This window comes from Paenibacillus chondroitinus NBRC 15376 (genome assembly GCF_004000765.1).
GTDB classification, from domain to species: Bacteria; Bacillota; Bacilli; order Paenibacillales; family NBRC-103111; genus Paenibacillus_E; species Paenibacillus_E chondroitinus.
In genome coordinates this window covers 1-193,170 of record NZ_BILW01000009.1, presented here as the reverse complement: position 1 = coordinate 193,170, position 193,170 = coordinate 1, and the positions used below count along the sequence as shown (strand labels likewise).

The 193,170-nt window shown below is 47.7% G+C and carries 159 protein-coding genes and 2 other annotated features; of the genes, 117 read left to right on the top strand and 42 right to left on the bottom strand.

Going from position 1 to position 193,170, the window contains the following annotated elements; genetic code table 11:
- From PCH02S_RS36190 to PCH02S_RS13565, 6 genes are all read left to right on the top strand, one after another.
- A partial coding sequence (locus PCH02S_RS36190; protein WP_218033153.1) for a hypothetical protein occupies positions 1-189 on the top strand: 189 nt, incomplete at its 5' end.
- 39 nt (positions 190-228) lie between these two features.
- On the top strand, positions 229-1,098 hold the full coding sequence (gene thiD / locus PCH02S_RS13585) for a bifunctional hydroxymethylpyrimidine kinase/phosphomethylpyrimidine kinase (protein WP_127453798.1): 870 nt from the start codon (positions 229-231) through the stop codon (positions 1,096-1,098).
- The gene (thiE, locus tag PCH02S_RS13580; protein WP_127453796.1) at positions 1,095-1,745 is read left to right on the top strand and encodes a thiamine phosphate synthase; all 651 of its coding nucleotides are present in this window, start codon (positions 1,095-1,097) and stop codon (positions 1,743-1,745) included. Before thiD ends, thiE begins: the two co-directional genes overlap by 4 nt.
- 37 nt (positions 1,746-1,782) lie before the next feature.
- The gene (thiC, locus tag PCH02S_RS13575) at positions 1,783-3,570 is read left to right on the top strand and encodes a phosphomethylpyrimidine synthase ThiC (protein ID WP_127453795.1); all 1,788 of its coding nucleotides are present in this window, start codon (positions 1,783-1,785) and stop codon (positions 3,568-3,570) included.
- A 288-nt stretch (positions 3,571-3,858) separates the two neighbouring features.
- Complete coding sequence (locus PCH02S_RS13570; protein WP_127453793.1) at positions 3,859-4,464, top strand: ArsR/SmtB family transcription factor; 606 nt, start codon at positions 3,859-3,861, stop codon at positions 4,462-4,464.
- Positions 4,465-4,477: 13 nt separating this feature from the next.
- Positions 4,478-5,593 (top strand): aminopeptidase, encoded by a 1,116-nt coding sequence (locus tag PCH02S_RS13565; RefSeq protein ID WP_127453791.1) that lies wholly within the window; start codon positions 4,478-4,480, stop codon positions 5,591-5,593.
- 137 nt (positions 5,594-5,730) lie between these two features.
- On the opposite strand, the gene PCH02S_RS13560 is transcribed toward PCH02S_RS13565, so the two are convergent.
- A complete protein-coding gene (locus tag PCH02S_RS13560; protein WP_127453789.1) occupies positions 5,731-6,582 on the bottom strand; it encodes an AraC family transcriptional regulator in 852 nt (283 codons plus the stop codon).
- A gap of 156 nt (positions 6,583-6,738) precedes the next feature.
- On the opposite strand from PCH02S_RS13560, the gene PCH02S_RS13555 reads away from it, so the two are divergent.
- From PCH02S_RS13555 to PCH02S_RS13515, 9 genes are all read left to right on the top strand, one after another.
- The gene (locus tag PCH02S_RS13555; protein ID WP_127453787.1) at positions 6,739-7,590 is read left to right on the top strand and encodes a sugar phosphate isomerase/epimerase family protein; all 852 of its coding nucleotides are present in this window, start codon (positions 6,739-6,741) and stop codon (positions 7,588-7,590) included.
- 305 nt (positions 7,591-7,895) lie between these two features.
- Positions 7,896-9,467 carry a histidine ammonia-lyase gene (gene hutH, locus PCH02S_RS13550; RefSeq protein ID WP_127453827.1) on the top strand — a complete coding sequence of 524 codons (1,572 nt, stop codon included), beginning with the start codon at positions 7,896-7,898 and terminating at the stop codon, positions 9,465-9,467.
- Between the two features lie 20 nt (positions 9,468-9,487).
- Positions 9,488-11,161: a urocanate hydratase gene (gene hutU, locus PCH02S_RS13545; RefSeq protein WP_127453785.1), complete on the top strand. Its 1,674-nt coding sequence runs from the start codon at positions 9,488-9,490 to the stop codon at positions 11,159-11,161.
- Between the two features lie 11 nt (positions 11,162-11,172).
- Entirely contained in the window at positions 11,173-12,474 is a 1,302-nt protein-coding gene (gene hutI / locus PCH02S_RS13540) for an imidazolonepropionase (protein WP_127453783.1), read from the top strand.
- A complete protein-coding gene (gene hutG, locus PCH02S_RS13535; protein WP_127453781.1) occupies positions 12,471-13,439 on the top strand; it encodes a formimidoylglutamase in 969 nt (322 codons plus the stop codon). Before hutI ends, hutG begins: the two co-directional genes overlap by 4 nt.
- Positions 13,440-13,622: 183 nt before the next feature.
- Positions 13,623-14,786, top strand: coding sequence for a YecA family protein (locus PCH02S_RS13530; protein WP_164819558.1), 1,164 nt, complete (start codon positions 13,623-13,625; stop codon positions 14,784-14,786).
- A 442-nt stretch (positions 14,787-15,228) separates the two neighbouring features.
- Complete coding sequence (locus tag PCH02S_RS13525) at positions 15,229-15,894, top strand: TVP38/TMEM64 family protein (RefSeq protein ID WP_127453777.1); 666 nt, start codon at positions 15,229-15,231, stop codon at positions 15,892-15,894.
- Between the two features lie 40 nt (positions 15,895-15,934).
- Positions 15,935-16,639 (top strand): phosphatase PAP2 family protein, encoded by a 705-nt coding sequence (locus tag PCH02S_RS13520; protein ID WP_127453775.1) that lies wholly within the window; start codon positions 15,935-15,937, stop codon positions 16,637-16,639.
- Between the two features lie 196 nt (positions 16,640-16,835).
- On the top strand, positions 16,836-17,858 hold the full coding sequence (locus PCH02S_RS13515; protein ID WP_127453773.1) for an LLM class flavin-dependent oxidoreductase: 1,023 nt from the start codon (positions 16,836-16,838) through the stop codon (positions 17,856-17,858).
- Positions 17,859-17,888: 30 nt separating this feature from the next.
- Here PCH02S_RS13515 and PCH02S_RS13510 read toward each other — a convergent pair whose 3' ends face one another.
- Positions 17,889-18,197, bottom strand: a complete 309-nt coding sequence (locus tag PCH02S_RS13510) for a hypothetical protein (RefSeq protein WP_127453771.1) — start codon at positions 18,195-18,197, stop codon at positions 17,889-17,891.
- Positions 18,198-18,581: 384 nt separating this feature from the next.
- Between PCH02S_RS13510 and PCH02S_RS13505 the strand changes: the two genes are divergently transcribed.
- The 4 genes from PCH02S_RS13505 (at position 18,582) to infC (ending at position 28,022) form a co-directional block, all read left to right on the top strand.
- Positions 18,582-19,730: a WG repeat-containing protein gene (locus tag PCH02S_RS13505; protein WP_164819557.1), complete on the top strand. Its 1,149-nt coding sequence runs from the start codon at positions 18,582-18,584 to the stop codon at positions 19,728-19,730.
- 153 nt (positions 19,731-19,883) lie between these two features.
- Positions 19,884-21,035, top strand: a complete 1,152-nt coding sequence (locus PCH02S_RS13500; protein WP_127453767.1) for a HupE/UreJ family protein — start codon at positions 19,884-19,886, stop codon at positions 21,033-21,035.
- A 266-nt stretch (positions 21,036-21,301) separates the two neighbouring features.
- A complete protein-coding gene (locus PCH02S_RS13495; protein ID WP_127453765.1) occupies positions 21,302-27,403 on the top strand; it encodes an S-layer homology domain-containing protein in 6,102 nt (2,033 codons plus the stop codon).
- A 133-nt stretch (positions 27,404-27,536) separates the two neighbouring features.
- Complete coding sequence (infC, locus tag PCH02S_RS13490) at positions 27,537-28,022, top strand: translation initiation factor IF-3 (RefSeq protein WP_127453825.1); 486 nt, start codon at positions 27,537-27,539, stop codon at positions 28,020-28,022.
- A gap of 74 nt (positions 28,023-28,096) precedes the next feature.
- On the opposite strand, the gene PCH02S_RS13485 is transcribed toward infC, so the two are convergent.
- A complete protein-coding gene (locus PCH02S_RS13485; protein WP_164819556.1) occupies positions 28,097-28,846 on the bottom strand; it encodes a C39 family peptidase in 750 nt (249 codons plus the stop codon).
- A 293-nt stretch (positions 28,847-29,139) separates the two neighbouring features.
- On the opposite strand from PCH02S_RS13485, the gene PCH02S_RS13480 reads away from it, so the two are divergent.
- Together PCH02S_RS13480 and PCH02S_RS13475 are read left to right on the top strand one after the other, a co-directional pair.
- Positions 29,140-29,646 carry a hypothetical protein gene (locus PCH02S_RS13480; protein WP_127453761.1) on the top strand — a complete coding sequence of 169 codons (507 nt, stop codon included), beginning with the start codon at positions 29,140-29,142 and terminating at the stop codon, positions 29,644-29,646.
- Positions 29,643-30,890, top strand: a complete 1,248-nt coding sequence (locus tag PCH02S_RS13475; RefSeq protein WP_127453759.1) for a M48 family metallopeptidase — start codon at positions 29,643-29,645, stop codon at positions 30,888-30,890. The genes PCH02S_RS13480 and PCH02S_RS13475 overlap by 4 nt, the downstream gene beginning before the upstream one ends.
- 47 nt (positions 30,891-30,937) lie before the next feature.
- Here the strand turns inward: PCH02S_RS13475 and PCH02S_RS13470 are convergent, their stop codons facing one another.
- From PCH02S_RS13470 to PCH02S_RS13455, 4 genes are all read right to left on the bottom strand, one after another.
- Entirely contained in the window at positions 30,938-32,089 is a 1,152-nt protein-coding gene (locus PCH02S_RS13470; protein WP_127453758.1) for a virulence factor, read from the bottom strand.
- Between the two features lie 81 nt (positions 32,090-32,170).
- Positions 32,171-32,758 (bottom strand): guanylate kinase, encoded by a 588-nt coding sequence (locus PCH02S_RS13465; protein ID WP_127453756.1) that lies wholly within the window; start codon positions 32,756-32,758, stop codon positions 32,171-32,173.
- Positions 32,759-32,917: 159 nt separating this feature from the next.
- On the bottom strand, positions 32,918-34,783 hold the full coding sequence (locus tag PCH02S_RS13460) for a DEAD/DEAH box helicase (RefSeq protein ID WP_127453754.1): 1,866 nt from the start codon (positions 34,781-34,783) through the stop codon (positions 32,918-32,920).
- A 168-nt stretch (positions 34,784-34,951) separates the two neighbouring features.
- Complete coding sequence (locus PCH02S_RS13455) at positions 34,952-35,638, bottom strand: hypothetical protein (protein WP_127453752.1); 687 nt, start codon at positions 35,636-35,638, stop codon at positions 34,952-34,954.
- 279 nt (positions 35,639-35,917) lie between these two features.
- Here PCH02S_RS13455 and coxB point away from each other — a divergent pair, with 279 nt between their 5' ends.
- The 7 genes from coxB (at position 35,918) to PCH02S_RS13420 (ending at position 42,101) form a co-directional block, all read left to right on the top strand.
- Positions 35,918-36,934: a cytochrome c oxidase subunit II gene (coxB, locus tag PCH02S_RS13450; protein WP_127453751.1), complete on the top strand. Its 1,017-nt coding sequence runs from the start codon at positions 35,918-35,920 to the stop codon at positions 36,932-36,934.
- A 66-nt stretch (positions 36,935-37,000) separates the two neighbouring features.
- Positions 37,001-38,833: a cytochrome c oxidase subunit I gene (gene ctaD, locus PCH02S_RS13445; RefSeq protein ID WP_174806777.1), complete on the top strand. Its 1,833-nt coding sequence runs from the start codon at positions 37,001-37,003 to the stop codon at positions 38,831-38,833.
- A complete protein-coding gene (locus PCH02S_RS13440) occupies positions 38,830-39,444 on the top strand; it encodes a cytochrome (ubi)quinol oxidase subunit III (protein ID WP_127453747.1) in 615 nt (204 codons plus the stop codon). Before ctaD ends, PCH02S_RS13440 begins: the two co-directional genes overlap by 4 nt.
- A gap of 1 nt (position 39,445) precedes the next feature.
- A complete protein-coding gene (locus tag PCH02S_RS13435) occupies positions 39,446-39,763 on the top strand; it encodes a cytochrome C oxidase subunit IV family protein (protein ID WP_127453745.1) in 318 nt (105 codons plus the stop codon).
- A 94-nt stretch (positions 39,764-39,857) separates the two neighbouring features.
- Positions 39,858-40,715 carry a cytochrome c oxidase assembly protein gene (locus tag PCH02S_RS13430; RefSeq protein WP_127453743.1) on the top strand — a complete coding sequence of 286 codons (858 nt, stop codon included), beginning with the start codon at positions 39,858-39,860 and terminating at the stop codon, positions 40,713-40,715.
- 18 nt (positions 40,716-40,733) lie between these two features.
- Positions 40,734-41,189: a DUF420 domain-containing protein gene (locus PCH02S_RS13425; protein ID WP_127453741.1), complete on the top strand. Its 456-nt coding sequence runs from the start codon at positions 40,734-40,736 to the stop codon at positions 41,187-41,189.
- Positions 41,190-41,384: 195 nt separating this feature from the next.
- Positions 41,385-42,101, top strand: a complete 717-nt coding sequence (locus PCH02S_RS13420) for an AAA family ATPase (RefSeq protein WP_127453739.1) — start codon at positions 41,385-41,387, stop codon at positions 42,099-42,101.
- 35 nt (positions 42,102-42,136) lie between these two features.
- Here the strand turns inward: PCH02S_RS13420 and PCH02S_RS13415 are convergent, their stop codons facing one another.
- The 3 genes from PCH02S_RS13415 to PCH02S_RS13405 form a co-directional block, all read right to left on the bottom strand.
- On the bottom strand, positions 42,137-43,294 hold the full coding sequence (locus tag PCH02S_RS13415) for a S8 family peptidase (protein ID WP_127453737.1): 1,158 nt from the start codon (positions 43,292-43,294) through the stop codon (positions 42,137-42,139).
- Between the two features lie 96 nt (positions 43,295-43,390).
- Positions 43,391-43,840 carry a hypothetical protein gene (locus PCH02S_RS13410; protein WP_127453735.1) on the bottom strand — a complete coding sequence of 150 codons (450 nt, stop codon included), beginning with the start codon at positions 43,838-43,840 and terminating at the stop codon, positions 43,391-43,393.
- Positions 43,841-43,865: 25 nt separating this feature from the next.
- Entirely contained in the window at positions 43,866-44,327 is a 462-nt protein-coding gene (locus tag PCH02S_RS13405) for a hypothetical protein (RefSeq protein ID WP_127453733.1), read from the bottom strand.
- A 341-nt stretch (positions 44,328-44,668) separates the two neighbouring features.
- On the opposite strand from PCH02S_RS13405, the gene PCH02S_RS13400 reads away from it, so the two are divergent.
- The 13 genes from PCH02S_RS13400 (at position 44,669) to PCH02S_RS13340 (ending at position 74,342) form a co-directional block, all read left to right on the top strand.
- Positions 44,669-45,574 carry an ABC transporter ATP-binding protein gene (locus tag PCH02S_RS13400; RefSeq protein ID WP_127453731.1) on the top strand — a complete coding sequence of 302 codons (906 nt, stop codon included), beginning with the start codon at positions 44,669-44,671 and terminating at the stop codon, positions 45,572-45,574.
- A complete protein-coding gene (locus PCH02S_RS13395) occupies positions 45,567-46,853 on the top strand; it encodes an ABC transporter permease (protein ID WP_127453729.1) in 1,287 nt (428 codons plus the stop codon). Before PCH02S_RS13400 ends, PCH02S_RS13395 begins: the two co-directional genes overlap by 8 nt.
- A gap of 307 nt (positions 46,854-47,160) precedes the next feature.
- Positions 47,161-48,045, top strand: a complete 885-nt coding sequence (locus PCH02S_RS13390; protein ID WP_127453727.1) for a carbohydrate ABC transporter permease — start codon at positions 47,161-47,163, stop codon at positions 48,043-48,045.
- Positions 48,042-48,923 (top strand): carbohydrate ABC transporter permease, encoded by an 882-nt coding sequence (locus PCH02S_RS13385; protein WP_246069069.1) that lies wholly within the window; start codon positions 48,042-48,044, stop codon positions 48,921-48,923. Before PCH02S_RS13390 ends, PCH02S_RS13385 begins: the two co-directional genes overlap by 4 nt.
- 35 nt (positions 48,924-48,958) lie before the next feature.
- Entirely contained in the window at positions 48,959-50,977 is a 2,019-nt protein-coding gene (locus tag PCH02S_RS13380) for a beta-galactosidase (protein ID WP_127453725.1), read from the top strand.
- A gap of 251 nt (positions 50,978-51,228) precedes the next feature.
- Entirely contained in the window at positions 51,229-53,028 is a 1,800-nt protein-coding gene (locus PCH02S_RS13375) for a sensor histidine kinase (protein WP_127453723.1), read from the top strand.
- Between the two features lie 80 nt (positions 53,029-53,108).
- Entirely contained in the window at positions 53,109-53,360 is a 252-nt protein-coding gene (locus tag PCH02S_RS13370) for a hypothetical protein (protein ID WP_127453721.1), read from the top strand.
- Positions 53,361-53,398: 38 nt separating this feature from the next.
- Positions 53,399-55,039 carry a response regulator transcription factor gene (locus PCH02S_RS13365; protein WP_127453719.1) on the top strand — a complete coding sequence of 547 codons (1,641 nt, stop codon included), beginning with the start codon at positions 53,399-53,401 and terminating at the stop codon, positions 55,037-55,039.
- Between the two features lie 112 nt (positions 55,040-55,151).
- Complete coding sequence (locus PCH02S_RS13360) at positions 55,152-56,459, top strand: ABC transporter substrate-binding protein (RefSeq protein ID WP_127453717.1); 1,308 nt, start codon at positions 55,152-55,154, stop codon at positions 56,457-56,459.
- 157 nt (positions 56,460-56,616) lie between these two features.
- Entirely contained in the window at positions 56,617-62,928 is a 6,312-nt protein-coding gene (locus PCH02S_RS13355; protein WP_164819555.1) for a discoidin domain-containing protein, read from the top strand.
- A gap of 78 nt (positions 62,929-63,006) precedes the next feature.
- Positions 63,007-64,794: an S-layer homology domain-containing protein gene (locus PCH02S_RS13350; protein ID WP_127453713.1), complete on the top strand. Its 1,788-nt coding sequence runs from the start codon at positions 63,007-63,009 to the stop codon at positions 64,792-64,794.
- Positions 64,795-64,906: 112 nt separating this feature from the next.
- The gene (locus PCH02S_RS13345; RefSeq protein ID WP_164819554.1) at positions 64,907-69,343 is read left to right on the top strand and encodes an NPCBM/NEW2 domain-containing protein; all 4,437 of its coding nucleotides are present in this window, start codon (positions 64,907-64,909) and stop codon (positions 69,341-69,343) included.
- Positions 69,344-69,446: 103 nt separating this feature from the next.
- Positions 69,447-74,342: a glycosyl hydrolase family 95 catalytic domain-containing protein gene (locus tag PCH02S_RS13340; RefSeq protein ID WP_127453709.1), complete on the top strand. Its 4,896-nt coding sequence runs from the start codon at positions 69,447-69,449 to the stop codon at positions 74,340-74,342.
- Positions 74,343-74,706: 364 nt separating this feature from the next.
- Here the strand turns inward: PCH02S_RS13340 and PCH02S_RS13335 are convergent, their stop codons facing one another.
- The 6 genes from PCH02S_RS13335 to PCH02S_RS13310 all read right to left on the bottom strand — a co-directional run bounded on the left by PCH02S_RS13335 (position 74,707) and on the right by PCH02S_RS13310 (position 80,474).
- Positions 74,707-75,606 (bottom strand): fumarylacetoacetate hydrolase family protein, encoded by a 900-nt coding sequence (locus PCH02S_RS13335; protein ID WP_127453707.1) that lies wholly within the window; start codon positions 75,604-75,606, stop codon positions 74,707-74,709.
- 58 nt (positions 75,607-75,664) lie between these two features.
- On the bottom strand, positions 75,665-76,438 hold the full coding sequence (locus tag PCH02S_RS13330; RefSeq protein WP_127453705.1) for an SDR family NAD(P)-dependent oxidoreductase: 774 nt from the start codon (positions 76,436-76,438) through the stop codon (positions 75,665-75,667).
- A 16-nt stretch (positions 76,439-76,454) separates the two neighbouring features.
- Positions 76,455-77,204, bottom strand: coding sequence for an IclR family transcriptional regulator (locus PCH02S_RS13325; protein ID WP_127453703.1), 750 nt, complete (start codon positions 77,202-77,204; stop codon positions 76,455-76,457).
- Between the two features lie 167 nt (positions 77,205-77,371).
- Positions 77,372-78,052 carry a TIGR00266 family protein gene (locus tag PCH02S_RS13320; protein ID WP_127453701.1) on the bottom strand — a complete coding sequence of 227 codons (681 nt, stop codon included), beginning with the start codon at positions 78,050-78,052 and terminating at the stop codon, positions 77,372-77,374.
- 36 nt (positions 78,053-78,088) lie between these two features.
- Positions 78,089-79,288 carry an MFS transporter gene (locus PCH02S_RS13315; RefSeq protein WP_127453699.1) on the bottom strand — a complete coding sequence of 400 codons (1,200 nt, stop codon included), beginning with the start codon at positions 79,286-79,288 and terminating at the stop codon, positions 78,089-78,091.
- Between the two features lie 280 nt (positions 79,289-79,568).
- Positions 79,569-80,474 carry an ArsR/SmtB family transcription factor gene (locus PCH02S_RS13310; RefSeq protein WP_127453697.1) on the bottom strand — a complete coding sequence of 302 codons (906 nt, stop codon included), beginning with the start codon at positions 80,472-80,474 and terminating at the stop codon, positions 79,569-79,571.
- A gap of 182 nt (positions 80,475-80,656) precedes the next feature.
- On the opposite strand from PCH02S_RS13310, the gene arfA reads away from it, so the two are divergent.
- The 15 genes from arfA to PCH02S_RS13235 all read left to right on the top strand — a co-directional run bounded on the left by arfA (position 80,657) and on the right by PCH02S_RS13235 (position 98,622).
- Positions 80,657-82,168: an arabinosylfuranosidase ArfA gene (gene arfA, locus PCH02S_RS13305; protein ID WP_127453695.1), complete on the top strand. Its 1,512-nt coding sequence runs from the start codon at positions 80,657-80,659 to the stop codon at positions 82,166-82,168.
- Between the two features lie 261 nt (positions 82,169-82,429).
- A complete protein-coding gene (locus PCH02S_RS13300; protein ID WP_127453693.1) occupies positions 82,430-82,759 on the top strand; it encodes a c-type cytochrome in 330 nt (109 codons plus the stop codon).
- A gap of 98 nt (positions 82,760-82,857) precedes the next feature.
- Positions 82,858-84,882: an LTA synthase family protein gene (locus PCH02S_RS13295; protein WP_127453691.1), complete on the top strand. Its 2,025-nt coding sequence runs from the start codon at positions 82,858-82,860 to the stop codon at positions 84,880-84,882.
- Positions 84,883-85,053: 171 nt separating this feature from the next.
- Positions 85,054-85,830: an ABC transporter permease gene (locus tag PCH02S_RS13290; protein ID WP_127453689.1), complete on the top strand. Its 777-nt coding sequence runs from the start codon at positions 85,054-85,056 to the stop codon at positions 85,828-85,830.
- On the top strand, positions 85,827-86,618 hold the full coding sequence (locus PCH02S_RS13285) for an ABC transporter permease (RefSeq protein WP_174806775.1): 792 nt from the start codon (positions 85,827-85,829) through the stop codon (positions 86,616-86,618). The genes PCH02S_RS13290 and PCH02S_RS13285 overlap by 4 nt, the downstream gene beginning before the upstream one ends.
- Before the next feature lie 32 nt (positions 86,619-86,650).
- The gene (locus tag PCH02S_RS13280) at positions 86,651-87,622 is read left to right on the top strand and encodes an ABC transporter ATP-binding protein (RefSeq protein WP_127453687.1); all 972 of its coding nucleotides are present in this window, start codon (positions 86,651-86,653) and stop codon (positions 87,620-87,622) included.
- A 16-nt stretch (positions 87,623-87,638) separates the two neighbouring features.
- Positions 87,639-89,933 carry an RNA polymerase recycling motor HelD gene (gene helD, locus PCH02S_RS13275; protein ID WP_127453685.1) on the top strand — a complete coding sequence of 765 codons (2,295 nt, stop codon included), beginning with the start codon at positions 87,639-87,641 and terminating at the stop codon, positions 89,931-89,933.
- 131 nt (positions 89,934-90,064) lie between these two features.
- Positions 90,065-91,162, top strand: a complete 1,098-nt coding sequence (locus tag PCH02S_RS13270; protein WP_127453683.1) for an endospore germination permease — start codon at positions 90,065-90,067, stop codon at positions 91,160-91,162.
- Positions 91,159-92,610 (top strand): spore germination protein, encoded by a 1,452-nt coding sequence (locus PCH02S_RS13265; protein WP_246069068.1) that lies wholly within the window; start codon positions 91,159-91,161, stop codon positions 92,608-92,610. The genes PCH02S_RS13270 and PCH02S_RS13265 overlap by 4 nt, the downstream gene beginning before the upstream one ends.
- Before the next feature lie 2 nt (positions 92,611-92,612).
- Entirely contained in the window at positions 92,613-93,770 is a 1,158-nt protein-coding gene (locus PCH02S_RS13260) for a Ger(x)C family spore germination protein (RefSeq protein ID WP_164819553.1), read from the top strand.
- Positions 93,771-94,007: 237 nt separating this feature from the next.
- Positions 94,008-94,931, top strand: a complete 924-nt coding sequence (locus PCH02S_RS13255; protein ID WP_127453680.1) for a hypothetical protein — start codon at positions 94,008-94,010, stop codon at positions 94,929-94,931.
- Positions 94,932-94,996: 65 nt separating this feature from the next.
- Complete coding sequence (locus PCH02S_RS13250) at positions 94,997-95,734, top strand: ABC transporter ATP-binding protein (RefSeq protein ID WP_127453678.1); 738 nt, start codon at positions 94,997-94,999, stop codon at positions 95,732-95,734.
- Positions 95,727-96,476, top strand: coding sequence for an ABC transporter permease subunit (locus PCH02S_RS13245; RefSeq protein WP_127453676.1), 750 nt, complete (start codon positions 95,727-95,729; stop codon positions 96,474-96,476). Before PCH02S_RS13250 ends, PCH02S_RS13245 begins: the two co-directional genes overlap by 8 nt.
- A 5-nt stretch (positions 96,477-96,481) precedes the next feature.
- Positions 96,482-97,957 (top strand): sensor histidine kinase, encoded by a 1,476-nt coding sequence (locus PCH02S_RS13240; protein ID WP_127453674.1) that lies wholly within the window; start codon positions 96,482-96,484, stop codon positions 97,955-97,957.
- Positions 97,954-98,622 carry a response regulator transcription factor gene (locus PCH02S_RS13235; RefSeq protein ID WP_127453672.1) on the top strand — a complete coding sequence of 223 codons (669 nt, stop codon included), beginning with the start codon at positions 97,954-97,956 and terminating at the stop codon, positions 98,620-98,622. The genes PCH02S_RS13240 and PCH02S_RS13235 overlap by 4 nt, the downstream gene beginning before the upstream one ends.
- Positions 98,623-98,691: 69 nt before the next feature.
- Here the strand turns inward: PCH02S_RS13235 and PCH02S_RS13230 are convergent, their stop codons facing one another.
- Together PCH02S_RS13230 and PCH02S_RS13225 are read right to left on the bottom strand one after the other, a co-directional pair.
- Positions 98,692-101,808 (bottom strand): efflux RND transporter permease subunit, encoded by a 3,117-nt coding sequence (locus PCH02S_RS13230; protein ID WP_127453670.1) that lies wholly within the window; start codon positions 101,806-101,808, stop codon positions 98,692-98,694.
- 47 nt (positions 101,809-101,855) lie between these two features.
- Positions 101,856-103,142: an efflux RND transporter periplasmic adaptor subunit gene (locus tag PCH02S_RS13225; RefSeq protein ID WP_127453668.1), complete on the bottom strand. Its 1,287-nt coding sequence runs from the start codon at positions 103,140-103,142 to the stop codon at positions 101,856-101,858.
- A gap of 375 nt (positions 103,143-103,517) precedes the next feature.
- Between PCH02S_RS13225 and PCH02S_RS13220 the strand changes: the two genes are divergently transcribed.
- The 11 genes from PCH02S_RS13220 (at position 103,518) to PCH02S_RS13170 (ending at position 112,872) form a co-directional block, all read left to right on the top strand.
- The gene (locus PCH02S_RS13220) at positions 103,518-103,739 is read left to right on the top strand and encodes a hypothetical protein (protein WP_127453666.1); all 222 of its coding nucleotides are present in this window, start codon (positions 103,518-103,520) and stop codon (positions 103,737-103,739) included.
- A gap of 276 nt (positions 103,740-104,015) precedes the next feature.
- Positions 104,016-104,336 (top strand): helix-turn-helix transcriptional regulator, encoded by a 321-nt coding sequence (locus PCH02S_RS35745; RefSeq protein ID WP_164819552.1) that lies wholly within the window; start codon positions 104,016-104,018, stop codon positions 104,334-104,336.
- A gap of 86 nt (positions 104,337-104,422) precedes the next feature.
- Positions 104,423-104,746, top strand: coding sequence for an uberolysin/carnocyclin family circular bacteriocin (locus PCH02S_RS13210; RefSeq protein WP_127453662.1), 324 nt, complete (start codon positions 104,423-104,425; stop codon positions 104,744-104,746).
- 86 nt (positions 104,747-104,832) lie between these two features.
- Positions 104,833-106,587: a hypothetical protein gene (locus tag PCH02S_RS13205; protein ID WP_127453661.1), complete on the top strand. Its 1,755-nt coding sequence runs from the start codon at positions 104,833-104,835 to the stop codon at positions 106,585-106,587.
- Between the two features lie 13 nt (positions 106,588-106,600).
- On the top strand, positions 106,601-107,110 hold the full coding sequence (locus PCH02S_RS13200) for a stage II sporulation protein M (protein ID WP_246069070.1): 510 nt from the start codon (positions 106,601-106,603) through the stop codon (positions 107,108-107,110).
- A gap of 13 nt (positions 107,111-107,123) precedes the next feature.
- On the top strand, positions 107,124-107,672 hold the full coding sequence (locus PCH02S_RS13195) for a hypothetical protein (protein WP_127453657.1): 549 nt from the start codon (positions 107,124-107,126) through the stop codon (positions 107,670-107,672).
- Between the two features lie 46 nt (positions 107,673-107,718).
- Positions 107,719-108,306 (top strand): ATP-binding cassette domain-containing protein, encoded by a 588-nt coding sequence (locus PCH02S_RS13190; RefSeq protein WP_164819551.1) that lies wholly within the window; start codon positions 107,719-107,721, stop codon positions 108,304-108,306.
- Positions 108,307-108,594: 288 nt separating this feature from the next.
- Positions 108,595-109,755: an efflux RND transporter periplasmic adaptor subunit gene (locus PCH02S_RS13185; protein WP_127453653.1), complete on the top strand. Its 1,161-nt coding sequence runs from the start codon at positions 108,595-108,597 to the stop codon at positions 109,753-109,755.
- Complete coding sequence (locus PCH02S_RS13180; RefSeq protein WP_127453817.1) at positions 109,739-110,413, top strand: ABC transporter ATP-binding protein; 675 nt, start codon at positions 109,739-109,741, stop codon at positions 110,411-110,413. The genes PCH02S_RS13185 and PCH02S_RS13180 overlap by 17 nt, the downstream gene beginning before the upstream one ends.
- Before the next feature lie 2 nt (positions 110,414-110,415).
- Positions 110,416-111,627 carry an ABC transporter permease gene (locus tag PCH02S_RS13175; RefSeq protein WP_127453651.1) on the top strand — a complete coding sequence of 404 codons (1,212 nt, stop codon included), beginning with the start codon at positions 110,416-110,418 and terminating at the stop codon, positions 111,625-111,627.
- Between the two features lie 558 nt (positions 111,628-112,185).
- The gene (locus PCH02S_RS13170; RefSeq protein ID WP_127453649.1) at positions 112,186-112,872 is read left to right on the top strand and encodes an MgtC/SapB family protein; all 687 of its coding nucleotides are present in this window, start codon (positions 112,186-112,188) and stop codon (positions 112,870-112,872) included.
- 326 nt (positions 112,873-113,198) lie between these two features.
- On the opposite strand, the gene PCH02S_RS13165 is transcribed toward PCH02S_RS13170, so the two are convergent.
- Positions 113,199-113,651 (bottom strand): flavodoxin, encoded by a 453-nt coding sequence (locus tag PCH02S_RS13165; RefSeq protein WP_127453647.1) that lies wholly within the window; start codon positions 113,649-113,651, stop codon positions 113,199-113,201.
- A gap of 244 nt (positions 113,652-113,895) precedes the next feature.
- Between PCH02S_RS13165 and PCH02S_RS13160 the strand changes: the two genes are divergently transcribed.
- Together PCH02S_RS13160 and PCH02S_RS13155 are read left to right on the top strand one after the other, a co-directional pair.
- Positions 113,896-114,780: a TrmB family transcriptional regulator gene (locus PCH02S_RS13160; protein ID WP_164819550.1), complete on the top strand. Its 885-nt coding sequence runs from the start codon at positions 113,896-113,898 to the stop codon at positions 114,778-114,780.
- Entirely contained in the window at positions 114,780-115,457 is a 678-nt protein-coding gene (locus tag PCH02S_RS13155) for an HD domain-containing protein (RefSeq protein ID WP_127453815.1), read from the top strand. Before PCH02S_RS13160 ends, PCH02S_RS13155 begins: the two co-directional genes overlap by 1 nt.
- 134 nt (positions 115,458-115,591) lie before the next feature.
- Here PCH02S_RS13155 and PCH02S_RS13150 read toward each other — a convergent pair whose 3' ends face one another.
- The gene (locus PCH02S_RS13150) at positions 115,592-116,419 is read right to left on the bottom strand and encodes a DUF2935 domain-containing protein (RefSeq protein ID WP_127453642.1); all 828 of its coding nucleotides are present in this window, start codon (positions 116,417-116,419) and stop codon (positions 115,592-115,594) included.
- 166 nt (positions 116,420-116,585) lie between these two features.
- On the opposite strand from PCH02S_RS13150, the gene PCH02S_RS13145 reads away from it, so the two are divergent.
- The 12 genes from PCH02S_RS13145 (at position 116,586) to PCH02S_RS13085 (ending at position 129,049) form a co-directional block, all read left to right on the top strand.
- On the top strand, positions 116,586-117,833 hold the full coding sequence (locus PCH02S_RS13145; RefSeq protein ID WP_164819549.1) for a DUF445 domain-containing protein: 1,248 nt from the start codon (positions 116,586-116,588) through the stop codon (positions 117,831-117,833).
- 41 nt (positions 117,834-117,874) lie between these two features.
- Positions 117,875-118,714, top strand: coding sequence for an ABC transporter ATP-binding protein (locus PCH02S_RS13140; protein WP_127453638.1), 840 nt, complete (start codon positions 117,875-117,877; stop codon positions 118,712-118,714).
- Positions 118,647-119,411 (top strand): ABC transporter permease, encoded by a 765-nt coding sequence (locus tag PCH02S_RS13135; protein ID WP_127453636.1) that lies wholly within the window; start codon positions 118,647-118,649, stop codon positions 119,409-119,411. Before PCH02S_RS13140 ends, PCH02S_RS13135 begins: the two co-directional genes overlap by 68 nt.
- A 15-nt stretch (positions 119,412-119,426) precedes the next feature.
- Positions 119,427-120,452, top strand: coding sequence for an ABC transporter substrate-binding protein (locus tag PCH02S_RS13130; protein WP_127453634.1), 1,026 nt, complete (start codon positions 119,427-119,429; stop codon positions 120,450-120,452).
- Positions 120,453-120,485: 33 nt separating this feature from the next.
- Positions 120,486-120,950 (top strand): UPF0158 family protein, encoded by a 465-nt coding sequence (locus PCH02S_RS13125; RefSeq protein ID WP_127453632.1) that lies wholly within the window; start codon positions 120,486-120,488, stop codon positions 120,948-120,950.
- 514 nt (positions 120,951-121,464) lie between these two features.
- A complete protein-coding gene (locus PCH02S_RS13115) occupies positions 121,465-122,424 on the top strand; it encodes an ABC transporter permease (RefSeq protein WP_127453628.1) in 960 nt (319 codons plus the stop codon).
- 93 nt (positions 122,425-122,517) lie between these two features.
- Positions 122,518-124,248 (top strand): extracellular solute-binding protein, encoded by a 1,731-nt coding sequence (locus PCH02S_RS13110; RefSeq protein ID WP_127453626.1) that lies wholly within the window; start codon positions 122,518-122,520, stop codon positions 124,246-124,248.
- 75 nt (positions 124,249-124,323) lie between these two features.
- Entirely contained in the window at positions 124,324-125,235 is a 912-nt protein-coding gene (locus PCH02S_RS13105) for a carbohydrate ABC transporter permease (RefSeq protein ID WP_127453624.1), read from the top strand.
- Between the two features lie 124 nt (positions 125,236-125,359).
- Positions 125,360-126,379: a LacI family DNA-binding transcriptional regulator gene (locus PCH02S_RS13100; RefSeq protein WP_127453622.1), complete on the top strand. Its 1,020-nt coding sequence runs from the start codon at positions 125,360-125,362 to the stop codon at positions 126,377-126,379.
- Positions 126,380-126,410: 31 nt separating this feature from the next.
- Positions 126,411-127,343 carry a carbohydrate kinase family protein gene (locus PCH02S_RS13095; protein WP_127453620.1) on the top strand — a complete coding sequence of 311 codons (933 nt, stop codon included), beginning with the start codon at positions 126,411-126,413 and terminating at the stop codon, positions 127,341-127,343.
- A 12-nt stretch (positions 127,344-127,355) separates the two neighbouring features.
- Positions 127,356-128,297 carry an aldo/keto reductase gene (locus PCH02S_RS13090; RefSeq protein WP_127453618.1) on the top strand — a complete coding sequence of 314 codons (942 nt, stop codon included), beginning with the start codon at positions 127,356-127,358 and terminating at the stop codon, positions 128,295-128,297.
- Positions 128,294-129,049, top strand: a complete 756-nt coding sequence (locus PCH02S_RS13085) for a sugar phosphate isomerase/epimerase family protein (RefSeq protein ID WP_246069067.1) — start codon at positions 128,294-128,296, stop codon at positions 129,047-129,049. The genes PCH02S_RS13090 and PCH02S_RS13085 overlap by 4 nt, the downstream gene beginning before the upstream one ends.
- A 78-nt stretch (positions 129,050-129,127) precedes the next feature.
- On the opposite strand, the gene PCH02S_RS13080 is transcribed toward PCH02S_RS13085, so the two are convergent.
- The gene (locus tag PCH02S_RS13080) at positions 129,128-129,574 is read right to left on the bottom strand and encodes a bactofilin family protein (RefSeq protein ID WP_127453616.1); all 447 of its coding nucleotides are present in this window, start codon (positions 129,572-129,574) and stop codon (positions 129,128-129,130) included.
- Positions 129,574-130,575 (bottom strand): M23 family metallopeptidase, encoded by a 1,002-nt coding sequence (locus PCH02S_RS13075; protein ID WP_246069066.1) that lies wholly within the window; start codon positions 130,573-130,575, stop codon positions 129,574-129,576. Before PCH02S_RS13075 ends, PCH02S_RS13080 begins: the two co-directional genes overlap by 1 nt.
- Before the next feature lie 245 nt (positions 130,576-130,820).
- Between PCH02S_RS13075 and PCH02S_RS13070 the strand changes: the two genes are divergently transcribed.
- Both PCH02S_RS13070 and PCH02S_RS13065 read left to right on the top strand, forming a co-directional pair.
- Positions 130,821-132,032 (top strand): YCF48-related protein, encoded by a 1,212-nt coding sequence (locus tag PCH02S_RS13070; protein WP_127453614.1) that lies wholly within the window; start codon positions 130,821-130,823, stop codon positions 132,030-132,032.
- Positions 132,033-132,179: 147 nt separating this feature from the next.
- Positions 132,180-133,169: a C40 family peptidase gene (locus tag PCH02S_RS13065; RefSeq protein ID WP_164819547.1), complete on the top strand. Its 990-nt coding sequence runs from the start codon at positions 132,180-132,182 to the stop codon at positions 133,167-133,169.
- On the opposite strand, the gene PCH02S_RS13060 is transcribed toward PCH02S_RS13065, so the two are convergent.
- The 5 genes from PCH02S_RS13060 to PCH02S_RS13040 form a co-directional block, all read right to left on the bottom strand.
- A complete protein-coding gene (locus tag PCH02S_RS13060; protein WP_164819546.1) occupies positions 133,166-133,894 on the bottom strand; it encodes a polysaccharide deacetylase family protein in 729 nt (242 codons plus the stop codon). The genes PCH02S_RS13065 and PCH02S_RS13060 overlap by 4 nt on opposite strands.
- A 56-nt stretch (positions 133,895-133,950) precedes the next feature.
- A complete protein-coding gene (locus PCH02S_RS13055) occupies positions 133,951-134,457 on the bottom strand; it encodes a hypothetical protein (RefSeq protein WP_127453610.1) in 507 nt (168 codons plus the stop codon).
- Positions 134,458-134,481: 24 nt separating this feature from the next.
- Positions 134,482-135,663 carry an MGDG synthase family glycosyltransferase gene (locus PCH02S_RS13050; protein ID WP_127453609.1) on the bottom strand — a complete coding sequence of 394 codons (1,182 nt, stop codon included), beginning with the start codon at positions 135,661-135,663 and terminating at the stop codon, positions 134,482-134,484.
- 76 nt (positions 135,664-135,739) lie between these two features.
- A complete protein-coding gene (locus PCH02S_RS13045) occupies positions 135,740-136,318 on the bottom strand; it encodes a thymidine kinase (RefSeq protein WP_127453607.1) in 579 nt (192 codons plus the stop codon).
- A 46-nt stretch (positions 136,319-136,364) separates the two neighbouring features.
- The gene (locus tag PCH02S_RS13040) at positions 136,365-137,342 is read right to left on the bottom strand and encodes an HD domain-containing protein (RefSeq protein ID WP_127453606.1); all 978 of its coding nucleotides are present in this window, start codon (positions 137,340-137,342) and stop codon (positions 136,365-136,367) included.
- 457 nt (positions 137,343-137,799) lie between these two features.
- On the opposite strand from PCH02S_RS13040, the gene gltB reads away from it, so the two are divergent.
- Together gltB and PCH02S_RS13030 are read left to right on the top strand one after the other, a co-directional pair.
- A complete protein-coding gene (gene gltB / locus PCH02S_RS13035; RefSeq protein WP_127453604.1) occupies positions 137,800-142,392 on the top strand; it encodes a glutamate synthase large subunit in 4,593 nt (1,530 codons plus the stop codon).
- 68 nt (positions 142,393-142,460) lie between these two features.
- Positions 142,461-143,945, top strand: a complete 1,485-nt coding sequence (locus tag PCH02S_RS13030; protein ID WP_127453602.1) for a glutamate synthase subunit beta — start codon at positions 142,461-142,463, stop codon at positions 143,943-143,945.
- A 611-nt stretch (positions 143,946-144,556) separates the two neighbouring features.
- Here the strand turns inward: PCH02S_RS13030 and PCH02S_RS13025 are convergent.
- The gene (locus PCH02S_RS13025) at positions 144,557-145,834 is read right to left on the bottom strand and encodes an MFS transporter (RefSeq protein WP_127453600.1); all 1,278 of its coding nucleotides are present in this window, start codon (positions 145,832-145,834) and stop codon (positions 144,557-144,559) included.
- 153 nt (positions 145,835-145,987) lie between these two features.
- Here PCH02S_RS13025 and PCH02S_RS13020 point away from each other — a divergent pair, with 153 nt between their 5' ends.
- Complete coding sequence (locus tag PCH02S_RS13020) at positions 145,988-146,458, top strand: hypothetical protein (protein WP_127453599.1); 471 nt, start codon at positions 145,988-145,990, stop codon at positions 146,456-146,458.
- Positions 146,459-146,642: 184 nt separating this feature from the next.
- Here the strand turns inward: PCH02S_RS13020 and PCH02S_RS13015 are convergent, their stop codons facing one another.
- Both PCH02S_RS13015 and PCH02S_RS13010 read right to left on the bottom strand, forming a co-directional pair.
- On the bottom strand, positions 146,643-147,335 hold the full coding sequence (locus PCH02S_RS13015; protein WP_127453597.1) for a response regulator: 693 nt from the start codon (positions 147,333-147,335) through the stop codon (positions 146,643-146,645).
- Between the two features lie 82 nt (positions 147,336-147,417).
- Entirely contained in the window at positions 147,418-148,626 is a 1,209-nt protein-coding gene (locus tag PCH02S_RS13010) for a sensor histidine kinase (protein ID WP_127453595.1), read from the bottom strand.
- Between the two features lie 137 nt (positions 148,627-148,763).
- On the opposite strand from PCH02S_RS13010, the gene PCH02S_RS13005 reads away from it, so the two are divergent.
- Positions 148,764-149,699 carry an ABC transporter ATP-binding protein gene (locus PCH02S_RS13005; RefSeq protein ID WP_127453593.1) on the top strand — a complete coding sequence of 312 codons (936 nt, stop codon included), beginning with the start codon at positions 148,764-148,766 and terminating at the stop codon, positions 149,697-149,699.
- Complete coding sequence (locus PCH02S_RS13000; RefSeq protein ID WP_127453591.1) at positions 149,692-150,627, top strand: ABC transporter permease; 936 nt, start codon at positions 149,692-149,694, stop codon at positions 150,625-150,627. The genes PCH02S_RS13005 and PCH02S_RS13000 overlap by 8 nt, the downstream gene beginning before the upstream one ends.
- Before the next feature lie 81 nt (positions 150,628-150,708).
- Here the strand turns inward: PCH02S_RS13000 and PCH02S_RS12995 are convergent, their stop codons facing one another.
- From PCH02S_RS12995 to PCH02S_RS12985, 3 genes are all read right to left on the bottom strand, one after another.
- Complete coding sequence (locus PCH02S_RS12995; RefSeq protein ID WP_127453590.1) at positions 150,709-151,443, bottom strand: HAD family hydrolase; 735 nt, start codon at positions 151,441-151,443, stop codon at positions 150,709-150,711.
- Between the two features lie 92 nt (positions 151,444-151,535).
- The gene (locus PCH02S_RS12990; RefSeq protein WP_127453588.1) at positions 151,536-151,997 is read right to left on the bottom strand and encodes a bactofilin family protein; all 462 of its coding nucleotides are present in this window, start codon (positions 151,995-151,997) and stop codon (positions 151,536-151,538) included.
- Between the two features lie 5 nt (positions 151,998-152,002).
- Complete coding sequence (locus PCH02S_RS12985) at positions 152,003-153,031, bottom strand: M23 family metallopeptidase (protein ID WP_127453586.1); 1,029 nt, start codon at positions 153,029-153,031, stop codon at positions 152,003-152,005.
- Positions 153,032-153,232: 201 nt separating this feature from the next.
- On the opposite strand from PCH02S_RS12985, the gene PCH02S_RS12980 reads away from it, so the two are divergent.
- Positions 153,233-154,324, top strand: coding sequence for a ParM/StbA family protein (locus PCH02S_RS12980; protein ID WP_127453584.1), 1,092 nt, complete (start codon positions 153,233-153,235; stop codon positions 154,322-154,324).
- A gap of 47 nt (positions 154,325-154,371) precedes the next feature.
- Here the strand turns inward: PCH02S_RS12980 and PCH02S_RS12975 are convergent, their stop codons facing one another.
- From PCH02S_RS12975 to PCH02S_RS12965, 3 genes are all read right to left on the bottom strand, one after another.
- Entirely contained in the window at positions 154,372-155,751 is a 1,380-nt protein-coding gene (locus PCH02S_RS12975) for a GerAB/ArcD/ProY family transporter (RefSeq protein ID WP_127453582.1), read from the bottom strand.
- Between the two features lie 270 nt (positions 155,752-156,021).
- A complete protein-coding gene (locus PCH02S_RS12970) occupies positions 156,022-157,197 on the bottom strand; it encodes a Ger(x)C family spore germination protein (protein WP_127453580.1) in 1,176 nt (391 codons plus the stop codon).
- A complete protein-coding gene (locus tag PCH02S_RS12965; protein ID WP_246069065.1) occupies positions 157,184-158,863 on the bottom strand; it encodes a spore germination protein in 1,680 nt (559 codons plus the stop codon). Before PCH02S_RS12965 ends, PCH02S_RS12970 begins: the two co-directional genes overlap by 14 nt.
- A 203-nt stretch (positions 158,864-159,066) precedes the next feature.
- On the opposite strand from PCH02S_RS12965, the gene cls reads away from it, so the two are divergent.
- Positions 159,067-160,497 carry a cardiolipin synthase gene (gene cls, locus PCH02S_RS12960; protein ID WP_127453578.1) on the top strand — a complete coding sequence of 477 codons (1,431 nt, stop codon included), beginning with the start codon at positions 159,067-159,069 and terminating at the stop codon, positions 160,495-160,497.
- A gap of 23 nt (positions 160,498-160,520) precedes the next feature.
- Here cls and ligD read toward each other — a convergent pair whose 3' ends face one another.
- Positions 160,521-161,405 carry a non-homologous end-joining DNA ligase gene (gene ligD / locus PCH02S_RS12955; RefSeq protein WP_127453576.1) on the bottom strand — a complete coding sequence of 295 codons (885 nt, stop codon included), beginning with the start codon at positions 161,403-161,405 and terminating at the stop codon, positions 160,521-160,523.
- A 234-nt stretch (positions 161,406-161,639) separates the two neighbouring features.
- On the opposite strand from ligD, the gene PCH02S_RS12950 reads away from it, so the two are divergent.
- The 5 genes from PCH02S_RS12950 (at position 161,640) to PCH02S_RS12930 (ending at position 166,022) form a co-directional block, all read left to right on the top strand.
- Positions 161,640-162,257 carry a nitroreductase family protein gene (locus PCH02S_RS12950; protein ID WP_127453574.1) on the top strand — a complete coding sequence of 206 codons (618 nt, stop codon included), beginning with the start codon at positions 161,640-161,642 and terminating at the stop codon, positions 162,255-162,257.
- Positions 162,258-162,399: 142 nt separating this feature from the next.
- The gene (locus PCH02S_RS12945; RefSeq protein ID WP_127453572.1) at positions 162,400-164,082 is read left to right on the top strand and encodes a hypothetical protein; all 1,683 of its coding nucleotides are present in this window, start codon (positions 162,400-162,402) and stop codon (positions 164,080-164,082) included.
- 142 nt (positions 164,083-164,224) lie between these two features.
- Positions 164,225-164,791, top strand: coding sequence for a sigma-70 family RNA polymerase sigma factor (locus PCH02S_RS12940; RefSeq protein WP_127453570.1), 567 nt, complete (start codon positions 164,225-164,227; stop codon positions 164,789-164,791).
- Positions 164,792-164,795: 4 nt separating this feature from the next.
- Complete coding sequence (locus PCH02S_RS12935) at positions 164,796-165,524, top strand: anti-sigma factor (protein WP_127453568.1); 729 nt, start codon at positions 164,796-164,798, stop codon at positions 165,522-165,524.
- A 171-nt stretch (positions 165,525-165,695) separates the two neighbouring features.
- The gene (locus PCH02S_RS12930; RefSeq protein WP_127453805.1) at positions 165,696-166,022 is read left to right on the top strand and encodes a YnfA family protein; all 327 of its coding nucleotides are present in this window, start codon (positions 165,696-165,698) and stop codon (positions 166,020-166,022) included.
- Here the strand turns inward: PCH02S_RS12930 and PCH02S_RS12925 are convergent.
- Together PCH02S_RS12925 and PCH02S_RS12920 are read right to left on the bottom strand one after the other, a co-directional pair.
- On the bottom strand, positions 166,002-166,628 hold the full coding sequence (locus PCH02S_RS12925; protein WP_127453566.1) for a DUF2238 domain-containing protein: 627 nt from the start codon (positions 166,626-166,628) through the stop codon (positions 166,002-166,004). The two genes, PCH02S_RS12930 and PCH02S_RS12925, sit on opposite strands and share 21 nt — an antisense overlap.
- A 92-nt stretch (positions 166,629-166,720) precedes the next feature.
- Positions 166,721-168,013: an arsenic transporter gene (locus PCH02S_RS12920; protein ID WP_127453564.1), complete on the bottom strand. Its 1,293-nt coding sequence runs from the start codon at positions 168,011-168,013 to the stop codon at positions 166,721-166,723.
- A gap of 152 nt (positions 168,014-168,165) precedes the next feature.
- Here PCH02S_RS12920 and PCH02S_RS12915 point away from each other — a divergent pair, with 152 nt between their 5' ends.
- Both PCH02S_RS12915 and PCH02S_RS12910 read left to right on the top strand, forming a co-directional pair.
- Complete coding sequence (locus PCH02S_RS12915) at positions 168,166-168,567, top strand: MarR family winged helix-turn-helix transcriptional regulator (RefSeq protein WP_127453562.1); 402 nt, start codon at positions 168,166-168,168, stop codon at positions 168,565-168,567.
- Between the two features lie 218 nt (positions 168,568-168,785).
- Positions 168,786-172,862, top strand: coding sequence for a sulfite reductase subunit alpha (locus PCH02S_RS12910; RefSeq protein WP_127453560.1), 4,077 nt, complete (start codon positions 168,786-168,788; stop codon positions 172,860-172,862).
- On the opposite strand, the gene PCH02S_RS12905 is transcribed toward PCH02S_RS12910, so the two are convergent.
- On the bottom strand, positions 172,859-173,830 hold the full coding sequence (locus PCH02S_RS12905) for a substrate-binding domain-containing protein (protein WP_127453558.1): 972 nt from the start codon (positions 173,828-173,830) through the stop codon (positions 172,859-172,861). The genes PCH02S_RS12910 and PCH02S_RS12905 overlap by 4 nt on opposite strands.
- Positions 173,831-174,000: 170 nt before the next feature.
- On the opposite strand from PCH02S_RS12905, the gene modA reads away from it, so the two are divergent.
- From modA to PCH02S_RS35740, 3 genes are all read left to right on the top strand, one after another.
- Complete coding sequence (gene modA / locus PCH02S_RS12900) at positions 174,001-174,873, top strand: molybdate ABC transporter substrate-binding protein (RefSeq protein ID WP_407670068.1); 873 nt, start codon at positions 174,001-174,003, stop codon at positions 174,871-174,873.
- Complete coding sequence (modB, locus tag PCH02S_RS12895) at positions 174,873-175,544, top strand: molybdate ABC transporter permease subunit (protein WP_127453800.1); 672 nt, start codon at positions 174,873-174,875, stop codon at positions 175,542-175,544. The genes modA and modB overlap by 1 nt, the downstream gene beginning before the upstream one ends.
- Before the next feature lie 176 nt (positions 175,545-175,720).
- Complete coding sequence (locus PCH02S_RS35740; RefSeq protein ID WP_164819545.1) at positions 175,721-175,873, top strand: hypothetical protein; 153 nt, start codon at positions 175,721-175,723, stop codon at positions 175,871-175,873.
- A 434-nt stretch (positions 175,874-176,307) separates the two neighbouring features.
- On the opposite strand, the gene PCH02S_RS12890 is transcribed toward PCH02S_RS35740, so the two are convergent.
- The gene (locus PCH02S_RS12890) at positions 176,308-177,252 is read right to left on the bottom strand and encodes an ATP-dependent DNA ligase (protein ID WP_127453556.1); all 945 of its coding nucleotides are present in this window, start codon (positions 177,250-177,252) and stop codon (positions 176,308-176,310) included.
- Between the two features lie 260 nt (positions 177,253-177,512).
- Between PCH02S_RS12890 and PCH02S_RS12885 the strand changes: the two genes are divergently transcribed.
- The 9 genes from PCH02S_RS12885 to PCH02S_RS12845 all read left to right on the top strand — a co-directional run bounded on the left by PCH02S_RS12885 (position 177,513) and on the right by PCH02S_RS12845 (position 182,759).
- Positions 177,513-177,887 (top strand): DUF2512 family protein, encoded by a 375-nt coding sequence (locus PCH02S_RS12885; protein ID WP_127453554.1) that lies wholly within the window; start codon positions 177,513-177,515, stop codon positions 177,885-177,887.
- A gap of 424 nt (positions 177,888-178,311) precedes the next feature.
- A complete protein-coding gene (locus tag PCH02S_RS12880; protein ID WP_127453552.1) occupies positions 178,312-179,091 on the top strand; it encodes a sulfite exporter TauE/SafE family protein in 780 nt (259 codons plus the stop codon).
- Positions 179,092-179,127: 36 nt separating this feature from the next.
- Complete coding sequence (locus PCH02S_RS12875; RefSeq protein ID WP_127453550.1) at positions 179,128-180,282, top strand: MBL fold metallo-hydrolase; 1,155 nt, start codon at positions 179,128-179,130, stop codon at positions 180,280-180,282.
- An 18-nt stretch (positions 180,283-180,300) separates the two neighbouring features.
- Positions 180,301-180,621: a rhodanese-like domain-containing protein gene (locus tag PCH02S_RS12870; protein ID WP_127453548.1), complete on the top strand. Its 321-nt coding sequence runs from the start codon at positions 180,301-180,303 to the stop codon at positions 180,619-180,621.
- Between the two features lie 36 nt (positions 180,622-180,657).
- The gene (locus PCH02S_RS12865) at positions 180,658-181,230 is read left to right on the top strand and encodes a sulfurtransferase TusA family protein (protein WP_127453546.1); all 573 of its coding nucleotides are present in this window, start codon (positions 180,658-180,660) and stop codon (positions 181,228-181,230) included.
- Positions 181,231-181,260: 30 nt separating this feature from the next.
- On the top strand, positions 181,261-181,488 hold the full coding sequence (locus PCH02S_RS12860) for a sulfurtransferase TusA family protein (RefSeq protein WP_127453544.1): 228 nt from the start codon (positions 181,261-181,263) through the stop codon (positions 181,486-181,488).
- A gap of 29 nt (positions 181,489-181,517) precedes the next feature.
- A complete protein-coding gene (locus PCH02S_RS12855) occupies positions 181,518-182,000 on the top strand; it encodes a DsrE/DsrF/DrsH-like family protein (RefSeq protein WP_127453542.1) in 483 nt (160 codons plus the stop codon).
- Positions 182,001-182,087: 87 nt separating this feature from the next.
- A complete protein-coding gene (locus tag PCH02S_RS12850) occupies positions 182,088-182,348 on the top strand; it encodes a metal-sensitive transcriptional regulator (protein ID WP_127453540.1) in 261 nt (86 codons plus the stop codon).
- A 24-nt stretch (positions 182,349-182,372) separates the two neighbouring features.
- On the top strand, positions 182,373-182,759 hold the full coding sequence (locus PCH02S_RS12845; RefSeq protein WP_127453538.1) for a rhodanese-like domain-containing protein: 387 nt from the start codon (positions 182,373-182,375) through the stop codon (positions 182,757-182,759).
- Positions 182,760-183,122: 363 nt separating this feature from the next.
- Here the strand turns inward: PCH02S_RS12845 and ku are convergent, their stop codons facing one another.
- The gene (gene ku / locus PCH02S_RS12835) at positions 183,123-183,995 is read right to left on the bottom strand and encodes a non-homologous end joining protein Ku (RefSeq protein WP_127453536.1); all 873 of its coding nucleotides are present in this window, start codon (positions 183,993-183,995) and stop codon (positions 183,123-183,125) included.
- Positions 183,996-184,169: 174 nt separating this feature from the next.
- Between ku and PCH02S_RS12830 the strand changes: the two genes are divergently transcribed.
- The 8 genes from PCH02S_RS12830 to PCH02S_RS12795 all read left to right on the top strand — a co-directional run bounded on the left by PCH02S_RS12830 (position 184,170) and on the right by PCH02S_RS12795 (position 192,911).
- Positions 184,170-184,355 (top strand): hypothetical protein, encoded by a 186-nt coding sequence (locus tag PCH02S_RS12830; RefSeq protein WP_127453534.1) that lies wholly within the window; start codon positions 184,170-184,172, stop codon positions 184,353-184,355.
- Positions 184,352-184,534, top strand: coding sequence for an H-type small acid-soluble spore protein (locus PCH02S_RS12825; RefSeq protein ID WP_127453533.1), 183 nt, complete (start codon positions 184,352-184,354; stop codon positions 184,532-184,534). The genes PCH02S_RS12830 and PCH02S_RS12825 overlap by 4 nt, the downstream gene beginning before the upstream one ends.
- A gap of 112 nt (positions 184,535-184,646) precedes the next feature.
- Positions 184,647-185,138 carry a tRNA (adenosine(37)-N6)-threonylcarbamoyltransferase complex ATPase subunit type 1 TsaE gene (gene tsaE / locus PCH02S_RS12820; RefSeq protein WP_127453531.1) on the top strand — a complete coding sequence of 164 codons (492 nt, stop codon included), beginning with the start codon at positions 184,647-184,649 and terminating at the stop codon, positions 185,136-185,138.
- On the top strand, positions 185,135-185,965 hold the full coding sequence (tsaB, locus tag PCH02S_RS12815; RefSeq protein WP_127453528.1) for a tRNA (adenosine(37)-N6)-threonylcarbamoyltransferase complex dimerization subunit type 1 TsaB: 831 nt from the start codon (positions 185,135-185,137) through the stop codon (positions 185,963-185,965). Before tsaE ends, tsaB begins: the two co-directional genes overlap by 4 nt.
- Positions 185,965-186,471, top strand: a complete 507-nt coding sequence (rimI, locus tag PCH02S_RS12810) for a ribosomal protein S18-alanine N-acetyltransferase (RefSeq protein ID WP_127453526.1) — start codon at positions 185,965-185,967, stop codon at positions 186,469-186,471. Before tsaB ends, rimI begins: the two co-directional genes overlap by 1 nt.
- 30 nt (positions 186,472-186,501) lie before the next feature.
- The gene (gene tsaD, locus PCH02S_RS12805; RefSeq protein ID WP_127453524.1) at positions 186,502-187,563 is read left to right on the top strand and encodes a tRNA (adenosine(37)-N6)-threonylcarbamoyltransferase complex transferase subunit TsaD; all 1,062 of its coding nucleotides are present in this window, start codon (positions 186,502-186,504) and stop codon (positions 187,561-187,563) included.
- Positions 187,564-187,637: 74 nt separating this feature from the next.
- Positions 187,638-187,888 (top strand) — a binding site (T-box leader).
- A gap of 38 nt (positions 187,889-187,926) precedes the next feature.
- Positions 187,927-188,181, top strand: a binding site (T-box leader).
- Positions 188,182-188,588: 407 nt separating this feature from the next.
- Positions 188,589-190,157 carry a 2-isopropylmalate synthase gene (locus PCH02S_RS12800; protein WP_127453522.1) on the top strand — a complete coding sequence of 523 codons (1,569 nt, stop codon included), beginning with the start codon at positions 188,589-188,591 and terminating at the stop codon, positions 190,155-190,157.
- 366 nt (positions 190,158-190,523) lie between these two features.
- A complete protein-coding gene (locus PCH02S_RS12795) occupies positions 190,524-192,911 on the top strand; it encodes a hypothetical protein (RefSeq protein WP_127453520.1) in 2,388 nt (795 codons plus the stop codon).
- Positions 192,912-193,170 lie beyond the last annotated feature (259 nt).

The following is a 193,170-nucleotide window of genomic DNA, read 5'->3' as shown; positions in this document are numbered from 1 at the left end:
AGCCGACTCGGGCAGGAGAACGGCTGCTGCCGCCAGCGAGCGGTCGAAAAAGGCCGTCTCGGCGGCTGGGCGGTGATTAACGGACGAGAAGGCTGGCTCGAGAGAGCCGAAAAGGCCGTCTCGGGCAGGAGAACGGCTGCTACCGCCAGCGAGCTGTCGAAAAAGGCTGTCTCATCCGCACGGCGCTAATTGACCTAAGTTTTTAACGACATGAAAGGGGAAGCTCAGATGTCCATATATAAAGCTCTGACCATCGCCGGCTCCGATAGCGGAGGGGGAGCAGGAATTCAGGCCGATTTAAAGACGTTCCAAGAGCTGGGCGTCTACGGCATGTCGGTGATTACGGCCGTGACCGCGCAGAACACGCAAGGCGTTCAAGGCGTGTTCCCGATGAGCGCCCAGGCGGTGGAACAGCAGTTAGCGTCCATTGGAGCCGATTTGCGACCGGATGCGCTCAAAACGGGGATGTTATTCTCATCTGAAATCATCCAAATCGTAGCTGCTGCGATAGAAAGCTACAAATGGGAGCGGGTTGTCGTCGATCCCGTCATGATCGCCAAAGGCGGAGCTTCTTTGCTTCAACAAGAGGCGATAGACGCCATGATTGAATACCTACTGCCGCTGGCTGACGTGGTCACGCCAAACATTCCGGAAGCGGAGGCGCTTAGCGGGATATCGATCACAGATAGCGAGTCGCGTCAGCAAGCAGCAAGAAAAATTCATGCATACGGCTGCCAGCATGTGATGATCAAAGGCGGACATGAAGCGGATTCGGTTTATGCTACGGATTTGCTCTATGACGGAAAGTCGTTCACAGAGTACTCTTCCCGACGTCTACATACACCGCATACGCACGGTACAGGCTGCACATTTGCTGCGGCTATTACTTCTGGACTTGCGCAGGGTTTGCCAGCTTCTGAATCTTTACATTTGGCTAAAAATTTCATCCAAGCTGCCATCGCCGAACCACTGTATATAGGAAGCGGCCATGGGCCAACGAACCATTGGGCTTACCAGCGGGGGCAAAGGCTGGAGGGCGCTGTATCCTCCAACACAATAATAGTGAGTCACGATGTTTACGCTGGAGGTACGCGATGACGAGGGAAGAACTGCGCAGAGCGCTGCGGTTGTATTTGGTGATGGGCAGCCCGAATTGTGGAGGGGCTGACCCTTATGCGGTGCTGGAGGCGGCGATTGCCGGCGGCATCACGATGTTTCAGCTCCGCGAGAAAGGCGCCGGGGCCCTGCAGGGGCCGGCGCTGCTCGAGCTGGGCGCCCGGCTGCGCCGCTTGTGCGCGCAGCACCGGATCCCTTTCATCGTCAACGACGATGAAAGGCTTGCTCTAGAGCTGGAGGCCGATGGGATTCACATCGGCCAAGAGGACGCCCCAGCCGCCGCCGTGCGGCAGCGGCTGAAGCATATGATCGTGGGCGTGTCAGCCCACGATCTGGGGGAGGCGCAGTCGGCGCTGGCCGAAGGCGCCGACTACCTGGGCGTAGGCCCCCAATACGCCACGCGCACGAAGCTCGATGCGCGTGAGGTCCAGGGGCCTGCCATGATTGCCCGGATGCGCGAAGGCGGCATCCGGCTGCCCTTGGTTGGCATCGGGGGCATCGATGCCACGAATGCTTTGCCCGTCATCCGCGCAGGGGCGGATGGCGTGGCGGTTGTGAGCGCGATTGCTGGCGCGCGCTCCCCGCAGGACGCAGCGTCGGAGCTGGATCGCATTTTAAACATGCCGTAGTCGTTAATACAATTACCCATTTAAAGGAGGTCATGATGTGACAACAAGCAAGAACAGCAGCCCCGTGAAAGACGTTCAAGTTTCTACATTTCCTGGCAGTAAAAAGGTGTATCTACAAGGGTCGAGACCGGATATCCAAGTACCTGTGAGGGAAATTTCGCTCGGGACATCCACGAATATTCACGGCGACGAAGTAGCGAATGAGCCTGTACATGTGTATGATACAAGCGGTATTTATACGGATACCGAACAAAATACCAATATTCGCCAAGGGCTGCCGGCTAACCGCTTGCCATGGATTGAAGAACGCGGGGACGTAGAAGCCTATGAGGGACGTGAGGTAAAGCCGGAAGATAACGGACTTTCGTCGCCGGATGCAAGAGGAGCTGCGGAAGTATTCCCTGGATTAAATCGCAAGCCGCTTCGAGCTAAGCCGGGTTGTAACGTAACCCAGATGCACTATGCCCGCAAAGGGATCATAACGCCCGAGATGGAGTATATTGCGATTCGCGAGAATCTGGATAGTGAGTTTGTGCGGAATGAAGTGGCGCTTGGCCGTGCTATTATTCCTTCTAATATTAATCACCCGGAAAGCGAGCCTATGATCATCGGACGCAACTTCCTGGTGAAAATCAATGCGAACATCGGAAATTCCGCTGTCGCTTCTTCCATTGAGGAAGAGGTGGAGAAGATGACGTGGGCGACCCGTTGGGGCGCAGATACGATCATGGATTTGTCGACAGGTAAAAACATACATACAACGCGTGAATGGATCATCCGTAATTCACCGGTTCCAGTAGGTACGGTGCCTTTGTATCAAGCACTTGAGAAAGTCAACGGTAAGGCCGAAGACCTCTCATGGGAAGTGTATCGGGATACGCTGATTGAGCAGGCGGAGCAAGGGGTCAGCTATTTTACCATTCATGCGGGCGTGCTGCTGCGTTACATTCCTATGACCGCTCAGCGTGTAACGGGGATCGTGTCTCGCGGGGGATCCATTATGGCCGCCTGGTGTTTGGCGCATCACCAAGAGAACTTTCTGTATACGCATTTTGAAGAGATATGCGAAATTATGAAAACCTACGACGTCGCCTTCTCTCTTGGCGACGGGCTGCGTCCCGGTTCGATCGCCGATGCGAACGACGAAGCGCAATTCGCCGAATTGGATACGCTCGGCGAACTGACCAAAATCGCTTGGCGCCACGACGTCCAAGTGATGATTGAAGGGCCGGGTCATGTGCCGATGCACATGATCAAGGAAAACATGGACCGTCAGCTGGAAGTCTGCGATGAAGCGCCATTCTACACGCTAGGACCGCTGACGACGGACATTGCGCCGGGTTACGACCACATCACCTCCGCCATTGGTGCGGCGATGATCGGTTGGTTCGGCACGGCGATGTTGTGTTATGTGACGCCGAAGGAGCATCTCGGCCTCCCGAACAAAGAGGACGTCCGTGTTGGGGTCGTCACCTACAAGATCGCTGCGCATGCCGCCGATCTGGCCAAAGGGCACCCGGGCGCGCAAATTCGCGACAACGCGCTGTCGAAGGCGCGCTTTGAGTTCCGCTGGCGCGACCAGTTCAATCTCTCGCTCGATCCGGAGCGGGCGATCGAGTATCACGACGAGACGCTGCCGGCCGAGGGCGCCAAAACAGCACACTTTTGTTCCATGTGTGGACCGAAGTTCTGCTCCATGAGAATCACGCAGGATATCAGGCAGTACGCGCATGCACGGGGGCTGGACGAAGAGTCGGCGGTGAGCAGCGGGATGCTGGAAAAGTCTCAAGAGTTCCGTAAAGCGGGAAACCAAATTTATAGTTAAAAATTATGGGACGTTTTGCGCCTTTCTTGGTGACAGAAACGTCCCTTTTTGCTACCATAGAGAATAAAGCTTAACTTCGGTAATTCGTTAACGCGTTGAAACATTTAAGTGAGGGGGATGTCGATGAGCATTGCAGAAACGGCAATTGACATGATTTCCTTTTCGCATTATGATACGGTTAAAAAGATTTGACCGTCGTTTAATTAATCTCGCAAGAGATTAAAAGTTGACCAACAGACGCTTGTTTACACGGCAAAATTGGTACATGAGAGGGAGGTCGAATCCAGGATGAAGCTGCAACCGGTCTATATTATTGAAGAGTTAGAACAATTAAAAACGATAAGTGATCCACTGCGCGCCAAGGTGCTGCTTTATCTCATCGAGAAAGCGTATACCGGCCAACAATTGGCTAAACTATTAGGAATGGCGCGTGCCAAAGTACATTATCATTTGAATGAGCTGGAAAAGCATGGATTGATTTCAGTGATACGTACGGAACTCAAGAATGGTATCGTTCAAAAGTTTTACCGTGCCGTCGCGCGTGGCTTCGTGCCTAGCGAAGCGCTGCTCCCCTATGTTTCCGAGGTAGAGAACTACTACCGTGAGAGAACCTTGAGCGTGCTTGCGCGTGCCAGACGCAGAGCGATTAATGCCCCGGAAGAGGCGTTTCAAATTCCCTCTGCAGACCGTGCGCATTGGCCAATTATTATGACGCAGGTCGAAGTCAAAATGAGCAAAGAAAAATATGCGGAATGGCTTAGAAAGTTTCGCGCCCTTATTTTTGAACTCGATTCTCAGCAGGAAGAGAACGGGGAATGGTTTTACTTGACGACAGTCGGCTTCCAGACGAATGAGCCGTCTTTTGACCCAGTGGATGAAGTAGAGAAGAAATAGAGGAGAGATAGATATGTTAGATCCAAGATTAACGAAACTGGCTGATGTGCTTGTGAATTATTCGGTTAAAGCGCAGCCTGGCGAAAATATTTTGATCGAAGCTTACGGCATCGATAACGCGCTTGTCAAAGAACTCGTGAAAAAGATTCACGCAGCCGGCGCTCATCCTTATGTTAACGTGCGGGACCATGCGGTCATTCGCCAGCTTGTTATGGAAGGAACAGAAGCTCAAATGCAAACTTGGGCGGATGTGGATGCTTTCCAAATGAAGAAAATGCAAGGCTACATAGGCGTGCGCGGCGGAGCTAACATTTACGAGCTATCGGATATCCCGGCGGACCGGATGAAGCTTTACAATTCTATTTACTATCAACAAGTTCACTTTGATGTTCGTATAAAGGATACAAGATGGGTCGTTCTTCGTTACCCGACTTCTTCCATGGCGCAGCTGGCTAGCATGAGCACAGATGCTTTTGAAGAGTTCTATTTCAACGTATGTACGATGGATTACGGCAAAATGTCCAAAGCGATGGACGCGCTGAAAGATCTGATGGATCGCACGGATAAAGTGCGTCTGGTCGGTCCTGGAACGGATTTGACGTTCTCGATCAAAGGAATCGGCGGCGTGAAATGCGATGGCGAATTGAACATCCCGGATGGTGAAGTTTACTCCGCACCGGTTCGTGAATCCGTGAACGGCGTTATTTCCTTCAATACGCCTACGCCGCATGACGGCTTTATTTTCGAAAACATCGTGCTTGAATTTGAAAATGGGAAAATCATTAAAGCGACGGCAAACGATACGGATCGTATTAATGAGATTTTCGATATGGATGAAGGCGCTCGTTATGTTGGGGAATTCGCGATTGGCGTGAACCCGTTCATCCAACATCCTATGAAGGATACGTTGTTCGATGAGAAAATCGACGGCAGCTTCCACTTCACACCAGGCAACTGCTATGACGATGCTTACAACGGCAACAAGTCCTCGCTGCACTGGGATATCGTGAACATCCAACGTCCGGAGTACGGCGGCGGCGAGATTTGGTTCGACGATGTGCTGATTCGCAAGGACGGCATTTTCGTTCTGCCTGAGCTTTTGCAGCTGAACCCGGAAAATTTGAAATAATTTGATTGATAAGGTCCTCTAGATCCCGCTGCACCTGTGCAGGGGATGGGGGGCTTTTTGTTTTGAGGTGGCGTTATAGCGGCAGATACGCGCGCATAGAAACAGCCCCCGTCCTATGACGGGGGCTACGTGCGCTATCAGCCCCGCCGCTGCTGCGCCTGGTACTGGCGCGGGGGAAGGCCGACCGCTTTTTTGAAGGTGCGGATGAAGTTGGAGTAGTCGTTGAAGCCGGCCAACTGGCATGTATCCGTGACTGTAGAGCCTTCGCGGAGCAGCTGCTTCGCTTTGTTAATGCGCTTAAATAAGATATGCTCATGAATGGTGCTGCCGGTATGTTTTTTGAATAGTCGGCAAAGATAGGAGCGATTCATAAACACAACATGCTCCAACACTTCGAGCGAGAGATCCTGATCCAGATTTTCGTCAATATACGTAAAAAGGGAGGACAACTTATCAGGTATCATGACCTGATCCTCTTGTTTGCCTTGATTGAGGAAAATCCGGTTAATAAACACGAGCAGCTCGGTAAAGGCGGCCACAAATAAAATGTCCGATCCAGGCAACGCTTGAGGGCGCGTGTACAGCTCCATGCGCTCGAATATTTTCAGGAAGTCATCAATTTGCTGGGGATTCAGACGCATCCGGTTTTGTTCGCCGAACTTGCGGTTATTGAAGCAGTGCAGCAAATCAAACTGAGAAGAATTCAGGTTTGCGAGCAGCGCAGGATTAAAGTGGATGACGCAGTTCTCATACCGCTGTTTTTTGGATTGGAAATTAGGCCTGTGAAGCTCGTTGCTGTGCATGATTAACAGATCGCCATACTGCAAATGATAGACCTGCTTTTCGATAAAATAGTGGACATCCCCGGTTAGGAAAAAATAGATTTCATATTGATCCTGATGCTGATGGAAATCCATCGGCCGCGGCTCATTCGTCAAGGTATGGCGGAAATTGATCAACTGATGAAGATTTTGGTATAGATCCTGCATGAGAGGTTCTCCTCTATTAAACTGGAGTCAATATTAGCAAACTTTTGCCCAATTAATGCAATGAATACGTTTTTATTATACTGCAAAATAAAGAAGAGTTAAACAAACAAGCTATTCTACTTACAACGATGATCGATACTCTAAGGAGGATTCAATATGAAATTGTCTATTTTTACAGTAGCAACACCTGACTTAACACCTGAGGAACTGGCCAAGGCAGCAACAGCAGCAGGTATTGAAGGGATTGAATGGCGTTTTAAAGATACTCCGGCGGAAGTGGCTAACGAGAAGCCGTCTTTCTGGCGTAACAATCTTTGCTCCATTGATCCAAGTGCTTCCGATGAAGAATTGGAGCGTTTCAGACTTATTGCTGTTAACAATAACCTGGTGAATTTAAGCGTTACTCCTTACTTGAATGACTGCAATGTGAATGAAACTGAGCGTGTATTTAAAGCGGCGAAAAAAGTAGGAGCTTCTTTCATCCGTTGCGGAGTTCCTAATTATGATAAAAGCGTAAACTATAACGATTTGTTTGCAAAAGCTACGGACTATCTGCACCACGTGCAAGAGTTTTCGCAGCAATATGGCATCAAGGCGTTGGCTGAAATCCACCATAACACAATTACTCCAAGCGCGGGGCTGTCTCATCGCCTGGTTTCACAGTTCAATCCAGACCACATCGGCGTGCTGCATGATGCAGGCAACATGGTCCACGAAGGTTTCGAGAACTACCGCATGGGTCTTGAACTGCTAGGGCCATACCTGGCACATGTGCATGTGAAAAATGCGCAATGGGTACCGACAGGTGAAACGCAAGACGGCATTAAGCTTTGGAAAAGCGAGTGGGCACCGATTGACGCGGGTATCGTGAACTGGAAACAGCTGCTGGTTGATTTGAAAGCAGTTGGATACGACGGATACCTTGGCATCGAAGATTTCAGCGGTCAATACGGCTCGCAAGAAATGCTGAACAATTTCTCTTCCAAAGTGAAAGAATGGTTAGCTTAAGTTGTTAGATCAAAGTCTCATTCGCTCAAGCAAGGGCGGGTGGGACTTTTTTTGTGTAGTTTTTGGGCGATAAGCCATATTGACAGTCCGCGAACCCCCGTGTGACAATAAGGGAAGGTATAACAAAAGGCATAACAACAAAATAATTCAAAAGTGAGTGAGCGCGATGAGGGATCGGCTGAAGCAGGATACCGGACAATCGCATAAAACCCTCTTTTTTAAAATGGGACCGTATGGAAGAGAACATCTTCCGTACGGTCCCTTTCTTTTATTAAAGCGAGAAAGGGGTCTGAATAGACATGGCGATGATATATGAAGAGAAGCTGCAACAAGATGACGGAGGAGGCCAACCTCCGGTGAAATTAGATGGTGAGCAGTTGACGCCGGCATTAGTGGCAGCGGTTGCTTACGAAGGGGTGCCTGTGGCACTGGAGGAAGAAGCGATGAAACGCGTGGTGAAGTGCCGCGTTATGGTGGAGGAGCTTGTCGCGACAGGCCAAGTGGTGTATGGCGTCACGACGGGTTTCGGGAAATTCAGCGACGTACGCATTTCCCCGCAGGACGCGGTACAGCTGCAGCTCAATCTGATCCGCAGCCATGCTTGCGCGGTAGGCAGGCCGCTGCCGGAACCAACCGTGCGGGCGTTGATGCTGCTGCGCGCAAACGCCCTGGCCAAAGGGCACTCCGGCATCCGGCCGGAAACGCTCCAGCTGCTGGTCGATTGCATCAATGGCGGCGTGCATCCTATTGTGCCGGAGCAGGGCTCGCTTGGCGCAAGCGGGGACTTGGCGCCGCTGTCTCATCTGGCGCTCGTGCTGATGGGCGAAGGCGAGGCCATCTACCAAGGGCAGCGCCTGCCGGGCGCTCTGGCGCTTGCCAAAGCAGGCCTGAAGCCGATTACGCTTCAGGCGAAAGAAGGGCTTGCCTTGATCAACGGCACGCAGATTATGGCCTCGATCGGCACGTTGGCGTTCGTCAAAGCGGAGCGCCTCGCACGGATCGCGGATGTCATCGCGGCGATGACGGTGGAGTGCTTGCGAGGCATCCCGGACGCTTATGCCGATGAAGTGCAGCGCGTTCGTCCTTACCCGGAGCAGATCGGGGTAGCGGGTAACCTGCGCACGCTGCTGCAGGGCAGCAAGCTGACGACACGCCAGGGCGAGATTCGCGTGCAGGACGCCTATTCCTTGCGCTGCTTGCCGCAGGTACATGGTGCGACGCGCCAAGTTCTTGGTTATGCGGGAGACAAGATCGCCATAGAGATTAATTCAGCGACAGATAATCCTTTACTATTCGTGGATAAAGGACTTGTCATCTCGGGAGGCAATTTCCACGGGCAGCCGATTGCTTTTGCGATGGATTTTCTGAAAATCGGCATGAGCGAGCTTGCGAACATTTCAGAACGCCGCACGGAGCGGCTGGTGAATCCGGCGTTATCCGGCGGACTGCCTGCTTTTCTCAGTCATAACCCTGGTGTCGGCTCCGGCATGATGATTACTCAGTATGTCAGCGCATCGCTTGTGTCGGAGAATAAAGTGCTGGCTCACCCTTCCAGCGTAGATTCCATCCCGTCTTCGGCGAATCAGGAGGATCATGTGTCGATGGGGACCACGGCAGCGCGCCATACGGCCCAAGTGATCGACAATGTGTCGAAGGTGCTGGCGATCGAACTGATCTGTGCAGCTGAAGCCGCCGAGTTCCTTGGTAGCGAAGGTCTTGCGCCGGCCACTCGCGTGCTGTACGACAATCTGCGAGCGGTCGTCCCGCCCGTGATTGAAGATCGTTCCACCTCTCATGAGATTGAGGAAGTAGCTGCTGCGCTGCTGGAAGGCAAATGGCTGCGAGCCGTTGAGGCAGTTACAGGTTCGTTATTTTAAAATCCAAAGGAGATGCTGATATGACGAATGCTAACCACGGAAAAAGAGTAATCCGCGCCCCTCGGGGCACAGACTTATCCTGCAGAGGCTGGGTGCAGGAAGCGGCGATGCGCATGTTGATGAATAATTTGGACCCTGAGGTCGCAGAGCGCCCGGAGGATCTTGTGGTTTATGGCGGTATCGGCAAAGCAGCACGAAATTGGCCCGCGTTTGACGCTATCGTTCGTGAGCTCCAACGGTTGGACAACGATGAAACCTTGCTCATCCAATCGGGTAAGCCGGTAGGTGTTTTCAAAACGCATGAGCGGGCACCCCGTGTCCTGCTGTCCAACTCGGTGCTCGTGCCCAAATGGGCCAATTGGGAGCATTTCCGCGAGCTGGAAGCGAAGGGCCTGATGATGTACGGCCAAATGACGGCGGGCAGCTGGATTTACATCGGTACGCAGGGCATTCTGCAAGGTACCTACGAAACTTTCGCTGAAGCGGCCAGACAGCATGCAGGAGGTACGCTGCAAGGTACGCTGACCCTGACAGCAGGCCTTGGTGGCATGGGCGGCGCACAGCCCTTGGCTGTCACGATGAATGAGGGCGTCGTCATCGCCGTGGAAGTCGATCGCACGCGAATCGAGCGCCGCATTCAAACCCGCTATTGCGATGTTTTAGCAGAAACATTGGATGAAGCGCTTCTCCTCGCCGAGAAAGCGATGGCAGCCGGGAAGCCGCTCGCCATCGGACTTCTGGGCAATGCGTCTGAGGTGTATCCGGCATTTGTGCGGCGCGGGATTAAACCGCATTTTGTAACGGATCAGACTTCGGCACATGACCCGCTTGTCGGATATATTCCGTCCGGGATGACGCTGGAGGAAGCGGCCGAACTCCGGCAGCGCGACCCGGAAACGTATGTGCAGCTTTCCAAAAGCAGCATGGCCGTGCATGTGCAAGCGATGCTTGATCTGCAAAAGATGGGTTCCATTGTATTCGACTATGGCAACAACATTCGTCAGGTTGCGTTCGACCAAGGCGTCGCGAATGCTTTCGATTTCCCTGGCTTTGTTCCTGCGTATATCCGACCGCTGTTCTGTGAAGGCAAAGGGCCGTTCCGCTGGGCCGCGCTTTCCGGCGATCCGGAGGACATTCGCAAAACCGATGAGCTCGTGCTGCGCCTTTTCCCGGACAATACCCACTTGCATCGTTGGATTAAAATGGCGGGCGAACGCGTCGCCTTCCAAGGACTGCCGGCGCGGATCTGCTGGCTGGGCTATGGTGAGCGCGAGACATTCGGGCTCGCGCTTAACGAGATGGTCCGCAGCGGAGAGCTGAAGGCGCCGATTGTTATCGGGCGCGATCATCTGGATTGCGGCTCCGTCGCTTCGCCGAATCGGGAAACGGAAGCGATGAAGGACGGCTCTGATGCCGTTGGCGACTGGGCGATATTGAATGCGTTAATCAATACGTCAGCAGGCGCCTCATGGGTTTCTATTCACCATGGCGGTGGCGTAGGCATGGGTTATTCGCTTCACGCAGGCATGGTCGTGGTGGCGGATGGAACGGAAGCAGCGGCAGAGAGGCTGCGTTGTGTACTGACCTCAGACCCTGGCATGGGCGTTATCCGCCATGTGGATGCCGGGTATGACGAAGCGGTCGAAACGGCGGAGAAACACGGCATTCGCATTCCGATGCGCGAGCGGGAATAGGAGGAGCGAAGATGGAACGAATTGATTTGCTCCTCACCGGTATAGGCAGTTTGGTGACCCCGCAGGGAAATAGACCGCGCTGCGGGGAGTCCATGAAAGAGGTCTGTGAGATCAAGGATGCGGTAATCGCCATTAGGCAGGGGAGAATTGCTTGGTTGGGACCGGCGAACGTGTTTCAGGACCAGTTTGCAGGGAGCCAAGTAGCGGTGAAGCTGGACATCGGCGGACGGCTAGTTACGCCCGGTCTCGTTGATCCGCATACCCATCTCGTGCATGGGGGTTCTCGTGAGCATGAGCTGGCGCTAAAGCGGTCGGGTGTCCCGTATTTGGACATTTTGGCGCAGGGAGGGGGCATTCTTCATACCGTCAGATCTACACGCGCAGCAAGTGAGCAGGAGTTGTATGAGAAGGCGCGCCGCAGCCTCAACGAAATGCTGCTGAATGGCGTTACAACTGTTGAAGCGAAGAGCGGCTACGGTCTCTCGCTAGAAGCGGAATTAAAACAGCTGCGCGTTGCCAAACGTTTGGACGCGACACATGCTGTTGATGTTGTATCCACATTTATGGGGGCGCATGCGGTGCCTGAGGAGTATAAAGGGCGACGCGAGGAGTTCGTCGATGCTATTGTAAGCGACATGCTGCCTAAAGTAGCGGAAGAGGGCCTTGCGGAGTTTTGCGACGTGTTTTGCGAAGATGGCGTTTTCTCTGTCGAGGAGTCGCGTCGCATTTTAACGGCAGCGCAGCGTCTGGGGCTGCGTGCGAAGATTCACGCGGACGAAATCGTTCCGCTCGGCGGTGCCGAGTTGGCGGGAGAGGTAGGCGCGATATCCGCCGAGCATTTGCTGGCGGCAACGGATAAGGGACTCGCGGCTCTGGCCGAGAGCGGCGTTATCCCGGTGCTGCTGCCGGGCACATCGTTTAATCTCGGTCTAGCCACCCATGCGCGTGCCCGTGACATGATCGACAGGTACGATCTGCCGGTAGCCCTGTCCACGGACTATAACCCCGGCTCCTGTCCGACGGAGTCGATCCAGCTTATCATGATGCTGGCGTCGCTCCATTTGAAAATGACGCCGGAGGAAATTCTGACCGCTTGCACGATCAACGCGGCGAATGCGCTGGGGCGCGGGGATGATATCGGATCGATCGAGGTTGGCAAACGCGCGGATCTAGCGATTTTCGATGCGCCTAATATGGCCTATCTCCCGTATCATTTTGGGATCAACCACACATATGGTGTGATAAAAAACGGGAAACCCGCCGTTTGGAACCGCCAGCTTGTGGCGGCGACAGAGGAGGAGAAAGCGTTATGAGTGGTGAGATTCCTTTTTTGAAATCGCCCGATCAAGCTGCGTTTCGTGATCATATGGAAACCAAAGTCGCCCAGTGGATCCGCCCTTGGGACGGCCATGAGGAGCTGCTTGCAGGGATTGTCGGCGTACCTTTATCCAAGTCGTCGATCTCGCACTCGGGCGCTTCGACGACCCCTGCCGCGGTTCGCGCGGCGTTTAAGTCATTTACGACCTATTCGATGGAATATGGCGTCGACTTGCAGGATTTGGCCGTCCGTGACTTCGGCGATATCCAGATGCATGTGACCGACATCGCGGAATGTCATCGGCGTATCGAGGAGAGTCTCCGGGCTCTGTATAAGGAACAGCCTAACTTGATCCCGATTATGGTTGGCGGCGACCATTCGACGAGCTGTCCGTCGCTCAAAGCCTTTGCTGACCGCCATCCGGGCCAGAAGGTGGGCATTATCCATTTTGACGCGCACCATGATGTGCGTAACTTCGAGGATGGCGGGGTGACGAATGGTACGCCGTTTCGCGGCATCCTTGAGTCCGGTGTGGTTCACGGGCCTGACATCGTGCAAATCGGAATCCGCGGGTTCATGAACTCTAAGCCATATCATGACTACGTGAAGAGCAAAGGCGTACACGTGTATACTTCAAGGGATGTAAGACGTATGGGGATTGATGCCGTGCTGGATGAAGCGATTGGACTTGCCGGGAAAAATACGGATGTGCTGTATGTGAGTTTTGATGTTGACGTGATCGACCAAGCTTATGCACCGGGCTGCCCGGCCATCGGCACCGGCGGGATGAACCCATGGGATGCTATGGATGCCCTTTATCGCTTAGGAATGCTTCCGAAGGTGCAGGGACTGGATTTTGTCTGCATTGATCCGACTGTGGACCTCCGCAATGTGACCTCGCGTTTGGCGGTTCAGTTCATGCTCAGCTTCCTGGCGGGACTGGCAGCACGTCCGGTTTAACTGGGTTAGTAATGTTTTGCAAGGCACTTGCCGATAAGTTGGTAAGTGCTTTTTTTTATGGCTAATTCGTTAACTTTTATGGAAACTAGTGGGAAACTCTATCCCAAACGCCTGATAAATTGTACAATGGTAGGATGTCATTAGAAGTTGAAGATGTTTTTCTTTTCGGAAAGGATGAAGAAAATGGACAAGCGCAAGAGCGCAAAAAAACAGAATGAGGCTTATGTAGGGGAGGAGTTTGGACCCGAGCTTACAATTCCGCTTTCACTCGCTGACTGTCTTGTTCGATTAACGAAAGGCGATCTTACGGAAATTCGGACTAATTTGGAGATTAAAGGGGTAAGCACTTTAAAGAAACAGGATCTAGCTATGGCATTGGTGGAGCATATTCCAAACGCGCTGCCAAGTTTATTTTTTAAATTCGATGATAAACGTTATCAAATTATGAAACAAATTGCTGGGCGCGGCGGCGTTGCCCCTAGTACGCTGATTGATGTAGAGCAGATTTCTTATTATGTGGAGCGAGGGCTGCTTTTCCTTGGCAGGCACAATGGGAAACCTGTCATAGCCATGCCGAAGGAAGTGCGTGAAAGCTTTCAAAAGCTGGACTACAAATACTTCCGCGAGAAGTTCCAAAGAAATGCGGAATGGATTAAGCTCACGAACGGCCTTTTGTATTATTATGGTCATCTCAGTTTCGAAGAGCTGCATAACCTCGTTGAGAGCTACATGGGGACGGAAGTGTACTGGCAAGAGTACTCAGCTGTTATAGAGGATTCGCTTGTCTTCTATATGCAAATTAGCCCGGACTCCAGAGGCTACCATAATATTCTATTGAATAACCCGAAACAAGTGCAGCAGGAGCAGGAGTCCCGATTGAGTGTCTCCCTGTATCCTTTCACCAAAGAGCAGCTTCTGGCTGCTGGGGAGAAAGATTTTGTGGATCGGACTCCAGCGTACAAAGCTTTCGTGGACTTCATTCGCAAAAACTATACGATTTCGTATGAAGAGGCAGACATTATCGTTGAGGATTGTGTGGATCATATTCGCAACGGAGCAACGCCGGGTTTTCTGCTTCAATCGCTTCAACGAGATCTTGAAATCAATGACTTAGAGCTTACAAGGAGCTTTATGAATCACATTGCAGCTCTGAATAATACGACAAGGCAATGGATTCTCAAGGGGTATTCGCCGAATGAGTTATATCCTGCGAAACCGCTTGCTGTACTCCAGCAACCTCCTGCTATGGCAGATGTCATTGACATGAAAACACGCACGAAAGTAGGCAGGAACGATCCTTGCCCGTGCGGAAGCGGTAAGAAGTTTAAGAAGTGCTGTGCGGGTTAAGTATTTGCGGAAGCAACCTTGCTAAATAATTGAGAAAACCGTCGAGACCATTTGTCTTGGCGGTTTTTTTGGCATTGGGTTGGGCCATGAGTGGTTCCTCCCTGGCCAGCGATGGGAACTACAGGGCTCTATTTCATAGAAATAGTCTCTATTTCGCGCGGAGAGGAACTGTGGGACTCTATTTGTCCGTTTCCTTAAAGAGAACGGGCTTAGGTGGTCAAATAAGGCCTTGTAGTTCCGCATGAACGTGGAAATGGGCTGGATTTGATAGAATAGGGGCCTCCAGTTCCTTTATCCTAGCACAACAATTTCAACCAGCCTCTTAGCCCCACACTACGAAGCCTTGTAGCCGCCAATAAGCAAAAGCGTCAAATTGTTGATATTGCCCCTTCGGTTTTGTAAGATGGAAATCAAATAAGACTGTGCCGAAAGGAGACAGCCCATGGCGCGTTCGAAGTCGCTTTGGTTATTAGTGGGATGGTTTCTGGCTGCTGGAGCGGGCTTGCTCGTACTACAATGGACCGGAGTATGGGCTCGATTGGATTTAAGTCGAGTGACGGAATGGCTGCGGCATTTAGGCCCGTTAGGCGGGCTATTATACATTATTGTTTACACGCTGCGTCCTTTGGTGCTGTTTCCAGCAACGCCGTTGACACTGTATGGGGGTTATGTGTTTGGCGCTTTTTGGGGGACGGTCTACGATATCATTGGAGCCGGTGCCGGTGCGATGCTTTCTTTTTATATCACGCGAAAATGGGGCAGAAATGGCTTTCAACGGATTTTACGCAATAAGAAGTTGCAATCTTTTGATCAGAAAGCCGAGGAGAAAGGGTTCATGGTCGTGCTGTACATGCGCTTGATGCCCTTTTTTCCGTTTGACGGTGTCAGTTACGGGGCTGGGCTTTCTAAAATTCGTTTTTGGGACTACACATGGGGGACGCTCATTGGTATAATTCCAGGAGCAGTGGTCTATAACGTGTTTGGCGCATCACTGCAAGACATTGGATCTGGAAAATTCTATGCAGCCGTCGGGATGTACATCCTATTTGCATTAATACCGCTGCTGCTCAAAAGAAGACAGTCGGCACGGGCTCGCGATCGGGCCTGACAATAAGGAAATCTAACGGATCGTCAGAGGGGAAATCAGCATGCAGGGAAAACCATTATACAAGGATTTAGTCTGGGGGTTAGGGGCGGCATCCGTGCTGCTAATTGGCTTTGTTATCTTATGGCAGAGCCTATCGTCCAGTTGGTTACAAACATTTGATGCAGGAATTAGCAGCGCTATTCAGTCACTTCGAAGTGATGGGCTAACGCCCGTCGTTATCTTTATTACTACGCTCGGAAAAGCAAAAGCAGAAAGCATCGTTTTCGTAGTGGTTGCTGCAATCTTATTGTTTAAATGGAAACAGAGATGGGAGACGCTTGTGCTTTTCATAGGTGTTCTGGCTACGTGGGGGCTTAACATCCTGATTAAAGGATTAATTGAACGCGAACGCCCAGTGGGACCGTGGCTCATTGAGGAAACAGGTTTCAGCTTCCCCAGCGGCCATGCCATGGTGTCTATTTTATTTTACGGATTGATAGGCTACTTGATATGGATCAATGTGCGCAGCGGATGGAAGGCAGCATGGCTGGTACCGGTTGTGACTGTTGTATTTGTTCTGTGCATTGGAGCAAGCCGAATTTATTTGGGCGTTCATTACCCCAGCGATGTGCTGGCTGGATTCACAGCAGGCGGTGCCGCGCTGAGTGGATGCATTCTGGCCATTCATCGTATTACAGATCGTAAAGCTCGCGTACAGCAAGGAATGAACCGGTCAAATCGTTCAGGCTACAACCATCCTGCATAGACAAGATGAGGTATTTTTACAAAAAAGTAAGGCATAAAATGATATCGAAGCCATACACTTTTAGTAAGTAAGAGGATCACTAAAGACATAGTTCACATCGGGGACAACGCCTTCCAGGGGTTCGTCCTTTTTCTTTTGCTTCCAGGACGTTGTATAATTAATCCATCGGCAGATGACTCAGAAAGAAGGGATGACTATGCTGAAACTAAGTATTCTTGATCAATCACCGGTTTCTTCCGGTTTTACGCATAGCGATGCGCTGCAGCAAACGATTCAGCTGGCGCAGTTGGCTGACCGCCTGGGCTACACGAGATTCTGGGTGTCGGAGCATCATAACTCGCAAGGGCTCGCCGGCTCTTCTCCGGAGGTGCTGCTATCGACTTTAGCGGCGCGCACAAGCCGCATCAGGCTCGGATCTGGCGGCGTGCTGCTGCCGCATTACAGCTCCTACAAGGTCGCCGAGAACTTCCGGATGCTCGAAGCGTTGTATCCGGGGCGTATCGACCTTGGCATCGGGCGTGCGCCGGGCGGCACGCCTCACACGGCCAAAGCGCTGAGAGGAGTCAGCGCCGATCTGTTCGAAGGACTTGAGCGGTTCCCGGCGCAAGTCACAGATCTTCTCGGGTTCCTCACCGATTCGGTGGAACCCGGGCATGTGTTTGAGGGCATCCGCGCCACCCCGATGGTGGCTGGAGTGCCCCAGGTGTGGCTGCTCGGCTCCACGGGGCAGAGCGGGGTGTACGCCTCGCAGGCGGGCGCAGCGTTCTGCTTCGCGCACTTCATTAACGGCGCGGGCGGACAACATGCGGTGCGAAGCTACCGCAGCTCGTTCAAACCGTCCGCGCTTAATGTCGTGCCGCAGGCGACGGTATGCATCTATGTGCTCTGCGCCGAAACGCAGGCAGAGGCGGAGGAACTCGCCGGTTCCATCGATTTGCGTATTCTGCAAATGGAAAAAGGCGAGTTCACCGGAGTGAAATCGCCTGAAGAAGCGGCAAACTATGTTTACTCGGATTGGGATCAAACGCGAGTAAGGGATAACCGGTCCCGGATGATTATCGGGGATCCAGGGCAAGTTCGGGAACAAATGCTGAACTTGGCCGACAGCTACCAAGTGGATGAAGTCATGGTTGTTGCCGGCGGTTACCTGCCTGAGACGAGGCAGCGGACGATTGAGTTGCTGGCCGAAGCGTTTGATCTCGCAGCAATTAAGGTCTGATTTCCTTTAGGGTGTTAACGGTTTAGGGGGTTAACGACTTCGTTTGTCCCTTTTATCGATCTCCTGTGTCACGATGAACGCAAGTTCCTCGTTGCCGAAAAGAGACAGCACGCCTAATACGGTGTGATCCGCCACCTCGCCGGCTTCCTCTTTGGGAACCGTTAAATCGAGAGCTTGCTGAAGTGAGGCATTATCCTCTTGATCCGGATAAGCAGCACGATAAAGCGCGGCCGGGTCCAAATCATGATTGATACACCACTGGGCAAAAACGAGAATCATCATATGCTCCTCGCGTTTATAGTTTTCGATCATCTGTTCTTCTAATTGTTTTTTATTCATGTTAGGGTACACATCTCCTTCAATTACCTATTCGACTTCATATGAACGGATGGGTTCATTATAGCGAAAGATCAGGTGGAATCACAATGATTAAGAATGACTTCGCTGCACATTAGCATTACATGGCATTTATAGTGGTACCACGAGCGCATTCGTCCCTTCGAATGCGCTCTTTTTGCATTTATTTCAGATTCGTTATAAGTGGCCGGTTGAGTTATTCCAGTTTTTGTCAGATTATGTCGAATCCTTTACCAAAGCTTATCATGCCGCTTATGCAGCCAAAACAAAAATTAATAGAATGAAGTAGTAATTGATTTTGCTCGTTACATTCAGAAAGGATAATAAAAATTGAAAAATAGACGAATGAAGAGAAGTAACATATGGGTGCCAATTATCATTTTAATTATGCTAGCGATAATCATAGGTGTTTTAGCTGTAAACAAGAAGAACAATGAAAAGACATTATTATATCCGATACAAGTTGATGGAAAATGGGGCTATATAAATAAAAGCGGGAAGATTGTCGTAGAACCAACTTACGCATGGGCCGATGATTTTCATGATGGTATCGCAGTTGTTCTATTAAATAATAATTCAGATGGCAGCAAACAGACGATGGAACAAGATAGTGTAAAATATGGCGCCATTGATACTACAGGAAAAATGGTAGTAAAGCCGGATTATTCCTATATAACCAAGTATAACGAAGGTGTAGCCGGAGCGATTCAAGTAGATGCGATGACGTATGATCTTACCTATTTCATCTTGGATAGTAAGGGTAAGGTTTTATACACGTTACCTCCTGAAATGCAGATCGTTTCCATGCTGTTCAATGGAACGGGTTTGCAGACGCAGAGTGAAGGTCTGATATTAGTGCAAGACGATAAAACCGAAATGTACGGGTACATTGATCGCTATGGGAAAATGATTATTCCAGTTCAATATCATGAAGCTAGCAGCTTTTCAGATGGCTTAGCTACTGTAAAGGATGACAAGCACTACCAGTATATTGACAAAACAGGAAAAGTGATGATTGACGCTAGTAAATATGTTTCCGGCAAAAGCTTCTCGGGTGGCTTAGCAGCCGTAGCAGTGCAGAATAAGGATCGGTCCACTGTTGAGTACGGATATATTGATACTAAGGGCAATATGAAGATAGAGCCTAAATATGCAAGGGCATATGATTTTTCAGAAGGGCTTGCAAAGGTATGCGTGGGCGAAAGTATCAACCAATATTCAATAGGATATATAGATGAAACAGGAGCTTATAAAATTGGCCCTACTTTAAATGATAGCTATGATGAAACGCTGATAACAGAGGGCTTAGCTCCCATTGCTGATGGGGCTGGCGGGTATATGAATAAGGAAGGGAAAGTAAGTATTGCTCCGGTTATTACGAAAGATGAGAGCAACTATTTAAAGCGCAATGTGGCCGGAGAATTTAGAAATGGCATTGCCAAGGTAAGCTTGTCCGATGGAAGAATTGGATATATCGATAGAATCGGAAAATATATCTGGAACCCTCGCAAGTAACTGGATATTGGAAAGTTTTCATCTATTGAACTTAATAATTTAATTACAAGTATTTGACTTGGATATAACAATTGAATGATAGATTTGGTAAGCATCGAATATTACTACCGATTTCTGCAGAACTAGAAGCAGGAACAGAAAAGGAGGGCATATATGGCGGTTTGTCGATGGCGTTTCTTTCTCTCAATTTTCATGGCGCTGATTGTGCTTCTGTCCATTGATCATCGAGCGGATGCTCATGCCTACAGCGCGACTTATTCGACATTGGAATTTTATAAATCCAAGACGGAGCTTACTTATGCACTCGATGACTTATCGGTCATAGAGCTTGTAGGTGGCGATACCAATCATGACGGAACTCTCGATTCAGAGGAATTCGCTGCAGTGGATCAGAAGCTGCTGACAGTTCTACAGAACAACCTCGTTGTGAAAATTAACGGAGAAGCCGCAGCGTGGCCCCAACTCGAGAGTTTCGGTATGTACCGAAAAAGGGCAATTATGAAGATCTCCTTCCCAGCGGTAGCGGCATCCCAGTCGATCCAGCTGACCGATCAATTGTATTTAAATGACACAGCGAGTAATTACGTAAATCTGATGACGATTTATTACGGAGCTCAGAAAAGCACAGCCGCACTTTCGGGTAACAACCGGACCTGGACGCAGCAAATGACGGAAAATGATTTCGCCGGATTGCAGTCGGGCGATACATCGCCTCAGTCGCAAAAGCCTGAGGAGGAAGCTTCGTCAAGCAAGATGAACGGTTGGTTTTCTTTTTTCGTGTTGGGGATGAATCATATTTTATCGGGATACGATCACCTTTTGTTCTTATTCTCCTTGCTCATCGCAAGGCAAACGTTCAAGCAGTATGCGGGGACGATCACAGCGTTCACGATCGCGCATAGTATTACCTTGGCCTTGACGGTCACAGGTGTGATCCATATCTCCTCACGTATTGTGGAACCAGCCATTGCGCTGAGCATTTGTTATGTCGCTTTGGACAACTTGATTCGCAAGAAAATCAGCTATCGATGGGTATTGACCTTCTTTTTCGGGATGATCCACGGGATGGGTTTTGCGGATATTTTAACAGAAATGAACATTCCGAAGAGCGAATTGGCTGTTGATCTGATTAGTTTTAATGTCGGCATTGAAACCGTTCAGGTAATCATTGTTGCTCTGGTACTGCCCGCGTTAGCTCTTCTTTATCGCTGGAAGCACTCGAGGCACGTGGCTGTTGCCTGCTCTGCTCTAGCCCTGGTGCTAGGCGGACTGTGGCTTGTCGAACGAGTAATTTCTAATGTTTAACCATTATTTGGATTAATTATTAACCTTTGTTTAATTAGATTTTTAAGGAAACGAGATGACAAGTTGATCTACTAGGGACATTTCATAATGTCCCCATTAGGTATTGGTAAAACATCAACAATGTTTGTGAAAATATTTGCCCAAATGAAATAATCGGAGAGGCAGCGAGACAAAGCGGCGGTCATTTCGCCATCCTGCTGACTCTTTAGATCCTTTCATTTAAGCGAAGATTTTACAATAAATAAAATGAAACAAGGAGCGAGGACATGAAAGCATTAAAAAAAGCGCTGTGGCGTATAGGCATGTCATTTATATTATTAATGAACATGATATTGCCTGCTTTACCAGCTACAACGGCATTTGCTGCAATTAGCGGCAGCAATTCGGTTGAAAATCCACCGCAAAGTATTGTGGAAAAAACGGATATTGCAACCTGGAACTATACCAGTGCTGCGCAAGTTACTGCTGCGGCCCCAAGCTTTGCAGCAACAAGCGGTTATTATTCCAATCCAAGTTCAACTTTGCAATTATTTAAAAGTAATGCCCAAGTAACCTCAGGATTAAGCTATGCTTCTGGAGGGATCTCAAACACTAATTTCAGTGGACAGATGGATAAAGGATATTGGATCATTAAGACTTCCACTGTTGGATTTAAGGATCTGATTTTTAATTATGGCACACGTTCTTCAGGAACTGGTCCTCGTGATCTTAATACAGAGTGGAGTACTGATGGAACAAGCTGGACTGTATTCGGAAATAAAGTTGCCGATACAGGTTATACCGTTAAAATCGAGAGTACGTCTCTCGAGCAATTTGGTATGACTTTGCCGGCAGAGGCAGCGAATCAAAATACGTTATATATCAGAATTATTCAGAAATCTGATGCTTCTGAAGGAAATGGTACAATCGGTACAGGTGGTACTTACACAGTTAACGGTCTTCAACTCTACGGAGCCAAAGATCCAGCGTATACGACACCTGCCGTAACAGCGTCGCCGGATACAACCGGTGCGATACTAGACGTTACACCCATTACTTTAACGAATACAGATACTAACGCACAAATTTTTTACACAACAGACGGTACAACTCCGGCGACAACAGCTGGCGGTTCCACTAAATTATACACAGCGCCTTTCACAGCTCTTTCCGAAGGCGGTTTTACAGGAACAAACCCATTTGTCGTAAAAGCTGTAGCGAAGTCGCCGACGAAGCTTCTGCCGTCCGATGTCGCTACATTATCCTTCAATCAGCAAACTATCACATCGAATGCTGACGCGAAAAAGCTTGATGCTGGGAAATATGCATGGGTAAAAGGCATCGGTACGTACTTAGACGGAAATACGACCTTATATATTCAGGATGGTATGAATGCTGGCAGTGGTCTCGTTATTTATAAATCCGGTGCAGACTTTTCCTCCTATGTGGGCAAAGAAATCTATGTCTATGGGAAAGCGTCACCGTATAATGGCTTGATGGAGATTGTTCCAGATGCTGTGAACGCCTCAAATATCGTTGTACGTAACAGTAACCCAACGACCCTTCCGACCCCGACCAAAATTATGTTCAGTCAGCTTGCAGACAGAACATATGAGGGCATGCTAGTTTCCGTTGATACAGTGAAACTTGACAGTGTTACAGGAACTGGGACGAGCTATTATGATCACACAGTAAGCCAGGCAGGTATAACGGCTAAATTGCGTGCTAAAGCTATCACTCTAGCAGCCGGAAGTTACGTGAACATCACAAAGGCCGTCGCGAAATATAACAACGGCGTACAGCTGCTTTCTACCAATGTTGCCGATCTCGTCGCGGTTCCAGCGCCGACCGTTGAATTTATGACATCTAGCGTGCCTACCGGAACGACAATCCCTCTTAATTCCAGAGTGACACTTACCACACCAACAACAGTCGCGCAAATCACTTATAGCTTAAACGGAGGCGCTCCTGTAACTAGTGTGACAAATTCCGTTTATATTACAGTTGATGCATTCCAAAACGGAACAGCAACGATTACAGCAACAGCGTCAGACGGCTCCTATACAACGTCGACGCAAACTTTTACCTATACACAAAGCCAGGTCGCAAAAGTATTAGCAAGCCCAGGGAGTTCTGCAATTAATCCCGCTACACCCATCACATTATCATCAGATACGGCGGGTTCAACGATCATTTATTCTGTATACAGAAATTCCTTTACTTCCACAGACGGTACTCTGGTGGGTACAGCCAATCAAACCTATACAGCTCCTATTACCTTGGATGCTTCGTACTTCCCGGTAAGAATAGCTGCAAAGGCAACACTTCAAAACTATGTGGACAGTGCTTCTGAAAGTTTCTCCTATACGGCTAAGAAAGCAACCGGTGGCGAGAAGAACTATTACGGCTCACTTCACGCACATACGATGAACTCAGACGGTCAAGGAACCTTGCCAGAGGCGTACGCTTATGCAAGAGACCAGGGTAAATTTGATTTCTTTATCGTAACAGACCACTCAAACTCTTACGATTCAGCAACTTATGACGTCACCAAGGATCAAAATATTAATAATTACAACACAACCAACGCTCCTTGGCTTGCCGGTAAAAAGGCGGCGATAGATGCAGCCACTCCTACTTACATAACCGACTACGGTTATGAGATGACATGGTCCGGCGGTCCAGGACACATGAATACGTTTAACACAACAGGTTTTGTCAGCCGGAACAACGCGACTTTGAATAACAAAACAAATGATGGTGGTCTGCAAACCTATTATCAAATGCTTCAGAGTACGCCGGGCTCCATTTCACAGTTGAATCATCCTGGAGCTACATTCGGTAACTTTGCCGATTTTGGTTATCACAACAATGCGATTGACGATAAAGTCACTCTCGTTGAAGCAGGAAACGGCGAAGGCGCGATCGGCTCAGGCGGATACTTCCGATCTGTCGACCAGTTTATTTTGGCATTAGATAAAGGATGGCACGTAGCCCCAACAAATAACGGCGATAATCATAAAAAAGGTTGGGGAACATCGAATACCGCTGCGACAGTCGTTTACACAAACGATTTTACATTGAGCGGAATTTATACAGCATTGCACGACCGTTCGGTATGGTCGACAGAAAACAGGGATTTGGATGTCACCTATCATCTGTCCGACGGGACGAACACTTACAGCATGGGCGCAATTTTGAATGCTCCCCCTGCGACTGCCAACATTACGGTAACAGCAGCCAATAAAAACCCAGGTGTAGCGACTAGTAATATCGCATCTGTCAAGCTGATAAGCTACGGAGGAAAAATTGTAGATCAGCAGACCTACTCTGGTGGAAGCAGTAACGTTAATTACACCTATTCGATGACGGCGCCTGCTGCTGGTTATTACTTCGCGATTATCACGGATAACCAAGGTTTTGTAGCTGTCACAGCGCCGATATGGCTTGGTTCAGCGCCGAAAGTCGGAATCACTTCGGTAACTAACAGTTCCGTCATGCCTGTTACAACAGAGGCGTTGAATGTAACAACAAATTTCTTCAATAATGAAAGCACACCCGTCACACTTAAGTCTATTTCTTATACCGTAGACGGAGATTCCGCAGCCAACAAATCGTATACGCCTGGCACAAGCATTGCGCCTTCCGGTGTCGCAAAGCATGAATTCAGCTATACACCGACGACCCCTGGGCCAAAAACAGTAACAATTAACGCTGTGCTTACGGTGAACGGAGTCGATAAGACTTATACAGGGACCAATACGATGAAGGTCGTAGATATCAACTCCGTGTCGTATGTCGGGCTTGACGCCTCACACGGCAATGAGTACGTCAGCGGAGGCAGCTATCCGGATACAATGGCCAATATGATGACTCTCGCAGGCGCAAACAGTGTGAGAGTTGTACAGTTGAAAACGTCGGCGGATTTCATTGCCGCTACAAGCAATCCTAAATACAAAATGATCATTTTAAATGCTCCGTCTAGAAAAAGCGTTACTGCATGGCCGACTCCGGCGAATTACACACCGGAAGAAATTGCTGCGTTGAAAGCATTCTCGGAAAACGGAAACACGCTTGTCTTCGGAAATATCGCGGACTTTGGTGAATCCACAAACACGGATCCGTCTTCGCCGAAGAAACATATGTCCGAGCTTCAGAACGACGTCCTGACAGCCATCGGCTCCACGCTGCGCGAAAGTGACGATGAGGTGATGGACGATGATAAAAACGGAGGACAACCATACAGATTGTATCCGACAGAGTTTAATATGGCTAATCCTTTGCTGCAAGGCGTCGTCGACGGGCAGACCTACAGCCAATACTCAGGTTCAACCATTTACGCTGTAGACCCGGCGACAGGAGAGAGAACCTCAACGCTGCCGACTACGGTCAGCCCGCTTGTTTTTGGCTTCCCGACCACGTATTCGGCTGAAACCGATAATGACAACTTTGGATACGGGACGACTAAAGCTACTTTTCCTTACATTACAGTCGGAACGAATAAAACCGATAAGGGAATAAGTAATTCTCAAGGGCTTTATATTCCGAAATATGCAAATCCAAACAGCAAGATGGCAACAAACCCGGAAGAAAAAATGCTGGCGGCATCTGAAACTGTCACGCATCCGAACGGTAAAACTTCGCTTGTCGTCGTTGCCGGCGGATCATTCATGAGTAACTTTGAAATCCAAGTAACTTTGGACAATGCAGGGACATTGCCTTATGCCAACTATAATTTAATGGATAATCTTTATAAAATTGTTAATCCGATGACGATTACAAGCGTAGCCAACGCCAAGAATCTGTCGGATGGGACAGAAGTCATCATTGAAGCAACAGCGACGAGTGAGGTAAATACGCAAAGCACAAATCCTGATACAAACAAAGGCTTCTTCGACTCTATTTATGCGCAGGACGCAACGGGCGGTATCAATCTATTCCCGGTTGCCTCAGGCATCCAAGAAGGACAGAAGGCAAGGTTTGAAGGTACGATCACGCATTATCAAGGTGAGGTAGAGTTGACGGTTAGCAAAATGACTGTTTTGGATCCAAGTATCCAAAAACTGGCGCCTACTACGCTTACGACAGCTGGTTCCATGTCATCCACGAATACCGGAAACTTGGTGAAAACACAAGGCGTCGTGTCAAATATTTACAAAGACACGGACGGAACCATTAACCAATTTACGATTAATGATGGGTCCGGCCCGGCAATTGTCTTCATTAACGGATACATTACAAAGGCAACGGCGCTTCCGTTCGTTACAGACGGAGCAAATGTTTCCGTAGTCGGTTTGGCTTCTATCGGCGAGGTTTCCAGCGATTCGGATATGCACCCGAGAATCAGAGTCAGAGACCGTTCCGAGATCTTGAAGGTTACGTTAACTAATCCATCTAATCCATCCTCTTCATCTGGCGGCGGCTCCGCTCCTAGCGGCACTCTGATCTCCTCTTCTAACGGAGGAACGGTGAAGGATAACGGTGTGACGATCGTCATTCCAGCTGGAGCGGCAAACACGGATTTCCGGGTAACGGTCGAGAAAGTAACGAATACCGATGAAATGCTGAAAGGCACTTCTGGTAAGCTAATCAGCGATGTGTTTGAGATCAAGAAAGATTTGACAGGCAATTTCACTGCTAATCTAACAATTAGCCTACCGTTTGACCTGACTAAGGTAGATCTGACCAAGTCTGATGTGGCAGTCTACTGGTACGATGAGACAGCGAAGAAGTGGAATGCACTCAGCAACCCAAGCGTCGATAAAGACAAGTCGACGGTTAGCGGCATAGTCAACCACTTCACGAAATTCGCTGTAATCGCAACAGATAAGAAACCGACAGATCCAACGAATACCGGTTCTACAGGTAAAGGCACACTGTCCGATATAGCCGGCCACTGGGCGGAAGCGAATATTCGCGAGCTCATTCAAGCTGGAGCGATCGAAGGCTATCCTAACGGTACCTTCGGACCGGATCGTACGATTACCCGTGCGGAATTTGCATCGCTTCTTGTCAAAGCATTCAAGCTTCAAGAGAAGAGCGGCAAAGGTTTTGCCGATACGAACAATCACTGGGCGCGCAAAGCAATTGAAACAGCGGCAGCCTATGACATCATTTCCGGCTACAGCGACAGCTCTTTTGGACCGGATGATCAAATCACCCGCGAACAAATGGCAGTGATGATCGTTCGTGCAGCCAAGCTGCCTACAGCAGCGGCAGGCAATACATTCACGGATCGCTCAGCGATCTCCGAATGGGCGCAAAGCGCCGTTGCTTCTGCATCGGCTAGCCATGTGATCGACGGCTATAGCGACGGTTCCTTCAAGGCGCAAGCGAACGCTACGCGTGCTGAGGCCGTTACTGTTATCTTGAAAGCACTCAAAAAGTAATAGCAAGCTGAATAAGATCGCGGGCCTGAAGCTCCTTAATGGAGCGACAGGACGCGGTCCGGGACTTTTTTTCACTACTCAATATGGTATAGTTTATGAGAGAAGGTTGTACGTATAGGAGGTTATACGGGTGATGATTATGAATGAGAAAATCAAAGCCTCCGAGGTTCATGTCACGGGTATTCAGGGTGAAGATCTGGGTGTGATGTCCACGAAGGAAGCGCTGCTCCTGGCGAAGCAGTTGAAAGTCGACTTGGTGTGTACCTCGCTCATGAGCAGCCCGCCGCCGTGCAAATTAATTGGAGCGGGCCAGGCCAAGCAGGAAGCGATGCAGGAGAAACAGCAAGCCCGTAAGCGGGAGCAAGCGCCAAAGACGAAAGAACTGCGCTTAACGCCGCACATCGAGGATCACGATCTGGATACGAAGCGCCAGCAGGCGGTACGAATCCTGCAAGGCGGAGATGCCGTGCAGCTGGTCGTGAAGATTTCAGGCAAAGAAGGTGCCCAGGCCAAAGCTTTGCTTGAAGAGCTGGTGAAGGACTTAAACGCTTATGGACGCAAGCAAACAGGCATTCAGCTCAGCGGAAAGCAAGCTTCCGTGCAGTTGGATCCTTTATAAGAAAAGCATGAACGCTCCTTCGTTCTGGAAGGAAAGAGACGTTCATGCTTTTTTTTCGTTATAGGGAAAGCCGCTTAGTTCAAGGTAATGGCCTGCGAGCCCATAAGCTCCCACACTTGCTTGAAGTCGCTTAATACATAAGCTTCCTGCTGTCCGGTCATTGGGTCGTTCATATAGGCATAATCATCGTCCCAGCCGGTAAGCAGCAAGGCATGTTCAGGTTGATACCATTCCACGAGCCGATCCTTGTCATCTTGCCATTCCAGATCCAGATAAGGGGTATCCATATGTTCCGTAGCCCAAATCATGGCGGGCTTGCCTGCTTCTATGACGCTCAGCAGCGTTTCAAAAGAAGCGCCTGTGATATCTTTGAAACGCCCAGGCAATAGCTGGTTCATTGTGGCATACATCGGTTTATGGTAAATGCCATAGCCCGCCTTATAGGGGTTGCCGACAAAAACGTCTTCTGGATTGCCGCCCACAAAAGCCCCATCGGCGTTCTCAGCTGGCATCTCGCCTCTTGGGAGCGCATCAGCCACTTCCTCCTTGGTGACAGGAAGCCCAGCCCAATTCAGCAGCATGGTAGCCGCCACGGCTTCGCACCCATTAGGCAGCTCCGGAAGCTGTGATAAAGCAGGGGCATTAGGCACCTGATAATGGTGCTCTACAGGCGTAATGGGTTCAGCAGACGGCAGAGGTACTGGTACTGGTACCGGTACTGGCGCAGATGTAGCCAGTAGCGGCTCACTAATCTCACTAGCAGGCGGACTTGGCGCGACGGGTTGGAGAGCTTGTACAAATGCAGGCGCAGTAGGCTTGGGCAATGCCAAGCACATCACGGACCATATAACGATAAGGCAGCATGTCAACTTTTTGATGTGAAATCACTTCCGTTCCAGTACGATCTTTTCATTACATCATGAAGAATCTGGAAATGCAAGATGAAGTCAGTAAGACATATAAGGATGGTCAAGCGGCATAGTCTAGGAAAACGGACGGCATCTTGCGCATATTTTATGGCATGAAAGAAGGACTAGAGATGACCATATGAGGCAATAGCTCATACAATAGGGTAAAATGATTAAAAATACCCGTTCCATAGATAAGAGGGAAGTATATGAATAAGCATGAAGAGGAGAAAAAGGCGCTAGAGCAAGCAGCTATCGATATTTTTCTTGAACTATATAATATAAATAACCCGGTAGATCTGCGAATGGTTCGCCAGCAGGAGAAGCCGGATGCGCTTCTGGAGGATGCCAATAACGAGCAAGTAGGACTAGAAGTGACTCATTTGTTCTACGATATGGAGGAAGCCAGACGTATGATGTCACGATCCGAGCTCACGAAGCCTGGGGCGGAAGTGCTGGATAATTTCATTAAGGTCATTAATGATCGCATTGTGAGTAAGGAACAGAAGTTGCAGGATTATTCCCATGACTATCCTTGTATGCTGCTCATACGCAACGTATCTCTGTTGTTCGGGATGTCCGATGTGCTCAGTTTCAAGCATAAGCTCGTTCCGCCAAGTGGAAGGTTTACGCAAGTCTGGCTGTTGTCCAGAGATTTTACACCGGATTGGCTGTTAATTAACTTATATGAAGTTGGCGGTGGAGGGATGAAATGAAGCGTCTGTACATAGGGCTTGGCGCAGCTTTTGGCGTGTATGCGATCGTCATGATTGTGTATTTATTAAAAGGAGATGTATTTGGGATACCTCGAGATCTGGTTGGCACCAGCGCGGACCCGCACACGTTCATGACGGCACAGGAAATAGACAAAGCTGAATCCTTGTCACGCATTCGGTCATTAGCTTATTTTCTCAGTTCTCCGCTGCAAATTGGATTGATCCTGCTGCTCCTTGGTGTGGCTGTCCGTATTCGAAGCTTATCAGAAAAGCTGTTCAAGGCTTCCTTTCTGCAAATGGTCGTTTTTGTGCTTCTATTTACTCTGTTGATGGACGTGCTGTTCCTGCCGGTGGACTATTTCTTGTTCAAAATCGATCTAGCCTACGGAATCTCGACAGAGACGCTAGCGATCTTTCTAGGGGATCATGTGAAGGATTTTCTGTTAAATGCCGTAGGAACCATTGTGATGGTCTGGATATTCAGACTGGTGTTAAAATGGAGTCCCAACCGATGGTGGTTCTGGTTCTGGCTTTTGTCTGTTCCATTGATTGTGTTCGTCACGTTCATTCAACCCGTTGTGCTTGATCCCCTCTACAATGAATTCAAGCCGCTTCAGGATCAAGAGCTTAAGGCGCAAATTCTTCAATTGGCGGCGGAATCACACATTCCGGCTAAGCAGGTCTACGAGGTCAATATGTCCGAGAGGACCAATGCGATTAACGCTTATGTCAATGGAATAGGCGGCAACGCCAGAATTGTGCTGTGGGATACAACGCTGAAAAAACTGCAGCCCGATGAGATTTTAACCGTGATGGCGCATGAAATGGGACACTATGTAGAAAAGCATATCTATATCGGCCTTGCTTATGGCATTGCGCTTAGCTTGGTGGGTTTATGGCTGGCATTTCACGCTTATCGATTCTTCCTTCGACGCTGGGCCCATAGATGGGGAATTCGGGGAGAAAATGATCTAGCGGCGCTGCCCATTCTGCTGCTGCTGGTTACGGTCATGAGCTTTATCTCCGCGCCAGCTCAAAATGCCTTCTCCCGGGTAATTGAGCACCGAGCAGATGTGTATGCGATGCAACTGACAGGAGATGGCAACGCCGCCATTCGCGCTTTTCAGCAAATTGCCAAAGAGAACTTGAGCCCTGTCACCCAACCGAAGCTGGTTCATTGGTTTCGCGGCTCGCATCCGGAGATTATGGATCGGATTATGTATTTTAAGCAGTTTGACAAATAAAAGGCTAGTGAGGGAGCGGACAACCGCTGCTTCACTAGCCTTTAAATTTATTGCTCGTTCCTTCGCGTCATTTGCTGCCAGACCGAGCCTTCGGCGGCATGCCCGCCCTCGATACGCTCCAGCGCGATCTTGACCTGCATGCGCACTTCGAACTCAGGATCGTCCGCCGCTTCCTGCAGATCCTTCAGCACGGAGTTGTCGCCGACCTCGTACAAAAAGCGCGCCGCGCGCCAACGGACCAGCTTATTGCGGTCCTTGAGCGCCTTCGCCATAGCCGGCATGGCGGCGGGGTCGCCAAGGTCGGACAGCGTATCGCCAGCCGTCCGACGAACAGATGGGGTATCGTCCTCAAGGGCACGATACAAGAAAGGCAGTACCTCGGGTTCCTTGATATCCCCGAGGTAAACCGTTGCCAGTCGCCGAATCGACGTGTTCTCGTCCTGCAGGGCATGGACGAGAAGCGGCAGCGTCTCCAGCGACGGCTGGATCTTTTGAAGCGCGGCGTACCGCAGCTTCCAGTCACTGTGGCGCAGCTGTTCCAGCGTTGCGCCGCCGGTCTGATCTTCTTCGGAGGCTTCCGAAGAAGGAGGGACGTCGGTCTCCAGCATCGCGCTGGAGACCAAAGCTTCGACGCGGGCGTCGTCGTAAGAAGCGTCCAGCTCCTGGACGACTTCGCCCGCGATGTCCTTCAGCTCGCCGTAGCGCACGCCGAGCTCTTCCAGCTTGCGCTCCTTGATCAGGTTCGGCGATGCCGTACCTGCGCGGACCGCAGCTTGCGTGAAGCGCTCGGGCATCGCCACGCGCGCTTCTTCGTTGCCGGCGCGCACCCGTACCTGGAGCGGGATGCCGCGGAACATCTGCACGAGGACTTGTGCCTCTCCGAAGGCGGCTTCAGCTTGCGTTTGTTCCAGCGGCAAGTCATTACTGCTGGCAGAGCCTTCGGCAACACCCAAAATCTCGCGGGCTTTGGCTAAAATGAACTGCCAGTCCCCCTTGGAGGTACGGTCCAGCGCAATGAAATCCGCTGCATGGAATAAGCTGATCACACCCTGAACAGCGAGCAATTGCTGAACGTTGTCCGGGGCTTCCGTACTGTTTTTCTTTGTGTAGGTTTTACGCACGCCGGCAGGCAGCGATTCGTCCATGTTAAGTTTCATGGAATTTGGGCTTGGTGTAGGTTCTATGGATATAATTTTCATTAATGACACTCCTTCCAGTCGGATGTTACATGAAAAGACCCGGACGTAGGTACGTCCAGGCCTGTTTATAGGCATTTCATATTAATCCAAATCAACGAGGTTGCGGTTTAGGTATTTATCGAGCGTTTTGGTGAGATCAAACACCGTATGGGCCAAATCCACGTTCTCGAAAACGTGATCGCATTGATCGCGGAAAGCCAGCTCATCTTCGTAATAAGAGAGATACTTCTGAATGATCTCTTCGGAATCTCCGCTTTCTCTCATCCGCTCTTCGAGAATATCGCGCTGCGCGTAGATGAAAACCAGAATGACATGATCACCGTAATGTTTTTTGAGCGTTTCCGCGCCGAAGCGGTTCAAGATTAAATAAATGCTTCCGCTGTGTTCGAACATCTGTTCAATATCGGCACTTTTAATCCCATATAAATGATCATTGACGGTGCTAACCTCAATGAATTCACCGTTGGCCTGCGCCTGTACAAATTGAGCAGGGGAGATAAAGTGATAGTCTTGACCGTCTTCCTCGGTTGCTCTCGGAGGTCTGGTGGTGTAAGAGATAACCTGCTTCATGCCCAGTGTAGAACCTGACATTTCAGCAACCGTCTTACGACCGGCTCCGTGTGGACCGGTGAATACAAAAATCATTTCCTTGTCCTTTAATGCGTACATGGAACATACCTCCTTATTTGTGAAAAGTGAGGGGTAAATCCTACGTGCGTGCAACGGTATGAAACGATTTTTGTCTAAGTAGGATCAACTTCAGCCATACTTATATTTTACATGGTTCGGGTTATTCGGTAAAGGTCTAGCATGGAAACGCTTTTCTGACTAGCGTTTGCCGCCGCGTCCGCCACCACGTGGTGCACCGCCCCGAGGTGAACCGCTTCTGTCGCCACTGCGCCCATGCGATTGGCCGCCGCGTTCGCCGCCACCCTGGTAGCCGCGTGCTGGGCCTGGACGGTCACTGCGTGAAGCTGCGCCGCCGCGTGAGCCGAAGCTGTCGCTGCGTCCGGCACTGCGCTCGGCGCTATCGCCACGGCCTTTGCCACCGCTGCGAATCGCGCGTGATGCGCTTGCTGCATCGTCGCGGCCTGTGCCGGCGTACTTGTTGTACGGCGAGTAGGATTTATCGCCGTGCGGAGCAGAGCGTTTGCGGTCTGTGCCATCACCGCGTCCTGCAGGGCGTTGGTCGGATTCGCCACGACCCCAAGAACGGGTGACTCGCGCTTTGGCAGCACTCATGTTGTCTCCGCGACCCGGTCCTGCATCTACCGGCTCTTTTCTCTCTGCGCGACCCCAAGTGTTCGGGTTGCGCTCCGAATTAACCTTCGCAGGGCGTTGTCCTCTTGGCGCATCGCTGCGCGCACCAAATTTTTCGCCGCCTCTGGACGCGGAACGTCCCGTGCCGTATTGCACGCCGGCACGCTCTTCCCGCGCGCCGGATCTTCCGCGGCTTATCTGAGCGCGCGGCTCGGATGTTCGGCCACTGCGGCCGCTGCGAGAAGCTCCGCCGCCACGCCGGCCTGATCCGCGGCCTTCATGCTCGAGGTAATCTTCTGAGCTTGAACGAACGCGGCGCACTTGAGGCTCGGATGCTCCCCTTAAGGACATTTTGATGCCTTTTTCGATCAATTCGATGGTCGGCATATCCCGTTGCGTGGCGAAAGTCACGGCAACGCCCGTATCCCCGGCACGACCCGTACGGCCGATGCGGTGGATGTAGCTTTCTGCGTCTTGCGGTACGTCATAATTGAAGACATGGGTGACACCTTCGACATCTAACCCGCGCGCAGCAATATCCGTAGCGACCAATAACTCGATACGACCATCCCGGAATCGTTTCATAACTTGCTCACGTTTGGCTTGTGACAGATCTCCGTGTAGTTCGTCGGACATAAGCCCGAGTTCCTGTAAAGCTTCATTTAAAGCAATGGCTCTTGCCTTGGTCCGGCAGAAAATCATCGCGAGGTAAGGTTTATATTGTTTAATAGCGGCAATCAAAGCATCCTGCTTCTGACGGTCAGTCGTCGGAACGAGCACCTGCTCAATTTCGGTCAACGTTACTTGCTTGCTTTGAATTTTAATTTCTTTGGCGTCCTTCATATAAGCTTTGGACAGGTTCATCACTTGTTCAGGCATGGTGGCAGAGAAGAGAAGGGTCTGGCGATAAGGAGACGTTTGTGCAATGATGTCCTTCACTTCATGAAGGAAACCCATATGCAGCATTTGATCAGCCTCATCCAATACGAGTATTTTCAATTTATAGAAATTGATAGAACCGCGGCGAAGGTGATCAAGCAGTCTTCCCGGTGTTCCTACTACTATATGTATGTTCCCTTGAAGCTTTCTAAGCTGCTTTTCTACATCTTGCCCGCCATAGGCTGCAAGTACCTTTACTCCAGTCACTTGGACAAGGCCTTTCAGCTCATTCGTAATTTGAATGGCCAGTTCGCGTGTAGGTGTCAGAATCAGCGCTTGAACATCTGCACTTTCCACATCGATCGTTTCTAATATTGGAAGAACAAAGGCAAGGGTTTTACCTGTGCCTGTTTGTGCTTGTGCGATAACATCCGTGCCTTTTAATAAAACAGGTATAGCTTCCCTTTGAATGGGGGTCGGTTCGATAACGCCTGATGCTTGTAAAACTCCAACGAGTTTTTCTCTTATTCCTAATGAGGCAAATCCACTTGACATGGTAATTGGCCAGCTCCCTTTTTCCTACTATTGATAGGGATCTTTGGTGGTAGTCCAAAGTCTCTCCTTGTTAAGACGATTCCCCCATTGTACAGGAATGCCAGACAAATGGAAACAGGGGCCGGCCTACAAGCATTAAATATCTACTATATATAGTAGAAAATGTTTTTATTTACTGGGCAATACTTGTGCAGTTCCAAAAACGCGCTCCACAGTCTTGTTGAAATCGGTGAGAAGCGGCATAAGCGAATTCCCTTTCCAACTTTCCTGAGCATAGCTGTTCATTTTGTTAAGGAAATCCCGATTTGCTGAAATATAGACATCCATCACATTGGGTTGGAGCAAACGGATTTTCTCTGCCATAGCTTGTTTAAAACGATGAGATAACAGGTCATGATGAACGGCTGTTTCATAACTGTTATACCCGTTGTTCAAATCATTGGAAGGCAAATAATCATCGTGAGGAGCATTATCATTGTAAAAGCCTTTGCTCGTTCCTTGATTGTTTGTCTCCTTCGTTGTTCCTTTGGTGCCTGTAGCGCTGCTGTCAATCATAAGGGCGACATAGGCATTTTTGTCCGTTGTCATGACAATGGCCGTATTCACACCATTCATAGCGTTGAGTTGATTTGATAGAAACTGATTGTAGGCCAGACTAGTATTATTGTGCGAAACTGGACCAGAGAGCTGTTGAGTTTGGTAGGCTCTCTCGGATTCTGTCGATTTATCGACGGGAGCACCGAAGTTGGTATGATCGGGACTCTTGCCATATTCCCGTCCGCCCTCCCCGCAGCCTGATAAAGTCAGCATGAGGAATAGCAATCCAGAAATCGGAAAACCTAACTTACTGAGCATCAATAAAGACCTCCCAATCTAGAGTGTAATGTCTATAGGATGGGATGTTTCTCTCCTTTTATTCGTGTTCACAAATATACGCTTTTGTGCATAAAGAGGTGGGTGTATGGAAATAACCATGAAGGGAAAATATATCGCTACAGAGCGGTTTAAGAACAATTTGTGAACTCTCCTCCAGCGATTGACAAAAACTTTTCACGAATTTATAGTTAATAAAGTGAATTGACATGGGCATGGCCATCGTGGTAAAAATAATGTTTTAAAAGTGGGGTTGATACAATGAGTCGATTGAAAAAGTTATGGCGTCTGCTACCCCTTTTAGCGGTAATGACGTTCTTGCTAACCGGGTGTGGAGACCCAACTCTGTCTGCTTTACAGCCAAAAGGTCCTGTTGCATCAGAGCAATTGTTTTTGATGAAATTAAGTCTCTTTATCATGGTTTTTGTCGTAATTGTCGTATTTGCGATTTATGTGTACGTTTTAATTCGCTTTAGAAAGCGGAAAGGCGACAACAGCATTCCGAAACAAGTGGAAGGAAGCCACGTGCTTGAGATTATCTGGACCGTTGTTCCGATTCTCTTACTGTTAGTACTTGCGGTGCCAACAGTATCTTACACTTTCAAGCATTCAACGAACTACAATAAGGACAAAGCCGCCGTTCACGTCAAAGTCACTGCGCATCAGTTCTGGTGGCAGTTTGAATATCCAGATCTAGGCATCGCGACTGCTCAACAGCTAGTTGTGCCTAAGGATAAAATTATTGCTTTTGAACTTGTTTCCGCGGACGTTTCTCACGCATTCTGGGTACCATCCCTAGGCGGTAAAGTAGATACGAACCCTGGAATCACAAATACGCTTTACCTGCAAGCGGATGAAATCGCTACATTCCAAGGTAGATGTACAGAGCTTTGCGGAGCCTCGCACGCCTTGATGAACTTCACGGTTGAGTCGAAAAGCCAATCGGATTTCGATGCATGGGTAGCGAAAATGAAAGCGCCTGTCACTGTGCCGGCAACAGCTCAGAAGGGTGAAGAGCTTTTCAAAGAAAATTGCATGTCTTGTCACGCAGTTACAGCTAATGGTCCTGGTGTTGCTCCGAACCTTAAAGGTTTCGCTGATCGCGATACACTTGCTGGTATTCTGGAACATACTCCTGAGAAAATGGCGCTGTGGATACATAATCCGCAAGATCAGAAACCAGGCAACAAAATGCCGGCGTTCGGTAAAGAAGCAGGCGGCAAGCTTGATGACGCCCAAATTAACGATATCGTTCAGTACTTACAGACTTTGAAATAAACTTCTCAGGTAAAGGAGGTTAATACGTTGGCTCACTCTCATCCAGTAAAAAAACATACCGGTCTAATGGATTGGCTTACAACAGTCGATCATAAGAAGATCGGTATCCTGTACTTACTTGCGGGCGGGCTTTTCTTCCTCGTAGGAGGACTTGAAGCCATTCTGATTCGGATTCAGCTCGCTTATCCCGATCAACATATTTTCATCGGTGATTCATTTAACCAATTAACAACGATGCACGGAACTACGATGATTTTCTTTGCGGCGATGCCGATCATCTTCGCATTCATGAATGCCATCGTTCCTCTTCAAATTGGTGCAAGGGACGTTGCGTTCCCATTCGTGAACTCACTTGGTTTCTGGCTGTTCTTCGCCGGCGGCGTATTGATGAACACGAGTTGGTTCTTGGGTGGCGCACCGGATGCCGGTTGGACGGGGTATGCTCCTTTGTCCTCCATTACCGACAACAGTTGGGGGCAGACGCTCGAGGGTAACATTCAAGGTACAGATTTCTATGTTCTAGGTTTGCAAATTGCTGGTATTGGTACACTTATCGGGGGGATTAACTTCCTTGTTACCATTATCAACATGCGTGCACCTGGCCTTACGTATATGCGTATGCCAATGTTTACATGGGCAGCTTTTATCACTTCTGGTTTGATCGTTCTTGCGTTCCCAGCCATTACGGTAGCGCTAGTTGAACTAATGTTTGACCGTGTCTTTGGCGGAGCATTCTTCGATGCTGCCAGAGGCGGTAACAACGTATTGTGGGAGCATCTGTTCTGGATTTTCGGGCACCCCGAAGTTTACATTTTGATTCTTCCTGCGTTTGGTATTATTTCTGAGATCGTATCAACGTTCTCCAAAAAACGTCTTTTCGGATACAGCTCCATGGTCTTCGCAACTGTATTAATCGGTTTCTTGGGCTTCATGGTTTGGGTTCACCATATGTTTACATCAGGCTTGGGTCCAGTTGCTAACTCGATCTTCTCGATCGCAACAATGGCCATTGCAGTTCCTACAGGTGTTAAAATCTTTAACTGGTTGTTCACCCTTTGGGGCGGGCAAATTCGCTTCACTACAGCTAATATTTTTGCAACAGCTTTCATCCCGACGTTCGTTATGGGTGGAACAACAGGGGTTATGCTTGCGATTCCTGCAGCAGACTTCCAATACCACGATACGTATTTCGTAGTTGCTCACTTTCACTATGTTATCGTTGGTGGTCTGATCCTTGGTTTGTTCGCGGGTCTGTACTACTGGTGGCCGAAAATGTTTGGCCGTATGTTGAACGAAGGACTGGGTAAATTACATTTCTGGTTGTTCTTCATCGGTTTCCATTTAACATTCTTCCCGCAGCATTTCTTGGGTCTGATGGGGATGCCGCGTCGTGTATTTACGTACCAACCAGGGTATGATCTTGAAGTAGGTAACTTGGTTTCAACGATTGGTGCCTTCTTCATGGGTATCGGTACAATTGTGTTCATTATCAACATCATTGCAACATCCAGGAAACCAGTTACGGCTTTATCTGATCCATGGGATGGTCGTACATTGGAATGGTCGATTCCTTCACCGGCACCTGAGTATAACTTTAAACAAACTCCGCTTGTTCGCGGCTATGATGCACTTTGGAAAGAAAAAATGGCAGGTAATAAACAAATGACTCCGGCTGAACCGGTTGGTTCGATCCACATGCCGTCAGCATCCATATTGCCGCTAGTTATGTCCGTTGGTTTGTTCATTGCTGGTTTCGGTTTTATGTACAGAAACTACTATGTAGCAGGCGCGGGTATGGTTATTACATTAATTGCAATGTTCTGCCGCTCCGTATACGACGATCATGGTTGGCATATTGAACCGGAAGAACTTGAAGATGACAAGGGGGTAAAGGCATGAGTACTCATCACACGGGCGCACTGCCTGCTAATCCGGAAACGGCTACCCTCGAAGGGAAAAATAAGGTTCTTGGATTCTGGTTATTCCTTGGTGCCGAGGTCGTATTGTTTGGTTGTTTATTCGCAACTTACATTGCACTTCGGAACTCTGTTCCAGACGGTCCAACTGCCGATGAGATTTTCAAGCTCAAAACAGTGGGCTGGTCCACGTTCATTCTCTTGACAAGTAGTTTAACAAGCGTGTTCGCGATCATCGCGATGCACAAACAGAAGTTAGGCCAATTGTTATTCTGGCTTCTGATTACGGTATTGTTTGGTCTTTCGTTCTTGGGTCTTGAGATTTATGAGTTCGTTGAATATGTTCACGAGGGTCATAAATTTACAACAAGTGCCTTCTCAACTTCGTTCTATACGCTGGTTGGCTTCCACGGAGCGCACGTTGCATTCGGTATTTGCTGGATTACACTGTTGATTTTACAAGGACTTAAGAAAGGTCTTACCGTTGTTACAGCACCTAAGTTCTACGTAGCAGCGTTGTACTGGCACTTTATTGACTTAGTCTGGGTATTTATCTTCACAGTCGTTTATCTGATGGGGAAGGTGGGTCACTAAGATGAGCAGCAATTCTCATGATACACACGCACCTAGCAAACGAGTAAAGCATGAATCTCCATTGAACCACTACTTGTCTTACATTATCTCGATCTTGCTGACAATGCTTGCATTTGCAGTTGTGCTCTACGGAGACCTGGATCGTTCGTTTATCTTGATCTTCATCGTCACTTTGGCGCTTGTGCAAGCGATTATCCAGTTGTTCTTCTGGATGCATGCCAAAGAGAGAGGACACTTATTCCCGTTAATTTTTCTTGCGGGTGGAGCATTCGTAGCTCTTACAGGTGTTATTACAGCCGTATACTGGATGTGGTGGTAAACCACTGGAAGAGGCAACTTTGTCTAGGCAAAGTGCCTCCTCTTTTTTTAGAATGAAGGTCTAGCATGAATTTGAAAGGAGAAAGAGATCAGCTATGAGCCAAATTGGTGGATTTTTCGAGTTGTGGAATCCGGTATTACTGTTGGTGATCGTCGTTGTCGGATACATGTATCGTCGCTTTGTCGCTAAGGGGAAAAGGAATTCCGCAGAGAATGAAACAGTTTCGGTTTCGCAGCAGATTTCTTTCTATATTGGGTTGGCTCTCTTCTATATTGGTCAAGGAAGCCCGATTAATTATATTGGGCATCACTTCTTGTTCAGTATGCATATGTTGCAGCAAACTATTTTGTACTTAATTGTTCCGATCTGCATATGGCTGGGCACACCGGCGTGGATGATGCGTTCGTTGATGAAAATAACGATTATTCGTGGAATTTTTTCTTTTTTCACACGTCCGTTAATCGCATTATTCCTATTTAACATGCTCTTCTCCATATATCATATGCCTTTGGTTATGGATTACTTAATGATACATGATCTATCGCTTTTCGGTTACCACACGCTGCTGCTATTCACTGCTTTCATGATGTGGTTCCCTGTTTTTTGTCCACTGCCTGAGATGAATCGCTTAAATGATTTGAAGAAGATGGCTTACATCTTTGGTAATGGTATTCTGCTGACACCAGCCTGTGCGCTCATTATTTTCGCGGATACGATCATTTATGACATGTACGCGAATGTAACCGTACCCTTCGCCCATTTATCACCTCTGGATGACCAGCAACTGGGTGGCGTTCTAATGAAGATTGTTCAGGAAGTTGTCTATGGAGCAACACTTGCCTATATTTTCTTCCGGTGGTACCGCAGAGAGCGGAAGGAAGAGGACGATATGGATCTTATAGAGACTCAAGAGGGTCTGAATAATCAGGGCGGTAATTGGAATCGCGCTTAGGGGAAAGGATTTAGGGAGATGCACATTTTACCAACGATTTCTACGATGTTTATCGTGATCAGTGCCATTTTTGTCGGTTTCGGCTGGTATCATATTGTGAAAGGGAACCGGGAAACCCATCAAAAACTGATGGTTCTTGGAGCCATTTTCGCACTAGCGTTTTTTATTATATATATGTCGCGTACGCTGTTTGAGGGGAACACCTCATTCGGTGGACCTGAGAGCTTGAAGCTGCCGTATCACTTATTTTTGTTTTTCCATATTGCCTTAGCTACGGTAGGCGGTGTTCTTGGGTTAATAACACTTTGGTTTGCGTACAAAAACAAATTTCTCAAGCATAAGAAAATTGGCCGCGTTGCGGCAATTGTATGGCTTTTAACAGCACCAACGGGTGTATTGGTTTACGTTTTGCTCTACTTGATGTATCCCGGTGGAACGACGAAGCCGGTTATTGATGCGATTTTTGGACTATAAATAAAGTTCATTTTTTTCGAAGCTGATCTGCTTTCTGGCATCTCGCCAGTGGCTGAGCAGCTTTTTTTGACGTCTGCATCTTCGCCTCTTTGTATTGTTACATATGGTACAATTAGGTTACTAGTGCATTTTAGGGAAATTGCTTGTATGAATCTTGTTCTGAAGATATGAAGTTTTTTTGGGAGGTAACCGTACATGTTTTTAAAGAGTGTGACCATTCAAAAGGATAAAATAATTAATTTCACAGGCTATCCTTTTTCTCTGCCATTAATAAAGAAAATGAACACTTTAGATATTACAAGTAACGTTACATTTTTTGTTGGGGAAAATGGTTCGGGGAAATCGACACTGCTTGAGGCAATCGCCTATCAATGCGGATTCAATACAGCAGGTGGTGGAAGGAATAATACCTATTATGTGGAATCTTCTGAAGCTGCGCTGGGGAATCATGTGAGATTATCCTGGTTTCCTAAGATAACAACCGGATTTTTTATGAGAGCGGAATCCTTTTATGAATTTGCTACACACATTGATCAAGTTGGTGGCTACGAATCTTATGGCGGTCGCTCCCTTCATAGTCAATCTCATGGAGAATCATTTCTTAGTCTGTTTAAACACAGATTTAAAGACAAGGGGATATATTTATTAGACGAACCCGAAGCAGCATTATCACCAGCAAGACAGCTAGCGTTGCTTCAGATTATTAAGGATCTATCTGGATTTTCACAATTTATTATTGCAACTCATTCTCCGATTTTGATGGGTTATCCAGATGCTCAAATCATAAACTTCGATAGTAACCCTATCACACAAATTTCGTATGAGGACACATCTCATTACCAGATTACGCGAAGGTTTTTAGAAAATCGGAATAAAGTACTTAGTCAGTTATTTGATGAAGTAGGTGAATGAAGGGACCGAAGATACTGGTCCCATATCTGTAAATTTTATTTCTTTGTATAATTCAAAGCATTCAATGCGTCAATCAGCCCATATCCATATGAAGCTTTTTCCCCCATTTTAGTTGCAGTATTATCTAAAATCTCTCGAATATCTTTGTTTTTAAGATGGGGGGTGGCTTCCCATATTTGAGCGGCGACACCTGTGACGTGTGGAGAAGCCATTGAGGTACCAAGATTCATTGAATACTGGTCATTAGGAGATGTGCTGTAGATGCTTGCTCCTGGAGCCATTAGTTCTAAATCTTTTCCTGAACTTGAATAGAATGTTCTTTCATTTCTGCTGTTTATTGCTCCCACTGCTATAACTTCTTTATAAGCAGCTGGATAAGTGATAGTATCGCCTTCGTTGAATCCGATGTTTCCAGCAGCAGATATCAAAAGTACACCCTTTCTATAGGCTTCTTTTACAGCTTTTTTAAGTGTTTTACTGTCTGTTGTTGTTGTAAGGCTCAGGTTAACGATATTCATATTGCTTTTTATCGACCAATCAATTCCTGACACTACGTCGCTTACATATCCATCTCCTTTTGAATCCAACACCTTGATAGCAAATAATTGCGAATCAGGTGCTGCGCCCACGACACCTATAGAATTATTTTTCGCACCGATAATGCCTGCTACCGCAGTCCCGTGCCCAAAATCGTCCATATAATCTGGACTTCCTTTAACGAAACTTATCCCGCCAGTCACGTACAAATCATCATGTGTATAATCAACTCCTGAATCGATTATACCAATCTTGATATTTTTTCCTGTAAAACCTTTCTTTTGGACTTCTAGGGCATTCACTTTTTCAATCCCCCAAGGGATTGTTTGTGTTGATGTTGACTCGCTAAGGATAAGTGGTTGGGATGTCACTTTGGACATAAGATGAGGTTCAGGCAAAGAGTTCACATCTGATACAACATTGATTTTGAGATCAGGTTCAATAAACTCAACTTGAGAAGAAGAATTTTTTAAGTTTAGAACGTTACTTTCTGAAATTTCCACTACAACGGCAGGTATATTTTGATACTCTTGCAGTATTTTCCCCTCAAATTTAGAGACCAGATGGTAATCTATGGAGGTTTTGAATGATATTATATACGGCACTATAGGTTCTTGAGTTAATGTTGAGGATTGAGCTAATGCATCTGACGCCATACTCCAGAGTAGTATGCAGGGGAACACTATACGACAAATTTTTATTATTATTATTAACACCCGTTCTGATTGAATTTAAAACTAAGCACTAAGCAACTATGTTGTAACTTTAGAGAGTAGATAATCACAAACGTGAACTTGCATCCCCTGATCTTTCATTGCTTTTATAAGAGATAGAGGCAAACTGTCATCTGTGGTTGGCCAGATTTTTATAATTGAATTAATTACATCATCATATTGAATAGGCTGGTCACTAAATAAATAGTCAGTGGAATAGCTCTCAGTCTCTTTAAGACGAGTAGGCAAAGCATTACAAGCTAATTTTTCGGATAATGCCATAAACAGCCTAGTGATTTGGGCTTGTTGATCAGGTGTAATTCCATAAGACAATATCAAATCATAGAAAGGAAAGTCACCATTAGATGCTTTACAAACCGATAAGCGTAAAACTCTATCTGTTAATAATTCAAGTTTGCTTTGTATCTCTCGAAGTTGACCATTTTGTTTTATTACGAGTTCTTCTAGTTCTTTTACTCTACGTTCCATTAGTTTAGCCACCTTTCACATATCATTATAACAACAACCAATCAACTGTGGTGGCAATAGCCTCAGCAATACCTACACCGTATTTATCAGGTACACCTGCCAGGCGAAGACCATCAAGGATGATGCCTCTAATCGTAGCTGTAGTATAGTCGGTCAATTCATTGATTTTACCAATTGCATTGTCGATACCGTTGGCAATTTTACTAGAGTTGTTGGAGAGGTACTTAGCAGTATCTGCGTCGAGCCATTTAACTACATAGGAAAGTGCGTCACCCCCGTATTTAATAGCACTTTTGATAGCAACAAGTGCTCCTCTAACTAGAAGTCCCCATTTTCCAGCTGCTTCAACATGATCAGTTGTAACTCCGGCAGTCCCAGTTGTAACTACATCAGAAGGTTTTGCGGCGAAAGCTTGTGTGGTTGGGAGAATCGCATTAAAGGACAGTGCAGCGACAAGTGTAGATAGTAGAAACGTTTTTTTGAACATTTGATACTCCTCCTTAAAATATGTTATGGAAAAATATTCCATGTCTATTAAACTAGCATAAAATTATTCCGTTAATAAGGTACAAAAGTCCTAATATGGATATTTATAACAAAAAAAGAAATATAAATTATTTCCAGTTTTAATTTATTGGTTTTATATATATTTGCATCTTAAAAACTTTTCTACTAATCTTTTGGCGTATAATTAGAAGCAATAAACTAAAAATCAGTATTCTTGATTTGTTGGGTACTGGCTTTGGATTTCCTTTTTTTAAAACTATTGTAAGATGGTCTTATAGGCAGATTGGCAAGCAACTTATTTAAGAAAGGCAGGTCTAGGACATGACATACCCGCTGACGGTAGAAAACGTTTCGAAGCAGTACGGTGAGAAAACCGCTGTGAACGCTATCCATCTTCGTGTGCAGGAGGGAGAGATTTATGGACTGCTAGGCGCTAATGGTGCAGGGAAAACGACAACGATGCGAATGGTTCTCGGCCTTATCTATCCCGATCAGGGACATATTTTGTGGAAAGGGAAGGGCTATCGTGAAGAGTTGAAAACGCTTATGGGCTACTTGCCCGAAGAGCGCGGCCTATATCCCAAAATTAAAGTAAGCGAACAGATTCTATATTTAGCGGAGTTGCGAGGTCTATCCCGTAAGCAAGCGGAGGCAGAGTTGAAAGCTTGGCTTGACCGGTTCGACGTCCCGGAGTACTACAATAAGAGGGTTGAGGAGCTGTCCAAGGGGAATCAGCAGAAGATCCAATTTATTGCTGCCGTCATACATAATCCGGATATTTTGATCCTGGATGAGGCTTTTAGCGGACTGGATCCCGTGAATGTGGAGTTGTTGAAAAAGACAGTGAAAAGCTTGCGCGACGAGGGAAAAACGATCCTATTCTCGAGCCATCGCATGGAACATGTGGAGGAGCTCTGTGAACATATTTGCATATTGCATCGTTCGAATACGATACTGCAGGGGAGCTTGAAGGAGATTAAATCAGCATTTCCAAAAGAGAAAATCATCTTGCAAACCGAGCGACCGGTTGAGGGCTTGGAACAGCTTCAAGGCGTTACGGCTGTGGAAAAGCAGCAGAATGGCTATCAAATTCGGATAGATTCCACGGCTGATCCCCAACAGATTTTACAGCGTGCTATAGAGCAGTCTACTATACATAGGTTTCAAATCATGGAGCCAACACTGAATGAAATCTTTATTCAAAAGGTGGGGAATGCACATGAATAGGACCTGGACCGTTATAAAATTCACCTACTTAACTCGTTTCCGCTCCAAATCCTTTCGAGTGATGAGTTTGATTCTAATCGTACTCTTATCCGTTCTCATACATCTACCAACCATCATGGAAAAGCTATCTTCGCATGAAGCGACGAAAATCGGCGTGTTCCCGGGAAAACAAGAGCAGGTCGCAGACAAACTGGCCGCTTTTTACAATACTCAGCAGAAACCGGACATTGTCATTGTACCTCTACAAGACGCAGGAAGTGCCGTAGCGAATGAGGTGCTCGCTAAGAAGAAAATTGCGGATAAATCGATAAAAGGTTATCTCGAATTCACAGATACAACCGTAGCCGGATTCCCCAAAGCGGTTTATAAGTCCGAAGGAACGATGGAGTTTTCGCTCAAAAACAAGCTTCAGACCGCTCTACAGCTGGTCAAAACGGATGTGGTCCTGCAGGGAGCAGGAATTGCCCCGGAGCAAAAAGCCAACATGCAAGCTCCTGTCTCTTTGGAGACTGTGCAGCTTCTTATGAACAATGAAGGGGCTGCGGGCAAGACAGAGTCGCAAATGGTCATGTCCTATGCCCTGGTATACGTTATGCTCTTCATGCTGTATATGGGCGTCATTGGCTTCGGCAATATGGTAGCAATGGAAATAACCGCTGAGAAAAGCTCGCGGGTGATGGAACTGCTCATCACGAGCGTTTCACCGCTTAAGCAGATGTTCGGTAAAATCGTTGGTATTTGCTTGCTGGCATTAACCCAGATAGCCCTCTCTATTGCTGTAGGAGTTGCAAATTTAAGCTTATCCAGCAGCAGCCAGCTCGTCTCACAGTTTAATCTGAAGTGGGAAAACCTGCCGGCTTCACTTATTGTCTATTTCTTGATCTTCTATCTCTTAGGCTTCTTTATTTACGCAACTGTCTTCGCGGCGGTTGGCTCACTGGTAAGCCGCACGGAAGATGTGGGGCAGGCGATTATGCCGGTGACGATGCTGGTCGTAGCGGCGTTTATGATCGCGATATTCGGATTAAATAATCCGAATACCGGATTCGTTGTCACGATGTCCTTCGTGCCTTTCTTTTCGCCACTGATTATGTTCCTGCGAATAGGGATGAGCTCACCGGCATTGTGGGAGATAGGGCTGTCGATTGTCATCCAATTGGTCTCGATCGGAGCAATGGCTTGGGTGGCAGCTAAAATTTACCGCACAGGCGTGCTCATGTATGGTAAAAGGCCTACATGGCGAGAGCTGCGCAAAGCGATGCGGGCTTATAAGGTTTAAATATGTGAAAACGTAGGCATCTGTTGCCTGCGTTTTTTTATGTTTTGGGGTTCGCGAGAAGTGATGCTTGCCGGTCAACCGGCTGTCCCACCCAGTTCCAAGGTGAACCACCTTGGGCATGAACGTGCCAATTCTTCCACCTTTACTTCTGTCAGCCAACAAAATTTATCAATTGAAAGCACAAAAATTATCATGTGAAAGCGCGTCCATTCTCTCTAAAATTAGGCTTACAAAAAGATGATCTAAGGGGTATGCACCTGCACCGCTGTCATTACAAACATCATTGATGAAGGAATGAGGGAAGTACATGAACAACATAATGCAAAAAAGAGTGCTTATTTTTTCTTTTCTTGCGTTGCCGATTGGATTAATGCTGTTATTTCTCATCTACCCTACGGTGAAACTGTTTCAATACAGTTTGACTGACTGGAATGGAATTAGCAGAGATTTGCACTTTGTAGGGTTTGACAATTATTTGAAAGCGCTCAAAATGTCGCAAGTATGGCAATCGCTTTCGAATAACTGGCTTTATTTTATTATCCATGCGCTGTTGATTCCCATTGAGATTTTATTGGCGGTTATGTTAAATGCCAAAATGCGAGCTAGCGAGTTCTTCCGTTCTATCGTTTTACTTCCTTACATCATTAATGGTGTAGCGGTCGCTTATATTTTCGGATATTTGTACAACCCAGTGAACGGTCCGATCAACGAGGTGTTGATGGCCATCGGTCTGGAGAGTTGGATTCATAACTGGCTCAGTGACGTGAAAATCGTTAACTATTCTCTTGTCGCAATCTCCTTATGGCGATTTGCAGGTTTTCATATCATTTTATTTCTAGCAGGGGTGCAATCTATACCCAATGATCTGTATGAAGCTGCAACGATTGATGGCGCTAACAAAATACAGCAGATCCGCTATATCGTTTTACCAGGCATTCGCCGCGTCATTGAAATTATTTTGTTCTTAAATATTCGGGGAGCACTTCAAGTTTTCGATATTCCTTTTCTTGTCACACAAGGCGGTCCAGGTACTTCAAGCAGCACGTTTACGATTTTCACGATCAATACGGCCTTTAAATTCAATAGTTATGGCTTAGCTTCGGCTTTGGCAATTATTTTAATGGTTATGATCATTGCATTCAGCTTCATTCAGAACCTATTTATTCGTGAGAAAGGGGAAAAATCATCATGAGCATGCCTCAAGCCGAACTTGCAGCCAAACCTCGCAGAGTGGAAAAGGCAAATTTGTTTTCCTTTCTTGGCAAGTCACTCTATTACGTCATTTTATCGATCATCACGATCATTATCTTTGTTCCGCTGCTTGTGGTTGTTTTCGCCGCATTCAAGACATCCCCGGAGCTCGCGGCTACATCACCGTTTGCGCTGCCTAAGAGCTGGTCGTTCCACAACTTTGCTGTCGCCTTTGAGAAAGCGAATATGCTTGTTGGACTAATTAACTCACTTAGTGTCACGGTTTCTAGCGTTGTCATTAATGCTATTCTCGGAGCTATGACAGCCTTCGTACTTAATCGGTTCAATTTCCGCTTCAAAAAAACGATCTTCCTGCTATTTATCATCGCGTCCGTCGTACCAGCCTACACGACTGAAGTGGCACGTTTTCAAACGATTAAGTCGTTAGGTCTCTATAATACGATTTTTGCACCGTTAATCATTTATGCCGGAACGGATTTGATGCAAATTTTCATTTATCTGCAATTTATTGAGAAAATATCGAAGCAGCTGGACGAAAGCGCGCTTTTGGATGGAGCATCGTATTTCCGGATTTTCCGCTCGATCCTATTCCCACTCTTGCTGCCCGCAACGGCTACACTGGCAATCATCAAGGCCGTTGATATTATGAACGATATGTACATTCCTTATTTATATATGCCTTCGAAGAAACTAAGTACGCTATCTACCGCGTTGATGACGTTTGTAGGCGAGCGCGCGACCTATTGGAATGAGTTGTCAGCCGCGATTATTTTGGTGATGTTGCCAACCATCTTGATTTATTTGGTTCTGCGTAAATTTATTTTTGCCGGATTAATGGACGGAGCAATTAAAGAGTAATACTTTTCAACGATTGTACTTTGGGGGGACAACCAATGATTAATGACAAACTGCCATCCATCTATTATGGTGGTGATTACAATCCGGACCAATGGCCAGAGGAAGTTTGGCAAGAAGATATGCGAATGTTTAAATTGGCGGGGATTAATATCGTTACACTGCCTGTGTTCAGCTGGGCGAAGCTGCAGCCTTCGGAAGATACATACGATTTTGAATGGCTGGATAAAATTATTGCTACAGTCGCAAAGGAAGGCATCTTTCTTTGTTTGGCTACGTCAACAGCGGCGCAGCCTGCCTGGATGTCGCGCTTGTATCCTGAAGTGCTTCCCGTCGATATTGACGGCAGGAAGCGCACGCACGGTTCCCGCGTTAATTTCTGCCCTAACAGCCGCGTCTACCGAATGTTCTCGCAACGTCTCGCAACCAAGATGGCGGAGCGTTATGGCCAGCATCCATCCTTGCTAGTTTGGCACATTGGGAATGAGTATGCGCCTCATTGTTACTGCAATACGTGTGCGTCTTCTTTCCGTACTTGGCTGCAGAAGAAATACGGTACGTTAGAGGTTGTAAATCGCGTATGGAATATGAGTTTCTGGTCTCACACGGTATATGAGTGGGAAGATATTGTACCACCTACGAATTTGAATGGAAATAACAGATGTTTCCAAGGAATTGCGTTGGATTATAAAAGATTTATGTCGGATGCAATCCTAGCGTGTTATCAAGGCGAGTACGACATCATTAAACGGATTACTCCGGACATTAAAATCACGTCGAATATATGGGGACTCTTTAACGGGCTGGATTTAAAGAAATGGGCTGACCATATGGATGTTGTATCATGGGACAGCTATCCCCAAATGAATGAGCCCATGAGCAACGTGGCGATGAGGCATGATTACATGAGAGGGCTGAAGGACGGACAACCTTTCATGTTGATGGAGCAGACGCCAAGCCAGCAAAACTGGCAGCCTTACAACAGTCTCAAACGGCCCGGTGTTATGCGGCTTTGGAGTTATCAAGCGATTGCGCACGGGGCAGATACGGTTATGTTTTTCCAATTGCGTCGTTCCGTTGGTGCGTGCGAAAAGTATCATGGTGCTTTGATCGCTCACGCAGGCCATGAGCATACAAGAGTATTTCAAGAGTGCACACAATTAGGAAAGGAACTGCAGATGTTGGGGGATACGCTTCTAGATTCCGTAACGGAGTCCAAAGTAGCGCTGTTGTTTGATATTGATACTTGGAATGCCGTGGAAATGACCAGCGGACCGAGCGTGGATCTGGATTATCTTAAGCAGGCTCAGAAGTACTACAGAGCGTTTTATGATTTAAATGTTAGTATGGATGTCATTAGCCCGCTTAGTGATTTCTCTAAATATGAACTGATTATTGCACCAGTGATGTACATGTTGAAACCTGGCGTGAGCGATCGGCTGAAGTCGTTTGTGAAGCAGGGCGGAACGTTTGTTACGTCGTTTTTCAGTGGGATTGTGAACGAAAATGATCTTGTAACGTTAGGCGGTTACCCAGGCGAATTACGTGATTTGCTCGGCATATGGGTAGAGGAAATGGATGCGCTCCAACCGGAAATGACGAATAGAATTATGATGAATTCGACGTTCGGGGAACTTCATGGCGAATACGAATGTGGACTCTTGTGCGATTTGCTGCACCTTGAGGGAGCGGAGGCGCTTGGCGTTTATGGACGTGATTTTTACGCAGGCATGCCGGCAATCACCCGAAATACATTCGGGCAAGGGGAAGCTTATTATGTAGCAACTGACCCTGAACAGAGATTTTTGGAACAGCTCAGCAAAACAATTTGTGAACGATTGAATTTGACGACGGCTCATCAAGCTCCAGAAGGTGTCGAGATCAGAAGCAGACAGAAAGATGATAAAACGTATACCTTTGTTTTGAATCATAACGCTTATGAAACAGCAATTCTATTAAATGTTGGATCCTATAAGGATCTGCTGTCACATCGAGTTTATGAGCGGACGTTAGTCCTCGAACCGCACGGAGTAGCTATTTTAGAGATTAATTCCTAGTAAATTCATAGGGAAGACAGCAATGTCTTCTCTATCTTTCGTTGTAATTAATTGGATTTAATAGGGGGTTGACGTATTTCGTAATAAATTTTATGATGACGGTAGATGTCGAATCATGGTTAATACGCGATCGATTCACAAATGAAAGCGTAATAACTTTTACACAAATTACCTGGTGCCCAGTTTCCCGTCATGCCGGAATGTGTAATCTCACAGCATAGTTGTAACTTGAGAAAACGGGGGGACTGCCAGTGCGTATTTTGAAAAAGAGATGGCCAATCACATCGATTCTGTACGTGATGTTCTTTTTTGTGATCGTTATGCCTATTGTTTTAGTTGCGTTTCTGTCATTAAGAGCTTACACAGATATTCTGTTGTCTAACATCACTTCACGCACTATGCAAACATTGGAACAAGTCTCTTACTCCATCGACCAGGAGAAAAGTAGATATATCAGGACGGTTGCCGCAATTGCCTCGGATAATAATCTAATTTCGCTTGCTACTTCTTACCATCGCAGCACACAATCCAAAGACCTATTCAACTCTTCCATTCAATTAGAAAATCAATTAAAAAATTATTTGCACGATATGCCGGATGTGGTTTCAGCGATGTTCGTTTATCGTGACGGAGGCGCCTATTACTTTGAAGGCACTCATTTTCATAATATTAATACGCGGATTAACGAAAATCTTTTAAAGAGTACGGATCTTTATCAGAAAACGCTTCAGAACCAAGGGCGAGTTTTGTTATTCGGATCTGAAGAGAATGTATTGATTGAATCGAATGATAAATATATTTTATCCGCAGCAATAGCTCCCCAGTACGAAAGATCATTTAGTGATGTAGAGATGATCTATTTTGTGATACAAGCCAAAACATTTGAGAATCTGGCAGAATCTACGTCTAACCAGGACGGTAGTTTTATAATCCTGGACGGCAGTGGAAATATCATGCTGGATACAAGTAAAGATAAAAGTAAAAACATTGAAAAACAAACGATTGAACAAGCGCGAAACAAGAAAAGCGGCAACTTTGAAACGATGGTTTACGACGAAAAGATGTTTGTCACCTTTCTAACCATGGAGCGGACGGAATGGAAAATCATCTACATTACGCCATATGAGCAGATGACGGCCCAAGTCAGAGAGATCTATAAACTAGTGATGAATGTTTCCTCGGCAGGACTCATCATATTTTTAATCGTTTCGTTTTTCCTTGTCCGGAGTATCGTCGGCCCAATCAAATCGTTAATTTTCCAAATGAATAAAATGAAAAGCGGTTCTTTTCATGTGGATTTGGAGCTTGCGGGTCCATTGGAAATTTATTCATTGGGTAAAACATTTCAAAATATGACCGTCCGTATACAGGAGCTTATCATTGAAAGGCAAGAACAAGAAAAGCTGAAAACACGGGCGGAAATCGATGCGCTGCAATCTCAAATTAATCCTCATTTTCTGGTAAATACACTTAATGCCATTAAAATTATGGCGATGTTGTCCAAGGCTACCAATCTGGTGGAAATGACGGATTCTCTTATTAAACTGCTATCTGCGACCTTTCATCGCGGCGGCTCTTACATCCAAGTTTTTGATGAAATGCAAAGTTTGGAGAAGTATATCCATATTATGAAGGTGCGTTATGGTGACCGGTTTAAGGTCGAATACGACATCGATGATGGTGTAACAAACACCTATGTCCTGAAGCTGCTGCTGCAGCCTATTTTGGAAAATGCCATTATTCATGGATTTTACGGCAAAGAAGCCATGGGAATCGTCAAAATAACAAGTAGAAAAAAGAATGATCAACTCATCATCACCATCACGGATAACGGAAAAGGGATGGAACAACGGACAATGGAAGCCTTGCTGCATGAGAAGAAGGTAGAGTCCTTATGCGGAATAGGTATTGCCAATGTTAATGATCGGATTCGATTAAATTACGGCGAGCCATACGGTTTGAAAATTAACAGTGAGTTAGGAGTTGGAACAGAAGTCATTGTCATACTGCCGCTCTTATCGAGTGATCCGGATCATTCGCAGGCCTCATAGACCGATGTTTATACACTGTAAGTAACTGCTGCTGTCCTTGATGCATAGAGAAAACGGATAAAGGGGGGCGTGTCTTTCCTATGAAATTTTGCTTATATGATACCAAATATGATCGAGTCATCCTCATTGAAAAAAGCTTTCTTTCAGCCTTGTTGTTGAAGGAGAAATTCGGTCTATCCGTTGATATTGCTGTTCTGCCTATTCTATCCAAGCAAGAGTACATGTCCTTTCCCAGCTCGTTTCGCGGAGAAGTGGGCGGTCGATCTTATTTATTATACGAAGTTCCAGGAATCATAGAGCAAAAGTACGATCAAGTCATTGTTCAGGATTAAGGCAGCAATATCTGCTTTATTTAGAATGGGGGAAAAGAATGTTTAGAGTCATGATCATCGATGACGAGCCGCTAGTAAGACTAGCCATGGGGGCAATTATTCCGTGGGGCGATTTGGACTGTGAGGTAGTGGCAGAGGCTGCGGATGGTTATGAAGCATGGCAGCGCATATCGGTACATCAGGACGTTGATTTGATGATTGTCGATATGAGTATGCCAGTTATGGATGCCCTTACTTTACTATCTAAATTGCAGGAAACCAATTTGACGAATCCACCGCTTAGTATTGTGCTTAGTGCGTATTCAGATTTTGATTTTGTGAGGAAAGCATTCCTGCTTGGAGCAGTCGATTACATTATGAAGGCGGATCTCGATCCCGAACATATCATTCCTGTGATCAAAAAGGCGATTAGCCAGATCGAAGAGAAGTCGATCACTACGGCGAATTTGATGAAAAGCAACAGTGAATCCGACTTGAAGCAGAAAGAAGCCTGGCTGCGGGGCTTGTTATGCGATAAAGATTATATGTACAGCCATAACTTAACGCAGGACGACTCTTTTCAAAAGTGGATGACGCAATTTGTGAATTTTCAGCATGTTATCATATCTGTTTTGCCGGATATACCATCGACCGCTGCGAATTTGCCGGGGCACGCCGGTATGGATCATCAGGATCATTTAGTTAAGATCATTAAACAAGGGATGGAAATTGTTAAACACCCTTATGAATTATTGCAGGTTCAAGAGGATGAGTATGCGCTTCTGTTATGTTTTGAGTCATCGACGAGCTTTTTAAATTTACGTGGACACGTAATGGAACTCCTGGATTCCTTGCGCAATACGGTCAAAAACTTTTTAAATGTCTCGTTATCCGTGGGAGTAGCAGAATCATGCACAGACTGGAAAAACTGGCATCTCCGATACAGTCAGGCGAAGGGATTGGCCAGCCTGCGATTTTCAGAAGGTCCTGGGCGTGTGTACTATCCCGAAACGGTAAGCGTAAACGAGAAAGTGCTACCTACGCCTTTTGATTACACGGTGATGATGTATCTTATGGAGAAGGGAGATGGCAAGTGGCAGCAGCAATTATACACGGGATTAAGTCAATTAAGCGAGATACCGAATGTAACATTGGAAAGCTCACTCCCGATCTATGAAGAATTGATTTGGAATATAGGAGCACTCCTGCATGCCAAAGGGATGAACTGGACGCATGTCATTGAAACGCGACGAAGGCCGTATGAGATTGTTGAGCAATTCACGTTCCGTGATGATTTACACGAGTGGATTGAGAAGTTGGTGTTTCGACTGGCGGATTTACTGCATCCTGATAAAATTCGTGAAGAGAATCCACAACGGTTGGTGGAGAGGGTCAAGCGTTATGTAGAGAAACACTACTGTACGGCAATTACGCTGGGGCAAGTTAGTGAATGGGCGCAGGTGACCGAGAGCCATTTGAGCAAACAGTTTGTGAAAGAAACAGGCGAGCATTTTATTGAATATGTGACAAAACTACGGATTAATGAGGCGACCAGGCTCATAGAAACGGAAATGAAAATGTATGAAATTGCCGTTAAGGTGGGATATGAGAACCCTGAACATTTCAGCCGTGTGTTTAAGAAATATCGGGGAATGAGCCCTCAAAAGTATCGGGACAATTATTCAAGGAAAAAAGAATGAGCACAAAATATATCAAGCTAATCACCAAATATATCAATGAAAGCGTATTCTGTATTTTTGTAATATATAGATGTAAATAGGTCACGTTATCTTAAGGGGGTCAAGAAAGATTATGAAGAAAAGATTAGTAACATCTGTACTTTCAATTGCCTTGACGTTTGGATTAGCAGGTTGCGGCGCGAATACGGCGCCTACGGACAACAGTTCTTCAGCTGCTCCTACAGCAGCAGACAGCTCGAAAGAGAATGCGGTTACATTGAAACTTGCGATGTGGGATAGCGACAGCGAGTTCCTGGATAGCTGGACCAAAAAGGTAAAAGAGTTCTCAACCGTTATGCCGAACGTGAAGATGGAAGTTGAAACTTTCAAAAGTGACGGCGACTACCTGCAAGCGATGAAAGTTAGATTAGCCGCTAACGAATTGCCGGATATTATCGAGTTGAAGCCTAACTTTATCAATGACTTCAAAGCAGAGCTTCTGCCGCTTGATGGTTTGAGCGTTACGGCTAAAAATACAAAAGCAAAACAATTTGCTGTAGATGGTAAAGTGCTGGCACTACCGGTTATTTCTTTCCCAGAACTTGTTTACTATCATCCAAGTGTCTTTAAAGAGTTAGGCTTAAGTGTTCCGACTACGTGGGATCAGTTTGTAAGCGTATTAACGGACATTAAGAAGAGCGGTAAATATCAGCCTTATGCGATGGGCGGTAAGGACTCCTGGCCGAACTATCCGTTCAATGAATTTATGCCGCTGTTAGCATCCGGTGACGAAAATTATTACGACAAAATCGCCGGCATGGATAAGCCTTTTGAAAAGGGTACGGCATTCTACAAATCTTACAGCGATATCCAGGCTTTGTACGATGCCAAAGTGATGGGGGCAGATCCGCTGGGATTAAGCAATGACCAAGCAACAGGATTATTTGAAGCGAAGAAAGCGGCTGTCATTGCCGCAGGACTATGGTACTTGCCGCAATACAAATCGAAAGTAGGAAATATCGATGATCTTGCAGCATTCCCACTTCCTACTCGTCATTCCGAAAGCGAACCGCTGAAAGTAATGACGTTCACGGATAACTTCTTCGGGATTAACAACAAATCTAAAAACGTAGAAGCAGCGAAGAAATTCCAAGAGTGGATGTTTGGCTCGGATGCCTATTCCTTCTATGTGAACAAGAAGCAAGCCAACTCCGTCATGGAGGGTGTCAAAGCAGATGTTCCGTTCTTGAATGACTTCTACAAAGCCAACAAAGTGGAAGAGTTCAACTATCGTCCAGGCGGCGAAAACTTCAATAAATATGTAAACTCCATCCAATTGGATTGGAAGAAGCTAGGCCAAGAGATGATGGGCGGAACGTCACTTGATAAGATTGCTAACGATCTGAACGACAAATGGACGAAAGCAAGAGCCAGCAAGTAAGGTTTGGTATGTAGGCAGGAGAGGGATGGCTTGTCATCTTCTCTCCTCATTTATGGGAAATTGATGCAAATCGGTTTCCATTTTTTCAAGCTATTATGGTAAGCGTTTCCAAATTATGGTTTTGGTGGTTATACCATCTCAGAAGGAGGTTGTCTTGATGACTACAAAAGTTGGACGGAAAATATTTGCTTCCTGTCTTGCTGCTTCATTAGTTACACCTGCGTTTTATGGTCTAACAGCTCAGCAGGCAAGTGCCGCTGCAACAACATCAATCAATTTAGATCCGAGTAATATGCAGCAATCATGGGACGGTTGGGGAACGGCGCTAGCTTGGTTCGGAAATGTTACAGGCGGTTGGAATGAAGCGACTAAAAACGCTTTGGCCGATGCGCTGTATTCACCACAAGGCTTGAATTTCAATATTGCCAGATACAACATAGGCGGTGGTGAAAATCCTGCGTACAATACGATGCGCCAAGGCGGTGAAGTACCTGGATTCTCTCCTTCTCCTGGTGTGTACGATTGGACACAGGATGCGAATCAACGTTGGTGGCTGGGAGCTGCCATCGCAAGAGGGGCTAATAAATTGGAGGCATTCTCCAATTCCGCTCCGTACTATATGACGGTAAGTGGAAGTACGACGGGGAATTCGGATGCTTGGAAAGATAACTTGAAATCGACGGAGTATGACAATTTCGCAGACTACTTGGCGACGGTTGTCCAACATTTCGACGCTGAGGGGATTAAGTTCAACACACTGTCGCCGATCAATGAACCGAATACGAATTACTGGGGATTTGGCGGAGGGCAAGAAGGTTCTCACTGGGATACGGGCTCGCAGGCGAAAATGATTAATGCGGCTCGTGCAAAACTCGATTCCAAAGGACTTCAATCTGTCGCAATTTCGGCGATGGATGAGACTAGTGTGGACACGTTCATGACCGATTGGAACTCTTATGATTCAACAACCAAAGCGAACATAGGACAAATGAATACCCATACGTACAGCGGGTCAAACCGAACTGCGGTCAGAGATGCAGCTAAAAATGCCGGCAAACCGCTGTGGATGTCTGAAGTGGATCTTGGTCCATCGGGCGTTGCTCACAACCACGATGATTTTGAACCGGCATTGGCTTTAGCAGAACGAATTATGACGGATATTACTTGGCTTGAACCTAAGGCTTGGGTACTGTGGCAAGCCATTGAGAGCGAGAAAAACATGCAGAGGGAAAACATGAACTGGGGTCTCCTTCACGCGGATTTTGATACACAAGACTGGTGGTACGGTAAAAAGTATTACGCAATGGCGCAATTCAGCAAATTTATCCCGCAGGGATCCAGATTCATAGCAGATAACAATGATAACACGTTAGCGGCGTATGATCCTTCCAAGAACAAAATCTATGTTGTATATAGAAATGCTAACACGACTAGCCAAAATATTTCTTTAGACATATCACAGTTTGATGCTGTCACAGGGATTGCAACACCATATGTTTCATCTGCTGCGGAAAATGTAGAGCAGCATGCCAATGTTCCGATCGTGAATAAAACATTAACTACGACAGTCAGCCCGAAATCAATTACAACGTTTGTGATTGACGGAGCATCCTATACGGGTAATACGGTAATTCCGCAAAATCAGATGAGTGTAACGGCGAGCAGCGCTCAACCCGGGGAAGGACCTGAGAAAACACTGGATGGGAATGCTTCAAGCAAATGGCATTCGTCTTGGGATCCTTATGACGGAGGTCCGCATACCCTCACTTATAACCTTGGGCAAACTTATAACGATGTCTATAAGCTGAGCTATTTACCAAGGCAAGATGCTGACTGGAATGGCGTTATTACCAAGTATACCGTTGAAACGAGCACGGACGGCACCGTTTTCAATCCTGTTGCGCAAGGCACATGGAATAACGATAAAACCGAGAAAACGGCAACATTCTCGTCGACCACTGCTCAGTATGTAAGGCTGAAAGTGGACGAAACGAACGGTTCTGGAGCACAGTATGCGTCGGCTGCCGAGATCAACATTTTAAGAAAACCAAGTTTTACCGTAGATAAGGATACGCTGAATCAGACAATTGCCAGCGCAGAAGCATTGATAGCTACTGACGCCAGCTTGACGACATTGCAAACGTTAGTCAACGAGGGCAAGACAGTTCGGGATACCGCCTACGTGACACAAGAGGCTATCACAAACATCACAAGTAAAATTACCGCTGAATATAATCAGCAAGCTAATTCGTTCGGAATGATTCCGCAAGGCCAAATGACGGCAACGGCGGACAGTTCCGCATCCGGTGAAGGACCAGCGAAAACATTGGACGGCGACATCGGCACGAAATGGCATACAGCTTGGGATGACTCGTATACACCGCTTCCGCGTTCCGTCACTTACAACCTTGGCAAGGCGTATGATGGTGTGTATAAGCTGAGCTATTTGCCGAGGCAGGATGTAGATTGGAACGGCGTTGTAACGAAGTTTGAAATATCCGTGAGCCCTGATGGCAACGCTTTCACTAAAGTTGCTGAAGGAAACTGGGATGCAGACAGACTGGAGAAGTCAGCAACCTTTACCGCACACGGCGCTTCCTATGTGAAGTTTACCGCACTGGCTTCCAAAAGTGATGCAGGCAAGCAGTATGCATCGGCTGCTGAAATCAATATTTTCAACAAAGCTGGATTTACTTTGGATACGTCTAAACTCAACAATGCGATGGCTACCGCGGCTACGTTCATTACTAATTTTTCGGGTGATCCTGCCTATCTGGCTGACCTGAAAACATTGCGCATGCAAGGTACAGCACTGTTGAACAGCAGCACGACGACCCAGGAAGAGATGGCGAGTCTGGCAAACAAAATTATTGCCGAGATCGCGAAAATCCAAAGCAATGAGCAGCAGGCTAACGGAATTAGTCTCTTCTACACTCCGGAAGCTTATGCTTCTAATCCTTCCAGCCTCATGCTGGATAACAACAACTCAACGTTCTATGAATCCAACTGGGCATCAAACGGAAGAAAATACAGAGCTGGCGATTACATCATTGTAGATCTGGGTCAGAACAGGCCGGACATTGGAAAAGTCATGGTTACGCCAAGGCAGGATAAGGCAAACGGAAGAATTGGGCAATTTAAGATTTACTACAGCGATACGGATTTAACCAATAAACCGGTAGACGGTACGCAAGCTTATTTAGACCAGAATTTCACTTTTGCAGCGAATGGCGTTTGGGACACATCCAGTTCCAGCGCACAATCGGCAACATTCAAATCGCATAATGCCAGATATGTAGCGATTCAGGCTCTTGCTACAGGCGGGGACGGTGATACCCTAACTGCCGCAGAGATTGTTGTCAACCAGAAAAAATCCACTGGCTTCAATACGTCAAGCTTGGAGAATGCCATTACGCAATTGCGCACGGCGTCCAGCATTAGCCCGAAAGTAGCGGAGACGATTGAAAGTAAAGTTTCATCGATCGGAACGCTTAGCGATTTAACTGAGGAAAGCATTCCTTACTACACTAACACTCTGCAGGACTTATACAATTTATATCAGACCGTAGGTAAAACGAATTCCATTAAAAATGGTGAAGTGTGGCTGGATGGAGATGGCGTTCCAATTCAGGCTCATGGCGGCGGCATTCTGTATAACGAGAAAAACAAAACGTACTACTGGTATGGCGAAGACAAAACGGAGAATAATGTTGGCTCAGGTTATGTACCGGTAACAGGCGTTCACGCGTACTCTTCTAAAGATTTGTATAACTGGAAAAATGAAGGGGTTGTATTGCCGGTATTCAACAACCCGCAATTGGGCGAATCGGTACTGCCTAGTGGGAATTTGCCTTTATATTTGGACGAGAATAGCGATACGTATAAGAACAGCGGAGTACCATTCGATCCGAATCGAGTTGTCGATATCACGGATCGTTATGGGGACTATACAGGTTCGATGAAATCGCCGGTTAATTCATTAAGCAAACATAATTCACCTGAACGCATAGCTGAGCTTAATGCATTGTACGCAGATAAAACGAATGCAGAGAAGCAAGCGATGTATAAAGCTTTCAACTGGGATAAAGTTGTTGAACGTCCGAAGGTTGTTTACAACAAGAAAACGGATAAATATGTGATGTGGTGGCATCAAGACGGGCCGATCGCCGGTAAGTATTGGACGGCGGCAGGCGGCGTTGCGATCAGCGATTCGCCAGCGGGTCCATTCAAGTTTCTCGGCATATCCCGATTGCCGAACAATGGATGGGGGGGCGGCGAAGGCGAAGGCATGCTGCGCGACATGACGCTGTATGTAGACGATGACGGCAATGATGCGACGGATGACAAAGCTTATTTGATTTATGCATCCGAAGGGAACGAGAGGACTGTCATCACGATGCTGGATGATGACTACACGGGTCCGGCTACGAATGCGAACGGCCAGTCAGTGGAAGGTACTCATTATGTGAGAGCCTTCCCGTGGTACAGAGAAGCGCCGACGATGTTCAAACAGGATGGTGTCTATTACATGATTACATCCGGACAGTCGGGTTGGAACCCGAACCAAGCGGAATATCATGTATCGACAAATGGCATATTCGGCCCATGGGAACATAAAGGTGATCCGTTTGTGGACGACTGGAAACACACGACACATGATAGCCAAAGCACGTATGTTCTGCCTTACCGGGATGGCAATGGCGATCTTGTGCCGAATAAATTCATTTTCATGGCCGATCGTTGGTACCCTAATGATCTGAAGGATTCCAGATATGTATGGCTTCCATTCGAGATAAATACCCAGAACCGAACGATTGCCGCAAGCTGGTCCTACGAGTGGAAGCTCTCCGTCTTCAAAACGGGTACGACCGTGAGCTTCAACAGCAACGGTGGCAGTGAGGTTCGTCCTGTGTACGGAGCTGTACAAGGTTCGAAGATTGCAGCGCCTGTGGCTCCGGTGAAAAACGGGTTTACTTTTGCAGGCTGGTATCAAGATGAAGCCTTGACGGTCGGCTGGGATTTCGGCGTGAACACGATTCCGACAACGGATATTACGCTGTATGCGAAGTGGGAGCAAGTTGCTGCACCAGTCATTACAGGCGTTCAGCCAGTGACTGTAGTTACAGCTACCTATGTGGCGCCAATTCTGCCTGCCAGTGTCACTGTCGTTTATAACAATGCCACAATGGGGACAAAATCAGTTCAATGGGACTCAGTGGCTCCGTCCAAGTATGCGGTGGCTGGCAGCTTTAACGTGAATGGCATTGTAGACGGCACCGCGATACCAGCCGTTGCGAACGTGACGGTAACCGATAATGTATACCCTGTTCAATCAATTTCCGTGAGTGGCACAGGCGGCATGAATGAGATTACGGTACAGGGCGGCACGCTGCAAATGCAAGCCATAGTACTGCCTTCGAATGCCAATGGTCAAGTCACATGGAGTGTCTGGGAAAACGATGGTCTCACGACGACCAATAAAGCAACGATTAACGCCAATGGACTGCTAACGACAAATACGAACGGAATTGTGAAAGTGGTGGCGGCAGCTGCTGACGGCAGTGGTGTTCAAGGTTTCAATTATGTCCAGATCAGCGGTCAGACAGCGACGCCGACCGATGTGCCTCATGCTACGTTAACAGGTGCGGCAGCCGTTCAAGCAGGAACTGCATTCTCGACCAATTTTGGTTTAACGAACGTCACGAATAGCCCATCTTCCAGCGTATATGCAGCAGACATCGTAGTAAGCTTCGATGCAAATGCAATTGAATTCGTATCGGTGGATACATTGAAATCCGGCTTTAAAGTGGTAGATACGAAAACGGATGTACCGGGTCAAGTTCGGATTATTGCGATTAGCGAAGGAGAAGCGGGAGCTATTACCGCAAGCGGAGATGTATTCAGCCTTAAATGGAAGGCAAAGTCCCAACAATCATCCCCGACAACCAATCTGACTCTGACCAAGGTAGCCCTTTCTAATGCACTTAGTCAAAAGATGGATGCCTCCCTGGCAAATCTAACGATTTCTATTACAGGGGCTGAATCTGTAGACAAGACAACGCTGCAAACGGTACTAAATTTGGCACAGTCCATCTATGATCGTGCGATAGAAGGAACGCAAGTCGGACAACATGCAGTTGGTTCCAAAGCAGTACTGCTAGCTGTGATTCAAGCAGCCGCTGCCGTCAACACGGCTCCGGCGGTTAGCCAGCAGCAGCTGGATGACGCAGCTATCGTGTTAAACCAATCGATCCAAACGTTTAACGAGCAGTTCATCACGACCTACGCTGCAGGAGATGTCAATGAAGATAGACTCGTTGATATCGCAGACTTGGGTGAAGTAGCGGTGAATTATGGCAAAACTCCCGCAGCAAGCGATTGGGACAAAATCAAAGCTGCCGATTTCAATCATGACGGCAAGATTAACATTCTCGACGTAGTAGGAGTCGCTAAACGGATCCTGCAATAACAATCAATCTGAAATGGAAGAGAAAGGCCAGCCCTTTCTCTTTCCATATTCGGATGATATCCAGAAGGAGTGAACCCCATGTTACGCAAAACAGGGTTATTTTTAACAACTATGATGCTCTTATTTACGATTATCCCATTCGGCATGACGGTAAGTGCTGCTGGAATCCCTACATTTAATGTGAATCTAAATGCTTCTCAAGTAACCGTCGGCGACAATGTGGTCGTTACGATTCAAGGTACTAATGTAACAGATCTATATGGATATGAAGCTATTTTAAATTATGATGCAGACCGTCTGGAATTCAATTCAGTTCAATCGCAATCGAATGGCTTAATCAATGCGTACAAGATCGCGCAAGCTTCAGGTAATCAAGTCACATTTGCTAATACGAAAATTAAAAATGTACCGGGCGAAAATGGAAATCTAGTTATTTGCACACTGGTTTTCAAGGCGAAGCAGAGCGGACAAGCTAACGTAGCTTTGACAAAGATGACAACAGTGACATCGCAGGAGCTACCGTCTATTTGGAATGTTAATGCACAAGCCACTGTTAAAATTAACGGGACAACTCCTGGTCCTGGCGGAGGCGGCGGAGGCGGAGGTACAACAACTCCACCAACGAAAGAAGATCCGGGCCTCTATGTACCAAAAGAATCGGAGCTCCGAATTGAAACGACACAAGACGGCCAAACCTCTGTAACAGCAGTGATAGACAGCAAACGTCTTGCACAGAAATTAGCGGATCTGCAAGCAACGAGCGGCACCGTTTTGAACTTTGAGATTCCTGGCGAGCGTGAGTTGAATGCCTTGCAATTACCGTTGCCAACGTTGCTCGATAGCTTGAAGAATCATAAAGATACCATTTTAAGTGTGCGCAGCCATTTGGGCACTTACGATCTTCCGATGTCCGTACTGAACCAGTCGGATTTTGCGGGGGCTGACGTAGAGGGAGCGACGCTAATCATTCGGATCGATAAGGCTAAATCGCTGCATGAAACGAAATTTGACCAATCCATTTCCGATAAGGGCATGGTGCGTGTGAGTGATATGATCGATTATAAAGTCATTCTGAAAACCAAGGACAAAGAAGAGGAAATTCATAGCTTCGGTAATAGCTTTGTGACTCGTGTTATCCATGTAGATGAATTGATTCAAGATTCCTCTGCTGCGACGGCGGTCGTGTATGATCCAGCTACAGGAGAAATGAAATTCGTGCCTTCCGTGTTTAATGCGAAAGACGGTAAAACCGAAGTGAAGGTGATTCGAAACACAAACAGTTTGTATGCGATCGTTCAAAACAAGAAAACATTTGACGACATGATCGGTCACTGGGCTCAGAAAGATGTGGAACAGTTGGCTTCGAAAATGATTATTAACGGGACTTCGGACCGTACGTATACGCCTGAGATGCAAGTCACCCGCGCTGAGTTCGCTGCCTTGCTCGTACGAGGACTGGGATTGCCTGCAGAGGCTGGGCTGAATGTCTTCAAAGATATCGCAGGCACGCAGTGGTACGCCCCAGAAGTGAATACAGCGGCGAAATACGGCTTGGTTCAAGGCGTCGCGGAGGGGCAATTCAGCCCGGATGCGCAGATTACAAGAGAGCAAATGGTCGTGATGATGATGAAAGCGATTGGGCTCGTGAAAGGAACATCAGCATCTAGCGCAAGTGCGACGAATGTTTCTTTCGCCGATCAAGACTTGTTGTCGGATTATGCTCGCAGCGCGGTGGCAGATGCCGCCAGCAAAGGGTTAATTCACGGTAAAACAGAAACTACGTTTGCACCACAAGATGTAGCTACTCGCGCTGAAGCAGCCGTCATTATCAAACGAGTGCTGCAATATGCGAATTTGATCAATTAAGAAGAAAATTTATTACAGCATGTATGGTAAGCCTGCTTTCAGCAGGCTTACTTTTCAAAAGGAGGGGATTCAGTTGTACAGGAAGACTTCAATATGTCTAGGACTCATATTTATGCTACTTTTTGCCTCGATTACACCTGTTTTTGCTACTACCAATAATCAAAACACAGCAAACCCCGTTGTGAATGATAGCTACACTAATCAGAAAAATTACGTGGATCTCAGGTTTGGCATGTTTATTCACTATAATATGGGAACCTATCACGATCAGGAATGGGTGACACCAGGACAAGATCCGCTTTCTTTTAATCCTAAGCAAGTGAATACAGATCAATGGGCGGCAGCCGCCAAATCCGCAGGCATCAAATATACCGTTCTAACGACCAAACACCATGACGGATTTGCCCTATGGCCAACCAAATATGGCAATTACAACGTGATGAACAGCTCCTACAAGAAAGATATCGTCAGGCAATATGTCGATTCCATGCGGGCTCAAGGTATTTTGCCTGGGCTGTACTTCTCCATCTGGGATCGTCAGCAAGGCATTCAGAAAGGTTCCGTCAGCAGAGCGGATATCGACTTTATTAAAGGGCAGCTTACCGAGTTGCTAACGAATTACGGAGAAATTCCGGTTCTGATTATCGACGGTTGGGCCTGGGAGATGGGGCATAATGAAGTTCCCTACCAAGAAATTCGCGAATTAATAAAGCGTTTACAACCCAATATTCTTATTGTGGATCATAATGGACAAACGCAGCCATGGGATGAGGACATCATTTATTTCGAAGAACCTAAGGGCGTTTGGGCACCTGCCAACAATGCGTATGCCGCTAACCAGGGCATGCCGCTCGTGTCCAATCAATGGTTCTGGCACAATTGGATGACGAATACAGAGCCGGCAAGCGTGCAAAATATTGTGCAGGATCATCTTGGTTATTTGGAACCACGTTATACCAACTTTCTGCTTAACGTTTCACCGAATCCGGATGGGGAACTGGATAATAACGTAGTCAATCGATTGGGGGAGATTGGTCAAGCATGGTCGCCGAATGAATCTCGTCCTCCACTGCCTGAGCAGCCAATAGTGATGGAGCATCCGATTACAGCAAATTCGGCAACGTCTACTAGCGGGACTGCAAACAATGCGATTGACGGCTATATGGATTATGTTGGCTCTTACGTGGAGACGGTTTGGCAAACGAACACATCTCTGCCTCAATCCATCACATTAGATTTGGGCTATACGTACAACAACATTAACATGTTGAATTATTTGCCTTCGCAAAATTTATCACAAGGGATGATCACATCCTATCAGTTATACGCGAGCGAGGACGGAACGAACTTCACTCCGGTTACAAACGGCACATGGGATGGGGACAAGACCATGAAACGTGTGACGTTCCCATCGCAAACAGCACGCTATTTTAAAATGGAAGTGAGTGGAGCTGTAGGAGGCTTTGCTGCTGCGGGTGAGCTGGAAGTAGGCTCCTACACGAATAACATTCCAACTCGGACGGGGATCGATTCCTTTGATGTCAACACGCTTTATCGCATCGTTAATAAAGCGACCGGCAAAGTGCTGGGCGTTGGGAATTCGACGGCCAATGGAGCGGCTGTTGCCGGGCGAACGCAATCAGGTGAGCTGGATCAGCAATGGGTTATCGACGATTTAGGCCTGGGCAAATATAAAATTGCCAATAAACGAAGTAGACAAGTTATGGATGTTCCAGCTGCCAGTAAATCGCCTGGGAAAGAAGTTATCCAATGGACAGATTCTGAAACTGCTGCAGATCCTGCTGCCATAAACCAGCAGTGGGCCATCTCTAATGTGGGTAATGGTTATTTCAAAATTACGAACATAAACAGCCAGTTGGCATTGGAAAACAGCAATGGATCGGATGCAGAAGGAAATCCGGTTGTTCAAAACACCTTTACCGGAAGCGATAGCCAATTATGGAAAGTGGAAAGCATGCCTTCGCTGATCAAAAATGTGAAAGTGAACGGAGTGCCTGTCAAAGGACTTAATGCTGAGAATCGTACGACAACGCTGCCTGTTTTGAGAGAAGGGAATCTGGCGGTCCCAACCGTTACAGTGGACAAAAGCTCTGAAGATGTGCAGGTGGTCATCGATCCAGCCGACAGCTTGCCAGGCGCAACGACCATCACCGCTACAGCTGACGGCGGAGCGAAGCAGGAAGTCTACACGCTCAACTTTGAGTTGGTGGATCGTTATGCGAGCGACTTGGAATGGTTAAGTGCATCCTCAGGCTGGTTAACCGTTAAGAAGGACAAAAGCCTGGACGGCAATGCGATTCGTTTAATGGGCAGTAACGGAGCTGTCACATACGAGAAGGGCTTTGGCGTACATGCGGATTCAAGAATTATTTTTGACATATCGGATAAAAACTATGATTCATTCTCTGCCCTCGTCGGAGTCGATCAGGAAATGGCCAAATCACCGTCTTACGCTGATGTGGAGTTTAAGGTGCTTGTAGACGGCGTAGAGAAATTTGCGAGCGGTGTCATGAAGGTTACTGATGTGGCCAAACCGGTAGATGTCAATGTAACTGGCGCTAGTACCGTGGAACTTGTTGTTTCGAAGAGTGATAACGATAATAGCGAAGATCATGCAAGCTGGGCCAATGCGTCGTTTAGCGTTGCGGCAGGCAAATCCGAACAGAAGGAACAATTGCCTGAAGTTGACTATTTAAGCGATTTGAACTGGGCAAGCGCGAATTCCGGCTGGTTAACGGTTCAGAAAGACAAGAGCATTGGCGGCAATGCGATCGTATTGAATAATGGGGATCAGGATCTCGTCTTTGTCAAAGGGCTTGGGACTCACGCTAATTCAACGATCAAGTATGATCTTACTGGAGCAGATTATGACACGTTTTCCTCCTTTATCGGTGTAGATAAGGAAGTGAATGGCGGAAGTTATAACGGCTCGGTACAGTTCAAAGTGTCAGGAGTGAAGAACGATGACACGATCGAATCGCTTTACTCCGGAAGTGTGTTGAGAGAGTCGGGTAATGCCCAATATGTGAAGGTAAATGTGAAAGGCTATAAACAGCTAATCTTGGAAGTTACGGATTCCGGCAATGGCAACAGCGAGGATCACGGTGATTGGGCGGATGCGAAGCTGACTAAAGCTGCTGTTGAAGCGACACCGGTGATTACTGGAGTTACGCCAGTAAATGTGGTTACAGCTAAGAATGTTCCGCCGGTTCTGCCTGCGAGTGTCACAGCTGTGTATAACAATGGGACAACGGCTGAGAAGTCGGTTCAGTGGGATCAGGTAGATTCGTCCAAGTATGCAATAGCTGGTAGTTTTGTCGTAAACGGTGTTGTAGATGGCACAGTCATACCGGCTGTAGCGAACGTAACGGTTACGGAAGCACAGCAGGTGAATGTTCAATCGATTGCTGTCACAAGTTCGGCGACGACAATTACCGAGAAGGAAGGAAGTTTACAATTCCAAGCTTCGGTTCTCCCAGCCAATGCGACGAACAAGTCTGTGGCATGGGCGGTTTTTGAATCAGATGGGGTAACAGTAACAGATAAGGCAGTGATTACGTCCAGCGGCTTGTTAACTGCGCAAAAAAACGGGATCGTGAAAGTCATTGCGACAGCAACGGACGGCAGCGGCATTCGAGGCACCAGCTATGTCGTGATCAGTGGTCAGCTACCTGTGCCGACCGATGTACCGCAAGCTACGCTCACGGGACCTGGAGTCGTTCAGGCAGGCGCTGCATTCTCGACGCAGTTCGGATTAACCAATGTAACAGACAGTGTGTATTCGGCGGTTTATGCAGCGGATATTACCGTATCGTTTGATGCTGACACCATTGATTTTGTATCTGTAGATCCATTAATTTCTGGATTTACTAACGTTGAAACCAAAACCGATGTACCCGGCCAACTTCGAATACTCGCTGCGAGCCAAGGGACTACGGGAGTGGTAACGACAAACGGCGATTTATTCAAATTTAATTGGATTGCGAAGCCGAATCACTCGTCTACGACAACGAATTTGGTACTGACCAAAGTAGCTGTTTCTAACGGGCTAGCGCAAAAAGTGGATGCTACTCCAGCTAGTCTGACGGTATCGGTTACGGCAGCGTCAGACAAGATAACGCTGCAGACGGTCATCGGCTTGGCGCAATCCATTTATGATCGCGCCGTAGAAGGGACGCAAGTCGGACAATATACGGCTGGTTCCAAAGCGGTGCTATTAACAGCCATCCAGGCTGCCACTGCCATTCAATCGGATGTTACGGCTACACAGCAGCAATTGGAACAAGCAGCTATTACGTTAAACCATGCGTTGCAAGCTTTTTACGGGAAGATCGTTACGGATTATGAACGTGGAGATGTCAATGGAGATAACGTCATCGATATTGGCGACTTGGGCAAAGCAGCTGTGCATTACGGGAAGACATCAGATAGCAGCGATTGGAATGTGGCGAAAAGCGCGGATATCAACAAGGATGGCAAGATCAACATTGTGGATATCGTGGGGATTGCTAAATTAATACTGCAATAATCAGCTTGATGAATTAAAAACGCAACATCTTCCTTGGAAGGAGATTTTTATTTCAAGAAATCTCCTTCTTTTTTCTAGAAATTAAAAGGGGCAGTGAATTTGTATGATCATTCAAAAGGTAAGGAAAATGACGGCCATCGCAACCTCGTTGTCATTGCTGTCCACGTTGCTATTGGCATCAGGAGTTCCTTCTGTGGCGGAGGCTTCCGCTGCTGAATCAGCAAACACGGAAATGCCTGTTCTGAAGACGGGCAATTGGGACGATTTGAAATTCGATTGGACCACGCCGGCCAGCGGGACGGATTTTAACGGAGCGCCCGTTGGGAATGGATACTTTGGCGCCAAAGTTTCAGGTGGTGTAGCGACCGAAATTCTTCAACTTAATGACAAAACGTTTAATTCCGGGGAACCTTTCGATCATTCTGATCCGAATCGTAAAACAGCGCTGGAAACGACGAGAAGTTTGCTAGCGGAAGCTGATGCAGCAACGACCGTATCTTCTCGCGAGGATAAATTGAAGGCGGCTGAGACGGCAGCAACGGGGATGTGGGGATCAGAGAAATTGGCCGAATTTCTGCCGATTGGCAATATCGTCCTGGATGTCCCGAATACGGAGGGATATACGGACTATAATCGAGAGCTTCATCTGGATAAGTCGATGGTTACAACGAAGTATAAAGTCGGAAACACAACGTATACGCGTGAAGTATTCGCGAGTAACCCGGATCGCGTTATGGTTGTACGCATGACCAATGATAGCGGAAAGCCGATGAGTATGACGGCCAAGATGACACTTCCGGCAGAAATGAACACGCATGGGACAGTATCTTCATCCGGGAATGAAATCCAGATGACAGGAACGGCTCCGTACGATGACTATGCTAGTCAGTGGGCAGACGGGAGAGGTATGACATTTGACGCTCGTCTTCGCGCCAGAACGACAGGAGGAACCGTAACCGCATCTGGAGGTAATTTGAACATTTCTAACGCTACAGTCATCGAATTGCTCTATGCAGACGCGACAAGTTACAAGGATCCTTTTACGAATCCGAATCCGAGCCAAGGCGGCAATAATCCGACTCCGATCGTATCAGGGCTTATGGACGCTGCTTCTGCCAAAACCTATACGCAGCTCCTGGACGCACATCAGACCGATCATCGAAGTTTGTTTCGCAGGGTATGGACGGAAGTTAACGGCAATTCCAAACCGTTTACGCTTACCTACCAGTACGCCCGATACGTCTCGATTGCTGGTTCCAGGGCCAATACATTCGACCGTCCTCTGAATCAGAATGGCATGTGGATGAACCAGTGGTACACGAACTCCTATGGGGCACATTGGTTTAATGAAAATGTAGAAAAGACGTACACGTTAATCGAATCAGGGAATCTGAAAGAGAATGGTGACCCTCTCTGGAAGTATCTCAAAAATTTAGCTATCAACGGGGCGAAAACCGCGCAAACCGATTTCGGCTTTGATGGATGGGTGGTGCCTCAAGCATCCGATTTGTGGGCAAAAACGGAACTTAGCGCAGGTGACAATGAATGGGCAATCTGGCTTACGGGCGGCATGTGGCTCATGAATAATGTGTATGAGCATTATCGGTTCACACAGGACAAATCGTATCTTCAGGGCACCGCGTTCCCTCTGATGAAGGGTTCCGCAGAGTTTGCTTTGGATTTACTGGTTACAAACAAGGATGGTTATCTGGTTGCATCGCCTTCTAGTTCTCCTGAGACGAAATATGTATTGTCAGATGGTACGCCCATTGCCGTCAGTCAAGGTTCGACCATCGATATGACCGTCATTCGAGAGTTGTTTGAAAATATGCTTGAAGCGGGGAATGTGCTGGATGCAAACTCTCCTGCGGATGTTGATTTGCTTAATCGTATCCGAACGGCATTACCGAAGCTTCTTCCTTATCAAATGGGAAGCAATGGAGAGATTAAGGAATGGAATAATGACTACTCGATCGTAGATCCGAGCCACCGTCATGCCTCTCATTTAATTGGCGTTGGTTTCCTCGATCAGATCACGAAAAAGTATACGCCTGAATTATTTAATGCCGTTAAGGTGTCGCTGAACATGCGAGGATCGGGTGGATACCATCCGGATAGTGCGTTTATGTGGGCTCGTTTATATGAGGGGGACAAAGCTCTTTCCGTTGCAGATATTTACCCGACAAGTGAATTTGTGAATGAATGGCAAGTAAGAGGCGCTTATTATCCTGAATTGTTCGTGCAAAGTCATGTGGATAACATCATTGATATTTTACCGGCTTTACCTTCTACGTGGACTAGTGGAAATTTCTCAGGAATCATGGCACGAGGCGGATTTGAAGTTGGCGTGTCCTGGACGAAATCCCGGGCGACGAGCATCCAGGTCAAATCGCAGGCCGGAACAAGAGCCAAGCTTTCTTATCCCAACATTGCCGGGGCTATTGTGACCAATCAAGCAGGTCAGAACGTTGCTTATACGATGGATAGCAGCAATCAGATCTCTTTTGACACGCAAGTTGGAGATGTGTACACCATTAGCGCGATTCCTTCGGAAGAAGGGCAATCGGTCGATCCGTTTGATCAGAAAACGTTTAACATCACGGTTCAACACAGCCAGTTACGGATGGATGTAAACAACGGTTCAGGCGCGGACGGCACTAAGATCATTCAATGGTCCGCAGGAATGGGGCCGAATCAACAATGGCAGTTTGTAAAGACGTCGCCTGGATATTACAAAATCATTTCAAAAATTAGCTCGAAAGCACTTGCCGTCCAGAATGCCTCGACAGAGGATGGAGCGGGGATCGTTCAAGTCAACTACACGAATGATGCAATTTATAATGACGAATGGTCCATTGTGAATACCGGTGACGGTTACTATCAATTGAAGAACCGACTCAGCGGTAAAGTGATGGAGATTCCAGGAGGCAATACGGCAGGCGGCTTACAATTCGTACAGGGTACAGCCGGCACGGGAAGCAACCAGAAGTTTCAGTTCACATTCGACAGAACCGTGAATGATAATGCGACTGTTGCAGGCGCCGACCAGTTTGTATACAGCCCGGATTGGGGCTACACCGCAACCGAGTGGGGCGCGTACAGCGGTGACAACCACTACACAAACACGCCGGACGCTTATGCGCAGCTCTATTTTACCGGCTCCAAAGTGCAGTTATACGGTGCTAAAAACAATAATCAGGGCATTGCTGCGATCTCAATTGATGATGGTCCTGAAACGATGGTTGACACGTATGCATCATCGAGATTGGATCAGCAATTGCTCTTTGAAAGTAAAAATTTGACGAACCAAGGGCATGTCCTTCGAATCCGTTCGACAGGACAGAAGAGTGGCAGCGCGAGCAATACCTATGTATCCATAGACCGGGCAGACATTCAGTCGAGGATCGTTGCTGCTGGAAATGATCAGAACGAAATTCCACAAAACGAAATGACGGCAGTTTCAACAAGCCAACACAGCGGAAATGAAGCAAGCAAGGCGCTCGACGGAAACCTGGCTACTTTCTGGCATACGGAATGGGATTCGTCGGGTCAAGTGCCGCATTCGATCACACTTGATCTTGGAGGCACATATGACATTTCGAAGCTGAAATACTTGCCTCGACAAGACGGTAACGCGAACGGCAACATTACGGCTTATGAGATTTCTACAAGTGTGGATGGAACATCCTTTACCCCTGCGGCAAGTGGAACGTGGAGCGATGACAGCAGTGAGAAGATCGCAGAATTCGCTCCAGTTTCCAGCCGGTATGTGAAGCTTAAGGCTACGTCAGGCCATGGCGGCTACGCTTCTGCGGCGGAGATCAATGTGGTCAAGGACTCGAGCAATGTTCCGACGACGGTCACATCCATTTCTGTGAGCGGCGTTGGTGGCGTGAATGCAATTGCAAGCAAGGCGGGCACGCTACAAATGCAGGCCACCGTATTACCGGCGGGAGCGAACGGTCAAGTCACATGGAGCGTTCGGGAGGCCGACGGGGTTACGGAGACCGATAAAGCGGTGATAACGTCTGATGGGTTGCTGAAGGCTGCCAAAGACGGGACCGTCAAAGTGGTCGCAACCGCCACGGACGGCAGCGGCGTACAAGGCTCCAATTATGTCGTGATCAGCGGCCAGTCATCGGTGCCAACAGACGTCCCGCAGGCTACGCTTACGGGTCCGGCGATCGTTCAAGCAGGTTCTGCATTCTCGACGCGTTTCGGTTTAAACAATGTAACAGCCAGTGTATATTCGGCGGTTTATGCGGCGGATATTACGGTAGCTTTTGACGCCAACGCCATCGAGTTTTTATTAGTAGATCCGTTAGTATCCGGCTTTACGGAAGTTCAAACGCATACCGACGTACCGGGTCAAGTTCGGATCATCGCTAAGAGCCCAAGCGATACGGGAGTCGTAACGACGAACGGAGATTTATTCAAATTTAATTGGGTAGCGAAGCCAAATCAAGCGTCCACGACAACGAATATGGTACTGACGAAAGTAGCTGTTGAAGGCGCGCTGGGGCAGAAGGTGGATGCTTCTCTGGCGAATCTAACGGTTTCAGTGTCGGCGGTGACAACGGACAAGACAACGCTGCAGACGGTCATTGAGATGGCGCAGTCCGCCCATGATCATGCGGTAGAAGGAACCCAAGCCGGACAATATGCGGTCGGTTCCAAAGCGGTGCTGCTAACAGCCATCCAGACTGCCACTGCCATCGAATCAGATCCTGCAGCTACACAGCAGCAGTTGGATCAAGCAGCGCTTACGTTAAACCAAGCGTTGCAAGCTTTTAGCGGACAACTCATTACCGTTTATGCACGTGGAGATGTCAATGGAGATAACGTCATCGATATTGGCGACTTGGGCAAAGCAGCTGTGCATTACGGGAAGACCACGGCTAGCAGCGACTGGAATATGGCGAAAAGCGCGGATTACAATCAGGACGGCAAGATTAACATTGTAGATATTGTAGGGATTGCTAAATTGATCCTGCAATAGCTAGCGGTGCCAGGTTCAACGTTAAGTTGGCCCGACCTGGGCACTGTGTCGTTCCTAGCTTGCAGCAGATGATAAAAAGGTAGAGGAGCATATGTCCTCTACCTTTTTATGTATTTAAAGGAACGATAAGCCTCTATTTCCTTGAGAACTCGAAGTTTCCACAGGCATGGGGAACTACGTTCCGCTATTTTGCCAATTTCACCTGAAAACATCGCCGCAGAGGACAAATAAGAACTTGTAGTTCCGCTAAGATAGAAAATACGCTTGTTTTCCTAAAATAGTGGCCTCCGGTTCCCTTAAGCTAAGTTAAGCTGAGGAGAACCCTCTCAGCATCCTCGCCTTGAGCACGGGATCCCGGTAACAGCTACTCGCTAACCATGCGATTCGTCAAACTTCCCAGCTTCTCGATGGAAATAGTGACTACGTCGCCGTCTTTTAAATAAACGCGCTGATCAACTGGATCGCCAAGCACAACACCCTCCGGTGTTCCTGTGAGAATGATGTCTCCCGGGTACAGGGTCATATGCTGGGAAATATAGCTGACGATCTCGTCACAGTGGAAAATCATGTCCGCCGTATTCGAGTTTTGGCGCACCTTGCCATTGACCGTGGTGCTGATCTTCAGGTCATTCGGATTGCCGACTTCGTCTGCCGTGACCAGATAAGGGCCAAGCGGGCTGAAATCGTCACACGATTTCCCCAGCAGCCATTGCGCAGTACGCATTTGCAGGTCGCGTGCAGAGAGATCATTGACACAGCAGTACCCGTAAACATGCTCCAATGCTTCTTCTTTGGAGACGTATTTCGCCTGCTTGCCAATGACGATAACGAGCTCCGCCTCATAATCGACTTCTTTGGTGACACGAGGGAGGGCGATCTCATGGCCATGTCCTGTCAACGTATTATTAAATTTGTTAAAAAGAATCGGATACTGAGGGATAGGGGCATTCGTTTCTTCTGCGTGCTTACGGTAGTTAAGTCCGACACAAATAATTTTGCCAGGTTCTGTGACGCAAGGACCGTAGTTCAAATTCTCTTCATTAAGCAGCAGCGTTTGGCGCTCTTCACTTTCAAGAGCAAGGTGAACAAGCTGATGCAGCGCTTCGGTAGCAGCTGTCCCGCCTTGAATAGCTTCCATAACCGTGGTTGGAACTGCGAATGACGGTGAAAGCTGCTGGACAGCTTGAACGACATCGAGTACACCGGAATCGGTTTGAATACCTAGACGGGAAGCATTGTTTTGGTTAAATGTAAGCAGTTTCATGTAAAAAACCTCCTAAGTCATGATTTATATGAAGAGTTTATAAAAACAGAAGAGCAGGCTAAGCATTCTTGCCAAAAGTGACCCCGCCGTCCATATATAACGGTGAGCCCATCATGAACTTGGAATCGTCAGAAGCAAGGAACAAAGCGGCTGACGCTACATCTTCGGGACGGCCCAATTCGTTGCTGAGCTGTCTTGTTTTCAGAGAGGCGATAGCTGCTTCTGGATCGTCGTAAGAGGTGCGAATGTAATTTTCGACGAAAGGAGTCATGATCGTTCCCGGCAGCAAAGCATTCACCCGAATACCGTATGAGGCATAGTCCACTTGCATGGATTTGGTTAGCGCAAGGACGGCGCCTTTTGTTGCTGCATAGGAAGCACGGCGGGCAAGCCCGATTTCAGCAATGCAGGAAGACATGTTAATGATCGAGCCTGACTTGCGCTCCATCATATAAGGGAGTACATGCTTCGAAGGGAGGAAAACGCCCTTCACATTAATGCTCATGATGCGGTCCCAAGCTTCGGGTTCCAGCTCATGAAGCGCGCCGACGCCGCTAATGCCTGCGTTGTTGAAAAGCACATCAATTCGGCCGTAAGCCTGAATGATTTGTTCAACCATCGCCTTGACGGAATCGGAATGCGTAACGTCGGCCTGAATGAAGCGGGCTGCCCCGCCAGCCTCGATAATTTCATTCACCGTCTCGGTTCCCTTGGCCTCATCGAGATCATTGACGATAACCTGGGCGCCTTCCCGCCCAAATAAGAGCGCCGTACTTTTGCCAATCCCTGAAGCTGCGCCTGTGATGAGAATGACTTTGTTATGTAACCGCATGTTCAATTCTCCTTTGCTATTCGGATAGTTGATGAGCAAGCTTACAAACTTCTTCTATACAGATCTGCTTCTTCTGCTGCCACTGAGGCAGCATCATCGAGCAGCTGACAGCGGCGATGACCTTCCCATGCGAGTTGCGGATTGGAGCAGCAGCGCAGTTGAATCCGATAACAGCTTCCTCTAAATCGAGGGCGAAACCTTGTTGGCGGATGTGCTCCAGATCTTGTTTCAATTCTTTTAAGGAGACAATGGAATGCTCAGTTAACTGTGGAAATGGTTCTTGATCTGCGCGGTAAAATCGATCAAGTTCTTCATCGCCAAGATCCGCCAGCATGACCTTGCCGAGTGCAGTGGCGTGCGCTGGAAGGCGCATGCCGGGTCCAGAGGCGAGCCGAACTGGCGTAAGCGCTTCCTCTTTTGCAAGATACAGAACTTCATTGCCGTCTAGTCGGGCTAATTGCAGCGATTCACCCAGTTTCAGCTTGATTAGTGAGGCTTCCTTGTGGAAGGACTCGTTCAAGTCCCGATGCTGGACAGCCGCATGGCCCAGGCGAGAGAGCTCGCGGCCAAGGCGGTATGTTTCACCGGTATCCTTCTCAACCCAGCCCAAGTTCTCCAACGTTAAAAGCAGCGAATACATCGAGCTTTTGTTGATGCCAAGCGAACGCGAGAGATCAATGAGTTTCAGCTGACTGGGCTGCAGCGAGATTTCCTTGAGAATAAGGTGAGCACGTTCAATGGCTGGAACGCGGTATTTATCGTCCAATGGTAGGCCTCCCAGCTCATTTGGTTTACTATACAAAACTAAGTTTTCTAATTAAAACTATCATAGCATAGGCTTGTGCAAAAAAGTAGTGGTTAAAAAGAAAAGAGACTGTCCTAGAAGTCATAAAAATGACGTAGGGATAGTCTCTTGTGAGGTTTAACGCTAAGCTACCTAGCGCCCGGTATGAATTGCTTCAGCCATCCGCCGAAGCTCTGCGGATTCCGCGTTTGAATTAGCACAACGCCTTCGCCGCGGAACCGGCATACGACACCTTCACCGCTTGTGATGCTGGAGAGCCAGCCTTTGGCAGCTTTCTCAATTGTATACTGCGTATAATCCGGCCATGCGACCAGATGCCCGTTATCAATGACAACCTCTTGCCCGGGAGCAAGGTTGATGGCATGAATAGCCCCGTAGGAGGAGAGGAAAACCGTGCCTCTACCGCTAATTTCAACGATGAAAAATCCTTCGCCGGACATGAAGCCGCTCATCAGATTTTGCATCTTCGTATTCACTTGAATCCCGGATGTTCCAGCAAGAAAGCCGTCCTTTTGTACGTACAGCTTGTACGATCCGTCAAGCTCGACAGCTTCAATGTCGCCAATTACGGACGGCGCCAATAGCACTTCGCCACCACCGCGAGTGGGGGTCAACTCCTGGAAGAAGAATTTCTCGCCACTCAGCATACGGCCAAGACCTTTCATAATACCGCCATCGACTGTTCCTTTAAGCTCAATGTTAGGCGACATCGAAACCATTGCTCCTGATTCAGCTTTAATGTTTTCTCCAGCTTCAAGTTCCACGCGCAGCATTGGAAATGCGCCCTTATATAAAATCTCGTGTTTCATAAATCATCCTCCATCAATAAGTAAAATTTGAAAAAGCTACACCGAATTCGTCTGGCGCAAGGTCTCCAGGCTGCGGTTCAAGTAAACGAACATCGCACAGAGCAGCAGGATACCCATGGTGATATAGAACACCGACTTAAACCCATACGCTGCCGCAAAATGACTGCCAAGCAAGGGGCCGATCAGGTTGCCGAGAAACAGCGAAGACGTATTAAAGCCGTAGGCCGTTCCCTGAATTTGAGTGGGGGCGAGCTTCAAAACCAGCACGTTCAGGGAAGGAATCATGCCTCCGATGAACAGCCCCAGCAGGAACCTGCCGATTAGCAGCATTGTCATGCTGGTGGCGAAAGCCTGCGGAATGAAGGCGAGTGCCGCCATCGACAAGGCGATGACGAGTAGTCTCCGTTGGCCGATACGGTCGCCAAGCCTCCCTAAGGATGGCGCGCCAAACAAGTTGGCGATTCCCGTAATCGCCACGATTAAACCTGCGAACAGCTCCAAATGATTGCCGAAGTAAATCGTCTTGGCATAGACCGTCACGATCGGCTCGATGCTCATCATCCCGATTTGCGTAATCAGCGAAGCGGCAAAGACCGGCAGCAGCGGTCGAAACAGGCGCCATTCTGTACGCTGGCGCACTTTTTTCTGAGCGGGGGCTTTGCGCTCCTCATGGACGAAAATCATCACGATGAGGCTGGCGCAGAGCATGAGACCGCCGGTAACAAAAAAGATGTGGCTATAACCGATCATACCAGCTAGCAACCCGCCGATCAAAGGGCCGACAAGTGATCCGGCGATGGAGCCAGTTTGCAGCGTGCCGAGTGATTTCCCGGAATGCTCCGGGGGTGTCACGGATGCTTGCAGGGAGACCGCCATGGAGATGAAACCGGAGAAGAAGCCGTTCAGCAGCCGAAGCGCAAGCAGCTGCCAGGGCTCCGTGACGATGCCCATCAAGGCTGTCACAACAGCCATGCCGAACCCAGCCCGGAGCAGCATGATTTTGCGGCCGCGGCGATCTGCGATGGCTCCCCAGAGAGGCTGAGTAAGAAACGAGGTGATGAATTGAGCGGCAACGATCCAGCCTGTCCAACGCACGACATCGCCGACCTCGTGAACCCCAAGTTGTCCAACGTATAAGGGCAGAAACGGAAGAATAAGGTTCATTCCGCACATGATGGAAAAGTTAGCCCCCCATAATATCCATAGTGACTTTTTCCAATGTAAGGGTGCAGGCATCAGAGAGGCTCCTTTTCTTTTTTTTCCAGTATAGCATACTTCACTTCGATGCCATTTATAGCGCGGTTGAAAATAAAAAAAGCTATCCCTGAGCGGATGGGACCGCCTGATGAGGGATAGCTGCAAGATAGGGATGTTATGTATTTAAACTGGACATCACGGTCCCGAATAGGGTAACTCTCCCTCGCAGTCATTTACCTTACTGTATTGCCAGAGATCCCCATATATGCCTTGAGGCTGACAGAATTAGCTGCCCGCGGCTTTTCGCGCACACCTGCCCTTACCGCCGGTAGGTGCGGAAAATAATATCCCGGTTGTAGTTGCCGAAGCCTTCACCGTAAAGCGTAAGCCCGCCGACATGCACCGCATGCTCCGGCACTTCAATTCGCAATGTCCACTCGTTGCGCGACATGCGGATGTCCTTGATCGTGACGTCGGAAAGCCGCTGCCCGTCAAGGAAGGTGCCCTGTTCGGTGATCCGAATCACCTTCAACCAACCGTATTGGTTGATAGAGTCCGGCCACCAACTGGGTGTGTAATGCCCGCGGCCTTGCCCCGAATCGCCGGGGCTCGTCCAATAGCCGAGCAGCGTGTCGTTGACATAGAAATGAATGTCCGACGGCCAATTCTCGGCGATGCCCGGCGCTTCCGAGCCAAGCTCCAGCGAAATCTCAATCTCTTCCAGCGTCTGGCTGGGGAGCAAATAATTAGGGATGCGGTACTCGACGAAGCCGCTCCCGAACCAGAGAATCTTCGCATGCATGCGCTCAGGTTCGAGAAAGTAGCGCGGATCGTCGTACTGTCCGATCGTATGATCGGCCGTAGCGAGACCGCACGTAGGCTGCACGTCAAAGCGCGTGTAATGTCCGATGGGAATGGACACCTCATCGAACACGCGCTTGGGCTCGCTTTGCTGCGGCAGCTGGATCTCCACACGCGAAACCGCAAGCGTGCACATTTTGTGCGTGCCGCCTTGCTTGCGCACTAACGCCGTGTGAATCAGGCCGCCGGCTTCCAGCTTCTTCACGTGCATGGTCACGATGGCGCTGCTTAAGCCGAGCGTCTGAGCTAACTCCTTCACGTTCATCTCTTGTTCGGCCAGCAAATCCAATATCTGAAGCCGCACGTCGCTGGCCAAAGCTTCATAGAGCGGCAGCCATTTGCGGTCTGTTGATGCATGTATCATGATACAAATCTCCTTTATTCCTATCGATTCATAATGTTGTCTGATTCATATAAATATAAATCCAAAACATTCGCAAAGAAAGTCTTGAAATCAAGCATTGATTATTGTTTAATAGAGTCAACGTCATAATATTTGTATTAATTGATTTATATTTTTATTAATTATACGACGAGGTGAAGGCAATGTCTATGAAAGCAAGCATGATTGTGGACAAAGATTTTAAAATCGGAGAAGTGGATTCCCGTATTTACGGTTCGTTTATTGAGCATTTGGGACGCGCTGTCTATGGGGGCATTTATGAGCCTGGCCATCCGCAGGCTGACGAGCAAGGATTTCGTGCCGACGTTTTGGAATTGGTCAAAGGATTGGATGTCCCTATCGTTCGTTACCCGGGGGGGAACTTTGTATCCGGTTACAATTGGGAGGACGGTATCGGGCCGATCGAGCAGCGTAAGAGAAGATTGGATCTGGCTTGGCGCACCATTGAGCCCAACTTGGTAGGGCTTAACGAATTCATGGATTGGTGCCGCAAAGCGAACACTGAAGCTATGATGGCGGTGAACCTGGGAACTCGGGGACCGAATGAGGCTAGAGATATTATTGAATATTCCAATATCCAAGGCGGTACATACTGGAGCGATTTACGGATCTCTCATGGCTACCAGACGCCTCATAACATCAAAACCTGGTGCTTGGGCAATGAAATGGACGGCCCTTGGCAAACTGGAGCCAAAACAGCTGAGGAATACGGCCGTACAGCCTGCGAAACAGCGAAAGTCATGAAGTGGGTGGATCCTTCGATTGAGCTGGTCGCCTGCGGCAGTTCGAGTTTAACGATGGCGACATTCCCGGAATGGGAAGCGACTGTGCTGGAGCATACCTATAATCATGTTGATTATATTTCGCTGCATCAATATTACGGGAATCGCGATAAAGATTCAGCGAATTTCCTGGCGCAATCCATGGGCATGGATCGTTTCATTAATACGGTTATTTCAACAGCTGACTATGTTCAGGCCAAAAAACGCGGCAAAAAGAAAATCAATCTTTCCTTTGACGAGTGGAATGTCTGGTACCATTCTAATGAAGCAGACCGCAAAATCGAACCATGGTCCATTGCACCGCCGCAGCTCGAGGACATTTATAATCATGAGGATGCGCTCCTCGTGGGTTGTATGCTGATTTCCATGCTGAAGCGTGCGGATCGTGTGAAAATGGCTTGTTTAGCCCAACTCGTCAACGTTATTGCGCCAATTATGACGGCGAACGGCGGAGCCGCATGGAAGCAAACGATTTATTATCCTTATATGCATGCAAGCTTATTCGGGCGTGGAACAGTTCTCGTGCCTCTCATTAAATCTCCTAAATATGATGCCAAGGATTACACCGATGTGCCTTATTTGGAGGCCGTTGCTGTTCATAATGAAGAGAAGTCGGAAGTAACGATTTTCGCGGTTAACCGTCATTTGGCTGAGGCGCTGCCGTTGGAGTTGGATCTTCGCAGCTTCGGCGCTTGCCAAGTGACTCAGCATATCGTGCTGGAGAGCGACGATTTGAAAGCCGCGAATACGCTAACTGCTCAGGATCGCGTGAAACCGCATAACGGCGGCAATGCAGCGGTGGACTCAAACGGCCAAATTCACGCTACGCTTGGGAAAGCGTCATGGAATGTGATCCGTTTGAAGTTGGCTTAGGTTCGGTCTATAATCCGGTCAAATACTTTGCAGAAATGGGACATGGTAAGAAGGAGCAAGTGCTTCTGCCATGTCTTTATGTTGTTCTATTTCAGCTTTATCCTTGCATCATCTTAACAAAATAAATCTTTCTCAGGCATCACATACTATGACCAATCGGCCCAAAGGGAGTCTTATAGTCGTTCAGACTGGTGAATTCTTTATTTTGCAGGCCATGCTCTGGTATGATGGAGGGAAATCTTCCCTTAAGGAGTTTCCTGTATGAAAATAAAGCTGCTGCTGATGACTATGATCATTATCTCTATGGGGCTGACGGCCTGCGGAAATGGCAATCAACAACCCAAAGATGCACAGACAACGCCCGCGCAAGCCGATCCGCATAAGGTTTATCAGAACTTTTGTATCTCTTGTCATGGTAATCAATTACAGGGCGGAGAAGGCCCCAATATTCAAAAAGTTGGTGAACGTTTGACGGAAGATGAGATCATAAAGCGCATCCAAAAGGGTGGTGGCGGGATGCCGCCGTTCCAGGTCGCGCTCAAAGAAGAGGAATTGAAGGTGTTGGCTGCATGGTTGGCAGGTCTCAAGTAAAGGGAATAAATGGGTATCCTAAGGTTCCTTTAAGGTTATCTACATATTTTCTTCACAATTGGGGTTTACAATAGGGGGCAAGAGGAGAGTGATGCAAGATGCACTTGAATTTGAAGCCCCGGAGCCGTCTTCGCAAGAAGCCGAATAAGAAGATGAGACCACAACGACTGGGTGCGACGATTTCGTTAGTACTTTTTTTAATTTTATTACCCGTATTATCAGTAGCCGGCATGGAGCTGCTCGAGCGCGGCTCACTGCATAATACGATGGATTGGATAACCAACAATCAATCACTTTTTTTATTAAACGCAGGAATCACCTTTTGTTTGCTTATTTTTATCTATGCTTTGGTTGGATCTTTGGCGATCTCAGGAGCCATCTCAACCTTACTTCTCGGCCTAATGGCATTAATTTCTTACATGAAGGTGACTATGATCGGGGAGCCGTTCTTCCCGTGGGATATTTTGCTCAACAAAGAAAGTATGGATATCGCTTCGCTCGTGACGGGTAAAGCCGCGCTGATCAGAATCGGAGCCATCGTTGCTTCAATTCTTGTAGTACTTTCATTAAGATGGATTATTCCGCGTGCCACGATTTCTATTATCTCAAGAATCGGTTTAGGGTTGTTCTCGCTCTATGCCTTATATGCTTTTGGGATCAAAACACCATTGGCAGGCAAAATCCTGGACCATATCGGTGTGAATGAAATTGTCTGGAACCAGCAAGAAAATTACGCAAATAATGGTACGGCTCTTGCTTTTACACTCAACGTCAAAAACTCCATCGTTCAAAAGCCGGAAACCTACAGCAATGAAGCTATTGGGGCCGTAGCGGCGAATATTGAGCAAGTCACGCAAACACAGCCGGCAATGAAAAAGGCGTCCGTTAATCTGCAAGGGAAGAAGCCGAACGTCATTTTCATTATGAGCGAGGCATTCTGGGACCCGACGTTGCTGACGAATGTCAAATTTAGTGAAGACCCGCTGCCTACGATTCATCGTTTGCAGAAAGAGTCGACTTCCGGTTACCTGTTGTCTCCTCAATTCGGTGGGGGAACAAGCAACGTAGAGTTCGAAGTGCTCACTGGTAATTCCATGAGCTTCCTGCCGGGGGGATCTATCCCGTATCAGCAATATGTTAGTAAGCCTGTGCCAAGTTTAGCAAGCTATTTTGCCGGCCAGGGTTATAAAAGCATGGGGATTCACTCCTACGAAGGCTGGTTCTGGGATCGTAACTCCGTTTATAAACAGCTTGGTTTTGAATCTTTCAAAAGCAGCGAGCATTTCGTGAATCCGGAGACGAAGGGTTACTTCATCTCGGATGCCGAGGTGTCTCGAAACATTATCGATGAAGTGGATAAAACGGAAGATCCGATGTTTATCTACACGGTTACGATGCAAAACCACGGACCCTACGATGATCCGCGGTACGGTGAGAATCAATTCAAGGCGGAAGGCAATTTGACGCCGCAAGCCAAATCGATTTTGGAAACGTACACCCAAGGTGCGCATGATGCGGATCAAAGTCTGCAAATGCTCATCGATCATTATCAAAATTCGGATGAACCTACGATGATCGTCTTCTACGGGGACCATCTGCCGATGCTTGGCCTCGACTACCAAGTGTATAAAGAAGCCGGGTTCATCTCAACAAGCAACGCCAATGATTGGTCACTGGAAGAAGTGAAGAAAATGCATAGCATTCCGTTGGTGACTTGGTCGAATTTCGATATGCCCAAACAGGATATCCCATTGCTTAGCGATTCCTTCTTAGGTTCTCATGTGCTCGATATGCTGCACATGGAGAAACCGGCTAACTTCGCATTGAACGCGGAAATAGCCGCCCAAGTACCTGGATTGTTAAGTAACCTGGTTGTGGAACCAGACCAAACGCTTCATGCGCAGGCGCCTGATTCGGCCAAAGCACTTATTGACGATTACAGGAACGTCCAATACGATCTTCTCTTCGGTAAGCAATATTTGGCCGGATACCTTGATCACGATTATTTAACGAAGGCCTCGCAGCCTAGTTACAATGCCGAGTTTGATAACCCTGATACGAAACTTCGGGCTGAAGGGGACAGCGGCAGTCCTCCGGAAGCTAAGCCTGTGAGTGCGCAGTAAAAGATATAGAAGCAATCCCGAAGTCAGGTGATGACTCTGGGGTTGCTTTTTTTGTATGAAAAAAAAGATTGCCATACCGTGGGGAATTTTGGTAATATGAAACTCCGTCTCTACGCTGCGGCTGCAGTGGAAAATCGTTTTTTTTGCACGAAAAAACATAGGAGGTGTACGATGCTTTTCGCGGTTTTAGCCCGTAAGGCATACGCAAGGAATTTGCAATATCGCGGTTCGCATTTGCTCCACAATGCCGTCAGTGCAGTGTTTGGCTTTATTTATGCAAGTATCTGGTCCGGGCTCGGGAGCGATTCCTCGCTCGGCGACTACGGAGCCAGAGGGATGGTCGGCTACATTGCTTTTAACCAGGCGGTCCTGTGGATTACGCAGTTTACGACGAACGGACTGGGACTCGAACAGTCGGTGCGCACAGGCCAGATTGCGGTTGATCTCATGAGACCTGTTCACTTGTTCTATCAGGCCATGAGCAGGGAGTGGGGCCAAGTATGGTATCAGTTTCTGTATAAATTTATCCCGATTTACGTCCTCTATATGTTTGTTTTCTCCTTACAGCTTCCACAAAAGGCTTCCGTTTACGGCTGGACGGCGATTGCGCTGGTTGCAGCAGCTTATATCTCCATTTGCATGAATTATTTGATTGGCATCGCCGCTTTATGGACCACGGAATCCCGCTGGTTGTACTGGTTGAACTACTCTTTCAGCATGCTGCTCTCCGGATTTTTCATACCGCTCGAATGGCTGCCGGGTTGGCTTCGCACCATAAGCAGTTTTACACCTTATCCGTACCTTCTCTATTATCCAACTCGAATTTATATGCAATTTGAACAAGGCACGATTGTGCTCGGAGCTCTTCTATGGGGCATCGGGTTTACTTGTGTCTGTCTGGCTGTTACGCACGCGGTGCGAAGAAAGCTGGAGGTGCAAGGAGGATGATGTCAGTTAAGCTCTATCTCCTGTTGATCAAGGCGAGTTTGCGAAGCCGGATGCAGTATAAGTTTAACTTTCTTTTCTCGGTGGCCATGGCCTCATGCATACAAGTTTCAGAGTTTCTGATGGTGGCGCTGGTCATGATGCGCTTCGGCAATATCAAAGGCTGGACGCTGTATGAAGTCTGTTATCTCTATGGTGTCATGATGATCTCTAAAGCGATTTACCGTACGCTGGCTTCGGATGTGCATCATCTGGAAAAGTATCTCGTATCCGGTGACCTGGATGCGTTATTGACGCGCCCTGTTCCGGTGCTGTTGGCGCTAATGACCCAAAACTCCCGGGTACTCTTCGCTGAAATCGGGCAGGGAATCGTCCTCCTAGTCATTTCAATGCGAGTGCTGATGGCCAAAGGGCAAATCGAGTGGTCGGCCGTACCATTAACGGCATTAATGATTTGTACCGGAGCGGTTATTTTATTCGCGATCGGGCTGGCTACGGCGGCTGCGGGCTTTTGGCTGACACGCATCGAGTCCTTACAAAATATGACGGAAGACGCCTCTCAAACGGCGGCTCGTTATCCGCTTGCGTTATATCCGAAATGGCTGCAAGGCGCACTACTGGTGCTTGTGCCGGTAGGTTTCGTAAACTACATACCCACCTTATATTTGTTAAGACACGAAGGCGGCATCGGCATGCTGCTGGGAACCGTGGGCGTCGCTTGCGTTGCGCTCTGGCTGGCTATGCGATTTTGGAAGCTGGGCTTATCCCGCTATCAGAGTACAGGTAGTTAATATCGTTAATAACAAGGAGGGAAGGCATCAACATGATCACGGTCACGAATTTGCGTAAAACGTTTCAAACCCCGGTTATCCAAGAAGGCAGATTCTCAGGTATCCGCACCTTGTTCTCGCGGGCTTATAAAGAAAAGGAAGCGGTACGGGATCTCAGCTTTGAGATTGAATCCGGCGAGTTCGTCGGGTATATTGGACCTAATGGCGCAGGAAAATCAACGACCATCAAGATGCTGACCGGCATCCTGCATCCCACATCGGGTGAAGTGCTGATCCATGGCTTAAGTCCGCAAAAACACCGAAGGCGCGTCGTAGGCAAGCTTGGCGTCGTGTTCGGGCAGCGAAGCCAGCTATGGTGGGATTTGCCGGTTAAGGATTCATATGAAATTCTAACAGCGATGTATCGCGTGGAGGAGAGCACCTCACGCCGCAGGTTAGACGAGTTGAATGAACTCCTGGAGCTTAAAGAACTGATGGATATGCCTGTTCGCAAGCTATCGCTCGGTCAGAGGATGCGTGCTGATCTGGCGGCATCCATGCTGCATGACCCGGATATTTTGTTCCTGGATGAGCCTACGATTGGACTGGATGTTGTAGCGAAAAAGAACATACGCAGCTTTTTGCAGACGTTAAACCAGGAGTTTGGGAAAACGATTTTGCTGACGACGCATGACATGGATGATATCGAGCAGTTATGTAAAAGAGTGATCGTGATTAATCACGGTCAGATCGGATATGACGGCTCGCTGGATACACTAAGAGACAGAATCGGCTTGCCGACGATGATGAAGATCACGTATCGAGGGAATGTCCAAGTGCCGGAGAGCTGGGAACTGCCGTTCCGTGTAGTGGAACAGGAGGCGAACGTGCTGACGATCGCCTGCAATCGCCAGGAGCTGAAAGCGATGGATGTCCTGCGATTGGTCAGTCTTTGGGGCGATATGGACGATGTACATATGGAAGAGCCTGAGTTTGAAGAAGTCATCCATGGGGTATACAAATAGGCAGGAGGGAGAATAAATGCCAATTGATAAAGAAGAACGGGAGCGGGAAGATCAGCGGGTGGCCTCGGTACGCTCCCAAATTAAAGAGCGCATTATTGACTTGGGGGAGACGGTGGATCAACGCCGCTCGGAAGTCACGGAGATTGGGCGCAGCTTCTGGGACGATATCTCCGTTAATGCGGACAACGCCGACGACGTGATCGAGACAGCCGCGAGTATGGCCCAGCAGGAGCATGTGCTGATGGGTCAGAAGCGCAGCTTTCAGGTGGCGCAGGATGCGCTGTACAAACTGCAGCGTGTCGTTGATGCGCCGTATTTTGCGCGCATTGATTTTCAGGAACGCGGCGAGCAGGAGCGCGAGAAAATCTACATCGGTCTCACCTCCTTCATTGATCCGAAAACGGATGAAATACTTATCTATGACTGGCGCGCACCGATCGCCAGCTTATTCTATGATTACCCGCCGGGACCGGCCACGTACCACACGCCGGAGATGGATGTCAGCGGGGAGCTGTTGCTCAAACGCCAGTACATCATCAAAGCCGGTGAGCTGCAGGATGTGTTCGACACCGGGATCTCGATCGGCGACGAGATGCTGCAGAAGATGCTCAGCCGCAGCGCCGACGAGAAAATGCACAGCATCGTGACGACGATTCAGCGTGAGCAGAATCAGATCATCCGCGATGACCGGCACAAGGTGCTTGTCGTACAGGGCGCGGCCGGCAGCGGCAAAACCTCGGTCGCGCTGCAGCGCATTGCGTATTTGCTCTATAAATACCGGACGACGCTCAGCGCCGATAATATGATTTTGTTTTCGCCGAATTCGCTGTTCAGCGATTACGTTTCGCACGTTCTTCCGGAGCTGGGCGAAGCGACCATGCAGCAGACGACCTTTCAAGATTATTTAAACCATAAATTAAGCGATACGGGCTTGAAGCTGGAAGATCCCTACGATCAGCTGGAATTCATTTTGACCGGGACAGAGCAAGACCCAGCCTATAAAGCAAGGCAGCAGAGCATCATGTACAAAACGTCGGCAGCCTTCCTCAGCGTCATTGAGGCTTATGGCGAGAAACTGAAGCATGGCGGAATACGCTTCCTTGATTTGTCGGTCGGCAAGAAAGTACTGATTACGGCTGAAGAGTTGAGCGAACGGTTCTACAGCAAAACTTCGATTCTCGCGCTCGGAGAACGGATGGAGCAATTGTCTGAGTGGATGCTGGAGAAGCTGGATGAAATCCAAGCGGATGCGCAGAAACGTTTCTATCGCAAAATGGTGCGCGAGCCCAAATATGTGGGTACAGAGCCCGAGATGAAGAAGATGAGCAAAATGAAGGCGCATAAAGCGATCGCTCCGCTGAAGGAGAAGGCACGCAACCTTGCTTATGTCGACGTACTCGGCATGTATCGGGATCTATATACGAGTAGAGAGCTGCATCAGGAGCTGATGGCGCAGGCCGGCCAGCAGCTTCCCGAGGCTTGGGCGAGCATTAGCTCTTTCACCTCAGATGCCTTGGAACAAGGGATTTTGCACTATGAAGATGCGACACCGCTTGTGTATCTGAAGGGGCTTGTTGAGGGGCAGCTGCGCGTAGGAACGATCCGCTACTGCTTGGTGGATGAGGCGCAGGATTATTCACCGTTCCACTACGCGTATCTCAAGAAGCTGTTCCCGCGCGCCCGATTTACCTTGCTTGGCGACTGGAACCAAGGGATCTTCACGCATGCGAACGCGGCCAACGACGCAGGCGGCCCTAAGAACGAGTACAGCTCTATTAGCGAGCTGATGAAAGAGGAGGAAACGGAGACGATCCGTCTCGTCAAAAGCTACCGCTCGACGCGTGAAATCGCCCTGTTCGCGAGCCGCGTCCTCCCGTTCGGCGAGCCGATCGAGCCGTTCAGCCGCAGCGGCGAGGAGCCGCGTCTGCTGCGCGCGGCGAACGCGGCCGAGCTTAGCCGCTTGGTCGCGGATACAGCGCTGACCCGTCAGCACGGTGGTGCGAGCTCCGTCGCGATCCTGTGCAAGACCGAGCGCGAGACGGAAGCCGCACACGCAGCCCTTAAGCCGCTGCTGCCGGGCCTCACGCGGATCACGAAGGAGACGCTGCACTATGAGGCAGGCGTCATGATCATGCCGGCGTACCTCGCCAAAGGGCTCGAGTTCGACGCCGTGATCCTCTACGATGCCGGTGCGGCTGTCTACGCGGAGGCGAAGGAGCGCAAGCTGTTTTACACGGCTTGCACCCGTGCGCTGCATCACCTGGATGTATGCTATCTAGGCGAATTGACACCTTTTCTCCCGCAAGCTTAGAAAGCTGAAAGTCAAGATACCGCTCTTCGAGAAATCGAGGGGCGTTTTTTTTTATTTGCATAATTCCACATGGATTGGAAAACTTAACAAATAAAAAGTTTCCACCTAATACCAATGTGGGAGATTACTTCATGGCTGCACGTTATCGGAAAATTACTGCGCTTCAGTTGTATTACGTCATTATTATTTCAATTGCCATTACGAATCATGTGCTTCTAATCCCAGTATTGCTGCATTACGGCAAACGCGATTCCTGGGTAGGAGCGGGCTTATCGATTCTGCCTGCATTATTTTGGGTATGTCTCGTGTATATCATCATCAAACGCTCCAAGCAGCAAAACTTACTGCTATGGGTCGGACAGAGATATGGAAATTTCGTTGTATTCCTATTAAAAGTAGTTGTCATTGGCATCGCCATGACCCATGCGACCATTACTATGCAGGATATGGTGACATGGACGCACATCTCCTATCTGCCTAGGACCCCGCCGATCATGATTTCGTTGGCGTTTATGATTTTTTGCTTTTTTGCTGCCCGTGAGGGGATTCGCGCCATCGCGATAACCTCGGGCATTTTACTCCCCGTGGTTGTATTGCTGGGCTATTTTGTAATGGGCGCTAATTTTCAATACAAAGATTACAGCTTGCTTACGCCTTTATTTACTCACGGCTACGGACCTGCTCTGAAATCGATGTATCTAACCAGCGGTTCTTCGTTTGAGCTGTTAAGTATTGTTTTTCTCCAGCATCATGCAGATACTCGTATCCGGCTACCCTCCTTGCTTATCGTTGCGGCTTGCTTAGTGGGATTGACCGTCGGGCCTTTGATTGGGGCTATTGCGATTTTCGGGCCTTTTGAAGCAGATGAACTCAGGTACCCGGCTTTTGAGCAATGGCGGATGGTGACACTTGGGAAATATATTTCCCATTTGGATTTCTTATCGATTTTCCAGTGGATATCGGGCGCATGTATCCGTATGTCCATGTTGATGTTTCTCTCTATTGACGTCTTGATGATCCAAAAGAAACGTACCCGCACGTGGCTGCTGATTGGGATAAGCTTGTTTTTCGTAACGATGTGTCTATTGCCGATCACGGACAATCAAATGGCGAATTTTATCCAGGACTGGTATTACCCTATGATGTTTGTTACGGGTGCAGGATTGATTCTGGTGCTGCTTGTACTGATCTTCCTGCCGATGAGGCGAAAGGAGAACGTGATGAAGTGAACGAGCGAGATGTGCGAGATTGGTTTGCCTCGTCGGCCGATGTCATCATTAAAGAGTACCCGTTATCAGAGGGGGATGCCAGTAATAAGATCCTGCTCATGTATTGCGACGGTATGATTAATAAGGATCATATTGAGCAGCGTGTACTTCCGAACCTTCAAAATATCATCTCACATCACCGGGAAGGGAACATGTCCACGTTCGCGCTTCCTACACTGCTTCAAATGCACGAGATGACCGGACCTGATGTGATGGAAACGATGAGCGTCAATCTATATGCAGGGTTTCTGATTATATATTTTGAAGAGCAGCAGCGCTTTTTTGGGCTTGATTTGTCCAACCCGCCTAACCGATCGCCGGAAGAATCCAATACGGAGACTTCGATTAAAGGACCACGGGATGGGTTCACGGAGAGCATCATCACCAACATCGCTCTGATTCGCAAAAGGTTGTTAACCCGCAGTCTTTGTTGCGAGAAAATGGAAATTGGCAAGCGCAGCCATACTTCCATTGCTCTTATGTATATCGATGATGTCATCGATTCGGATTTGCTTCAGGACGCCAGGCGCCGACTGCAAGAAATTGATATTGATGCTGTAATTTCCAGTGCACAATTGGAAGAGCTGCTATCGGGGCAAAAAACCAATTTCTTTCCCTTGCTGGATTATGCGGGAAGACCTGATTATGTAGCCGATAGCTTGCTGCGTGGACGATTCGTTATCCTCTGTGACGGCTCACCAATGGCCCTCATTGCCCCGGCGAATCTCATGTATATTTTAAAATCACCGGAAGATGTGCACACTCCCTTTTATTATGTAGCGTTTGAACGTGTGCTTCGTTTGGGAGGACTAATCGTTGCAACGCTACTTCCAGGTTTCTGGATTTCGTTGTCCGCCTTTAATATCGATCAAATCCCTTTTTCTTTAGTCGCTACCATTTCCTCTTCCAGACTGGGATTACCGTTATCGGGTCCTATGGATTTTATCATTATGCTGCTGCTGTTTGAATTGTTTCGAGAAGCCGGCGCGAGGCTGCCTAAAGTCGTCGGACAAACTGTTACCGTTGTTGGAGGGTTGATTGTTGGCGACGCGGCGATTCGTTCTGGAATCACCAGCCCGACGACCCTCGTGATAACTTCGATATCGACGATAGCTATGTATACCCTCGTGAACCAGACACTTGCCGGGATCGTGACGATTTTGCGGGTAATTATCTTATTGGAATCGACGGTTTTTGGCATCTACGGGTTCATGGTGTCGCTGATCGGGCTTGTTTTATACATGTCGACCTTAGAGTCATTTGGTGTTCCGTACTTGTCGCCTTTATCGCCACCTCGCTTTAAGGAAATGATTACGGCGATTTTCGCCAAGCCTTTCAGCAGCATGAAGAGCAGGCCAAAGATGTTAAGCCCAAAGGATGATACACGTCAGAGTGAGGATCCTCAATGATCATGATGAAACGAATAGGACGGATGATGATTGGCGTGCTGATTCTCGTCAGTCAAACAGGCTGTTGGGATATCAAAACAATCCAGGACACGAACTACTTTACAGCGATAGGATTCGACTACCAAAAAGGGCGTTACATCGTCTATGCGCAGATGTTGGATTTCGGCTCCGTTGCGAAACAGGAGGGGGGCAAAGCCGGGCAGCCGCCTCAGATTTGGGTAGGTCGCGAAGAAGGAGCTACGGTGAATGAAGCCTTCAATCGATTGTACAAAACGACGCAGCAGCGTGTTCTTTGGGGGCATGTCAGCGCTTATCTGTTCTCCAGCGCTGCTCTGAAGCAGGGGATAAGTAAATTTATGGATGGGTCTGTCCGATACAGTGAAACAAGATTTACCCAATGGATCTATAGCACGGATGAATCAATTGAAACTGTATTCTCCGTTGTTCCTTTTTTCAATGTCTCCCCGATGGCCTCCATTTTGATGCATCCAATTGAAAATTATCGCCAACTTTCCTTTATACGTCCATTTCGATTGTACAGGGCTGCCGCTTTGCTTCGTGAACCCGGCTATACGTTGATGATACCGACATTGAGCATCCGGGACGATGTTTGGAAGAGAAATCAGAAGCCTGATCCCAAACTGGAAGTTAGCGGTGTATATGCACTAGGAAAAAACAGTATGGTCGAATGGTTTTCAGATGACCAGTTTAAGGGAGACCGCTGGATGGAGAAAAGCACCGCCCGTTCGCCATTAGTCGTCTATATCAACGGGAAGCCTGCTCAAACCGTTTCCATTAACAGGCCGAAACCGCGAATCACACTGCGCAAGGGAGATCATCTGATCTTTGATGTTCATATGAGATGCAAGTCAATCACGATTGAATCTCAGGAGACCGTAGATGAGGAGTCCTTACGAAAACAAATTGAAAAGCAGATTGCAGATGAAATCGAGCAAACGTTTAAGCAGGGAAAAGACCGTGGCGTCGATATCTATCAGCTGGAGCACGTCTTATATAAGCAGAATTTCCAGTTATGGTCCAAGCTGACCTCGAACGGTGAGCAGCCGCTTGAAGGGTACCAGTTAGGGGACGTTCGAGTGGACGTACAACTCACGCATACCGGCATGTTGAGAGAGCGGGTGGAAAATAAGCAGTACTGAATAGTACTTTGCACGCGGGAGACGTAAGAGGTGAGCGAAAGCTTGCCTCTTTTTGCTATGGCTGCTGCCAGGGACCGGTTGATGGGGAACCCAGTTTAGAAATATTTAAGAATTGTTTTAGGCGAGGTTAATAGGTGTTTTAGAGGCAATTAAGATAGGGGGGATAAGATGAATACATGGAAGCGAGGAACGCATCCAAATTAGATAAAGCGTTAGAAGACGCGGAGGCAGGCAGGTATGAATAAGAAATTAGCTATGATGGGATTAGGCGTGGCGGTAGGCAGCATGATGCTGGTGACGTCGGTTTACGCCGGTGTGGGCGATGCGCCCGGGTATGAGACGTTTAAATCAGCCGTGAAACAGACGGCAACCGTGCACAATGTAACACGCCAAGTGAACGTGACGCTGCAGGATAACGGAGCTCCATTGCTTAACGTAAAATCCACGATTAAAAGCAGCGGTGAGAATCACGCAGGAAGCGCAGAAGTGACCGTGAATAACGGCACGAACGAACAAACCATTCATTTCTACAACCAAGATGGCAAACAAATTATAAAAACAAATGATTCCGATGTGTACAAAGTGCTGGAAGGAGAGGGCATGGGCGGCAAATTCAAAGATCATGAAGGCGCAGGGCATACACCGGACCCTCAAGTCGTTAGCGAAGTGGAAAATGTAGTTGACGCCCTTGTCGGCAATCTCAAAAACTATGTCACCATGGATGAAGCGGCAGGCAACGTAAAAGAGATTCATTTCAAATTGTCAGGCAGCCAAATTTCTCCGGTTGTCAACACAATTGGCTCCCTGGCTATCAAGCATGCAACGATGGAAAACAGCCAACGTCCAATGCCATCCAAGGCAGATACGCTTGGTGTTGATGTGACGACTCTCAAAAACAGCCTTCCTCAATTAACTTCTGACATCAAAATGGATGAAGTTGAAGTGAACGCCAGCGTGGACAGCGATAATCATATTACCAATCAAACCGCACAAATTCATATTTCCGGTAAAGATGCACAAGGTGCAGCACACAACGTCGTATTGAGCGTGGATATGACTCTCTCAAGCCTGAACTCGACAACGCCGGACAAAGTGGATTTGACAGGGAAGCAGTTGGAAACCGTCAAGATCGACCCTGAGAAGTCCCACCACAGGAATTAAGGGAAAAAGGAAGGAGGCAGGGGCAATCCCCCAACCTCCTTATTATCTTGAAAGGCGGCTAATGCATGAAGCCTGTTGTAGAAATCAATCGTCTCACGAAAATTTACAATAATCTGCGCGGTATTCACGAGGTAAATATGACCGTGCAGCAAGGCGACATTTATGGGTTCTTCGGACCCAACGGCGCCGGGAAGACGACCGTCATGAAGATCATGACCGGCCTTGCCAGAGCGCAGCAAGGAGAAGTGAAGCTCTTTGGCCATTCTGTTTCAACGCACTATGAGCAGGCGATGGCCAAGGTAGGCGTCCTGATCGAAACGGCCGAAGCGTATTCCTATATGAGCGGCAGACGGAATTTGGAGCTGGCAGCGAGATTTTACCCGGGCATCGATAAGCAGCGCATAGACGAAGTCTTGGAGATCGTCGGACTTACCCTTTTTCAGAAGGAAAAGGTAGCGGGTTACTCGCTAGGCATGAAGCAGCGGCTAGGCCTCGCGGCAGCGATGCTGTCGAAGCCGGAACTGCTCATACTCGATGAGCCGACGAACGGCCTGGATATCGAGGGGATGGTTCATATCCGCGAAATCATTATGCATCTAGCGCGGGAAGAGCGCATCACCTTCCTGATCTCCAGCCATCTGATTCATGAAATGGAGCTGATGTGCAACCGCATGGGCATCATTCACCAAGGACGGCTTGTCCGCGAGGGGCTCGTGTCGGAGATTGCGCAAGGAAGCGCGACGCTGGAAGAAGCGTATCTGCATGAAATTAAAGAAGTAAGGAGGCTCGCTGCGCATGCATAGCCTAACCGCCAACGTTTGGAACGAAACGGTCAAAATAACGTCCAAGAAGAAAACGATCTTTTTCCTTGCGGTTACGCTGCTGCTTCCGCTCCTGGCAGGGCTGCTGTTATCGCAGTTTCAAAGCGGTATCGGAATCGGAGCGATTGCCTCGCAGGATTTCCCAATCATTATGCTGGGGCTGCTAACGAGTATTTTTCTGCCTTTATTCGTTTTTATGGGCGCTGCCGATGTATTCTCGGGTGAGATGGGCGACCGCACGATGAAGATCACATTGACGCGGCCCATTTCTCGGTTCAAAGTGTTCGCTTCCAAGCAGATTGCGCTTGGTGTTTTTATTGCGCTGTACTTAATTGCCGGATTGCTGGCATCCGTTATCTCAGCGCTGTTTTTCCAGCACTTTGGCGGCTTTGGCGCAGTGATGAACTGGTTCCTCGCGTATGGCGCGGCCTTTCTGCCACTGCTGGTGCTCAGCATCGCCGCTGTGTTTCTGGCACAGTTCTTCTCCAGCTCCTCTTCCGCGTTGACGGTGAGCATACTTCTTTATTTGGCGTTTAAAGTGGCCGCCTTTTTTATCCCGCAAATTGCCATGTATTCGCCTACGGCATACACAGATTGGCATATGCTTTTGATTGGAAGCGGCATGGCGCTTGGCAAGGTGAGCAGCATCTTTATGTTTTTGATAGCGTGTAGTATATTGTTTTTTACAGCAGGTTTTTATTTGTTCGATAAAAAGGAGATCTGACCACGATGTCGATTCGCTTACGGCTGGTACTCTCATACATTGCCATGCTGCTTGTACCTCTCGTCCTATCGGGGCTAGCCGTGATTCTAATCTCCATCGCAACGTTCGGCACATTGAAATCCGGCTTTCAGGTCGATTTCTCCCAAGGCAACCCGATCAAACGCGTCATTGAGCAAGAACTCGAAAATGTCGCTTACATGAAAGCAAAAACGGAAACCGAACCCGACGCATTCCTCGATCCCGTGTTTATTCAGGATTTGGAGGACCGTTTTCATAAAATCAACATGGGCATTATCATCCGCAAAGATAAAGAAATCACGTATAGCTCTCCCTATTTGAAAGAGGGCGAAGCGCAGAACAGCTCCAAACTTCCCGCTTATGGTACCTCATCAGGCCAATTTCAGCGCAATCAGGGTTCCCTGTGGATAACTCGGCAGCAGGATTTCCTGTTTTCCGATCAAAGTAAAGGTTCCGTTTTTGTATTCTTGGATGGAGGACCCTTTCAGAAATATTTGCACCAGTTTTCCAAATCGGTTGTTTTGACGTTCATCCTCATCCTTGTGGGTACGAACGGTGTGCTGACCTATTTCGTTTCTCGCAGCATCATCAAACCTCTGAAGGCGCTCAAACGAGCGGCGGAGGAGATCAAGGAAGGCAATCTGGATTTTGAAGTGGTGCAGCAGTCCGATGACGAAATCGGGGAGCTCAGCAGAGCTTTTGAAGAAATGAGGCGCAAGCTCAAGAAATCCGTGGATCTTCAGCTGCAATATGAAGAGAACCGCAAAGAGCTAATTTCTAACATTTCGCATGATCTGAAGACGCCGGTTACCGCCATTAAAGGATATGCCCACGGTATTATGGACGGCGTCACGAACTCTCCGGATAAGCTGGAGAAGTATATTCGAACGATTTACACGAAAGCGGCCGATATGGATCGACTGATTGACGAGCTCTTTTTATTTTCCAAGCTGGATCTGGGGAAAGTCCCGTTTCAGTTCGAAACCGTGGATCTAGGCCAGTATGTGCAGGATTGCGCGCAAGAATTACAATTCGATATGGAGAAAAAAGGCGTACAGTTTAAGCTGACGGAATTGCCAGATGAGCCTTTGCTTGTAACGGCAGACCGTGATAAGCTGCGGCGTGTGCTGCTCAACATCATCGAAAATGCCATCAAATACAGTGATGAAGGCAATTGCCGGATCACCTTAACACTCCGAGAAATCGACGGCAACGCCGTCATTCAAATAAAAGATGCCGGTCAAGGCATATCCGAAGAGGCGCTGCCTCATATCTTTGACCGGTTTTATCGGGCGGACCCTTCGCGCAACACCGCGACCGGGGGAAGCGGGCTGGGGCTTGCTATCGCCAAACAAATCATGGAAGAGCACGGCGGACGTATTGGCGCAACAAGCATGATCGGGCAGGGAACGACCGTTTATATGGCATTACCGCTTAACAAGCAGGAGGAGAGTCAGGAATGAGCCGGATTTTAATCATAGAGGATGAACAAAGCATCGCCGAGCTGGAGCGGGATTACCTGGAAATTAGCGGCTACGAAGTCGACATCGAGAACAGTGGGGTCTCGACGGAGTATGATCTCATTATTCTCGATTTGATGCTGCCGAAAATCGACGGTTTCGAAATATGCCGGCGCATTCGCAGCGAAAAGGACATTCCGATTTTGATGGTTTCCGCAAAAAAGGAAGACATCGATAAAATCCGCGGCTTGGGCCTCGGCGCGGATGATTACATGATCAAGCCGTTCAGCCCCAGCGAATTGGTGGCAAGAGTCAAAGCGCATCTTGCCCGGTACGAAAGGTTGATGGGGCGGCGTGAAGCGAGGAACGATGAGGTCCGTATTCGCGGTTTGATGATTGATAAAACGGCGCGCCGCGTATTTGTGAATGAGCGAGAGGTTGTGTTTACGACCAAAGAATTTGACCTTCTGACGCATTTGGCGATGAATCCCAATCGGGTGTACAGCAAAGAGCAGCTGTTCGATCTCCTCTGGGGGATGGATGCCATGGGCGAAATCGCGACCGTTACGGTGCATATCCGCAAGCTGCGCGAGAAGATTGAGCAGGATCCTTCGAATCCGCAGTATATTGAGACGATCTGGGGTGCGGGGTACCGGTTCCGGATTTAACTTTATATAGAAGAAAAAGACTGCCATTGCTCCCGGATGTGGGGCATGTGCAGTCTTTTTGTTTGGAATTTACAGAGTAGTTGTTCCGCCATGAGACGGAGGGTTTGTCACTGCTGCCGCCTTTCGCTTCAACTTGCGTTTATCTCTCCACAGAGCTAGCCGCAAATAGAAGGAAGGTACGATAATGAGCGTAAGGATCGTGGAGACAATAAGCCCTGAGATAATGACAACGGCCATCGGTCGCCATAAGCTGCCGCCCATGATCGCCATGGGCAGGAGACCGCTGATTGCGGTAGCGGACGTCATCAGGATGGGGCGAAGCCGCGCACGGCCTGATTCGGCAATGGCATCGTGCAAGGCCATGCCGTGATGTCTGGCGTCTTCGATAAATTCAACCAGCACGATACCGTTGCGCACGACAATCCCGGCCAGACTGACAAAGCCCATAAGCGCCATGAATCCGATTGGCGCACCGGTTATGAATAAACCGATTAGGGCTCCCCCCATGGCCAAATAAACAGTCATCATGACGAGGAACGGTATGGACAATGAATAGAATTGAATTGCAATAATGATGAAAATGAGGCATACAACAACAATTGAAAGCTTGCCGATGGAGGAGAAGGCGTCGTTCCGATCAGCGTTCTCGCCTGCAAATTCAATCGTGTAGGCGTTAGGTTTTTCCAGTTTGTTTACTTGTTGCTGCAGCTCGGTGACAATATCTGCCGGCAATCTTCCGTCCGTATAGGCTCTTACCGTAATCGTTCGTACCAGATTGCGATGCTGCACGGAGGTGATCATGCGGTCGTTTTGCACATTGATGAACTGCTTGATTGGGTACAGTTGCCCTGATTGTGAAGGAACGAGCAGTTCGCCAATCGTTTCGTCGGACGTCGTCTGGTTGGCCTTGCTGAATAAGGTAACGGGAATATCCTCGTTGCCTAGTTGCAGTTTGGAAACCTCAATTCCGTCGGTTGCGAGTCGGGCGGTTCCCGACAAATCCTTCTCCGTGACGCCGTAATAACGCGCTTTCTCCTGATCGAGCTGCAGATCCATTGTATAGGTTTCATCTCCGACGCTGTCAGAGACGTTAGTCGTGCCCGGGATGTTTTTCAGCATCGTTTGCACCTGTTTGGAGAGCGAAGTTAGTTCGCTTAATTCCGGGCCACTGATTCGAACGGCAATCGGCGCACCGACAGGAGGGCCTTGTTCCAGTTCTCTGGGCAGCAACTCAATGTCCGGATATATACGCTTGAGTTGATCGCGCCAGTCGGAAACGAGCTTGCCTGTTTGGGTTCGGGACTCGTCAACCTTGACGTATAATTGGCCAATTCTCGTTCCGACATTAGCGGTTTCCGCATAGTAAAACTTAGGTGTTGTCCTACCGGCATAGGTAGAAACAGACTGAACCCCATCCTGCTTAGCCGCCCAAACCGATAAACTTGTCATCATATCGGCGGTTTTCTTATAATCGGCGTTCACGGGCATTTTCACATCAAGCAAAAATTCGCTTCGTTCCGCGCTCGGAAAGTATTGAACTCCTAGAAAGGGCAAAAGCCCATAGCTCGCCGTACCGATGACAAGGCCTATCATTCCGGTTAACAGTGGTTTTCGCAGCAGCCGGCGAATGAGCTTTTCATAGAACTCGCTTAGGAGCCATATAGGTTTACCCAAAAGTCCAGGCAGCTTATTCTGGGAGGAGGCTCCTTTGCGGAGACTGCGTTCGCTGCTCCATTTGCGGAAAATCGGAATGATGGTTAACGACATCGCCATCGACGCGGCTAAAGTTAAGCTAACGACGACAGGAATCGGCTTGATAAAGTCCCCGATGTTGCCTTTTAAGAAAAACAGCGGGAAAAAAGCAGCCGCTGTAGCGATCGTTGCGGTAAGAATTGAAATCGCAACTTCCTGGCTGCCTTTCAGTGAGGCGTCCAGGGGAGAATCGCCCAGAGACAATCTGCGTTCGATATTATCGTTAACGACAATGGCATCATCAACAAGAATACCAAGTACAATGACCAGCGCGACAATGGATATCTGATTAAGATCGATGGACGTCATGCTGATCGGGAGGAAGCCGAGTGCGATGGAAACGGGAATCGCAAGTGCGACAATAATGGACGTTCCGAAAGCGAGCCCCAAGATACAGACAACAAGTACCGCAGCCATCCCGATCAACATTTCCCGCGACAAATCGGCAAACAGATGATCGACGTTCTCCTTTTGCGTAAACAACGATACCATCGTCACATGCGAAGGGAGCTGAGCCTGCAATTCAGAAACCCTTGCGTCGATCCCGTCTTGCAAAGTAGGAATATTTTGTCCTTTAGCCGGATAAATGACAACATCGACGGCGGGTTTGCCTTGATAGAAGACCTCCTCCTCCGTTTTCTTAGGGCCTATTTTAACTTCAGCGACATCTTTAATGCTGAGCGAATTGCCTTGCCCTGCAGGTCGGTAAACAACCGTATTGGCAATATCGTTGGCGGATTTCCATTCGCCGGTTAATTGAACATAAGTGTTGTTATTATTGGCAACTACATTCCCAATCGGTGTGCGATCGTGCGCGGTGGTGAGCGCCTGCATAACCAGGGTCCAAGGAAGCTGCAGGCTTTCGAGCTTCTCCTTGTCCAGAATCACCTTCACTTCCTGATCGGGAAGCCCAACAATTTCAACATCACTGACACCGGAAACTGTGCGCAATTGATCCTTCCATGTTGTAGAAATGGACCGTAAGGACTCCAGCTCAGATGGGTTTTCCACAATTAAGTGAATGATTTGCGCAGAAGTCTTGGCTAGATCATCATCGATCTCGGGCTGATCCGCCTCTGCGGGCAGTTTGGCTTGCGCGGTCTGCACCTTTTGTCTGAGCGTATCCCATGCACGGCTGTTATCGACTCCGGGCTGCATCTCTACAGTAATGAAGGACACGTTGGTAGACGAAGTCGAATCGATCGACTTGATGGACTCCATCTTTCTAATTTCCTCTTCCAACGGCTTGGTGACAAGCTGCTCGACCTTTTCCGGCGATGCGCCGGGATAGATGGTCTTTACCGTAGCCATGGATACGGTAATTTCGGGATTCTCACGCTGGCTTAACGATAAAAAGCTGAAGGCGCCCAGCAGCACGAGCACGATAAAGAATAACAGGGTAATCTTTTGATATTTGATCAGTTTGGCAATCAAGCGGATTCACTCCTTCTGTCCAGCTGTTCCAGTTAGACAATTGAAAACTACTGGCCGGGCGCTACTTTCTCCATATGTTTAAGTTGGTACTGACCGGAGACGATGAACACCTCGCCTGCCTTCAGTCCTTGTGTAATTTCCGTCCTGTCATCCTTGCTGCGGCCGAGCTTGACGCTCCTTTTTTCAACATGGTCTCCAATCAAAATGAATACATAGGGCTCGCCATCCTCACGTAAAATGCTGCCCGTCGGCACAACGATGACCTGCTGTTCGCCTCCTCCAGCCAGTAGAAGCTGGACGCGCATTCCGGGTTTGAGGCGGCCGTTTTCGTTTGCGGCTTCAAGTTCCAACGAATAGGTTTTCGTCTGAGTATTGGCCGTGTTCGCCAAATAAGTTACTTTACCTTCAAATGTATCTGGTGAATCCGACGTTTGAAAGATCAGGCTCGGTTTGCCCTGCACGAGCGGTAGGTCCGCTTCCGTTACTTCAGCGCGGATTTTGATCGGTGATTGCCGCTGCACGACGCCGATTTTTTGTCCTCTGGCCAGCGTCATGCCTTCCTCAATGGGCATTTCGGTCAAAAGTCCTGACGCAGGCGCCTTGACTTCAAAATAAGCGAGATTGACATCAGCATCTTGCAAATCAATATCGTTAGCCTGCAATTGGTATTGGATGGCGGCTAGCGGTTGGGTATTTTGGAGCGTTTGAAGCTTCTGCTGCAAAGTTTGAAGATTGAGTTTCAACGGTTTGACCTGAGATTCCATTTGCTCTTTCTGGTCTTTTGTTGCCTGCCCGGTGTCATAGTCATTCAAAATCCGGTTATATTGCTTGTTTGCATCGTCCAAGGACTGCTGGGTTATGGCAATATTGTTGGTTAACTCCAGAATGCCGTCATCCCAATCCTTTTTGGCTTTGGACAATTGTTCTTCGAGACTGGCTCTGGCATAAAGCAGTTTTTGTTTTTGTCGAAGCAAATCTTTATTATCCAGCTCGATGATCACATCGTCTTTTTGGACTTGTTCCCCGCGTTTTTTCAGGACGGATTTCACGTCGCCATCCACTTTGAGCACGACATTCAACTCTAATGAAGGAACCACATCGGCTGTGAGTGTCTTAGCACCTGCCCATGCTTGTGTGGCAACCTTAGCCGTTTTTACAGGCTTAATCGCTGCCTCTGCCGCATGTTCAGCTGTTGTTGCGGAAGATAATGTGGCTTCGTTGGAGCAGCCTGCGAGCGCAACGGCGGTCAGGATGAATAGAAAACTCGTTTTATGTAGTATTTTTCCAGTTGTTCTTACGATCTCGTCTTTCGGTTGATTTGAACGAGCAGCCATGATTGAGCCCCCTAATTATTAATGGTGTATAAGATCAGATATTGCTGTAAGTATGACTTTTGGTCAACTTTTTGGTTTAATTGGTTCAAATGAGTAAGGATATTTGATTCTTGATCCATGGAAGGACAATAAAAACCTAATGATTAACTTTATATAAGTACATTTATAACAATAAAGTGACTTGTGGTCAATATTATTTTTGGGGTTAGGGGTGAATCAGGGATGAGAGGAAGGTGTGGATAGGGAAAAAGTAAAACTATAGTTTCTAATTGTAAATACTTGCTAATTTAGAGTTTGTTCCTGTAGAATTCTGAATTAGAGGTAATTGTTCCAAAATAAGGGATATTTATTCTATGTATTGAGAGGGGGATCAAAATGAATATTTTTAGGGAGGGAGCGAGATCGGAGTACTCGTGGATTCGTTTATCAACAATAGAAGCTGAGAAAATTGAATTATGGAATGCAACATTTATGAAAACTGGAATAGACCGAGATACTGCAACGTTGCCGTTTCGCGTAGCAGAAACAGAGAGGCAAGAACATAGGGATGTAACCCTTATAGCGGTTTTAAAAGAAGAGATAGATGCTCTTTCTTAAACGATATCAAATCCGCACTTAATCATTTTTACAAATCGGAACGGAGTGGCAGTAGAATTTACTGGACCAGCAAACATAGTAAACAAATTGGAGTCTGTGAATGTTGGTAAGGGGACATCGTTTGCTTTAGAGCATGCCGGCATTAACGCAATTTCCCTTTCTATGCAATTGGATACGTTGGTAGCCGTAAAGGGTTTGGAGCATAGCTTGACGTTTTTTTCGAAATGGAGTTGTATGTGTTCTCCTATTAAGATTGGAAACCAAATACGAGGTTACTTGAATCTTTCCGTTTCTCTGACTGAGAATTTATGCTTTGTTGCCTCGTTATTAAAACGGTTGATAAGCGACATTGAATCTCGACCGATGTTAGCTGATCCAATGAGTAAAAAGGTATTGATTTATGAGCATTTTGATCTGTTTTCTCTAACGAATCGTGAAAAGGAAATTGGCTTTGGCTGGCTGCAAAATCAGAGTACTTTGCAGATTTCACTTGCACTAGGCATTTCAGAGGCTACGGTGAGGCATACGCTTAAGAAGGTTTACAGTAAGACGAAATGTCATGATAGAGGGGGATTTATTAAGAAATTTATGGTGTGAATACCCTGTTTGTGGTATTTTCACAAACAGAAATACAATTTATAGTTAAATTTGTAAGTAGTATAGAAGAAAGGAGGATCTATTATATGTTGATTACTTATGGAAAAGGTTTTTCGAAATCTGTTGTTTTGTTGCTTGTTTCAGTTGCAGCTGTTTTGGCATACGCCCTCTTATTGAACACTTTGCCATTAGCGGATTTAGCAAAAGAGTTTGGTGTACCAGCGGTTGTAGGGAACGCTTTAGTTCAAGCATTGGATTGGGGCTTAACTGCGGCAACAATTGCATCCATTATCGGCGCTTTTATTACTGGTGGTTTGAGCATCGTTGCTGCAGCAGGTACAACCGCACTGAAAACATATCTCAGAAATAAGCTTGCAGAAATGGGTACAAAAGCCTTCGTTGCTTGGTAATTATTTTAGAAGGAATGAGGGTGTTTGTGCCCCTCATTCCTTCTTGATTATTTTATGCACGCATTCTTAAGGAGTGATTGGCTCAAATGCTGCAATGGTTATTTTTAATTCGTCTTACAATTAAGAACCGTATTGAAAATCAATTCCTAAGGTTATTTGAAACTTTCGCAATTATTAAGAAATGGAATCGAGTTCGATTCTTTTTCTTCATGAAATTGTTGGGAGCCATACCTGCTATTATAGTAGCTTTTACATCACTAAAATTCTTGTATAGACCGGAGTTAAAGAATGTTTGGGGAGCATGTATTTTTTTGGGGTTTTTGATTTTCCATGCGATTCAAGGATTGATAGTATATCGAAGAACGCACTTTCCGACTGAGTCGAACCTATATAACGTCTCTCCAAGAAGTGAGCGGTTTATTTACTTAATGCTTTTAGCTGAACAGTGGTTTTGGTTGATATGCACATATCCAAGTATATATATATTAGCTTTTTCTGTTTATATTGGCATTCATCCGGAATTAACTTTAATTGGTAGTATTTTTGTAATTAGTACTGGTTTTTTTCTTGCTTTAATATGTTTCATTATTTTTAACTTAGGATACGGGTTGTATATGGTTCATAAAGTTTTAAAGCCAATAGGTATATTTAGGTTTGCAGGCTATATTATCACTTCCAGCATATTTTGCGCACTAGGCTATAGCATTATTTTGGTAATTTCCCCATTTATCTTTATTGTCAGAGAGCAGTTCAAGAGTTGGGATCAAGTGATTGATAACCGAATGTGGGAAGAGTTGTTCCCTTTGGTGCAGGACTACGTAACATTGAAGATGCATTGGATTTTTGATTTTGCATTTAATGAGAGTTCATTTCTTGTTAGGTTTGAGAATGAATTCTACTCAGGTTCGATGCTCTATTGGATTATCATAGTTTGTTTTGGAGGTTTTGTGCTGTTGTTTTTTAAACAGTTAATGCCTCAATACAATTTCACTGAAAGCATAATCCAACGGTCTTTTGGACGCGATTTCTTGGTGGCTTATAGTAAAATGCTTCAAAAATTTCGTGAAGTGCTTTTCCCAAATGATATTTTTCTCTGGAAAGATACTCAACAATTAAAAGAAAGTCGATGGATAATCTCACCACAATTTTTTTCATTGGTATTTTTGTCCTATGAATCTTCTTTTTATTTTGGAATATTCCTAGCTGCGGTTAATTCTGTTTCAAATGTTGGTTATATCGTTACATTCATAATTACATTTTCGCTTTTGACAATTGTGAATCAAGCCTATGAATTGAGAGAGGAATTCCCAATTTTATTTCTAATAAGCTCTGAAGGCAAACAAATTGAATTAATTCGATTATCTAAAACTCCCATTTTAAAACTTTATTTAGCTAAATTAAAGTTTATGAGACTAACAATGATAATTCCAATGATGATCATTATTATGATGAGCTTGTGGATGTTTCAGGGATTGTGGAGTCATCTATTCACGATTTTTTGGGTGCAATGTTTAGCTTATTGGATATCTCCGTTATGTCAGTTATATATATCTCCACAAATTAGTAAATTTAAAAACCAGAATAAGTTGGATGTCGGAGACACTATTGAGGAAGTTAATATATATCGAAAGTTTCAGGCGATCCCTAGGAAATTTGCTGTGGTGCCGTTGCTCATTGCTTTATATTTGTTGATCTTCTTGCATCTTCCACAAGAGGTAATAAATATGCTCCCATACGCATTTTCAATATATTTTACTTTGATTGTTATTGTTTTTGGAACAATTGCAAATAGCATTTCTAAGAGAGGTGCTAGCAAGTTGGAATTTGAAAGGCGGTTGTAATTGAGTGAAGGGGATGTGGGCACGGCAAAAATATCTGGCTTTAATTAGTTTAGTGTTCTTTATAGTGGGTGTTTTTTATGGTGTGTGTGATGGTGAAAATAATGTTCCTGGTTTTCTACAACCATCAGAAGCATCGGCAAAGGATATTATTATAAATAATTTGAGAATTGGTGGAGTAATAATTGTAGCAGGCTGGGTATCAGCTGGTCTTCTTTCAAACATAATTATATTGGGAAATGGTTATCTTATTGGCTACGTTATTTCATATGTTACATCCTTTTATGGGATGAATTCAATTTATAGAGGGCTCCTACCTCACTTTTTTTTTGAACTGCTGGGACTTTTGTTTTGTGCCACAGTTGGATCATTTTCAGCTCGAATTTTATGGATATGGTTTAAAAATAAACCTCAAGAGATTTCACTAATGGTTAAAGATGGTTTAACTCTATTATTTTGTGCATTACTAATGATTGTTATCGCTGGATTTGTCGAGGGTAGTATCAGTAGGGTCACATTACAATAAATCGGGGGAAGATATGTTTCATTTATGGACGCATCCCAAAACGTTTTTTGATACTGGGGTAAACAACAGGAGATTAGTGTGGTATAGTTTACCCCTCATTTTAATTGCTAATGTAGTTATTGCTATTATTGGATTAAGTCTATTGGAAACCCCTATAAATTCTAAAATGATTCTTTTCTTTATTGTATTCGGAGGCGTGGTTATCCCCCTTTATTATATTTTTAATGGAATTATAACTGCGTTATATGCCCTGGTTGCCATATTCGTTAAAGCCGATTTATCCATGAAGCGAGTATATTCTTTGCTTATTAACGTTACTGCGCTCCCTTTTATGGTTAGCTCAATTATTCTTCTTGTCATTTTAAATAATAATAACATTTACTTTGTGATTAATATGAATTTCATCCAAATAATTGTAAATGTTATATCTCTTCGCTTACTTTATTATGGGAGTGTTTCGTATATCCAAGTAAGCAAACCCTTTGCATTTATATTGTGTATGGTCATTTTATTGAGCCAGTTTTCCCTCATATTTATTGGAGTGATGCGCTATGCAGCCTAAACTACATATTCGGGACCTTATATTCTCCTATGAGGACCATGTCTTATTGAAACAGTTCAATTTAGAAGTTCAATCAGGTGAACGTTTGTGCATCACGGGCAGGAATGGTGCAGGTAAATCAACATTGTTAAAAATTATGGCTGGACTTATTGATGCTCGTAATTTTTTATTCTATGAAGGACGTCCTGTTGTAGATATGTCAGCTTATAAAAATAAAATCGCGTATATTCCTGTTGCACCATCATTGTACGAGTTATTAACAGGTATTGATAATTTACTGTTCATAATGAATCTATTTAAAGTAGATAATCATCAGAGTTATCTAAATAAAGTCAATGAGTTGTGTCATCAATTCGGTTTGACGGATTTTTTGAACAAAAGAGTTCTTGATTACTCAACAGGTATGAAGCAGAAATTGTTTTTTATCGCGATGATGGCCAGGGAAACAGAAGTATGCTTACTGGACGAGCCATTCTCTTCTTTTGATTCTGATTCTCAAAAACTAGCTATGAATTTATTATCTGAATATACTTGTGGAAATAAAGCGGTTATATTCGTCAGTCACGTAGATTCAATTATTAACACTCTAGCGAATCGAACGTTAGCTCTGAAAACTTCAAATGGGGGGTCCTAGAATGCGAAGACTGTACATAATTATTTTAGTTGTTTCAACTTGCGTGTTTTTAAGTATTCTCAGTACTCCATTAATACATTTCAGAGCGGCACAACTAATTTTAATGCTATCAGGTGCTTTTATGGCTTCTGCAATAATGAATATATTGAAGAAAAAATAAGGAGTTCCTAGGCTTGGATAATAAAATTCCCGCTAAATTATTGTTTTTCCGATGTTAAAAATTCGCGATAAGGTTGGTTAAGTATCAAATATTCAGTGCATTAAGATTCAAAGCTAAAGGCGGATTCTATGAAGAAGAAGTGGTTAATAACCATTATTGGCATTGGTATTCTAAGCATAGTGGGATTAAATATATTTTTACTAGTAAAGTCTAAGTTTTCCCACTCTAATGTTACAAGCGTACAGACTTTTGAAGTGAAAATGCAGCAAATGTCAGACACTTTAGTTGCTTCAGGAACTGTTACACCAAGGGAAGAAGAACGGATTTTTAAAGATGAATCCATGGGGAGCATTAAAGATATTTTTGTTAGTGAGGGGCAGGAAGTTAGGAAGGGGACAGAACTGTTTCGCTATGATGAAGAAGAGATTAATAACAAGATGAAATTGTTGGAGATTTCCAGATCTCGCTTATCGCTTGAACTTGAGCAGTATCGTGAAAAGCTGGACAATCTGGAGGCAGACTTTAAACATAATTTAAAAGATACGTTACAGATTGAGGAATCACTTCGACAAGCGGAGAACAATAAAAATGAGTTAGAGCGTCAAGTGAAGTATATCATGTTATCCATACAGCAAAATGAGATGGAATTAACTAGTCTTTTGAAAAAGAGGGACAACTTAGTTGTCAAAAGCGTGGTGTCTGGAGTTGTTAAGAAAATTACGAGGAATGCCAATAAATCAACTACAGATTCACAAGATCCTATCATTCATATCGCTTCTAATGAACCATACAAAGTTAAAGGCACAATTACGGAGTTTGATTCTGTTTTTGTAAAAGCGGGCCAGCCGGTAAAAGTGAGAGCAAAAGTTTTATCAAGTGAAGTATGGGAGGGGAAGATTGAGAGTATCCAGTTAAGTCCTTCTCAAAATGTCTTAAATGCAGGTGTTGAAAAGAACGCATCAGTAACTTCTTACCCGTATGAGGTTGCTCTCGTGGATAACCGAAAAGGATTGCAAGATGGCTATCATGTGTCTGTGGAAATACAAATAAACGTAAAAGACAATGTGCTTACCCTGCCTCATGATGTAACTTTCGCAAAGGATAGTAAAGAATTTGTTTTTGTAGTTGTAAACAACAGGCTGCAAAAGAGAGAAATAACGATTGGCTTAATGAACGATGAGTTTAAAGAAGTGTTAACAGGTGTTAATGAAGGGGATATCATTGTCAGACATCCGAAAGTAGAATGGAAAGACGGAATGGAAGTGAAAGTTGATGCTCCAACTTCATAATGTGTTTAAAACATATAAAACGGAGGCAATTCAAGTCCCTGTTTTACAAAGATTAAGCTTGTTGATTGAACAAGGCGAATTTGTAGCTATAATGGGACCTTCCGGTTCCGGCAAATCTACTCTCATGAGTATTATTGGGCTATTAGATACAATAACTTCGGGTACGTACTTTTTGAATGGAAAGGATGTCTCGGTATCCTCGGATAAGGAATTGGCCAAATACCGCAATAAGCACATTGGCTTCGTTTTTCAACAATTTCACTTGCTGCCGAGGTTAAGTGCATTAGCCAATACAGAGCTTCCTTTAATTTATGCCAGGGAGAAGAAAAAAATAAGAAAGGAAAAAGCTCATAGAGCTTTAGAGATAGTCGGGCTCAGGGATCGAATGAATCATTATCCAAATCAGTTATCAGGCGGGCAGAAGCAGCGTGTAGCAATAGCCCGAGCAATTATTAATAATCCCGATGTGATTCTTGCAGACGAACCTACAGGTTCCCTTGATTCAAAGACAGGTGAACAGGTTATGAGCATTTTCTCTGAATTTAATCGGGAAGGCAAGACAATTATTCTAGTTACTCATGAACCGGAGATAGCTCAGTATGCCCAAAGAACCATCCTTCTTAGAGACGGAATTGTTGTAGAGGACCGGAGGCGGTAGGGATGGAGTTATGGGAGTGCGTGAAGATGGCTGTTACATCGTTGTATGCGCATAAATTAAGATCGCTGCTAACGATGCTTGGAATAATTATTGCTGTGGCTTCTATAATTACCATTGTTGCAATAGGACAAGGGGGTGAAGCAGCATTAAAAAAGAATTTAGTTGGCAATGGCAATAATTCACTAGATATTCTTTATCGCATTCAAGAGACGGATGAAGAGGTTGAACTGAATTTTGATGAGATTGCTGTTAGATTTGATGAGAGTGATGTTTTTGATTTGCAAAAGCTTCCTGAAATATCAAGCATTATTAAGATGAATTCAGCTTCTTCTGTTTTACATTATTTAGATAAAATCGTTAATTCTCAATTAGTCGGTATAACGGAAGGATATTACGATTTATACCCACTTGAACTGATTTCAGGGCGTCTTATGACAAAAAATGAAATCCAACAAGGACGAAAGGTTGCACTGTTAAGTGAAGATGTAATCAAGAAATTAGGGAGAGGAACAAGCTTCGTAGGAGAAATCATTGAACTAGAAGGAATCTCCTTTAAAGTTGTAGGTATATATAAGGAAAAAAAGAAGAATTTCCTAAATTTTGGAGCAAAAAAAATCCTCGTTCCTATCTCAGTATGGCCAACTCTGTTCGGAGAGGACAGCATCCATTCGTTAGCCATTCAAGCCAAAGATCCGAATAAGCTGAAGGCAGCCGGGCAGAAGGCAGTTGACCTGCTTAATCTAAAATATCGATCTAAGAAAACAAACGGTGAATATTATATTTTTAATATGGAACAAATTCAAGAATCTCTCTCAACGATTACAAAGACCATGACAGCCATTATAAGTGGCATTGCGGGAATTTCGCTGGTTGTAGGCGGTATTGGAGTTATGAATATTATGCTAGTTTCAGTAACCGAAAGAACTAGAGAGATTGGCATTCGCAAAGCATTGGGTGCCACGCGGGGAAGTATATTGCTGCAGTTTTTAATTGAATCTATGACATTAACAACATTAGGGGGCAGTATAGGTATTCTCATTGGAACCGGGGGAGCTTATTTAGTATCGTTGTTAACTAACTGGCCGCCGCTAGTATCGGTTCCTGTAGTTATTGGAGGGGTGTTATTTTCAATGTCTATAGGTATTATATTTGGCATGCTGCCAGCGAATAAGGCCGCCAAATGTGATCCTAATGAATCGCTACGATATGAATAAAGCTTCATACCGCATAGGAGAATTAAATGAAAAATAACCGATTAGTAAACTTTGCTATGGCATGTAACATAGTCTTTATGCTGCTTGCTCTGAACGGTAAAAACTATGTTGAGTACGCTCCAACTATTGGATGGATAGGTGCAATCATTACATCTACTGCTATTTCCATACTATACTTCATCAAAAAAAATCGAAGTTTAGGTTTGGATAAGAAAACAGGAAGACGGTTCTTAATACTAATAGTATTTTTCACAATAGTTGGGGTTATAACCATGCTTATACGGGGTATGTTTGACTGGAGTTGGTTCACGATGTCTGTCATTTTTGTTCCAGCGTTCGTATTAAGTATGTTTGTATCGGTTTTTATGAATAGAGGATCGAAATGAAACTCTAGAATACAAGTAAATAAGCATATAAAAGAAGCCTGCCAGAGTGAACAACTCTAGAAGGTTTTTTTGTATTTTTTGACTAAAAAAGCAATTCATTCATCCCTATTTATATATACCTTGTTAATGTTAATATATTGTAAATGACTTCAAAATAGAGGAGACAACAACGATGCTAGTAACAGTAGACGTACATGATTTAATAAAATTAGGAATTGCAGCTATTTTCGGTTTAATTATTGGCTTAGAACGAGAAATCAGAAATAAACCACTTGGACTCAAAACCTCTCTGGTCATTTGTTTAAGCAGTTGCTTGCTAACAATAGTATCTATTGAATCTGCGAATAAATATGCGGTTCCCGGGCTTCATGTCATGGATCCTATGCGGCTTGCGGCGCAGGTGGTTAGTGGGATCGGATTTCTTGGCGCAGGAGCCATACTTCGGAAGCATAATGATGTCATTATTGGGCTAACGACGGCGGCGATGATTTGGGGAGCGGCTGGGCTAGGAATTGCCATTGGCGCCGGTTTTTTTGTTGAGGCGTTTGTGGGACTGCTGCTTATTATGGTGAGTGTCGTGTTACTGCCGTATTATATTAAGAAAAAGGGACCAAGACCGCTGCTGATGAAGGATCTGCGAGTCAAGCTCATCGTATCCCATGAGGGTAATTTAACGAATATCATCAAGGACATTATCGCTAGAGGGTATAGAATGAAAAGTGTACACATCAAAGAGTTGAGTCATGAACTGCAGGAACTCAATTTCATTGTTTTTATTGACCGTAAGTATGCATCAGAAGTATATGAAGAGTTAAAGAGTATGCCGTATATTGAAATGGCCGAAGTAGAGACTTTGTAGAAAATAGGGATTGGAGCAGCAGCGAAGCAGCTGTGTTCCGATCCTTTTTATTTGGAGCATAGCTGAGCTGTTGGGGAGTTTCGTTGCATTTTTTGCAGCGAAATAGGTGCTTTTTGCAGCCTGAAGGGCAGTTCGTTGTACTAAGTACAACGTTACTTAGCCAAATGGCGGTGAATGGGGCGATTTCAGCTGAAATAATTGCACATTGTACAACGAAAAACCAATGTGGTGCTAAAAACAATCAATTTCATTGTAAGAAGTGCAACATAGGCGGGAGTGTCAATGAGAAGCGAGCCCAGCGAAAAGCCAAAGCCCGCCAACATGTATTAGGCCGAAACAGCGACAGCAGCAGCGAATTTCGCGCCTAGTTCACGACATAATTTCTTTTGCTCGCTAGTCGGATTAAATTCGATTTTCAAACCGTCAAATACTTTCTCCGTTCCGATCTCGGCAAGTCTCTCTTCGATTGTGTCTACAGCTGCACCAAAGTGTGTGTAGGAAGAGTCAGCAGAGCCGAATGCGCCGGATTTGCGTCCACTTAGATCCAGATCTTCTAACTCATCGTAGAAGTCTTCGAATTCGTCTGGCAGATCGCCATCGCCCCATGTATAGGCTCCAAGCAGAATACCATCGTAGTTCACGAGATCTACACCGCTCACATCCATGACGGATTTCACAACAGGCTCAATGCCTGCCTCACGTATGCCTGCTGCGATTTCTTCAGCGATTTCCTCCGTATTTCCTGACATGCTGGCGTAAACGATAATGATTTTTGGCATGGGAATCCCTCCACGAAATGTTTTTATAGGTATGTAGTCATCTTGTAAATGTCCTGCTGTTACCAACCATCTTCATATTATTTGATAATGATTATCATTGTCAACAAATAATTGAGAATATATTGAGAATGAACATTTTTGGCTGAGAGGGCCGGCAAGGAAGGACTATACGACTTCGAGGAAGAAATCATGTTACAATATCGAAAACATGAACTTATCGCAGCTTATGAAAAGGGGAACTGGCATGGAGGATATCCACCTGCATTTGAAAAATCTCGGCTTCACCGACTTGGAAGCCAAGTGCCTGCATGTGCTTGCCGAAAGCGGCACACAGACGGGTTATGAAATCGCCAAGCAGCTTGGCGTATCGCGTTCGAATGTGTACTCCGCGCTCCAGAAGCTTGCGGAGAAAGGCGCCGTGCTCACCAGTCACGGTGAGCCGACGCACTACCAAAGCGTGCCAATCGAGGAGATCGGCGATCGTGTTGAGGCGGAGCTGCAAGCTTCAATCCGCTACGTGAAAGAGCATATGCCGAAGCAAGGTGCGCACCGGTCGGAGTATTTCAGCTTGGAAGGCGACACGAAGGTGCTGGATCGCATCCGAACAGAGCTGAGGAAAGCGAGGGAGGAAGTCCTTTGCGACCTTTGGGCGCAGGAGGCGCAGCTGCTGAAGGAAGAGCTGCGGAAAGTACCCGCACAAGGTGTGCGCCTGCTTGTTTCGGCGATCGGAGATGCGGCTCTGCCAAGCAGCGTACAGCAGTTCTCGCATAAACGTGATGCTGCGTGGAATGAACAGAGCGGGAGGAAATTCACGCTGCTGATTGACCGCAAGCTGGCCATTGTCGGCACAAGAGGCGGCGATGAGCCGACGCTTGCGATGTTGACCGAGCATCCGGCGATGGTCGAGCTGCTGCTCAATAGTTTTTGGCGTGATGTGGTGATTCACGAGCTGCAGCAGGATATGGGCGCGAAGCTTGAAGATAAATATGGGAAAAATTTTAAGAAAATTATCCAGAAATACGCGGCTCCCGAAGGCAGAGAGAAGGATACGCCATCCGCGGAGGGAGAACCGGCATCCACAACGGATGAGAGTAAAACAGGTGAAGGAAAGAGGAAAAAGAAGAAATGATGCAGCATGATGGAGAACACTTGACGAGAGAACAACAAGAGAGCATTTTACTCGCGGCGGAGGCGCTCGTGAAGGAAAAGCTGGAGCGCGATAGCAGCGGCCACGACTGGTGGCACATCTATCGCGTCGTGCAGACGACGAAGCGCATCGCCGCCCAAGAGGGCGCCGACGCATTCGTCTGCGAGCTTGCGGCGCTGCTTCACGACGTCGTCGACGAGAAGCTGAACGCCGATCCAGCCGCTGCGCAGCGCGAGCTGGAAGCATGGCTGGCCGCCAGCGGTACGCCGGCGGCCGCCGTGGATCACGTGCTGGAAATCATCAGCACGATGTCGTTCAAGGGCGGCGCGCGGCCTCCGATGCGCACGCTTGAGGGCCAGGTCGTGCAGGATGCCGACCGGCTGGATGCCATTGGCGCGGTAGGCATCTCGCGCGTATTTGCCTATTCGGGCTGGAAGGGCCGCCCGATTCATGATCCCTCCGTCACGGCGCGTGAGCACATGACTGAAGCGGAATATCGCGCGGGAAATGACACCGCGATCAATCACTTTTACGAGAAGCTCCTTAAGCTGAAGGAGTTGATGAATACCGCCTACGCGCGCAAGCTTGCGGAGGAGCGGCACCGCTTCATGGAGCAGTACCTCGAGCAGTTTTATGCCGAGTGGGAAGGCGAGCGGTAATTGCTTTTTGCTTTGAGGCAGGATGCGGCGTGCGATGCCGACTTTCGAGGCTTGGTTAATAGCAGGTGCGACTTCCTGTTAATCACATGAATAAAAAACCGTCGAGGCAATGTAAGCCTGACGGTTTATTTTTTTCATTCAAATGACGGCTTCGTCAGCGGACAATTCGGCAAACTAAGAATCTCCACGTTGTAATTAGCCAGCTTATGCAAGAAATAGCAAGTTTCCGGCAGGTGGTGCTCAAGGAAACGCAAGGTCAGACGGCTAAGCAGCTCCGTATCCTGATATTCGCGGATGACCTCTTCGACGAGTCGATAGAAGCCGATCACTGTCTCTGCAACTTGTCTGGCGAATTTCTGCTGAACCGGGAAACCCGGTGCTGTGAAGCGGAGGAAACCGCGGATGGCGGTGTTTTTGACGATATGGGCGCTGAATTGCTGCGCGTACTGCTGGGTGCTTTTCAGCAGCTCCATTTCCGTTGGATCCAAATGATTGCCCAGCAGCACGGTATGTCCAAGTTGATCCTCCAGCCACATCTCCATCAGCGCGACAAGCGGCAGGGGTTCGTAAGGCACACCGTTCATCCAAGCGTGCAAAATCCGCAGATACTCGCCGTTTTCCAATAAAGTCCCGTTGAAATACACAGGCGTCAGCGAGATAACGACCTTATTTTCTATTCGTAAATGCTGCATAAAGCCTTCGAACTGGTAATACCCATGCGCAACGGGGTATATGTCTTTAGAGAGCTGGATCATGGTTTCCGAGGAGACCGGCAGGGAAGGGTCTGTTTTCAAAATACGGTTGCGCAGTTCAGTGAATGCCGCTATGTACCGTTTGGCAATGCTGATCCATTGCACCTCTTCATTGGCAAGCGCCTCGTCCACAAAAATGGCATGATCCTGCAGGATTTCAACCCAAAACAAATGTTCCTGCCAAGGCGTAATGGTTTCATTCAGGCTCATGGAAAGGTTCCTCCTAGGTCTCTTAACTTCGGGCCAAGCCTTGCCGATATTTCACATACCGAAGTGTATTCAACAGTTTCAGGATCGAGAACAGCTTTCGTCGGAATTTGTGGTAAAATAGAACGAATAGCGATTGAAAATCGAGAAAGAAAGAGATGTTATGACGATGAAAAAAGAAGCAAAGTATATAGCAACGGTCTCCTTAGGTGTCATGGGAGCAGGTTTTTTGGCTACACTTCCTGTAGCTTCCACGGTGTGGGGAGGTTTCCTGCAAGGCGGCTTCGAAGCCGGGGTTGTGGGCGGTTTGGCAGACTGGTTCGCGGTGAGCGCCTTGTTCCGTCACCCGATGGGGATTCCGATTCCGCATACGGCGCTGCTGCCGAAGAATCGCGAGAAAATTACGAACGCCCTTGTCTCCACGGTTCAAAATGAGCTGCTCTCCAAAGAAACCATCCGCGCCCGTTTGCAGCAAATTCGTTTTCTGGAAAGAGGGCTCGAGCTGGCGGAAAGCCATCTGGATAGCGAGGCGCTTCATAAAGGCCTAAGTACGCTTGCCAAACAAGCGTTATCCGCTATTGATATTGAAAAATTAACTCCGCTGTTGGCGGATGAGATTAGTAAAGCACTCCAGGACGTGGATACGAGCCGCTTGGTTCGCACGCTTGTCGATACGGTCAAGGACGGCGGTTATGACGGCAAGACGTTTGATTTTGTCCTTGATAAAGTGGAAGCTTGGGCATTCAAAGCAGAGACCCGCGATCAGCTTGGGGCCATGGCGCTTAAGGCGTTCGAGGGGCTGCAATCCAATGGCTTCATGGCATTTGCCGTGAATGCGTTCATCGGGATGGTCAATGAGGAGAAAATCGGGGGCATTATCCAGAATTTCTTGCTTTCCTACATTGAGCAAATGCGCATGAAACAGCACCCGCGTAGAGAGGCCGTACTTTCCTTTATCCGCAATGAACTGAATAAGCTGGAGAGAAACCCGAAGCTTTTGGCCGAGCTGGAATCACTCAAAACGAAGCTGCCAGACATGTTTGAGATGGATGTGAAGCTATCTGCACTTCTTGTACGTCTTAAAGCTAGAGCTGAAGAGTTTGTAGACCAGCCTGATTTTATCCCTGTCCATGTCGTTCCGATCCTTCGGAATGTGCTTGCATCCGTGAAGGAGAATGAAGCTTTGCTGCAGCGCGGCGAGATCTGGGTGCAGGAGCAGATTGCTTCTTATTTGGAGAAAAATCACAGCAAAATCGGTCAACTTGTCAAAGAGAACCTGGATAAATTCGATAACGAGAAGCTGACTCAGCTGATGGAAGATAAAATCGGCAAAGACTTGCAGTGGATTCGTGTCAACGGTGCGATCTGCGGATTTATCATCGGGCTTGGTCTGGCGGGATTAAAGATGCTGTTTTAAGGGAAACGACTACGGGATATACCCGAGTGGGGGGAAGCATTTTGATCGAGATTAAAGGTGTCAGCAAGACGTTCGTACAGCGAATCGGCGGCAATTATAAGGCGCTGGACAATATCACTTTAACGATAAAAAAGGGAGAATTCGTCTCCATTCTGGGGCCATCCGGCTGCGGGAAATCGACGGTGCTGAACCTCGTTGCAGGCTTCGATACGCAAAGTGAAGGTACGATTGAAGTGAATGGTAAAAAGGTTACCGGTGCTGGGGCCGACCGCGTGGTCGTGTTCCAAGAGCACGGTCTGTTTCCGTGGCTTACTGTGCTGGACAATGTGGCTTTTGGCCTCAAACAGAATGGTATCCCCAAAAAAGAGCGCCACGAGCTCGCCATGGAGCAGATCAAATCGGTGCACCTCAGCCGCTTCGCCGATCGTTACCCGCATGAGCTATCCGGCGGGATGAAGCAGCGGGCAGCGATTGCGAGAGCGCTGGCGATGGATCCCGAGATTTTACTGATGGATGAGCCGTTTGCGGCTTTAGATGAACAGACTCGCCTTATTTTGCATAAGGAATTGGAAGAAATCTGGATGCGGACGCGTAAAACGATTCTCTTCATCACCCATAACATTCGGGAAGCGGTTATCCTCTCAGATCGCGTTGTGGTCATGTCTACACGCCCTGGCACGATTAAGAAGGAGTTCACCGTACAGGCGGCAAGACCCCGGGATGCCGCAGATCCGCTGCTGCACCATGTGGAGAATGCGGCCATGGACGCGCTGGCGGATGAGCTTGAGAAGGTGGTAAGGGAGGAGACGGGCGATGAGTACCGCATTAAGAAGAACGATTTTTCTGGTACTGCTTCTGATAGCTTGGGAGGCGGGATTTAGGCTGTTCGGTTGGGGCTGGAAATTTCCTTCTCCTACCCAGACGCTGCAGGCATTTTATGATGGATTGGTGCATGGCGAGCTGCTCGCAGCGACTTTGGCCAGTATGATCCGGCTGTTGGTTTCATTCGCCCTGTCGCTTGCCATTGGGACGACATTAGGTTTCTTGTTCGCACGATACCGTCTGCTGGATGATACGCTTGGTTTTCTGGTCGTTTCACTGCAGACGATTCCTAGTATTGCTTGGCTGCCTTTTGCTATTATATGGTTCGGTCTTAACGAATCCTCGGTTATTTTCATTACGACGCTTGGCGCAACCTGGACGATGGCGCTGGCCAGCCGCACAGGGATCAAGAACATTCCGCCGATTTACCTGCGTGCCGCACAGACGATGGGAACAGGCAACGGGTATAAAATGTTCGTACAGATCATGATTCCGGCGGCTTTCCCGCATTTGATCAATGGGGTGCGTACGGCTTGGGCTTTTGCTTGGCGCGCCCTTGTTGCCGGGGAACTTATCGCCAAAGGGGCGGGGCTCGGCCAATTGCTGCAGGATGGGCGTAATTTGGGCGACACATCTCTGATGTTGTGTATCGTCATCATTATCGCTGTGCTGGGTACGGTCTCCGACCATTTCTGCTTTAAGAAACTGGAAGATAAAGTGCTGGAGCGCTACGGCCTCGCCGGCTCGAAGTCTTAGCAGGGAGCGGATCGCATGAGAAAAAAAGCATGGATGCTGCTGCTGCTTTTGCTCGTCATTACGATGCTGAGCGCCTGCGAAGAGAAGCTTACAGCTTCGGGCAAGCCGCAGGTGGTCAGGGTTGGTGTTTTTAAAAATGTCACGCATGCCGCAGCCTATATCGCACTCGAAAAAGGCTATTTCGCCCGGGAATGGGGCGATGACGTGAAAATCGAGGTCACGGCCTTCGATAACGGCTCTGACTTATCGATTGCGATGGCGACAGGTGATATTGATATAGGTTTCGTAGGTCCGGGACCTGCGACAACATTTTTTCTGAAAAGCGGGAACTATCGGGTCGTGTCCGGCTCCAATAATGGCGGCGCGGTGCTTGTTGCCCGTAATGGCGCAGGAATTAATGGCGTTAAAGATTTGGTGGATAAAACGATTGCGATCCCTTCCAAAGGGAATACGAATGAGATTTCCCTGCGGATGCTGCTGCAGCAAGAAGGCATCTCCTTAGGTCGAGATGCGGGAAGCGCACATCTCATCGTGCGCTCCCCGTCGGATGCGCTGATTTCCTTCCGGCAGAAGGAAATTGACGCGACGCTCGTTCCCGAGCCATGGGGGACGCAGATCGAGAAGGCCGGGCTCGGTAAGGTCGTCGTCGATTGGCAGGCAATCCCGCCGAATCACGGCGATTATCCGACGGTCATTATGGTGGCGAGCGATACGATGATCCAGCGCCACCGGGATATTGTCAAGGGCGCGATTAAAGCCAATATGGACGGCATCGCGTTTATTCAGAAAAGCCCGGAGCAAGCCTATGAACTCATCAACAATCAGCTGAAGCAATATAGCGGTAAAGGGATGGACAAAGGCTTGATCCAGGCCTCGCTTAGCCGTTTGAAGCTCACGACTGATGTTGATGTCAAAGTGATGGAAGAGATGGCGCGGGTCTCGATTGCGGCGCGATATATTAAGGGCATTAAGGAAAATGAACTGGACCTCAGCAAGTTTGTTGATTTATCCATGCTCGAAGAAGTGAAGAGTGGGAAGTAAGCAGAAGCCTGTGTCGATCCGAATTTTGGATGGATGCGGGCTTTTTTTAACGCGAAATGCATAGATGCCTACTTGGATTATAACTTTGAGCATCCATACTATTTGGATCTGCATACCGGAGAAGTAATCCTGGATATGGATGAAATGTATACCGGGGAACCGGGAATTGACTGGGATGATGAGGAAAATGAAGATAAGTATATCCTCATTCCCAAGATCGATTCAAACGAAGCATTTCGTGTAATGGCAAGCTTTTCTCATAGTACGCAATCTGATCCTAATGGTAGGTTATTTGATGCGCTTAGAGGTGATAAACCATTTCGTAGATTTAAGGACATGCTTTACGAACTGAATATGTGGGACGAGTGGAACAAATATCAAAACCAGTATGCAGAAAAAGAAATACAATCGTGGATGGAGGAATCTGAACTAAATTTCAATGAATTGGACGAAAAGTACAAAGCTAGTCAATCTTTTTACGAGGAAGACGCTATATAATCAATTGTTCATTATCCAATTTTTTGTATGATATAATCAGTATAAAGAGTCAATACCTCGGGGGTGACGTGATGCGCTGGGAAGAAGTACAGGAACGATTCCCAAATGAATGGGTAGTTCTAGAAGCAACGAAGGCCTATTCCAGTGAGGGTAATCGCTATATTGAGGAAGTGGTTTTCGTTGATAGATTTGATGATTCAACGTTAGCAATGAGACGCTACAACGAGTTGCATAAACAGGACCCTCATCGTGAATACTGCTTTTTCCATACATCCCGTCGTGCTTTAGTGGCCCGCGAACGGTATGTTGGATTGCGGGGTCCTAGATGAATCCCCTCCTCAAAAAAAAGTCATTGCCAAATATAACCAACTCATCTATACTGAGATTAATTCCATATGGAAGCGATTCCAGAAGCCGCTTTCCTACACCTGATCCTCGTCATGAGGATTCTATTTGACAACAATCTGGAATCGATACCAGAAAAATGAGGATGTCTGAGGAAGGTGGTCATGACATGGAAACGAATCTGCCGCAAGCTAGTGTCGGCGCTGCGGTGAAGAAGAGAAATGCTGATCTGGGAAAACGAATAAGACAGCACAAGATTATGTACCTCATGCTCCTTCCCTGTCTTGTATTTTTCGTTATTTTCTCGTATATCCCCATGGGCGGATTGATGCTGGCTTTTAAGAATTATCAGTTTAACAAGGGGATACTGGGCAGTCCATGGGTGGGACTCACGTATTTCAAGGCATTTTTTAACGATTACCAAAGCGGAAAACTCATTAAAAACACATTGATTATTAGCAGCATTAAAGTTTTCGTGGGATTGCCTTTTCCGATTCTGCTTGCCTTAATGTTCAATGAGATCAGACATCGGAGGTTCCGAGGAATCGCCCAGAGTATTTCGTATCTGCCGCATTTCCTTTCATGGGTTATCGTGATCGGCCTCATGCAGCGGATTCTTGCTCCGGATACTGGACTGCTCAACGAGGTGATCCGATTTTTCGGCGGAGACGGAAGTACGTTTTTCATGATGGAAAGCAAGTACTTTTATTCTCTCATGTTCGGCAGCCATATTTGGCAAAGTATTGGCTGGGATTCTATCATTTACTTGGCCGCTATAGCAGGCATTAATCCTGAACTGCACGAGGCCGCCAAAATAGATGGAGCTAATAAGTGGCACGAAATCTGGCACGTTACTTTGCCAGGTATTCGCTTAACGATTTCCATTCTGTTTATTTTATCGCTAGGCAACATTTTGCAGGCAGGGTTTGATCAAATCTATCTCATGCGAACTCCTGGCAATATGGAACTGGCAGATATTCTAGATACCTACATCATTCGGGTAGGACTTCAAAATGGACAGTACGGCTATGCGACAGCTGTTGGTTTAATGCAAGGCATAATCGGCTTAATCCTTGTTGTAGCTGCGAACCGAGCTTCAAAAAAGTTCTTTGACGAGTCAATATGGTAGCGATACCAGAATCTTTCACTTTTCGACAGTGGATGTGTTGAAGATCACCGCCAGGTGTTATTCATAATATTTAATGGAAAAGGGGAGTATTGGATGAGCAAAAGATGGGTTAAATGGGTGACCATGCCCTTGGCAGCAAGCTTGCTGCTAGCAGGATGTGAAAGCTCCACTCAGCCTGCGGCAGGAGGGGACACGGCTTCTACGACATCTCCATCTACAGTCAGCAGCGGTAAGCCCGCAACTTGGATTGCAGACCGAACCATTAAAGGACTACTGTTTATTGACAGCGATGACATAACGAAAGATATCAACCCGGAGATTGCTAAAAAAGTGAAGGATATGACAGGGATTACGCTGCAAATGGAGGGTGTAAATTCGCAGCATGCGATTGATGGACTCATTGCTGGGCTGGCTTCCAATGATTTGCCGGACTTCATCGTCTATTATCTGAACAACAGCGGCCGCCCGGAAATGCCCGTCATTTTGAAAGCTGCCAAAGAAGACATGTTAACCGATCTAACTCCTCTTATAAAAGGAACCAAGGTGTTCAGCAAGTACCTGGATGATAAGTATTTACCGCTGGATACGAAAAACGGTGTAATGTTCCGGCCGGAATTTAACGGCTCCAGCTATTTTGTCCATATGAACGTCCCAAGAGAGGGCGGCTACGAAGAGCGCAAGTATGTTTCCGGCCCTTACATCCGTAAAGACATTGCCGAGAAGCTGAACGTTGATCCACGGAAGATTAACACAACCGATCAAGTGTATGAGCTCGCTCAAAAGATCAAAGAAGGCAACTTCAAGGATAAAAACGGTAAAGATATCACGCCGATTGGTCCTCGCTACTGGGGGAACAGCAACCATGAGAACGGCACGCTATTCAGCAGTTTAACCTGGGGGGCCATTGATCAAGGCTTCGACAAGGATAAGGACGGCAAAATTGTTCATGAAAGCAAAACGGAATATCCGCTCAAGCGCATTGAGTTTGTTCAGAAGCTTTTGAAGGAAAAATTGATGGTGCCGGATTACTACGCCATGCAGGAAAACAAAGCAACGGAAGGAGCCATTAACGGGTCATTCGGTATTATCGGCGATATGCATAACTATCTGGAGTTCAATAAAGATATGAGCTACATCCCGTTAGGGCCTATTAATTCTGTAGATGGGACATACCGGATGAACGTTGATTACAAGAGCGGGTACATGGCCTGGTCGATTCCAAAAACGACGAAAAATCCACAAGACGTCGTCAAATTTGCGGATTTCCTGGCCAGCCGTGAAGGGAAGCTGATCTGGCAGTACGGTCTGGAAGGGCGGGATTATACGCTGGATGCCAAAGGCAATCCTTTGGTCAAAAAAGAAGTGCTGGAGCTTCGCAACAAAGATCCGAAGGCGGCCAAAGAATTGGGCTTTGACGGCGTAGGCAATGGCTGGGGTGGTTATCTCGGCAGTACGGATATCAACAGGCTGGGTGATTTCGGCGAAATGCAGTATGCAGATGCGGTCTCTCCGGAAGCTAATGAGACACCGCTGAAAATTGCCGACTACTGGGGCTACGATGAGAAAAAGAAAAACGCCAATATCAACGATGGTTATCGCCCGCTCTCCTTCATTAACGAGCTTCCAACGGGCAATGAGTTGAAGACGGCTTTAACCAACTATAATGAAAGCATCATTCGTGCATTTTACGCCAAAAGCATGGATGAAGCGCAGAAAATTCTAGATGCTTCGAAAAAGCAGCTGCAGGCAGCGGGCTTGGATCAATTCGAAGCGCTGCTTCAGAAAAAAGACAGCGATCCTAAAACGAAAGTTATTCTCAAATAGTCCAAAGCTGAGTTGGGAGGGAGGCGCTCCTGCAGGAATAGCGGGAGCGCACTTCTAGTATGGGGAGAGATTAACGTGGGAAATGAATTCTATAAGCTCTCGGCAGGCGAGAAAATATTTAAGTTCGTTAATTATGCCCTGATTATTCTCCTGTGCTTGTCCATCGTGCTTCCATTTCTGAATATATTGGCGCTTTCCTTTAACGCCGGTAAGGATGCGGAAAGAGGGGGGATCTATTTCTGGCCCCGCGTATGGACGCTGGAAAATTACCGTGAAGTGTTTACATCGGCTAATATCGGCAGAGCCTTTGCCATTTCTATATTTCGTACGGCTTTGGGGACGATTGCCGGCGTATTTCTATCCGCTATGGCTGCGTATACGCTGAAAAGCAAGACGATGCCGGGCGTCCGCTTTTTTACGCTGATGGTTTTCTTTACCATGCTGTTCTCCGGCGGCATTATTCCTTATTACATGCTGCTCAAAAGCTTGCATTTGACGAACACCATCTGGGTCTATGTTCTTCCGGGCCTGTACAGCGCGTGGAATTTGATCATCATGCGCACGTTTTTCCAGCAGATCAGCATCAGTCTGGAAGAGTCGGCGAAACTGGATGGCTGCAGCGATTTCGGCATTTTCATGCGGATCATCATGCCTTTAAGTAAGCCTGTGCTGGCCACAATCTCCTTGTTTACGGCGGTGAGTCATTGGAATGACTGGTTCACGGGTGCTTTTTATGTCAGAACCGCATCACTGAGACCGTTATCCACCTTGCTGCAGGAGATGTTGACCAAACAGGATGCCATTCGGGAGTCCCTGATGCAGGCGGCAGGCTCGTCCCAGTTTCAAATGCTCGAAAGGATACAGCTAACTGGTGATTCTCTGAAGATGGCGACAATTATTGTCGTTGTGGCGCCCATTATTGCGGCGTATCCATTTATACAGAAATATTTTGCAAAGGGAGCCATGATCGGATCGGTCAAAGAATAAACGGCTTGCAGCCGAATAATTGATGATCTTCGCCATGCCCAATGTGTGATAAAATGTATAAATATGGTTCTGACTATTAACAGAGAAAACTGTTCATGTTGCGAAGTAAGGAAGGATGATAATCATGGCGCCCAAAATCAAAGATGTAGCCCAAAAAGCGGGAGTATCCGTCACCACGGTCTCCAGAGTATTAAACGGAGAGAAGTACGTGAAGGACGATCTGAAGGCCAAAGTGAAACGAGCGATTGACGAGCTTGGTTATGCGCCCAGCCATATCGCGAGAAGTTTGGTGCGGAAGAAAACGAACCTGATTGGCGTGATTGTTCCCGATCTAACCTCAAGCTTCTATTCGACGATCTTGAGCAGCATCGAGGAAACGGCGAGTTTGAATGATTACAACCTGCTGGTCTGCAACATTATTGAGGATACGGATAAAGAACTGAAATATTTGAATGTCTTTCATGAGATGCGGGTAGACGGCATCATTATTATGCATGAAAAGTTAAGCGATGAAATTCGTAATTTTATTCATAAATTGGATATTCCCATCATTTTTTCAAGTGTAAGGCCTGTCGATCATAAGTTTATTTCTGTCATTATCGATGATTACGAAGCAGCCTATGATGCGACCAAGTATTTAACCGAGCTCGGCCACGAGCGGATCGCTTTTATAGGCGGGGATATGCGAGACGTTACCTCCGGTCAGAATCGTTACGTAGGTTATCGGAATGCCTTGAAGGATCAACGGGTGAGAATCATCAACGATTATATCCGGTTTGGCGACTATAAGACGCAAAGCGGATATGACATGATGAAGGAACTGCTGGCCTGTGAACCTCGTCCGACCGCTTTATTTGCAGTGAGTGACGATATGGCGGTAGGCGCTATGAACTGTATTCATGACCATCAGCTTAAAGTCCCTGACGATATATCGATTATCGGATTTGACGGAAGCCAACTGACAGAACTCGTACGACCGCGGTTGTCCTCGATGGAGCAGCCCATTCAGGAGATGGGGAAAATTACGGTAAATACGATGATTGACATCATCTCGAATCCGTCCTCCAGTCCGCGGGAAGATTTGATACTGAAACACAAGCTCGTCGTTCGCGATAGCTGTAAGGTATATCCAAAAGAGAGATAGGCAGAGAACAGAGCGGAAGAGGGAGAGCGGCGTGAAGAAGTTTGATGCGGTAGTCATCGGCGATGTCAATATTGATCTCGTGGTAGTGGGCTGTAATCAAATCCCTCAACCTGGACAAGAAATTTTCGTAGATAACATGATGATGCATGTGGGCGGAGGTGCGGCTTTATTTACGATTGCGTTAGCCAAGCTGGGGCTGCATGTCGCATTTGACGGTGTTCTTGGAAATGATGGCTACGGTCATTATATCCGGGAACGTTTTGCCGGATATGGTATCGATACCAGTATGGTCCGAACTAGCGGAACAAGTCGGACAGGAATCACGATTGCGATTAATCCAGAGCTGGATCGTTCATTCATTACCTATGTGGGATCCAATGCTGAGCTGCATGTAGAGGAGTTGGATGTAGGGCAAATCGCGTTAGGCAGACATGTGCATGTTACCGGCTACAGAGGGCGGCGCAACCATACGGAATTCGTGGCCATGGCTAAGCGATTGAAGGAAGCGGGGGCTACCCTTTCTTGCGATGTAGGTTGGGATGATACCGGAGAATGGTATTCGGGTGTTTTTGAGTTGATGCAGCATGTGGATGTTTTTCTGATGAACGAAACGGAGGCCCTTCATTATACAGGATTTGAGCGGATCGAGGATAGCTTAAGCTACATGTCGGGCTTCAGTCCTCATGTCGTCATCAAGCTTGGACCGCAAGGAGCGGCAGCGATGAAAGACGGCTTGCAAACGATGAGCCCCGGATTCCCGGTTGAAGCCGTCGATACGACAGGAGCAGGGGATTCGTTTAACGCCGGCTATATCTATGGTTTTTTGACGGGGCTGGATGTGGAGACATGCCTGCTGTACGGCAATGTATGCGGAGCATTGTCAGTTGGAGCTTACGGCGGCAGTACAGGAACGCCAGACCGTGAAGGGCTGGAAGCTTTTATCAGGCAAAACAAAAACAGCTGAGGAGGATACTGCATGCAGACTATGCACATACAAGGTGTAGACAAAGCCATTTCCCGCTTGATCATGGGGACTGGGGATTTGAGGAAGCTGGAGGAACCGCAGCGGATGATGCTGGATGCTTATATCCGCGCAGGCGGCAATACCTTTGATACGGCTCATCAATATCGGAATAAAGAAGTTATTCTCGGCCAGTGGCTGGAGGAAAAGCAGCTGCGGGAGAAGGTTGTCATACTCACCAAAGGTGCTCATCATGACGACGGCAGCCCCGGTCCGCGGGTGAACCCGCAGGCCATCCGCAAGGATCTGCTGGAGAGTTTGGACAGATTAGGGACAGATTATGTCGACTTGTATGCCCTCCATCGCGATGATCCTGATACAGCGGTAGGTCCGATCATGGAAGAATTGAATGAGCACATTCAGGCATCACGCATCCGGGCTATCGGAGCTTCAAACTGGTCCTTTGGGCGTATTCAGCAAGCGAATGAATATGCTGCTTCCCATGGGTTAATCGGTTTTACATTTAGCAGTCCGAATCTAAGCCTTGCTAAACCGAAAGAGCCCAGATGGGAGGGCTGTGTATCGGCTGATGCAGACACCTGTGCATGGCATGGGGGCAATCAACTGCCGCTCCTTGCGTGGTCTTCGCAGGCAGGAGGTTTTTTCTCCGGCCATTTTACGCCCGATAATCAAGAAAATCTTGAAATGGTCAGGGTTTACTATAGTGATGACAATTGGGAGCGATACCGTCGTGCGGCCAAGCTTGCCGCGGAAAAAAACGTCAGCCCGATTCAAATTGCGTTAGCCTATGTGCTGAATCAGCCTTTTCCGACTTGTGCGATCATCGGTCCGAGAAATCCTGAAGAACTGCAATCATCAATAGAAGCCATGCATATTCCGTTTACGCCGGAGGAGCTTGCGTGGTTAAACCTGGAACGGGAGGAAGCTGCGAAATGATTAGACAGAAGCTGGCAGCCCAGTTGTATACGTTAAGAAACGAACTTAAACAGGATTATCCGGGCGTGTTAAGAGAGTTGAAAAAGATGGGATGGGCAGCCGTCCAAATCGACGGATTGCATGGGTATCCGGCCGCGGACATTGCGGCTGTGATGAAGGAAACCGGCCTGCGCACGGCAGGCATGCATGTCGGCTTAGAGCGGATGAAACACGAACTTGAGGCTGTATTGGAGGAAGCCAAGTTATTCGATACGCGGGATTTCATCTGCCATTCCTTGCCCAATGGCCTGCAGAATCCGGAAGGCTACCTCAGCGTGCGCAACGATTTGCATCAAGTTGCCTCACAGGTAAGCGGCTTAGGCTATCGGGTCGGTTACCACAATCATGACTTTGAATTTCATACGACGATGGATGGAAAGTTTGCCCTCGAATATCTGCTCGAAGACCCGGCTGTTTATCCGGAAATCGATACGTATTGGGTCCAAAAAGCAGGTCAGGACCCGTTGTCTTTCATCAGCAACTACGCGTTTCGTATGCCGATTCTTCATTTGAAGGATATGACCTCTGACGGAAGGCAATATTTTGCCGAGATCGGCACAGGCATCATCGATTTTGCGCCTATTTTAGCATGGGGATTGCAAAATGGCGTTGAATGGTTCGCCGTCGAGCAGGATTATTGCCCAGGTAATCCAATGGATAGCTTGGCGATCAGCTTAGCCAACTTGTTGGAGCTGGAGAAGAAATTGGTTTAGGCCCTGTAGTTCCCTTGGACTCAAACAAATAAGGACTGTCCCCCAAAGAAAGTCTATTTCTTTGGGGGACAGTCCTTATTAATTTCCGCCAGAAGCAGCTTGCTGCTCGTTTTTCTGCTGCTTATGCGCCTGCGCGTCGATGACCTTGCCGCCGCTTTTGTCGCTCACGGCCGCGATCTGCATCGCGCTGCTGCCTTGGAAAATCCCGCCCTCCTGAACGATGAAGGAGCGGACATCGATGTTGCCCACCAGCACGCCGGAGCTGGTGACGAGCAGCTTGCCTTTGGTGTGGATGTTGCCTTTCACTTTGCCGGCAATGATGACGTCGCGCGCTTGGATGTTGGATTGGACGACAGCATTTTCGCCAATGGTAATATCGCCTGCGCATTCAATGTCGCCATGCAGCTGGCCTTCAATACGAAGGCTGGCTTCGGACATGATTTTTCCTTCGCAGATCGTACTTGCCCCGATTAACGTGTCCGTTGTTTTCGTATCAATGCGCTTCGATTTTGAGCTTCCAAGCATTAGCGTTCATCCTTTCTATTGCTTATTAAATAAGGGGTGGGGTCAATGGGGACACGGTTTTTCTGTACCTCGTAATGCAGATGAGAGCCCGTGCTTCGTCCTGTGGAACCAAGCAGGCCGATCAGTTGACCTTTAGTTACTGATTCTCCGCGTTTCACGAGTATTTTATTCAGATGCATGTAACCGGTTTGAATGCCACGCGAATGATCGACAATAATACGGTTGCCGTACTCATTGTCGAAGCTGGCTTCGATCACTTTGCCTGAAGCCGTTGCATAAACGGGATCGCCTAACTCGCCGTCAAGATCAAGGCCCGTATGCATGGATGGCTTGCCTGTGAAGGGGTCTTTGCGGATGCCGAAGCCGGAAGTAAGACTATGCGTGGTGATGGGCCAGAGGGTTGGCGTGATGCTCCGTAAATAATCGGCTTCCTTCAATCGCGCTTCCGACTCGCTGAGATTAACAAGCAGTGCGTTGATATCCCCGACCAAGGAGGAGAGCCCCTGTTTGGTATTGCTCACAAGCTGAGTCACTTCCTGTGAAGTGACCGGGACCTCGTTGCCTCCAACATCCGAGTTGGCAGCGGAGTCACTTAATGCGGACAACTTTTTGCTTGTCCTGTTTGGTTCTTCTGATTCGCTCATTAACTGTATGACATGATCCAGTTTCTTAATTTCTTCGAGCTTGCTCTTAAACTCATCTGCTTGCTGGGATAAGTCAATCAAATTAGCTTGAAGCTGCTCAAGTTCATTATCTTTAAGTGTAATTTGATTAACTAGTTGGCGTTCTTGTCCATCGAACGTTCGCTGCAAGTTTTCTTTCGTTTGATGGGAGTAGGTATTCATAAAGTAAATCGTGACAAAAAAACCAATCAGCACGAGCAGGATCACGCTAGGCACAATATACAAGCTACTGTGCGGCAGCTTAAATCTTACGGTACGGCGGTTGGCGCCCGGAATGATCATGAAGGTTAATTCTTTTTTACCCCATATGAATCTCAACCGATCCTCTTCCTTTCCGTAATAAAAGTCCACCCTCCTTGATTGGATTGTATTCGTAAAACAGAAGAGTCATGCCTAATTTATTCATTTGCAAGAATTAGCCAATGAAATGCCTGATGCGGGACATACTAAATTTGGGTATATATTTGGGTGTAGGCAGCAGGTCCAAGTACTCAACTTTTCTAGGGGAAATTACGTCTATAGGGAAGAGTGGCGCAGTACAAGAATTATAAGGAGTGAGTAGGATGTTAAAAAAATATGTACCTGTATTGGCTTTAGCTGTTATGACGCTTGCCGGATGCGAGTCGTCCGGAACGACGAACGGAACTGTGAGCGTGTCCGATGCACCTCAGTCGACAGCGGCTGCAAGTTCACAACCAACGGTAGCACCGACCGCACAACCAACGGGTCAAACGACAACTCCCTCTGGCACGCCCGTCTCCGGAACCAGTGATAAACCATCAAAAGTAGCGATGACGGGGGTGACGGCTGTTCGCTTGGCGGATGCCAAATCCGGCTGGATTGGCGGTAACGGGTGGATTGCTCATACGGATGACAGCGGCGCAAAGTGGCAGATTCAATATGAGGGCAAAGGTGAAGTCAAACAATTGTTTGCTTTGAATGGGAAAGAAGCTTGGGCGAGTGTCGGGACGGGAGGCAGCTTGCTGAGCACCAAGGATGGAGGCCAACATTGGACATCTGTCGGTCAAATGCCGAACGCCGCATTCTTTCATTTTGTATCGAAGGGGGAAGCGTTCAGCGGCAATGCTCACACCGTGGATGGCGGCGTAAAATGGACGAATATGCCTGTGCCTGAAGGTATTACAGGAGATGCTTATTTCCATGATGCCAGTAATGGTTGGGCCGTCAAGCAAGGAAAAGACACAGTGGAAGTGATGAGAACCCAGGATGGGGGAAAAACTTGGAACAACGTGATGTCCCGCAAAAGTGCCGCCGGCCTCACTGGCACTGTGATTCGTTCCGCCGGAGCGAACGACGCTTGGATTGAGCTGATCGGCGAGTCAGGGATGACCCAAACTTCGTATTCCTTGTTCCACACGAAGGACGGCGGGAAGACCTGGCAGACGGTGCTCGCGAACAGCACCGCTGGAGGCGGGCCGGCGCCCGGCATCCCTGCAGGTGATACCGCAGGGCCGAAGAACACGGGCTCGAAGCCCGGGCCGCTCTACGTCGTAAGTCCCGACGTAGCCTTCATGGGCGGCCAATGCCCGAGCTGCGACAAGCCGAACTCCGTCGGATGGACGAAGGACGGCGGCAAAACCTGGGTGAACGGCAAAGAGACGTTCACCGGCTACGGCGAGCTTCTGCTGGGCATGGCAGATGCGAATCAAGGCTGGCTGATCACGAATGACCATGAGCAGCCAAGCGTGATGTACACCACCGGCACAGGTGGTGTGAACTGGAAGAAGGCGCACACCTTCGATGCGCCGAAATAACCAAAAGCCTTACCGGAAGCTGATAGCTAACGGTAAGGCTTTTTCACATCCATGAAATTCCAATCAGTACGACCCCCTAACCACGGAGATGGTGGTAGAATGGTATGTAGAGAATTGCTATATCTGCACATACACAGGAGGTCAGACATGCTAGCCCCTAAATATACGATTTCTACGCTAGTCATCGCACTTGCCGTATTGATTGGTTTTACGGTGAAAAATCCGGAGAACATGGCGCTGAATGCGGCTTTGACGAATACGAACGATCATCAAACCATACCAACGGAACCGGCACAACCAGCACAATCAGCCGAGTCGGCGACGCTGGAACCAACCCCCTCGGCAACACCTATAATAAAAAGTACCATAGAGGCAGCGCCTTCCACGTCATCCCCGGCTCGGACAACGAAGCCAATAGCGAAACCTTCAGCGACGCCAAAAGCAGCAGCCCCAAGCTTATCGCCACCTGCGACCCAGCCTGGTGAAGCAGAAACTCCCACTGCAGCGGCACCAGCTATAACGATAGAATCGCAAGAAAATCTGGCACCGCAGGCAAGCCCGACACCAACTGTGGTCATTGCTGCGACGCCTTCTATAAAGCCTGCGATCGAACCAATTCGAGAAGGAGATGACCCCGTTCCAGGTGTGAAGAAGGTGAATCTCGCCTCCGCCGAAATTGTGAAAATCAAAGAACAATACGAACAAAAGGCGGCTTCCGATAGCAAGGATGAAATGTGGAAACGTAAAGCCGACCTTCTCATTATCAAAGGAATGAGCTTTCTTGGTACCCCTTACGTACTCGGAGCGAAGGGAGGTCAAACCGATGCATTCGACTGTTCTTCCTTTCTCCAATATCTGTTTGCGACCCAAGAGGTAAGCTTGCCTCGTGATACAGGTCAGCAAAGTGAACGAGGGACCGAGGTGTCCATGAACGAATTGCGCGAGGGCGATCTCGTGTTTTTCACGACGCCCAAACGAAAAAACAAAGAAGGTACCGAACAAATCGGCCATGTGGCGGTCTATATGGGCAATGGACTTATCCTGCATACCTTCCGCTCCGGCATCGGCGTAACGATCTCGGAGCTGGATGCCGTTTGGAAAGAGCGCTTTGTTAAGGCCAAGCGTGTGCTGTCTTAATGAATTTTCGCGGGGATGGCCTTGTTATAGCCCAGAAGCTCCGAGACGGTGATTAACTTGTATCCCCTGTTTTTTAATTCGGGCAAAATAATCTTCAAGGCGGCGATGGTTTGCGTCGGGCCTTCAATATAGTCATGAAAAAGAACGATGTTCCCATTTTTCGCATTTTTCAGCACCGTGTTCACAATGCGATTAACCCCCGGTGTATCCCAATCCTTTGTATCCAATTGCCAGCTCCACATGATCATTTTGTAGCCCTCATCTTTGACAACGGACACAAGACGTTCGTTGTAGAAGCCCCCAGGCGGACGAAACAATTGTGATCGCTGCCCTGTTTTTCCAACAATCAGATCCTCCGTCGTATTCAGTTCTTTCTTGATATTGGTGTTCCGCCCGATGTAGGCATGGCTGTATGTATGATTAGCAATCTCATGACCTTCTCGAGCTGTTTGTTCCAGCACATCGGGATAAAGCTGAATTTTGTTGCCGACAACGAAAAAGGTTGCCTTCGCGTCATACTGCTTAAGCAGTTCCAGAACTTGCGCCGTATACTTGGGATGCGGACCGTCATCGAAAGTAAGGGCAATTACCTTCTCATCCGTATTCACTTCCCAGACAATTTCTCCACGGTTTTCATAGTAGCTGCGGTCTTTTTTAGGGGCGGCGCTGGCTGCTAATGGCTGCATCAAAAACAAGCAAATACACAAAGCTGCAATGATTCTCATGATGTCTCCTTCGTTGATTTGGTACAAGTAGCGTTTCCAATTCTCCTGAAAGGAATTCAAGATTTTGGTGGTTCATTTCCGTTTCCATTGCCATTGCCGTTTCCGTTCCCGCCTGTCGGTCCATTCCCATTGAAAAAGGTCGTCGTAAGCGCCTTTATTTTTTCCATAAATTTACCATATCCGTAACCGGTCAAAAAAGCGATAGAAATGCGTGCGGACATGGAATCGTCGACCTGCAGCAGCATGATGCCGCTCTCGAACAGGACGATGGTGATGATCGCACAACCGAAACAGAGGATAGGCCGCATGAAGTACCAGTACATCCACTGTGAAGTCAGGTCGTGATAATGTTCGTGGAACATCCTAAGGCCGTATAAGGCTCCACCCAATGCGCCGGCAAAGCCAAAACAGGCATATTCATGATACAGGCTTACGTCAATGCCTAACAGCTTCCCATGAACGGACCCGCTGCCGAGTACGGCCATCATCCAGAGACTGCCGATGAACCATGCGAGCAAATAAACAAAGATAGCCTGCTTGCCGAATCGTTTCAAGGGGTCCAAAAAAAATCACCGCCCTATACATGGTTAATACCATTGTATGAGCGGTGTTGTTGTTGATGCCTGCCGATAGGGGCGTTGATCGGATAACTTTAAATACTGAATGATCGCTCTGGAGCAATCCTGGGCGCCGAATTTCTGATGCTTGCGGATCGTGATGCGGCGTTTCGAAAGCTCGGGATACTGCTCCAGCAACAGCTTGAACCAGTGATCGACCATTTCGAGCGATGTAATCATTTGACCGTAACCCTGATCCTGAAAATATTGGCAATTCATTTCTTCCTGTCCTGGAATAGGGCTGTAGAACAGCATCGGAATGCCTTTGGCCATAGCTTCGGTACAGGTCATCCCACCAGGTTTGGTGATCAATAGATCCGAAATGTCCATTAGTTTATTAATCTCATTGGTGTACCCGATCAGATGGATATTGGGCTGCCGGAAAATCTCTTCCTCTAACAGCTGCTGGCGCGCTTTCTCGTTCGTCCCGAGACAGATGAGAAGCTGTATCTCCTTGCTCCAACTGGCTAAATACGTTAACAACTCTTCTTTTTCTTCCTTCTTAAACACACCCCAACCGCCGCCCATCACCATCACCGTAGGCATAGCGTTAAGCCCGAACTGCTTGCGGGTCTGCACTTTGCTATGCTCTAGATGGAAGTCAGGATGGACAGGGATGCCCGTAACTTCGATGTTCGTCTCCGGTACGCCGCGGGCGATGAGACGCTCTTGCACCTTCGGCGTCGATACCAGGTACTTGTCTACCGCAGAATCAATCCAAGCGCCGTGCACATCGTAATCGGTGATCACGGTGAACAGAGGCACCGTAAGCCCGGCCCGTTTCAAACGTGAAACGATCGCGCTTGGAAAGGGGTGCGTACACACGATAATATCCGGCTTGAGCTGTTTGATAATCGCTTTGGTTTGGGAATAAAACATCCGGTGCAGGAAGAGTCCTGCAAAGCGGCCTAATGACTTTTCATATTGATTGCGGTAAAGCATACCATAGAGTTTGGGTTGTGAAGTAACCGTGCGGCGGTATGCCGAGAAGATCCAAGGTGCAAGGGTAGGGTGCAAAAATGCGCCGAGCTCAAGAACGCGTGTAATAATTTCCGATGAGTTTTGTCTCAGCTCAACGGAAAGTGCGTGTGCAGCTTGTGTATGACCTTTCCCGAAGCCCTCAGATAAGAGCAAAATCCGTTTTTTTCGCAAGGAACTCACCTTTCTTTGACAACCATATCAATCTTATTCGTAGATTAGACGTAATTTGCGGGGAAATCCCTGCAAGTTAACCGTTAAGCGTTGCTTTCAGCTTGGATGCGTAGCATTTGCGGCAGACGGGAACATAACTCTCATTGCCGCCGATTTGAATCTGCTCACCATGGAAGATTGGCTCCCCATCTTTGCAGCGCATGTTCATGATGGCTTTCTTGTCGCAGTACCAGCAGACCGTTTTAATTTCCTCAATCGTATCCGCCGCTGCAATCAGTGCCATGCTTCCTTCAAAGAGTTGACCCATGAAGTCCGCCCGCAAGCCATAGGCGATAACAGGAATGTTCAAATCATCAACAATCGTGATCAATTGCGCGACCTGCCCTTTGGTTAAAAACTGCGCCTCGTCCACAAGAATACAGTTTGGAGACTCTACTTGCGCCAGTTCAACCATATCCAAAGTGTCGTCTACCACAATGGCATTTTTTTGCATGCCGATTCGGGATACGACCTTGCCAACGCCAAAACGGTCATCAACGACGGATGTCAGGAGGAGCGCTTTTTTACCTTGTTCTTCATAATTATGCGCAACGCGCAGTACTTCAATGGATTTGCCGCTGTTCATCGTACCATAACGGAAATATAATTTTGCCAAGCTGGGCCAGTCCCCTCTGAAGATCTAGGATCGAATGGATGTATGACTATATGTTAAAAAAATAAGTAGCTGAAAGAGATTGAAGCTCTTCTAATTTCACGGCAGCCTGGAAGCTTGTTTCCGAAGCGGGCTTGTCGCCGATGAGCGGCTGTTTCTTGTATATTTTACGAATATTGACTTCAATACTACCTTTCACAGGCTCTTCCGTAATCTGAATGCGATGGGGTTCGTACATTAAAACATGCATCGTGTCCTTAGCCACCGGGTTTGCACTTTGCAGCAGCTCTTGAATGAGCTCATGATCCAAAAGGGATGGAAGCCTATCTTTCATACCCGGGTTCGTTTCGCAGTGATGAGCTACCGCTTTGGCAAGCAGCGCATCCATGGCGAGGAAGGAAGGGCTAAGGAAAATACGGTGGTCCTCCACGACCGCATGAATTATTGCAGCCGCCGTTTCTTCATCAGTTTCTATATAATTGCCGCAAAGGCGCAGCTTACGGACGAGATCGGAAGGAGGCATGAGCTGCTGCCCGGCATAATGCGTATCCCGCAAAAAGCTGTCCAGATGATCGAGGCCCATCAAGGAAGTTTTGTTCGTCAAAGGGCTGTCCTGATTCAAAATGGATACAATCGCTGCTGGAGAGATGCCATGTTCAGTCAGGATGTCGGCAACGGTTCCGTTCAGGATCAATCGCTCTGTATGTTGATGGTGGTCATAACCGAGTGTTCGTTCCACCGCATGCGAAAAGGGCAAATGGCCGATGTCATGCAAAAGTGCAGCTATGCGAAGCAAGGGCTCGTCCGGGCAAAAATGGGCCATTAAGGACCATACACCAACGGTGTGCTCGAACCGTGAATGGGTCATTGGCGAAAAAAGCGCGGAAGCTCCGAAGTGATGCAAAAACTTCAAACGGCGTACCGGCTGCGATCGGAAAAGCTGGACTTCAACCGGATGGGCTGGTATATGCCACTTATAAAGGGGCTCCCAAATCATCCCAGTCGAAAAAGTATGCTGTAGACTCAAAGCAGCGTTCCTCCTAGGCTGTGGAATCTGGATGTATATTTCATTTCAGCGCATTAGCTATCATAGCATGAAACATAGAAAGTTCGCTATCATGAGCGTATGAAAAGGCAGCGTAAAACATGCACGACAAACTGCGAATGCCTCGTTCATACGGGGTTAGGCAGTGGCAGTGTTGGATTTCGTCCAATGAAAAAAGAAGCGAAAGGCATACTTGGTTGTCGTTTCCTTTTTTTAGGACTATCTTATAAAAATATTAAAATGAAAACCTTTACATTTAGATTGAACTATACTATTTCTGGTGTTAATATAATATAAAAAATATTGAGACTATTTCGCCAATTTGTACTATTCAATATATTCGGGCGAAATAGACGTCACCATGTTTCGACAATTTAATACTTTAAAGCGTACATTGGACAAAGTGTGTCCAAAAACCAGAAAAGAAAGGTTGCACAACATGACCAAAAACGGGTTACCTCCCAAGCAAGGATTGTACGATCCTCAGTTCGAGCGTGACGCCTGCGGTATTGGCTTTGTAGCGAATATTAAGGGTGTCAAATCGCATGAAATCGTCAAGCAAGCGCTTCGTGTACTTTGCAATTTAGATCATCGCGGTGGTCAAGGCAGTGAGCAAAACACAGGCGACGGAGCGGGAATTTTAATGCAGATTCCGGACGCGTATCTCCAAATTGCTTGTGCAGAGGAAAACATCAAGCTTCCTGCAGCAGGTCACTATGGTGTAGGTATGGTCTATTTGCCTCAAGATCTGGAGGCGCGCCAAGCATGCGAGAAAATCATTGAGCGCATTGTTAGCGAGGAAGGTCAGCAATTCTTAGGTTGGCGAACGGTTCCTACGGATAACAGCTCACTTGGAGAATCCGCACAGTCGGCAGAACCTTTCGTACGCCAGGTATTTATTGGAGAAAGTGCGGATGTGGCGAGCAATCTGGATTTTGAACGGAAGCTTTATGTCATACGTAAACTCTCTGAAAACGCTATCAAATCGTCGCTTCAGGATGTGCAATTTTACTATTCTAGCTTGTCTAGCCGAACAATCGTTTATAAAGGGATGTTGACGCCTAAGCAGGTCGACGCTTATTACACGGAGTTGCAGGATGAGAAGGTAGAGACCGCGCTTGCGCTCGTTCACTCCCGGTTCAGTACAAACACATTTCCCAGCTGGGAGCGTGCGCATCCCTACCGCTATCTGATTCATAACGGCGAGATCAACACGCTGCGTGGAAATGTGAACTGGATGTATGCGCGTCAGGCGATGTGCGATTCGGAACTGTTTGGCGAAGACTTCAAACGCATTCTTCCTATTATTGATACCGACGGCTCGGATTCGCAAATGTTTGATAATACGCTCGAATTCCTTATGCTCTCAGGACGTTCGCTGCCGCATGCGGCGATGATGATGGTGCCTGAGCCGTGGTCCAAGCATGAGTCGATGGATGACGCCAAGAAAGCGTTCTACGAATACCACAGCACACTCATGGAGCCATGGGATGGACCGGCAGCGATTGCCTTCACGGATGGCAGTCAGATTGGCGCTATTCTTGACCGAAACGGTTTGCGTCCATCTCGTTACTATGTCACAACGGATGATTTCATCGTTTTGGCTTCGGAAGTTGGCGTCTTGGACATTGAGCCTGAGCGGATTTTGTACAAAGATCGCCTCAGACCGGGCCGCATGCTGCTTGTTGATACCGTAGCAGGCCGCATTGTAGCCGACGAAGAGATTAAAAGCGGCATTGCCGGCGAGTTGCCTTATCGCGACTGGCTGAACGAGCATCTTGTTTCATTGGAGGATTTGGACGATGCGCCTATCGTGCTTGGCTCCGATCATGACACGGTCTTGCAGCGCCAGCAAGCTTTTGGTTACACATTTGAGCAGCTGCGAAAAATTCTAGAGCCTATGGCCAAAACAGGCGTAGACCCTATCGGATCTATGGGTACGGATGCACCGCTTGCCGTCTTGTCCGACCGGCCGCAACTGCTGTACAACTATTTTAAACAGTTGTTCGCGCAGGTCACGAATCCGCCGATTGATGCCAATTTCGAAGAGATCATCACAGCGCAGGGCACAACGATCGGACCGGAGCGCAATCTCATAAGCCCTGAGCCGGCGAGCTGCCGCCAAATTCGGTTGAAAACACCGTTCCTCTCCAATGAAGAACTGGCGAAGCTGCGTCATATTCAGCGCGACGGCTTTAAGACGGTCACACTGCCTACCTTGTTCGAGGCTGCTCAAGGCACGGCAGGCTTGGAAAGCGCGATGCAAGCTCTTTATGCTGCCGCAGACGGGGCGATCCAAGATGGCGCTTCTTTGTTAATTCTTTCGGATCGCGGCGTGGACGGGCAAAAGGCACCGATTCCGGCGCTGCTGGCAACGTCAGGACTGCATCACCATCTGATTCGCCAGGGTACTCGGACCAAAGTCAGCTTGCTTGTCGAATCGGGCGAACCGCGCGAAGTGCATCATTTTGCTTTGCTGCTTGGCTATGGCGCAGGTGCGATCAATCCGTATTTGGCTTTGGAAACGTTAGATGACATGATTAGACGCAATCAGCTTGTTGGCATTGATCATGATAAAGCAACTTATAACTACATCAAGGCCGTGACCAAAGGCGTCGTGAAGGTTTTGGCGAAAATGGGCATTTCCACGATTCAAAGTTATCGTGGGGCGCAAATTTTTGAAGCGATTGGCCTCAGCCAAGAGCTTGTGGATGCGTATTTTACTTGGACCTATACGCCTGTTAGCGGTGTAGGTATCGATGTTGTGGCTAAGGAAGCGGTGCTTCGCCACCAACGTGCTTTCTCTGAGCAGGAGGGGCGCGATAAGGTGCTCGATACCGGCGGTGATTTGCAATGGCGCCGGGACGGGGAAGACCACCTGTACACGCCGGAAACGGTGCATGCTCTTCAATCGGCGGTTCGTACGAACAATTACGCCCAGTATAAGAACTTTGCGAAGCTCATCAAACGCGAAGATGAGAAATATATGGCTTTGCGCGGGCTGCTGACCTTCAAGGCAGGCCGGGGGCCGATCCCCATCGAAGAGGTGGAGCCGATCGAGTCGATTTTCAAGCGCTTCAAGACCGGAGCCATGTCCTACGGCTCCATCTCCAAAGAAGCGCATGAGACGATCGCGATCGCGATGAACCGCATCGGCGGCAAGAGCAACACCGGCGAGGGCGGCGAGCATCCGGAGCGCTTCACGCCGGATGCGAACGGCGACCTGCGCCGCAGCGCGATCAAGCAGGTGGCGTCCGGCCGCTTCGGCGTCACAAGCCACTATCTCGTCAATGCTGACGAGATTCAGATCAAGATGGCGCAGGGCGCGAAGCCCGGCGAGGGCGGCCAGCTCCCCGGCACCAAGGTGTACCCTTGGGTGGCTGAGGTTCGCGGTGTTACGCCAGGCGTAGGTTTGATTTCGCCGCCGCCGCATCACGATATCTATTCGATCGAGGATCTCGCAGAGCTGATCCACGATCTCAAGAATGCCAACCCGCGCGCACGTATCAGCGTTAAGCTGGTATCCGAGGTTGGAGTTGGCACCATCGCTGCCGGCGTAGCCAAAGGGAAAGCGGACGTCGTCCTTATTTCCGGCTACGACGGAGGAACAGGCGCGTCGCCGCAGACGAGTATTCGTCACGCGGGACTGCCCTGGGAGCTCGGTCTTGCGGAAACGCATCAGACGCTCGTGCTCAATGACCTGCGCAGCCGTATCACCGTCGAGACGGACGGCAAGCTGATGACAGGGCGCGACGTGGTCGTCGCTGCGCTGCTCGGCGCCGAGGAGTTCGGCTTCGCGACGACTCCGCTCATTACGATTGGCTGCGTGATGATGCGCGTGTGCCATCTGGATACTTGTCCGGTTGGGGTGGCTACGCAAAATCCGGAGCTGCGCAAGAAATTTGCCGGCGATCCGCAGCATGTCGTCAATTTCATGACCTTCATCGCGCAGGATGTGCGTGAGCTGATGGCCGAGCTTGGCTTCCGAACCATTGAGGAAATGGTTGGCCGTACCGATGTGCTTGAGTCCAAGCAAGCCGTAGCGCACTGGAAAGCCAAAGGCGTTGATTTATCGGCGCTGCTGCATCAGCCGGATGTCGGCGAGCATGTGGGCCGATTCTGCCAAATGCCGCAGGACCACCGCTTGGATCGCTCTTTGGATGTTACGAAGCTGCTTGAAATATGCGAACCTGCGATTGAGCGCAAGGAACATGTGCATGCGAGTATGGACATCGCCAATACGAATCGCGTTGTCGGTACGATTGTCGGCAGCGAAGTGACGCGTCGTCATGGTGTGGAAGGATTGCCTCATGATACGATTCGTTTACATTTTAACGGCTCAGCTGGGCAAAGCTTTGGTGCTTTCGTGCCGAAGGGGATTACGCTTTCGCTGGAAGGCGACGCCAACGACTATGTGGGGAAAGGATTATCCGGCGGTAAGCTGGTCATTTTCCCGCCGTCCCAATCCCCTTTTGTTCCAGAGGAGAACGTAATCATTGGAAACACCGCTTTCTATGGAGCTACCGATGGTGATGCGTATATTCGAGGTATTGCCGGCGAACGTTTCTGTGTAAGAAACAGCGGTGTGCGGGCAGTTGTCGAAGGCGTAGGCGATCATGGCTGTGAATATATGACAGGCGGGCGAGTTGTTGTGTTAGGATCGACCGGCCGTAACTTTGCGGCAGGGATGTCAGGCGGAATTGCCTACGTGCTGGATGAGAAAGGCGATTTTGCCGACAAGGTTAACAAAGAGATGATTCATCTTGAGCAGGTTGAAGAAGCTTTTGAAATGAATGAACTGAGAACGATGATTCAGCATCATGCTACATTTACGGATAGCAGCGTTGCCCACCGCGTCATACAGCACTGGGATGAATACGTTTGGAAGTTCGTGAAGGTGATACCGAAGGACTACAAGCGGATGTTTGATGCCATCGAGAAGGTGAAACGATCCGGGCTTGGCCAGCAAGAGGCCATCATGGTTGCTTTTGAGGCAAATATGCGGGATGTTTCCCGTGTCGGTGGAAACTAACGAATCGGAGCAGAAGCGTACGACGTAAGTTTTGCTGAAGCAAAACTCTTGGGAGGGACTAAACGTTCATGGGTAAACCAACCGGTTTTATAGAACATCGCCGTGAAGTGGCAACCGAAGCCGCTCCGCTGGTCCGTATTGGCCATTGGAAAGAGTTCGCGACACCGCTGACGGATGATAAATTGCAGACGCAAGGTTCAAGATGTATGGATTGCGGGATTCCGTTTTGCCACACGGGAGCTTTGATCAGCGGCATGGCTGCCGGCTGCCCGGTCAATAATCTCATTCCGGAGTGGAATGATCTGGTGTATCGCGGACAATGGCGGGAAGCGCTCGATCGTCTGCACAAAACGAACAACTTCCCGGAATTCACGGGACGTGTATGCCCGGCGCCATGTGAGGGCTCCTGTACAGTAGGTCTCAAGGACACGCCGGTTACGATCAAAAGCATCGAGAAAGCCATTATTGACAAAGGCTTCACAGAAGGCTGGATCCGGCCGGAGCCGCCTGAAGTGCGTACAGGCAAAAAGGTTGCCGTCGTAGGCTCGGGCCCATCCGGGCTCGCTGCCGCAGCGCAGCTGAACAAAGCCGGACACTGGGTGACGGTGTTCGAGCGCGCGGACCGCGTGGGCGGACTGCTGATGTACGGCATCCCGAACATGAAGCTGGACAAAAAGTACGTCCAGCGCCGAGTAGACCTGCTTGAAGCAGAGGGGGTCACGTTCATTACCTCCGCGCACGTCGGGGTGAACTATCCGATCGAGAAGCTTCAAGAGGAATTCGATGCCATCGTGCTGTGCGGCGGAGCCACCAAGGGCCGCGACCTTCCGATTGAAGGCCGCGAGCTTGGCGGCATCCACCTGGCGATGGAATTCCTCAGCAAGAATACGAAAAGCTTGCTGGATTCCGAACATGCCGACGGCGAATTTATTTCCGCGGAAGGCAAAGACGTTATCGTCATCGGCGGCGGTGATACGGGGACGGACTGTGTGGGCACTTCTTTGCGCCACAAGTGTAAAAGCGTAACGCAGTTCGAGATCATGCCGAAGTCCCCGGAGACGCGTCCGGCGAATAATCCTTGGCCGGAGTGGCCGAAGGTTCTCAAGGTGGACTATGGTCAGCAAGAGGCAGCCGCGGTTCAAGGCGAGGACCCGCGCCGGTACTTAATCAACACGAAGAAATTCGTGGGGGATGAGCACGGTAACTTGAAAGAGCTGCACACGGTGCTGATCGAGTGGCAAAAGAACGAGAAGGGCGCGTTCGTCCCTGTGGAAGTGCCCGGCAGCGAGAAGGTGTATCCAGCTCAGCTGGTCCTGATCGCGATGGGCTTCACAGGACCGGAGAACACGGTGCTGGATCAGCTTGGCGTCGCCAAAGACGAACGCTCCAATGCGAAAGCAGAGTACGGCAAGTTTGCGACGAGCGTGGAAGGCGTTTTTGCTGCCGGTGACATGCGTCGCGGGCAAAGTCTTGTTGTCTGGGCGATCAATGAGGGGCGTGCAGTGGCTCGCGAGGTTGACCGTTATTTGATGGGTTCGTCGAATTTGCCATAGGATGGAAAATAGAAAAGGAAGGCCCCTTGGTTTTGGTTTGGGGCCTTCCTTTTTGTGTGTTGAACTGAGCACCCCACCTTATGAAGGGTGCACGGCTATCGCTTGGGCGGTTCCTCCCAGGTAATGGAGGGGAACGGAACGACAGGGCACTATTTCATCGAAATAGGCCCTTTTTCGCGCGGAGGGGAACTGTGGGCTGCTATTTGTCCGTTTTCTTAAAGAAAACGGGCTGAGGCTGTCAAATAAAGCCCTGTAGTTCCGCTTGAACGCGGAAACGGGCTGAATGTGCTAGAATAGCGCCCACTAGTTCCTCATGGTTGTCTCGTTGACAACTTAACTCTATTGTGAGCTTCCCTCCCTCCGCCAAACCCCGCCAAATCAACCGGATTTATTGTCCAGCCACATTTTTCCTGTGCTCCCTATGTCTAACGGACTGAGCCGACCTTATATGCCGTATTTCGGCCGGATACAAGTTCTAACGGACCCAGTAGACGCTAACTGCCCTGAAATAGCTTAATACTGCTCTAAAATTCACAGTTAACGCCCGCTCAGTCCGTTAGTTTCAAAAAGGCCGGCGAATTTCTAAAATAACGGCTTCCGAGTCCGAACGCCTACTGAAACCGCCGAATCGCCGGCACACAAAGCACACTGGCGACAATGGCCAGGCCGATCGAAGCGAATATCGTGATGGTGATCACGCCCCCGATTTGATCAGCAATCCAGCCGACAAGGAAATAACTCAGCGGCAATAAGGCAAAAGAGCCTAACAAATCCAAACTGACCACCCGCCCGAAAGCTTCGGGGGGCACTAGCTCCTGAAGGCTGGTCTCCCAGATGAGACCGAAGATCATCAGCCCGAAGCCTTCGACGGCCATGAGCAGTGAGAGCGCAATAGGTGACGTTGTGAAAGTCATCGTCAGCAGTGCAGCGCCACTCAGGATCACTGCGCCATAGGCGAGTATGCCCCGGTGATGCCACTGCCTTTTAGATCCAAAAAGAAGGGCTGCCGCAATAGCTCCAACACCGGAGCATGTGATGCCTATCCCATACGCGAGTGGATCGAGCCCCAGATGAACCTTGAACAGCCAAGGAATAAGAATGACAATAATGCCCGTATAGCAAATATTGATGAAACAAAAGGCGAGGATCGTGATCCAAAGCCAGGGATGGCCTTTGAGGATCGTGATACCTTCGAGGAATTCGCGCTTCCAAGTAAAGCTATGAGGGCCTGTTGAAGATTCCTGTTTATTTTGATGCGAAACTAGCGATTTTTTTACTAACACCAGCAGACACAGATAGGAAATTAGGTAGGTTAGCGCGTCCAAGCCGAACCCGTAACTGGCAGACATGGACGAAACGATAAGGCCGCCTAGGACAGGTCCGATGATTTTGACCCCTTGATTGCTCACTTGTGTTAACGCATTGGCGGCGTTGCGGATGTCTGGCGTGAAGACGGTCGCCCGTACGGCAGAATAGGCAGGGTGAAAAAGCCCTTCCATCAGGCCATAAAGGCTTACCAAGCCAAAAAGCATGGTGACGGACAAGCTGTCTGAGAAAATAAGCCCGGCGATAGCCAACATGACGATGAAGCGGACGATATCGGATAGCATCATAATTCTCACGCGATCATAACGGTCGACAATCCATCCCGAAAGGGGGAGCATAAGGACGTAAGGCAGCATGTAGGCGGTCATGACCAGACCCATCATTGTCGTTGACCCCGTTAGCGAATAAACGACCATAGGTAAAATAACGGTGGTAACGGAACCGCCAAGCATAGAAATGAGTTGACTTAGCCATAAATAAGGGAAGGAGCGCGATTGGATAAAAGGAAGCAAGAAGGAGTCCAGGACGCTTGGCTTCTTTTTGAGTGGTGCATCAATGTGCATAGGAATATGCCCCTTTAGTTATTTTCTTAGGTTGAGTAAATTGCAGCTAATCAAAAAGGTGAACAATTCGTGAGCATCATGTACAATAGAAGGAACAGGTTAACGTCGGACGAGCACGGACGCCTAGAATCGAACCGGAATTGGAGGAAGCACATGAAGAAAGAGGATCTCATAAAGGCGGCAGAACTTTATGCGCTTCTGGCCGAGAATGGCGAGGGCACTCTCGATTTTGATGCGGATGAACCTATAGGAACGCAACATGTGATTGCTCTTCAGAAAGCAGTCTTGCTGCTATCCCGGCAGGTCGCCGATCTTCAATCTCAGCTTCATGAGCACCTTGAGCTCCATAACAAGCAGCAGGAACAGCTGCTTCGGCAAATGAATCACCAGATGGAGCATAAGCTCTATGAGCAGATCATTCACCGGGTTGTCGGAAGACAGGACGCCTCGGTGGAGGAGGGACGGACAGAGCTGCAGGGCATTGAAGCAACTCCGTCAACATCATTGGCTCTAATTTCGGAAGAGCCGTCACCCGTGGAGCAGCAGCCTACTTATTCCCGTGTGAAAAGTTATCGGAAGATCCGCAAGAGAAAAAAGGGATTTCTGGAGAGGCTTTTTGAATAGCGGCCCAATAAGGCCCTATAGTTCCACGAAATGGTTCAAGTAGGGAGGGTATGTCCTAAATAGCAGCCTACAGTTCCCTTAATTCTGGATCGCTTATGAAGCAACGGGTCCCGCTCCCAAGCAAGCAAACACAACAGCGATACAAGATTCACTCTTGTATCGCTGTTGTTCGCGTTTAAGCGGTCTAAATCATACCTTCCTCATGCGCCTTCTTGGAAGCCTGCACGCGATCGCGCACGTCCATTTTGGAGTAGATGCTCGAAATGTAATTTTTCACTGTACCTTCGGACAGGAAAAGCTTCTCGGCAATCTCCCGGTTGTTCAGCCCGTCGGCGATGCAGTGCAGCACCTGCACTTCGCGCTCGCTCAGTCCGTAAGCGTCCGTGCGAGCCGGCTCCTCGCTGGCCGGTCTTGAAACCTCGGTATCGCGAACGGTTGGCTCAGCAGCGCCTTTGGCTTGCTGGACGAGCATTCTCGCGATATCCTGCGGGATAAGGGTGCCGCCTTGATGCACCCATTTGATGCCGGCGGCCAAATCCTTCGGATGAATGGCCTTGAGCAGATAACCTTCAGCTCCAGCTCCCAAGGCGTCGACGACGTAGGTGATCTCCTGGAAGGTAGTCAGGATAATGACGCGGATTTGCGGCCATTTCTCCTTAATTTTCCGCGTTGCTTCGACCCCGTCCATAACGGGCATATGGATGTCCATCAGGACGACATCGGGGTGATGTTCTTCGCATTGCTGGATGGCAATATGGCCGTTCTCGGCCAAGCCTACGACTTCAATGTCCGGGTCCATGCCCAGCACAATGTGGAGGCTTTCTCGTATTAAATCCTGGTCATCGACCAGGAGCAGTTTCAGCGGGACGTTGTTCATACGGGACTCCTCCTAGCGTAACTTGCTTGTGTGTTGTTAGGCATATTGTATCATTCACGGCCAGCAGCTTGGAAGAAAGCTTTTAAAAAGAGGGCAAACGCTTAGCAGGAATGAAACATTCGACAACGGTTCCCTGACCGACGGTTGAACTTACCTGTAACGTTCCTTGCAGCGCAAAGATTCGCTCCTGCATGGCATTAATTCCGAAGCCGACTTTGAGCTGCTCGGCGCCAACGCCATCATCTTCAATACGGATACCGACCCCATCATCCACATAGTTGAGCTTGATTTCTACCGTGGTGGCGCGGCCATGCCGTTTGGCATTCGTTAGGGACTCCTGTAAGCAGCGAATGAGCGAGAGCTTGGTTTGTTTCGGAATCTCAAATTCCTCCCCGACCGTCGTGAACCGGATCTGAGTGCCGGTATGGAGGGCGAACTCGTTAGCCAGCCTCGTTAATTGCTGCGAGAGCAGCATATCGCCTTCTTTGGGCACCATTTGATGAATACTGCGCCGTACTTCTTCCAACCCGTTGCGGGTTACACCCCGCAGGACGTCCAGCTTTTCTTTGGCTTTGTCAGGCGCAGCCTCTATTAAATAGGAAACAGCGTCCATGCCCATGATGACGGAAGTAAAGGTGTGCCCGACGGTATCGTGCAGCTCGCGAGCCATCCGATTGCGTTCCTCCAGCAGAGTCAACTGCTCGATTTGGTTGGCGTACTGCTCTAGGGCATTATTTTGCTCATGAATAAGATAGTATTGTCGTTGATTTTCCGCTAAAAGCTTTTCCGTCTTCTCATTAGAGGTGACAACTCTCTGCAAGCTAAGGCCGATCGCGAAAAACAACACCGCATTCAGGATGATGCTGAACAGCTCGCTAACACCCATATCCATATCCCGATGAAGGACCAGGAAATAGGCAACAGGCATTGCGACAAGCGAGATTGGAGCGGCCCACCAAGCATTTTTTCGATCCGTAAGGAATCCAATGACCATTAATGGGCAATTAATAGTAAGGTAGGCATCTTCTTGCATCCAAGATAGATAGATTTGTAGAGGAATACCTGTAAGCAGTACGGAAATCGGGTACATAGTTGTGTTAATGTAAGTAGGTCTCCAAAATAAAAATGGAATACCATACGATACAAGCAGGGCTAATATGGTTAAAAAGATATTACCGTGCTCGTTTTCGTTCATATGGAGCAGCGCGTAAAGCAGGCCTAGCAGTACAGAGCCGGTCAAAACAATAAATAAGGACCACTCCACGCCATGCCACGGTCTTCTTTGGATCATAGAGGAACTCCTTCTAGGTAAAATCGTATAAGATCATTGTACATAATTGTTGGAAAAATCCATAGTGAGCGCAGTCATATTGTCAGCAGCAATCAGGTATGACTCTTATGACTAATAGCGGTAGGGAGCGATATAAGATGGCGGCAACGGCCCAAGATCAATCACCGATTGTACAAATTGAGCGAATAACCAAACGAATCGGGACGAAGACGATTATTGATCAATTAACGTTCGACGTCCCACGTGGGGAAGTTTTTGGATTTCTAGGCCCGAATGGAGCCGGGAAAACAACAACGATCCGAATGATGGTTGGACTCATGTCGATCACCGAAGGAGATATTCGGATTGGCGGTTATTCGATTCGAACCCATTTTGAACAAGCGATTCGCCATGTCGGCGCAATTGTTGAAAATCCGGAAATGTATAAGTTTCTGAGCGGCTATCATAATTTGGTCCATTACGCCAGAATGTTTCCCGGAATAGGAGAGGACCGCATTGAAGAGGTCATTGAGCTTGTAGGCATGGAAAATCGGATTCATGATAAGGTGAAAACCTACTCTTTGGGCATGCGCCAAAGACTCGGTATTGCGCAGGCCTTGCTGCATAAGCCGGATGTGCTGATCCTGGACGAGCCTACGAACGGCCTGGATCCAGCCGGCATTCGCGAGCTGCGCGATCATTTGCGCAAGTTGACGCGCGAGGACGGCATCTCGGTTATTGTATCCAGTCACCTGCTGGCTGAGATGGAGCTCATGTGCGACCGGGTTGCCATTATACAAAACGGGAAGTTAGTTGATGTTAGATTGATCAAAGAGTACGCCCGGACGGACAGCAAACTCCATGTGGCTTTTGAAGTGTCGTCGCCGGATAAGGCATTGGCTTTGGCAGCTGCACATGCTGTGAAGGCTGAGGCGGATGGCGATGCATTGATCCTGATGCTTGATAAGGAAGAAACCGCCTTATGGAACAAACGATTTGTAGAGGCAGGCATTGCGGTTTACGGAATCCGTACGGCAACGAAGTCGCTGGAGGATCAATTCTTAGAAATGACGGGGAGTGATCCGATTGCTTAATTTAATCCAGAATGAGCAGATGAAAATTTATCGCAGGCTGCGTACTTGGATATTGGGTCTATTGCTGATCGTTATTGTTGTCTTGGCCGGACTCGTTTATCATCCGGGTACTGACGTAAGCGATAAATGGAAGGTTAGTGCTGTAGAGACGATTGAGCATAATAAGAAAGAGCTGGAAAACAACAGTCTTCCGGACAAATTCAAACAAGAGATGAAGGAAGAAATCGCGCTTCAGCAATACATGGTGGACCATAATTATCCTCCTGCGGATTACACGCTCTGGGGCGGAGCCATTAGGGCCTCTGGCATAATCCTCGTAGTGACACTGTTTACCGTCATTATTGCCGGGGATATGGTTGCCGGTGAGTTCACTTGGGGAACAATCAAACTGCTGCTTATTCGTCCGGCGAGCCGGGCCAAAATTCTTCTCTCCAAATATATAACAACGCTCCTGTTTGCTGTGACCCTGTTGATTGTCTTGTTTATCACGGCTATCATTGTGAATGGGTTCCTGTATGGCTTCCAAAGCCTTGGACTTCCTCATTTGAAAGTAGATGCAGAGGGGCAAGTGCATGAAGGAAGCATGCTGGTGTTCACGCTAGCTACTTATGGGCTGAAGCTGATTGAGCTCGTGATGATTGTGACGCTGGCGTTTATGATCTCGACCGTATTCCGAAGTGCCTCTTTGGCCATCGGTATCAGTATCTTCATCATGTTCGCCGGGCAGATCATTACCATGCTTCTCTTAAGATACAGCTGGGGCAAATACTTCCTTTTTGCCAATACGGATCTTACCCCCTACTTAAAGGGTCAGCCGCTTGCGGAAGGCATGACACTTGGATTTTCCATTGTCGTTCTGGTTGTCTACTATTTACTGTTCATTCTGCTTTCCTGGGAAATATTCCGCAGACGTGATGTAGCGGCATAAGCAATTAGGGCTACCCTAAAAAAAGGCTGCCCCTTGGTCAATTAATGACTTAGGGACAGCCTTTTTGCGTTAGCGTCTTGTCTATTTCTTGATATACGACTGAATAGTGGTTGGAACTTCCTGCAAGGAACCGAGCTGGTAGAAAGCTCCTTGAGGCTTGATATCGATCGTTCCTGTATTGTAAGCCCAGTCCTGTTCGACAGGAATGTGGATGGAGTGGATCCCCGCATGGAGGGCAGGCAGCACATCCGTTTTGACGGAGTTGCCGATCATCCACGTATGTTTGCGATCAAAGCCTTGCTCATGCATGATCGTTTCCATGAATTCCTTGGTTTTATGCACCGTTACGAAGATTCGATCATGAAAATAGGTGTCCAGACTTAGGTCCTTGACCTTTTTCATTTGAATCGATGCATCGCCGCCTGTGTACAGGAAGAGCCGATGGCCATCTTGCTGCAGTTGATCGAGCGTTTCGTTCATGAGCGGATAAGGTTCGACCGTGTATTCATACACGGTATGGCCTAATTGCATTAGCCATGATTCTTCTTTGGCGCTCATTTTCCGGTTGAAGTGCCTGCTAAACCATTGATACGTTTCAACAAATGACTTGGGAAAACGATCTGGCATGAAGCCATGGATATGAATACCGGCGAGATCGATTTGGAGCTGTTTTTGCTTAATGTCGTGCGCGTTCAGCCCATGTCCGGAAAACCAGGTCAACATGAGATCAACGAACTGGTCAATGACGACGTCAAAATATTTATTGCAATGGACTAATGTATCATCAAGATCAAAAAGTATCGTTTGTTCTTTCATAGGCGCTGTCTCCTGCAGTTAGAAATGAATTTCCAACCATTATACCATGCTCTTATCGCATCTCCTAGGGGCAGCGCTGATGATCCATTTGCTTACATTGCAATGGTATTTCCTTTGTAAGTGCTATTTGTATTGGAAGCAGGAGGATTCATATGGCTGTCCGGCTCGTTTTTTGGCTGAGGTTGAGATGCTGGAGCAGCGGATGTTGTTTCCATTTTGCTGTTCCCTTGGAATTGCCCGCCTTCTTCAATAATAAAGGAAGCAGCGCTAATGTTGCCATGCAGCGAGCCTGTTGACGTTATGGTCAGTTTGCCTTTGGTGGTAATATTGCCATGGACATTCCCTGCAAGAATCACATCTCTGGCTGAAACGTTGGATTTCACTACGCCGCGTTCCCCGATGATCACATCCCCGGCACATTCGATATCCCCTGTGATCCCGCCTTCAATACGAATGCTGGCTTCGGATTTAATGCGCCCTTCAAAGGTGGTTCCTTCTCCAATCAACGTATCTGTCGTATTTGGATTCATAAGGTTTTTCTTGGATTTAAACATGGTGTCTAGTCATCCTTTCGATTCGCTTTGAGATAGGGTTTAGGATCAATGCTTTCTCCATTTTTGAGCACTTCATAATGAAGGTGCGGGCCAGTGCTGCGTCCTGTGGAACCAACTAGGCCTATGGTACTACCTTTGGTGACGTTGTCTCCATTGTTGACAAGAATTTTATTTAAATGCATATACCAAGTGCGTAGGCCCTTGGAATGCTCGATGACGATGTTATTGCCGTGGTAAATATCCTTTCCGGTGCTGACGACTTTTCCATCAGCGGTGGCGTAGACGGCATCATTCTCCCTGGCCCCAAAGTCAATGCCGGAGTGGAAGCTCGGGCTATGTGTGAAGGGGTCGGTTCTATAGCCAAACGTCGATGTGACGATCTTTACATTCGTCGGATACAGCGTAGGCGTTATTGCGAGCTGGTGTTGTTTATCGGCAACCTTTTGTTTCGTTTCGGTTAAACTGGTTTGCAGTTCTTTCACTTCGCTGTTCAGCGCTGTAAAAGAAGCGGATGTCTGCTCGCCCAGCTGCATGATAGCTTCCTGAGAAGCTGGATTGGGACTTCCGCCTATTCCGCTTGTGGCAGCAGGGGGAGTCTGTTCCTCCGTAGATTTGTTTTTGCTTGATCCTGTCGCGCTGGCGACCGCTTTGCCGGTTTCGTTGGCATCGAGGCCCGAGATGGATTTGAGATCATTTTCGAATTTTTTCATTTCTTCGACTTGCGATTTCATCTGCTCCGCTTGCTGGGACAGTTGAATGACTTCATTTTGCAGCTGTTCAATCGCCTTGTCTTTCGAGGTTAAGGTCGCGTTCCATTGCTGGCTCGCTCCACTAAGTTTAGCCTGCAGCGCATTGGCTTTTTTCGTAGTTTGCGCGTGCAGGGCATAGGTAATGAGGGTTATAAGGAGCAGCAGTGAAAAGCAGGCCGCTGCGATATAAGCGAATAAATGGGGTACTCGAAACCTGACGACCGATTGATTGGCATCCGGTATGATCACCAGCGTCAGTTTTTTTGGCTTCCATTTGAGCTTCATAAAGGCTAATTTGTCTCCTTATCGTGGTTGAATTTGGTAAAGCCTATCTAACAACAACATTCGTCATGATCCGATAAAAACCTTCCTTATACCTACTGGTCCTAGTCAAAATGAGTCGAAAGTAGGAAGGAATAGTGTCGGATATAATCGAATGTTCTTAACAATTACAGGAAAGACAGCAGATTTGGAGTGGAGGCACGCATGATTAAGCTTGCAGGTATTGATATTGGTAACGACAGCATTAAGCTGGTGCTCGATGGATCCAGGGAACCATTAGTCATCCCGAACATTATTGCGCCGGGTTACGAAAGGCACATTTTACAGGAAGAGGATTCCCCTTGGAAGGCGCTCGACGTCATGATTTACAGTCCCTCTCTTTCTCAAAGAAATCAACGTTATTTCGTCGGTCAGCTTGCGCTGGAACACGAAGACAACCTGGAGCTGGAAGACACCGATAACAAAGCGATTTCGGATCAATCCCTTATTGTCGCGCTTACAGCGCTGGCCTACCAAGGTCTCGCCACGCAAGCCTTCAACAGCGGTTACGGCGCCGTGGATGAAGTGGAGTACACGCTGGGAACAGGGCTGCCTGTTCGTGCATTTGCGAAGTACAGTCAACAGTTCGAACAAAGGTTACTTGGCGAGCATGAAGTCACATTCCTATCCACGCCGCAATTCCATAACCGCAAGATCAAAGTATCCATTCGCAAAGTCGCTGTTTCGATTGAAGGAGCCGCAGCTATTTTTCATCTGGCCACCCACGACAGTTTAATGGTGAAGGACGAAGAAATTTACAATGGTTGCATCGGCGTTTGCGAGATTGGCGCATTGACGACGGATTTCCCTGTTATTAAACGGATGGCGATTGATAACCATTTCAGCCATGGCGAGCAAATTGGCATCGCGACGTATCTGGATGCGATCATTCGCGATGTGGAAGATGCTTACAGCTACGTGTTTCCAAGCCGAGCTAAGCTCGTGCAGCGTATTAAGCAACGCGATTTCACGATTCAATTGCTTGGCGAAGGTCAAGTTGACATCCGCCCGATCGTGGATCAGCACTTCCGGCGCGCAGCTTTGCGCATGATCGAGATGATCAAGAAACGCTGGCGCAAATATCCTGACATTCAATGCTTCTATGTCATTGGCGGCGGCGCATCAGCCCTGAGACCTTACATCCAAGAGGCGGCAGGTTCACTTAAATTACGTTTCGCGAACGATAGCGAATTCCTCAATATGCATGGCTACCTGAAGGTGGCCAAAAGTCGGCTAAACCAGGCAGCACCTGTCTAAACCGAGCAAGCACCTGTGAATCGGGTGCTTTTTTTTTATACCCGCTTTCATTTGCCGGCTTCCACTTGTTTCAGTTGGCTCACCTCCATATAAGTCGTCAACGAGGCCAGCAGCATGCAGATGGCGAAAATGATGGCGCAGACGCTCCCGATGGCCGAATGGTATTTGCTGAACATAAGTCCTACCATCAAGCATAGAGCCGCAAGGATCATCAAGGCATTGCCTCCCCAAAGCCAATGCTTGTAGGATACACGTTGACTAAGTTTTCCAATTTTTTGAGACGCTTGCACGCCGGAAACTTCACTGTTCGGCGAGCTGTCTTTCATATCGGCTGGCTTGCCTAGTTTGCGCTTCTTCCGGGCGATGGCGATAACCATAATGACGATCAACAGAGGCTGATAAGCTAGCGCGAAAACTGGAGCGCTGTAGTTAGAGAACGCTAATAGATCCGTTGTGTTTTTAAAGGACAACAGCGTGGTCATCACAATGCACAGTGCGACAGGTTTATTAATCGTCGGGTAGTTGCGCTTATCCAGGATGGCAGAGATACCTAGCAGAAGAGCCATATAGATCGTAATCATTTTACAAGCCACCGTTGGATACCAGATCATCAAGATGATGAGATCAACACGATCGAGAAAGTCCGTGACATGAATCGTTTGAACCAAATTGTAGATGGGGTACAAGAAATTTCCGGGCATCTTGGGTCCAAGAACAACCAAGATCAGGAAAACCGCCATGGTGAGCAGGAAAATGCCAAGCAGGGAGCCATGTCGGATGGAAGATCTGACTTGGTTGGAATTGCTCATCATATGAAGAAAAGCCCCAAGAATGAAGATATCTCCTGCGCTGCCGATCGTGAGTACAGAGCTTGCGGCAACATGCTGAATCGGCATGGTCATGGCAGGAGTAACAAGCTGCAAATATAACTCATTCGACAGCAAGAGCGGCATGCTTAGAACTGTAACGACAAAGAGAGGGTAGAATAAATCATTCACCCGCGCGATCACTTCCACGCTGCTTTTGCCGAAATAAATCAGCAGCAGGCAGGGCAACAGCGTTAGTATTTCAAGCGGTGTATTGTGAAGCAGGAGCGTTGTACTGAATCTGGATACGGAAGAAATATCGCGCATCACAATTTGCCAGAAATGAAATATCATAATTAAATTCACGATGGTACCGCCAACACGGCCCAGCAATTCTTGTGTAATTTCAAAAATATGTTTTTGCGGATAATGTTTCGTGATGTAGCCAAAGAAGCTAGCCACCCCAAAAACATAGAACACAGAAGGCAAATAGCTGTACCAAGCATCCATCTGTGAGATACGGATCAGCACATTTTGCAAAGTGAGAATCCCTCCGCTTGTGATGACAGAAGACGCTAACCAGGAGAGTTGCCGCTGATTGATCACTTGTTTTCGATCCATGGTGAATCCCACCCTTTTCCCTTAATGCTTATCCCTCAGATGCCCAGTAATCTTGCAAACCAAGGAGAAACGGTATGAATAAAGAAACGCGAAGGCATAGGGACTTTCCAATGCAAGTACTTGCTGAAGAAGAGGCCTAGGGTGAGAAAAGTAAAAAAACCATAGGTCATCTTGATCGAGCCCTTCTCTTGCCTTAGCATCCTGCGATCGATGAGAAGTGAACCTGCCATAGTAATCAGAAAACATATCATGAATATGCGATCCAATAGGTTACATCCCCTCTTTAATAACATTTTTGTTGATCAGGCCGGTTTCTTCAATGGAAGCACTGACGTGAATGCGGAACTCCGCATTCTTGAAATAAGCTTCCCATTTCGCTTCTATACCATTGTTCCACTCATACGGGTGGCTTCGCCAAAGAGTCAAACCAAGATGAGCAGAGTCCGTTCCTTCTTTTTGCATCTGCTTAACCGCCGCCTGAATAGACTTGATAATTTGTTCCGCAAGCTGCTTCTCAACTTTCCGCATCACCTTGGCTTTGTTCAGATCCAGATTCGATAGATCTTCTTGTACGGAGCCGCTCGCGTCGACGAGGATATCAAAGATGACCTTGTCTTGTTGAAGACTAGGCTTGATTTGCGTTTGACCTTTCGTCACTGTAATGGAAATCCGGTTTGCGTTTCCCTCTTCTGGCGGGAAGGAAACGAGATATTCCTTCACATGATTCCTCAGCCACATGAGCCCTTCTGCCTCGTGGTCCTTGTAAATGCCAACCAAGCGGTCGCCTTTAAATTGTCCGTACCCAATCATTTGAATTTCATGAGAAGGTTCCTTGGAAGCCTGCGATTGCTTTGGTTCCAAATATGTCAGGATTGGATCACTATTGAAGCTCAACGTAATGCCAATATCCTTGGTGGAAGTCCCCAAGGACTGCCTGGATTTCGTCAGCTCCCGAATGACTTCAGCTGGGAACCGTTCAAATTTCGGCTCGGTGTTCAGCAGGTCATAGCCTTTGCCTTTGGATATGACCAGGAAAGATGTCATCCGGCTTTCCGGTGAGCGTGGAACGGTGTCGAAGATCACACTGATGCCTTTCTTGGCCAACTTCTCTCCAATCACGATTGTCCTCCGATGGGAGAGAAACAAACGCCGCGACATGCGCATCTGGAGTCTTGTGTTGGCTTCGTGAAACGTAGCGCCTACATCGGAGTCGATGTAGTAGCTCTTGCCGCCGGCGGTGCCTCCGCCTCCGCCGCTTGCACCGCCCATGGAGCCGGGGAGAGGCAGCATATAGGATACACGATATTTGCCGTCGTCCTCCAAGTCGACGGCAGACGTGAGAACAAACGCGATGTCGTTGGTTTCCGTTCGATCCCAGCAGCCTGTCAGGCAGACAAGCAGGAGGGGGAGCGATAAGAGCTGGCATAGCCGTTTAGGATGAACCATTCTGATTGCCCTCCTCACTGGAGTGATGCTTATGCTGGATCGAGCTTCCGTCTAGGCCTCCGTCCTGCATGATCTGTTGGCTGAGTTTGTCATCCATGCGGTGGGCGTCTTGAACGGGCATGAATTCCGGACGTTTATTGAGCTCCCACCAAGGGGCGCGAACGAATACATCCTTCATATCGCCGGAAGATAAAGGTCCGATAGGCGACAAGTAAGGCACGCCAAAAGAGCGGAGATTCGCCATATGTCCAATTAAAATCATCAACGAGAAGAAGATGCCATAGAAGCCAAAGACCGCTCCCGCCAAAAGGATGGGGAAACGCAGCATGCGAATGGCGATGGCGCCGTTAAAGCGCGGGATTGTGAAAGAGGCAATCCCGGTAATGGAAACAACGATAACCATTGGCGCAGAAACAATCCCTGCCTGCACGGCTGCCTGTCCGACGACCAGCGCCCCCAAGATGGAAACCGCAGAGCCAACGGCTTTGGGGAGTCGGATGCCGGCTTCGCGCAGCGCCTCGAACGTGATTTCCATGATGAAGGCCTCTACGGCCGCGGGAAACGGGATGGCTTCTCTGGATGCCGCGACGCTTAGCATTAAGGTCGTTGGTAGTAGTTCTTGATGGAACGTCGTTATCGCGACATACAAAGCGGGCGTCGTCAGCGATAAAAAAACGAAAACATAACGAAGCAACCTTAGGAGAGAGCCGATTTGGAATCGCTCATAGTAATCCTCAGCCGTCTGCATCGTTTGGATGAAAACAAAAGGCACGATGAGCGCAAACGGCGTGCCGTCCGTGAGAATGGCTACCCGTCCCTGCACCAAGGCCCCGGCCACAACATCAGGCCGCTCCGTATACTGCATCTGCGGAAAGGGGGAGTACGCATTGTCTTGGATCAGCTCTTCAATCATGCCGGATTCCAGAATCGCATCGATCTTGATGAGCTCAAGCCGTTTGACCACCTCCTCGACAAGGGAGGGCATCGCCAAGTCATCCATGTAACAGATGACGAGATTGGTGTTGCTCTCTTTGCCGACGCACATGGATTTCATCTTCAGCCTGGGCGTCTTCAGCTTGCGGCGGATCATCGAGGTGTTCGTGCGAATGCTCTCCACGAACCCCTCCTTCGGTCCGCGCACGACGGTCTCCGTCTCCGGTTCTGCAACGGAGCGCTTTTCTGTTCCGCGAATGCCGAGCAGGATGGCCTTCGCGTTTCCTTCAACGAGCAGGGCGGCGTCCCCGCCGAGCACGGAAACGAGCAGGTCTCCGTAATTATCGGAGATCTGTGTTTGGGAGACGGGGAGAATGGCGTCTGCGATGCGCTGGACGGACGTCTCTCCGCCGCCAATCAGCATGAGCGACTTCATCGTGTCATTCAACAGTTCGGTGTTCGTGAGCCCGTCTACGAATAACAGAAGTGCAGGGATGTTCGGCTCAATGTCAAATTGGCGAACGACGACATCGGAGCAGTCCTGGAAAATGGCTTTAATGAAGGCGTGATTATCATCCAATAGCAGAGAGAGCGGTGTTTTCTTCAACTCTTCAATGAATTGATAGTCCAGCGAATCATGTAGATCTTTTTGCTCGCCACTGGAATCCTCCTGCTTGATTGATGTGCGTTTACGCAGGATGCTTTTCATCAATGGATTGGATGTTTTGACCATGCGAATGACACCTCCCGCCAGAATGATCATAGGAATGCGTTTATTATTCTCTGCGAAATGAAGGATTTTATTACGAAAGTTGGAAAATTTTATTGTGTCCCTGACTTGAACGCAGATCAGTATAGAGGGAAAGACCTTGGCAAAAGCTAACGTGACAAGAATTAGAAGGAAGTTTTTCGCGTCAGGAAGAGGGGGTGAGGTTCGTGATTTGGTTAGTTGGTGTACTGCTTCTTTTCATTTTTCAGACAGCTACGATATTGATTGGTGAGTACAAAAGACCCGCCAAGACGGTGGCTTGGCTATTCGTATTATTTATTCTCCCGATCATCGGCTTCCTCATGTACTATTTCTTGGCGAAAGAATACACCCAGCGCAAAACAGTTCGCCGCAAAGGGCGCCGTAAAAGTTCTGAACCCAGGTATCAATGGTTGGGCATGGGAAGCCATAACCAGGAGAGAATCGAGGAGCAGCACTATCAACTCTTCGAGGACTCACGGCTATGCGGATTGCTTCACAACATTCCGGGCTCAGCCATTTCGCCGAATAACCGAGTGAAAGTGCTGACCAATGCGGATATGACGTATGAAGCGATGCTCGAAGCTATCGAGAAGGCCGAGAAGCATATTCATTTTGAATTTTATACGATTCGGCATGATGCTATCGGTAACAGATTTCAAGAAGCGCTTATTCGCAAGGCGATGCAGGGCGTGAAGGTCCGCGTCATTTATGACGGAATCGGCTCCTATTCGCTTTCGTCAGCTTATATAAATAGATTTAAACAGGCGGGGATTGAGGTTTATCCCTTTTTGAGACCACTTATTGCGTTTTTCGATAAACGAATGAATTACCGTAATCATCGCAAAATCATCGTCATTGACGGATTGGTTGGTTTTGTCGGGGGGATTAACATCGGAGACGAGTATCTGGGAGGGGATCCTAAACTTGGCTTCTGGCGTGATACGCATCTTATGCTGCATGGGGACTCGGTGTATTACTTGCAGACGACTTTTATGACGGATTGGTTGTTCGTAAGCGGAGAACGTTTGGCTGATGATTCTATGTATCCAGAGCATCACGAATCGGAAACGTCCTTGGTTCAAGTGATTTCGAGCGGCCCGGACGCTTATTGGGATGCGATACAGGAGATGTTTTTTGCGGGAATTGTCGCGGCCAAGAAGCGGGTGTATATGACGACACCCTACTTTATTCCGGATGCAAGTATAACGATGGCGCTCAAAACGGCCGTTCTCAGCGGTGTGGATGTCCGCATCATCCTTCCTTACAAAGCTGATTCCCGTATTGTTCAATATGCTTCCCGATCCTATATATTAGAGCTAATGCAGGCTGGGGTTCAGTTCTACCTCTATCGGAAAGGATTCATGCATGCCAAGGTCATGATCATCGATCACACGATGGCAACCGTAGGAACCGCCAATGTGGATATGCGCAGTTTCTTCAGCAATTTTGAATTGAATGCGGTGATGTTTAATCAGGACGTGATTGATCGTCTGGAAGATGACTTTTGGATGGATTTAAAAGATAGTGATGAGTTGAAATTGTCCGAATTTGAGCAAAGATCGCGATTGGAGAAGGGGAAAGAAGTGATTGCCCGACTCCTGTCACCTTTGTTTTAAGGAGTTCTATACAGAACTACTAATTAGCCGAGTCGGGCTAGAATCGCGTCCAGGTTTTGAAGAGGAACCCCTTCAATCAAGTCTCCGTACTTTTTTAACCGGTCGAGGACCGTATGCAAATTGAATTCACGAGGGCTAGGACGCAGTTCAACCTCTTTCCATAACAGGGGAGTGGAGACGGATGCGTCTTTTTTGGCGCGCGGCGTATAAGGGGCTGAGAGTGTTTTCCCGTACCAATGCTGCAGGTAGTCAATATAGATTTTATCCCCGCGGTTCTTCTTAAACCGTTCGATCGTAAACAGATTCGGGTAAATTTTGACGACATACGAGGCGATGAAATAGCCGATTTTCCGCAGCTGCTCGAACGTGTAACCAGGCTGAATCGGAATATAAATTTGGACGCCTGTGGCACCGGATGTTTTGGCAATGGACTGAATATGCAGCGAGTCCAACACCTCGCCGATGATATGAGCGGCTTCCATAATGCGCGGCTCTTCCTCCAAAGTCGGGTCGATATCAATTACCCACTCTGCCGGCAGTGTACTCCCAATATGGTGAAAAGAGGGATGGAACTCCAAACAAGCCAGATTCCCAAGCCAAAGAAGCGTAGATAAGGAGTCCAAGTTAACGTACTGAATGCCATCGAGCGGAGCCAGCTTCACGAAGCTAGGTACCGGATCGGGGGCATTTTTTTGGTAAAAGGACTTTTGATCATACCCGTTGGGGAAGCGGATGGTCGTTAAGTGCCGGTTGCGGCAGTAACGCAGCAGGTAGGGTGACAGCTCGGATAATTTGGAGAGATAATCTCCTTTCGTTATGCCTGCTTCAGGCCATAGAAGCTTATTGGTGTTGGTGATGGTCAGTTCATGACCTTCCACAAGCAGTGTTCCTTTGGTTGTGACCGCCATGGGTATATCCCTCCTGCACATTGTTTAGTTCTGATTATTCCCTCCAGGACGAGTTCTCAAACTTTCGGGGCGCTTCCGTATTCGAAGAGGTTGACAAAATATGAAGAATAAATCATAATAATAAAAGTAAATAACAAATAGTAAGTAACGTATTAATTAAAAGGTTTTGCTATTTTGTTATTAAACTTATTTTTATATATTATTCTAAATCACATGTGATGGAGGAGATTTTATATGAGTAACAATGCGGTAGAGAAAAGCAATGCTTTCCTGAAGGCTGTTAAAGAAAGACGTACGTACTATGGATTAAGCAAGGGTACTGTTATTTCTAATGAACGCATTCAAGAGATTGTCAACGAGGCCGTAAAACACACGCCTTCCGCTTTTAACTCACAAAGTGCCAGAGTTGTTGTCTTGTTCGGCGATCAATCCGATAAATTATGGAGCATCACCAAAGAAACGTTGAGAAAAATCGTGCCTGCAGGCAGCTTCGCGCCAACAGAAGAAAGAATTAACGGCTTCAGCAATGGTTCCGGTACAGTTCTTTTCTTTGAAGATCAAACTGTTGTAGAAGGTCTTCAAGCTCAGTTCGCCGCTTATGCCGATAACTTCCCGATTTGGTCGAACCAATCTTCCGGCATGCTGCAACTCGTTATTTGGACGGCGCTTGAGCAAGAAGGTCTTGGTGCATCCTTGCAGCACTACAACCCGTTGATTAACGATGAGGTTGCTCAAACTTGGAATATTCCAAGCGAGTGGAAGCTGATTGCCCAAATGCCTTTCGGTAAACCAACTTTTGTTCCTGGCGACAAAGAGTTTCAACCGCTTGAAGATCGCGTGAGATTTATCTAATCGCTAATCACGGCTATAATACCCCTTTCATTGTCTCTAACGACAGTGAAGGGGGTTTTTAATTTATTTTTAAAAATAAGCAAACCGCCTATGCCTGAGCTTCGTTACCTTAAGTAGCAAAAATAAGGAGGAGTCATCGCGCATGGTTAATGTGAAAAAAGTAATCGTATCTTCCCTCGTTTTATTAGGGCTGGCAGCAGGCGCTGCGGCATTATCGGCCGCGGCGGCGGAACCGCTGAACGTGAAATCCGAAACGGATATTGCGGGAGACTTGGGCATTCTGCAAGGAGATGGCAGCGGCTTGACCGCGGAATACTTGAACAAATCGACGACAAGACTACAAGCGGCGGTGATGTCTCTGAGGTTAAAGGGTTTGGAATCCGAGGCGCTGGCTTATACGGGAACTGACAACTTTAAGGATGCTAGCGGTGTTTCCAAGGAGAATCAAGCGATTCTTGGTTACTTGAAAGCGAATCCCGCTCTGGGCTGGCAAGGAACGGGTTCCGATACTTTCGAACCTATGGCAGGTATCACTGCTCAGCAGTATTACAAAGTTTTGCTGGAATCCCTTGGCTACGGGCAAGGCACTGATTTTCAGTACGATGATGTCATTACGTTTGCAGCCAAAAATGGTTTGTCCAAGATTGCCGGTGTGAAATCATTCAAGAACCTACATATCGCGACCGCTACACTCGAGGCGTTAAAAGCGCCAATGAAAGGGTCATCCAAAACGTTGGCGGTAGACCTAAGCGACAAGGGCAAAATTAGTGCGAGTAAACTAAGCAGTCTCGAAACTCCGGCGCTTGACTTGAAGATGAGCGATACGTTAGGAAGTTATTTAACAGATGCCAAAGGGATGACGTTATACTATTTTACCAAGGATGTAGCGGACGTTAATTCTTGCGTAGACTCTTGTTTGGCGAACTGGCCGATTTTCAATGCCAATCATTTTACGGTTCCCGCTGAATTCAGCGCGGCCGACTTCGGAGTTTTCACGCGTGCTGACGGCAAGGATCAGCTCACTTACAAAGGGTGGCCGCTGTATTACTTCGCGAAAGATCAGAAAGCGGGAGACACGGTTGGCGATAATGTGGGCAAGGTCTGGTTCGTTATTAAACCTTCGAATGGCGGAATCGCGATTGGCACGAAGCCTGATCTAGGCAATTATCTGACCGATGCTCGCGGTATGGCGCTGTATTACTATGATAAAGACACGAAGGGCGTTAGCAATTGCTCGGGCAAATGCTTGGAGAAATGGCCGGTCTTCTACTCAAGTGCAATATCTGCCCCTACTGGAGTGGACTCAGCCGATTTCGGCACCTTGGTCCGCGCAGATGGCAGCCTGCAAACGACGTATCAAGGATTCCCGCTGTATTACTGGGTAGATGACAAGAAAATGGGAGACACAACGGGACAGGACGTTGGCCATGTTTGGTATGTAATTGATCCTGCGAAGTTCAGTGGAACAAAAGCTGTGAATACCTCTGTAAAAACAAGTAAATCCGATGCGTTAGGTACCTACTTAGTCGATCAAAACGGCATGGCTCTGTACTTGTTTACCAAAGATAAGGCTGATCCAAATTCCTGCGTAGGCCCTTGTTTGGTAAATTGGCCGATCTTTTACGACGAGAACCTGACGGTTTCCGCGGATCTTGCGGCAAGTGATTTCGGTGTGCTGACGCGAGCTGACGGTAAAAAGCAAAGCACGTACAAAGGCTGGCCGCTTTACTATTGGGTGAAAGATCATCTCCCTGGTGAAACGACGGGACAAAATGTAGGCAAAGTCTGGTTCGTTCTCGATCCGGCGAAAACAGAAGCAAGATAAACAAGACAGCTTTGGAACGCTCCGGTATGCTGGCAAGCTCAGCGTTGCGGGGTTTTCTTTTTCTATAAATCTATTGCCAAGACAACATGCGGGGAGATAAGGTAGTAGTATTAACTTTATTCCCACTCGGAGTGTGCCGAATATGCGAAATCGAACGGATGCCGAACTCATGAAGTTGGTCTTGGGTAAGCACCATCCTGCATTGGAAGAGCTTTATGATCGCTATGCGAAGCTGGTGTACTCCTTTGCGCTTAAGTCCTTGAAAGAGGAACAGGCGGCCAGAGAAATTGTTCAGCTTGTTTTTACACGGCTCTGGACGACGGAGAAGGGTTATGACGCAAGCAAAGGCGGATTTGTAAATTGGATTATTACCGTTACGAGGAATATAACGATTGATTATTTGAGGAAGAAACGAAGACTGGAGCAAGTGGTCCGTTTTGAACCCAGAGAATGGGAACATTCTCTTGTTTCTGACGCTCCGGATCCGGAGTCCGTGATCTCACGCAAATGGATCGGCGAGCAAATTCACGAGGCTTACGTTCATTTGTCCGAGAGCCAGATTCAATTGATCGATATGATGTATTGGCAAGGTTATTCGTTAAGCGAGATAGCCTCTCAAACCAACGAACCGGTGGGTACGATCAAAAGCCGCTTGCATCAATGTTTAAAAATACTTCGTAAGCATCTGACATCACTGAGGGAGGGATGACGTCATGAAAGAACATGAAACTGTCGATTGCAATGATTTGGTCAATTATTTGACCGGCGATTGCACAGAGTTAGAACGCGCGGCTTTCGAGCGGCATCTGCGAACTTGTGCCAGCTGCCGCGAAGAATTAAGAGACCTGCAGGAAGTTTGGCAGGCTTTGCCTTTTGAGATGGAAGAAGTCGAGCTGCCGCCGGACTTAAAGCAGGAGGTCATGCAGTCCATCCTGCCACCGGCTAAGCTTAACACGATAGCAAGCAAGAAAAAACGGTCATACAAATGGATCTATGGGTTGTCCGCTGCGATTATCTTAGGATTGGCAGTAGGCATTTGGTGGAGCAGCCAACCGAAGAATTCAGCCCTATCAGCGAATCCGGGTTTAAGTGAGCCGGCAGAAATCATGCATACGTTCCAATTAAAGTCCGTTGAAAGTTCTATGCCAACAGCTTCAGGAACGGCATGGGTGCTTCAGAACGGCGATGTTCATAACGTAGTCATTAATTTGCAAGGCCTCCAGGAGACAAAGGGAGATACGGCGTACCAAGTTTGGTTCAATCGGAACGGAAAACGGTATAACTGTGGAACGCTCCGTGTTGATGAGAAAGGCACAGGGGTGCTGACTTACAGCATTCCGGTGAAAGGCAAGGACTTTCAGATCGACTCCTTCGGCGTTACGCTTGAGCCCGATCCTAATGGGCTGCAGCCGCGCGGGAAGAAAATATTGGGCACCTCCTAGAGCGCTGCCTACGAAAACGAATAAGCCGCATTATGAACGAACGGGTTCATGGTGCGGCTTGTTCGCTTTTTTAAGGGGGATTCCTTGACAAGACAAGGTAAATTTCAGATGATGGCTTCAAATGCCAAGGTATGGCTTGGCGGAATTTTTATCCGTGAGGAGAATGAGATTGTGTTGTTATCCATATTGATTTTTGTTGTCGCAGGGTTAGCGGAAATTGGCGGGGGTTATCTGGTTTGGTTATGGCTGCGGGAATCCAAGCCTTTGTGGTACGGCATCGTGGGAAGTATCATCCTCATCTTATACGGGATAATTCCAACCTTGCAGAGCTTCCCCTCGTTTGGTCGGGTGTACGCTGCTTATGGCGGAGTGTTTATTATATTAGCCGTGTTATGGGGATGGGTCATCGACAAAAAAACACCGGACCTTTACGACTGGACCGGAGCGGTAGTCTGTGTCATCGGTGTTTCCATCATGTTATGGGCGCCCCGGGGCTAGGGGAGACTTACTTTCTCCCTGCTTGCGTTTCCAACCCAGCAGTATCATCGCAATAACCGCTCCGATTAAACCGAGCCCCATATCTTTTTCTGAGTCAAAGACATCCCCTTGCATACCGACATACTCCTGGCCAACTTGACCTGCCACATAAGCAGCACCCATTTCTATGATTTCGAAGAAGGCACTGAAACCGAAAACGACCGCCACGGGCATCGCATAAGACCAGAAGCCTCGCATTCCGCCGGCGCGGGTCAGCCATTCGCGGACCGGATATGCCCAAAGCAGCCCGAACAGGAGATGCACAACCCGATCATAATAGCTGCGATGGGTATGGAGGGCTCCCTTCAGCCAAACGTCGAAAGGGGTGCCTTGATAGGTGTAATGCGCCCCATAGGTATGAAAGCACAAGAAGATAAAGATGAACAAATAGGACAATTGAGAGAGGCGAAATTTTTTATAAGTGAAAAGAAGGACAAGAATGACAGAGACAAGCAGTATATTTTCCATCAGCCACTGCATGCGATCCGTTGGTGTGATCGCCATAAACACCCAGTACACCACAAAAACAGTGATCATCACGTACAAAGGCCATTGCTTTTTACCCATACCCATCAAGTCCACCTTCTCTATATGACTATTGAAATAGCAAGTCTGCTTATTCCTATAGTGTGGACAGAAATACAAACGTCATGCGGCCCCTAGGTAATAACCTTCAACCACAGATATAGACCAAGTAAAGTGATTAGCAGCGTAGGGACCGTAAGCACGATACCGATTCTAAAATAAGTCCCCCATGTGATCGTTACCCCTTTTTTCGAAAGAACATGGAGCCAGAGCAGTGTCGCCAGCGACCCGATCGGTGTCATTTTCGGCCCCAAATCGGACCCGATCACATTGGCATAAATGAGAGCTTCTCGAATCACGCCGTCAGTCCCCGTGCCATTTACCGCTAGTGCACCAATCAATACGGTCGGCAAATTATTCATAATCGAAGAGAGAATAGCAGACAGGAACCCCATGCCTACAGAGGCGGCCAACAAACCATATCCCGAAATAACTTCAATTAATTCTCCTAATGCATCGGTTAAGCCGGCATTTTTCAAGCCATATACGACGACATACATGCCAATTGAAAAAATAACGATAGCCCAAGGGGCGTCTTTGACGATCTGCTTTGTTTGGATGGCCTTACTGCTGCGGGCAAGCAGGAGGAAGACGAGTGCTGCGATTCCTACAATGAAGGAAACAGGGATTTTAACGAAACCACTGGCCAAATATGCCGCTAGCAGAACACCCAGAATGACCCAGGACAATCGGAAAAGCCGAGGATCTCGAATGGCGGCAGATGGATGCTTGAGATGAGTCCCGTCATAATCAGCAGGGATATCTTTTCTGAAATATAGATACAGCACCAGCAGGCTTGCTCCTAATGAAAAAAGGCTGGTGACGAACATCCGGCTCGCATAGGTCGTAAAATCAATATTGAAAAAATCGGCCGAAACAATATTCACCAAATTGCTGACAACAAACGGGATGGACGTTGTATCCGCGATAAACCCGCTGGCCATGATGAAGGGGAGAATCATTTTATCCGGGAATTTTAAAGCCCGAACCATGGCGAGCACAATAGGCGTCAAGATGAGCGCAGCACCGTCATTGGCAAAGAAGGCCGAAACTGCGGCTCCCAGCAGGATGACGTAGATGAACATGCGCTTGCCATTGCCCTTGGCCATACGCGCCATATGCAGGGCTGCCCACTCGAAGAAACCGATGTTATCCAGGATGAGGGAGATCAGAATAATGCCGACAAAAGCCAAGGTCGCATTCCAAACGATCCCTGTTACTGTAGCGACGTCCTGCAGAGAAACAACTTGAAAAATCAGTGCCAATAAGGCGCCTGCTGAAGCGGAGTAGCCGATATTAAGTCCCCGTGGCTGCCAGATGACGAATGTAATGGTAAGTAAGAAAATAAAGACCGCCAAATAAATCATGTGTTCCTCCCGACTAGGATTTCTTCAACATTTTCATAGTTCCTCTATCATTTGTCAATGCTTAAATCAAAGATTTGATAAAGGGTGCCAAAGCGTACCTTTAAATCGAAGTAGTATGTTAAAATGATGTATCTTATTTTCGAGGTGCAGATATGTCCAAAGAACGATTACCCAAAGCGGTTTACGAGCAGCTGGCTTTATTTCGATATCAGATCCGAAAGTTTATTCATTTCAGTGAGTCAGCGGCGAGAGCCCATGGGCTCACTCCGCAGAATCATCAGCTGATGCTGGCGATCATGGGGTTTCCGGGGCGGGATTATGCAACGCCAAAGGAGCTTGCCGAGCGCTTGCAAGTTACTCCGCACGCCTGTGTGGAATTGATTAACCGCTGTGAACAGCTTCAATTGGTGTATCGTGTGCCTAATCCGGATGACGGGCGGAGCATATTTATCCGTTTGTCGGAGTCCGGCATGCGCCTGTTGGAGGACCTTTCGGAGATTCATATGAATGAATTGAAGAATATCGGGCTTTTGGAATTCCCCGAAGAGGATTAATGTCATATAAAATAACATTAAATTAAAAATGTTAATTCATTGTCTGAAAATTAGGTGTTTAAATGTTATGTAAATTAACATAAACACTTGATTTTTATCGCAACACGATATATATTTTGTAGTAAGTAAGTATAATTCGTTTGCGATGATGTCACTTTTCTTACATGTATACAAAAATTAATTGCGTGCATCCTGCACGTTAGCGCTGGTGAACTAACATGACAACAAACAAAGTGAAAAGCGTCTGTCCTTATTGCGGTGTCGGCTGCGGAATTGTGCTTGAGGTATCTGGCAACCGTGTGCTCAAAGTGACGGGTGATAAAGAGCATCCGACTAATTTCGGCCGTCTGTGCACCAAGGGCAATACCTGTGCGCAAGCTGTCGCAGAGTCTGGGCGGATGGAATACGCATATAAACGTTTAGCGCGTAAGAAAGAGCCTGTCCAAACCGGGATGGCCGATGCCATCAGGGAGACGGCGAAGCGGTTGCGTTCTATCGTTGACAAGTACGGTCCGGATGCCATGTCTTTTTATGTGTCGGGCCAAATGTCGCTGGAGGCGCAATATCTGGTTAACAAGCTGGCAAAGGGCTTTATCCGAACCAATAACATTGAATCCAACTCCCGCTTATGTATGGCTAGCGCTGGCAGTGGCTACAAGCTGTCGCTTGGGGCGGATGGTCCGCCGGGATCTTATCAGGACATGGACCGCACGGATTTGTTTTTCGTTATTGGCGCCAATATGGCGGATTGTCATCCCATTCTCTTCCTGCGAATGATGGATCGGGTGAAAGCGGGAGCCAAGCTGATCGTGGTGGATCCCCGCCGTAACGCGACAGCAGACAAAGCAGGGCTTTATATGCAAATTAAGCCTGGTACTGATCTTGCGCTTCTGAACGGCCTGCTGCACTTGCTTGTGAAGAATGGCCATACGGACCCGGCTTTTATAGCGGAGTTCACCTCTGGATGGGAAAGTATGCCGGCATTCCTGGAAGACTACTCGCCGGATAAAGTTTCTGAACTAACCGGTATCCCCGAAGCGGACATCCGTCAAGCGGCATTATGGATTGGCGAGTCGCCGGAATGGATGACGTGCTGGACGATGGGGTTGAACCAGAGCACTCACGGAACTTGGCATACCAATGCCATCTGCAACCTGCATCTGGCAACAGGCGCCATCTGTCGGCCAGGAAGCGGGCCCTTCTCCCTTACGGGCCAACCCAACGCCATGGGTGGCCGGGAGATGGGGTATATGGGCCCTGGCTTGCCAGGGCAGCGATCCGTGTTGGCGCAGGCAGACAGGGATTTTATCGAAGACATGTGGGGCATCGCACGGGGAACATTGAAGACCGAAGTAGGCACAGGCACGGTGTCCATGTTCGAAAGCATGCAGGCCGGAGATATCAAAGCCTGCTGGATTATTTGTACCAATCCGGTCGCGACGGTACCTAATCGCAAGAATGTGATTGCAGGCCTTGAGGCCGCAGAGCTCGTTATCGCGCAGGATGCCTTCTATGAGACAGAGACGAATGCGTACGCGGACATCCTGCTTCCCGGCGCCTTATGGGCGGAGGCCGAAGGCGTCATGATCAACTCCGAGCGGAATTTGACGCTGATGGAGAAAGCGGTCGAGCCGCCCGGCGAAGCGATGGCGGATTGGCAAATCATCGCCAAGGTGGCTTGCGAGATGGGGTATTCCGCTGGTTTCACTTACACGTCCTCGGAGGAAGTGTATCAGGAGATTCAGCGGGCGTGGAATCCTAAGACCGGCTACGACATCCGGGGTGCCTCCTATGAACGGCTGCGCGAAACACCGGTGCAATGGCCGGTAGCGACGGACAGCCGGAATGATCGCAATCCGATTCGTTATTTGAATGACGGAGTCAGCCAGCATTTGAAGGAACTTGCAGATGGAACACGTCCGCGCATCGTGTTTGCAACGGAAAGTGGGAAAGGAATATTTTTGGCCCGGCCCTATTTGCCGCCGGCGGAGATGCCGGACTCCGATTACGGCTTCGTGTTGAATACGGGCCGGTTGCAGCATCAATGGCATACCATGACGAAGACAGGGAAAATACCTACGCTGAATAAGCTGAACCCTGGTCCCTTTCTCGAAATTCACCCGGAGGATGCCGAGTCGCTTGGCGTCAAGGAGCAGGACAAAATAGAAATTCGTTCGCGTCGCGGACTTGCCATTCTGCCTGCGGTCATAACCGATCGCGTGAGGCCGGGGAACTGCTTCGCTCCTTTTCATTGGAATGATGTGTTCGGAGAGAAGCTGGCCATTAACGAGGTGACAAGTGATGCGGTGGACGGCATCTCCTTTCAACCGGAACTCAAGTATTGTGCGGTTTCGCTAGCTAAACAGAAGGAGGATGTGAAGATGGCTACGATGGCACCTATCGATACACTTGCAACGATGCTCGGCATTCAATCTTCACCGCCGATGGCGCTGGATAGTCATGAGAAGATGTATCTTTCCGGATTTTTGACAAGTCTCCGAGCGGAAGATTCACGTCAGGTGCCAGGTATTCCTGTTCTGCCTCCTACAGCGCCTTTGGAGGCATCCAAACGGTATTGGCTGGACGGTATGCTGGCTGGTATGTTCTCTCGCACCTACCTTCCAGAAACCAACGCGCTGCCTGTGATAACGCCGGACACCCAGCCAGAAGTGAAAGCAGTAGAAACAACGCAGTCTGATAAAGCATCGGTGACGATACTGTGGGCCTCCCAAACAGGGAACGCAGAAGGGGCCGCTATCCAATGCGCGCAGAAATTGCAAGAAGCCGGTTACAACGTGCGTCTGATGAATATGAACGCCTATGCAATGGCCGATTTAAGCGCGGAACGTTACGTTTTCTTCTTGGTCAGCACGTTCGGTGCCGGAGATCCGCCGGATAACGGGGAGAGCTTCTGGAACGCGCTAAAAGGAGAAGCAATGCCGCGTTTGCCTGATCTGAATTACTCGGTTCTTGCCTTCGGGGATTCCAACTATGATTTGTTTTGCGGCTTTGGGCGCAATTTGGATGCGCGTTTGGAGCAGTTGGGGGCTAAACGCCTTAACGGGCGGATTGATTGTGACACGGATTACGAGGAACAAGCCGCAGCGTGGATGAAAGCCATTGTGAAGAAACTAAGTGAACCGACTGCTGCGGTTACAACCGAAACCCAAGTGACCTATGATCGCAATCATCCATTAACTACACGAGTGGTAAAGAGCAGGCTTTTGAACGGGGAAGGTTCCGAAAAAGAAACCCGTCACTATGTTTTCGATCTAGCGGGCAGTGGGATGTCTTACGAGGCCGGGGATGCGCTTGGCGTATGGCCAACCAATGATCCGAAGATGGTCTCTGACATACTGGAAGCCGCTAAGGTGGAACCATCGACACAGGTGACGGTAAAAGACAAAGGTCAAATGACCGTCACCGAGGCGCTTCGCCGTCACTTTGAACTTGCCAGGGTCACTCCGGGGATTTTGGAGTTTATTCAGGAGCGAGCTCATAGCGAAATACTGGGTAACTTATTGCAAAATAAAGCGGAACTGAAAAAGTGGCTTTGGGGCCGCCAATTGGTTGATGTGCTGCAAGCTTACCCAATGAGCAAAGCTGTCTCAGCAGAGGAACTTCTACAAGTGTTAAAACCGCTGCAGCCTCGCTTGTATTCCATTTCCTCCAGTCCCAAAGCGAAAGCTGATGAAGTCCACATTACCGTATCGACCGTTCGTTATGAGATCGAGGGCAAACCGCGGACCGGCGTTTGTTCCGGATTCCTGGCGGACCGCGTCCAGGGCGAGGGCGAGGTGGGAATTTTTATCCAAAAGACCGCTCACTTCAGACCGCCCGCCAATCCGGACATTGGCATGATCATGATCGGACCGGGTACCGGAATTGGGCCTTTCCGGGGCTTTCTTCAAGAGCGTAAGGCGACCGGGGCCAAAGGAAAGAACTGGCTTTTTTTTGGGGAACAGCGTGCAGCGTGTGATTTCTACTTCAGAGAGGAGCTGGAGAGCATGCGCCAAGAGGGAACTCTGCACCGTCTGGATACCGCTTTTTCCCGTGACCAAGAGGAAAAGATTTACGTTCAGCACCGCATGCTGGAGCATGGGGCTGAGCTGTGGGCATGGCTGAAGGCTGGCGCTCACTTCTATATTTGCGGAGACGCCAGTTCAATGGCCAAAGAGGTGGATGCCACGCTGAAACAAATTATTCAGCAGCTTAGCGGCATGAGTGCAAGTGAAACGGAGAGTTATGTGAAAGAAATGTCGCGTACCAAACGATATGCGAAAGATGTCTATTAAGTTTCAAAGAGAACGCGCCCTGTCTGGGAGAGATTATATCCTTGGATAGGGCGTAGTTCGTTATGGAAAACCTCGGATTGCAGCACTTCTTTTACCCGTTCGATCCATGCCAGGTTCTCTGGTTTCTTCAGCATAACAAGATCAACGCGCTCTTGAATGAGCGGAATGAAGTCGACGCCACCGACCATAGAAGCCGCTTTTTCGATCCCTACCCCGAAATCTCCTTCCCCCAGAGCCACTTTGCCTGCGACGCCCATATGATTCGATTCCTCATGTTCATAGCCGATCATATCCCGATAGGAAATGCCATGCAGACGGAGCTGCTCATCGAGCAAAACGCGGGCGCCGGAGCCCTTTTCACGATTAATCAGCCGAAGGCTTTTCTGCTTGAGATCTGCCCAGCCCTGAAGCTTTTTGGGGTTTCCTTGCTGAACGTAGAGACCTGCCGATCTTGAGACAAGATTGATGACAACATAAGAGGAGCCGATCAGTATTTTACGTACATAAGGAATGTTGTATTCGCCTGTGTCACCATCCAAGAGGTGCGTGCTGACAATGTCGGTTTCCCCTCTGTACATGGCGATTAAGCTGTCCAAGCTTCCGACATAGGATCGCAGAGGCCATCTGTCAGGGATCTTTTTCTCGATATGTTTGGCTAAAATGTCCAAGCTGACGTCCTGTCCGGTGATGACAAGCGTGTTTTTGGGGATTGATGACAAGCCGGATGAAGCGGCTAACGATGTATTGGGCGGCGGCGTTGATTCCGCAGTGTCCGCTTTGGGCGCAGCAAGCATATCACCTTTGGCGCGCGTTTTATAAGCCTCCAAGTCTGAGGCGTCTACACGCATTTGTTTACCTACCCGATAGGCGGGTAAATCCCCTTTTTTTATAAGATCATAGACCGTTAGTTTGGAGATTTTTAAAAGCTTCGCGATTTCTTCCGTGGTATAGGATATTTCGGCTGTCATGGTTACCCTCCGAGGCGCTCTGGATATTCGTTATTCTCTATCATAAGCGGATCTATGATGTAAGACAATCTTAATCCCTTCTAGAAAAAAGAATGATTATATAATAGAATGAAACTAAACCATGCTATTTATATTTAAATAGATACAATAATGACGATGGAGGGGTTATTTTGTTTAAAATAAGACTATTTGGTTATGTTTTAATGCTTCTAGTTATTACTTCAGTTGTGTTTACAGGGTGCGCTAGTACGAAAGAGCCGGCGGCGACTGCTCCAGCAGCGACGGCGCAAACGACGCAAGCTGCATCATCGCCAGCACTGGCCGCAACAGCTTCAACACCGGCGGAGAAAGTGGAATTGACCATTTCTGCTGCTGCCAGTTTAACGGATGCGCTGAAAGAAATTCAAACCAGCTATGAAGCTAAAAATAAACAAATTAAGCTGAACTATAACTTTGGCGCTTCTGGCGCGCTTGGGCAGCAAATTGAGCAAGGGGCTCCAGCCGACGTGTTTTTATCGGCAGCGACCAAAAATATGAAAGCACTCGTTGACAAACAGTTGATTGACGCCGCACAGCAAAAGAACCTGCTGATCAACGAATTGGTGCTCGTTGTGCCGGCAGATGGCAAAGTAGCGGTTCAGAAAGTGGAAGATCTGACATCTGAAGGAGTTAAACACGTTGCGATTGGCGAGCCGCAAACCGTTCCGGCAGGAAGTTATGCCAAAGAAGCGCTGACACAAACAAAGCTTTGGGATGGGCTGCAAGCCAAAATCGTACAGGGGAAAGACGTTCGCCAGGTACTGACTTATGTAGAATCAGGAAATGCTGAAGCTGGTTTCGTCTATAAAACCGATGCGCTGACTTCGCAAAAAGTGAAAGTTGCTCTAAGCGTAGACTCCAAAACTTACACGCCGATCGAATACCCGGCCGGTATTGTCAAAGCAACCAAACATAGCAAAGAGGCTGCGGATTTCTATGCGTACCTTCAAACGAAAGAAGCGCAGGATGTCTTTGTGAAATACGGTTTCACGATTCCCGAATGATGGAACAAATCGCTTGGCGTGACTTCTTTGATCCCATCCTGCTTTCGCTGAAAGTAGCGGCGGTATCCAGTGTATTCGTTCTTATCCTTGGCGGCTTGGCAGCCTGGGGAATGTCGCGGCGAAGCTTCCGCGGGAAGTCCTTCATCGAAACGGCGATTCTGCTGCCTCTGGTGCTGCCGCCGACCGTTGTTGGCTTCATCTTGCTGGTGGTTCTCGGCAAAAAGAGCTGGATCGGTGCAGGGATGGAGATGTTATTTAATCAGTCCATTATTTTTACATGGGGTGCTGCCGTGATCGCTTCGATTGTGGTCGCTTTTCCCCTTGTGTATCAAACGATGAAAACAGGCTTTGCCTCCGTTAGCAGAGACGTAGAGGATGCAGGAAGATCATCGGGAGCCAAGGAGTGGCAGGTGCTGCGTTACATCACGCTGCCACTTGCGTGGCGCTCGATAACGGCCGCTTACATCCTAGGTTTTGCCCGGGGGTTGGGTGAATTCGGCGCAACGCTCATGATTGCGGGCAACATCCCGCACAAGACGCAGACATTGCCTACGGCGATTTATATCGCAGTGGAGTCGGGGAACCAGACCCTCGCGTGGTGCTGGGCAGGGGCGATTATTGTGATCTCCTTTGGGTTGGTTTTGTTCGTTAATCGCAAAAGTGTTAATTAAAGAAACTAAAGCGTGTTATTTCTTTGTTGGTGGCATGGAGCCAAGTGCTCGCAGCGGGCCATGGTACATGATATTACACATATATTTGGCTAGCACAGCCGGGCTTTGTTGCCGGCCGTTTCGTCCTCGATCAACCTGCTACACTGCCTGATGGCAGCGCGTTAGCGGTTGGAGAGATGGTGAAAGAGAAGCTGAAGGGCATCGCAGAACTTCCGGTCAAATGGGTGGAGGTCAGCTCGGAAGCGGACCTTGTGACCCAGCTTGACGAGCAGAAGGTGTACGGCGCATTGGTGCTCCTCGCAGGCTGTCTCGGCCTGCAGCTGGCTTGATCTTGGCCGCGCTAGCCGTGTTTAAGCCTCGCAAGGCGGCGCGTTCTTCGGTTGCGGCTTAAGCAACCCATGACAATTCCACCCACCAGCCACGGCTGATGGGTTTTTCTTTTCCAGGGATGGCAATAATAAGATTACCGATGAAACAAGTGGAGGAATGTATGGAACTAATACCTGTAATCCCTTTCGAGTCGATTAGCACAGAGGCACTGCCGGAGTCTGGCGATTGGGTGGCGAGCCTTTTATCCAGAGTATTATAAAAAAACGATAAATGCTTTTACTTTGTTACTATATAAAAAATCTAAACGTCGAGCCCTCTCTTAAAGAGGGATCGACGTTTAGATTTTTTTATACTCGAAACCATGTAAAATCTTGATAAACTTAAAATTGATCATAGATTTTATTATGAATGATTTTCACGTATATTTTCATGTTTATATCCAAGGAAGTTTGCATTCAACAGCGGGAACATCTATGAATGCTTGAATGGACGGCTGACGAAGTGAACGCCTTTCTTTCCAACGCCACTCCGAGTATTGTACCTTTACGGTGTGATGTGGCTTAACCCAAAAAGCATCGTTATTACGGTCGGGCTTATTTGTGAATGGTTTTTCATTGATAACGTCGGGTCTAAGTACATCAGTTAAGTTTCTCCAATCAGCTTTTGTTAGCTTCCCTGTTCCAGCATGGCCAATATACCATAACTTGCCGTCGGCATCGTACTGTCCTAATAACAATGCATTAACAACTCCACCCCTTAACGTAAACCCACCGATTACTGCAATAATATCACCGTAATTTTTAACTTTTCTCCAACGTTCATCCTTCCCGTTTAAGGTGTATGTACTATTTAGTTGTTTGCAGATAATCCCTTCCATTCCTTGTTGTTGTATGACTTTAAAAAGGGCATTTCCGTCGGTATGAGCACTGACAAGCTGTACATTTTCATTAGGAATCACGATATTACCGAGAATGTCTAATCGTTCCGATAGTGAACGATTAATCAACCAATCCCCGTTGTAGAATAGAATATCGAAAACCATATACGTAATAGGAACTTTTTCGCGCGTATCTTTAACTCGTTCAATTCGCTTTATCATGTCACGACGCATGACTTCATGAAAGGACGGCCTTCCGTCTTCTGCTAATGCTATAACTTCACCGTCAAATATTACGGAGTCAGCTTTGCAATATTGGGTTATATTTGTTAACTCTGGATAGTGGTATGTACGTTCGTGATGTTTTCGATTAAACAGTCGTGTTTTAGCATCACTGTGATATGTCACAATTCTCGTCCCATCCCATTTAATTTCATATCGCCAGTCACCAATTGGTATTGAATCACTCGTTACAGGTTCAAAAGGGGTAATAGGTTTCATTTTTATTTGTTCTCCTTCACTAACTACTTATCATTAGTTTGGGCATTTAAGTAAAGAAAAATGAGAATGCCTATTCCATTTATACCCCCAATTAATAAGATATATGATTTTACGGCTTCCCGACACTCCGTATTCAAAATTCGAATGCCCCTTAGTATCATCGACTTCACAAATATACGCATATTACCAACTAATATTTCGGCGGTAAAAGGCAATGCTAAGAAATAGAAGTACATTCTTGGTGAAGGAAGGCAAAGAAAATGCTGCGAATGCTTGGGAAAATGTTTTTGAAGTTACTACTAAATGGAGTTTTTATAATCCCTCTATTGATGTATTTAACGCAAGCCACATTTTTAGAGGCGTTCTTTGCCACTTATGCGTTTTCACTTATGTCATATGTTGCAATTGACCAATTGTTTTTAAGAGTTACCAACAATGGGGTCGCTACTTTAGCAGATGTAGGACTGGCCTTTATTTTCTTTTGGCTGGTAGAGAGATACTTCTTTGATTGGTCCATAAACTTTATGAATGTGGCGATAGTTGCTTTGGTTTTTGGCATCATTGAGTTCTTTATGCATAGCTATTTTCAGAAGGACAGGGGAAGACTTGATCGACATAGTTTTAGTGATAACTAATTTAACAAGGACCTATGAAATAAAAAACAGAAGGAAAACTCAGATCCTGAGTTTTTCTTCTGTTTTTAACAATTTTGTTTCAGACTTACTATCAAGCTTGCAATTCGGTATCCCCCTAAACAGCAAGCAAAGCATTCCCTGAACAATAAAGAGTTGTTCCCGCAACAATAGGTGCTATTATGATGCCCTTTCTCAGTCTAATAATGACTGAATTTGAGTTTGTAATTTCAGGGGGTTGACGTAAATAAAAATCTTTAATATAGTATCAATATACCCATACGGGTATACGTAAAATAAAAGGTGGTGTAAAAAGGAATTCTCGAAGCTAAAAAGGCAAAAGGAAGAGAAATTTTTTTTGCTATTTTATATACCCCCATAGGTATATAGCGAGCGTGGTCTAATGAACACGGAAAGGCTGTGCTTTATGGATTTAGCATGGATCATAACCATTTTTACTATTGGATTTTTGGGCTCGTTTATTTCAGGAATGGTGGGAATCGGCGGTTCTATTATTAACTATCCGATGTTGTTATTTATACCAGTGGCATTAGGATTTGCTGCTTTTACCCCACAGGAAGTATCTGCAATCAGTGCAATTCAGGTGTTCTTCGCGAGCTTAATGGGGATGCTTGTGTATCGAAAAGGGGGACTATTAAATAAACCCTTAGTGCTTTACATGGGGGTTTCAATTATCATTGGCAGCTTTATGGGGAGCTTTGTATCCAACACATTATCAAGTTCATTGATCAATCTAGTTTATGCTATTTTGGCATTGATTGCCGCCATTTTGATGTTTTTGCCTAAGAGAGGCAAAGATGTCGAAGAGGTAAGCAAAGTTACATTTAATAAATCTCTAGCGGCTATTTTAGCGTTAATCATCGGGACGTTATCAGGGGTCGTAGGCGCGGCGGGTGCATTTATAACGGTACCAGTAATGCTGGTCGTCCTTAAAATCCCGACTAGAGTTGCTATCGCATCATCCCTAGCCATAACTTTCATATCTTCCATTGGATCTACGACAGGAAAGCTGCTAGGTGGACATATGCTTTTGGTTCCATCCATTGTGCTTGTTATTGCAAGTACGATTGCATCACCTATTGGTGCAAAGCTGAGTAAAAAAATCAACACAAAGATGCTTCAGTGGATTCTGGCTGTATTGATAACGGCAACTGTCATAAAAATTTGGTTGTCAATATTTCTTTAAAATCATCTAACCTTTTATCTCTGGAGGGAACTATACATGAATGAAAAACAGATACAAGGAATGAATGTCGCTAAGTTAGCTAGAATGATTTTGAACCATATCCCGATTTTTATTTTAGATGTTCGGAGTCAAAGTGATTTCAACGACTGGAAAATTGAAGGCGAGAAAGTTAGTATTCTCAACGCGCCATATTTTGAACTTCTGGAAGGCGTAGACGAGATTCTCGATCAAATACCGGATGGCCAAGAAGTTGTAGTTGTTTGCGCGAAGGAGGGTTCATCGAAGTTTGTAGCTGAACAGTTGGTCGAAAACGGAAAACAATCTATTTCATATCTGATTGGCGGCATGAAGTCATGGAGTGAGCATCTTGAGCCGGTGAAAATAGCCGATTTGAATGATGGAGGTGCACTGTATCAATTTGTACGGTTAGGCAAAGGATGTCTGTCTTATATGGTGATTTCTGACGGGGAAGCCGCCGTTATTGATGCGGTACGGATGACCGAGGTATTCGAGGATTTTGCCAAAGAAAATCAGGCCGTCATTAAACATACCCTGGATACTCACCTTCATGCCGATCATATTTCAGGTGGCCGGCAATTAGCTGAGAAAACTGGAGGAACTTACTGGCTTCCGCCTAAGGATGCGACAGAAGTTGTGTTTCATTATGAAAAACTTGAAGAACACAGCCAGCTTGTCATTGGGGGAACAGAAATTAACATCCAGCCTATTTATTCCCCCGGCCATACGATTGGAAGCACATCTCTTCTTATTGATAATCAATATTTGCTATCCGGAGACATTTTATTCGTGAAATCAATTGGCCGCCCTGACTTGGCCGGGAAAGCAGAGGATTGGGTGGCTGACCTCAGAACGACATTGTATGAGCGGTATAAGCATCTATCTGACGATCTAATCGTGCTTCCTGCCCACTTTGGTACAATTGCTGAATTAGGTGATAGAGGGCAAGTTGCCGCACGTTTAGGTGATTTGTATAAAGAAAATCCTGGTCTGAACATACACGACGAATCCGCATTTAGACGCACCGTTTCGGAAAATCTGCCGCCGCAACCGAATGCCTATCAAGAAATACGCCAAACGAACATGGGGAGAATTCGTCCGACAATGGAAGAACAGCGAGAAATGGAGATTGGACCAAACCGTTGTGCCGTTCATGATGACACTACAAAATAAATATTTGGAGGAAACCAAGTGTCTAATAAAACCTATAAAGAACTGCTGCCACATGAAGTTTTAGAGCGAATCAAACATAAAGAGAATGTAACCATCCTTGATGTTCGGGAGCACGACGAATGGGAATCCGGACATATATACGGCGCCAAACATATTCCTCTCGGCCAAATCGCTCGAGCGCTTAATGAAATAGAGCCAAAACAAGAAACAATCATTGTTTGCCGAAGCGGTAATCGAAGCGGAATAGCTTGTGATTATTTATCTTCTATGGGCTATCACGTTGTAAATATGTCTGGTGGCATGTCCCAATGGTCTGGCGAAGTGGTTTACGGAAAATAACCAAATTCAAATAAGAATAATGGAGGTCTATAACCTATGACAGCATTGCATGCAGATCGTACGCTGGAGTGTGAAGGACTTGCTTGTCCACTACCAGTGGTTCGTACCAAAAAGGCAATAGATGAGATGAATTATGGCGAAGTATTGGAAGTGCGTGCGACGGATAAAGGCTCGGTGGCTGACCTAAAGGGCTGGGCAAGCCGAACGGGACACCAATACGTTGGGTTAAAAGAGGATAACGGCATTTATCGTCATTTCATCCGCAAAGCTGAAGCATCCGGAACCAAAGCGGACATGAAATTTCCTCATACCGCAACCAATGATGAGTTACTGGCTAGAATAAATGCTGGAGAAAAACTCAATATCCTTGATGTCAGGGAGCCGGCAGAATATGCTTTCGGACGTATTCCAGGGGCTATATCACTTCCTTTAGGAGAACTGGAAGAAAAGATGACGCAGCTTGACCCAAACAAGGACTATTACGTTGTATGCCGTACAGGAAACCGCAGTGATTTGGCATGCCAAATGCTAACAGAACGAGGGTTTAAGAGTGTTAAGAATATATCGCCCGGTATGTCGCAATGGGGACATTTTGTAGAAAATGACTAATTTTATTTGAATTCTGAGGAGGAGTTTAGAATGGTAGATTTGGTTGTTGACGCGAAGGGGTTGGCATGTCCACTGCCGATTGTTAGAGCCAAAAAAGGGATTGATTCTTTGGAGCCAGGACAGATCATGGAATTGCAAACGACGGACAAAGGGTCGATGAAAGATTTCCATGCTTGGGTCAATCAGACGAAACACGAACTCATTGATGTAAAAGAAGAAAAAGGGACTTTCACATTTATAGTGAAAAAGGGATCATAACCTAAGTACAATTGGAGGATGTGGGAACCATGGGAGACAATAAAGAGAAAACAACAATTGTTCTTTTTAGCGGAGAGCTAGATAAAGCGATTGCCGCATTTATTATCGCAAATGGCGCTGCCGCCTATGATCATGAAGTCACGATTTTCATGACCTTTTGGGGACTGAACGTACTTCGTAAAGATCAAAAAGTCTCGGTGAAAAAGGGATTCCTGGAGAGGATATTTGGAAAAATGATGCCACGCGGAGCTGAAAAACTTGGAATTTCCAAAATGAATTTCGGTGGCATGGGACCAAAAATGATTAAACATGTAATGAAAAAGCATAATGCTTTATCCCTGCCACAATTAATTGAATTAGCTCAAGAACAAGGTGTTAAATTGGTTGCTTGTACGATGACAATGGACTTGCTCGGTTTACAGCAAGAAGAGCTGTTGGAAGGCATTGAATATGCGGGTGTCGCCGCATATTTGGGAGATGCTGCTGATGCTAAAGTAAATCTGTTTATTTAACTTTTCAATTCTCTGGTCTCCTTATTGTTTTTGGTGGTTACATCAGCAATAATATACCTATATAGGTATAAAGAAAGGAGGCAGAATATGAAATACGATGATGATGTAAAAAAGAGATTAAAACGTGTGGAAGGTCAAATCCGAGGAGTCTTAAAAATGATGGAGGAAGAACAGGATTGCAAGGATGTTGTAAGCCAAATTTCTGCTGTCAGAAGTGCCGCGGATAAAGCGATTGCCTATATTGTTGCAGTCAATTTGGAACAGTGTATCCTAGAGGAAATAGAAGCTGGAAGAGATTCGGGCAAGATGGTCAAACAGGCCGTTGAATTGTTAGTTAAAAGCCGGTAATAGAATCAGGAAAGAGGATAGTCTATGGATTATACATCCATTTTAAATCTCGTGGCCATCGTGTTTTTAGTCTGGTTTATTTATTCCAGGTTTGCAAGCTTAAAAGGCCTAAACAATCTAACCCCAGCTCAGTTTCAGGAAGTATTGAATGGAAAGTGTGATTTCGTTCTGATTGATGTACGTGAACCCGGCGAAGTAAAGCAAGGCTACATTCCTGGTGCGATCAATATTCCATTATCCAAGTTGAAACAAAGAGTTGGCGAAATTCCAAAAAATAAGCATGTATATCTATATTGTCGGAGTGGCATGAGGAGCAAACAAGCAGCAAGAATTCTAAAAAAGAATGATTTTAATGAACTATCTCATTTGCAGGGCGGAATTCTGTCATGGAAGGGGAAGGTAATTAAATAAAGAATAAATAAATAAACATTAGCCATTTTCGGGTTAATGTTTATTTATTTGAAATAAGTTTGGACTCATGCCCATTTTACGCTAATTATTAGGCATTAGCATAAAATAGGTGATAAAAATAGCTTCCTGACTACCGCAATTAACGGAAATGGTTACAACCTTATTAGCGGTTCTTGGATTTTTCAGGAAATCAGCAAGGGTATTTGCTTGATAATTACTCTGCCGCTGAAGACAGAGGGTACTTACCGCCTGGAATCCTACAGCCGTTTCAAGAACAGTCACTTATGCTGTTATTGCCAAAGTAAAACCGTAATGAAAAAACCTGTTCGGTTACCAATTACCGGACAGGTTTTTTCGTGGACTCTAAGTGACAGGTTCCTTCGCTTTTTTGGCGCGAGGTTTCGCTTTTGGTTTCTTTTCCTCCGTAACGGTCGCATCAGGCTCCAACGTCACTTTGCCGTCATCGGTGGACTTGGTGGCGTCGAGACTCGCTTGCAGAGCAGCCATAAGGTCGATAACGCTCGTTTTTTGCAGGGCAGGCGCGGCTTGCACTTCTTCTCCCGCAATTTTGTGCTCGATCGCTTCCAGCAATCGTCCCCGATATTCATCTTTATATTTTTCCGGTTCAAAAGGAGAAGACAACTGGCTGATCAGCATTTTGGCCATGTCTAACTCGCGCTCGTTCACGGTTACCTTCTCCGGCAAGTTAGGAACTTGCGAGATGGGACGAATTTCGTCGGGGTAGAAAATGGTTTCGAGCGCCAAGCAATTCTCAATGACGCGAATCGCGGCCAGGGAGCTCTTGGAGCGGATCGAAACTTTGGCGATACCGATTTTGCCGGTTTGGCGCATCGAATCGAGCAGTAAATTATAAGCGCCGGCACCCGTATCCCCAGGTCCTAAATAGTACGTTTTTTGAAAATAAACAGGATCGATATCCGTCAAGTTGACGAAGTCCAAAATTTTGATCTCCTTATTCGCTTCTCCTGAGATCGTTTCCAACTCTTCCTTTTCAAAAAGGACGAATCGCCCCGGTTCATATTCATAACCTTTCGTAATTTCATCCCACTCTACTTCCTTGTCGCAAGTCTGGCATTTGCGTACATAGGCTAGCGGGGTTATGCAGGTTTTATGTATATATCGCATGGAGATGTCTTTATCTTCTGTAGCGGAAAACATTTTCACAGGCACATGTACAAGTCCGAAAGAGATAGCGCCTTTCCAAACCGTATGCATCGCTTGATTCCTCCCCAAATGAGCTTCATTGTACTAGTATTCTCTTGATTTCTTTCCTTTATACGGATGTAATTTGAGAGAATGGTTTGCTCCTGGAGTGGGTACGTTAATGATGCAAGTTTAATGCCAACTAGCTTGTCATAGGCAAAGCTAATGCTAAGGAGGGATTCACGGATGGCACAAGATTCAAATGCAACCCAAGATACAAGTAATCAGGGTCAAGAAGATCATTTTATGGATATTGACCGAATGATTAACGAGGGCTTGGGAGGCGGCAACGTCACCATGCATAACGGATTAATCGAGTCCACGTCAACGGATACGATGGATCATCCAGAATCCGTATTGGATGAGCCATGAACCTTCATCGCGCCCAGGAAATTTTAGCCGCTGATGAAAAGATTACGGTTGAACTTAACGGCGTTCCCGTCTGGATCGACAGCGTTGACTCCAGCAAAGCGCTCGCTAAGGTTCATGCCGAAGAAAACCCGGCCGATTCCCGATTAGTGACCGTTCAAGAGCTTGAAGAGGTTCACTGACGGAAATGGCAAGCCGACCCCGATGCGGGGCCGGCTTTTTTTTCATTTCAGGTTGCTGTTGCCTACTGGCGAAGTCTATAATAGGAGCAGCAAGCGCAATCGGAAGAAAGGGATGAGATCACTGGCTCAATCCACATTTACGTACTACTCCCACCATGAGGATGACACGGATCTACTTGGGAAATTGCTGGCAGCCTGTTTAATCCCTGGCTCCGTCCTAACGCTAGACGGTGACTTGGGTGCAGGCAAAACGAGATTTTCGCAAGGGTTTGCAAGGGCGATAGGCATTCAAGAACATGTTAATTCCCCAACCTTTACAATTATTAAAGAATATGAGGGAACTAAGCTTCCTTTCTACCATATGGATATGTACCGCATTTCCCAAGAGGAGGCGGACGAGCTGGGGTTGGAGGACTACTTCTATGGAACCGGCGTGACCCTGATTGAATGGTCAAGCCTGATTGAAGATCTTCTGCCGCCGGAGCGACTTGCCATTACGATATCCCTTCAGGGGGATCAAACCAGAGTGTTTCACCTGACTCCGCACGGAGATCCGTATGTGAGTTGGTGTGTGCAGATGAAGGAGAACGGATATTTACAATGACAGACCGGACCAATTATTCAGGACGATGCCTAGCCATCGATACCTCATCTTCAGCCATGACCGTTGCGATTCTAGAGAACGGAAAGATGCTGGGCGAGGTAAGTTCACATGCTGAACGGAATCACTCTATCGGATTGCTTCCCCACATCCAAGATTTGCTGGCTCTACTACAGCTGAAACCGAAAGATCTGCAATTTGTTGCAGTTGGACAAGGCCCCGGTTCGTACACAGGGGTGCGTATTGCTGTTTCCGTTGCCAAGACATTTGCCTGGTCGCTGGGACTTGACCTTATCGGCGTATCCAGTTTGGAAGCGATGGCGCTTGGCGGAGCGATGAAGCAGGAAGACAAGAGCAATAAGGGGCCCACGTGGGTCGTGCCGTTATTGGATGGAAGGCGCAAGCAGGCGTTCACAGCTGTTTACGCGTATTCGGGTGTTTCGCCAATGTCGGTGTCGGATCAAGTGGCGCTAGCTGCGGATTGGCATGAAGTGCTGCCGGATGGCATTCGAGTCATTGGACCTTGGCTTGCGCAGCTGCTCGAGCAGGCGGCAAGTGCAGAGCCTGAACAAATGCCGCATAAGATCCTTTTTGTAGGCGAAACGGAGGGCTTCAGCGAAGAACTTGCACAATTTGCGCAAGATTGGCAAGGGAGCTTCGAGCAGCTTCCCTACGGGATCGAAGCCCAGTATATTGGCGCGCTGGCGTACCCTCGATTAGCGAAGGGTGAGAAGGCGGATGTGCACACGTTTGTGCCAAATTACACAAGATTGCCGGAAGCAGAGGCTAATTTATTGGCCGGCATCCAGGTGAAGAAGGGAGGGAATTGATGGTGGAACAACATCAACCGCAGACAACGGAAGAAACGTTGGTTTTTCGCTCCATGAAAATGGAAGATATTCCCTTTATTTGTGAAATTGAGCAAGAGGCCTTTACGACACCATGGACAAAAGGCGCTTTTGAAAATGAATTAACGAACAATCAGTTCGCTCATTATATGATCATGGATATCGGCGGCGAGGTGGCAGGATATGGCGGCATGTGGCTCATTATGGAAGAGGCGCATGTAACGAATATTGCTGTGCGAGACTCTTACAGAGGCCGTAAGCTCGGCGAGCGTCTTATGCGTGAGTTGATGAAAACGGCCGCTTTTCTCGGGGCGATTCGCATGACGCTTGAGGTGCGGGCATCGAACTACGTGGCGCAAAATTTGTATGAAAAAGTCGGCTTCCGCTCCGTTGGTGTACGCAGAGGTTACTATACCGATAATCGTGAAGATGCGGTCATTATGTGGGCGGATTTGCCTAAGAGAAGAAAGGATAGTCTCGGGGATTGAGGCTTTCGGCAGGTGAAGAAGGTGAGTAAATTGGATCAACAACAAAGAGAAGTTACGGAAGCAAATGCAGATAAATCTAGTAAACCCGTCTATATTTTGGCTATCGAAACAAGCTGTGATGAAACCTCAGTCGCGATTGTCGAAAATGGTAAAATCATACGCTCGAATGTGATTTCGAGCCAGATTGAGACGCATCAGCGTTTTGGTGGCGTTGTGCCTGAGGTGGCTTCCCGGAAGCACGTGGAGTCGATCACGTGGATGCTGGAGGAAGCCGTCGAAAAAGCGGGCGTATCGCTTCAAGAGCTATCAGCGATTGCCGTCACAGAGGGCCCCGGTTTGATCGGGGCCTTGCTAGTTGGCGTCGTTGCGGGCAAAGCGCTGGCCTGCGCACTGGATCTGCCGCTCATCGGTGTCCACCATATTGCGGGACACATTTATGCGAATCAGCTCGTGCATGAGCTGGAATATCCGCTGATTTCCCTCGTCGTGTCCGGCGGGCATACCGAGCTCGTGCTGCTCGAGGCGCCGGGCAAATTCCGCATCATCGGGCGAACACGCGATGACGCGGCTGGCGAAGCCTACGACAAAATCGCCAGAGCTATGGGCCTGCCCTACCCTGGCGGCCCCCATGTGGATCGGCTTGCCCAGGAAGCCGAATCCGAGATCAAGCTGCCGCGCTCGTGGCTTGAGGCAGACTCTTACGACTTCAGCTTCAGCGGTTTGAAATCCGCTGTGCTGAACGTCGTCAACCAAAGCAAAATGCGCGGCGAAGCCGTACAAACCGCACAAATCGCCAAAGGCTTCCAAGCCTCCGTCATCGACGTGCTTGTCGAAAAAGCGGCGCGCGCCGTCCGCGAATACGGCGCCAAACAACTCCTGCTCGCGGGCGGAGTTGCCGCGAACAAAGGGCTGCGCAGCGCGCTGGCTGAGCGCTGCGGCGAATTGGACGTGCCGCTGCTGGTGCCTCCGCACGCCCTATGTACGGACAACGCTGCGATGATAGGCGCAGCCGCTTTCCTGAAGTGGGACAAGCAGGAGTTCGACTCCATGGAGCTCAAAGCGGAGCCGCAGCTTAAGCTTGAAGAATGGTAGTCTGAAAAAAATAAATGTTCAGATAACGGTATTGACTTTGCCAAATGTGCATATTATAATCACAATCAATACTTTAAAACGCATCGAACGGGATTAGTACGGAACCTCAGTTTCGCTCAGAGAGCTGTGCGCTTGGTGAAAGCACAGACGAAACGTGACCAGAACTCGCCCGGGAGCGGTAAGGCTGATATGGATGCCAAGGATCCAGCACCCAAGTAGGTCTTGACGGTTGACCCCCGTGATCGGGTACATGAGTGGTTTCGAGTGTAACAGCTCGGATCAATTAGAGTGGTACCGCGGAAGGTTCAGACCTGTCGTCTCTTATTATAGAGATGGCAGGTCTTTTTGGTTTTCGAATATAGAACAAACGCAATGAACAAGAGTAGTAAGGGCTCACTTCTACGGTACAGAAAGCTGCGGGTTGATGCGACGCAGACCGTGAACGCCCCGAACTCGCTTGGAAGCGGTCATCCTGATCGGCAGTTTCAATTGCTGTTAGGGATGAACGGATGACCTCCGTGATCAGGTGACATAGCAGCCGCTATGTCTGAGGTGGGCTTCGTGATGGGGAGCCAACAAGAGTGGTACCGCGCTGGGTGAAGACCCGTCGTCTCTTATGTGGAGATGACGGGTCTTTTTGTCGTCTCCGTCTCCGGGACGGGGAGTTTTGCCTCGATCGGCGGTGGGAAGGGAACTCCAGGGCGCTATTTCGGCGTAAATAGCCTCAAAAGCTTGGGAGAGGGAACTGTGGTCCGCTATTTCAGCATTTTTAGTGGAAATATAGCCCTCGGAGAGAGAATAGAGCCCTGTAGTTCCGCTTCGTGAGTGGAACCTCAGCTTTCCGGATGAATAGAGGAATGAGGTCCCATTAAGAACAAGTGAGGTGCGTTTATCGGGGAATAGCAGCAATAGCAGCAACACTCACAAACAACTAATCATCCAGCCAACAACCGGCAAGTATCAAGTCCAACCAACAACAACCACAGCCAACAAAGATTGGCTCCAATTCAAGGAGGAATTGAACCATGGAAAATAACACAAACCGCCGCATTCGCATTTTTGATACGACACTTAGAGACGGAGAGCAGGCGCCAGGGGCTTCACTGTATCCGGAAGAAAAAATCCGCATCGCAAGACAGCTGGCGAAAATGGGTGTCGATACAATCGAGCCTGGCTTCCCTATATCAAGCCCTGGCGACTTTCATGCGGTGCAGCAAATTTCGCGCGAACTGCAAGGCGTGGAAATTTGCGGATTCGCCCGCGCGATGAAGGCCGATATTGATTCCGCGATCAAAGCTACACAAGACGCAGCGTCGCGCCGTATCCACATGTTCTTGTCCTCCTCGGACATCCACCTGGATTTCCAGCTTCGCAAATCCCGCCAACAGGTCGTCGAGATGGCTCGATCCATGGTCGCGTATGCGAAGCAGTTCGTGAACAATATTGAATTCTCGCCGATGGATGCTACACGGACCGGGGATGAATTCCTGTTTGAAGTGCTGGAGGCAGTCATTGCAGAAGGCGCTACGATTCTGAACATTCCGGACACAGTCGGCTATGCGCTGCCGGAAGAATACGGGGCGATGTTCCGCAGAGTGCGCCAAAGTGTAAGAGGCGGCGATACGGTCGAGTACAGCGCGCATTGCCATAACGATCTGGGGCTTGCTGTAGCGAATAGCCTTGCGGCCATTGCAGCTGGGGTTACACATGTTGAGGTAACGGTGAACGGGGTTGGAGAGCGGGCAGGCAACTGTTCCCTTGAAGAACTCGTCATGGCGATAGAAACGCGCAAGCAAACGATGGGCGTGGAAACAGGGATTGTGTCCAGCGAGATTTTTAACACGTCCAAAATGGTCAGCCGTATCATGGGCTTCCCGATTGCTTACAACAAGCCGATTGTTGGAAGAAATGCCTTCCAGCACGAAGCGGGCATCCATCAGGACGGTTTGCTGAAAAACCGCAACACTTATGAAATTATGGATCCGGAAAAGCTGGGCATTCCACGCTCCATGATCATTCTTGGCAAGCATTCCGGAAGACATGCTCTGAAGCATCGCGTAGGCCAATTTGGCATTGAGCTTTCAGGAGAAGAACTGGATACACTGTACACCAAATTCAAAGAAAAAGCCGATGAACAGAAAATGGTGACCGACGATCAGCTTCTGGAGCTTGTTGGTTCAACGGTCGATGGGCAAATGGAGCCATTCACACTGACACATATGCAGGTTGTTTCCAGCAGTGATCGCAATCGTGTGGCTTCCGTTTCGGTTCGAAACAATCAGACGGGCGTTGAAAGTGTCTACTCTGGCACTGGCGAAGGTCCAATCGAAGCAATCGTACAAAGCCTGCGTCAAGCCATTCCGATGGATGTGGACTTCTCTGATCTGGAGCTGCATTCCTTGTCCACAGGTGAAAAAGCAACCGGCGAAGCGGAGGTCACGATCATGGTAGAGGGTCAAACCTATAAGAATACGGGTATCGACCAAGATGTGCTGGTTGCTGTTGCAAAAGCCTTTATCTCCGCGTGTAACCAAGCGATTCGCATGCAAGGTCATCCTGCGGCAGATACCACTGAAGTGACGACAGCTTCTTAATGGGGCTGTACTCACCTGAATTGTAAGAAAACTTAGTTATATACACGACTTGTGAACAAAGTTATGCACATGGCTTGTGGATAATGTGTATAACATCAAAATTCCCCCATAGATCAATGGTTATAAAGGCGGAATTTGTCGAATAACTTTTTCACAAGTTTTTGTGGATAATGTGGATAAGATTGTGGAAAACAGTAGAAAACCTTTAGGAGGGGCGGATTTCGCCCTTCTTTTTTTTGTGGATAACGCTGTGTATGCAGAAAATAGACGTTTTGAGCCTCATTTTAAATTTTCGGAACAATCAAGCAGTGGATACTTTCCCCTATGGATGAAAATGCTAAATGCAAAAACAGCAGGAGAATGTCCATGAAATTTAGAAAAATGGTCCGAGCTGTGGGTATCTTAGGTTTTGTTTTGCAGTTGTCCACAATTTTGGGGACCGCAGCGGCTCATGGGGATACAACCATCCACAATAGTGATAGAAATGAAAGAATCGAACGAACTGAAGGAGTTATTAAAGCCGAAAGAGCTGAACAAGTAACCGTGGTTTCGATACCGGGCCTTTCTTTTCAGGAGCTTCGACCCGACGAGCTATCGGAACTGCCTCATTTTAAGCAAATGACAGAATTAGGCGCAGTTGGCGCTATGAATATTCGTACGGCAAACCGTTCGATGCGGGATGTGTATGCCTCTTTGGGAGCAGGTGAACCCGCTGCAGGCCATGCGGAAGCGCTCGCCTTTGAAGCGAGAGAGTCCAGACATGGTGTTCGCGTAACAGACCTCATGAATCGGTATATAGGTCTATTGGAAGGAAATCAAAACAGTCTACAAAGGGAAGACGCCCTGATCGTTCCTGAGCTGCCCACACTCAAGCGGCTTAACAAGGAGCAAGCCTACGGCGTAGGCGCGTTGGGTGACTTGCTGAAAACGTATGGCGTTCATCGTTCTGTATTAGGGAGCAGCGATTTGGGAAGAGGAATGCACCTGGAACAAAAGCAATTACGTCGCTTTGCTCCGATTATGCTTATGGACTCTAATGGAATTGTGGATAAAGGAACACTTGGTGAGGAGGCGGCGATAGCTGCTGTGGATAGAGCAAGCGGTGTAAGTACCGATTATGCACATCTGATCTCGTTGTGGAAAAGCAGGCAGGAGCCAAGCATCACGGTAATTGAATTAGGTGATTTGTACAGATTGTATAATGAGAAAACGCATTACGATCAGGATCGGTTTAATGAGCTCAAAAAATGGGTGCTGCGTGACATGGATCAATGGTTGGGACAATTAATGGAGGCGATGCAGCCTGACAAAGACAGTCTATGGTTGTTCTCGCCCGAGGTTAATGCGGAAGCAGCGAAAAGCAAATTGTACTTATCCCCAATTCTTCATTACACAAAAAACGGTGGAGCAGGGATGCTTGTATCGGAATCTACCCGCAGGCAGGGGGTTGTGACTTCACAGGATTTCACAAGTACGCTGCTGAGCGAGTTCAAAATCCCGATTCCTATCGGGTTGATAGGGATCCCTATAGCTTCCACTGGGGTGAGCCACGCACTGGATCAGCTTGTGAAGGATCAAAGCAATATGCAGATGATTTATCGCAGCAGACCGTCGCTGCTGTACCCTTTTGCCACTTTTGAGATGATTGTCCTTCTGATTGCTTTGATCTATATTGTGTGGATAAAAAGAGGAGGAAGAAAAGAGGCAGTTCCTGTTCATGACGTTCTGCGGATCGTACTGCTGTCACTTTTGACTGCGCCTGCCGTTATGTTGTTGCTAGGATGGATCGCTGCGCCAGCAGTAACGCAATTTGGGATCGATGGAGCCATCGTGGCTCTCGTTTGCAGTTTCATCGTGGGGAGTTTGCTGCTGGCCATGATTTTGTCAGCATACAGCGAAATAACAACGATGATTTGGCTAGGTGTAGGAAACGCGGCACTCATCGTGCTGGACGCTTGTACAGGGGCGCACGCGATGAAATATTCCGTGCTCGGCTATGATCCGATGATCGGCGCACGCTACTACGGCATCGGCAACGAGTACATGGGCGTCCTGATCGGCGCCCTCGTACTCGGCGTAACGGCGGCTTTGCAGCGCCGTTATGCCGCTCGCGGCACGCGAGCTTCGCGCGCGGCGGCGCTCGCCGCCTGCGCTGCGTTCTTGCTCGTGACGGTGTGCCTGACGGCACCGTCACTTGGCGCGAACGCGGGCGGCGCCCTGAGCGCCGCGGTCGCCTTCGGCGTAGCCGGCGCGCAGTGCTTCGCCGGCGAACGCTGGCGCGAGCTGCGCCTAGGCAGGGCCTCGGCCCTGCTGGCGGCGCTGCTCGCGCTGGGGGTTGGGGCGCTGTGGCTGCTCAACAGCGCCGATTCTCCCGCGGCGTTCGCGCGGGAGAGCCATGTCGGGCGCGCCTTCCACGCGCTGCGCGCCGGGCAGTTCGATCAGATCGGGCATCTGATCGTGCGGAAGCTGCGGATGAACGTGCATTTGCTTCGTGCATCCGTTTGGAGCAAAGTGCTCATCACGAGCCTTTTCGTGATGGCTGTGCTAGTGCTACGCCCTCGCGGCCGCCTGCGCGTGTGGCAACACAAAAACCCGTACTGGATGTACGGGTTCTCTGCGAATATGATCGGAGCCATTGCAGCTCTGCTGCTGAATGACTCCGGTATTGTTGCCGCGGCGACGATGATTGTTTTCGTCGCCGTTCCCTTGCTGCTGCTGCGCCTGCGGGAGCTGGCGGCCCAGCCGGACGCTTAACGTGCAGCGCAGTTTGTGCAGCGGATGTTTTTGCAGCTTTTAAGGATGTTTAACATCGTTAAAAGCTACCCCCGGGGTTCATGACATTATAACGTTGTTAAACAACGTTATAAGGATGGAGGGTTTGAATTGTGGCGGTACGGCTGCGATTGGAGATGTTTAACAACGTTAACTCACCTTGGTCTTGTAGTTCAGCTATTTTAACGTTGTTAAGCAACGTTAAGTGCAATGAGGACAAGGTCGTTCTCCTGAGCAGTCC

What these genes read in the sequence shown, in the direction of transcription:
- thiD (WP_127453798.1), top strand. Translation starts at nt 229, where the DNA reads ATGTCCATATATAAAGCTCTGACCATCGCCGGCTCCGATAGCGGAGGG.
- thiE (WP_127453796.1), top strand. Translation starts at nt 1,095, where the DNA reads ATGACGAGGGAAGAACTGCGCAGAGCGCTGCGGTTGTATTTGGTGATG.
- PCH02S_RS13570 (WP_127453793.1), top strand. Translation starts at nt 3,859, where the DNA reads ATGAAGCTGCAACCGGTCTATATTATTGAAGAGTTAGAACAATTAAAA.
- PCH02S_RS13565 (WP_127453791.1), top strand. Translation starts at nt 4,478, where the DNA reads ATGTTAGATCCAAGATTAACGAAACTGGCTGATGTGCTTGTGAATTAT.
- PCH02S_RS13560 (WP_127453789.1), bottom strand. Translation starts at nt 6,582, where the DNA reads ATGCAGGATCTATACCAAAATCTTCATCAGTTGATCAATTTCCGCCAT.
- PCH02S_RS13555 (WP_127453787.1), top strand. Translation starts at nt 6,739, where the DNA reads ATGAAATTGTCTATTTTTACAGTAGCAACACCTGACTTAACACCTGAG.
- hutH (WP_127453827.1), top strand. Translation starts at nt 7,896, where the DNA reads ATGATATATGAAGAGAAGCTGCAACAAGATGACGGAGGAGGCCAACCT.
- hutU (WP_127453785.1), top strand. Translation starts at nt 9,488, where the DNA reads ATGACGAATGCTAACCACGGAAAAAGAGTAATCCGCGCCCCTCGGGGC.
- hutI (WP_127453783.1), top strand. Translation starts at nt 11,173, where the DNA reads ATGGAACGAATTGATTTGCTCCTCACCGGTATAGGCAGTTTGGTGACC.
- hutG (WP_127453781.1), top strand. Translation starts at nt 12,471, where the DNA reads ATGAGTGGTGAGATTCCTTTTTTGAAATCGCCCGATCAAGCTGCGTTT.
- PCH02S_RS13530 (WP_164819558.1), top strand. Translation starts at nt 13,623, where the DNA reads ATGGACAAGCGCAAGAGCGCAAAAAAACAGAATGAGGCTTATGTAGGG.
- PCH02S_RS13525 (WP_127453777.1), top strand. Translation starts at nt 15,229, where the DNA reads ATGGCGCGTTCGAAGTCGCTTTGGTTATTAGTGGGATGGTTTCTGGCT.
- PCH02S_RS13520 (WP_127453775.1), top strand. Translation starts at nt 15,935, where the DNA reads ATGCAGGGAAAACCATTATACAAGGATTTAGTCTGGGGGTTAGGGGCG.
- PCH02S_RS13515 (WP_127453773.1), top strand. Translation starts at nt 16,836, where the DNA reads ATGCTGAAACTAAGTATTCTTGATCAATCACCGGTTTCTTCCGGTTTT.
- PCH02S_RS13510 (WP_127453771.1), bottom strand. Translation starts at nt 18,197, where the DNA reads ATGAATAAAAAACAATTAGAAGAACAGATGATCGAAAACTATAAACGC.
- PCH02S_RS13500 (WP_127453767.1), top strand. Translation starts at nt 19,884, where the DNA reads ATGGCGGTTTGTCGATGGCGTTTCTTTCTCTCAATTTTCATGGCGCTG.
- PCH02S_RS13495 (WP_127453765.1), top strand. Translation starts at nt 21,302, where the DNA reads ATGAAAGCATTAAAAAAAGCGCTGTGGCGTATAGGCATGTCATTTATA.
- infC (WP_127453825.1), top strand. Translation starts at nt 27,537, where the DNA reads ATGATTATGAATGAGAAAATCAAAGCCTCCGAGGTTCATGTCACGGGT.
- PCH02S_RS13480 (WP_127453761.1), top strand. Translation starts at nt 29,140, where the DNA reads ATGAATAAGCATGAAGAGGAGAAAAAGGCGCTAGAGCAAGCAGCTATC.
- PCH02S_RS13475 (WP_127453759.1), top strand. Translation starts at nt 29,643, where the DNA reads ATGAAGCGTCTGTACATAGGGCTTGGCGCAGCTTTTGGCGTGTATGCG.
- PCH02S_RS13470 (WP_127453758.1), bottom strand. Translation starts at nt 32,089, where the DNA reads ATGAAAATTATATCCATAGAACCTACACCAAGCCCAAATTCCATGAAA.
- PCH02S_RS13465 (WP_127453756.1), bottom strand. Translation starts at nt 32,758, where the DNA reads ATGTACGCATTAAAGGACAAGGAAATGATTTTTGTATTCACCGGTCCA.
- PCH02S_RS13460 (WP_127453754.1), bottom strand. Translation starts at nt 34,783, where the DNA reads ATGTCAAGTGGATTTGCCTCATTAGGAATAAGAGAAAAACTCGTTGGA.
- PCH02S_RS13455 (WP_127453752.1), bottom strand. Translation starts at nt 35,638, where the DNA reads ATGCTCAGTAAGTTAGGTTTTCCGATTTCTGGATTGCTATTCCTCATG.
- coxB (WP_127453751.1), top strand. Translation starts at nt 35,918, where the DNA reads ATGAGTCGATTGAAAAAGTTATGGCGTCTGCTACCCCTTTTAGCGGTA.
- ctaD (WP_174806777.1), top strand. Translation starts at nt 37,001, where the DNA reads ATGGATTGGCTTACAACAGTCGATCATAAGAAGATCGGTATCCTGTAC.
- PCH02S_RS13440 (WP_127453747.1), top strand. Translation starts at nt 38,830, where the DNA reads ATGAGTACTCATCACACGGGCGCACTGCCTGCTAATCCGGAAACGGCT.
- PCH02S_RS13435 (WP_127453745.1), top strand. Translation starts at nt 39,446, where the DNA reads ATGAGCAGCAATTCTCATGATACACACGCACCTAGCAAACGAGTAAAG.
- PCH02S_RS13430 (WP_127453743.1), top strand. Translation starts at nt 39,858, where the DNA reads ATGAGCCAAATTGGTGGATTTTTCGAGTTGTGGAATCCGGTATTACTG.
- PCH02S_RS13425 (WP_127453741.1), top strand. Translation starts at nt 40,734, where the DNA reads ATGCACATTTTACCAACGATTTCTACGATGTTTATCGTGATCAGTGCC.
- PCH02S_RS13420 (WP_127453739.1), top strand. Translation starts at nt 41,385, where the DNA reads ATGTTTTTAAAGAGTGTGACCATTCAAAAGGATAAAATAATTAATTTC.
- PCH02S_RS13415 (WP_127453737.1), bottom strand. Translation starts at nt 43,294, where the DNA reads ATGGCGTCAGATGCATTAGCTCAATCCTCAACATTAACTCAAGAACCT.
- PCH02S_RS13410 (WP_127453735.1), bottom strand. Translation starts at nt 43,840, where the DNA reads ATGGAACGTAGAGTAAAAGAACTAGAAGAACTCGTAATAAAACAAAAT.
- PCH02S_RS13405 (WP_127453733.1), bottom strand. Translation starts at nt 44,327, where the DNA reads ATGTTCAAAAAAACGTTTCTACTATCTACACTTGTCGCTGCACTGTCC.
- PCH02S_RS13400 (WP_127453731.1), top strand. Translation starts at nt 44,669, where the DNA reads ATGACATACCCGCTGACGGTAGAAAACGTTTCGAAGCAGTACGGTGAG.
- PCH02S_RS13395 (WP_127453729.1), top strand. Translation starts at nt 45,567, where the DNA reads ATGAATAGGACCTGGACCGTTATAAAATTCACCTACTTAACTCGTTTC.
- PCH02S_RS13390 (WP_127453727.1), top strand. Translation starts at nt 47,161, where the DNA reads ATGAACAACATAATGCAAAAAAGAGTGCTTATTTTTTCTTTTCTTGCG.
- PCH02S_RS13385 (WP_246069069.1), top strand. Translation starts at nt 48,042, where the DNA reads ATGAGCATGCCTCAAGCCGAACTTGCAGCCAAACCTCGCAGAGTGGAA.
- PCH02S_RS13380 (WP_127453725.1), top strand. Translation starts at nt 48,959, where the DNA reads ATGATTAATGACAAACTGCCATCCATCTATTATGGTGGTGATTACAAT.
- PCH02S_RS13370 (WP_127453721.1), top strand. Translation starts at nt 53,109, where the DNA reads ATGAAATTTTGCTTATATGATACCAAATATGATCGAGTCATCCTCATT.
- PCH02S_RS13365 (WP_127453719.1), top strand. Translation starts at nt 53,399, where the DNA reads ATGTTTAGAGTCATGATCATCGATGACGAGCCGCTAGTAAGACTAGCC.
- PCH02S_RS13360 (WP_127453717.1), top strand. Translation starts at nt 55,152, where the DNA reads ATGAAGAAAAGATTAGTAACATCTGTACTTTCAATTGCCTTGACGTTT.
- PCH02S_RS13355 (WP_164819555.1), top strand. Translation starts at nt 56,617, where the DNA reads ATGACTACAAAAGTTGGACGGAAAATATTTGCTTCCTGTCTTGCTGCT.
- PCH02S_RS13350 (WP_127453713.1), top strand. Translation starts at nt 63,007, where the DNA reads ATGTTACGCAAAACAGGGTTATTTTTAACAACTATGATGCTCTTATTT.
- PCH02S_RS13345 (WP_164819554.1), top strand. Translation starts at nt 64,907, where the DNA reads ATGCTACTTTTTGCCTCGATTACACCTGTTTTTGCTACTACCAATAAT.
- PCH02S_RS13340 (WP_127453709.1), top strand. Translation starts at nt 69,447, where the DNA reads ATGATCATTCAAAAGGTAAGGAAAATGACGGCCATCGCAACCTCGTTG.
- PCH02S_RS13335 (WP_127453707.1), bottom strand. Translation starts at nt 75,606, where the DNA reads ATGAAACTGCTTACATTTAACCAAAACAATGCTTCCCGTCTAGGTATT.
- PCH02S_RS13330 (WP_127453705.1), bottom strand. Translation starts at nt 76,438, where the DNA reads ATGCGGTTACATAACAAAGTCATTCTCATCACAGGCGCAGCTTCAGGG.
- PCH02S_RS13320 (WP_127453701.1), bottom strand. Translation starts at nt 78,052, where the DNA reads ATGAAACACGAGATTTTATATAAGGGCGCATTTCCAATGCTGCGCGTG.
- PCH02S_RS13315 (WP_127453699.1), bottom strand. Translation starts at nt 79,288, where the DNA reads ATGCCTGCACCCTTACATTGGAAAAAGTCACTATGGATATTATGGGGG.
- PCH02S_RS13310 (WP_127453697.1), bottom strand. Translation starts at nt 80,474, where the DNA reads ATGATACATGCATCAACAGACCGCAAATGGCTGCCGCTCTATGAAGCT.
- arfA (WP_127453695.1), top strand. Translation starts at nt 80,657, where the DNA reads ATGTCTATGAAAGCAAGCATGATTGTGGACAAAGATTTTAAAATCGGA.
- PCH02S_RS13300 (WP_127453693.1), top strand. Translation starts at nt 82,430, where the DNA reads ATGAAAATAAAGCTGCTGCTGATGACTATGATCATTATCTCTATGGGG.
- PCH02S_RS13295 (WP_127453691.1), top strand. Translation starts at nt 82,858, where the DNA reads ATGCACTTGAATTTGAAGCCCCGGAGCCGTCTTCGCAAGAAGCCGAAT.
- PCH02S_RS13290 (WP_127453689.1), top strand. Translation starts at nt 85,054, where the DNA reads ATGCTTTTCGCGGTTTTAGCCCGTAAGGCATACGCAAGGAATTTGCAA.
- PCH02S_RS13285 (WP_174806775.1), top strand. Translation starts at nt 85,827, where the DNA reads ATGATGTCAGTTAAGCTCTATCTCCTGTTGATCAAGGCGAGTTTGCGA.
- PCH02S_RS13280 (WP_127453687.1), top strand. Translation starts at nt 86,651, where the DNA reads ATGATCACGGTCACGAATTTGCGTAAAACGTTTCAAACCCCGGTTATC.
- helD (WP_127453685.1), top strand. Translation starts at nt 87,639, where the DNA reads ATGCCAATTGATAAAGAAGAACGGGAGCGGGAAGATCAGCGGGTGGCC.
- PCH02S_RS13270 (WP_127453683.1), top strand. Translation starts at nt 90,065, where the DNA reads ATGGCTGCACGTTATCGGAAAATTACTGCGCTTCAGTTGTATTACGTC.
- PCH02S_RS13260 (WP_164819553.1), top strand. Translation starts at nt 92,613, where the DNA reads ATGATGAAACGAATAGGACGGATGATGATTGGCGTGCTGATTCTCGTC.
- PCH02S_RS13255 (WP_127453680.1), top strand. Translation starts at nt 94,008, where the DNA reads ATGAATAAGAAATTAGCTATGATGGGATTAGGCGTGGCGGTAGGCAGC.
- PCH02S_RS13250 (WP_127453678.1), top strand. Translation starts at nt 94,997, where the DNA reads ATGAAGCCTGTTGTAGAAATCAATCGTCTCACGAAAATTTACAATAAT.
- PCH02S_RS13245 (WP_127453676.1), top strand. Translation starts at nt 95,727, where the DNA reads ATGCATAGCCTAACCGCCAACGTTTGGAACGAAACGGTCAAAATAACG.
- PCH02S_RS13240 (WP_127453674.1), top strand. Translation starts at nt 96,482, where the DNA reads ATGTCGATTCGCTTACGGCTGGTACTCTCATACATTGCCATGCTGCTT.
- PCH02S_RS13235 (WP_127453672.1), top strand. Translation starts at nt 97,954, where the DNA reads ATGAGCCGGATTTTAATCATAGAGGATGAACAAAGCATCGCCGAGCTG.
- PCH02S_RS13225 (WP_127453668.1), bottom strand. Translation starts at nt 103,142, where the DNA reads ATGGCTGCTCGTTCAAATCAACCGAAAGACGAGATCGTAAGAACAACT.
- PCH02S_RS13220 (WP_127453666.1), top strand. Translation starts at nt 103,518, where the DNA reads ATGAATATTTTTAGGGAGGGAGCGAGATCGGAGTACTCGTGGATTCGT.
- PCH02S_RS13210 (WP_127453662.1), top strand. Translation starts at nt 104,423, where the DNA reads ATGTTGATTACTTATGGAAAAGGTTTTTCGAAATCTGTTGTTTTGTTG.
- PCH02S_RS13205 (WP_127453661.1), top strand. Translation starts at nt 104,833, where the DNA reads ATGCTGCAATGGTTATTTTTAATTCGTCTTACAATTAAGAACCGTATT.
- PCH02S_RS13200 (WP_246069070.1), top strand. Translation starts at nt 106,601, where the DNA reads ATGTGGGCACGGCAAAAATATCTGGCTTTAATTAGTTTAGTGTTCTTT.
- PCH02S_RS13195 (WP_127453657.1), top strand. Translation starts at nt 107,124, where the DNA reads ATGTTTCATTTATGGACGCATCCCAAAACGTTTTTTGATACTGGGGTA.
- PCH02S_RS13185 (WP_127453653.1), top strand. Translation starts at nt 108,595, where the DNA reads ATGAAGAAGAAGTGGTTAATAACCATTATTGGCATTGGTATTCTAAGC.
- PCH02S_RS13180 (WP_127453817.1), top strand. Translation starts at nt 109,739, where the DNA reads ATGCTCCAACTTCATAATGTGTTTAAAACATATAAAACGGAGGCAATT.
- PCH02S_RS13175 (WP_127453651.1), top strand. Translation starts at nt 110,416, where the DNA reads ATGGAGTTATGGGAGTGCGTGAAGATGGCTGTTACATCGTTGTATGCG.
- PCH02S_RS13170 (WP_127453649.1), top strand. Translation starts at nt 112,186, where the DNA reads ATGCTAGTAACAGTAGACGTACATGATTTAATAAAATTAGGAATTGCA.
- PCH02S_RS13165 (WP_127453647.1), bottom strand. Translation starts at nt 113,651, where the DNA reads ATGCCAAAAATCATTATCGTTTACGCCAGCATGTCAGGAAATACGGAG.
- PCH02S_RS13160 (WP_164819550.1), top strand. Translation starts at nt 113,896, where the DNA reads ATGGAGGATATCCACCTGCATTTGAAAAATCTCGGCTTCACCGACTTG.
- PCH02S_RS13155 (WP_127453815.1), top strand. Translation starts at nt 114,780, where the DNA reads ATGCAGCATGATGGAGAACACTTGACGAGAGAACAACAAGAGAGCATT.
- PCH02S_RS13150 (WP_127453642.1), bottom strand. Translation starts at nt 116,419, where the DNA reads ATGAGCCTGAATGAAACCATTACGCCTTGGCAGGAACATTTGTTTTGG.
- PCH02S_RS13145 (WP_164819549.1), top strand. Translation starts at nt 116,586, where the DNA reads ATGAAAAAAGAAGCAAAGTATATAGCAACGGTCTCCTTAGGTGTCATG.
- PCH02S_RS13135 (WP_127453636.1), top strand. Translation starts at nt 118,647, where the DNA reads ATGAGTACCGCATTAAGAAGAACGATTTTTCTGGTACTGCTTCTGATA.
- PCH02S_RS13130 (WP_127453634.1), top strand. Translation starts at nt 119,427, where the DNA reads ATGAGAAAAAAAGCATGGATGCTGCTGCTGCTTTTGCTCGTCATTACG.
- PCH02S_RS13125 (WP_127453632.1), top strand. Translation starts at nt 120,486, where the DNA reads ATGCGGGCTTTTTTTAACGCGAAATGCATAGATGCCTACTTGGATTAT.
- PCH02S_RS13115 (WP_127453628.1), top strand. Translation starts at nt 121,465, where the DNA reads ATGGAAACGAATCTGCCGCAAGCTAGTGTCGGCGCTGCGGTGAAGAAG.
- PCH02S_RS13110 (WP_127453626.1), top strand. Translation starts at nt 122,518, where the DNA reads ATGAGCAAAAGATGGGTTAAATGGGTGACCATGCCCTTGGCAGCAAGC.
- PCH02S_RS13100 (WP_127453622.1), top strand. Translation starts at nt 125,360, where the DNA reads ATGGCGCCCAAAATCAAAGATGTAGCCCAAAAAGCGGGAGTATCCGTC.
- PCH02S_RS13090 (WP_127453618.1), top strand. Translation starts at nt 127,356, where the DNA reads ATGCAGACTATGCACATACAAGGTGTAGACAAAGCCATTTCCCGCTTG.
- PCH02S_RS13085 (WP_246069067.1), top strand. Translation starts at nt 128,294, where the DNA reads ATGATTAGACAGAAGCTGGCAGCCCAGTTGTATACGTTAAGAAACGAA.
- PCH02S_RS13080 (WP_127453616.1), bottom strand. Translation starts at nt 129,574, where the DNA reads ATGCTTGGAAGCTCAAAATCGAAGCGCATTGATACGAAAACAACGGAC.
- PCH02S_RS13070 (WP_127453614.1), top strand. Translation starts at nt 130,821, where the DNA reads ATGTTAAAAAAATATGTACCTGTATTGGCTTTAGCTGTTATGACGCTT.
- PCH02S_RS13065 (WP_164819547.1), top strand. Translation starts at nt 132,180, where the DNA reads ATGCTAGCCCCTAAATATACGATTTCTACGCTAGTCATCGCACTTGCC.
- PCH02S_RS13060 (WP_164819546.1), bottom strand. Translation starts at nt 133,894, where the DNA reads ATGAGAATCATTGCAGCTTTGTGTATTTGCTTGTTTTTGATGCAGCCA.
- gltB (WP_127453604.1), top strand. Translation starts at nt 137,800, where the DNA reads ATGACCAAAAACGGGTTACCTCCCAAGCAAGGATTGTACGATCCTCAG.
- PCH02S_RS13030 (WP_127453602.1), top strand. Translation starts at nt 142,461, where the DNA reads ATGGGTAAACCAACCGGTTTTATAGAACATCGCCGTGAAGTGGCAACC.
- PCH02S_RS13025 (WP_127453600.1), bottom strand. Translation starts at nt 145,834, where the DNA reads ATGCACATTGATGCACCACTCAAAAAGAAGCCAAGCGTCCTGGACTCC.
- PCH02S_RS13020 (WP_127453599.1), top strand. Translation starts at nt 145,988, where the DNA reads ATGAAGAAAGAGGATCTCATAAAGGCGGCAGAACTTTATGCGCTTCTG.
- PCH02S_RS13015 (WP_127453597.1), bottom strand. Translation starts at nt 147,335, where the DNA reads ATGAACAACGTCCCGCTGAAACTGCTCCTGGTCGATGACCAGGATTTA.
- PCH02S_RS13010 (WP_127453595.1), bottom strand. Translation starts at nt 148,626, where the DNA reads ATGATCCAAAGAAGACCGTGGCATGGCGTGGAGTGGTCCTTATTTATT.
- PCH02S_RS13005 (WP_127453593.1), top strand. Translation starts at nt 148,764, where the DNA reads ATGGCGGCAACGGCCCAAGATCAATCACCGATTGTACAAATTGAGCGA.
- PCH02S_RS12995 (WP_127453590.1), bottom strand. Translation starts at nt 151,443, where the DNA reads ATGAAAGAACAAACGATACTTTTTGATCTTGATGATACATTAGTCCAT.
- PCH02S_RS12990 (WP_127453588.1), bottom strand. Translation starts at nt 151,997, where the DNA reads ATGTTTAAATCCAAGAAAAACCTTATGAATCCAAATACGACAGATACG.
- PCH02S_RS12985 (WP_127453586.1), bottom strand. Translation starts at nt 153,031, where the DNA reads ATGAAGCTCAAATGGAAGCCAAAAAAACTGACGCTGGTGATCATACCG.
- PCH02S_RS12980 (WP_127453584.1), top strand. Translation starts at nt 153,233, where the DNA reads ATGATTAAGCTTGCAGGTATTGATATTGGTAACGACAGCATTAAGCTG.
- PCH02S_RS12975 (WP_127453582.1), bottom strand. Translation starts at nt 155,751, where the DNA reads ATGGATCGAAAACAAGTGATCAATCAGCGGCAACTCTCCTGGTTAGCG.
- PCH02S_RS12970 (WP_127453580.1), bottom strand. Translation starts at nt 157,197, where the DNA reads ATGGTTCATCCTAAACGGCTATGCCAGCTCTTATCGCTCCCCCTCCTG.
- PCH02S_RS12965 (WP_246069065.1), bottom strand. Translation starts at nt 158,863, where the DNA reads ATGGTCAAAACATCCAATCCATTGATGAAAAGCATCCTGCGTAAACGC.
- ligD (WP_127453576.1), bottom strand. Translation starts at nt 161,405, where the DNA reads ATGGCGGTCACAACCAAAGGAACACTGCTTGTGGAAGGTCATGAACTG.
- PCH02S_RS12950 (WP_127453574.1), top strand. Translation starts at nt 161,640, where the DNA reads ATGAGTAACAATGCGGTAGAGAAAAGCAATGCTTTCCTGAAGGCTGTT.
- PCH02S_RS12945 (WP_127453572.1), top strand. Translation starts at nt 162,400, where the DNA reads ATGGTTAATGTGAAAAAAGTAATCGTATCTTCCCTCGTTTTATTAGGG.
- PCH02S_RS12940 (WP_127453570.1), top strand. Translation starts at nt 164,225, where the DNA reads ATGCGAAATCGAACGGATGCCGAACTCATGAAGTTGGTCTTGGGTAAG.
- PCH02S_RS12935 (WP_127453568.1), top strand. Translation starts at nt 164,796, where the DNA reads ATGAAAGAACATGAAACTGTCGATTGCAATGATTTGGTCAATTATTTG.
- PCH02S_RS12925 (WP_127453566.1), bottom strand. Translation starts at nt 166,628, where the DNA reads ATGGGTAAAAAGCAATGGCCTTTGTACGTGATGATCACTGTTTTTGTG.
- PCH02S_RS12920 (WP_127453564.1), bottom strand. Translation starts at nt 168,013, where the DNA reads ATGATTTATTTGGCGGTCTTTATTTTCTTACTTACCATTACATTCGTC.
- PCH02S_RS12915 (WP_127453562.1), top strand. Translation starts at nt 168,166, where the DNA reads ATGTCCAAAGAACGATTACCCAAAGCGGTTTACGAGCAGCTGGCTTTA.
- PCH02S_RS12910 (WP_127453560.1), top strand. Translation starts at nt 168,786, where the DNA reads ATGACAACAAACAAAGTGAAAAGCGTCTGTCCTTATTGCGGTGTCGGC.
- PCH02S_RS12905 (WP_127453558.1), bottom strand. Translation starts at nt 173,830, where the DNA reads ATGACAGCCGAAATATCCTATACCACGGAAGAAATCGCGAAGCTTTTA.
- modB (WP_127453800.1), top strand. Translation starts at nt 174,873, where the DNA reads ATGGAACAAATCGCTTGGCGTGACTTCTTTGATCCCATCCTGCTTTCG.
- PCH02S_RS35740 (WP_164819545.1), top strand. Translation starts at nt 175,721, where the DNA reads ATGGTGAAAGAGAAGCTGAAGGGCATCGCAGAACTTCCGGTCAAATGG.
- PCH02S_RS12890 (WP_127453556.1), bottom strand. Translation starts at nt 177,252, where the DNA reads ATGAAACCTATTACCCCTTTTGAACCTGTAACGAGTGATTCAATACCA.
- PCH02S_RS12885 (WP_127453554.1), top strand. Translation starts at nt 177,513, where the DNA reads ATGCTGCGAATGCTTGGGAAAATGTTTTTGAAGTTACTACTAAATGGA.
- PCH02S_RS12880 (WP_127453552.1), top strand. Translation starts at nt 178,312, where the DNA reads ATGGATTTAGCATGGATCATAACCATTTTTACTATTGGATTTTTGGGC.
- PCH02S_RS12875 (WP_127453550.1), top strand. Translation starts at nt 179,128, where the DNA reads ATGAATGAAAAACAGATACAAGGAATGAATGTCGCTAAGTTAGCTAGA.
- PCH02S_RS12865 (WP_127453546.1), top strand. Translation starts at nt 180,658, where the DNA reads ATGACAGCATTGCATGCAGATCGTACGCTGGAGTGTGAAGGACTTGCT.
- PCH02S_RS12860 (WP_127453544.1), top strand. Translation starts at nt 181,261, where the DNA reads ATGGTAGATTTGGTTGTTGACGCGAAGGGGTTGGCATGTCCACTGCCG.
- PCH02S_RS12855 (WP_127453542.1), top strand. Translation starts at nt 181,518, where the DNA reads ATGGGAGACAATAAAGAGAAAACAACAATTGTTCTTTTTAGCGGAGAG.
- PCH02S_RS12850 (WP_127453540.1), top strand. Translation starts at nt 182,088, where the DNA reads ATGAAATACGATGATGATGTAAAAAAGAGATTAAAACGTGTGGAAGGT.
- PCH02S_RS12845 (WP_127453538.1), top strand. Translation starts at nt 182,373, where the DNA reads ATGGATTATACATCCATTTTAAATCTCGTGGCCATCGTGTTTTTAGTC.
- ku (WP_127453536.1), bottom strand. Translation starts at nt 183,995, where the DNA reads ATGCATACGGTTTGGAAAGGCGCTATCTCTTTCGGACTTGTACATGTG.
- PCH02S_RS12830 (WP_127453534.1), top strand. Translation starts at nt 184,170, where the DNA reads ATGGCACAAGATTCAAATGCAACCCAAGATACAAGTAATCAGGGTCAA.
- PCH02S_RS12825 (WP_127453533.1), top strand. Translation starts at nt 184,352, where the DNA reads ATGAACCTTCATCGCGCCCAGGAAATTTTAGCCGCTGATGAAAAGATT.
- tsaE (WP_127453531.1), top strand. Translation starts at nt 184,647, where the DNA reads ATGAGATCACTGGCTCAATCCACATTTACGTACTACTCCCACCATGAG.
- tsaB (WP_127453528.1), top strand. Translation starts at nt 185,135, where the DNA reads ATGACAGACCGGACCAATTATTCAGGACGATGCCTAGCCATCGATACC.
- rimI (WP_127453526.1), top strand. Translation starts at nt 185,965, where the DNA reads ATGGTGGAACAACATCAACCGCAGACAACGGAAGAAACGTTGGTTTTT.
- PCH02S_RS12800 (WP_127453522.1), top strand. Translation starts at nt 188,589, where the DNA reads ATGGAAAATAACACAAACCGCCGCATTCGCATTTTTGATACGACACTT.
- PCH02S_RS12795 (WP_127453520.1), top strand. Translation starts at nt 190,524, where the DNA reads ATGAAATTTAGAAAAATGGTCCGAGCTGTGGGTATCTTAGGTTTTGTT.